Annotated in this window: 187 protein-coding genes, 1 tRNA gene and 3 pseudogenes (2 of these 191 only partly in view); 80 read left to right on the forward strand and 111 right to left on the reverse strand. The window is 50.5% G+C overall.

All coding sequences use genetic code 11. The annotated features are described in order from the left end of the window. A protein-coding gene (locus tag PQG83_RS12605) for a hypothetical protein (RefSeq protein ID WP_312741583.1) crosses the window boundary here: on the reverse strand, positions 1-4,137 show its 5' portion. Its footprint begins 744 nt before the window's first position; only the first 4,137 of its 4,881 coding nucleotides appear in the window; the start codon lies at positions 4,135-4,137; its stop codon lies off the left edge, out of view. A 670-nt stretch (positions 4,138-4,807) separates the two neighbouring features. Between PQG83_RS12605 and PQG83_RS12610 the strand changes: the two genes are divergently transcribed. Further along, positions 4,808-5,176: a hypothetical protein gene (locus PQG83_RS12610; protein WP_312741586.1), complete on the forward strand. Its 369-nt coding sequence runs from the start codon at positions 4,808-4,810 to the stop codon at positions 5,174-5,176. Between the two features lie 195 nt (positions 5,177-5,371). On the opposite strand, the gene PQG83_RS12615 is transcribed toward PQG83_RS12610, so the two are convergent. The 7 genes from PQG83_RS12615 to PQG83_RS12645 form a co-directional block, all read right to left on the reverse strand. Next, positions 5,372-6,661, reverse strand: coding sequence for a 4Fe-4S dicluster domain-containing protein (locus tag PQG83_RS12615; RefSeq protein ID WP_312644303.1), 1,290 nt, complete (start codon positions 6,659-6,661; stop codon positions 5,372-5,374). Positions 6,662-6,718: 57 nt separating this feature from the next. After that, on the reverse strand, positions 6,719-7,138 hold the full coding sequence (locus PQG83_RS12620) for a response regulator (protein ID WP_312741587.1): 420 nt from the start codon (positions 7,136-7,138) through the stop codon (positions 6,719-6,721). Positions 7,139-7,317: 179 nt separating this feature from the next. Next, positions 7,318-10,755, reverse strand: a complete 3,438-nt coding sequence (locus PQG83_RS12625; protein WP_312741588.1) for a molybdopterin-dependent oxidoreductase — start codon at positions 10,753-10,755, stop codon at positions 7,318-7,320. 52 nt (positions 10,756-10,807) lie between these two features. Continuing rightward, positions 10,808-10,996, reverse strand: a complete 189-nt coding sequence (locus PQG83_RS12630) for a hypothetical protein (protein WP_312741590.1) — start codon at positions 10,994-10,996, stop codon at positions 10,808-10,810. Between the two features lie 137 nt (positions 10,997-11,133). Beyond that, on the reverse strand, positions 11,134-13,098 hold the full coding sequence (locus PQG83_RS12635; protein WP_312741592.1) for a cytochrome ubiquinol oxidase subunit I: 1,965 nt from the start codon (positions 13,096-13,098) through the stop codon (positions 11,134-11,136). Between the two features lie 476 nt (positions 13,099-13,574). Beyond that, entirely contained in the window at positions 13,575-14,168 is a 594-nt protein-coding gene (locus tag PQG83_RS12640; RefSeq protein ID WP_312741593.1) for a transaldolase family protein, read from the reverse strand. A gap of 389 nt (positions 14,169-14,557) precedes the next feature. Then, positions 14,558-16,081 (reverse strand): sigma-54-dependent Fis family transcriptional regulator, encoded by a 1,524-nt coding sequence (locus PQG83_RS12645; RefSeq protein ID WP_312741596.1) that lies wholly within the window; start codon positions 16,079-16,081, stop codon positions 14,558-14,560. 333 nt (positions 16,082-16,414) lie between these two features. Here PQG83_RS12645 and PQG83_RS12650 point away from each other — a divergent pair, with 333 nt between their 5' ends. Then, the gene (locus tag PQG83_RS12650) at positions 16,415-16,807 is read left to right on the forward strand and encodes an FAD-dependent oxidoreductase (RefSeq protein WP_312741598.1); all 393 of its coding nucleotides are present in this window, start codon (positions 16,415-16,417) and stop codon (positions 16,805-16,807) included. A 408-nt stretch (positions 16,808-17,215) separates the two neighbouring features. Here PQG83_RS12650 and PQG83_RS12655 read toward each other — a convergent pair whose 3' ends face one another. From PQG83_RS12655 to PQG83_RS12665, 3 genes are all read right to left on the reverse strand, one after another. Continuing rightward, a complete protein-coding gene (locus PQG83_RS12655; protein WP_312741601.1) occupies positions 17,216-18,790 on the reverse strand; it encodes a sigma-54-dependent Fis family transcriptional regulator in 1,575 nt (524 codons plus the stop codon). Positions 18,791-19,504: 714 nt separating this feature from the next. Continuing rightward, positions 19,505-19,876, reverse strand: coding sequence for a hypothetical protein (locus PQG83_RS12660; RefSeq protein ID WP_312741604.1), 372 nt, complete (start codon positions 19,874-19,876; stop codon positions 19,505-19,507). Positions 19,877-20,500: 624 nt separating this feature from the next. After that, on the reverse strand, positions 20,501-20,872 hold the full coding sequence (locus tag PQG83_RS12665; RefSeq protein WP_312741607.1) for a hypothetical protein: 372 nt from the start codon (positions 20,870-20,872) through the stop codon (positions 20,501-20,503). Positions 20,873-21,225: 353 nt separating this feature from the next. On the opposite strand from PQG83_RS12665, the gene PQG83_RS12670 reads away from it, so the two are divergent. Beyond that, entirely contained in the window at positions 21,226-21,495 is a 270-nt protein-coding gene (locus tag PQG83_RS12670; RefSeq protein WP_312741609.1) for a hypothetical protein, read from the forward strand. Positions 21,496-21,664: 169 nt separating this feature from the next. Here the strand turns inward: PQG83_RS12670 and PQG83_RS12675 are convergent, their stop codons facing one another. Beyond that, complete coding sequence (locus PQG83_RS12675; protein WP_312741612.1) at positions 21,665-23,608, reverse strand: sigma-54 interaction domain-containing protein; 1,944 nt, start codon at positions 23,606-23,608, stop codon at positions 21,665-21,667. Between the two features lie 1,132 nt (positions 23,609-24,740). Here PQG83_RS12675 and PQG83_RS12680 point away from each other — a divergent pair. The 7 genes from PQG83_RS12680 to mdoH all read left to right on the forward strand — a co-directional run bounded on the left by PQG83_RS12680 (position 24,741) and on the right by mdoH (position 34,298). Further along, positions 24,741-25,490: an ATP-binding cassette domain-containing protein gene (locus PQG83_RS12680; protein ID WP_312741614.1), complete on the forward strand. Its 750-nt coding sequence runs from the start codon at positions 24,741-24,743 to the stop codon at positions 25,488-25,490. Positions 25,491-25,500: 10 nt separating this feature from the next. Further along, on the forward strand, positions 25,501-27,096 hold the full coding sequence (locus PQG83_RS12685; RefSeq protein ID WP_312741616.1) for a glycine betaine ABC transporter substrate-binding protein: 1,596 nt from the start codon (positions 25,501-25,503) through the stop codon (positions 27,094-27,096). 387 nt (positions 27,097-27,483) lie between these two features. After that, the gene (gene egtD / locus PQG83_RS12690) at positions 27,484-28,467 is read left to right on the forward strand and encodes an L-histidine N(alpha)-methyltransferase (RefSeq protein ID WP_312741618.1); all 984 of its coding nucleotides are present in this window, start codon (positions 27,484-27,486) and stop codon (positions 28,465-28,467) included. Positions 28,468-28,559: 92 nt separating this feature from the next. Beyond that, positions 28,560-29,612 carry an aminotransferase class V-fold PLP-dependent enzyme gene (locus PQG83_RS12695; RefSeq protein ID WP_312741621.1) on the forward strand — a complete coding sequence of 351 codons (1,053 nt, stop codon included), beginning with the start codon at positions 28,560-28,562 and terminating at the stop codon, positions 29,610-29,612. A gap of 776 nt (positions 29,613-30,388) precedes the next feature. Continuing rightward, positions 30,389-31,930, forward strand: a complete 1,542-nt coding sequence (locus PQG83_RS12700; protein ID WP_312741622.1) for a glucan biosynthesis protein G — start codon at positions 30,389-30,391, stop codon at positions 31,928-31,930. Further along, positions 31,927-32,178: a hypothetical protein gene (locus tag PQG83_RS12705; protein WP_312741623.1), complete on the forward strand. Its 252-nt coding sequence runs from the start codon at positions 31,927-31,929 to the stop codon at positions 32,176-32,178. The genes PQG83_RS12700 and PQG83_RS12705 overlap by 4 nt, the downstream gene beginning before the upstream one ends. Then, entirely contained in the window at positions 32,175-34,298 is a 2,124-nt protein-coding gene (mdoH, locus tag PQG83_RS12710; protein WP_312741625.1) for a glucans biosynthesis glucosyltransferase MdoH, read from the forward strand. The genes PQG83_RS12705 and mdoH overlap by 4 nt, the downstream gene beginning before the upstream one ends. A 424-nt stretch (positions 34,299-34,722) precedes the next feature. Here mdoH and PQG83_RS12715 read toward each other — a convergent pair whose 3' ends face one another. Continuing rightward, the gene (locus tag PQG83_RS12715; protein WP_312741627.1) at positions 34,723-35,499 is read right to left on the reverse strand and encodes a glycosyltransferase family 2 protein; all 777 of its coding nucleotides are present in this window, start codon (positions 35,497-35,499) and stop codon (positions 34,723-34,725) included. 441 nt (positions 35,500-35,940) lie between these two features. Between PQG83_RS12715 and PQG83_RS12720 the strand changes: the two genes are divergently transcribed. The 3 genes from PQG83_RS12720 (at position 35,941) to PQG83_RS12730 (ending at position 37,805) form a co-directional block, all read left to right on the forward strand. Continuing rightward, a complete protein-coding gene (locus tag PQG83_RS12720) occupies positions 35,941-36,348 on the forward strand; it encodes a response regulator (protein ID WP_312741629.1) in 408 nt (135 codons plus the stop codon). Between the two features lie 400 nt (positions 36,349-36,748). After that, positions 36,749-36,943 carry a hypothetical protein gene (locus tag PQG83_RS12725; protein ID WP_312741631.1) on the forward strand — a complete coding sequence of 65 codons (195 nt, stop codon included), beginning with the start codon at positions 36,749-36,751 and terminating at the stop codon, positions 36,941-36,943. Positions 36,944-37,586: 643 nt separating this feature from the next. Then, on the forward strand, positions 37,587-37,805 hold the full coding sequence (locus PQG83_RS12730; protein WP_312741633.1) for a hypothetical protein: 219 nt from the start codon (positions 37,587-37,589) through the stop codon (positions 37,803-37,805). Between the two features lie 280 nt (positions 37,806-38,085). Here PQG83_RS12730 and PQG83_RS12735 read toward each other — a convergent pair whose 3' ends face one another. Then, positions 38,086-39,186 (reverse strand): CARDB domain-containing protein, encoded by a 1,101-nt coding sequence (locus PQG83_RS12735; protein WP_312741636.1) that lies wholly within the window; start codon positions 39,184-39,186, stop codon positions 38,086-38,088. Beyond that, the gene (locus tag PQG83_RS12740) at positions 39,186-40,148 is read right to left on the reverse strand and encodes a hypothetical protein (RefSeq protein WP_312741638.1); all 963 of its coding nucleotides are present in this window, start codon (positions 40,146-40,148) and stop codon (positions 39,186-39,188) included. The genes PQG83_RS12735 and PQG83_RS12740 overlap by 1 nt, the downstream gene beginning before the upstream one ends. 198 nt (positions 40,149-40,346) lie before the next feature. On the opposite strand from PQG83_RS12740, the gene PQG83_RS12745 reads away from it, so the two are divergent. Beyond that, complete coding sequence (locus PQG83_RS12745; RefSeq protein WP_312741640.1) at positions 40,347-40,733, forward strand: hypothetical protein; 387 nt, start codon at positions 40,347-40,349, stop codon at positions 40,731-40,733. A 313-nt stretch (positions 40,734-41,046) separates the two neighbouring features. Here the strand turns inward: PQG83_RS12745 and PQG83_RS12750 are convergent, their stop codons facing one another. The 3 genes from PQG83_RS12750 to ftcD form a co-directional block, all read right to left on the reverse strand. Beyond that, positions 41,047-41,877: an ion transporter gene (locus tag PQG83_RS12750; RefSeq protein ID WP_312741643.1), complete on the reverse strand. Its 831-nt coding sequence runs from the start codon at positions 41,875-41,877 to the stop codon at positions 41,047-41,049. Between the two features lie 134 nt (positions 41,878-42,011). Next, entirely contained in the window at positions 42,012-42,440 is a 429-nt protein-coding gene (locus PQG83_RS12755) for a CBS domain-containing protein (protein WP_312741646.1), read from the reverse strand. Positions 42,441-42,573: 133 nt separating this feature from the next. Continuing rightward, positions 42,574-43,491, reverse strand: a complete 918-nt coding sequence (ftcD, locus tag PQG83_RS12760; protein ID WP_312741649.1) for a glutamate formimidoyltransferase — start codon at positions 43,489-43,491, stop codon at positions 42,574-42,576. A 262-nt stretch (positions 43,492-43,753) separates the two neighbouring features. Between ftcD and PQG83_RS12765 the strand changes: the two genes are divergently transcribed. Both PQG83_RS12765 and PQG83_RS12770 read left to right on the forward strand, forming a co-directional pair. Beyond that, positions 43,754-44,284, forward strand: coding sequence for a DsrE/DsrF/DrsH-like family protein (locus PQG83_RS12765; protein WP_312741651.1), 531 nt, complete (start codon positions 43,754-43,756; stop codon positions 44,282-44,284). A gap of 24 nt (positions 44,285-44,308) precedes the next feature. Further along, complete coding sequence (locus tag PQG83_RS12770; RefSeq protein ID WP_312644386.1) at positions 44,309-44,551, forward strand: sulfurtransferase TusA family protein; 243 nt, start codon at positions 44,309-44,311, stop codon at positions 44,549-44,551. 370 nt (positions 44,552-44,921) lie between these two features. Here the strand turns inward: PQG83_RS12770 and PQG83_RS21020 are convergent. Then, a pseudogene (locus tag PQG83_RS21020) lies at positions 44,922-45,029 on the reverse strand (alcohol dehydrogenase); the annotation flags it as partial. A gap of 276 nt (positions 45,030-45,305) precedes the next feature. On the opposite strand from PQG83_RS21020, the gene PQG83_RS12775 reads away from it, so the two are divergent. Beyond that, positions 45,306-45,665, forward strand: a complete 360-nt coding sequence (locus PQG83_RS12775; RefSeq protein WP_312741653.1) for a DsrE family protein — start codon at positions 45,306-45,308, stop codon at positions 45,663-45,665. A gap of 44 nt (positions 45,666-45,709) precedes the next feature. Here PQG83_RS12775 and fumC read toward each other — a convergent pair whose 3' ends face one another. The 3 genes and pseudogenes from fumC to PQG83_RS21025 all read right to left on the reverse strand — a co-directional run. Beyond that, positions 45,710-47,113 carry a class II fumarate hydratase gene (gene fumC, locus PQG83_RS12780; RefSeq protein ID WP_312741655.1) on the reverse strand — a complete coding sequence of 468 codons (1,404 nt, stop codon included), beginning with the start codon at positions 47,111-47,113 and terminating at the stop codon, positions 45,710-45,712. Between the two features lie 21 nt (positions 47,114-47,134). After that, entirely contained in the window at positions 47,135-47,689 is a 555-nt protein-coding gene (locus PQG83_RS12785; RefSeq protein ID WP_312741657.1) for a DUF421 domain-containing protein, read from the reverse strand. Between the two features lie 281 nt (positions 47,690-47,970). Then, a pseudogene (locus PQG83_RS21025) lies at positions 47,971-48,132 on the reverse strand (DUF5996 family protein); the annotation flags it as partial. 423 nt (positions 48,133-48,555) lie between these two features. On the opposite strand from PQG83_RS21025, the gene PQG83_RS12795 reads away from it, so the two are divergent. The 4 genes from PQG83_RS12795 (at position 48,556) to PQG83_RS12810 (ending at position 52,469) form a co-directional block, all read left to right on the forward strand. Continuing rightward, positions 48,556-49,824 carry an amidohydrolase family protein gene (locus tag PQG83_RS12795; protein ID WP_312741659.1) on the forward strand — a complete coding sequence of 423 codons (1,269 nt, stop codon included), beginning with the start codon at positions 48,556-48,558 and terminating at the stop codon, positions 49,822-49,824. 470 nt (positions 49,825-50,294) lie between these two features. Continuing rightward, a complete protein-coding gene (locus PQG83_RS12800; protein WP_312741661.1) occupies positions 50,295-50,768 on the forward strand; it encodes an NfeD family protein in 474 nt (157 codons plus the stop codon). Continuing rightward, positions 50,758-51,696: an SPFH domain-containing protein gene (locus PQG83_RS12805; RefSeq protein ID WP_312741663.1), complete on the forward strand. Its 939-nt coding sequence runs from the start codon at positions 50,758-50,760 to the stop codon at positions 51,694-51,696. The genes PQG83_RS12800 and PQG83_RS12805 overlap by 11 nt, the downstream gene beginning before the upstream one ends. A 230-nt stretch (positions 51,697-51,926) precedes the next feature. Continuing rightward, positions 51,927-52,469, forward strand: a complete 543-nt coding sequence (locus tag PQG83_RS12810) for a hypothetical protein (protein ID WP_312741666.1) — start codon at positions 51,927-51,929, stop codon at positions 52,467-52,469. Positions 52,470-52,506: 37 nt separating this feature from the next. Here PQG83_RS12810 and PQG83_RS12815 read toward each other — a convergent pair whose 3' ends face one another. The 4 genes from PQG83_RS12815 to PQG83_RS12830 all read right to left on the reverse strand — a co-directional run bounded on the left by PQG83_RS12815 (position 52,507) and on the right by PQG83_RS12830 (position 54,964). Then, complete coding sequence (locus tag PQG83_RS12815; RefSeq protein WP_312741669.1) at positions 52,507-53,262, reverse strand: DUF4026 domain-containing protein; 756 nt, start codon at positions 53,260-53,262, stop codon at positions 52,507-52,509. 100 nt (positions 53,263-53,362) lie between these two features. Next, a complete protein-coding gene (locus PQG83_RS12820) occupies positions 53,363-53,758 on the reverse strand; it encodes a hypothetical protein (protein ID WP_312741672.1) in 396 nt (131 codons plus the stop codon). A gap of 15 nt (positions 53,759-53,773) precedes the next feature. Further along, positions 53,774-54,535: a 6-phosphogluconolactonase gene (gene pgl / locus PQG83_RS12825; RefSeq protein WP_312741675.1), complete on the reverse strand. Its 762-nt coding sequence runs from the start codon at positions 54,533-54,535 to the stop codon at positions 53,774-53,776. A 117-nt stretch (positions 54,536-54,652) separates the two neighbouring features. Continuing rightward, the gene (locus PQG83_RS12830) at positions 54,653-54,964 is read right to left on the reverse strand and encodes a hypothetical protein (protein ID WP_312741678.1); all 312 of its coding nucleotides are present in this window, start codon (positions 54,962-54,964) and stop codon (positions 54,653-54,655) included. A gap of 338 nt (positions 54,965-55,302) precedes the next feature. On the opposite strand from PQG83_RS12830, the gene fsa reads away from it, so the two are divergent. Continuing rightward, entirely contained in the window at positions 55,303-55,956 is a 654-nt protein-coding gene (gene fsa / locus PQG83_RS12835) for a fructose-6-phosphate aldolase (RefSeq protein ID WP_312741681.1), read from the forward strand. A 33-nt stretch (positions 55,957-55,989) separates the two neighbouring features. On the opposite strand, the gene PQG83_RS12840 is transcribed toward fsa, so the two are convergent. Beyond that, on the reverse strand, positions 55,990-56,676 hold the full coding sequence (locus PQG83_RS12840) for a uracil-DNA glycosylase (protein WP_312741683.1): 687 nt from the start codon (positions 56,674-56,676) through the stop codon (positions 55,990-55,992). A gap of 316 nt (positions 56,677-56,992) precedes the next feature. Here PQG83_RS12840 and PQG83_RS12845 point away from each other — a divergent pair, with 316 nt between their 5' ends. The 6 genes from PQG83_RS12845 (at position 56,993) to PQG83_RS12870 (ending at position 63,784) form a co-directional block, all read left to right on the forward strand. After that, on the forward strand, positions 56,993-59,389 hold the full coding sequence (locus PQG83_RS12845; RefSeq protein ID WP_312741686.1) for an ATP-binding protein: 2,397 nt from the start codon (positions 56,993-56,995) through the stop codon (positions 59,387-59,389). 201 nt (positions 59,390-59,590) lie between these two features. Beyond that, the gene (locus PQG83_RS12850; RefSeq protein ID WP_312741688.1) at positions 59,591-60,958 is read left to right on the forward strand and encodes a glycerate kinase type-2 family protein; all 1,368 of its coding nucleotides are present in this window, start codon (positions 59,591-59,593) and stop codon (positions 60,956-60,958) included. A gap of 57 nt (positions 60,959-61,015) precedes the next feature. Beyond that, positions 61,016-61,405, forward strand: coding sequence for a pyrophosphohydrolase domain-containing protein (locus PQG83_RS12855; RefSeq protein WP_312741690.1), 390 nt, complete (start codon positions 61,016-61,018; stop codon positions 61,403-61,405). Between the two features lie 195 nt (positions 61,406-61,600). Then, positions 61,601-62,197, forward strand: coding sequence for a LemA family protein (locus PQG83_RS12860; RefSeq protein WP_312741693.1), 597 nt, complete (start codon positions 61,601-61,603; stop codon positions 62,195-62,197). Positions 62,198-62,227: 30 nt separating this feature from the next. Beyond that, positions 62,228-63,133, forward strand: coding sequence for a TPM domain-containing protein (locus tag PQG83_RS12865; protein WP_312741696.1), 906 nt, complete (start codon positions 62,228-62,230; stop codon positions 63,131-63,133). Continuing rightward, positions 63,134-63,784, forward strand: coding sequence for a TPM domain-containing protein (locus tag PQG83_RS12870; protein ID WP_312741699.1), 651 nt, complete (start codon positions 63,134-63,136; stop codon positions 63,782-63,784). Here the strand turns inward: PQG83_RS12870 and panC are convergent. The 5 genes from panC to PQG83_RS12895 form a co-directional block, all read right to left on the reverse strand. Further along, the gene (panC, locus tag PQG83_RS12875; RefSeq protein WP_312741702.1) at positions 63,781-64,641 is read right to left on the reverse strand and encodes a pantoate--beta-alanine ligase; all 861 of its coding nucleotides are present in this window, start codon (positions 64,639-64,641) and stop codon (positions 63,781-63,783) included. The two genes, PQG83_RS12870 and panC, sit on opposite strands and share 4 nt — an antisense overlap. A gap of 3 nt (positions 64,642-64,644) precedes the next feature. Next, complete coding sequence (gene folK / locus PQG83_RS12880) at positions 64,645-65,199, reverse strand: 2-amino-4-hydroxy-6-hydroxymethyldihydropteridine diphosphokinase (RefSeq protein ID WP_312741705.1); 555 nt, start codon at positions 65,197-65,199, stop codon at positions 64,645-64,647. A 33-nt stretch (positions 65,200-65,232) separates the two neighbouring features. Continuing rightward, positions 65,233-66,408, reverse strand: a complete 1,176-nt coding sequence (locus tag PQG83_RS12885; protein ID WP_312741708.1) for an LL-diaminopimelate aminotransferase — start codon at positions 66,406-66,408, stop codon at positions 65,233-65,235. 132 nt (positions 66,409-66,540) lie between these two features. Further along, positions 66,541-67,224: a type 1 glutamine amidotransferase gene (locus PQG83_RS12890; RefSeq protein ID WP_312741711.1), complete on the reverse strand. Its 684-nt coding sequence runs from the start codon at positions 67,222-67,224 to the stop codon at positions 66,541-66,543. Between the two features lie 139 nt (positions 67,225-67,363). After that, complete coding sequence (locus PQG83_RS12895; RefSeq protein WP_312741714.1) at positions 67,364-68,032, reverse strand: class I SAM-dependent methyltransferase; 669 nt, start codon at positions 68,030-68,032, stop codon at positions 67,364-67,366. A gap of 362 nt (positions 68,033-68,394) precedes the next feature. On the opposite strand from PQG83_RS12895, the gene PQG83_RS12900 reads away from it, so the two are divergent. After that, a complete protein-coding gene (locus PQG83_RS12900; RefSeq protein WP_312741717.1) occupies positions 68,395-69,060 on the forward strand; it encodes a hypothetical protein in 666 nt (221 codons plus the stop codon). Between the two features lie 113 nt (positions 69,061-69,173). On the opposite strand, the gene PQG83_RS12905 is transcribed toward PQG83_RS12900, so the two are convergent. The 3 genes from PQG83_RS12905 to PQG83_RS12915 all read right to left on the reverse strand — a co-directional run bounded on the left by PQG83_RS12905 (position 69,174) and on the right by PQG83_RS12915 (position 71,398). Beyond that, the gene (locus tag PQG83_RS12905) at positions 69,174-70,940 is read right to left on the reverse strand and encodes an ABC transporter ATP-binding protein (protein WP_312741720.1); all 1,767 of its coding nucleotides are present in this window, start codon (positions 70,938-70,940) and stop codon (positions 69,174-69,176) included. A gap of 107 nt (positions 70,941-71,047) precedes the next feature. Further along, positions 71,048-71,269 carry a DUF6812 domain-containing protein gene (locus PQG83_RS12910; protein ID WP_312644452.1) on the reverse strand — a complete coding sequence of 74 codons (222 nt, stop codon included), beginning with the start codon at positions 71,267-71,269 and terminating at the stop codon, positions 71,048-71,050. 33 nt (positions 71,270-71,302) lie between these two features. Next, complete coding sequence (locus PQG83_RS12915; protein ID WP_312644457.1) at positions 71,303-71,398, reverse strand: 30S ribosomal protein bS22; 96 nt, start codon at positions 71,396-71,398, stop codon at positions 71,303-71,305. A 223-nt stretch (positions 71,399-71,621) separates the two neighbouring features. Between PQG83_RS12915 and PQG83_RS12920 the strand changes: the two genes are divergently transcribed. After that, a complete protein-coding gene (locus PQG83_RS12920; RefSeq protein ID WP_312741725.1) occupies positions 71,622-72,116 on the forward strand; it encodes a hypothetical protein in 495 nt (164 codons plus the stop codon). A 70-nt stretch (positions 72,117-72,186) separates the two neighbouring features. After that, positions 72,187-73,797, forward strand: a complete 1,611-nt coding sequence (gene nadB, locus PQG83_RS12925; protein ID WP_312741728.1) for an L-aspartate oxidase — start codon at positions 72,187-72,189, stop codon at positions 73,795-73,797. A gap of 3 nt (positions 73,798-73,800) precedes the next feature. Here nadB and PQG83_RS12930 read toward each other — a convergent pair whose 3' ends face one another. The 3 genes from PQG83_RS12930 to PQG83_RS12940 are packed head-to-tail and all read right to left on the reverse strand — an operon-like array spanning position 73,801 to position 76,856. Next, positions 73,801-74,688, reverse strand: coding sequence for an aminotransferase class IV (locus PQG83_RS12930; RefSeq protein ID WP_312741731.1), 888 nt, complete (start codon positions 74,686-74,688; stop codon positions 73,801-73,803). 20 nt (positions 74,689-74,708) lie between these two features. Further along, the gene (locus tag PQG83_RS12935; protein ID WP_312741732.1) at positions 74,709-76,217 is read right to left on the reverse strand and encodes an anthranilate synthase component I family protein; all 1,509 of its coding nucleotides are present in this window, start codon (positions 76,215-76,217) and stop codon (positions 74,709-74,711) included. 3 nt (positions 76,218-76,220) lie between these two features. Next, a complete protein-coding gene (locus PQG83_RS12940; RefSeq protein ID WP_312741735.1) occupies positions 76,221-76,856 on the reverse strand; it encodes a hypothetical protein in 636 nt (211 codons plus the stop codon). Between the two features lie 47 nt (positions 76,857-76,903). On the opposite strand from PQG83_RS12940, the gene PQG83_RS12945 reads away from it, so the two are divergent. The 4 genes from PQG83_RS12945 to atpF all read left to right on the forward strand — a co-directional run bounded on the left by PQG83_RS12945 (position 76,904) and on the right by atpF (position 78,776). Continuing rightward, positions 76,904-77,206: an AtpZ/AtpI family protein gene (locus PQG83_RS12945; protein ID WP_312741738.1), complete on the forward strand. Its 303-nt coding sequence runs from the start codon at positions 76,904-76,906 to the stop codon at positions 77,204-77,206. 23 nt (positions 77,207-77,229) lie between these two features. After that, positions 77,230-77,955, forward strand: a complete 726-nt coding sequence (locus tag PQG83_RS12950; RefSeq protein WP_312741740.1) for a F0F1 ATP synthase subunit A — start codon at positions 77,230-77,232, stop codon at positions 77,953-77,955. Between the two features lie 72 nt (positions 77,956-78,027). Continuing rightward, positions 78,028-78,255, forward strand: coding sequence for an ATP synthase F0 subunit C (gene atpE, locus PQG83_RS12955; protein ID WP_312644477.1), 228 nt, complete (start codon positions 78,028-78,030; stop codon positions 78,253-78,255). Positions 78,256-78,269: 14 nt separating this feature from the next. After that, on the forward strand, positions 78,270-78,776 hold the full coding sequence (atpF, locus tag PQG83_RS12960) for a F0F1 ATP synthase subunit B (protein WP_312741742.1): 507 nt from the start codon (positions 78,270-78,272) through the stop codon (positions 78,774-78,776). A gap of 218 nt (positions 78,777-78,994) precedes the next feature. Here the strand turns inward: atpF and larE are convergent, their stop codons facing one another. Both larE and rlmN read right to left on the reverse strand, forming a co-directional pair. Continuing rightward, positions 78,995-79,822, reverse strand: a complete 828-nt coding sequence (gene larE / locus PQG83_RS12965; RefSeq protein WP_312741745.1) for an ATP-dependent sacrificial sulfur transferase LarE — start codon at positions 79,820-79,822, stop codon at positions 78,995-78,997. Continuing rightward, a complete protein-coding gene (gene rlmN, locus PQG83_RS12970; protein ID WP_312749136.1) occupies positions 79,809-80,912 on the reverse strand; it encodes a dual-specificity RNA methyltransferase RlmN in 1,104 nt (367 codons plus the stop codon). Before rlmN ends, larE begins: the two co-directional genes overlap by 14 nt. 569 nt (positions 80,913-81,481) lie before the next feature. Here rlmN and PQG83_RS12975 point away from each other — a divergent pair. Both PQG83_RS12975 and PQG83_RS12980 read left to right on the forward strand, forming a co-directional pair. Continuing rightward, on the forward strand, positions 81,482-82,006 hold the full coding sequence (locus PQG83_RS12975; protein WP_312644486.1) for a winged helix-turn-helix domain-containing protein: 525 nt from the start codon (positions 81,482-81,484) through the stop codon (positions 82,004-82,006). Between the two features lie 302 nt (positions 82,007-82,308). Continuing rightward, on the forward strand, positions 82,309-83,118 hold the full coding sequence (locus PQG83_RS12980; protein WP_312741748.1) for an inositol monophosphatase family protein: 810 nt from the start codon (positions 82,309-82,311) through the stop codon (positions 83,116-83,118). Between the two features lie 332 nt (positions 83,119-83,450). Here PQG83_RS12980 and PQG83_RS12985 read toward each other — a convergent pair whose 3' ends face one another. The 8 genes from PQG83_RS12985 to PQG83_RS13020 form a co-directional block, all read right to left on the reverse strand. Next, positions 83,451-83,975 (reverse strand): redoxin domain-containing protein, encoded by a 525-nt coding sequence (locus PQG83_RS12985; RefSeq protein ID WP_312741750.1) that lies wholly within the window; start codon positions 83,973-83,975, stop codon positions 83,451-83,453. Positions 83,976-84,734: 759 nt separating this feature from the next. Then, positions 84,735-86,336 carry a peptide chain release factor 3 gene (locus PQG83_RS12990; protein ID WP_312741753.1) on the reverse strand — a complete coding sequence of 534 codons (1,602 nt, stop codon included), beginning with the start codon at positions 86,334-86,336 and terminating at the stop codon, positions 84,735-84,737. A 30-nt stretch (positions 86,337-86,366) separates the two neighbouring features. Then, complete coding sequence (locus PQG83_RS12995) at positions 86,367-87,710, reverse strand: TolC family protein (protein ID WP_312741756.1); 1,344 nt, start codon at positions 87,708-87,710, stop codon at positions 86,367-86,369. A gap of 22 nt (positions 87,711-87,732) precedes the next feature. Then, positions 87,733-90,984 carry an efflux RND transporter permease subunit gene (locus tag PQG83_RS13000; RefSeq protein ID WP_312741759.1) on the reverse strand — a complete coding sequence of 1,084 codons (3,252 nt, stop codon included), beginning with the start codon at positions 90,982-90,984 and terminating at the stop codon, positions 87,733-87,735. Beyond that, a complete protein-coding gene (locus PQG83_RS13005) occupies positions 90,981-92,087 on the reverse strand; it encodes an efflux RND transporter periplasmic adaptor subunit (protein WP_312741763.1) in 1,107 nt (368 codons plus the stop codon). The genes PQG83_RS13000 and PQG83_RS13005 overlap by 4 nt, the downstream gene beginning before the upstream one ends. Positions 92,088-92,091: 4 nt before the next feature. Continuing rightward, entirely contained in the window at positions 92,092-92,742 is a 651-nt protein-coding gene (locus PQG83_RS13010) for a TetR/AcrR family transcriptional regulator (protein ID WP_312741765.1), read from the reverse strand. Between the two features lie 798 nt (positions 92,743-93,540). Next, complete coding sequence (locus PQG83_RS13015; protein WP_312741768.1) at positions 93,541-94,041, reverse strand: hypothetical protein; 501 nt, start codon at positions 94,039-94,041, stop codon at positions 93,541-93,543. Between the two features lie 812 nt (positions 94,042-94,853). Then, entirely contained in the window at positions 94,854-95,486 is a 633-nt protein-coding gene (locus tag PQG83_RS13020; protein WP_312741770.1) for a DUF502 domain-containing protein, read from the reverse strand. Between the two features lie 249 nt (positions 95,487-95,735). Here PQG83_RS13020 and PQG83_RS13025 point away from each other — a divergent pair, with 249 nt between their 5' ends. After that, the gene (locus PQG83_RS13025; RefSeq protein ID WP_312741772.1) at positions 95,736-95,990 is read left to right on the forward strand and encodes a hypothetical protein; all 255 of its coding nucleotides are present in this window, start codon (positions 95,736-95,738) and stop codon (positions 95,988-95,990) included. 388 nt (positions 95,991-96,378) lie between these two features. On the opposite strand, the gene PQG83_RS13030 is transcribed toward PQG83_RS13025, so the two are convergent. The 11 genes from PQG83_RS13030 to PQG83_RS13075 all read right to left on the reverse strand — a co-directional run bounded on the left by PQG83_RS13030 (position 96,379) and on the right by PQG83_RS13075 (position 113,710). Further along, positions 96,379-97,365, reverse strand: a complete 987-nt coding sequence (locus PQG83_RS13030; RefSeq protein WP_312741774.1) for an NAD-dependent epimerase/dehydratase family protein — start codon at positions 97,363-97,365, stop codon at positions 96,379-96,381. A gap of 143 nt (positions 97,366-97,508) precedes the next feature. Beyond that, entirely contained in the window at positions 97,509-98,822 is a 1,314-nt protein-coding gene (locus PQG83_RS13035) for a trypsin-like peptidase domain-containing protein (protein WP_312741775.1), read from the reverse strand. A gap of 390 nt (positions 98,823-99,212) precedes the next feature. Further along, positions 99,213-99,419, reverse strand: coding sequence for an SUMF1/EgtB/PvdO family nonheme iron enzyme (locus PQG83_RS21030; protein WP_376753527.1), 207 nt, complete (start codon positions 99,417-99,419; stop codon positions 99,213-99,215). A gap of 193 nt (positions 99,420-99,612) precedes the next feature. Continuing rightward, positions 99,613-101,124, reverse strand: coding sequence for a toll/interleukin-1 receptor domain-containing protein (locus PQG83_RS13040; protein ID WP_312741777.1), 1,512 nt, complete (start codon positions 101,122-101,124; stop codon positions 99,613-99,615). Between the two features lie 20 nt (positions 101,125-101,144). Further along, positions 101,145-101,921, reverse strand: a complete 777-nt coding sequence (locus tag PQG83_RS13045) for a hypothetical protein (protein ID WP_312741778.1) — start codon at positions 101,919-101,921, stop codon at positions 101,145-101,147. Between the two features lie 442 nt (positions 101,922-102,363). Continuing rightward, complete coding sequence (locus PQG83_RS13050; RefSeq protein ID WP_312741781.1) at positions 102,364-107,946, reverse strand: DUF7379 domain-containing protein; 5,583 nt, start codon at positions 107,944-107,946, stop codon at positions 102,364-102,366. A 705-nt stretch (positions 107,947-108,651) separates the two neighbouring features. After that, positions 108,652-110,127 (reverse strand): efflux transporter outer membrane subunit, encoded by a 1,476-nt coding sequence (locus tag PQG83_RS13055; protein ID WP_312741783.1) that lies wholly within the window; start codon positions 110,125-110,127, stop codon positions 108,652-108,654. Positions 110,128-110,137: 10 nt separating this feature from the next. After that, on the reverse strand, positions 110,138-111,160 hold the full coding sequence (locus PQG83_RS13060; RefSeq protein ID WP_312741785.1) for an efflux RND transporter periplasmic adaptor subunit: 1,023 nt from the start codon (positions 111,158-111,160) through the stop codon (positions 110,138-110,140). Further along, complete coding sequence (locus tag PQG83_RS13065; RefSeq protein WP_312741787.1) at positions 111,161-111,901, reverse strand: ABC transporter ATP-binding protein; 741 nt, start codon at positions 111,899-111,901, stop codon at positions 111,161-111,163. It abuts the gene before it with no gap. A gap of 4 nt (positions 111,902-111,905) precedes the next feature. Continuing rightward, the gene (locus tag PQG83_RS13070; RefSeq protein ID WP_312741789.1) at positions 111,906-113,039 is read right to left on the reverse strand and encodes an ABC transporter permease; all 1,134 of its coding nucleotides are present in this window, start codon (positions 113,037-113,039) and stop codon (positions 111,906-111,908) included. Continuing rightward, entirely contained in the window at positions 113,036-113,710 is a 675-nt protein-coding gene (locus PQG83_RS13075) for a TetR/AcrR family transcriptional regulator (protein WP_312741790.1), read from the reverse strand. Before PQG83_RS13075 ends, PQG83_RS13070 begins: the two co-directional genes overlap by 4 nt. 409 nt (positions 113,711-114,119) lie before the next feature. Here PQG83_RS13075 and lon point away from each other — a divergent pair, with 409 nt between their 5' ends. After that, a complete protein-coding gene (lon, locus tag PQG83_RS13080; RefSeq protein ID WP_312741791.1) occupies positions 114,120-116,561 on the forward strand; it encodes an endopeptidase La in 2,442 nt (813 codons plus the stop codon). 65 nt (positions 116,562-116,626) lie between these two features. On the opposite strand, the gene PQG83_RS13085 is transcribed toward lon, so the two are convergent. After that, positions 116,627-117,079: a hypothetical protein gene (locus tag PQG83_RS13085; protein WP_312741792.1), complete on the reverse strand. Its 453-nt coding sequence runs from the start codon at positions 117,077-117,079 to the stop codon at positions 116,627-116,629. A gap of 82 nt (positions 117,080-117,161) precedes the next feature. Here PQG83_RS13085 and PQG83_RS13090 point away from each other — a divergent pair, with 82 nt between their 5' ends. The 3 genes from PQG83_RS13090 (at position 117,162) to PQG83_RS13100 (ending at position 120,449) form a co-directional block, all read left to right on the forward strand. Continuing rightward, complete coding sequence (locus tag PQG83_RS13090) at positions 117,162-118,595, forward strand: YjgN family protein (protein ID WP_312741793.1); 1,434 nt, start codon at positions 117,162-117,164, stop codon at positions 118,593-118,595. 95 nt (positions 118,596-118,690) lie between these two features. Beyond that, positions 118,691-119,791 (forward strand): M48 family metallopeptidase, encoded by a 1,101-nt coding sequence (locus PQG83_RS13095; RefSeq protein ID WP_312741795.1) that lies wholly within the window; start codon positions 118,691-118,693, stop codon positions 119,789-119,791. Positions 119,792-120,032: 241 nt separating this feature from the next. Beyond that, the gene (locus tag PQG83_RS13100; RefSeq protein WP_312741797.1) at positions 120,033-120,449 is read left to right on the forward strand and encodes a hypothetical protein; all 417 of its coding nucleotides are present in this window, start codon (positions 120,033-120,035) and stop codon (positions 120,447-120,449) included. Positions 120,450-120,713: 264 nt separating this feature from the next. On the opposite strand, the gene PQG83_RS13105 is transcribed toward PQG83_RS13100, so the two are convergent. From PQG83_RS13105 to PQG83_RS13145, 9 genes are all read right to left on the reverse strand, one after another. After that, positions 120,714-121,004 carry a hypothetical protein gene (locus PQG83_RS13105; RefSeq protein ID WP_312741799.1) on the reverse strand — a complete coding sequence of 97 codons (291 nt, stop codon included), beginning with the start codon at positions 121,002-121,004 and terminating at the stop codon, positions 120,714-120,716. A gap of 71 nt (positions 121,005-121,075) precedes the next feature. Next, positions 121,076-121,594, reverse strand: a complete 519-nt coding sequence (locus PQG83_RS13110; protein WP_312741801.1) for a CPBP family glutamic-type intramembrane protease — start codon at positions 121,592-121,594, stop codon at positions 121,076-121,078. A 136-nt stretch (positions 121,595-121,730) separates the two neighbouring features. After that, positions 121,731-122,183, reverse strand: a complete 453-nt coding sequence (locus PQG83_RS13115) for a PAS domain-containing protein (protein ID WP_312741803.1) — start codon at positions 122,181-122,183, stop codon at positions 121,731-121,733. 321 nt (positions 122,184-122,504) lie between these two features. Continuing rightward, positions 122,505-123,278: a hypothetical protein gene (locus PQG83_RS13120; protein ID WP_312741806.1), complete on the reverse strand. Its 774-nt coding sequence runs from the start codon at positions 123,276-123,278 to the stop codon at positions 122,505-122,507. A gap of 655 nt (positions 123,279-123,933) precedes the next feature. Further along, positions 123,934-124,758 carry a hypothetical protein gene (locus PQG83_RS13125; protein WP_312741809.1) on the reverse strand — a complete coding sequence of 275 codons (825 nt, stop codon included), beginning with the start codon at positions 124,756-124,758 and terminating at the stop codon, positions 123,934-123,936. A gap of 514 nt (positions 124,759-125,272) precedes the next feature. After that, positions 125,273-126,853 carry a hydantoinase B/oxoprolinase family protein gene (locus PQG83_RS13130; protein WP_312741812.1) on the reverse strand — a complete coding sequence of 527 codons (1,581 nt, stop codon included), beginning with the start codon at positions 126,851-126,853 and terminating at the stop codon, positions 125,273-125,275. Next, positions 126,846-128,879 (reverse strand): hydantoinase/oxoprolinase family protein, encoded by a 2,034-nt coding sequence (locus PQG83_RS13135; RefSeq protein WP_312741815.1) that lies wholly within the window; start codon positions 128,877-128,879, stop codon positions 126,846-126,848. The genes PQG83_RS13130 and PQG83_RS13135 overlap by 8 nt, the downstream gene beginning before the upstream one ends. A gap of 395 nt (positions 128,880-129,274) precedes the next feature. Then, positions 129,275-130,786, reverse strand: coding sequence for an FG-GAP-like repeat-containing protein (locus tag PQG83_RS13140; protein WP_312741818.1), 1,512 nt, complete (start codon positions 130,784-130,786; stop codon positions 129,275-129,277). Between the two features lie 4 nt (positions 130,787-130,790). Next, positions 130,791-131,051 carry a hypothetical protein gene (locus tag PQG83_RS13145; RefSeq protein ID WP_312741821.1) on the reverse strand — a complete coding sequence of 87 codons (261 nt, stop codon included), beginning with the start codon at positions 131,049-131,051 and terminating at the stop codon, positions 130,791-130,793. A gap of 120 nt (positions 131,052-131,171) precedes the next feature. Here PQG83_RS13145 and PQG83_RS13150 point away from each other — a divergent pair, with 120 nt between their 5' ends. Then, the gene (locus PQG83_RS13150; protein WP_312741823.1) at positions 131,172-131,396 is read left to right on the forward strand and encodes an FmdB family zinc ribbon protein; all 225 of its coding nucleotides are present in this window, start codon (positions 131,172-131,174) and stop codon (positions 131,394-131,396) included. Between the two features lie 38 nt (positions 131,397-131,434). Here PQG83_RS13150 and PQG83_RS13155 read toward each other — a convergent pair whose 3' ends face one another. The 3 genes from PQG83_RS13155 to PQG83_RS13165 all read right to left on the reverse strand — a co-directional run bounded on the left by PQG83_RS13155 (position 131,435) and on the right by PQG83_RS13165 (position 132,744). Next, the gene (locus tag PQG83_RS13155; protein ID WP_312741825.1) at positions 131,435-131,902 is read right to left on the reverse strand and encodes a hypothetical protein; all 468 of its coding nucleotides are present in this window, start codon (positions 131,900-131,902) and stop codon (positions 131,435-131,437) included. Positions 131,903-132,291: 389 nt separating this feature from the next. Further along, positions 132,292-132,507: a hypothetical protein gene (locus PQG83_RS13160; RefSeq protein ID WP_312741827.1), complete on the reverse strand. Its 216-nt coding sequence runs from the start codon at positions 132,505-132,507 to the stop codon at positions 132,292-132,294. 42 nt (positions 132,508-132,549) lie between these two features. Then, positions 132,550-132,744 carry a hypothetical protein gene (locus PQG83_RS13165; RefSeq protein WP_312644570.1) on the reverse strand — a complete coding sequence of 65 codons (195 nt, stop codon included), beginning with the start codon at positions 132,742-132,744 and terminating at the stop codon, positions 132,550-132,552. Between the two features lie 144 nt (positions 132,745-132,888). Between PQG83_RS13165 and PQG83_RS13170 the strand changes: the two genes are divergently transcribed. Continuing rightward, the gene (locus PQG83_RS13170) at positions 132,889-134,031 is read left to right on the forward strand and encodes a PQQ-dependent sugar dehydrogenase (protein WP_312741830.1); all 1,143 of its coding nucleotides are present in this window, start codon (positions 132,889-132,891) and stop codon (positions 134,029-134,031) included. 7 nt (positions 134,032-134,038) lie between these two features. Here the strand turns inward: PQG83_RS13170 and PQG83_RS13175 are convergent, their stop codons facing one another. Beyond that, complete coding sequence (locus tag PQG83_RS13175) at positions 134,039-135,067, reverse strand: rod shape-determining protein (RefSeq protein WP_312644576.1); 1,029 nt, start codon at positions 135,065-135,067, stop codon at positions 134,039-134,041. A gap of 471 nt (positions 135,068-135,538) precedes the next feature. Between PQG83_RS13175 and PQG83_RS13180 the strand changes: the two genes are divergently transcribed. The 6 genes from PQG83_RS13180 (at position 135,539) to PQG83_RS13205 (ending at position 145,592) form a co-directional block, all read left to right on the forward strand. Beyond that, positions 135,539-136,972 (forward strand): M23 family metallopeptidase, encoded by a 1,434-nt coding sequence (locus PQG83_RS13180; protein WP_312741833.1) that lies wholly within the window; start codon positions 135,539-135,541, stop codon positions 136,970-136,972. An 82-nt stretch (positions 136,973-137,054) separates the two neighbouring features. After that, positions 137,055-139,469 (forward strand): DNA gyrase/topoisomerase IV subunit A, encoded by a 2,415-nt coding sequence (locus PQG83_RS13185; RefSeq protein WP_312741836.1) that lies wholly within the window; start codon positions 137,055-137,057, stop codon positions 139,467-139,469. A gap of 68 nt (positions 139,470-139,537) precedes the next feature. Continuing rightward, positions 139,538-141,481 (forward strand): DNA gyrase/topoisomerase IV subunit B, encoded by a 1,944-nt coding sequence (locus PQG83_RS13190; protein ID WP_312741838.1) that lies wholly within the window; start codon positions 139,538-139,540, stop codon positions 141,479-141,481. Positions 141,482-141,790: 309 nt separating this feature from the next. Then, positions 141,791-143,503 (forward strand): SagB/ThcOx family dehydrogenase, encoded by a 1,713-nt coding sequence (locus PQG83_RS13195; protein WP_312741840.1) that lies wholly within the window; start codon positions 141,791-141,793, stop codon positions 143,501-143,503. 266 nt (positions 143,504-143,769) lie between these two features. Then, positions 143,770-144,819 (forward strand): DNA-3-methyladenine glycosylase, encoded by a 1,050-nt coding sequence (locus PQG83_RS13200; RefSeq protein WP_312741843.1) that lies wholly within the window; start codon positions 143,770-143,772, stop codon positions 144,817-144,819. Between the two features lie 293 nt (positions 144,820-145,112). After that, positions 145,113-145,592 carry a urate hydroxylase PuuD gene (locus PQG83_RS13205; RefSeq protein ID WP_312741846.1) on the forward strand — a complete coding sequence of 160 codons (480 nt, stop codon included), beginning with the start codon at positions 145,113-145,115 and terminating at the stop codon, positions 145,590-145,592. Between the two features lie 276 nt (positions 145,593-145,868). Here the strand turns inward: PQG83_RS13205 and PQG83_RS13210 are convergent, their stop codons facing one another. After that, positions 145,869-146,105, reverse strand: a complete 237-nt coding sequence (locus PQG83_RS13210) for an Lrp/AsnC family transcriptional regulator (RefSeq protein ID WP_312644591.1) — start codon at positions 146,103-146,105, stop codon at positions 145,869-145,871. A gap of 459 nt (positions 146,106-146,564) precedes the next feature. On the opposite strand from PQG83_RS13210, the gene PQG83_RS13215 reads away from it, so the two are divergent. From PQG83_RS13215 to PQG83_RS13245, 7 genes and pseudogenes are all read left to right on the forward strand, one after another. Then, complete coding sequence (locus PQG83_RS13215; protein WP_312741848.1) at positions 146,565-147,320, forward strand: ABC transporter substrate-binding protein; 756 nt, start codon at positions 146,565-146,567, stop codon at positions 147,318-147,320. A 317-nt stretch (positions 147,321-147,637) separates the two neighbouring features. Further along, positions 147,638-148,141 carry a Fur family transcriptional regulator gene (locus tag PQG83_RS13220; protein ID WP_312741851.1) on the forward strand — a complete coding sequence of 168 codons (504 nt, stop codon included), beginning with the start codon at positions 147,638-147,640 and terminating at the stop codon, positions 148,139-148,141. Beyond that, positions 148,125-148,553, forward strand: a complete 429-nt coding sequence (locus tag PQG83_RS13225; protein WP_312741854.1) for a rubrerythrin family protein — start codon at positions 148,125-148,127, stop codon at positions 148,551-148,553. The genes PQG83_RS13220 and PQG83_RS13225 overlap by 17 nt, the downstream gene beginning before the upstream one ends. Positions 148,554-148,647: 94 nt before the next feature. After that, on the forward strand, positions 148,648-149,922 hold the full coding sequence (locus tag PQG83_RS13230) for a heterodisulfide reductase-related iron-sulfur binding cluster (protein WP_312741857.1): 1,275 nt from the start codon (positions 148,648-148,650) through the stop codon (positions 149,920-149,922). Further along, a complete protein-coding gene (locus tag PQG83_RS13235; RefSeq protein WP_312741859.1) occupies positions 149,919-150,500 on the forward strand; it encodes a DUF3501 family protein in 582 nt (193 codons plus the stop codon). The genes PQG83_RS13230 and PQG83_RS13235 overlap by 4 nt, the downstream gene beginning before the upstream one ends. 152 nt (positions 150,501-150,652) lie before the next feature. Beyond that, a pseudogene (gene erpA / locus PQG83_RS13240) lies at positions 150,653-150,988 on the forward strand (iron-sulfur cluster insertion protein ErpA); the annotation flags it as partial. Between the two features lie 95 nt (positions 150,989-151,083). Beyond that, positions 151,084-151,878: a 6-carboxytetrahydropterin synthase gene (locus PQG83_RS13245; protein ID WP_312741861.1), complete on the forward strand. Its 795-nt coding sequence runs from the start codon at positions 151,084-151,086 to the stop codon at positions 151,876-151,878. 122 nt (positions 151,879-152,000) lie between these two features. On the opposite strand, the gene PQG83_RS13250 is transcribed toward PQG83_RS13245, so the two are convergent. Together PQG83_RS13250 and PQG83_RS13255 are read right to left on the reverse strand one after the other, a co-directional pair. Further along, positions 152,001-152,339, reverse strand: coding sequence for a thioredoxin family protein (locus PQG83_RS13250; protein WP_312741863.1), 339 nt, complete (start codon positions 152,337-152,339; stop codon positions 152,001-152,003). Positions 152,340-152,417: 78 nt separating this feature from the next. After that, positions 152,418-152,891 carry a peroxiredoxin gene (locus PQG83_RS13255; RefSeq protein ID WP_312741864.1) on the reverse strand — a complete coding sequence of 158 codons (474 nt, stop codon included), beginning with the start codon at positions 152,889-152,891 and terminating at the stop codon, positions 152,418-152,420. A gap of 394 nt (positions 152,892-153,285) precedes the next feature. On the opposite strand from PQG83_RS13255, the gene PQG83_RS13260 reads away from it, so the two are divergent. Beyond that, positions 153,286-155,685 (forward strand): penicillin-binding protein 1A, encoded by a 2,400-nt coding sequence (locus tag PQG83_RS13260; RefSeq protein ID WP_312741865.1) that lies wholly within the window; start codon positions 153,286-153,288, stop codon positions 155,683-155,685. A 41-nt stretch (positions 155,686-155,726) separates the two neighbouring features. Here the strand turns inward: PQG83_RS13260 and iscX are convergent, their stop codons facing one another. The 7 genes from iscX to PQG83_RS13295 form a co-directional block, all read right to left on the reverse strand. Continuing rightward, positions 155,727-155,945: a Fe-S cluster assembly protein IscX gene (gene iscX / locus PQG83_RS13265; protein ID WP_376753528.1), complete on the reverse strand. Its 219-nt coding sequence runs from the start codon at positions 155,943-155,945 to the stop codon at positions 155,727-155,729. A 59-nt stretch (positions 155,946-156,004) separates the two neighbouring features. Continuing rightward, positions 156,005-157,822 carry a molecular chaperone DnaK gene (gene dnaK / locus PQG83_RS13270; RefSeq protein WP_312741868.1) on the reverse strand — a complete coding sequence of 606 codons (1,818 nt, stop codon included), beginning with the start codon at positions 157,820-157,822 and terminating at the stop codon, positions 156,005-156,007. A 26-nt stretch (positions 157,823-157,848) separates the two neighbouring features. After that, complete coding sequence (hscB, locus tag PQG83_RS13275) at positions 157,849-158,598, reverse strand: Fe-S protein assembly co-chaperone HscB (protein ID WP_312741871.1); 750 nt, start codon at positions 158,596-158,598, stop codon at positions 157,849-157,851. 71 nt (positions 158,599-158,669) lie between these two features. Then, on the reverse strand, positions 158,670-159,023 hold the full coding sequence (locus PQG83_RS13280; protein WP_312741874.1) for a HesB/IscA family protein: 354 nt from the start codon (positions 159,021-159,023) through the stop codon (positions 158,670-158,672). A gap of 41 nt (positions 159,024-159,064) precedes the next feature. Further along, positions 159,065-159,481: a Fe-S cluster assembly scaffold IscU gene (gene iscU / locus PQG83_RS13285; RefSeq protein WP_312741877.1), complete on the reverse strand. Its 417-nt coding sequence runs from the start codon at positions 159,479-159,481 to the stop codon at positions 159,065-159,067. Positions 159,482-159,561: 80 nt separating this feature from the next. Further along, positions 159,562-160,776 carry an IscS subfamily cysteine desulfurase gene (locus PQG83_RS13290; protein WP_312741879.1) on the reverse strand — a complete coding sequence of 405 codons (1,215 nt, stop codon included), beginning with the start codon at positions 160,774-160,776 and terminating at the stop codon, positions 159,562-159,564. Then, the gene (locus PQG83_RS13295) at positions 160,773-161,258 is read right to left on the reverse strand and encodes an RrF2 family transcriptional regulator (RefSeq protein ID WP_312741881.1); all 486 of its coding nucleotides are present in this window, start codon (positions 161,256-161,258) and stop codon (positions 160,773-160,775) included. The genes PQG83_RS13290 and PQG83_RS13295 overlap by 4 nt, the downstream gene beginning before the upstream one ends. A 204-nt stretch (positions 161,259-161,462) precedes the next feature. Between PQG83_RS13295 and PQG83_RS13300 the strand changes: the two genes are divergently transcribed. Together PQG83_RS13300 and PQG83_RS13305 are read left to right on the forward strand one after the other, a co-directional pair. Further along, positions 161,463-161,876: a 2Fe-2S iron-sulfur cluster-binding protein gene (locus PQG83_RS13300; protein ID WP_312741883.1), complete on the forward strand. Its 414-nt coding sequence runs from the start codon at positions 161,463-161,465 to the stop codon at positions 161,874-161,876. Positions 161,877-162,094: 218 nt separating this feature from the next. After that, the gene (locus tag PQG83_RS13305) at positions 162,095-163,903 is read left to right on the forward strand and encodes a ShlB/FhaC/HecB family hemolysin secretion/activation protein (RefSeq protein ID WP_312741884.1); all 1,809 of its coding nucleotides are present in this window, start codon (positions 162,095-162,097) and stop codon (positions 163,901-163,903) included. Positions 163,904-164,165: 262 nt separating this feature from the next. On the opposite strand, the gene PQG83_RS13310 is transcribed toward PQG83_RS13305, so the two are convergent. Next, positions 164,166-164,828: an OmpA family protein gene (locus PQG83_RS13310; protein WP_312741887.1), complete on the reverse strand. Its 663-nt coding sequence runs from the start codon at positions 164,826-164,828 to the stop codon at positions 164,166-164,168. A gap of 541 nt (positions 164,829-165,369) precedes the next feature. Then, entirely contained in the window at positions 165,370-166,212 is an 843-nt protein-coding gene (locus PQG83_RS13315) for a DUF928 domain-containing protein (RefSeq protein ID WP_312741890.1), read from the reverse strand. A gap of 474 nt (positions 166,213-166,686) precedes the next feature. Between PQG83_RS13315 and PQG83_RS13320 the strand changes: the two genes are divergently transcribed. Continuing rightward, positions 166,687-169,011, forward strand: a complete 2,325-nt coding sequence (locus PQG83_RS13320; RefSeq protein ID WP_312741893.1) for a CHAT domain-containing protein — start codon at positions 166,687-166,689, stop codon at positions 169,009-169,011. A gap of 1,937 nt (positions 169,012-170,948) precedes the next feature. On the opposite strand, the gene PQG83_RS13325 is transcribed toward PQG83_RS13320, so the two are convergent. The 16 genes from PQG83_RS13325 to PQG83_RS13400 all read right to left on the reverse strand — a co-directional run bounded on the left by PQG83_RS13325 (position 170,949) and on the right by PQG83_RS13400 (position 196,842). Then, on the reverse strand, positions 170,949-174,170 hold the full coding sequence (locus PQG83_RS13325; RefSeq protein ID WP_312741895.1) for a two-partner secretion domain-containing protein: 3,222 nt from the start codon (positions 174,168-174,170) through the stop codon (positions 170,949-170,951). Positions 174,171-174,179: 9 nt separating this feature from the next. Beyond that, positions 174,180-177,170: a two-partner secretion domain-containing protein gene (locus PQG83_RS13330; RefSeq protein ID WP_312741897.1), complete on the reverse strand. Its 2,991-nt coding sequence runs from the start codon at positions 177,168-177,170 to the stop codon at positions 174,180-174,182. Positions 177,171-177,179: 9 nt separating this feature from the next. Then, complete coding sequence (locus PQG83_RS13335; RefSeq protein WP_312741899.1) at positions 177,180-179,954, reverse strand: two-partner secretion domain-containing protein; 2,775 nt, start codon at positions 179,952-179,954, stop codon at positions 177,180-177,182. Positions 179,955-180,048: 94 nt separating this feature from the next. Further along, the gene (locus PQG83_RS13340; protein WP_312741901.1) at positions 180,049-180,432 is read right to left on the reverse strand and encodes a hypothetical protein; all 384 of its coding nucleotides are present in this window, start codon (positions 180,430-180,432) and stop codon (positions 180,049-180,051) included. Between the two features lie 119 nt (positions 180,433-180,551). Next, a complete protein-coding gene (locus PQG83_RS13345; RefSeq protein ID WP_312741903.1) occupies positions 180,552-181,589 on the reverse strand; it encodes a HEAT repeat domain-containing protein in 1,038 nt (345 codons plus the stop codon). An 85-nt stretch (positions 181,590-181,674) separates the two neighbouring features. Beyond that, positions 181,675-182,511 carry a hypothetical protein gene (locus PQG83_RS13350; RefSeq protein ID WP_312741906.1) on the reverse strand — a complete coding sequence of 279 codons (837 nt, stop codon included), beginning with the start codon at positions 182,509-182,511 and terminating at the stop codon, positions 181,675-181,677. A 173-nt stretch (positions 182,512-182,684) separates the two neighbouring features. Continuing rightward, positions 182,685-183,035 (reverse strand): hypothetical protein, encoded by a 351-nt coding sequence (locus tag PQG83_RS13355; RefSeq protein ID WP_312741909.1) that lies wholly within the window; start codon positions 183,033-183,035, stop codon positions 182,685-182,687. Positions 183,036-183,456: 421 nt separating this feature from the next. Beyond that, positions 183,457-185,022, reverse strand: a complete 1,566-nt coding sequence (locus tag PQG83_RS13360; RefSeq protein ID WP_312741911.1) for a sigma-54-dependent Fis family transcriptional regulator — start codon at positions 185,020-185,022, stop codon at positions 183,457-183,459. A 172-nt stretch (positions 185,023-185,194) separates the two neighbouring features. Further along, positions 185,195-187,165 (reverse strand): CHASE2 domain-containing protein, encoded by a 1,971-nt coding sequence (locus PQG83_RS13365; protein WP_312741914.1) that lies wholly within the window; start codon positions 187,163-187,165, stop codon positions 185,195-185,197. A gap of 157 nt (positions 187,166-187,322) precedes the next feature. Further along, positions 187,323-188,603, reverse strand: a complete 1,281-nt coding sequence (locus PQG83_RS13370) for a GAF domain-containing sensor histidine kinase (RefSeq protein WP_312741917.1) — start codon at positions 188,601-188,603, stop codon at positions 187,323-187,325. 376 nt (positions 188,604-188,979) lie between these two features. Beyond that, on the reverse strand, positions 188,980-191,340 hold the full coding sequence (locus tag PQG83_RS13375) for a CHASE2 domain-containing protein (RefSeq protein ID WP_312741920.1): 2,361 nt from the start codon (positions 191,338-191,340) through the stop codon (positions 188,980-188,982). Between the two features lie 183 nt (positions 191,341-191,523). Continuing rightward, positions 191,524-192,852: an ATP-binding protein gene (locus tag PQG83_RS13380; RefSeq protein WP_312741923.1), complete on the reverse strand. Its 1,329-nt coding sequence runs from the start codon at positions 192,850-192,852 to the stop codon at positions 191,524-191,526. Between the two features lie 437 nt (positions 192,853-193,289). Continuing rightward, on the reverse strand, positions 193,290-193,679 hold the full coding sequence (locus PQG83_RS13385) for a FecR family protein (RefSeq protein ID WP_312741926.1): 390 nt from the start codon (positions 193,677-193,679) through the stop codon (positions 193,290-193,292). Positions 193,680-193,905: 226 nt separating this feature from the next. Further along, positions 193,906-194,103 carry a hypothetical protein gene (locus PQG83_RS13390; RefSeq protein ID WP_312741929.1) on the reverse strand — a complete coding sequence of 66 codons (198 nt, stop codon included), beginning with the start codon at positions 194,101-194,103 and terminating at the stop codon, positions 193,906-193,908. A gap of 990 nt (positions 194,104-195,093) precedes the next feature. Beyond that, positions 195,094-195,885 carry an MBL fold metallo-hydrolase gene (locus tag PQG83_RS13395; RefSeq protein ID WP_312741931.1) on the reverse strand — a complete coding sequence of 264 codons (792 nt, stop codon included), beginning with the start codon at positions 195,883-195,885 and terminating at the stop codon, positions 195,094-195,096. 288 nt (positions 195,886-196,173) lie between these two features. Then, positions 196,174-196,842, reverse strand: a complete 669-nt coding sequence (locus PQG83_RS13400) for a Crp/Fnr family transcriptional regulator (protein ID WP_312741933.1) — start codon at positions 196,840-196,842, stop codon at positions 196,174-196,176. 830 nt (positions 196,843-197,672) lie between these two features. Between PQG83_RS13400 and PQG83_RS13405 the strand changes: the two genes are divergently transcribed. The 11 genes from PQG83_RS13405 to PQG83_RS13455 all read left to right on the forward strand — a co-directional run bounded on the left by PQG83_RS13405 (position 197,673) and on the right by PQG83_RS13455 (position 214,671). After that, on the forward strand, positions 197,673-198,290 hold the full coding sequence (locus PQG83_RS13405; protein ID WP_312741934.1) for a hypothetical protein: 618 nt from the start codon (positions 197,673-197,675) through the stop codon (positions 198,288-198,290). A 235-nt stretch (positions 198,291-198,525) separates the two neighbouring features. Beyond that, positions 198,526-202,014: an adenylate/guanylate cyclase domain-containing protein gene (locus PQG83_RS13410; protein WP_312741936.1), complete on the forward strand. Its 3,489-nt coding sequence runs from the start codon at positions 198,526-198,528 to the stop codon at positions 202,012-202,014. A gap of 175 nt (positions 202,015-202,189) precedes the next feature. Further along, on the forward strand, positions 202,190-205,648 hold the full coding sequence (locus PQG83_RS13415) for an adenylate/guanylate cyclase domain-containing protein (RefSeq protein WP_312741939.1): 3,459 nt from the start codon (positions 202,190-202,192) through the stop codon (positions 205,646-205,648). Positions 205,649-205,731: 83 nt separating this feature from the next. Then, positions 205,732-206,613 carry a DUF3237 domain-containing protein gene (locus tag PQG83_RS13420; protein WP_312741942.1) on the forward strand — a complete coding sequence of 294 codons (882 nt, stop codon included), beginning with the start codon at positions 205,732-205,734 and terminating at the stop codon, positions 206,611-206,613. Positions 206,614-206,749: 136 nt separating this feature from the next. After that, the gene (locus PQG83_RS13425) at positions 206,750-207,673 is read left to right on the forward strand and encodes an encapsulin (protein WP_312741945.1); all 924 of its coding nucleotides are present in this window, start codon (positions 206,750-206,752) and stop codon (positions 207,671-207,673) included. Positions 207,674-207,682: 9 nt separating this feature from the next. Beyond that, positions 207,683-208,153 carry a hypothetical protein gene (locus PQG83_RS13430; RefSeq protein WP_312741949.1) on the forward strand — a complete coding sequence of 157 codons (471 nt, stop codon included), beginning with the start codon at positions 207,683-207,685 and terminating at the stop codon, positions 208,151-208,153. A 258-nt stretch (positions 208,154-208,411) separates the two neighbouring features. Next, positions 208,412-210,481, forward strand: a complete 2,070-nt coding sequence (locus tag PQG83_RS13435; protein WP_312741952.1) for a hydroxysqualene dehydroxylase — start codon at positions 208,412-208,414, stop codon at positions 210,479-210,481. Positions 210,482-210,506: 25 nt separating this feature from the next. Then, the gene (locus PQG83_RS13440; protein WP_312741955.1) at positions 210,507-211,544 is read left to right on the forward strand and encodes a polyprenyl synthetase family protein; all 1,038 of its coding nucleotides are present in this window, start codon (positions 210,507-210,509) and stop codon (positions 211,542-211,544) included. A gap of 61 nt (positions 211,545-211,605) precedes the next feature. Beyond that, positions 211,606-212,970 (forward strand): OmpP1/FadL family transporter, encoded by a 1,365-nt coding sequence (locus tag PQG83_RS13445; protein WP_312741957.1) that lies wholly within the window; start codon positions 211,606-211,608, stop codon positions 212,968-212,970. A 184-nt stretch (positions 212,971-213,154) separates the two neighbouring features. Continuing rightward, positions 213,155-213,739 carry an isopentenyl-diphosphate Delta-isomerase gene (idi, locus tag PQG83_RS13450; protein ID WP_312741959.1) on the forward strand — a complete coding sequence of 195 codons (585 nt, stop codon included), beginning with the start codon at positions 213,155-213,157 and terminating at the stop codon, positions 213,737-213,739. Between the two features lie 623 nt (positions 213,740-214,362). Continuing rightward, entirely contained in the window at positions 214,363-214,671 is a 309-nt protein-coding gene (locus tag PQG83_RS13455; RefSeq protein ID WP_312741962.1) for an STAS domain-containing protein, read from the forward strand. A gap of 321 nt (positions 214,672-214,992) precedes the next feature. Here the strand turns inward: PQG83_RS13455 and PQG83_RS13460 are convergent. The 8 genes from PQG83_RS13460 to PQG83_RS13495 all read right to left on the reverse strand — a co-directional run bounded on the left by PQG83_RS13460 (position 214,993) and on the right by PQG83_RS13495 (position 220,393). Continuing rightward, positions 214,993-215,068 (reverse strand) — tRNA-Asn (locus tag PQG83_RS13460). 103 nt (positions 215,069-215,171) lie between these two features. Next, positions 215,172-215,435 (reverse strand): hypothetical protein, encoded by a 264-nt coding sequence (locus tag PQG83_RS13465; RefSeq protein ID WP_312741965.1) that lies wholly within the window; start codon positions 215,433-215,435, stop codon positions 215,172-215,174. A 116-nt stretch (positions 215,436-215,551) separates the two neighbouring features. Further along, positions 215,552-215,830: a pyruvate ferredoxin oxidoreductase gene (locus PQG83_RS13470; RefSeq protein ID WP_312741968.1), complete on the reverse strand. Its 279-nt coding sequence runs from the start codon at positions 215,828-215,830 to the stop codon at positions 215,552-215,554. Between the two features lie 34 nt (positions 215,831-215,864). Then, positions 215,865-216,569, reverse strand: a complete 705-nt coding sequence (locus PQG83_RS13475) for a 2-oxoacid:acceptor oxidoreductase family protein (RefSeq protein ID WP_312741970.1) — start codon at positions 216,567-216,569, stop codon at positions 215,865-215,867. A gap of 29 nt (positions 216,570-216,598) precedes the next feature. After that, positions 216,599-217,507: a thiamine pyrophosphate-dependent enzyme gene (locus PQG83_RS13480; RefSeq protein ID WP_312644699.1), complete on the reverse strand. Its 909-nt coding sequence runs from the start codon at positions 217,505-217,507 to the stop codon at positions 216,599-216,601. A gap of 67 nt (positions 217,508-217,574) precedes the next feature. After that, positions 217,575-218,786, reverse strand: a complete 1,212-nt coding sequence (locus PQG83_RS13485) for a transketolase C-terminal domain-containing protein (protein WP_312741972.1) — start codon at positions 218,784-218,786, stop codon at positions 217,575-217,577. 140 nt (positions 218,787-218,926) lie between these two features. Continuing rightward, positions 218,927-219,553, reverse strand: coding sequence for a carbon monoxide dehydrogenase beta subunit family protein (locus PQG83_RS13490; protein WP_312741975.1), 627 nt, complete (start codon positions 219,551-219,553; stop codon positions 218,927-218,929). Between the two features lie 360 nt (positions 219,554-219,913). Then, positions 219,914-220,393, reverse strand: coding sequence for a hypothetical protein (locus tag PQG83_RS13495; RefSeq protein ID WP_312741977.1), 480 nt, complete (start codon positions 220,391-220,393; stop codon positions 219,914-219,916). A 103-nt stretch (positions 220,394-220,496) separates the two neighbouring features. Between PQG83_RS13495 and PQG83_RS13500 the strand changes: the two genes are divergently transcribed. From PQG83_RS13500 to PQG83_RS13535, 8 genes are all read left to right on the forward strand, one after another. Beyond that, entirely contained in the window at positions 220,497-221,321 is an 825-nt protein-coding gene (locus PQG83_RS13500) for a 3'(2'),5'-bisphosphate nucleotidase CysQ family protein (protein ID WP_312741979.1), read from the forward strand. Positions 221,322-221,400: 79 nt separating this feature from the next. After that, the gene (trmFO, locus tag PQG83_RS13505; RefSeq protein ID WP_312741982.1) at positions 221,401-222,717 is read left to right on the forward strand and encodes a methylenetetrahydrofolate--tRNA-(uracil(54)-C(5))-methyltransferase (FADH(2)-oxidizing) TrmFO; all 1,317 of its coding nucleotides are present in this window, start codon (positions 221,401-221,403) and stop codon (positions 222,715-222,717) included. Continuing rightward, positions 222,717-223,664 (forward strand): tyrosine recombinase XerC, encoded by a 948-nt coding sequence (locus tag PQG83_RS13510; protein WP_312741984.1) that lies wholly within the window; start codon positions 222,717-222,719, stop codon positions 223,662-223,664. The genes trmFO and PQG83_RS13510 overlap by 1 nt, the downstream gene beginning before the upstream one ends. Continuing rightward, entirely contained in the window at positions 223,661-224,197 is a 537-nt protein-coding gene (gene hslV, locus PQG83_RS13515) for an ATP-dependent protease subunit HslV (protein ID WP_312741987.1), read from the forward strand. The genes PQG83_RS13510 and hslV overlap by 4 nt, the downstream gene beginning before the upstream one ends. Positions 224,198-224,200: 3 nt before the next feature. Next, the gene (gene hslU / locus PQG83_RS13520; RefSeq protein WP_312741990.1) at positions 224,201-225,604 is read left to right on the forward strand and encodes an ATP-dependent protease ATPase subunit HslU; all 1,404 of its coding nucleotides are present in this window, start codon (positions 224,201-224,203) and stop codon (positions 225,602-225,604) included. Between the two features lie 84 nt (positions 225,605-225,688). Further along, on the forward strand, positions 225,689-226,582 hold the full coding sequence (argB, locus tag PQG83_RS13525; protein WP_312741993.1) for an acetylglutamate kinase: 894 nt from the start codon (positions 225,689-225,691) through the stop codon (positions 226,580-226,582). 5 nt (positions 226,583-226,587) lie between these two features. Further along, positions 226,588-227,241 (forward strand): isochorismatase family protein, encoded by a 654-nt coding sequence (locus PQG83_RS13530; protein ID WP_312741995.1) that lies wholly within the window; start codon positions 226,588-226,590, stop codon positions 227,239-227,241. A 172-nt stretch (positions 227,242-227,413) separates the two neighbouring features. Next, complete coding sequence (locus PQG83_RS13535; RefSeq protein ID WP_312741998.1) at positions 227,414-227,881, forward strand: helix-turn-helix domain-containing protein; 468 nt, start codon at positions 227,414-227,416, stop codon at positions 227,879-227,881. Between the two features lie 352 nt (positions 227,882-228,233). Here the strand turns inward: PQG83_RS13535 and PQG83_RS13540 are convergent, their stop codons facing one another. Then, positions 228,234-229,061, reverse strand: coding sequence for a sensor histidine kinase (locus PQG83_RS13540; RefSeq protein ID WP_312742001.1), 828 nt, complete (start codon positions 229,059-229,061; stop codon positions 228,234-228,236). Between the two features lie 538 nt (positions 229,062-229,599). Continuing rightward, on the reverse strand, positions 229,600-230,686 hold the 3' portion of the coding sequence (locus PQG83_RS13545) for a V-type H(+)-translocating pyrophosphatase (RefSeq protein WP_312742004.1). The gene runs 1,055 nt beyond the window's last position; 1,087 of the gene's 2,142 nt are visible here — the last part of the coding sequence; its start codon lies off the right edge, out of view; it ends in the stop codon at positions 229,600-229,602.

Raw genomic sequence — 230,686 nt, forward strand, 5'->3', positions numbered from 1 at the left:
ATTGTGCATCACATTGCCCCAGTCCCAGACTAACGAGGCAATCTCACCTAAAAACGGATCGGCGTAATAGGTGTACGTCCGGCTCTCTCCAGGCGCAACCGTTTGATCACCTGCATTCTGCCCCACGTTGACTCCCAACGAATCCTTAGGATCGAAGGCGAGGGAAAGCGCGGAGAACGAGGCGCGGCTTTCCTTCATTTGATTCGTCAGGTGAATCTTAAGGCAGTCGCCGACATTGGCTCTCAGAGTCAGCGGCATCGGTTGAATGCCACTGGCCGTCTTTGCGACATCTTCTTCGAGCACATATATTTTTCCCTCCGGATTCTGGAGCAAAATATTCCGTTCGAAATCGACCTCTACGGCTTCGGGTGCCTTCGTGTTGAAATTCATGGAAGGAAAATCCATCGCCATAACCTTAAATGATTTAACCGGTGCGTCGGCAGGACAGACCGGCCCAGGCTCTGGAATTTCATTACGACCGGAATAACCGGCCGGCAGCTTTTGAAGATCAGGCACCTCCTTATCCAATACCCGCAGAATACCCCAGGCTCCTTCCGAGAACTTTGAAGAACGTCCGTTAAAATGGATGTAATCACCAGGCTGGAGCCGAGGCCCGCCTGCCTGCGGAACCACAAGATCGTATCGCTCTGCGATACCAATGTGGATGGAATTTTTACGGTTGGCATCACCGGCATACCGTTCAGTCAGAAAGGTATGCCCTGACAACGTCCACACCATTGATTCGTTTGTCATGGTCTCCAACAGCCGGAACACAACCGTATCGCCGAGATACGCCCTGACCATTGGCGTATAGGGATCCCCATGAACATGGCTATTGAAGAGGTTCGAGAAATCGGGGTTTGCCTTGAGTCTAGCCGCGATCGGTTCGGCCCTGAAGTTAAAACTGCCACCGGTGGTGTGGGTTCCCCCGTTGAGAAACGGCATCGGTGTCATGGGAATATGTTCAGGCATGGGAAATGAGATCGTCTTTCCCGCTTCCAGCGCGACCTCAATCGGTTGTCCCGGAGGATTACCTGCCGTGACGATGTTGACGGAATGCGGCACACTGTCGTTCAACTGCACCATCAGTTCACGAAAGCTCCCGTTCACTCCATACCCGACCGGCTCCGTCGTCCGGATATCGGCCACCGGTCCGCTTCGGATCGGTTCCCCGGTTGTGGGATCATGATAGGTCGAGCCCCAGGGCTCAACAATCATCGTCCCGAACCCTCCGTGTCCCCAAGTTACACGGCCGACCGCATGGTCATGCCAGAACACGGTGCCCACATCCGCATCCGCCCAGAACCGTTGCCGTACGAATTCCACGGTCACGATGTCATCCACCGGATGATCATGCTCTAACGGCCGATACAGCGTGATTTGATTCCCATCTATGGCCTTAATGCGCCCGATCTCGTTGTGCTTCACATTATCGGCACCGATCAGAATCTCGTTCTTCGGATGATATTGCGCGGCATTTTTCACCGTGATGGTCACGTCACCTTTCTTGCCCGGCTTGGTGAACACCGTATTCATTGGCAGTGGCAGGCCCTTGTCAGTCGTCTTCTCCATCATGGTAAAGGGTCGCACGGATTGTTCATACGAAAAACCGGTAATCACACCATCCGATGATTGATTGTCGAACTGCATGAAATGCCAATGGGTGTTGATCTTCGACGCATGCATGTTGAAATTGTCATCATCAACCCATTCGCTTGTCAGCATCCAGTCAATACAGTCGTACACGTTAGATCTCACGACCAACGGATGCCTCTTATCATTATTTTTTCGGACCTCTTCCTCCTCTTCATGCAGAACATAAATCGTCCCATCCGGATCGATGATTGCCGGTTCATCCCCTTGTTTATCTGCCACCATCATGGGGGTTTTAATGAAATGCACGTTAAACTTTTTGGAGCCGGCATTGGCTGGACACAGGCTCCACCGTCCGTTTTCTCCAGGCTTGGCCGGATAAGAACTCATCTGACCATCATCATCCAAATGGATCATTTCGAGCCATGGAGAAGGATTGTGATTTTGAGAGAATGGCACCCGTTTACCGAAATGCGGCCTTAAGTGTGGCCATGCGATCTTGCCGGTGGTGGGCTCGAACAAAATCGGCAAGCGTTCGCCGGGAGCCGGAGATTGATATCGTGGATTGGGGATCGTGTTTTCCCGCTCGGTCATCGCCCGGTTTCCGTTCCAAATCCAGTCCAACACCGTCGCATCATAGGAAAGGATCTGCTCTCTCTCATCATCTTTGTGACCGGGCTTGCCTTGAGGCGGCAACTGCATTTCCACCCAGTCCTTCACCGTGACGACAGCCGGATTGGCTTTCCAATCCGTTGTCCCCTTCTCGATAATTTTAAATTCTTTGCCGAACCAATCAACTTTCTTGTCGATCAGCTGGTCCGAAGTGACACCGGCCTTAATCCGTCCCTTGCGGTCCGGCAATTCGCGAAGGTCCGGCATCGTATCGTTGTGGACTTCTCCCTGCTGGATGGTATTGTAAACCCGCCAATAGCCCCACATCCCGGCGATGTAGTGATGTGCCACATGGCAATGAAACAAAAAATCACCAGCCAATTGCTGGCAGAGTCCCGATCCACATTCCGTTTCCAGGTCAAGGGCCTCGGAGGGCCCGATCACCTCCACGTCGACACGGTCCGTCTTTGTTCTGACGACGGGGTACTTCACCGGTCCATTTTTTGCGGTGTGCCACAGGGGCATCTCGTCGATCGCACGGGGACTCCTGGGCCAGCGAATTGATCCGCCATGGGGATGATGGGAATGGAAAACTTCCGATCCCCCATGCACCAGCCGGAACTTCGCCGGATCGCCCAAATAACTGCGCGGTACGGTGGTGGCCGGATCACCGAAGGTATAGGCGCTGTAGGCCATTGACTCGTCCTCAAAACCGAAATACTCATGCTGCGTTTGCATGTTGTCCACACCAAACGGTTCGCTTCGGTAGTTCAACGCCCGCGCGACGGGCCGGTACACATCGGTGATTGGATCCCGCTGCGGAATAAAGTCACCATGCTTATTAACCGGACGAAAGGCTTCATCGCCGACTTCATGATAAATGAGTACGAACTCGCGAAAATCCGGACCGGTTCCGTTTTTGATGATCGCCTGCCAACCACTGGTCATCGGTGTCGGTTCCCCTGCGCCAAGCGGATCCAGATACGTCGAACCCTTGGGTTCCACCACAAAAGTCCCCATCAGGCCCATCACCGTCAACTCACGATCATTGCTGTAACTATGAAACTGACGTCCGCCTTCCTGCATCGTCGGTGGAATGTACCACTCCATATCCACGCTTTGGCCTTCCATCGCGATCGCATCAGGGTTCGTGGTCGTCGCCGGTTGGCCGGTGGTGCTCACCATCATACTCGATCCCCCGATCTGCAAACTCACCCCTTCTCCGGTTATCAACTGATTGCGGAGAGTGAACCTCACGCAATCACCCTGATTGCCCCGGATTACCAATGGTTGAATCCAGTTATTCTGCAAACCGGTCTCAACCGCGCCTGGGTCATACCCCTCCTTCTCACGGGCCGCAGCATTCGCCGCTTCTTCCTCCCGCACCTTCTCGAGATTTTCAGTAAGGACATACATGTAGCCAACATAGTAGTCGAGCCATCTATTCAACGTGATTTCCACGTCGATGGCCGAAATATCGTAGTGTTTTTCGGGCACACCAGACGGGCACAGTCCAGGCTGACCCGAGACGGGTTCAATTTCATTGTCCGAAGCCAGAAGATAGTCTGCCGGGCCGGCTCCGTATTGATGGAGCATCGTGGCGGTGTCATAAACTCCACTACCCTCCATCAACTTCAAATCGGCCTGCATTTGATGTCCCATTTTCGACATTAACCGTTCATGCTGCCGATCCACGTTCGCCGCACGCTCAGGATTCCCCTCCATCGAATCCTCCACAATCGTCTGGCCTTTCAATCTCTCTACCCAATTATTCGTCTTTCCTGACGCTGCCGCCACGTGATGACCGGCATAGGAATCCGTTTCCTCCCGAATCTCCTCTCCCGCATGTCCCATGGCACTCATCATGAGCACCATCCCTATACACGCGACAATGCCTTTCACTGCGCCATACACCTTCTTCCCTGACAACATAAAACGTCCCCTCCTCATAGAAAATCGATCAAGGCCCTTTAAGTTATTCACGTCTCCGGGAATATGCACCCCTTCTATAGCGATAACATTCTCTTCTCTAATGTATTTCCTCGTTGATTCATGACAATACTTTTTCCCTTACTTTCCGATAAGCAAATAGCGAGCCGCCCAACGCTTCCTCCACTATCTACAAATTGGCTTTATTTTTCGTGGCCTCTTTGCGCACAAAAAAATTAATCCGCTGGAATGCCACGAAAGATCGCTGCCGTCCGCCACGATTCCACCACCACTTTTCGTGGGAAACAGTTTTACTGCAATGCTCAACGATTAACGAGCAGACTTGATTGAGGATTTCTTAAGAATTGAGAAAGGAACTTCAGAATGAGGACCAGGCTCATCCGGTTGGACAGGAAGAACGGAACAAAGGCCTTCAATATGCAAGCAGTGGAATGGGGGTACTTAAACCTTTATCAGCATATTACAAGAAAGATTGTGGACCGAAAGGAGAATGCTTTTGCCCTCCACCCTCACGTTGACTGCCTCCCGATACATAGGTTTTGAACCGACACGACTCCACCCCCTATGCCGGTTCGAGCCGATCGCGTTTCAAAACAAGATTCTCCATGATGATCTCTTGCGCCAAGAATTCTGCAACGGATGGGAAGAACGCATGATATCGGTCAAAGCGGCCCTCAAAAAAAAGAATGGTCTTACCGCACTTCTCATGCGAGCATTACAAAAAACACGTAAAGAAAATTTTCCTTTAGAGCCAAAAAACGAGGAAGAGCGCAAGAACGCGGAACATGTCCACGTCCTTGTGCTCTCAAACCACTGCCTCTCGATGTATTTTGAAAATTCTACGTTTTACACATTTTCCCCAACCACCTGTCTCGATGGTGAAAACGTTTTGAGGCGGGCTTTTCCTGCTTTAGGTCTGGTTTCACTTGAACGATTTTCTATAATCAAAGGATCGACAATTTCTCCACAATTAAAGCATTGCCAAGCCATGGACCATAACTGTCCTGAATCATTAAGATGATCTCCCATATTGAGCCAATGCATGAGACCAGCACAACGCCGACAATTCATAACATCCCCCCTTTCGGGCTTTTCCCCTGAACAGGGGAGAGACCGGGTGGCGATTTTTCCCTGACACTCATTTTACGTCGCCAGCCGGCCTCCAGCCTCACCGAAAATTGATGGTTCCGGTTGTCTCCCACTGCATAAATAGAATTTACAGCCAGTTCACCCGCTCCGCCGGGCGGATGTAAATCGGCTCTTCCACTTGCTGCCGTACCGCTTCCTTGCCCGATTTGTTGAACCCCAACACCGTGTCGTTGTACATCTCAAACTTCCGCCCATGGATTTGGGTTTCAAACACTTTCGGCCCCGGAATCACGTCATACCGGAAGATGATCTGTTGGCTCGCCCGCCACAACTGCAGCACCGCCAACAACTCCCGGCTCGGCACCAGATACTTCTCAATCGCATTATCCACCCCCGGCCCGAACATCTGCCGGATGTAGCCTCGCGGCGCCTGCCGCGGGGGGATATAAAACCCGTTGGGTTCCGTGCCCCATTGCGGATACAACGGCAACGCCACTTGTTCCACCCGGATGGTATAGTACAACGGATTCCAGCGATCTTCCGCCCAGAGCCCGTCATCGCCCACCTTCACCAACCCTTGCAGCCGGATTTTGCCCACGCACGCCGCCATACACCGCGTCTCCATCGGCTCACCCCCCGTTAAGGGGTCTTTGCCTTCCACCCGCGGATAGCACGCAATACACTTCTCACTCACCCGCGTCGTGCCCCGGTACATCGGCTTTTTAAACGGACATTGCTCCACACACTTCTTGTACCCCCGGCACCGGTTCTGGTCGATCAACACAATCCCGTCTTCCGGCCGCTTGTAGATGGCCTTCCGCGGACACGCCGCCAGGCACCCCGGATACGTACAGTGATTACAGATGCGTTGCAGGTAGAAGAAGTACGTCTCATGCTCCGGCAAGCTGCTGCCTTGCATTTTCCACGGCTCTTCTTTCGTAAACCCCGTCTTATCGACCCCTTCCACGATCGCCCGCATCGAGGTCGCCGTATCTTCATAAATATTCACAAACCGCCATTCCTGGTCGGTCGGGATGTAGCCAATGGCCGCCTGCCCGATCTTGGCGCCCGCGTCAAAGATCGTCATCCCTTCAAACACTCCGTACGGCGCATGATGTTTGCGGCCCACCCGCACGTTCCACACCTGCCCGCCCGGATTGACCTGCTCAATCAACTGCGTGATCTTGACATCGTAGAACTGCGGATAGCCCCCGTACGGCTTCGTCTCCACGTTGTTCCACCACATGTATTCCTGCCCTTTGCTGAACAGCCACGTCGACTTGTCCGCCATCGAGCAGGTTTGACACGCCAAACACCGGTTGATGTTAAAGACAAACGCAAACTGCCATTTCGGATGCCGCTCCTCATAGGGATACAGCATCTTTCGTCCTAACTGCCAGTTATACACTTCAGGCATTGTCGTCCTCCGTTTCGGTGAAAATTTCGGGGCTGACCAGGCACCGCCAGCCAACCCTTAGGTTGGCAACCCCCCGGTATCAACCCAACAATCAATTTTACGTAAATTCTTTAGGGCCATGACCCCGTTCACCATATGAATGAGATTGTGAAGATCTACGGTTTTGATCATGACCTCACAATTCCCAATTTCTTTTATTTCCTGCGGATCTATCCTACCTTCATATGCGGTAAAGATAATGGCTGGAACAGAAGAGAATTTTCGAATGGCATGCAGGGTTTCCACCCCATTCATCCCACCCATTTTATAATCCACCAAGATCACATCAGGCTCATCCCTATGATCTCTGAAAAATTCCATCAAGGCCTCTCCCGAATCAAAGGCACGTACCGTGCAATGTAACCGAGAAAGTTTTTTCGCAATATTTACACGAACCACCTCATCATCATCCACCACAAATACAGAGGGTATGTTCACCGACGGGTCCCATTACCTGTTTCATCTTACTTCCCCCAACAGTTTTCATGATAAAAGGCTTACAAGAAAATTGTTTAGATCCATCGTTCACTATAAAAAAAAGGAGGCTGGGGGGAGGTATTCATCATATTTCTTTCTAGACGTCAATATAGAAAAAATATCCCCAGCCTCCAACTCACCTACACTTTGATCTTAATATGATCACCCTTCAGCCATTTGATCATGAACTCATTCTCCTGGCCTGGCGTGAACCCGGTCCGGACCGGTTCCCACGGCCCACGTCCGCCAATGCCACCATCCTCCGCTTTCGTGATTCGGATGAGACATTCCTTCGGAACCGTGTTGACCGCATGATGGTCGATTTCAAAACCCCATTTGAATTTCCATTTATTCGCCATTTTGCCTGGCAACGAGTCCAATTGATGCATCGGCATCAGCCAACTGCGTGTAAACGACTGCTGCGCCCCATACCGGAAGTTCGATTGATAGCCGGTATCCAGTGCAATCGCCCGTCCGTCCGGTCGGGTTTCATGCCCCTTTACCGACTTCGCCGTCGACACGAACGGCGCATGTTTGGCCATCGTGACATGGTACGGGAAGGCCGGATTGTACTTCGCCCGGATCATCAACCGCGCCACCTTGTAATAGGGGTCGCTGGGCTTCCACCCACGATACGGCCGGTCCACCGGGTTCCCATCGACGTAGACATAGTCCCCGTCATTGATGCCACGATCTTTGGCCGCTGATGGGTTGATATGGATTTGATGTTCACCCACCCCTGGCGTCCGCTTATCCATTCGATAGGCATCGCCAAAGTTGGATTCATACATCTGCACCCAGTCATTCACCGACCATTGGCTATGCACCCGATGCCGGGTCTTCGGCGTCACGCAATAGAACTGATACCCCTTCTCCCAGAGTGGATTGGCGTATCGTTTAATTTCCGCCCATGGCAACTTGATGTTGCGGACGGTTTTGTCGTCATGATGTTGTGCCGTGATCGGAATCCCGTAGTCATCCGGCCGGATATACGGATTGGATGACATGATCGCATTCGGCAAATAGGGAGTGGCCTCCGTCCCTTCCCGATGCGAGATGAAGTTTTCCCCATATTCAATGGCTTCCGGCTCCACCCGGTAGGTCTCCAGGCGACCGCTACGGGTCCACATCGGCTTTGACTCGTTGACCTCTTCCCACAATGGGATACGAGGATAGGTCCGGGTCATCACCATCCAACCCTTTTCCGATTTCAACATCGTGTCAGCCGAATACCCGTAGGAGGTGCTACCGGCATCCAACAACCGTTGAACATACACGTCCACGCGGTTGTCATAGACAAATTTAAAGTAATCGCGGAACCGGCCATCACCCGTTATTTCGGTGAGTTTGGCCGCCACGCCCGCCACCGTATCCAAATCGTTCCGCGTGTCATACAACGGCCGGATGCCGCCTTTCCATACCTGCATCCAGGGGTTGGAGACGGTGGCGGTCATTTCAGGATAGGTAAACTCCATCCACCCGTTCACTGCAAATGACACATCGGCGTGATTCACATCTGATGTCATTTCAATGTCCTGAGTCACAATCGCTTCAATGTGGGGATCCACATTTTTGACCATGTCATAATGGTGTTTGGAATTATTGAGAATATTGACATTCGCCACCCATCGAAGCTTACTCGGCGTCGGCATATGCGTCTTTCCCGTAAATACCCGACGGCCATACTTGGGCGTATTCACAATCAACGCCGTATCGCCGTGGTTCCAGTACGTCGTTTCTTCACCATAATAGTATGGGCGGTAATTAATCTCTTTCCCATGGGCATTCGGATCTGTCGTGATCTTGAAAGGATTTTCCCCGGTGTGGATCCCAATGCCTTCCCCCGACCATGGCGTGGCCGCCCAAACACCAACCTTATAGTTTCCTGACCATGTATGACATCCCGTACCGAATTTCCCCATGTTTCCGGTCAGGGTCATCACCATGGCGGCCGCACGCCCCATCGACGTCATATGAAAATAATGGCAGACGCCTTCTCCATTATGAATGGCGGCCGGTTTGATGGTCCCGTTATCTCGAGCCCATCGCACAATAAGGTCTTTCGGGCATCGATTAATTTGGTGGACCGTATCCAGATCGTAATCCTGAAGATGGACCTGATACATCTGGAAAAGGGGCATGACATCTGCCTCCCTCCCACTCAGTAGTTTCACCCTGAACGATCCCGTCAACGCCGGATCGAGACCGCTGTTCTTAAAGTGCCAACCTACCAGTTCTCGGTGAAGCGGGACCGCCTTGTCCTGATTGAGATCCCACACCATAAACCCTCCAAGGCGAGCGATCTGAGAAGGCGAAAGCCCTTGCACTTTGCCCGAATACGTTTTGGAGAAATCCGGGAAGGCATAATCTTGAATGACATCACGCGGATCCAAATATTGCAGAGTATCCGTGCGAATCAACAAGGGGAAATCCGTGCTGGATCGAATAAAATCGCTGTCCTGAAGACCATCGTCTAAAATAATTTTGCAGGCCCCGAGGAATAACGCTCCATCTGTCTCGGGACGGACCGGCATCCAATAGTCGGCCCGTTGTGCCGTGGGATTGTATTCCGGGGTAATGACCACCACGCGACCACCCCGTTCAATCGACTCCAGTTTCCAATGGGCTTCGGGCATCTTGTTTTCAACGAAGTTTTTGCCCCAACTTGTATTCATCTTGCTGAATCGCATATCAGAAAGATCACAATCGATGGCTTGGGCTCCGGACCAGAATGGTTGCGAAGGATCCTGATCACCATGCCAGGTCAAATTATTAAAATACCGCCCACCCTGGGCATTTTCCGGTCCAACCTTTCTCACCCAACTATCCAACAGCGCTCCACATCCACCGTTCATCCGGGTAATGCCCATTTTGCCTATGACACCTAACACGGGCATACCGGCACGGAATTTCATGCTCCGGACTCCTGAGCCCTTCATCATCTCGATCATTTCCGGAGGATACCCTTGTTCCCGTAATCGCCTCGCACCGGCCTCGCCGCTATACCGGTTGGCGATCACGATCATGGCCTTGGCCAAATAGGTAAACGCGGTATCCCAGGAGACCCGCAACATATCATCCAAATAGCGTGCATTGAATTTATATTTCGTCATCACCGTTGGGTCTAATTCAGGACTTCCGTCATCCATCCAGGTTTTCCAGCCACGCCGCATCAGGGGCCCCTTTAAGCGGTATGGACCATACACCCGGCGATGGTAGGTATACCCCTTCAAACACATCCGGGGATTATGGGCAAAGGTTCCCCGATTCCCGTACATATCCTCATAAGTTTGATGATCGTAGTTTTGCTCTACGCGCATCACGACCCCGTTCCGGACAAACGCACGAATACGACAGGCATGGGTATCGTTGGGGGAACAAACCCAGGTAAAGGAACTGTCATACCGGTATTGATCGTGATAGACCCTCTCCCACGAGCGATCCGGGTAGTCACCCAATGGATTGCCTACCTCCACAACCGGTAGCAATGCCGTCAACGCCAGCGCATTATCCGCCAACGCCACTGCAGCCACAGTGCCTGCTGTCATTTTTAAAAATTGTCTTTTGGTTACCAACATCAAACGCTCCTCCATACAAAGGTTGACTGTTCCGGCTCACGACACAAACCCTTTATTCCTCCTTTCGTTGAGACTGCCTCAACCGATGTCTTTCCCAGACATTCAATTCGGCAGGTATGGCCACCGCGGTTTTTGGGGGATCGACCATAAGATTTGCCCATCCCAACAGTAAGACTCCCACGAAGCTGACTATCCCGAAGATCATTTCAATCAGAGGATTGGCAACCCAAAATTCCATCATCTCGCTCTCCTTCACGGTTCAACCACTCCATCATGCGCTTCACCTTGAATGCGTGAATGCGCCTTTCAATCAAAATCTGGCGCTGGTTTTATGAATTCATCCTTCATTCATCCTCCATAGATGCCCTATAAAACCTCTCAGGAGCGACTGGCCGGTTGAGGTGTGAACTGAGGCACTGCGGGTGATTCCGGCACCTTCGGCATCTCCGGTACCGGCGATTTTTTACCGGCAAATGCCGCCAGCCAGAACACGAATAGAATGGTCGACCAGAACAGCAGAACGTTAAAGGAGATCATATTTGCGGCAAACCCTATGGTATGGGTATAGGCCCAGGGCGAGTTATCCCGCATCACCTCGTTGACATGCCAGAAGAGACGGACTGATGAACGGATGTATCCCATCAATGCCATCATCCAGGTAAATTCGGTCGCCAGGGCGATCAGAGCATATTGCGACCGCGCCGGCATTTTTCCCCATTGAATGGGGCCCGCCATCCTGGCATTTTTCAGCATGGCCAAATTCATCGGCATCATTAACAGAAGGCACGACATGGTAGTGGCCACCTGGGGAACCGACAGACCAATCCGCACGTTCGCCGGAATGAAATACCCATAGATGGCTAACCAAATAATATTGAGGCTTCCGACCACGATAAAAGTGGTCATAAAAATATTCCCGAATTTTTTCCATTTCACTGCCGGAATCAAATTGCCTCGCTGATACCAAATGAAACTCACAATCGTCACAATGATAAGCATATTGATCCCGCCATTTTTGGCGGACATGACCCCATAGTTTCCTAAGACGGGATGCTGTTGACCTCCCATGGCTTTTAACTCAGCCGGGGTCATGACGATGGTATGGGGCGTGATAAACACCAGTAGGCCCACCACCGCAATGAACACCAGATATTTAATATATTTCTGGAATCGTTCAGCACCAGGCATCCTGCCAAAGCATTGCCACAAGTAATAACTCGTCGTCATGAAGAGGGCCCCGATCATGGTGGCCTGAATAATAAACAACCAGGCGAGAAGTCCCCCCATCAAGGTGATCCCCATTTGCTGACGATAGGCATACACCTCCCGCATGAGCCAATAGCCCGCAAACGGCAATGGAATGAGGAAAATGACCGCGATAAACATCGCGACATATCCCATCCAGTCGTAATGGGCACGTTCTTCATCGGTTTTAGCCGATAAAAACCGGTAGGCCGCGTAGGCCGCCACGACGCTGCCTCCGAATGCCATATTTCCTAAAATTCGATGAACATTCAGCGGATTCCACAACGCGCTATGAATCGCATGCCAGATATTCCCGAGATACCGTCCTTGTTCATCCACCCCTGCCGGGGACATCATAAAGGCGATCCACGAATTCGCTAAAAACATCAGCACGGTTCCAATAACATTCAGGACCACGGCGATACTGAGATGCACCCATTTCAGGACGCCTTCCCTCATCCTGTCCCATCCGTAGTAGTAGATATACAGCGTTCCGCTTTCGGCGACGAACAACAGAGCGTAGATGTGCATGACAGGACGGAAAATCCCTGAGAGGTAGCTAAAAAATGTGGGATAGAGCGTGAGAAAGGTGAAAAGGAGAATGCCCCCAAGGATTGCCGTCAACGAATAGGCCGTCAGACTGATTCGGATAAAATCATAGGCCAGCTGGTCGTATTTCTTCGCCATGGCCTTATCCTTGGTCACCATGCCGATGAACTCAATCACCATGCAGAAGATAGGAACCGCCAAGACAAAACTGCCGTAATACAAATGCTGCTGGTTCGCAACCCAAATCAGCACTCGACTTTCAAAATTGCCATAGCGGGGATAATCATGCGTATTGTCCGCGGTGACTGGAGCAGTTTCACTCGACACCACGCCCTCGGTCTTGTAATAAATATCCCGTCCCATTTCGACCGGCGCTGCGCCTTCCTCACCCTCGACAACCTCCTGAGCAGGCTGGGGACTTTGCCCTCCTCCCGAAGCGATGGCTTCGCCATTTCCAAATAGGATCGGCATTGCTACCCCGATCGGCAGCAGCAACATTCCCGCAATCATGCTGATCAGTAAAACTGCGGCATTCTTTTTAAGTTTCATTCCTCCACGCTTTCCACTCATTTCTCTCCCCCCAAAATCATTGGATTCATCCGACATCCATAAAAAATTTCTTCTGATAAATTTATCTCACAAGTTTTTCTGACATTGCTGAATTCTGGGTGCCACTGCTTTCATTCCGGTTGTTCATATATGTTGTTGAACGCTTTGCAGGGGCCATGCCCGATCAAAATAATTCAGTGTCCCAAAACAATCCCTTGTAATCTTAAAGTTTCCATTGTTTTTCTCTGAGAAACATCCGCAGACGGATCATTCACCCACGAAAGAACGTGGTGGGAGGTGGTGGCCAACCACCGCTTTACGTGGCTGGACTCAAGAAAATACGGGAAGGACAAAAGGGGGAAAAACAAGGAGCATGACGAAGAAAGATACGATACCCGCAAACTCGATCACGCTTCGAAAGGTCGGGGCTTCTGAAGAGCACAATCCGGATCGGAGGATGTGGTCAGAAAGGACAATTACACAGCAGGATCGAAAAGTTGCAGAAACATGGGGAATCGCATCGTACAAATATGCCCTCCCGCTAATGCTGCCTCAAGGACATCATGCGGAGAACGGATACCGGCAAGGAGCACCTGAGTGGAGAGACCATAGCTTCGAAAGACGGTGACAATGTTTCGAATAGTATCGTCACCCTTGGTTTGTTTGTCCCCGGTGCGATCAAGGCAAATGGACACACACCAGGCACCGGCTTTGGCGGCAATCAAGGCCTGCGTGAGGGAAAAACACAAAGACACATTCACCCGGATGCCTTCAGCTGTCAACCGCTTAGTCGCCTTGAGACCGGCAGGGGTCAAAGGACATTTCACCATGACATTTTTGTGGATTTTGGATAATTCTTTGCCTTCCTTGACGATGGCCTCTTCTTCAATACTCAACACGCCGACACTGATCGGACTATCCACATAACGACAGATTCCTCGAATTCCTTGATAGAAATTCAGCCCCTGCTCGGTAATCAACGTGGCGTTCATGGCTATGCCATCCAGAACCCCCAGTCTGCCAATCTCCTGAATCTCTGTGAGACTCACCGTGTCGAGATAGAATTTCATGAGCACTCATTACTCATGAACAGGGATTGACCTCCAAGCAGGAGAACTTCTACCAAAATCATGACCTACTGCTCCCGCCTCAGGACCGTGTATATAATCTGAACTCATGACCCACATTTCTTTAACGAATTGACAAAAAGTAACGGGCTCCATTTGTCGGTATGCATACACCGAGCCACAGCTGGATTGAGATGGAGTGAGACGAGAGACCATTGAAAATGCTGTAGATGGCATTGACAAGTACGCAGGTTAAAGAATTGGTCATAAAACCCCATGAGAGATCGTGGTGGTCTGGTGGCTCATACCACCACCCACCGTGGTTTCAGCATCTGGGATTTCAGAGAAAAGAGTGAGACCAGGTAGAAGGAAAGAGTGTGAAGTTGAAGAATTTAGGGTCGAGTCGGGCGTTGAAGACCTAATTTTTTAATCCGGCTCCTGAGCGTGCTCGGTGCCAATCCGAGTTGTTCCGCCGCGCCACCCTCTCCTTCAATTTGCCAATTGCTGGAGGCCAGGGTCTGAAGAATATGTTGCCGTTCAAAATCAACTAACCCGGCCGGAGCCTTGGGTTCATTCGTCGCACTCTGAAGTATCAAAAGCCGTTCATCGATGCGCAGAATCTTTTGATGTGAGAGAATCACCGCCCGTTCAATAACATTTTCAAGTTCTCGAATATTGCCAGGCCAGGAATACCGGATAAGCCGCTGCAGAGAATCCGGTTCAATGGTTTCGCAGGGCCGTTTGAGTTTAATAGCATAGTGCTCCAGAAAATGCTGTGCGAGTTCTGGAATATCTTCCGGTCGGGCTCGGAGGGGAGGGATGGTAATCGGAAACACATGAAGTCGATAAAAGAGGTCAGCACGAAAACGACCTTGTTCAATGGCTGATGGCAGATCGGCATTCGTTGAGGCCATCAACCGAATATCCACCGGGATAGACTGTTTCCCACCCACACGATCAACCATCCCGTCCTGGATTACTCGTAATAATTTCGCTTGGGTCTCCATAGGAATTTCCCCGATTTCGTCTAACAACAAGGTCCCGCCATGGGCGAACTCAAAACGCCCCTCACGCCTGGAATCGGCTCCAGTAAACGCTCCCTTTTCGTGACCAAATAATTCGCTTTCGACTAATCCTGCCGGAAGAGCCGCACAATTGACCCTAATGAACGGTTTGTTCGCACGCATGCTCCAATCATGAATGGCTTGTGCAAGGAGTTCCTTCCCGGTGCCCGTTTCCCCCGTGATCAGGACCGTCGCCGTCGTAGGAGCGACCTCGCGGGCAAGCTCCAATACATGCTGAAAAACCTGACTTCGTCCTATCATGGCCCCAAAGTGTTTTGTCAGCTTGAGTTCCTCGACCAGATAGATGTTTTCTCGTGCCAACTGCTGGCGCAGCAGATTAATTTCCTCATAAGCCTGTACATGATCTATGGCATAGGCAATTTGCATGGCCACTTGGGATAAAAACTCAATCGCATCTGGATCCGGGTTACCCGCATCAACGCTCCCAAGGTTCAACACCCCCACACACTTTCCTCTGACCAGCAGCGGAAGGTTAATCATGCGTCCTAGCCCTTCCTCCACATACCAATGATCTTCCAGAAAGACCTGCTCCTGTTTGAGATCAGGACGGACATGTAACGTCTTGTGATCGTACACCCACCCCATTGCACTCCCAACACGCGGTATCACGGTATCCCCTTGGACCACGACCCTCGCCAAATGAGTCGTCACAACATAAAATTGAAACCCATCTGACTTACGGTCATATAAAGTCACACTGACCCGGGCCCAGGGCATGACCTGTTCAATCTGCTCGATAATGGCCTGCCAGAGACTATTGGTATCCCGTTGTGAATTAAGCACAATCGCGACGTTCAGTAGCGCCCGGTAGTTTCTCTCAATTCGTTCCACAGTCCTTCAATCCTTTCTTGCGACAGATTCAAGCATAGAACCGAATGACCTGTCTAATAAGAGAAATGACCTTAAACTGACTCAAAATCTAAGAAGGCAATACGATTATTTTATGTTTAAGTCGTGAGGAAAAATGGATTTGTTTTAATCGGATAATGAAAACCATGAGCCAACAATTGACTCAACCCCGCATCAAAACGCTAGGATAATATGATTTCGAAATCATCTCATAACGTGTATGAGCATCACTAAGCGATCTCAATGGGAAAACTCCCTACGCTTTCCAGTTATCACGTGGCATTGAGAAAGCGTTAGGAAATCGCCAAAGGTACAATGGCGTTCTATCTTGATCGACCGGCTGGGTTCACCTTTACAGCTGGACAGTTTATCGATCTGTCATTACCGAATCTTTCCACATCCGATCCAGAAGGCCAAACACGGTCCCTGACCCTTGCCAGCGCTCCTTCCGAACAAAAGCTCATGGTCGCCACCCGCCTTCGGAACACACCCTTTAAACGTATGTTGGCAGAAATGCCTCTTGGGACGACAATTGATCTTGAAGGTCCATTCGGACAATTCACGCTACCGTCTGACGATTCCCGAACCATCGCTCTTCTCGCAGGAGGAATCGGTATTACACCGTTTTTTCGCATGCTGGGGCCTCTCACCAGGAGTGGCGCAAAGGAACGAACCTGCTTACATGGATTTTCGTTCTGGGAGTGTTGAATAAAACCAATTTCCAATGGCATATTGCCTCACAGGCACGTTGCATATTAGAGGCCTCGGGGCGGTTAAAAAAGTTCGTCCAGTCCTGCCCTGAGTCATGCCGAAGGGAAGGTCGCAGGCATATTTGCGGGCAGAGCGTACTTCCAGTACGTGAGCACGGAAAAATGCCGAGAACACCGTTGGCGCCTTTTTTCAACAGCCCCTTTCTGAATAATCGTCCTGTCGGGATGACCTGTTAATGGCATGATGGCAAAGAAATATCTTAGCGAAGCAGTGGGACAGGCCAAAATTTCCTGTTCTAAGCCGTTCGTATGCTCACATGTCAGTCAAGGTAGGTTTAGGATGGGAGAGCGGAAACGAGAGCATGGCCTAACTTAAATAGTTACCTCCGGACGAACCGGCTCTCAATCAGACAGACACTCCACGATTGGGTGTGTTATTCAGAGTGCGCTTGATCCCGAATTTTTTCAATCGGCTTCTCAGGGTGCTGGGATGTAACCCCAGATGCTTGGCTGCCCCTAATGGTCCATCAATTCTCCATTCACACGCCGCTAAGGCTTGGAGTATTCGAGTGCGTTCCACGTCTTTTAATTGAATGGGCGGCATGGCATCCATGTCGTTAGCCGGGGACTGCAACAGTGAGTCCTCCACATGCATGACGGACGATTGGCAAAGAATCATGGCTCGTTCAATCACATTTTTCAGTTCCCGTACATTACCCGGCCATGGATACTGAACCAACATTTCCATTGAACGATCATCGATCTCCTGACAGTTTCGTCTGAACTGCAACCGATTTTTTTCCATGAAATGTCGCACCAGCAGGGGAATATCATGCAAACGTTCCCGGAGAGGTGGCACCACAATCGGAAAGACATGCAGTCGGTAATATAAGTCGGAACGAAAACGCCCTTCGGCAATCGCCTTGCTTAAATCGCTATTGGTGGCGGCAATGATTCGCACATCGACGGCTTTCCCCTCGATACTGCCTACTCGTTCCACAATCCCATCTTGTAAAACCCTGAGGAGTTTTGCCTGCGCTTCAATCGGCATCTCCCCGATTTCATCAAGAAACAAGGTGCCACCATTGGCCAATTCAAATTTGCCGGGTCTTCCAGTCTCTGCACCGGTAAACGCGCCTTTCTCATGACCGAAGAGCTCACTTTCCACCAGACCTGAAGGTAACGCCGCACAATTGACTCGAACAAAAGGCTTTAAATTACGGGGGCTCAATTCATGAAGTAATCGCGCCAATAGTTCTTTTCCCGTTCCCGTTTCCCCCATGATGAGCACCGAGGTCGTGGTCGGGGCAACGGCCTGGGCCAGGTCCAGCACGTTCTTAAACTTTTGACTATTTCCAACCATCGCTCCAAAATCGTACGTAACTTTGATTTCTTCTAGAAGATAGGCATTTTCACGGGTGAGCTGTTCCTTCAGGTGATTGATCTGTTCATAGGCCCGCACATGATCAATGGCAAAGGCAATTTGGGTCGCCACTTGGCGTAGAAACAAGAGATTTTCCGGATCCGGATCCCCGGATTCAACACTGCCGATATTCAAAGATCCGATGCAATTTTCCCCAACAATCATGGGAATATTGATCATTCTTCCCAGACCCTCTTCGTGATAAAACGCATCTTCTAAAAATATGGGATTTTGTTGTAAATGGGGGCGTATATGAAGACGCCGATGATTATATACCCATCCCATTGCACTGCCTTCTCGAGGAATGACGGCATCACATTTCAACTTCACCACCGGCATACTCGTTTCCACCGCGTAAAACCGAAAAGCATCTATGTCAGAATGATACAGCGTAATACCCGCGCGTTCCCAAGAGATCACCTTTTTAATGTGTCCCGTAATGGCTTTCCACAGATCTTCCGTATTCCGTTGGGAATTTAAGATGTTTGTGACTTCCAACAGGGTTTGATAGAAATAACGGGCAAGGTGATCGGTTGAGTGAGTCATATCGACTATCATGATGCCCCTCACACTGAAAAATGAATACGAAGGATGGTGACCTTAACTAGAACTTTTGAACCAGAAAGAGTTTTCATGGGCAAAAATATTACGTTTGATTTTCTATAATTTTCTATAAATAAATGGACGCAATTACTGAGCCATTAACCGCTTTTTTGTGGTGTACAAAAATCCATTTTCCTTGTTAAAATTGTCTGGTCGCCTGAGCTAAATATGTTTTATATTTCAATAGCTTAATAGGTCAAGCCACCATCCATTTCATGGTGTCATTCAGGTTATACAAACAATCGTTTATTTAAGTAAACATTATTAAAAAAACTTCATTTTAATTTGTCACGATAGAGCAAAAACGCACGGAGACGACCGTGCTAAGTCGCACATGAATTCGACAGAGGCATCACCAAACTTTGGTTTTATCTTACCTTTTATAGACTATAGGCATTGTTTCGAATAAAGATCTCCAGAAGAAGGGCTCTTCTTCATGTGTGGAGGAAGTGATTTGGCTCACTCCTTTAATCAGGGAGAGGAATCTGTCGTCGATCCACATGGAGATCAAAAAAGGGTCTAAAAAAAAAAGCCTGACGCATAACGTCAGGCGCAAGAAAAACTCCTGGGATATTTTATTTTTCCATGGAAGGGTGGCTTAACCTTCCCCTTCCATGGAACCACTAACAGGCATTTATTAACATTGCTAACTAATCATACAGGGATCCACTACTCCGTAAGCTTAGCTTGATCAGCTTGCCTTATATGCCACGCAATCTTCTCATTCAGAAGATTCGTATCCCCTTTCAAGGTAGAAGAGATATGCTTCAAGGCATTTCTATGAAACCCCTTCGGGTCGAAGTGTGGCTTGCTCTCAAAATGGGCGATGCGCTTATCTATATCCTGAACACGACTTTCCAGGGACTGGACTTCCCCTTCTGATGCTTTTGCCGCAATCATATGATCTTGAATCGACCAACCCTGGGTCTCCACTTTCCAGGCCGAATTCTGGCCTTGCCCCTTATCACTCGCCAAAACAAATTGGGGAAGCCCTAGAAGTATCCCCACAAGAAAAGCTGAAATAAAAAATTTGTTATTCATAACTTCCTCCTTCCAGCGTTTATCAGTTTTAAAACCATCGTCGAACTTGGACTGCTAATGTAACGTTGTTTCCCGCACAACCTATTTCAATATCCAATTTATATGCCAACAAAAATTAAATTTTATTTACCTTTACATTCAATAACTTATCATTTTATGTACTTAAAAATTAGGTCATTAATGTAACATGCAAAGGTAACATAAGTGATTCATTAGGTTACATTAGGTTACATAATGTTACACTTTTTTGTATCATTAGGGACCTTCCTTCCGTTTTGTTGACCAGGGTGTTGACTGAGAAATGTGAAGATGGAAACGGCTATAGAAGGTGCCGCATGATTGAAAATGGCGACGTTCCTGTTTCTGCAAAGAAAAATCTAGTGGGGCACACACATGCAAGGATTAGGAAAACAACCAGCCGTAAAAGGCAGACTCTGCCCTCTACACTCCGTCCAAGCAAAAAAGGGTAAGGCCAAAATCATGTTTGAGTTCGATTTCAATTTCCCACATTGGCCCGGTGAACATTTTGTCGACAACCTGCACCGCCGGAAGGGTTTTTCACAAATACTTAATACCGGTAGCCAGGCAAGCCCACTCCCTCTTTTCCTTGAAGCTCCATTACTCCTACTCTGTCAGCTTGGCCTGGTCGGCCTGCCGAATATGCCAGGCAATCTTTTCATTCAGAAGTTTCTCTTGCTCTTCCAATGTACTGGAAAGAAGCCTTAAGGAACTTCTGGTAAACCCCTTCGGATCAAAGTATGGCTTTTCCTCCAATTTGCTTATGCGTTTATCCAATTGCTGAATGCGGTCCACTAAAGACTGAACTTCCTCTTCTTCAGAATACGCAGCAGCTATATGGTCTTGAATGGACCAACCCTGGGTTTCCAGTTTCCATTCAGAAACCTGTTCTTTCGTAATTTCACCAGCCAAAACAAATTGGGGAATGCCGAGGAGTATTCCCACGAGGAAAAATAACATCATTATTTTGTGATTCATGGCTTCCTCCCTTCTTGCTGACGGCTTCAAAAGAGCATCTATTGGTTCACTGCCCACTCTTTCTTCTCCTGTTTATGTCTATCCAATTTATAGACCAATACTTTTAAGGCAGTACTTACTTTTAAATTCAATAGTTTAAAATTTTGAAATAAAATGAACGCGGTGAACTGTTACATCTAAATGCATCAAAAGTGTAAATCCGTTGATACATTATGTAACATCAAGTCTGTCATGCCTTCAGATGCGTTTCTTATTTATCTGGATGCTAAATAAACAACGCCTTACTCTGTGGAAGATTAGGAAGATGCGGGATATTTGTAACTGTTCTAAAGGGATAGAGAACAAGGAAAGAAGTGCGGAGAAATCGCGTAAGCACGCAGACAGGAAACTTCTCGGCTACACTCGGCTATCAACCTGGGCATTCCGGCCATCCAGGTGATTGCGGCCTGGTCCATGGAAAGCCATGCCCTTATCCTGCCGGGGTTGAGGGGTTAGAAGCCGGACCTTCCGGGTCTGTTGAAAAAAGCCGCCAGCGGCGTTCTCGCCATTTTTCCGTGCTCACGTACTACGCGTACGCTCCGCGCGTAAAAACGGCTGCGGCCTTGCTGGACGGACTTTTTTGACCCGACCCGGAGCCTTGTTGAGTAATTTAATCCCAGGCAAATTTGCCTTTAAAAATATTTATTATTCAACACCCCTTCCTGAAATCTCCTTCACTCCGATTCGCTCAGGCTTGATAGTGGCAAATTGCGAGATTGAGAATCCATTATGCAACTGTCTCCCTAAAAAACTTCAAATAGAAGACGTTTTACGGCGAGCAGGAATTCCGAGGCGTGACATGCGACGATACAACGTGAGGCGTGCGATCCCAAGGAGCTTTGCGGCAGCTGAACGGTTCCCTCCCGTCTGCTTCAATGCAGCGAGAATCTTCTCCTTATCATCATCCTGGCTTGAAGGTATGTCTTCAGATTGTGCCACGAGAAGCCTTTCATCCTGATTAAGCACCTCTGGCGGTAAATCTTGAGGCCGAATAATCGTCTGAGGACATCGAATGACTGCAAATTCAATGGCATGCTTGAGTTCGCGAACATTTCCAGGCCAGCCATAGGCCATCAACAGCCGGAGCGCTTCATCACTCACGGCCTCAACAGGCCTTCCTGTTGTCGCCCGATATTGGTTCAGAAAATGGCTGATTAACAAAGGGATATCTTCCCGTCGTTCCCGCAGCGGAGGCAGTAACACTCTTCCAACCCGAATCCGATACAACAGGTCAGCCCGGAAGGTTCCCGCACTGACATCATTGGCAAGATTATGATGGGTGGCCGCAAGCACACGAACATTCACTTTCCGGAGCCGAGATTCTCCAAGACGGGTAATTTCCCATTCTTGCAGAACCCGAAGCAGACTGGTTTGGACGGTGAGCGGAATATCCCCGATTTCATCCAAAAACAACGTTCCTCCTTCTGCGGCTTCGATCAATCCCTGCTGATCTGATACGGCGCCTGTGAAGGCCCCACGCTTATGTCCAAATAATTGGCTGGCGACCAGTGATTCCGTCAACCCCGCACAATTCACCGCGATAAAAGGAAACTCATTGCGGTGGCTGGCTTGGTGAATGGCACGAGCAACCAGTTCCTTGCCTGTTCCGGTCTCTCCCTCAATAAGTATGGTGGAATCCACACGGGAAAAATCCTGAATCTGCTGGAAAACCAATTGCATTGAATGGCTGGTGCCAATGAGATCCTGATATTTGCCCGTCTCTCCCAATAGTTGACGAAGGGTCTGCACCTCCGAGGCATCGTACAGGAAAAACATTTTCCGTTCCGGGTCTCGTGGATCATCTCTGACATCCACATTGACCCACCGGGTGCACTCTCCACCAACCGTAGACATACGCACTAAGACCTCCTGCCGTTCACCAGGAGAACGATTCACCATGTCCTCTATTTGAGCATGATAGGCAGGATCGCTAAACAACCCTTGCCAGGACCCACCTGATTGAGGAAAATTTCCTTTTCCGCATAATTGTTGGGCCGCCTGACTCAGAAAGGTCACCTTTCCATCCCTGTCGGTCAGGGCAGTCCCGATATGCAATTGATTTAAAATAGCAATGAGGTCATCGTGATTCCGCTGGATCTCCGCAATCAAGTCCTCTAATTTCTCCTCGGCTTCTTTCCGTTGTGCCACTTCCCGCGACAGTAATTGATTGGCCGTCGTCAGGTCGGAAGTTCTATCCAGCACCCGCTGCTCCAGCACATCATGCGCCTCACGAAGGTCGGCTTGCGTCCGCTTCCGATCCAACTGCAGCCGGATCATCTCTCCAAGTGAGTGCAATAAATTTCGCTCTTCTTGCAGGAAGGGGCCTTCAACTTCCGTCGGGCGTTCCTCCAAATACACGACTTCAATTTCACCTGTCGTTCCATCTCGGCAAATAAACTCTTCCCGCTGGGTCCACGGGGATCCCACAAAATTAGGTGTCGTTATTTCCAGAGGACCAAACCGAATCCGGGCGGCTGTGACTTCCGGGTATTGCCAGGAAGGCGGAATGAGATCGGCAATGCGTTGAAGTAATTCCTGATTCGATAAATCTTCGTTGTGAAACAATTGCGTGGTGGAATGGAGTGCGGTCAGTTCCTTCACACGCTCCTGGAGATCGTGCAAGGTCCGCTTCAATTCTTGATCTGAATCCTTCGATACTTGACTATCGGTAGATGACAAGAACCCTTTGTCTTCCATGATGACTTCCTAGGGCAAAAAAAAGACATGTTCCCAAACGACCTGGCTTAGCGCTCTCGCATCTTCGGGACACTTCTCCGCATAGAACCAACGAAAAGGCCCATCAATCTCACACATATGGAAGGTCCAATTAATTACATGCGGGAGACTGCTCGCCCCGTCCTCATTATCCCGTCACAAACATGTGGCCTATGACCTGGCCATTCAATCTCCTCATTCACAGGAATCTACTCACTTCACAGAGTGCCTCCTCACCCGTCCTTTGATGAATTTTCTCCAAATACTCCACACCGTGAAACCTATCGTTAAACTTATAAATTCATTCTACCTGAATCGAGAGGGTGGAGTGACCAGGCTTTTCCATATTTTTTGTCCTTTTGCCATTGCTCTGTATTATGCCTAAATTGGATTTAGCTCGATAAGGCAACAGATGGAGGTTTCAAAACATCCATCCTTCATAAAGAATTTTGCCATCAAATTTAATTTCATCAGCCAAACAGGACATACATTGGGAATTGGATGACCGTCATCCTTCGAGTTGTGGTGTTTCCCTCGTCGGGCATACCTCACTCTTATGCCTGTTTGGCAAGGATGCATTCACACTCCAATTTCAAACGAGAATTAGGAAAAGAGAAAGGATGTTAAGAAAAGGACAAAACAGGGACAGGTTTCACAACCTAGACGGCAAAATTTTATTTTTAAGAAAATTATTCGACCAGAATGGTCATCATACGCTTCTCCCTACTCCCCACAATTTCCAATTCAATGGATCAAGAACCCACCACCCCATTTTCCAGGATGAAATGGATACACCTTCAATGATGTGCCTCTTGTTTGCGATGTGCGACTTCCCGAACCATTTTTAGAATCTTCCTAAGAGCAAATGGCTTTGAGAGGACGTTCAATGCCCCAGCATGGGTCGCTCTCATTCGCACAGAATTTATAAGGCTTCCCGTAACTATAGAGGGCTTTCCTTAGCCAGCATGGCATCTGGCGTCGAAACCGAGGCTAGTCTCTCCAGTTGAACCCTGTTATCCTGACCATGGGTCATTCTCCAAACGTTCATCACGACGATGACGCATCACCACACCATTTGGATCCTGTTATCCCCGTCCCAAAGGACCTCACCCACATGAATCCGTGGGCACTGGAAATCCAACATGTCAGCAAGCAATTCCCGGATGGCACCTATGCCCTTCAGAACATTGAATGGGGTGTGAAAGAAGGGGAAACCATGGCGCTGATTGGGGAAAGCGGATCAGGAAAAACCACCTTTTTGCGTCTTCTGAATCGGCTGATAGAACCAACGACCGGTACCGTCGTCATTCAAGGCGAGCCCGCCTCTGCACAGGATCCCATTCAACTTCGTCGACGCCTGGGATATGTCCCACAAGATGGCGGGCTTTTCCCTCACTGGACCATCAAGCAAAATGTCTGCCTCGTCCCTCATTTATTGGGATGGACATCGGAACAGCAACTCGAACGAGTCGACAGGCTCTTATCTCTCGTAAATCTGAATCCCTCGCAAATTGCCGAACGCTACCCCATTGAACTCTCGGGGGGACAGCGGCAACGCGTGGCTGTGGCACGTGCCCTGGCAGCCGATCCGCCCATCGTCCTGCTCGACGAACCATTTGGCGCATTAGATCCGCTTACCCGCCATGACCTGCAGGACCAATTTCTCTCCCTTCAAGCCCGATTGCAGAAAACCATGGTCCTGGTGACTCATGACATGTCAGAAGCCTTTAGGCTAGGCGACCGGATTACCATCCTCAAAGAAGGATGCATTCAGCAAGTCGGGACTCCACAACAAATTCTTCATTCACCGGCCACGCCCTATGTTCATTTGCTCGTTCAGCATTATCACGCTCATCGAGGCTAACAGGAAGGAGATGAACACCGATCGTATCAGACAACGCACACGGAGGGCCTCCAGAGGAATCGTGATCGGACTTCTTGGGCTGCTCTATTCTCTTTCTCTGCCAGTTTGGGCCTCTGACACCATTGTGGTGGGATCCAAGAATTTTATGGAAAGCCGGCTCCTGGCGGAAATGTTCGCTCAACTCATTGAGGCCCGTACGGAATTAACCGTCACGCGTCGCCTCGGACTCGCCGGCACTCAAGTCTGTTTTGAGGCTTTAAAAACGGGAGGGATTGATCTTTATCCCGAATACACAGGAACAGGGCTCGTCACCATTCTGGGTGAACCGCCGATGAACGATCGAGTGTCGGTTTTAAACCGCGTTCGCACGGAGTTTCTTCACCGATGGGATATTTGGTGGCTGGCACCACTCGGATTTGAAAATTCTTATGCGCTAGCCCTTCGCCGTGATCGAGCACAAACCCTAGGACTCCGATCGATTTCGGATCTCGTGCGTGTCGCCCCTCACATGAAAGCCGGCTTTGGGTATGAATTTATCCAGCGAGAAGATGGATTGGCGGGGTTGAAAAAATCCTACGGCTTACAGTTTCAGGAAGTGATCGGCATGCAACAAACGTTGAAATATCAAGCCACAGATAAGGGAGAGGTTGACCTCTTAGATGTCTACACCACAGACGGACGCTTAGCCGTGTATGACTTTGTTGTCCTGAAAGATGATCGTCAGTTCTTCCCACCGTATGAGGCCGCAGCACTCGTTCGAGGAGAAATTCTCAAACGCCATCCGGAATTGGGACGGGTAATCAGTTTGCTCACCAATGCCATAAACCCAACACGCATGCGTGAATTAAATCTCAGAATTCAGGAACAGGGAGAACCGGTTCCCCAAGTAGCACAGAACGCCTTACGGGCACTCGATCTTGTGGCCGACAATCACGGCCAACCAGCCGCCAGCACGGATTCTTCCGATTCCATTTTCTCCTACATGTGGACCAAACGTTCTAATCTTCTAATGCGCACAGGAGAACATCTTTGGCTTTCCGGACTAGGGTTGTTCCTGGGAATACTGGTCGCCATTCCATTGGGACTGGCTCTCGAACGGTGGCGAAGAGGAGCGGAAGCGATCATCCGAATAATCGGCATGTTGCAAACGATTCCATCCATCGCACTTCTGGCCTTTATGATTCCAATATTCGGCGTAGGAGCGCTTCCCGCCATCATGGCTTTATGGATGTATTCGTTATTCCCCATTCTCCGAAATACCTATTCGGGGTTACGAGACGCAGCTCCAAATGTAGTGGAGACCGGGCGAGCCCTTGGCATGACGGAATGGCAAATTCTCCGCACGATTCGCCTTCCACTCGCCGCGCCGACCATCATGGCGGGCATTCGCACCTCTGCCATCTGGACCGTCGGGACTGCCACGCTGGCCGCCTTTATCGGGGCCGGAGGCTTGGGTGTCCCCATCGTGGCAGGGCTCCAGCTTGCGGACGTCAATTTGATATTATCCGGCGCCCTCCCCGCAACAGTGTTGGCCCTGTCGGTTGATGCTCTCTTGGGTCGTGTAGAACAATGGGCCCGGCCACGCGGCCTGGAACCGGCTCGATAACCTTGCCGGATTGCCGTTTAATATATGCTAAAAGCACGCCAACCCAAGTGACTTTTTGACGGACAAAAGATCCATTTTTCATCTGATTTCGTCAATGCTTTTGTCTTGCCCGCAACCCTTTCTGCCGCTATAGTGGGGATATTGATGCCATTTCAAGGCATTCGCCATCATCCACAGCCCCTTTGTTTTTGCCTATAGAAGGCAGATCAGGAAACTTATCGGACGAATACTTTCTCTCATTCAGCAATACACGAGAAAAACGTAGGCGGAAGGATGTTCATTTTCTGAACGTTTTCTTTCCGTCTTATGCCAACGATGACGTCATCTGCCCTGACGTCTGAGGGAGAGGTTAAAATATTGTTCACGATAGACCCCCGAGGAGGGCTCATGCCATCGCAAACAGATCCATCAATCACCATTGATCTTCCATTAACCAGAGAAGATCAGGACTTAATCAAAACCCAAATCACCCGCGGTCTGCAAGCAAGCCCCAAAACTCTGCCTTCAAAACTCTTTTATGACGAACAGGGATCAACCCTGTTCGAACAAATATGCGAATTGCCGGAATATTATCAAACACGGACCGAGCATCAGCTGCTCACCAATTGCGCCGCCGAAATTGTGGCTCTCAGCGGAGCAGAAGAACTTGTGGAATTAGGATCCGGCGCAGCCACAAAAACACGGGTACTCCTCGATGCCATGGCCAAAGTTGACCAACTGCGCTATTTCGTCCCCTTTGATGTCGATGAAGCCATTGTCCGACGAGTCTCCGAAGAACTGGTACGCGAGTACCCCGGTCTCCACATACATGGTGTGGTAGGAGACTTTCTTGTCCATTTGGAGCATATTCCGGAAGGCGGCAAACGCCTGGTAGTCATCCTTGGAGGAACCATTGGCAACCTTCCTGCTCCTGCCGCTCAAGAGTTCCTTTCCTCAGTGAACTTCGAAATGGCATCCGGAGATTATTTCTTATTGGGAGTCCAGCTCATCACGGAACGAAGTCGCCTCGAAGCCGCATATAATGACAAACAGGGCATTACAGCAAAATTTAACAAAAATATTATTCGTGTTCTTGGTCATCATTTCGGATCTCAGGCTGATCTGGATTCGTTCGACCATATCGCCAGATACAACAATGATGAACATCGCATTGAAATGTGGCTCCGGTCACGAGAAGATCAAATTCTGGACATTCAGGACTTAGGATTACAAGTCCATCTCAAACAAGGGGAGGAAATCCGCACCGAAATCAGCACGAAATATGATCGCCCTTTGGCGGAAGCACTTCTCGCGGCTTCGGGTTTTGCCTTGGTCAAATGGTACTCGGACCCTGACAGCCTGATTGGCCTCGCACTCGCCAAAAAACCCTAAGCCGGATGGTTCGAGAGAGGCACGACTTTTTTCATCAGGATTCAGACCCGACGTAACCTCACAACCCCAGGGTACTCCGCCAACCTACTCCCATGATTTATCTCAATCCGGCTGGACTCGCTCCATTCCATCCTGACGTACAGCAGGTAATTTCCCGGACACTCGACACGTTCAGTCACTTGTTATATGCGGAAGCCGGCATTCAGTATTACCGGGACACGCTTCAGGAATGCCGACGGACCATTGCGGATTGGTTGAGGTTGAACGATGAACAACGGCTCGCCTTCATGCCCAATACCACAACTGCGTGCAGCCTGGTCCTTTCTCGGATCAATTGGAAACCTGGAAATGTCCTTCTGACCACCACTCATGAAAATGCCACGATTCTCAATGAAATTGACAAACTCAGTGACCGTGGAGTCCGCGTTATTAGACTCGATCCGGATGTCCCCTCCGGCTTCCTTCCCTCGCTTGAACGCATTCTAAATGAACAACACATTCAGGCCATCGTCATCAGTCACGTCTCTCATTTTGATGGGCGCATCTTTCCCCTCACCGCAATCCAGGAGCTGGCGGAGTCACACCATACGCGACTCATCGTAGACGGGGCGCAAGCCGTCGGACATATTCCGGTTTCTTTTCAGGAAATTTATCCCTATGCGTATTTTTTCCCTGGCCATAAATGGTGCACAGGCCCGATGGGAACCGGTGCGCTGATTGTCGGGAATGACGGTCACCAGGAGACGCAACCCTATTGGGCCGGATACGAATTGGGCACACAGAATATTGGCTTGATCGCCGGATTTGCCAAAGCCTGCCATCTCAAGGCTCAACAAGATCCACACAACCACATCCTTGAACAGGTGCGAGAAGAATGGAAAGTCTGCCTCGGACACTATCCTGGGATTCGGATTATCGAATGGGAGGGGGCGCATGCTCCCGGTATCTTATCGTTTGCCTGCCTTGACGAACACACGGAACAGGCTATGCACACCCTTTCCTCCTCTCATTCCATTGCCTGGAAAACCCTCACCCACCCCTCCTATCCCTCAAACCTTTCGATCCGTATTTCCTGGACTACCGACACATCAAATATCGACATCCGTTCGACTCTTGCATTGTTTTCCTCACGCTCAAAGGAATGAGTGCCCCTGCACATCCTAGAACACCTTGGGGTATTCCAGGATAAACAACTTCGGAGAATTTCTTAAAGACGCGATGACTTGGGACAAAGGAGCAATTGCCTATCCATTGGGCTTCGCAATGAACACCATAACTTGGTTAGAGCCCTCCTCGGAACCGGGAGCCAACCCGGTCAAATCGTGGCAGCGACACGTTTTACCGGAGAGAACGAACTGATTCAGCTGGGTTAAATTTAACGGGAAGAGTCCTGTGGAATGGTAAACGGCTTTTTCTTTCAATGGGGATGTCAATCGATAACATTCCAGAATTTTGTGGATCAATGGCCAAAAACTGTTGAAAATCAATGGAGAGTAGGATAGATACCAAATCAAAATGTGCTATAATCGGGCCCAAAATGTCCTTGAGCAAAAACATATTCTCACTTAGTCACCTAAGCTGTGAATTGCCTCAAGATACTGCTCAAACTTTCTATGACCATATTTTTACGTGCAACCATCTCCAATGGCTTCCCTGTCTACCAAGTCCAATGATAGAAAGCGATCAAGGGCTCTCGCTTTTTGGTTTTCCTACGATAAATTCCTCCTCTACCTTCAGTTTTTCATACCCTTATATAGTACAATTCACGATGGAACCCGGATCAGACAGGGGGACCATTTCCCTCTTAGCCAACGCAGAATAACCTTCCCCATTGAGCATTCCTTCTTAGGTTTTTTCTTCAGTGGGATTTTTTATATGGGTAGTTTTAGTTTCATTATCTTACTAAACGGGAGCGTCAGTGATGAGAATCTTGTTAGCTGGAATGGTCGCGATGTTCTTGATGTTCCCCCTGCATGTAGCAGCGGGCTTCACATTCGATCAGGTGGTTCAGAAAGCGAAAAATTTAGCGGATAAACCCTATGAGGCCCCTCCACTTGTCCCAAAAATTATGCGGGAAATTTCCTATGAGGCATATAAAGGGATCAGGTTTAACCCTGACCACAGTCTGTGGAAAGAGAGCCAATCAAATTTTCAAGTCATGTTTCTTACTCCGGGATTGCATTATACCCACCCGGTGACCATCAACGTCGTCGACGCCGAAGGTCCACGCCCGCTGGTTTTCAAGAAAAGCGACTTTGTGTTTGCCGACCCCGAAATCGAAAAACGGGTGCCGGCCGATGTAGGATTTGCCGGATTCAAGCTGACCTTTCCCTTGAAAAACAAAAATGAGCAAAATCAGTTTTTGGTTTTCGCGGGGGCGAGTTATTTTCGGGGGGTCGGAAAGGAAAACGTGTTCGGGTTAGCAGGACGAGGCCTGGCCATTGATACGGGACTCCCCAGCGGGGAAGTCTTTCCTTCATTCACGGAATTCTGGTTGGTACGCCCGTCTCCAGATGCCAAAGAAATGGTGGTCTATGGGTTACTGGACAGCATCAGTCTCACCGGAGCGTATCAAATTACCATTGTCCCCGGCAGCCAGACGAAGATGAAGGTACGCACCAAACTCTTCCCCAGAAAACCTATTCAGTTATTGGGTGTTGCCCCGCTGACCAGCATGTTTTTCTATGGAGAGAATACCCCACGACCAGCTGGAGAATGGCGCCGGGAAGTCCATGATTCTGACGGATTGCAGATTCATGACGGCCTCACCCGTGAGTGGTTGTGGCGTCCCTTGATGAATCCTGCCAACCTTGAAATGGATTTTTTCAGCACGGACAACGTACAAGGATTCGGTTTACTGCAACGTGAGGAAAAATTTTCTGGCTACGAAGATTTAGGGGCGCATTATGAACAACGTCCAAGCGCCTGGGTCGAACCACAGGGTGACTGGGGGCAAGGAAAAGTGGTGCTCGTCCAACTGCCAACCCCCAATGAAACGCATGACAACATCGTCGCATTTTGGACACCTGTAGCGCCCGTGACCCGCGAGACCCCTTTAGAAATGGCGTATGATGTGAGTTTTGGGAAGGCCACTCTCTCACAAAATCCGTTGGGAGCCGTGGTCAATACCTTTATCGGGGACGGTAATCGGATCGGGGGAGGAAATGTTCCGCAGGCGTATCGTATCATTATCGATTTTGCGGGTGGCCCACTGAGTAAAATGCCGCCCGATGCTCCCATCAGCGGCCAGGTCACGGTATTGGACAATAGCGACATCCTGGAGCATTTTGTGGAATATCATGAACAGATACAAGGATGGCGACTGTCCATCCTGGCCAAACCTCAAGATAAAAAGCCGCTTCATTTGCGGGCATTTCTCAAAACTGATTCGGCAACCTTAACGGAAACCTGGACGTACCGCCTACCAATGAATAACAACATTCTGGCACCAGAAAAAGAATGATGGCCCGATCGATTGCCGAACATACTCTCTCACGAGCCTGTGATTACCTGTCGGCCATGGGAGTGGAATTAACCCGCGAGGTCACGCTGCGGGCTCTCACTCTGGTTGAGGCCGGACTGGCTTCAAAGGAGGAAGATCCACTGCAATTTGTGATGACAAGAATCCATGACCACTTTGCCCTGCAGAATCCTCCTCTCCCAACCACCGCTCCACCGATTACCCGCGGCAGCATGAGTTTTAAACCATGAAAAGTCGTGAAGCCACAATTGCCGATGCCCGGCATTCGCTGGCTCCCCCCAGACGAATAAGCTGGAGAATTGCCGCAGGACTCCGGCGTGCCCTGCTGACCATATTAGTCCTCATTCAATCTTTCGTGGCCGCTTCGTATATGACGGCCATCCTTCCCTATCATGGGGGGAATTTTCTGGAGATGGCGATTATTGCCCTGTTTTTTGTGCTATTCGTCTGGATTTCCGTTGGATTTTGGATTGGCATGTTCGGCTTTGTCCTCCGGTGTTTCGGTGGGGATCGATTTTCCCCACTGGGACGCCATACCGCTGCAGAGTTAAGCACTCAACCCCTAGCACGGACAGCCGTGGTCATGCCGATCTACCACGAACCCATTCAGCGGACGTTCGGCGGCATCCGAGCAATGTATCGCTCCTTAGAACAGACCGGGCAGATTGACCATTTTGATTTTTTCATTCTTTCCGACAGCCGTAATCCGGATGTGTGGTTGGCTGAACAAGCCGCCTGGCATCGGTTATGTACCGAATTGGGAGCGGGAGGACATCTGTTTTATCGGCGCCGGTCCTTAAACCAGCATTATAAAAGTGGCAATATTGCCGACTTTCTTCGCCGGTGGGGTTCCGGCTATGAGTACATGATCGTCCTTGATGCAGATAGTCTCATGGGTGGATCCACCCTGGTCACGATGGTGCAACTCATGCAGGCTGAACCTCAAACAGGCATTCTGCAAACCAGCCCCACCTTGATCAATGCCCGTTCAATGTTTGCACGGGTCCAGCAATTTGCCAATCATATCTATGGCCCACTGTTTACAACAGGCCTTGCCTCCCTACAGCTTGGGGAAGCAGTCTACTGGGGCCATAACGCCATTCTTCGTACACAAGCGTTTATGGAACATGCCGGCCTGAAGCGGCTTCCCGGACCAGGACTTTTTCATGGCCCTATTCTCAGCCACGATTTTGTGGAAGCCTCATTTATGGGACGGGGCGGGTATGAAGTCTGGCTGGAACCGGAACTTTCTCATAGTTATGAAGAATCCCCTCCCACCCTTGTGGATGACCTGCAACGCGATAAACGATGGGCCAAGGGAAATTTACAGCACATCTGGCTCATGCTGTTTGAACCTGGGCTGCGGCCTGCGCATCGCATGGCCTTTTTGAACGGGATTATGTCCTACCTGGCCTCCCCGTTGTGGTTAATCTTTTTGGTATTAACAACGATCGAAGCCGCGCGTCTGGTCCTGTATCCCATCAATTACTTTCCAGAACCTCATAGTCTGTTTCCCCATTGGCCGGAATGGAATCCGGAATGGGCCATTATTCTGGCCAGCAGCACCTTGTTTCTGCTGTTTTTACCGAAATTTCTATCCGTAATCGATGTCATCCGATGTCGACGGGGCAGACAGCATGGTGGCATCATTCGACTGTTGATCAGTGTCTTCCTGGAAATAGTGGTTTCTACTCTTCTGGCGCCCATTCGCATGTTGGCCCATAGCCGTTTTGTGTTAGAAGCGCTGCTCAACACCACGTTACGGTGGGCCGGTCAGAATCGGACAGATGAAACCGGCTGGTCAGCCGCCATTTTAAATCAAGCCCCAGGGACGCTGATTGCCGGAGCCTGGGCCGCATTCGCTTTCTGGCTTGATCAGATGTTTTTTTTCTGGTCCCTTCCGGTCGCAGGACCACTCGTATTTGCCGCGCCCACCTCCGTCTTTCTCAGTCGGGTGGGACCAGGTGACCGACTGAAGCGCTGGGGATTTTTGCAAGTTCCTGAGGAAAGTCATGGCTCACCATTGCTGGATGATGTCTATGCCAGGACCTATCCTCAACTAGAAACCTACACTGAACGATCTTCTCCCGCCATTCAGGCTATTTTGGATCCGGTGCTAAACCAGGTTCATCAAGCCATGGCTCATGCGCATCGAGGTGGCAAAAAACAGGAAATGATCCTCGCACTCCGCAAACGGTGCTTTCAACATGGTCCACACTCTCTCACGCAAAAAGAGCTCTGTCACCTGGTACGCGACCGGGCCAGTTTACAATGGCTGCATGAGCAGGCCTGGCAGGCTCCACCTGATTCCTATTGGGGCAAAGCCCTTCAGCATCATTTTCAACACTGAACAGATTTGACTCAGACCTAATCATCTCTGGACTATCCATCACCGTGGCTTTTGCCTGATTCCTTATCATTTCCACTGGAATTAGGTGGACTGCAACGAACGAATGAGTAGTGCTCAATCTTTAAGCCTGGATTATTAACATTTTATCGTCTCACCGAATTACACAGATCACACACTGAAGTTGGGCTTCCACTCCCTCCCATGCCGTCCTATCTATTCTTGCCGGAATAGATTTGATCCGGACGATCAAGAAAGGCGCAGTGCAGCAATTGAGAGTTTGCCTTCAGGGCAGACATAAAGTTCTAGGCCCTGGCTTCCGTATCACTCGGCCAATGGTGGCTGATTCCTCCAATGCTGGTTCAAGCCATATTTGCGACTGATGCAGGCGGAATCTGTGGGTAAGAAAACAATCAATCCGACGGGGTTATGAAGGGTGGGAATACCGATACAGCGTTTTGATGGACTGAATTCCATCTCTCCAGCGGATTTTTTTTCCGTCCGCTTTACTTCTGGGTAAATAAGAAATCGGCACCTCTGCCACGCGCCAATTCTTCTGAGCCACTTTCAGTGTGAGCTCCAACTCCAATTCAAACCCTGATTCTTCGAGCGAGATATCGCTCAAGACTTCCTGTTTAAACACTTTGTAACCGGTCCATACATCCGTCAATGATAACCCAGTCGCAGCATTGGTTAAGGTGGTGAAAATCTTGTTCCCCATATAGGAGACCGGTGGCCAACTCCCTTTCCAGCCCCCCAAAAACCGGGATCCGTAGACAACATCGGCCCGGCCTGTTAACACCGGCTCCAACAGTCGATAATAATCCTCTGGACTATATTCCAAATCGGCATCCTGTACGATCACAATGCTCCCTCGAACCTGCCCAAATCCCGTTTTCAGGGCTGCGCCTTTTCCTTGATTGTGCTGATGAGCCAACACCAGGACTTGAGAACAATCGGCCCGTGACTCACAGATTAATTTCTGGCTTTGTTTATCCTCTGCATCCCCCTGACTAAACTGCTCGTAGAGCCATTCCCGAGTTCCATCCGTGGACCCGTCATCAACAATGATGAGTTCTTTTGGAATTTCCACCTTTTGCACCCGGCCGACAATCGTCTCAATCGTTTTCCGTTCGTTATAGACCGGAATAACAATACTCACCAATTGATTTTTTTTATTTATGGGATCTTGTAGCTTTTCCATATCTCTTTCGACCGCAGCGGGGCATAGCCGCCTGGAACCAATTGCTGAAGAGTTTTCGGGTAGCCTACCATGAACGGTCAGAAAACCCCTCTCATTATTTTGGGGGGGAAATTTACTCCCAAGGAAGTCTCTGGTTTCTGACGCGGAGATCTCACAATTATCTGCTGAAGTGACCAATCCGAACTAACGGATAGCGTCCATTTTTGAAAAAGTATCTCCTTCCAATTGCGGTTTTGGGATTGTCTCAAACTCCTTTCCTGTCCCATCTCTTTATCTCATGACACACCTCAGGACATCCGATCCCTTGAGACAAGTTGACTAAAAATAGCTCCATTTCAATGCGTTACAATGCCCAACCAATCCGGCACTCTCCTTGCGTAATTCACCGGTAATAACAATGAATGAAGCAACAGGACAAGGAATGGAGGGAGGCAGATGAACATGACGGTATCATCACAGACTTTTGAAAGGGTTTCCGGTATCGATTCCGTCACCATATTGCTCATTGATGATTCCCCGGATAATTTGATGATCCTGGGAGATGTCTTAGAACAAATGGGCTATCAGGTGATCGGTGCAGAAGATGGAGAGCAGGGACTTGATCTCGCTCAACGGATTCAACCCGACTTGATATTTATGGATGTGAAAATGCCCGGGCTTGAGGGGTTCCAGGTCTGTGTACGACTTCGAGCACGGGAGAACTTTCGGCGTACCCCCATTATTCTCATGAGCGCGCAATCAGAAATCACTCATCGAGAGCGAGCTTTCGCAGCTGGAGGCTCTGAATTTTGGCCTAAACCCATAACCCCCATGAAAATCCGGACCGAACTACATCGATTTTTGAAATAATACGGTTCAAGTAGAATCGGGTTTTACCTTAACTGCAAGCAGCATTCATTTGGGATGAGCCTCTAAGAGACAACCCTTCTTTAATTGATTATAGAAATTTTCCCATTCCAGGCCCTTGTTTATCTATATGGATACATGCATCCACCCCAAGTAAACCAAGCCCCACTCACATGAAAACCCCCTAACGCCCTCTGCCTATTGCTCAAATCATTGCTGATAGCCCTGATATAAAGACCGGATTTTGACATGGCATCTAAATTGCTATTTAATGCTAATTATGAGGATTCCTTCAAAATATCCCACTTAGGATACTTTTTTTGAAGGGAAAACCACACAGGAAGAGTCATTTACCAGACGCCTGTTTGGCCTATTTACCCTTTACAACATGGAGAAAGTACCCATGGTTACCGGTCTAAGAAAAAATTCCACTATTAACCTGTCCACTTGGGGCCAACGGGGAACAGCAGGGTTGGTCGAAGAATGGGAACCCCGAATACCCATTCCTGAAGAAAAGCAACAAACCCGTCGACGTTCATCCATCTCCAGTCCAGGACCAATCGAGTCGGACACCGAGGAAGAAACACTAAAAAAATAGGACTCTCCCCCCCTAAAGAGAACTCCCTCAATCTTCTTCGTAAGTGAAGTATGTGGCCATCTCCCATGGCCCTGACTTGGATTAACACAAGCCTCGAGCTTTTCACCAAAAGTTTACCCTCGAATAGTCATTCCTCACCTAGGATTTATCCTATTTAGTATTATCCCCTTTAAAATAGCTCACCATTCGTATCTGTTCCCTATGTTTACGGCATGTACCCCTTTCGCTACTTTCCCCATATGCCACCAACCGAAGATTCCCAGGACCAATGCTTTAACCTCTCTTTCCTTTTTTCTTTAAAATTAGTTGCTTAGCTTGCATTCCTGGTTGGCCAAAAGAAACAACCCGAACAGCGGCATCAAGGTTGCTTTTATTCGGAATCAGGAAAAGGTGACGGCCGACTGACCAACATAGAGAGGCAACACCATGGAAGGGATTTTACTCATCATCATCAGTTGCGTAAGTCTTGTGGGATTGGTTTCCTTGTATTGGTTATGGCGACCATAGTCATGAACTTGCATTTCATTGAATGTGAACATTTTATTCGGCTGATATTTTTTGGAACAAAGAAGTCTGTAGTTCCCATTGCGTCAATTGTTAGGAAATTTTGTGGCCTACGGATTTTCTAAAGGGGAGGCAAGCAATGAGCGACGCCATGACCATTAGTCGATCATGTGAAGAGGGAATGTTTCTACTTCGGGAAGGAGATTATGTGTGGAGAGTGAACGAAGACGGCAAGGTGGACTGTGCCGTCCTAGGTCATACCACTGTGTTCGAACTTCTCACCTTCATTCAGAATTGGGAAACCCAATCTCGTCGGATATTTCAAGAATACCCCTCCCAGGATTTTCTCACTGACTGACAGGACTTTTATGCCAGACCTTCAATTCTCATCACCCTGCGTTTGACTGCCTGATTCTCCAGGCACATGCCTAACACCGATCCCTTCGGACAAGCCAACGTGAACAATCTTAAACAGCCGAGGCCGTGCAAGATTCTTCGAATCCTGACGGCCCCGGCTACCAAGTCGATCTCCAAATTGAACATGCCCGGGGATCCGGTCGAGGCCCATTGCCTTATAGTGAATGAGAAACCACAAACCGTGTTGTCCCGGGATTCCTACATTTGCACATCCATTCTTTTCACTGAACCCGGATGGGTATATACGCCCGATTGTTCGAACCATTCACCTCATTGATATCGTTGTCCTCATCAACGATGATTCCCAGCCAGTAATTTTGCCCCGCATTCAGAAAATTGGGTATGATCACCGGAATCGTGGTAGTTAACACATCGGCAGGATGAATCGAGCCAAAGGATCCCCCACCAATACGGGTATCGCTGTAGCTAATAAAGTCATTCGTTGAGACATAGATTCCGAAGGTGACGTTGGCATGAGTCTGTTTCCCATTATTTTCGATCGTAAATTCAGGCCGCACCACATTTCCTCGATTCACCCGAAACCCGGGTTCCCCGGCAATCGTAATACCCGTCAACGTCCCGGTGTTGGCACTATTGCGAACTCGTACCCGGTCATGACTTGAATACTCACCGCTGGCTCCGGTTCTTCGCCAGTGCGAAGCGGACACATCGTTAAAGGAAGAGCTTTGCGAGCCATACAGCACCCGCGCCCCATGCGAAGCATCTTCTCCGAAATACGTGATAGCTGATCCCCCATTGGTGTGATGGTGGCGCCAGGAATCACCCATGACATTGTATTCCCAATTGACATGCATCAGGCCAAGGTAGTGTCCGGCCTCATGCACAATGACCGCATCGATGGGACGGCTTGAGCCGGTATAAGTAAAATTCGCGCTTTTGTTTTGGGAGGTCGTCCAGGACCGCCCTGTCGAATCCAACACAATATCCACTTCATCCAGCCCATAATGCCACCCGAATAACCAGTAGCAGTGATAGCGCATGCGGGCCTCTCCCGGTGGAGAAATACTTGCGGCCCATATTTCATTTTGTCCATTTCCACTTCCCACACCACCGGTTTCGGTCGTATGGTTAATTGAAAACGGCGAGGGATTCGTGTTCGTAATATTCACACCTCGTTGGGCCGCCTGCAGGACGCTCCCGGCTGGAAAACTTCCGGTATTGATCCGCGCTGTCGTGGAGTTTCCTCCCCAACGCAATTTCTTGCCACTGTCTCCATTACATTCCAGCCAGGATGCTGAAAATGCGGGAGAACTACATAACACCACGAACATCATGGATACGAAAATTTTTGTCATATTCATTATCGAAGTCCCTCCTTAGCATGAATGTCATAACGCTCTTCATCGCTTATTTTAAGTCCTGCCTCATCCTTGGCCTCGAGAGCCAAGACCTCTTGGTCAGACACTTCAAACCGTTCTTTCGCATTAGCCATCACGATTGGCGATCGAGGATCACCCACCTGTTTACTCCACTCGCGTATGGCGTCAAAAAATACGTCGGGGGTCAGCGGTTCTCCGTAGGTTTCCATTGGAATAGCCTCTGATTCTTCGGTGACATCTCTTTGAATTGGCAGAATCTGATTACCCAGATTGACCGTCGTGACCTTGGGAGCTTCACGCTCATAACGTGCCTGCAAATCTTTCAAGCTCTGTCGGCTCTCCCGGCTTATGCGATCGATATAGGCCTTCATCTCCGGTCGTTCCAACAAGGCTTTAAACGAAGGGCGGGGTATTTCCATGACATTGAGATCGAACCGTGGTTTTCCACCAAGGCGTAACGTTTTGTGGGCTTCCACAACCGGCACGCCCCAACCATTCAACACCTGATTTTCATGTATACGGAATCTTCCCTCGACACATTCCACCAGCTGACAATCATCGATTTCTCCTCCTTTGACGAACAACACATCGGTTTGTCCACGGGCAAACACGGGGGCTGTCGACACCATGTAGACACCACCCTGCCCATCAGCCCCACCGGGAATTCGAAGCGTGACTTTTTTGTCCGGGACATCACCTCTCAAAACTTCCAGAACCTGATACGTCACAAACGTATGAGGAAGACCCTGGGGTTGCTCTTTCGTGGGCTCTGAGTTTCGATATCGGATATCAACAACCTGGCCATACATAATCAAACCCGCTTCTCGAACTTTAGATTGTAGACCGTCTTCGCCGGCATCATTAGGACTATGTCCCCATGCTGATGAATTAATGGCCACCATGCCAAGCATTACGGCTACGTTGAACAATACATTGAGTTTCATAGAATGCCCTTTCTGTTTCCTTTGCGTGAATACAAAATTGCCGGAACCGTGACGAAGCAGTTTTCATTTACGGATCACCAAAAACATTGTGTGTCCATTTTCTGCGTGGCATCTGAACTTTGTGCGACTGCTTTCTGAGCATGCACCCTCCTTGGTTAATGAGAAAAAATATTTCTGCAGCCTGCTAAAGCAACCTCAATGCCAAAATCTACTATGAAAAAAAATCACCGTATTCATTGGCAATTTGAAGATATTTCAATTAAAATAGTTTTCGATCAACTCCTCTTTGCCGGGAAAAGCCAACAACAGAGATACGAAAGGTATCGATTCAGATACGCACACCATTTTCCAAACACGATCCCTCGCCCTATCGCAATCGTTCTCTTTTTCATTTCCATGCACCTATCAAAACAGGACGGCCAGGGTGGCAACCGGGCAGATGCCCAGAAACGATGCGGCGAAAAGGGCATGATCCGGCTCTGGATCACTGAGAACACTGTACTGACGGTTATAAAAGATTTGAATCAATACCAACGCGAGAGGGGAGCAGCATCGAAACAGTTGTACAACTTTGGCTTTCCATGAGGGAATGATGCCGGGAGTAGTTCGCTGAAGAAGAGATTGGGAAATATCACCGTGGATTTCACAGTATTTCGAACCGATGATATTCAGGAGCAACTGAAGGAATAAGACATCCAACCCTTATATGGAGGGGACCGGGTCAAAACCGGATCGGGAGGTCAGATGTTAACGGAAGTCACCAATGGCATCCAGGTGGCACTCAGCGTACATTTTGATTTTCTGATTCTCTCTCGCTGGGAAGACGGTAGAAGATTTACAAGGATATTACGTCTGGCGAACGGAGAGGTTTGGGTCAGTTCTGGGTATATTAACCTTTCTACACTTTCGATAGGGGTAGGACATTTTCTCCGGACATTCTTTCCAAGCGCTCCTCCAGGCGCTTGAGGGCTATTTGTGTTTCTCTCAAATCATTGAGTATCTCTTTTTGTGTGACCGGCCCCTGAAGTTCAGCCAGGCGTTCGGCTTTGGCCTCATCCAGGTTATTAATCACCACGGCAATAAACAGATTAATCACGACAAACGTCCCTAAAACCACAAAACTCACAAAACACATCCAAGACAGATAATGAAAATCCATGGCGGTATACATCACATCAGTCCAATCTTCCAGGGTCACGACGCGGAATAGGGTCAATAGCGAGATCCCCAATGATCGCCAATGCGTCGGATCGTGCTCATGAAACAACTGATAGCCCATGATGGCATAGACATAAAAGATCACGCCCATGAGAGTCATGACGTGAATCATGCTGGGAATAGATCTGACGAGGGTTGAAACGATAAGGCGGAGCTCAGGAATGGTCGAGATGAGACGAACCACCCGCAACAAGCGGGCTAACCGGGCAATCATGGCAAATTCGCCGGTAGCCGGAATCAAAGAAAACACGATGACGGAAAAATCAAAGAGGTTCCAGCCATCACGAAAATACCGATCAATCTGAGGTGCCACAGCGATCATTTTGATGAGAGCTTCCAAAATAAAAATCCCAAGGATGACGTGATTGCCCCAATGCATGAGGACACCATAATGTTCCACCAATGCCGGTGAGGTTTCCAGGCCCAGAATGACCCCGTTAATGAGAATAAAGGCAATGATCCCGTACTCAAACCATGGGGCGCGGACAATCTGATTCGCTTGATCTTTCATCGTTGTCAACTCACAGGCTCATGGCGCATTCTCACCCTGGAATCAGGGAGAGAACGTGCGCCGATTCATTAGTGTTGGAAAATGGGAGGGATAAACCCAGTGAAGGAAAGCCGTAGCACAACTCTCGGGGAGCTTCAACTCCCCGATGTTTGCAAATAGCCCCGCAGTAAATCTCTTCGCGCGACGATCCCGATTAATTTCCCCTTCGAATCCACAACAGGCACCCGAATCAGATGATTATTTTGCAGGACATCCATCAGAGTCAGCACATTGGTATCTTGCGTGACCGATACCGGATTAGCGGTCATAATATCACCTGCCGTCACCTCTTCCAGGTTTTTTCCTTTGCGCAAGGCCTTCAGTAAATCAAATTCGGAAACGATTCCCACCAATTTCGAGGATTCGTCAATGATGGGAACAGAACCAAATCCTTCCATCATATAAGAGGCCAGTAACTTGGCTTCCGAATCCTTCATGCCCGATTGCACTTCTTTCTCCATGAGACTGCCCACCGTTAAATGACCAAATTTACTGGCCCGCAAAGCTGCCACATCATCGCTCATATGGTTTTTTCCTTTTTTGAGTAAAAGTTCATGCCCACTTTGTTGCTCTTTCGAATAATTCCAGTCCGCCTGCTCACAATTCACTAGGACGGGGTATTCATCTTCACATTTCCCGGTTATTGTACCTGATGAGTTACAACGGGAAAAGATGGTATTTCCCACACGCCACTTCCAACACGCCTTCTGGATTCCAGTTCTTTAACTGAAGATCAGCAGCCAAATCCGCATCCCATGCCTCCTGCGGAATCAGGCCCACAATTTCACTTTCCTGAATTTTCACACCCAACCGATGTGACTCCCGTTCCACAGCCTGAAATGCCGCTCGAAGGGATGTTTCCCGAAAATTCATTAGATTCATGGACACCTGCACAAGCCCTTTTGATGCCAGGGGCACACCCATGGCCTTAAGCGCAGGCAAACCTCCACCTGAAGACCGGATCGTGTCGGCAATACGACGAGCCACTTGAATATCCTGACTTTTGAGGACCACATTAAAGGCAATCAGGAAGAACCGGGCTCCGATTGCGACCCCTCCAGCCGTAGGATGCAATACGTTTGGGCCAAAATCAGGCTTCCAATCCGCCTCTTGATCCATCCGTTTCTGTAACCCAGAAAGCCCTCCCCGCCGGATAATATCCAGCCGGGCCCGCAAAGGCACTAAGGCCGCCTGTTCATAGAGAAAGACGGGAATGCCCAGTTCTTGCCCGACTCGCCTGCCCAAATCTTTGGCATTTTCCGCACACTCCTCCATCGTCACGCCTCGTAAGGGAATCCAGGGCACCACATCAACCGCCCCGATGCGTGGATGCTGGCCCTGATGTCTGCGGAGATCGATGCGATGCTGTGCTTCTTGAATAAACTGAAAAAGCGCCGTGGCCATTGCCTCAGGCTCCCCTGCAAGAGTAAAAACCGACCGATGATGATCGGGATCCATATGGAGATCGAGTAAGTCTACATTGGGTACCGACTGAATGCGCTCAGTCAATAAAGCGAGTACGGCCTTGTCCAGGCCCTCACTTACATTCGGCACACATTCTACCAACCGATCCATGATCCCTTCCTTTCATCTGCCCACCGCTAAGAAGCCTGCCGTCCATTCCTCATGCAGGCACAATCCAGAACAGGCTTTTGTTGACACCGAAAAAAATACCATATTATAGTCGAATGAGCAGTAAGCCTCATTCTTGGATAATGCCTCCAAGCAAAATCAACTCGATCAAAGGCCAAGAACTGCTATACTCCGTAACAATCCGCCTATATCGAGGACTCTTTAAAAGGCGACCCATCATATTTCTGAGAAAGAAGGTGACATCATGAACGCCACCCACGTTGAACCAGCAACTGCCTTAGCCGAGCTCAAAGAAGCCAAACCCGATAAAGTGACACTTGTCGTCCTGAGTGGAGACATGGATCGCGTCATGGCGGCCCTGATTATCGCCACGGGCGCTGCAGCCATGGGCATGCAGGTGACGATGTTTTTTACCTTTTGGGGGTTGAATGCCATCCGGAAGGAAAATGTGAGTAGTTCCCCTAAGGATTGGCTTCGTCGAGCCTTTGGATGGCTGAACAAAGGGGGAGCCAGCCGCCTGCCCCTCTCACGATTTCATTTTGGAGGTCTCGGAACCACCATGATGAAAAAGGTGATGAAAGATAACCGCATGCCCGGCATACCCGAACTCATGGAAACCGCCAAAGACCTGGATGTGAAGATGATTGCCTGCACAACGACCCTGGGACTCATGGGCATTTCAAAGGATACGCTCATTGATGGTATCGACCAACTCGCCGGAGTCAGCACCTATTTGGCGGAAGCCCGGCACGGGTCCGTAAACTTATTTATCTAACGACCACTACAATAAGGATGAACCATGATACCAGCCGACGTTAAACTCGATACATTGGGGTATTTTTGCCCGATGCCCATCATTCTGACCTCAAAAAAAATCAAAGAACTCGCCTCAGGGCAAGTCCTTGAAGTAATTTCGGATGACGAAGGGATTAAAAAAGATATGCCGGCGTGGTGCGAGACAACCGGACACGCCATGGTGGGCATGGAAGAAGAAGGTGCTGCGGACAAAAAAGTGTACAAAGCCTATGTCAAAAAGGCCTGAGATTCTGCCCCTGTAGAATATTTCTTTGCCGGGTCTTAAACTTCATCAACTACCGAGTAGTTAGACGCTGGGGGAAAATCCATCCACTGAAATTTCCACAACGAATACCCTATTCAGATCCTCGTTTTTTATGGGATGACTCCCGCCTTCTCTTGCCCGCTCATTTCCTGAGGCGAGAAAATATACCTGGCTCCACGGCGACACGCCTCATTTGGGTAACGCCATGGTCAGAATAGAAAGTCGAACCGTTGACAAGAACTTGTTCTTTACACACTGATTAACTTGGCTCTTTTCATGCCCCACAGGTTCTTTATTATGGACATTCACGTTTTAGGCAAAGCATTGGAGGAGTGACCAGTGAGTGGGCTCTTCAACTAACCTTTAATACTACTCTGAACCTAGCTTCACCACTCATCATGCGATCATAGGCCTCAGCCGCGCGGTCAAGAGGATACTCCTCTATCATTGGCTGTATACCTGTCATCACATTGAGCTTTTGTTATTCACCTTCAACCCTTGCTGACGACACACCCATAGGACTTCCGGCATACCTTCCTGTAAACCAAAACGATGGTGAGCCAACATTGTTCGCACGTGCCGGTTAAAACAAGGGTTATATAGAGGTTAGTCTCACATTCATTACTGATACCATTAAGTTAGGTGTTTTCGTCTTTATCTTTCTCCGGCTTTCCTGTGCAATAATTTGGGGTGTTGGAGAAGCATAAAAGAAAAAGGGTGATAAAAGGAGAAAACTATGGCACGCTTTGTCATTGCCGGAAGTAAGGGAACGGATGATCCAACAATGGCCACTCTTCCGTTTATCGCCTCACAGGAGGCTCACAAACAAGGGCACGAGGTCGTGTTGTGGCTTCAGGCCGAGGCCGTCGTCTTAGCAAAAAAGGGTATGGTAGATGGTGTACAGGGAGTCGGGCTACCGGCATTGAAGGTGTTAGCCAACACCATTCTGTCCCAGGGTATTCCTCTGTGGGTCTGTTCAGCCTGTGCGATCGCCCGACAAATTAACCAATCTGATCTCGAGGTGGGTGCGGTCATGAAGGGCATGGAGGATTATGTCAAAGCTGTGGCCGAAAGAGATCGCAATCTTTCGTTTTAAATTCCTTCCCGGAAGGACCCAGAATGCTGTCGGTGACGTGGGGATTACTCTGGCCGAACCATCTGTTCCGGACGGATCAAGGTATTGAATTCTTCTTCAGTCACAAAACCGCTGGCGATAGCTTCTTCTCGCAGAGTCCGTCCATTTTTTAAGGCCCCTTGAGCAATTTTGGCAGCCTTATCGTAACCAATGTGAGGAACCAATGCCGTGACCAGCATCAGGGATTGTTCCATCAGCTCGGAAATTCGGCCGGTATTGGGCTCAATGCCCACAATGCATTTATCGGTCAGGCTCATGACGGCATCCCCGATGAGACGGATGGATTGAAGCACGTTGTACGCCATAACGGGTTTGAACACATTGAGTTCAAGATGCCCCTGTGCGCCGGAAATCGTGATTGTCGTGTGATTCCCGATAACCTGCGCACAGACCATGGTCATGGCTTCGCATTGAGTGGGATTCACCTTTCCCGGCATGATGGAAGAGCCCGGCTCATTTTCCGGCAGGGAGAGTTCTCCAAGACCGGACCGCGGACCGGAACTTAACAGGCGAATATCATTGGCAATTTTATTCAGACTGACAGCGAGAACATTGAGCGCACCGGAGATTTCCACTATGGCATCATGCGCGGCCAACGCTTCGAACTTATTGGAAGCCGAAAGAAAGGGCAGCTGCGTATACCTTGCAACTTCTTCAGCAAACTTCACACCAAACCCGGGCTTTGCATTCAATCCCGTACCTACAGCCGTACCGCCTTGCGCCAGGGGATACAGTCGTTTAAAACTATCCTGAATCCGATCAATCCCCAATTGCACCTGGGCGGCATATCCTGAAAATTCCTGACCCAACGTGAGAGGAGTGGCGTCCTGCAAATGGGTTCGTCCGATTTTGATAATGCCTTCCCAGGCTTGCGACTTATCCAACAAGACTTGGTGGAGATGGGCCAAGGATGGAATCAGGACATGGTGCAGTTGCTCAACCGTCGCAATATGCATCGCCGTTGGAAAGACATCATTGGAAGACTGGCTGCGATTGCAGTGATCATTCGGATGAACGGGCGTCTTTGATCCCAACGTCCCGCCCAGACGTTCGATAGCCAGATTGGCAATCACCTCATTAGCGTTCATATTGGACTGCGTGCCGGAACCGGTTTGCCAGATCACGAGGGGAAAGTGATCGTCCAACTTGCCGTCGATAACCTCCTGTGCCGCATCAGCAATAGCCTTGCCGGTTGTTTCATCAATGGTATTCAGGGTGACATTCGATAGGGCCGCGCAACGCTTGACGATACCCAACGCCCGGATCAGAGGGCGAGGCAAACGCTCCTGGCCAATTTGAAAATTCTCCAAGGAACGTTGGGTCTGTGCACCCCAATATTTGTCAGCGGGCACAGGAATCGAACCAAAGGAGTCGGTTTCAATGCGAACGTCATTTGCGTTATTTGTCATGGCTCCCCTAATCAGTATCGTTTAGCCAAGGTTGATTGTGGGTGGAATGCCCGAAGGTCGACTGACGCCTTTGAGGCTGGACTCTCCGGAACCCGTGCCGCTCCGGACGACGCTGAAGGAGCCGTCAGTCTCTAACACCACAGCGTGCACCTCATTCAACATCGCCACTCCTGCGCTCCGAACCGCAGCCCGCACCTCATCTTCAGTCACCCGTGTTTTGACCAATGCCTGAGACAGCAGGGTACCCTGGTATAACAATAATGTAGGCTCCCCTGTAGCCAGCTTGCGTATCCATCGAATGCGGACACTGGACCAGGTCACCAGAAATTGCATTCCGATCAGGAGAACCAATGCCAGAACCCCTTGAGACAACGTCACATTCTTGTTGAGCAAAATGGTTGCCAGTGTCGAGCCGAGAGCAACAGTTACGACCAAATCGAAGGCATTCATTTTTGACAAGGTTCGTTTGCCGAACAATCGGAGAAGAGCAAGAAGGCATAGGTAAGCCAACAGGCTCATGAGCCCTGTTCGGCCTAAGGCCTGCCAATTGTCAAAAAAGATATGTTCGACATTCATGTCCGGTGCACCGCACTCCCTCTCCGTGTCAGCAGCATTCAATAGACATCATGCACTTCACAGCGTATCTTCTTATCATGCATCTACCGATAGTTTATTTTCGGATGATCAAAACGGCTACCAGCATCCCGCTTATTACGATGATTTCCATGAGCCGGAATACCGCCTGACGCCCGCAACAAGCAACCCATAGGCATTACATTCCACGTCATAAAAGTAGTGTTGGATTGAGTGAAGTCAGGGCTCAACCCTCCTGAACATTTGTCGGCATAGGATGGTCCGGGAATGGGAGATGTGGTCAGCCCTCTCGTGGTCACATAGAGCGTGACATGCCAGGAATGATTGATCCAGGGACTCTGGGACAGGCGAACCATTCCGACAATCTGCGTCCACATATGCAAGATTGCATAGGTATCCTTCCACTCCTCGAAAGATAGGGACGGTCATGTTTCCGATTTCTGGGGAGTAGACATCAATCCTCCTTCCACATTACACCCCTTATACCTGATCAATGAAATTGATACATAAGCAGAAAGTTGAGAAGATTCTTGGTTAATTCTGACAATTAGTCAAGGTATATAATTTGAAAACCAGGCCTTCAGAAATACCAAAAAAAGCGGGGAAGAATATTTCGCCCAAACATTTTTTACGATAGGGTTGGAACGGAATGCACATTTACCATTCTGCCTTCCGAAAGATTCACAAGGCAAATCCATCCCTCCCCTATTCTCTAAAAGGGAGCCAACGTAAAATGGGCATTCTTTGTTTGAAGTAATTACGTGTGTAATTCCTAAAACGTTTCATTACATACAAATATCGTCTGTCAGTGAGATCGAACCCGTCACCACGAACCAGATGCACTCAACATGATTCCACACAAGCATATGAGCACGACACCGACATATCTTCTCCGGGCAATGCTGATTGCTGTGAGCGCCTTCTGTGCATCTTGCGATCTTTTGGGGGGCGCCTTCGATCATAAACCCAAGGATTTGGAAAAAGAGATTAGCGCCGGGGCACGCTCGCTGGTCGAACAGGCGTTCGAGGGCATACAGAGTGACGCACTTCGCGACTATCACGTTCATATGTTGGGCATGAACACGGCATTGAATGGCACATGGGTGAACGAAGAATGGCAATCGCCTTGGAGCGGATTAATCCATTATTTTCAATTTGAAATCTATAAGAGTGCCGCGGTGGTTACCGACGAACAAGAGGCCGACGCCCAATACCTTGCGCGCTTAAAAAACCTTATTCAGTTCATGCCCGAACGGGGAAAGTTCGGCATTATGGCATTTGATTTTTTTCATGACGAACAGGGACAACCTAATCGAGAACTCTCAACGTTTCATGTGCCCAATGAATATGTGATGACCCTTGCCAGGAAGAATCCCGATATCTTTTTCCCTATCATCTCCATTCATCCCTACCGGGAGGATGCCACGACCGCGCTTCGTCACTATGCACAACAAGGCGTTCGGTTTGTGAAATGGCTGCCCAATGCCATGGGTATGCACCCGGCGTCAGAGACCATGCAGGACCAACTCGTGCCGTATTACCGCATCATGAAAGAGTACGACATGGTACTGATTTCCCATACGGGTGTGGAGGTTGCCACGGAAGCGGAAGAACATCAACGGCTTGGAAACCCCTTGTTATTAATAAAACCCTTGGACATGGGAGTGAAAGTCGTGATGGCTCATGTCGCCAGTTTGGGGGAATGTGAAGAAGAGGAGTCTGACATCTGTGCACCCGGGACACCGTATGTTGATTTGGCCATACAAATGCTTGAAAATCCCGCTTATGCAGGTTTGGTGTTTGCTGATATTTCGGCCCTGACGCAATACAATCGGCATCACAACCTCGATAAGATCTTATCCAAGCCCTCCATTCACTCCAGATTGATTAATGGAAGCGATTATCCCCTGCCCGCAATCAATATCGTGATTCAGACGCGGTCCCTCGTGTCTTCCGGCCATATCACCTCTGAAGAACGAGACGCGCTCAATGAGATCTATGACTATAACCCCTTGTTGTATGATTTCGTCCTGAAACGCACTCTTCGCCAATCTAAAACCGGCCAAAAATTCCCACACTCTATTTTTATCGAACACCCTGACCTGCCCACCGGATAGAAACAGGACCGACGACATTGTACGATTAATCAACACAACCTGGTGTGTAACCGATAATGAGATTTGTTGGTTGTCTTCACCTGACAACTTCCGTTTTCTCAAGCGGGAAAAGAGCTGTGGAATTCACGGCCCCCAGGCATCGTGCCCGGTTTTGATTGAAATTATCGCATCCAATCCGGACATTTCTCAATCCAAAAGACAGAGTTTGCAGGGCAAAGCTGAACCTTCATGGATACACCGGCAATCTTCCATTCGAAATGCAGCTTTGCCTTCCTGAGAGGAAGACCTTTCCGGAAAATTGTGCTAATCTTCCCCTAAAGACGGTACCGCAGTGCTCCCTTCTCAACAAAAAAATATTTGGTCTTAGTTTTCGCCATACGACGCCCGATATAATAGAAAAACGGCAAACGCTCGGATCCCCCCTGTCCCCCTCTGCCGTTATCGTAGCAACAGAGAGGAGTCCTTTCGCGATGCTTTGGTGGCATTGGTCGATAATGGGTTTGATCTTAATAGGGTTGGAAATTCTCACCCTTGGAGGCCTGGGCAATTTTTATTTTCTGTTTTTCGGAGTAGCGGCGTTGATGGTGAGCGCCCTCACCTGGTTAAGCTTGACCGAAGCCGCCTGGCTGCAATGGTTGAGTTTCGTGGTCTTCGGCATCATCTCGCTCTTTGCCATGAAGAAACCCCTTCAAGGAACAGGCTTCATAAGGGAAAAGGATGAGGTTCCGGTGGATTCCATGGTTGGAGAATTTGCCACTGTTCTGGAAAATCTTGACGCCCAACGAATAGGAAAGGTGGAACTCCATGGAACAAGTTGGACTGCCCGCAATGCCGGAACATCAACCCTAGGCAAAGGATCGCAGGCCAAAGTTATCCGAGTTGAAGGGTTGACGCTCTGGATTCAGGCGGATCCGATGACACAGGAGGAATCTCATGTCGGGTGAATTGCTGGTCACATTGGTTTTAGCCTTGCTCGCATTTATCATTCTAGCAAAAACCGCTGTCGTGGTTCCTCAACAGAGCGCCTATGTCGTTGAAAGATTAGGACGCTATTCGACAACATTGAACGCCGGACTTCACATCCTCATCCCGTTTTTAGATGTGATTCGATACAAACATACCCTAAAAGAAATGGCCGTTGACGTCCCAGAACAAATTTGTATTACCAGGGATAATGTGCAGGTCGGAGTGGACGGGGTCTTGTATATCAAAGTCCTGGATGCCGAACGGGCTTCCTATGGCATTACCGATTACCGGTTCGCCATTTCTCAGCTCGCCCAAACTACGCTTCGTAGTGAGATCGGAAAAATTGACCTGGATAAGACCTTCGAAGAACGGACCACGATCAATATTTCCGTCGTGAACGAGTTAGACAAAGCTTCCTCTCCCTGGGGTGCCAAAGTCCTTCGATACGAAATTCGGAATATCAACCCGCCCAAAGATGTGCTCAGCGCGATGGAAAAGCAAATGCGGGCTGAACGGGAAAAACGTGCGGTGGTACTGGCGTCCGAAGGTCAACGGGATGCGGCCATTAACGAAGCCGAGGGAGACAAGCAGCAGGTCATCAAAGCCTCTGAAGCGAAACGACAGCAACAAATCAACGAAGCCGAAGGAGAAGCCTCAGCCATCCTCGCGATTGCGACAGCCACGTCCGAAGGGATTCGGAAGGTTGCCGAAGCGATTCAACTTCCAGGGGGATTTGAAGCGGTTCAGCTTCGTGTGGCAGAACAATATATCGGAGAATTTGGGGAATTGGCGAAAGCCAGTAACACCCTCGTGCTCCCCGCCTCAGTGTCCGATGTGGGTTCAATGATTGCGCTGGCCATGAATGTCATACATCAAAAACCAGCGGGTGCACCAAAGCTTTCATAACTTACCACAGACAACAGTGGTCTGAATTCCCTCATGGGACAATCCGTTATCGGTAAGGCCAAATGGCGTTCCTGACCGGTCCATGAAATTCCATTCCGTCCCATGACTCTAGCCGCCGAATATCTGTGCCCCCGCCTGGTTGACTGCACAGCATGCTTACGTCATGATTCTCCTCTTGTATGCTGAACATGCCAGTTTTTTCAATCCCAAACGCTGCAAGGAGTCAAGGCATGAAGAGGTCTTATTTGCTGAGTCTCGTCTCTCTGTTCGTCTTCCCGGCACTCGCCCATGCAGGCCCCTATGCTCCCCTGGCCGATTTTTCCGCTGTGAGCAAGAACCCTCAATGCCGCCTGACCGCCATGCAGGAATCATTTCTCAATAGCTGGACGCCTCCGGCACAATTTTTCTTGGTCCCTCCATATCCGAATGCCGTCCTGGCCAGTGCCATGCCTAGCGGGAATGCCCAAATTCATGGACACGCCTACCAGACCATTCCTTCAGCCGTGCTCCTCACCCCCGATCCACCTGAACAAATTTTGGAATTTTACCAGAGAAGTTTAGGCGCAACCTGGTTTCAAGCAGAAGATATCGACACGATCTATCTCTATCGCCTGCCACGTCCGGTGGCATCGGGCGAAGCACTCACCCGGCAACTGATGAGCAAGCCGGGCTCCATTCCCAATATTGCCATTGATACACAACTCAGCCCATGCGATCAAGCGATTGGACGAGGCGCACGGACTCGCATTACCGTGGTTTCTCCACCACGGTAACCACATTCGGTTGCCGCTTCCTGGGGCTTGGGTCCCGTTACTCCAAGATAAACTCTCGGAATGCCAGAGGTGTCCCATACACGGGATCGGTCCGATGACGAACCACTATCACCTGGGGACCATGTCCATCAAGAACGATTCGTTCCCCTACCTTTGAGTTCTTTCCCTGCTCGATCAAATGGTCGGCCACCCTGAGGATAGTGTCTTTCACCTCTCGACTCGATAGGCCCATGGATTGAAAGGTCTCGATTTCATCCAGGCCAAATTTCGTGAGGCCCCTGGTATGGAACCACATGCGCGCCCGCTGAACGTCTTCACGATGTTCCACCTGAATGTGGTCGGTGATTCGAAAGACCTCCAAACCCCGATCACGCCAATCCGAAGGATTGAGATACGTGCCGGTCGCCACATCATACGTCGTTCCGTCGGTGAGCAGGGTCACTCCCCTCGCCATTCTCGCCACATGCAACAGGGCATCCCGACGATCGGTCACGGAATTGGTTGGAGGAAACAGGATCGCCAATTGAGTCTGTTCCCATTGTAAGCGACCCTGCCACTGTTCCACGATTGCCGTTGAAGGCTCCATATTGACTTCGGCAGTCCAATTGGTGTGCGCCGCCTCAAAATGATGGTGTCCGTTCGAGGTGAGGAAACGTATGCGCAGTGGCCCGCCATACGCTTCATCGAACCAGGCAGCGATATAGCCCGGGGGAGGTGCATTTCCATGAGTCCACCCAACAAGAAAAGCCGGCACGACTTGAGAAGCCGACTTCTTTTTTTTAATTTTTTTCATGAGTTCGACAACAGATGAGTCTGACAGGAATAACAGGGCATGGGGAATAACGCAAGTGGACACTGAAGGGGAATTGCACGCACCGGCACACGTATAAGAACTATCGCTTTGCTTCCTCAGGTGGCCAATCCAACTCCTCCTGCCGCCCACAGAAAAAACACGTGATGCGATAGCGAGCCCGACGACGGGGATTCGGCAGCGAATGAAAATCCACGGGGGCCTGATCATATGGGCAAACCGGTTCTAAATGCAGAAGATGCTCCTCGGTAATTTCCATCAGGGACCCCTCGTCCCACGGGGGATCGACTTGCTCATCACCCGTTATCGTGTCGTGCCAATCACATTGCTCACAGTGCAATCTAAACGATTTCACCCGATCGGTGGACCGGGAACGCTCTTCCACAGCCACCGAACCGGAACAATCCGGCGTGGGACATGTCATGGGTTTTTTATGGATGGCGCGAATAAATGCCTCCGGCGCTTTAACCATTTTCATGGGACCTCTCCTTCTTCACACAGGTGACGTCATCGATTTTCTCTTCAAGAGACCGGCCGCATCCTGATTGACCAACCATACCAGGCGACCTGTGGGAGGATTCACGACTTGGGCGGGATAGCGAGCAGGATCTGCCGGCCCTTCCAACACGACCTGTAACGCCGTCGCTTTATCCACTCCACTGACCAAAAAGACCACGTGCTTCGCCGCATTAAGGACCGGTGGGGTCAACGTCACCCGGTGTGTCTGTAATTTCTCGACCCACAACGCCGACACCAGTTTTTCGGACTCTGTCACAGCCGAGGTTCCCGGAAACAATGACGCCGTATGCCCATCCGGACCCATGCCCAATAGGATCAGATCGAACTGTGGTATCTCACCTGATGCCAGATTGAATTGTTCCTGCAGAACGGTTTCATAGCGTGCCGCGGCTTCATCGGCGGGTACTTCTCCTTGAATCCGAAATACCTGACTGGCGGGGATGGGTACATGAGATAATAACGCCTCTTTGGCCATGCGGAAATTACTGTCCTGGTGATCCGGAGGGACTGTGCGCTCATCTCCCCAAAAAACGCGAAGATGGTCCCAAGAAATCTGAGTTCGGTAGGGGGCACCCGTCAAGAGCCGGTACAATCCTCGAGGTGTGGACCCACCCGCCAAAGCCACACGACAGTCGCGACCGGCTTTCCGACAGTCCAGCACCACCTGTACCACTTCCTTGGCTGCAGCGATAAACAACTCGTCGATTGTTGGTGTTATGATAATGGTCCGAGACAATCCAGACTCCTACATCCAAAGGACGGGCAGACAGCCTAAAGAAAGAAAACCCATTTGAAATGGCAAAGTCACCGGGATAATCTCCTCAACCCGGCAGGTGGAAGGGCACGAGAATCCTTAGCAATCCGTATAATCATAATCTTCCAGCTTGCCTTCTTTGTCGAAATCTAAATTAATGTGGCATTGATTCGGGGAAAAATTAAAGTAGGGAAATCTGGACTCACCCCCGGAAATACGTGAATACATCCAGGTTTCTCCTCCAAAAAATCGAGCGGATTTCCCGCTCGGCTTTCCCCAGTTTTCTTCGAACCAGGTTTTGTCTTTTCCTTCAAATTTGGCGGGATCAAGGGAGGCATCTAAATAGGGATTCCCTCCACAACCGGCACAGAGCCATCCCATTAGTCCTATCAGCAAATATTTGTAGAACACTCCCGTCTCCTTCCCCAACAATGGCTGAAACGCGGACACACTCTCTATGTCTGTGAAAATTCTAGCCTTCGATCCTCTACCAGTCAAACAACATGATCCATCGAAGTAAAAGAAAGCCCCGTCTTCTTCACCCCCGAATGAGAGGACCGCATGAGGGACCCGTCCTCCAGGAGTACTGGCACGCGCTCCCAGGGGACGACACGACAGGCAGGCTTTTCATATAAATTTTCCTTCCCGACCATGGATAAGAAAATTTGTACAAGACAGGGGTGTGGATTACAATGGGATACGAGACCACTCAGGGAACACCAGCTCAAAACCTAAAAAGGGGATTCGATATGAAGCTCTATCTCGATACCGGAAGTGTCAAAGAGATCCGTGAAGCGGCCAGTTATGGCCTGGTAGACGGCATCACCACCAACCCTTCGCTTGTCTCAAAAGAAGGGCGTGATTTCAAAGATCTCCTCCTGGAAATTTGCGGAATTGTGGATGGGCCCATCAGCGCCGAAGTTGTCAGCATTGAAGCAGCGGCCATGGTGAAGGAAGGAAAGGAATTAGCGAAGATCCACAAAAATATCGTGGTGAAATGTCCACTTATTCCGGAAGGGCTCAAGGCCACGAAGCAATTGTCCAGCGAAGGAATCCGGGTCAACGTGACATTATGTTTCTCTCCAACTCAAGCCTTATTGGCCGCGAAAGCAGGGGCATGGTGCGTTTCGCCATTCATCGGCCGATTGGACGACATCAGCTCCAATGGCATGGAGCTCATTCGACAAATCCTGACGATCTTCGAAAACTATAATTTCACCACACAGGTTCTCGTCGCCAGCGTTCGCCACCCCCAACATGTCGTCGAAGCGGCTCTCACCGGCGGACATATTTGCACGATGCCCTATAGCGTATTTCAACAGCTCGTCAAGCATCCGTTGACGGATAATGGTTTACAAAAATTTCTCTCGGATTGGGAAGCCAGACCCTCCACCAATGCCTAATCGGATCATCATGGTCAAAGGAGCCCGCAAAGGTCAGGATTGTGCGAGCAGCTTGCGGACGGTGCTAAATATCCCGTGAAACATCGGACGGGTGAGGGTACCCGTAAAAGTATTTTGCTGACTGGGATGGTAAGACCCGACCAAGGTCACACCCCAGTCTAAGGCATATTGAGCCCCATGGCTAAATTTCGGTCTGGGTGAAGGCACCTGCCAACCCAGGCTCTGGCAGGTCCGCAAGTATTCATCAAAGGCGATCTTCCCAAGCGCCACAACAACTTTGACCCGCCGCAATAATCGTAATTCTTCCTGTAAATAGGGACGGCAGGCGGCGAATTCGGCCTTTGTGGGTTTATTGGCCGGAGGGGCACACCGTACCACCGCCGCGATATAACAATCCTTCAGCGTGAGCCCATCCTCCCGATGGGTCGACTCCGGCTGGTTGGCAAACCCGAAAGCGTGCAGCGCTTCATACAACCAGTCTCCGCTCCGATCACCGGTAAATACCCGTCCCGTGCGGTTTCCTCCATGGGCCGCAGGGGCCAAACCCACCACGAAGACCTGAGCCCTGGGATCGCCGAATCCGGAAATGGGCCTTCCCCAGTATTCCCAATCACGAAAACGTTTGACCTTTTCCTTAGCAATGGCCTGACGATATGTCGTCAATCGTTGACAGGTCGTACAGTCCGTTATGGTCTTCTGAAGAAGCGTGAACGGGGTCATCGTATAGTGATCCTATCATAGACAGACATGATTCAGCCCGAATCCGGGAAATCCCGATTAAGGCTCTTGGCACCAATTGGGACTTCCTTCCTATCCGCTTTTCCCATGTTCCTTTCTTTATCCCGACCCCTCAATAGTCTTGACATAGTCCTTGATGAAAGGCAGGCTATAGGGTAGGAGGAGGGGTGGTTCCGTCCCGAGTATCCCTTCTTCATCAGGGTGACGGTATGAACGGTCCACGCCGGGGTGCTGTCTATGCCTGGACTCCTGACATATTGGAATAGCATTGATGCTCACTCGGCCGGATCCGACCCCCATGAGATCCTTAGGAACCCCTTCCTCTTCTCATTCGTTCATCGAACTTCGTCGTCAACAAGTTCATCAACTGTTTTCCCTAGTCCCGATGGCCATTCTGGCCTCCATCATTAATTGTGGGCTGGTTGCATTTATTCTCCTGGATGTCATTCCGACCAAGATCGTGTCGGGATGGATCATCGGCATTGTGGGGATTAATGTTCTCTGGTCAGGTTTGGTCCTGGCCTATCGCCGCGCATCGAAACCTCTGGCACATCCCCGTACATGGTTGGCCTGGTTTGTTGCCGGCAATGGTGCCTCCGGACTGATCTGGGGCATGGCCGGCATTGCACTCTACCCCCCTTCTTCACCAAGTCACCAAATGTTTTTAGCCCTGGTGCTGGGAGGAATGGCGGCGGGCTCAACCGCCGTCCATGCAGCCTATTTCCCTGCTTTTTTGGCCTATAGTCTTCCCACGACCTTGCCTCTCACATACCAATTTTTCGCGCAGGGTGACCCTCCCCATCAAGCCGTGGGAATCATGGGTTTCACCTTTCTCGCGGTAATTACGGTCACCGCCTACCGAAATTTTTTCCTGGTAAAAAATACTCTCACATTGGAAAAAGAGAATTTTCAATTAATCCACCAATTGGAACAGGCCCACTCTCAGGCCGAAACGCTCAATCGTTCATTAAGTCAGGAAATCCAAACTCGCAAGGAAATCGAAAAGGAACTCCTTCATCACAAAGACCATCTTGAATCGCTTGTGGGAATTCGGACTGCCGATTTACAAAAGTCCGAAGCCAGGTATCGAATGGTGGTCGAAAAAATATCGGATGTCATTTGGGTCATGGACTTGGAGGCATCGAGGTTTTCCTACATCAGCCCCTCTCTGGAACGGTTGTTGGGATATTCAGGATATGCCCTGAACACGCTTTCGCCAGAGACCATTCTGACCCCGGCTTCCATGGTCACTCTGAGGGAGGCCATTCAACACGAACGCGCTCATCACCAATCCCCCACTCATGAGCCAAATCAGTCGTTCTTGCTCATCTTGGAACATCAACATCACAATGGATCTTCAGTCTGGGCGGAAGTGCGGGGAAGCCTCCTGCTCGACAAAAACAATCTCCCTATAGGCATTACGGGAGTCACCAGAGATGTGACAGAACGCAAACAAATTGAAGAGGAAAAACAGCGCCTGGAAGCCCAATTACTTCGTTCCCAAAAATTGGAATCGGTGGGGAATCTCGCCGGGGGCATCGCCCATGATTTCAACAATTTCCTGACGACGATCCTGGGGAATATTACTCTGACCAAACAAATCCTGCCTTTTTCCAAGGAACGCCAGTCCTACTTAGAACGAGCTGAACGTGCGGCTCTCCACGCCAAACACCTCACGCACCAATTGCTCACCTTCTCGAAGGGCGGCGATCCCATTAAGAAACCGGTGGCCTTATCCGAATTGATGAAGGAATCTTCCGAACTGGCTCTTTCCGGGTCATCGCTTATTTGCCAAACTTGGGCTGATCCAAACCTTTGGATCGTTGAAGCCGACCCAGGGCAAATCAATCAGGTGATGCAAAATCTCCTCATGAATGCCATCCATGCGATGCCTCACGGAGGATCCATCACCATTCGCGCCGAAAACATCCAATTGTCCGATCCGGACGTCAGAAGTCCTCTGCCTCTTTCTGCCGGTCCGTATGTGAAAGTCTCCATCACCGACGAGGGGATCGGGATCGCCGAAGATCATTTGCCAAAAATCTTTGAGCCATACTTTACGACAAAGTCGGCGGGACAGGGATTGGGCTTGGCTTCCACCTATGCCATTATAAAAAAACATGCCGGTCATGTGACCGTGGAATCCCAGGTCGGCGGAGGCACCACCTTCACACTCTACTTTCCTGCATCTCCCCAGGCCACCTCATCGCCCAAATCCTTGAACCTGGGCATTCGTCGGGGACAAGGAAAAATTTTAGTCATGGATGATGAAGAATCTATTCGAGTCATGGCACGGGAAATGTTATCGCATTGTGGATATGAAGTGATGATCGCAAAGGATGGAGAGGAAGCGGTGGCCCTTTATCAAGAAGCCATGGAGACTCAAACGCCTTTTCTCCTGGTGATCTTAGACTTAACGGTGCCGGGAAAACTTGGCGGTATGGGAACCTTGGCACGGTTGCAAAAACTTGACTCACAGGTCAAGGCACTCGTCTCCAGCGGATATTCCAATGATCCAATCATGGCCAATTATGCCTCCCATGGATTCGTCGGGGTCATAACCAAGCCCTATTCGCTGATCGAACTGAGCAACATGGTGCACCAAAGACTCTGGCGTCAGTCTCCCCTCGCAACCGGACAAACCCCTTCCGGCCCCCCAGGGCGGATGTCCTCTATCTCCCCTTCCTCTCATTAATTTGTGTTCCGGGAAATTCCTTCATACACCCGGTGAAGGACCCCTCACCTCTTTGGAAAGACTCCTTGTTTTGACTAAGGGTGGAGAAGTTCATCCTGCATTTCTCAAACTCATTTCTATTGAAAATATGCTACATTGCAGACAATGTTTTCAGAAAAGCCCATCACGCTCTTCCCAATAAATTCTTGATCAACTACCTCCATGTCATTATCACACCTTAAAAAAACACGCGTCATCGTCCAACAGGCCAATCCGGCTGCGAAACGAATATTGAAATCTCTTATTGATGCGGCCATGGAGGCGTGCGATCCTGCTCTCGCCATCGCAAATACCCTCCATCTCACCAAGAATCGGCTTCAGGCTCATGATCTCCACTACGATCTGACTCACTATGGTCGCATCGTCTGCGTCGGAGCGGGAAAAGCCTCTGCACGGATGGCGATAGCCCTGGAACACATGCTCGGAGATCGGCTTGAAGGCGGAATGGTCATTGTCCCGGACGGACACGATACCCCATGCGACAAAATTCGCATGTGTAATGCCGCACATCCGACGCCGGACGGACGAGGAGTCAAAGCCACAAAACAACTCCAGGCCTTGACTCAATCGCTTTCGCAACATGACTTGTTGATTGTTCTACTTTCAGGTGGAGCTTCAAGCCTGCTCTGCGCGCCATCCATGGGCCTCTCCTTAGCTGCCAAACGACGGACCACCGAATTACTCCTGCAATCCGGAGCCACCATTCATGAGATAAATGTTGTCCGAAAACATTTGTCCGCCATCAAAGGTGGACAATTAGCCCAATCCACACCGGCGACGATCCTGACCTTGATCATGTCTGATGTTTTAGGAGATGACCTCTCCACCATTGGATCCGGGCCGACAGTCACAGATCCCTCCACGTTCCAGGATGCCATAGACATTCTTCAACACTATTCGATTTGGCGTAAAGTACCTGAAGCCATACAACGCCACTTACAACAAGGTCTTAACAAGTCCCTTCGGGCACCCAAAAAACCAACAAGGAGGCAGTCGTTACGAAATCGGCATATTGTTCTTGCCAACAACCGCCAGGCCCTCGAAGGCGTGGCCAAAACTGCCAAGCGGTTAGGAATCAAACCCTTCATTCTCCCCTATCCCCTGCAAGGGGAAGCAAAGGAGATCGGCAGCATCCTGGGAGGTTTAGCCAGGGATCTGCTCGAATTCGGCAATCCGGTTCATCCACCAGCCTGTCTTATCGCCGGAGGAGAACCGACGGTCACTGTGAAGGGAAAAGGCCGAGGTGGGCGGGCACAAGAATGCGTTCTGGCCGCAGCTCAGGAACTGGCTGGACTCACGAATGTATTTGTGGCAGGGTTTGGCACTGACGGGACCGATGGACCAACCGATGCGGCCGGTGCGGTCGTCGACGGGAAGACGGTTCAGCGGGCCAAGAAGAAAGGGCTCTCAATTGAGCACGCGTTACATGAACATGACAGCTATACCTTCTTCCAACAGATCAGCGGCCACATCATGACCGGCCCAACGGGAACGAACGTAAACGACATTTATCTGATCATCGCCATGTAGAAGATTATTTTTCATTTCTGCGCCTTTATAGGTAAGAGCCAGAGGAGGTCAAGAACATTGAACGACGCGCAACGCATGGTCCAAGAATTCCACAAACAATTCGAGATCCACGTGTCTCCTACTCCCTCTATCCCGGATGAACCGACCCAAATTCTTCGGAAACGTCTCATCCAGGAGGAATTCGATGAACTGCAGGAAGCCATGCGGGAAAAAGACTTATCGTCTATTGCGAAGGAACTTGCTGATTTATTGTATGTCGTCTATGGCACGGCCGTATCCCTTGGCATTGACATGGAACCGGTCTTCCGGGAAGTCCATCGATCGAACATGAGTAAAGTCGGCGGACACAAACGGGAAGACGGCAAATGGGTCAAACCCCCAACATACTCCCCAGCCCAACTTGATGATCTGTTAGCCGCACAAACGGGTTCCGGTGAATCCCTTTAACCTTGCGGTCATTACCAACATGATATATTGCAATCTGGCCGGTTACGGCTGGACTCCTCACAGAAATCCAATCCCAGCGAGAACCTTCCTGTTAACTGGATTTTCGTTTCCTTGTTTCCAAGAATTTGATGTCTATCTCTTTGGTGGGGATATATTTTGCTGAACCCCAGCTTGCCGGTAAAGGAGAAAATGACGATGAAAAGAATTCTCAAGAGCCTTGTGCTTGGATTACTCGTCTTAACCTTGTTCCTGAGCGGATGCGGCTATAATGACCTCCAAGGGCTGGACGAAGAAACGAATGCCGCCTGGAGCGAAGTCTTAAACCAATACCAGCGCCGGGCCGATTTAATTCCTAATCTTGTGGCGACGGTTAAAGCGTATGCGGCTCACGAAAAAGACACGTTAGAGGGAGTAACCCAAGCCCGCTCTCAAGTCGCCGGGATGACACTGACCCCGGAAGCCTTAAAAGACCCGGGTGTATTTCAGAAATTTCAGGAAGCCCAGCAAGGACTCTCATCCGCCCTTTCCCGCCTGATGGTCGTCGTGGAAAAATATCCTGATCTGAAAGCCAACGAAAATTTTCGTGATCTCCAAAGCCAACTGGAAGGCACGGAAAATCGCATCACGGTGGCCCGTAAGCGCTATATCGACAAGGTCGCGGAATTCAATAAGGGCGTTCGATTTTTTCCGACAAATCTGACCGCCAAATATCTCCTGGGACTTGAGGTAAAACCAAGCTTCACCGTCGCTGATGAAAAGGCCGTGGCGACCCCTCCCGAGGTGAAGTTCTAACCCGGCATCGGTGCACCGGACGACATGAACATGATGAGGCCAAGACCAGGGCTGGACCCTCACCGGTTAGCCTGGTTGGGACTCCTGAGTATCTTCTTCCTGGCATCGTCCGGGTGGAGCCTGGATGTTCCTCCCCTCACCGGTCGGGTGGTAGACCAGGCCCATCTTCTTTCACCTTCTGCCATTTCCGATCTGAACGCGGCCCTGGCCGCCCATGAATCCAAAACCTCGAACCAGGTGGCCGTTCTCACAATTGCGTCGCTGGAAGGTCATCCCCTGGAAGAGTTTTCTCATCAAGTGGCAACAGCCTGGGCACTTGGCCAAAAGGGTACAGACAACGGCATCCTGTTCCTGATTGCCCTGCAAGAAAAAAAGGTTCGCATTGAGGTCGGGTATGGGTTGGAAGGCACATTGACCGATGCCAAAAGTTCCCGAATCATACGACATGAGGTGGTTCCACGTTTTCGGGCTGGGGATTTCTCCGGAGGCATCATTGCCGGCACTCACGCCATCCTCGGAACGATTGATGGGACGTACACGAACACGACATCCTCCGCTGACAATAATGCTGGACACGTTGGACTTTGGGAAATTTTTGGCTTGGCGGTCGCAGTGGGGACTGTGGTCGGGTTATTTTTAGGTTCACGACGACGTGTGAATGGGAGTGTCATCGGCATGCTCCTTTCGTTTTTAGTTGCCTTTCCTGCGGCTCTCTGGCTGGGTATGCTCGCCAGTGTTGCAACCTCTCTTCTTGTTGGTTTGTTCAATAGCGTCGGTGGTCCATCGACTCGACACCCATTGGGATATGGCTCAAATTTCGGGTGGCCTCGACAGTCTTGGCCAATGGGAGGATCGGGAGGGTTTGGCGGCGGAAGCGGTGGATTTGGGGGAGGAGGAGGCGGCTTCGGTGGTGGTGGTGCCTCGGGAAGCTGGTAAATGACGATGGCTTTTTCAGACCAGGATCAGGAACGTATTCGACAAAGCATCCGGGAGACTGAACGCCATACCCGTGGAGAAATTGTTCCCATGATTATTGAACGCTCAGCCCGATACCGTGAGACGCAATATCGGGCCGGAGCAGGCTGTGCCTTATTCACCCTTAGTGCCCTGTTAACGATTCAATGGGAATGGATGTCCTGGGGGTGGCATGCCACCAATGCCGGTTGGCTCCTACTGGCAGTCATGGCGGCCTATGGACTCGGATTCTGGTTGGGAACATTCGACCCGGTGATTCGGATCCTCACCTCAAACGAACGAATGGCCTATAAAGCGAGCCTCCGCGCCCATCAGGCATTTCTGGAACATGGTCTGCATCGAACGGAACTTGGAACAGGCGTGCTGATTCTCATATCGTTACTCGAACACCGGATTGAGATTCTGACAGACCGCGCTATCCTGGATCGGGTTCCCCCGGAGACCTGGAAGAATATGCTGGCATTGATTCAGGATGGCTTTCACAAAGGGAACCCCGTGGAGTCGTTGTGTCAGGCCATTACTTTATGCGGGGAGGTCTTAGGTGAATATTTCCCGGCAGGTCCCACCGGTCCCAATCCCAATGAGCTCCCGAACGACCTGATTTCAGGTTAACTGTGTGATGGGGGACAGCGGACCAGCAGATTATCAATCAACCGAATGTTCCCCAGTCTGACGGCTCCTAAGATGACAACCGTTCCACGCACCTGAGTCAGTGGTTCCAGATTCCTGGAATTGCAAATTGCCAGATACTCCGGATGCACATCGGGGTCGCTGCGTAAAATCTTTTCCATCCGGGATTGTACCGTTCGAACATTCCGGACTCCGGCCTTAATGGCATCGCCCCCTTCGCGTAACGCCTTCGATAAGAGCCCGGCTTGCACTCGTTGATTGGCTGAAAGGTGCCGGTTACGGGAACTGACGGCTAGCCCATCGGATTCCCGCACCGTTGGACAGAGGACCATTCGCATATCCCAGTTGAGATCATGTATGAGCTGGTTCACCACTAGGGATTGCTGATAATCCTTTTGTCCGAAATAGACGCGATGGGGACGAACCAGACAAAATAATTTCGTCACGACCGTCGTCACGCCCTGAAAATGGGTCGGTCGGGCTTCACCCTCCCAGCGTCGCGTGAGACGATTCACCGTGACAGTTGTTTGAAAATTTTCCGGGTAGAATGCTTCTGGAGGAGGAGCAAAGAGGAGATCGACACCCGCCTCCCGGCACAAACGCCGGTCGGCGTGAAAACTCCGGGGATAGCGGCTTAAATCTTCAGCTTCCCCGAACTGGAGCGGATTCACAAACACACTGACCACGACGGTCCCACAGTGTTTTCGGGCGCGCTGCATTAACGAGAGATGTCCCTCATGCAAGGCACCCATCGTGGGGACAAACCCGATTGGGCCGTCTAGCGACTCCTGTTTTCTTCTCCAGCTATGCAGATTTCGAACAGAATGAATGACGCGCATGAATCAAGTGGAAGGCCCGGAGCAGGCCTGTCGGGAGCCATACTTCGCCCCGGGAATGACATCCAACTTGTTAACCTGACTGGTATCTGTCAGAGACTCTAACAACTCTTTCGCCGAACGATGAAGGACCGGATGAGTCCAATCCGGATCTACTTCCACAAGCGGTTCCAGCACAAATCGTCTTTGGTGGAGCCGCGGATGGGGAACGGTGAGTCCTGGTTGCTCAATCACCTGTTGCCCAAAAAATATAATGTCAAAATCCATCGTGCGTGGACCGCGACGATTGTCTTCATCACGGCCCAACGCGCGTTCGGTTTCTTGAAGAATATCCAGAAGTCGTTGAGCCCTGATTGTGGTTTCCAGCCTCACCACACCATTGTAAAACCAGGTGGGTCCCAATATTCCCTGTGGATCGATCGGTTCGGACTCGTAATACGAGGAGACTCCGGTGACACGAGAAAGAGGGAGCAGATTCATCAGGGCCACCGCCCGGTCGCACAATTCCTGGCGATTTCCTGCGTTAGAGCCAAAAGCGATAAACACGATTTCTTGAGCCATTTCGTTTGTTCGCGGATCCGCCAAAATGCCTAGTTACCAGCCGATCTTTTTCATTCGCTCTACCGCTTCTGCTAATTTGTCTTTTGTGGTCGTGACCGTCATCCGGATATAGCCTTCTCCCGGATCCCCAAATCCATTGCCCGGCGTGGTCACAATTCCGGCTTTCTCAATAAGATGCGCCGTGAAAGACGCCGAGGTAAAGCCTTTCGGCACACCGATCCAGACGTAAAACGCCGCCGGAGGCGAATCCAGTACCAATCCCATGCTTTTCAAGCCTGGCACCAGAACATCCCGCCGTTCCTGATAAATCGTTCGCAAGCCTTCCGTCACCGAATCATCCAGTTGCAATGCGGTCATGCCTGCTTCCTGAATCGCTTGAAACACGCCGGAATCAATATTGGTTTTGACCTTCCCCAAACCCGCGATGACTTCCTTTCGCCCCACAGCGAACCCGATGCGCCAACCGGTCATATTGTACGTTTTGGACAGCGAGTGAAATTCCACCCCCACGTCTTTTGCGCCCGCCGCTTCCAGAAAGCTCGCCGGCCGTTTGCCGTCATAATAAATTTCGGAATAGGCCGCGTCATGGCAGACAATAATCTGGTGCTCTTGCGCAAAATCCGTCACTTTTTTAAAAAATTCCTTGCTCGCCACCACCGACGTAGGATTATTCGGGGAGTTGAGAAACATCATTTTGGCTTTTTGGGCAATATCCTTGGGAATGGCAGACAGGTCAGGCAAAAACCCATTCTCTTTGGTCAACGGCATGGTGTAGGAAATTCCCCCGGCAAAACTGGTTGCGACGGGGTACACCGGATATCCGGGGCTCGGAACCAACACGATATCCCCCGGGTCGATAAAGGCCAACGGAACATGACCGATGCCTTCTTTTGACCCGATCAGCGTCACAACTTCTGTTTTGGGGTCCAGGGTTACGCCAAACCGACGTTGATACCAATCGGCGACCGCAGTCCGAAATGACAACATGCCATCATACGAAGGGTACTGATGATGCTTGGGATTCCCCGCCGCACGTCGTAATGATTCAATGATCGGTTCAGGTGTCGGCAAATCAGGATCACCTATCCCTAAATTGATGATATCCATGCCACGCTCGATGGCCTTGCGCTTCATGTCATCGATGGCGGCGAATAAGTAGGGGGGGAGCGTGCGGATTCTCTCTGCATACTGAATAGGAAACCCTGCCATGAATTCGTACTCCTTTTCGGAAACTGGTGAATATGAGCCTGATACGGTACCAAATATGGAACCCGTTACGGTACCGTTCCGGAAAAAATCATTTCGAAATGGGAAAAGGGAACATGAATTCAGAGGCAGGTATCACCCTGTCCGAACCAAATGTTCCATGAAACGATCAGCCAATTGATGAAGCCTGGGTAGATGAGGTCGCGACCGGACTTGAATAGACTCTGCTGTCATCCCCCCTCGTTGAACATCCTGCGGACATTCACGGCACAAGGCCACAATTCCCGGTTCCTCCAGTTCCAGGTGAAACAGGAGGCCATACGATCGATCCGACATCCGGAATGCTTGAACGGGAAAATCAGCAGAAGTCATCAGATGCGTGCTTCCCGGAGGAAGGGTGATCCCTTCCCCGTGCCATTGAAACACGAGAAAGTCCTGAGGCATGGCACGCAAGATGGGATCGATCTGTCCCATGTCGGTCAGGGACACGGAACCCATGCCAATTTCAAACTTCGGACCCGGTTCCACCGAACCACCCAACGCTTTGGCCAGCAACTGCGCGCCGAAACAAATGCCCAGGACCGGAATATCACGTGCGAGAGCCATCTGTACAAATTGGCGTTCGGCCTCAATCCACGGATCACGATCATTAACGGACATCGGCCCTCCCATGATGAGCAGAAAATCCCCTGGATCTGCAGGCAACCCCTCTGAAGGGACGACCACATTTCTGACGGCATACCCGCGAGTTCCTAGAGCCTGACGAAAGACGCCAGGACCTTCAAACAAGACATGCTGGAGGCAGATGGCAACCTTCATGAGGTAAGTGTTGGGGTTGAGGCAGAACAAGGAGCCAATCAACGAAAGACAAGACACACCCTTTCGTCGTATAGCTTAGATAGAGAAATAGGTCAGGAGGTAGGGAGGGATGCGACACGGCGAAATTGGGTGGAGAGATCTAAGAATGTCCATTCAATGCAAAACCATTTGCGAATAAAGCCTGTTGACCATTCTTCTTATTCACACATTCCACCAAATGCCAGAACCGCAACGGATTCACTTTCTTTTTATTGACCACCATCAGACACGTGCCTTCCAGGACCGTATGTAAGGCGAGATCGGTTCTGAATCCAATATGCTTACAGAGAGGAGAAATCCATTTTTCTACCGCCGCAATCACTTTATTCCCATTGCTAAAGTGATTCAGCATAATGATCCGGCCACCGGGCTTACACACCCGAATCATTTCGTCCACCACACTTCGATAATCGGGAACTGCCGTGACGACGTAGGCCGCCATCACAATATCATAGTGATTATCCGGAAGATCCATTTTCCCGGCATCCATTCTCTTAAGGGTCACATGATTCAAGCGATGTTCCTGAACCCGACGCCGGGCATGTTCCAACATGCCATCTGAGAGGTCAATGCCAAGAACTTCGCAACAGGAGGGATAGAGAGGGAGCGCTTCTCCGGTTCCTACGCCAACCTCAAGAACCCGATGACCGGGCTCAATAGGAAGCCCTCGGACCGCCGATTCGCGCGATTGCTGAAATACTTTACCAAAGGTGTGGTCATAAACAGATGCGTACGCACTGTATACACGCTCAACTTTCTCAAGATTCATTGTTTCTCCATGATGGTGTCCTTCGCAATCCACACCCCTTCAAGGGAAATTGACATTCGACATTTGTTCCGTGTGATAAGGGATTGCTTACCTGAGGCGAGAACCCCAAATAACTGGTACCGTAGGGGGACGGCCACCTATGTATGTAATAAATCAAACAGTTTGCTAATCTACCGGAGCGGCATGAGGTAGTCAACTAGAAATCACTTTTCCAGTCCCAGGCCCACTCCAACCGGTGCAGGTAACCGGATAAGCCCCTGCTCCAATCTGGCACCATCCAGGGATTGCAATGGCTTAAGGTGTCCTCTACAATTCCGGCATTCATCTTGAGTCATGCCTCGAAAGTACCAAGGAGAATGCGCATGGTTTCATTGCTGTCTTTGTACATTCGTCTCCCTCTCACTCTTTGTGCCCTCACCCTGATCGGTGTGGGGACTCACCCATCGCTCTCCTCCGCAATCGAGCTGTCCATTACATTAGATCAAGCCAATAAGGCCATGGCAGCTGGTCGCAAAACTATGGAACAAGCCGATTCGGTAGAGGATGTGGCAGCAGTGATGAAAGCCTCGGAACGTGCGGTTCGGGTCGGCGCGGACCCGGAAGTGGAACCCTGTGGGGCACATGCCATTTTAAGAACGCGCCTCTATTGGTTGGAATACTTTGGGCGCCGCGAAGCGGCAGAATCCAAACGACAGAAACAAGAAATTCGTATGCCAGAAGCCAAAATCCAGGAGATTCTGGAAATGCCCTACCTTGAAGTTGAGGTTCGCCTTTGCGGAGAGGATGAGTTCTTTGCGGAAGGAGCAGAAATTGCCCTCCAGCAGGGCTCAAACACCATTCGCCCTGTGGATATTGGGCCGGCTGAGCGCGGACGAAAAAATCCAGGGGATACTGTCAGCTTTCGATCGAGGTTTACAGCACGCTTCGCCTATGCCGACTTCGATCCAATGGCCCCTGGAACCCTCGCAGTATTTTTTCCTGATGGAAAACTGATTAACATACCAGCCGACTTCTCAAAAATTCATTAACCCCATTTTTCACAGAAACGGGATTAACGGATTCGCAAACACGACCTATTCCCGTTTCAATGGCGGGCAGAAGCCAGCTTTTCTTTATTTTTCCGCTTGGCTCATACGACTCTTTATTGAGACAACGGTTGGGCTGAGTCTTCCAAGGTCTCCGTTATTCCCTCGACCTCTCTAAGTGTATAGAGGTGATGATAAAGTCCACGATTGGCAAGCAGTTCTTCGTGCTGTCCTTCTTCCACAATTGTGCCTTTATGCAGGACCAGAATACGATGCGCCCGCTGAATAGAAGAAAACCGATGCGCGATCATGAGGGTGGTGCGTCCCTTCATCAATTCCGTTAACGCCGACTGGACCAGCGATTCGGACTGGCTATCCAATGCGGAGGTCGCTTCATCCAGGATCAAAATTCTCGGGTCTTTCAGCAACGCCCTGGCAATGGCGATGCGCTGCCGCTGCCCTCCAGACAAATTGATCCCTTTTTCACCGAGAATAGTCTCATAGCCATCAGGGAGCAACTGAATAAATTCATGGGCATTGGCTCGGCGACTGGCCTCAATCATGTCAGATTCAGGGGCATCGGCTCGACCATACCGTATATTGTCTGCAATCGTTCCGCCAAAAAGCAGTGTTTCCTGCGGCACAAGCGCCAACTGTCGATACAAACTCTCCACTTGAATCGATTTGAGATCATGCCCGTCGATAAGGACCCGACCGGCAGTTGGATCATAAAATCGATGCAGTAAATTCACAATAGTTGTTTTCCCGGCTCCGGTTGGTCCTACTAACGCCACACATTCCCCGGCCTGAATCGAAAATGATACCGCATCCAACACGGGGGATCGGCCCTCATAGCCAAATTGCACGCGATCGAACTCCACCTTCCCATGAATGGGCCATAAGGCCTTCGCCATCGGACTATCATGGATTTCCAGTGGCATATCCAAGAGTTCAAACACCCTGGTCATCGCTCCTTGCACTTCCTTGACCTGAGAGAACATTCGGGCCGCTGACCCAAACGGGCCAATTAAAATCCCCGCAAAAAGAACAAATGCAAATAATTCCCCGGGCGAAAGCTGGCCTTCAATGACTTGTTTGCCCCCATACCATAAGACACCAATCGCCATGACAAAGGTACAGAAGGTGATGACAGGAACAAATACGGCCAACACTGCTGTCCGTTTCATGGTGGTCGTTAATAAAGTCTCTACGGCTGAACGAAACCGCGCGTCCTCTCGTTTACCCTGAACAAACGATTTGACCACACGAATGCCTGACACCACTTCTTCAATCAGCGTAGTAACGTGGGCCGTTTGATCCTGAATTTGCATGGATAAAAATTTCAAACGCCTTCCAAACATCCTGGCGACGATGGCCAGCAATGGCAAAACGATGAGAATCAGGACACACAACCGCCAATTCATCACCAACAAAAATCCCACCCCCCCGATGATGGTCACGAGATGCTTCAGGGCATCCATCGGGGTCTCAGTTAATAAATTTTGAATCACCCCGACATCGTTCATCAATCTGGAAATCAACTCTCCTGTTCGCCGTTTGGCAAAGAAATTCAGTGACAACCGATGGAGGTGAGAAAAAACGTGGGTACGAAAATCCGCCATCACATGCTGGGAAGCCAGCGCGGTCAAATAACTATGCGCCATGGATAAGAGGCCCTGTCCGATCACCAACCCGACAAAGACCCACACCATGCTTGTCAATTTCGGCAAATCGCGTTGGACCGTAATAAGATCCCACAGCGTGCCACCCAACCGGATGAGTAACAGGTTGCACGCCGCCACACCCATCACCAGGACCCCCGCACCGACCATGGGTATCAAATACGGACGGAGGAAGGGAATAAACCGAGACAGATAGTTCATAGGGTCCTTACACGAACAAGTGATATTTTCCGTTGAGAGAAAGTATGGAGTGCCCTAAAACTAAAATGGGAAGGTGCAACAAGGCGAGAGAAAAGACGAATGAGCGGTTAATCGAGTTGAATAACCGATTCGATCTGATTTTTATTTAAAGCCACAAACGCCGAATGTTCAGTGTCATTGATCAGCACATCTGTTAAGTTAATAAACAAGACAGACTCATCATTTAACACATCCGAAATTCGATTTCGCATAGGCGGGATCAAGATATCTCCCACATAAGATGACAGAGAGGAACGGACCCGAATACGAGTTTTTTTCCCCTGGGTCATATGCAAGCCCTTGACCATCCCGGCCTATGGAAATTAATTACGACGTTTGGCAAATTTCATTCGGCGAAGGAGCTTTTTATGTTTATGCTTACGCATTTTCTTCCTACGCTTTTTGACAACACTCGACATAAAGTTACATTCCTGGGTGAAATCGTTTCTACTACCGTAGTTCGAACAGTTCTCTCCGCCTATTTGGCAAACTCGCCCCTACTGCCGGCTGACTACCTATCATGGGGCAAAGAAAGGTGTCAAGGTAAGCAACGTCAGTATACCTGGTCCTTCACTTAATAATCATCAACTTTCTATGAATTCTCTTGACCCCCTCCGGCATTCTTCTTCATTATAGAATTTCATGATTCTACTTAAATTTTTGCATAAACATGTTTTTGTGCTTTTAATAATCATTCCGGTCATTTTTTCACTTGCCGGAACAGGATGTTCGAAAAAGGCCCCCAAATATCCTGAGGACCACGCCCGATTCCAACGAGTGGTGCAAGCCATCAAAGCACTGGAACAGGCCTATGTCAATCAAGATGCTTCGGGCTTTCAGGAATTACTCCTTCCACTGGAAAATCTTGACCTTCTTGAGGCCAATGTTCGTGAGGATTTCGCCACGTTTTCAAGTATTCGGTTAGACCTGACTATCGACCGCATGGTGATTGATGGAGACCGAATTTCGGCCTTTGTGTCCTGGCAAGGCAACTGGGAACGCACGGCCGAGGGACCTTCTGCTCAAGCGAGCGGTCATGGAATCCTGTTATGGAGTGGCAATCAAGTTATTCTCCTCCGCAGGATCGAAGGAGACCTGCCGTTTGGGATGACACACCGTCTCGATTTTCCCTCTTAATCATCAATCCTGTTTCCCTGTTTCAGTCATTACCATGCCTTCCATCGTCACATCTCACCATTCCTCTCACATGATTTCCACGGATTTTCTGATTTTAGGCGCAGGGGTCGCGGGCCTTCGAGCCGCAATTGAATTGAGTCGACATGGACGAGTCACCATGGTCGCCAAAGGTGGCCCCCAAGACAATAATTCCTTTTACGCCCAAGGAGGCGTGGCGGTCGCGCTGAGTGAAGAAGATGACGTGGTGCTCCATTTGGCCGATACCCTGAAAGCCGGCCATCAACTCTGTTCGCGGCCAGCTACCAAAATACTCGTTGAAGAAGGCCCCACGCGCATTCATGAATTGATCGAATGGGGAGCAAAATTCGACACAGTGGATGGCAAACTGGCGTTCACCCGAGAGGGAGCCCATAGTCGCCACCGAGTGTTACGAGCCGGAGGGGATGCCACTGGAAGCGAAATGGTTCGTGCGCTCAGCGTTAAAGCCCAAACGCTGAAAAATCTGACCTGGATGGGCAATCATGTTGCGGTTGAGCTGTGTATCCAAGACGGACGATGCTGGGGAGCATTAATCCTGGATGAACTGAGTGGGCATCTTAAGGTCGTCTGTGCCCCAGCCACGATTTTGGTCACAGGAGGAGCCGGACAGGTCTATGCTCGAACCACCAATCCACCCAATGCGACCGGAGATGGCATCGCCATGGCTTATCGAGCCGGCGCCATGCTGGAGGATATGGAGTTCGTCCAATTTCATCCGACCGCCCTGTATCTCCCGTCGAGTCCTCCCTTTTTGCTATCCGAAACGTTGCGAGGAGAAGGAGGGATTTTGCGCAATAATCGCTGCGAACGCTTCATGAAAAACTATCATCGGAGCCAGGAACTCGCGCCACGAGACATTGTATCCCGGGCGATCTGGACGGAAATGCAACGAACCAAGGCTCGCCATGTCTATTTAGATGTGACGCATTTGGGAGCAACATTTTTGAAAGAACGGTTTCCTACCATTTACTCAACCTGCTTACGGTACGATATCGACATCACGGAGGAATGGATCCCTGTCTCCCCCAGCGCCCATTATTTTATGGGAGGAGTTAAAACCGATCTGCATGGGGCCTCTACCCTTCCAGGCCTGTTTGCGGCTGGAGAAGTGGCCTGCTCCGGCGTACACGGTGCGAATCGATTGGCGAGCAATTCTTTGCTGGAAGGTCTGGTCTTTGGCTACCGCGCAGCTCAAACCGCTTCAACATGTTGGACGACGGGCTCTTCCCCAAACTTTTCGGATTCCCCCCTTCTCCGAAAATCCGCCGGCCGGAAAATGTCCACTCAAGATGTGGAAAAAATTAGAAACTCCCTCCGGCGTTTGATGTGGTCTAAAGTCGGATTGGTGCGGACAGGAAACTCATTAAAAAAAGCGGTCGATCAGATTCAGCAATGGTCGCACAAGCTGTCGGCTGCTCCGTGGAACCGGCCGGGACTAGAAACACGGAATATGGTTCTGGTTGGGCAATGCATTGCCGAATCTGCACTTTGGAGAGCCAATAGTGTGGGCGCGCATTTTCGTGAAGACTTCCCGTTCTATAAAGGTTTAGCATGGAAAACCCATAGCCACTGTCAACAGGAAATTCCTTCCAAGGCCACTGAGGCTACCCGGAAGAACCCAAGAAAAACCACACGGGGTTGAATATCATAATTCTTGCGGGCTCGTGACAACCGGTCCCAACCATCGTTCTAAATTCTCTTGGAAAGCCCGCCATAAGGCCATCGTGATTTCCCCACTCCTGTCTTGACCAATAGGATTTGTTCCAATTCGAGAGACCGCCATAATTTCAAGACCCGTATTTGTCATAAAGCACTCATCCGATTGAAGCACATCCTCGGCTGCATACGCCCCTTCTTCCACTTCAATACCCAACTCTCTGGCTAAGACCATCACCACTTCCCGAGTGATCCCCTCAAGGATCCCGCAAGCAACCGAAGGAGTATGCAACCGGTGGTTGGACACAAAAAAGATATTGCTCGTCGTACATTCCGTCACATGACCATCCATATTCAACATCAGAGCATCGAACGCTCCGGCCTGCACGGCTTCCTGCTTGGCCAGAATATTGTTAAGAAAACTCAGCGACTTAATTTGCGGCGATTGGGCAGACTCTGGATTCCGTCGAACGGAGACAAGCTGCAACCGGACTCCCTGCGATCGCATGTGAGCAGGATAGGACACCACCGGCTTCGCCATCACGACGATTGTTGGGCTGGAACAGAGACCGGGGTCAATCCCGAGTTCCCCTTCTCCTCGAGAAATCGTCACGCGCAGACCGGCATCCTGAAGCCCATTCCGAATCAGCATTTCGGTCATGATGCTCGCCCACGCATTATCCTGGATTGGAAGGACCAGGCCGATCAGTTCACAGGATCGTCGAAGTCGCGCCAGATGGCGTTCTAGTAAAAAAATTCGTCGCTGGTAGACGCGAAGAGTTTCATAGACTCCATCCCCATACAGAAACCCATGGTCAAAGACCGAAATCCGAGCCTGTTCTTTTGTCACAAACTCCCCGTTGAGAAATATCCACATCTCCTATCCCCGTTTTGTCGTCAGCAGTTCCCTTTCAGAACTTGAAAAAAGGCTTCGGCTTTTTGGAGCGTTTCCTGATACTCCCGGTCCGGTTCGGAATCAGCCACGATCCCTGCTCCCACATGAAGCAATCCGTGTCCTTCCGTGAGCAACAACGTGCGAATGGCAATATTCAAGTCAAGATTCCCGTTCCATCCAATAAACCCTATCGACCCGGTGTATATTCCCCGACGAACTGGCTCAAGCTGCTCGATCAGTTCCATGCAGTGGACCTTCGGCACCCCGGTAATCGTCCCTCCGGGAAACGTGGCTCGAATGAGGTCGAAACCATGGTAAGGGTCCCGCAGGCGGCCGGAAATATGGGAAACCATATGCATGACATGGGAATAGCGCTCTACAGTCATGAATTCATTGACACGAACGGAACCATAATCGCACACCCGCCCCAGGTCATTTCGAGCCAAATCAACCAACATGAGATGCTCCGCCCGTTCCTTGGGACACGACAACAGATCTTCCGCCAGGAGTCGATCATCGTGAGATTCTCTGCCACGAGGCCTAGTGCCCGCGATCGGACGCATATCTGCATGGCCTTCTGCAAGGCGGACTAAGCGTTCCGGGGAATTACACACAATGACGTCGGACTCCAACACGAGAAAGGCCGAATGGGGAGAGGGATTAACCTTGCGCAATTGCCGATATAAGTCGGCTCCAGCTTCCGCTTGGCTTGCAAACCCGTAAGTCACGTCCTCTATCCGAAATCGATGAGAGAGATTCGCCTGATAAATATCTCCCGCAGCAATATACTGCTGGCAGGTACGCACGCGATCCATATACTCCAGAGACGATTGCTCCCCCTCTATGCGAAGTGAAGACCTGGTGGAGTGCATCTTCGTTGGGAGATTCTCAGGGATCATCACCTTGGCTTGCAGATCAGACAGGCGCGCCTGCCCTTCTCGATACAAGTGATCCCAGCTTTCGGTCGCCAGGCGGTCTGGCGAAGGGGAAAATATCAGCCAGGCCCCTGGCGCGTGATGATCCACTACGACAAACATCTCGACAAACAGAAAATACAGATCAGGAAAATGCAGATCATCCCGTAGACGTTCCGGTAACACCTCAAACCTACGAACAAGGTCGTAGCTGAAACAGCCGACCGCTCCTCCCTGGAAAGGCGGGAGGTGGGGCGACGAACTGACGGCCTGACCTACAAAAGTATGCTGCAACAACGAGAATGGATCCCCAATGTGGGTTTCCCTCTTATCTATCGAAACAGTTTCATACGTATGTCCCTTCCCTCGCACGACGCGATAGGGATCGCACCCCAAATAGGAATAACGATGCACCACTCCTTCCTGAACGGCATCATGCTCCATGAAAAATGAATGCGGAGCATAACCGGTCACCCGGCCAAAGAGGTCAAAGGGATCATCAAAAGCAGGGAAACAATGCTGAATAAGCGGAAAATACGGATTCGGATGAACCGAGGAAGGAACTCCTCGTTCGGCATGCTTGGAAATGGAGGACAAGGGTTAAGGACTACCTGATGAAGGAGATTCCAACGCCTGCATGGCGTCTTCGGGAGACAACAACCCCTTTTGCACCAGGGTTTCGAGAAGATCTTTGACGGCTTTTTCAGAAGAACGCCGAATCCCGCGAACCCGGACACCAGGGGGATAAAATCGAAGAAAATCAGGATTCGTCACCCGTATGGTGACCGACTCACTCTCTCCATAGGGGGACAGGTCCGGCCCGGAACTGGGAATCCTGAAAAAAGGTTTCCCCTCCTGAGTCGTTCCATCGGAACCTTCGATTCTGACACGGTTGATGATTTCTTTTCCGGAAATCTCCAGGACGGAATCCACCACCAGGATCAGAGTATCGGCAATTAGCGGATGGCCCGTCTGGTTTTTGACCTTTACCGTATATTCAACTTCACTCACTGACGTTAATATGTCGTTTCCAGAAAAGGGGTCAAGTTGCTTATATTGAACGACTGGCACCACGCCACCCGTTAAATCCGGCAAATCATCAACCCCGGATGAAGTGGCCCACACGGAATTCCCACTCGTGGCAGCCGCCAGGATCAGGAATAATACGAAATGTTTCATCATCATGAATATTGGCCAAAAAATAAACGCCGAACTGAACCCCCGAGGAGTCTTCATGATCCTCCTTCTTCCTTGCCTGTACCTTACCATAACAATATTGAAAAATGGGACCTTTGTTGCTTGACATGATTCGGGATTTTTTGCTTGAATGTGACCCCTTCCAACGACTCGCCTTGCCGATTGAAAAAATGGCACCTTCTCAGGATCCAATGTTTGCGGGGCTGGGACAGGCAATGCGAGTGGGGACGGACCTTCTTGCCGCCCTTATCGTCGGTGGATTCCTTGGTTGGTTAACTGATTCGTATGTGTTGGATACCACGCCCTGGGGTGTGGCGATAGGACTGGTACTGGGATTAATCGCTGGAGTTCGCAACGCCTACCGTGCAGCTCAGCGTTGGAAACAATGAGTCGCTAGACACAAGGTTTAGTTTTGGAAGATCCGTTACATCCCTTCGAGCTTCATAACTTTCTCCCGCTTTCCATTTTCGGCCTTGACGTTTCCGTCAATAAGGCTGTCTTGATGATGTGGGTCGTGGTGGGACTTGTGACTTTCATATTATTGAAAGCTGGTGGCGCCAGGGCACTCGTGCCTTCCAAGCTTCAAAGTCTTGCGGAGTTGCTGGTCGATTTCATTCGCGGGATTATCCACGACACGATGGGGGCCTCAGGGATGCGATATTTCCCGCTCATCAGCGCCCTCTTTTTGTTTATCTTATTTTCAAACCTGATCGGTCTTATACCTGGATCTTATACCATTACCAGCCAGATCATTGTGACGGGGGTATTTGCTGTCGGTGTCTATCTACTGAGTCTTATCGTCGGATTTCAACTGCATGGGGCAAAATTTCTGGGGATACTAGTTCCCCCTGGCACGCCAGGGTGGCTCCTTCCCTTAATGATCCCCATTGAATTAATTAGTCAAATAGCCAGACCAATCTCACTGGCCGTCCGATTATTCGCCAATATGACTGCAGGCCACGTGATTCTTGGGGTATTGTTCGGCCTCACCATTGCCGGCGGCCTCCTGATAGGATGGCTGCCTTTTTCCTTTACCATCGCACTCTATGGCTTAGAAGTCGGGATTGCCTTTATCCAGGCCTATATTTTTACCGTTTTAACCTGCGTCTATATCGGCGACGCGATGCATTTACACTAACTGGCATTCGAACGAACGATCAGAGGACGTTTTTACAATTAGTCCCTTTTAAACTGGGAGGACAACACTACAATGGATTCTGCAGCAGCAGCACTTTTGGGAATGGGCCTGGCAGCGGCGGGCTTTGCGGGTGCCGGTATCGGCATCGGGTATATTTTTGGAAAAATGATTGAGGCGGTTGCCCGTCAACCCGAGGCGGAAGCTCGAGTCGGCAAGTACATGTGGATCGGGTTTGCTCTGGTAGAAGCCATCGCACTCTACGGACTGGTCATCGCCTTTATCATCATGGGCAAAGGTTAAAGGGCTCCTGACCTATGCCACAATTTGACACACATTTCTTTTCGTCGCTGATATTTTGGGAACTCCTGTCATTTGGGATCCTCCTATGGGTGCTCTATAAGTACGCCCTCCCCCCGATCCTGGAAACACTGGAAACCCGGGAACGCAAGATCAGGGAAAGCCTCGACCAGGCCGAACAAAACCGGCTTGCAGCAGAACGAAAGCTCAAGGAATACGACGCCAAGCTGCAGGTGGCTGCCAAAGAAGTGGACACGATCCTGGCAGAGGCCAAGCAACAGGCTCAACGACTGCTTGATGAAAATGAGCAACGGCTTCGTGCCGAATCCCAGAGAATTAAAGAGGAAACGTCACAAGACATTGAGCGGGAGCGCCGAAAGGCCATTCAAGATATCAAAACCCAATCCGCTGAGCTGGCCCTCATGATTGCGGAAAAGGTAATCGGTCGAAGCTTATCGGACGATGATCATCGGCGATATGCCGAGGAAGCTCTCGCAGCCGTCGCTGCCCAATCAAAAAACTAAGGCTTTCCCCATTCTCTCCGAATATCAAGCTCAGAGCTATTTCTTCCAGAATCGTTTAGATCAAAACGACATGCACAATAAAAAAGAGGGAAGAATTACTCCCCTCTTTTTTTATGGTGTTCACAAGTTTTTTTATGGTGTTCACAAGAACGCCTGCAAATAATGTTTTTTGGGTGAGACACTCCGGTGACCCGCTCCCAAAAATCACGGTCGATGCTTCAATGGTTCGTTGAGGAAATATTCCCACCTCCAGCCCGATACCCTTCCAAGTCCAGCGTGACCGTTTGAAATCCCAGCTTTTTAAATTCCTCCACTAACCGGGATCTGCCCGGTTCTTGTGTCAAAATCGACATTTGGGTTGGGGCAATCTCGATTCTCGCCAAATCGCCGTGAAGACGAACCCGCACTTGCGTCACTCCTTGAGCCACCAAAAAGGCCTCGGCACGCTCTACCCGTGAAAGATAGGCCTTGGTAATTGGGAGTCCACGGGTAATTCGTGAAGACAAGCAGGCTGCGGCAGGCTTATTCCAATTTGCCAACCCCAAACCTTTTGCCAATTCCCGAATATCCGCCTTACCGAATCCCGCTTCAACCAGAGGACTCCGTACGCCGAGTTGTCGGGCCGCATTAATACCGGGACGATCTTCTCCCAAGTCATCCACATTAGTCCCGTCTACGATTGTCTGAAATCCCACGGCATCCCGAAGGGTGGATAGCAACCGGTATAAGTCTGTCTTGCAATGAAAGCACCGGGTTGCATCATTTTTGACAAAGGCATCAATTTGCAACTGATCCGTTTCCACCAATTGCAAGGGCGTCCCGATCGCGGCGCTTAATCGCTTGACCTCTTCCACCTCCAGTGATGGAAATGTTGGCGAGATTGCCGTGACCGCTTTGGTCTGCGCACCAAGTGTGTCAAAGCCCACTTTTAACACGAGGGTGCTGTCGACCCCTCCAGAAAACGCGATGACGACCGATCCCATTTGGTGAAAGAGTTCTTGCAAGGCCTCATACTTCCCCTGCAAAGTTGGTTCAAGACTGAGCATAGAGAGGGAGACTCCTTTTCTTGTTCGTCGTCGTCTGAGTTAAGACTTCGGAAGCTGATCGACCCAATTGGCCACAAGCTCCCAACACATCATCTCCCCGGCTTTTTCGGAGAAACACATCCAGACCCTTGCTTCTGACAATACCTTGAAAGGCATCAATAACTTCTGATGACGGACGCCGAAACGGATTACCCGGGAATTCATTAAAGGGAATCAAGTTCACCTTACACCGGATTCCCTGTAAAAGGCGCACCAAACGCCTGGCATCATCCGGTGAGTCATTGACCCCCGCTAATAACACATACTCAAACGTCAGGGGGCGCTCGCTGAATTGATTATACTCGCGGCAGGCATCGAGTAATTCGGATAAATCATAGCGCCCATTCACTGCAGGCATCAGATGTGACCGCTGCTCATTGGTGGTGCCATTTAAGGATATGGCCAGATTCACGCCTAATCGCCGCACATCTGGAAATCGCGGAATCCATCCGGCTGTTGACACCGTAATACGTCGTGGAGAAAAACCCAAACCCCACTCAATATTGGTGAGACGCTGAATCGCTTCGGCGACCGGCTCAAAATTCACCAATGGCTCTCCCATTCCCATGAACACCAGGGAAGACAGATGCTCCCCTTCCGGCAGATAGGCTTGGACATTCAACACCTGCCCGACAATTTCCTGGGCGCGCAAACTTCGTTTCAGGCCCATTTCAGCCGTTAAACAAAAGCCACAATCCAGCGTACAGCCGACTTGAGATGACAGACACAAAGTCCGTCGACGACCATCGGGGATCAATATCGTTTCCACAGCCAGGCCATCCTCTAAATTCCATACAAACTTTGCGGTGCCATCGCTGGCAATCGTTGGAGGTGAACCCCCCATGCGGTGAATGGTCGCCACCTCCTGCAACCTGGCCCGGTCGGCTTTTGACAAGTTGGTCATCGACTCAATATCCACTGCACGATGTTGGTAGAGCCATCGGAGGATTTGGTTGGCCCGATATCGTGGCCAACCGAGTTGCTGAATGAAGGCATTCAGTTCATTCGCGGTGAGCGCAAGCAGGTTAAGATGATCGGTATTTTTGGTCATCACGGCTAAATCCAACAATCAAATATTTCAACAATCATAGCATCCCTACATTCCCAAGCCACACCAAGAAAGGTGGAGAATTTCTCAAAATAATAAATTAATACTAGGTATTTATACACCACAACCTATTGTTCATTTCCTCCCCGGCATGCTTCAAACGATGAGTTGTTCCATACCATACTTTCAAACTATAAATCCTCTTCTTATCGATTTGGCCAAATTATTGCCGAAATTATCCGCCATGTCCTCGCCACCAGACAATAAAAAAACAAATCCCCATGCCACGATACATTACCTAGCTAATAAGACACATTCATGAATCGTAAGGAGCATGAACATACCAAATATTGATTTTATAAATTCATAAGGCACTAAATTTAGGCTTTCATTTTCACCATGCAATTTTATAATGACATCTTCACAAACATCCCATTGATTTATAAATAACCAATCGTAATTTGCATATTTGTTTGAAGGCATCCTTTAAAAATAAAAATTTAAAGCTTGCTTGTTGACTTTGCTTTAAAACACAAATAGAATGAGGCTCAACATATGGTGGAGCTTGCGAAATGGAGGACCAAAATGACCAGCTTAAAGACATCAGCGATGGGCTGGAGCAGCGCATCAGTGTTTATGAGCGCAAACTCAAGGATCTCCAAAAAAAACGGGAGCAGGTAGGTGAGGAAATTGCGACGGTTGAGAAATATCTGGAGTTGGCAAAAACCCTCTATCGCGTCGAAGCTGACAAAGCGAAGCTGGCGAGTCTCTCCAGCCAGATCTTCTCGGAAAAAGAGGGACATCTGTCCTCAGCCGACACGGATGTCGCGTCTAAGTCGAGGGAAATTCTTCTAGGCCGAAGCAAATATGTGGGGATGAGCGTCCCTGATGCAGTGTATATGGTTCTCCAGGAAGTAGGTCGTCCATTGCACGCCAAAGAACTTTTTCAACGTCTCAAGGAAGGCGGGATGCCAATCAGGGGAAAAACCCCTGTCACGTCGGTCGCTACATCCTTAAAAAGGGACCCTCGATTTCGTAAAGTGGGGCCCAATACATTCGAAGTCAATCACGAAAAATCTCTAACCAAAGCCGTCTGATCCGCATTGACGGACGCTTGTATGATCTGAAAGGGGGTGAGTGAATTGGCAGCAACGAAAAAGAAAGCCGCTCCAAAGAAAAAAGCCGCGGCCGCGAAACCCAAAGCTAAAGCAAAAACCAAGAAGAAGTAGCTGTAGATCCCACCTGCAGTGCCACCGGGAGTGGGGCCACCCACTCCCGGTGTGTTTTTCTCCTCACTTCCCTTAAACATTCACACAACAAATTTCCATGATCGCATCGTGGCGCTTGGGATTTCCGCAGACTTCAGGTATGCTCAGAAACGGTCTGCTCCCCATCATCTATGGCACTATCCCCTACCGACTATCACTCGTTAACCCGCATCGCCATTCAAGCCGCCAGGCAGGGCGGAGCGATCCTGCTCGACTATGCCAAAAAAGGATTTCAGATACATCAAAAGGATCAAGCCATCAACCTGGTCACCGAAGCTGACCTACGCTCAGAAGAAGCGGTCATTCAGACCATCCGACATGCGTTTCCCGAACACCAGATCCTTAGCGAGGAACAGGGCCTGCAAGACATCCCCACCCATCCCGTCAAATGGATCGTCGATCCTTTGGATGGAACCACCAATTTCACCCATGGCTTTCCCATGTACAATGTCTCTATCGGGGTGGAATATGAAGGCACGTGCGTCCTAGGAGTGGTTTATGATCCCACGCGGGACGAACTGTTTCTGGGGCAACAAGGGAAGGGGGCCACACTCAACGGCACCCCCATTCATGTCTCAGCGACACCTCAATTAAATGAAGCGTTACTCGTCACCGGGTTTGCCTATGACGTGCACACCGCCAAAGATAACAATCTTAAGGAATTTTGCGCATTCACCCTCCGTGCGCGTGGGATGCGCCGCACCGGCACCGCCGCGATTGATCTCTGCTACATCGCCTGCGGCCGATTCGATGGCTTTTGGGAACTACAACTCAATCCGTGGGACACTGCGGCAGGAAAAGTCATCCTGGAGGAAGCCGGGGGAATGTTAACAAATTATGCAGGCGAACCCTACTCCATCTATGGCAGCACCCTTATCGCCACCAACGGCCATATCCATCAGGAGATGGCTGAGGTACTCAAGAAATGTCGTCAAGAATAAGGCTGTCATCTCCCCCTTGATCGTCACCGGATCACGATTTCATCAAAGGCTCTTTCCTCCAACCTTCTCGCTACCCATTGATCTTTATGGGTCTCTTGAAAAAAGCCGCCAGCGGCGTTCTCGCCATTTTTCCGTGCTCACGTACTACGCGTACGCTCCGCGCGTAAAAACGGCTGCGGCCTTGCTGGACGGACCCTTCGGAAAGACTCAGGGCATGCTTTTTTGAACCGACCCGGAGCCTTTGAGGAGTAATCTAATCCTGGGCCGATTTGTCCTGGAAAATCTTCATTATTCAACACTCCCTTTATATACCTCTTCACAAACTTGGCTGTTTATGTCGGTTCGGCAAGTAGCTGCTGAATAGTTTTTTCGGTTTCCTCATAGCTACCTTCACCGATCTTGGTGTATTGAATATTTCCCTTCTTATCGATCAAATATAGTGTCGGCCAATAGCGATTGCGGTACTGCCGCCAGTTCAGGAATTCATTATCGATGGGCACGGCATAGGGAATATGGTGTTCCTGAATGTACCTTTTGACCTTTTCTACATCGTATTCATATTTGAATTCCGGCGAATGTACCGCAATCACAACCAGCCCTTGTTTGGCGTACTTGTCGTGCCATTCCTTGACGTATGGTTCGATATTCCGGCAGTTCCAGCATCCAAATGTCCAAAACTCCACCATCACCACCTTGCCGCGCAATTTTTCCATGTGTAAGGGCTCAGAATTCAACCAGGTCGGGCTGATAATTTCAGGAGCAGGAACATTGGTCGCAAAACTTAGGGTGACAAAATAGAAAAGGATATTGATCGTTCCAAAAAAAACCAAACTGCCTATAGTTTTCTTTCCCATCATCAAATCTCCTTATTGATTCTCCCAACTCCATTTTCTGAGTCACCGACCACTTGATTGCTCTCATACACCACAAATTGGTCTTTCTTTTCATCAACCTGTTACACAACCCATTTCGCAATACGTGAGGAATGTACCGCCTGTCACCTATACCCTCCAAAAACTGTTCGTCTTCTTTTGATAGAAATCGTTTATGTATTGCTCAATAGATGCCGGGTTTCGGCCCGGCAGCCGAGGTCCTTGTGTTTCGGCAAAAGGACCGAACCAATGACGCCACGCCCGGACTCATCAATTGGACCGAGGCCAATCACAGGAAGACGGACTAACTCACTACGTTCAGACAAGGCCCGCCGTTTAATAAAATGGGCCGACTACCGGGACGGGCGGCAGGCGTCAGATAAGGAGAGGGATAGGGACCTCAGAGAACTACTTGTGGCATGGGTCAAAAACAGGAACGCTCGGAGAAGCATTTGGAATAACTATGAGAGGAAACAATCCGTTGTATTAGAGAAAGATGAAGAAGAAAGATTCGTTGTGAGTGAGGAAAAGGGAGGAGATTCGAATTATTGGCCAGAAGGGGGATTCTGCTTTTGAAGATCACAATGCGTCCCTTGAGTTCCATCTGCATATTCATAAGTCTCACAAGGATGTCCATTTTCATCCGTGGAACTCCCCACATAGTGACCATGCTCTCCCCAACACCCTCCCGAGAGACCAGATAACATTACAGGCCCTAAAATACACCTAACTGAACTCATGCATCTACCCCATATCCCGGAAACTGTGATCGGGATTGCGTTCGCCGGCGAAATTCTTTGACCATGAGCTACGAAACAGGACGACCGCTCGATCCCGGCTGTCTTTGACGACAAGGGCATCAGAGGGCGGCTTAAACGTCGCAACGTCGCCTACCAGCCAGGCACTGGATTCATAGGGCAACACATCCACCACCACTTTGACGCGGTATTCGCTTTGCAAGCGGAATTCCAGCACATCAAACTGAAGTTTGCCCACAGCGGCCACAAAAAATTCCAGCCCGTCCAGACTTCGAAGGATTTGAATGGTCCCCTCCCTGGCGAGTTGCTCGATCCCTTTGTCGAATGATTTCCGCATTCCCGTATCGGTCGGCCGCACACGGGCAAAGACTTCGGGTTGAAATTGTGGAAGCGGTTTATAATTAAAGCCGTCCGCCACCGAAATCGTGTCGCCGATTTGAAAAATCCCGGGATTGATAATCCCAATGACATCGCCGGGATAGGCCACATCGACCGTATTGCGTTCCTTCGCCACCATACTGTGGGGCCGTGAGAGCCGAACCTCCGTGTTGGTCCGATGATGTTTGACCACCACATCCCGCTCGAATCTCCCTGAACAGACTCGTAAAAAAGCCGTGCTGTCGCGATGGCGTGGATTCATATTGGCCTGGAGTTTAAATACATAGGCGCTAAATGGTGTATCAACCGGGTCGATCATCAGCTCATGGCCATCCGGGGCATCCGCTAATCGACCGTGAGCGGGAGGCGCCAGATCCACAAATGCATCGAAGAATGCTTCCACACCGAAATTGGTCATGGCAGATCCGAAGAAGACGGGCGTGACTTTTCCATTTTGAAAATCATCTTTCGAGAAGGGATTCCCGGCGATATCCAGCAATTCCAAATCATGCATTAATTCATCCCAGATATACTCCGCCATACGGTCTTTCACGGAGGGATCGTCCAAGGAGAGTTCCATGAGATCCGGTTTTGCCGCCCCTCCCGCCGCCGTTTTGGTATAGAGCAACACTTTTCGGGTTTGCCGGTTCACCACACCAAGAAAATCCTGTCCGGACCCGATGGGCCAGTTGATGGGACTAGCATGAATGCCCAATACATCCTCCACTTCTGACATGAGATCCAGTGGAGCGCGTCCCGGCAAATCCATCTTATTGATGAACGTCAACACGGGAATCCGGCGAAGACGACAGACCTCAAACAGTTTGCGTGTTTGCGTTTCAACACCCTTCGCCGCGTCAATGACCATGATCGCGCTATCGGCCGCCGTGAGTGTCCGGTACGTGTCCTCGCAAAAATCCTGATGGCCAGGCGTATCCAATACATTAATCACAGCCTGTTTATAAGGAAATTGCATCGCCGAGGCGGTAATGGAGATGCCGCGCTCCTGCTCCATTTCCATCCAATCCGACGTGGCCATTTTCCGGTTTTTTCGCCCTCCGACCATCCCGGCAGTACGAACCAGCCCCGAGTAGAGCAGGAGCTTTTCGGTCAACGTGGTTTTACCGGCGTCCGGATGGCTGATGATGGCAAACGTTCGACGCTTGTTTGCTTCTGATCGGATTTCTTGTTTGAGTTGGAGTGTCGTCATATTACCTTCTGGGCGAACAGGCCCGACCTATTACAATTTTTCCAACTGACCCTGCGCCCGGGCCAGACTCAGACGGGAGGCATTAAAAGTAAAGAGGCCTTCAATCAAATTATCCCTGGCTTGCGCCACACGGGTTTGCGCATCAGTGACTTCGATATTCGTGGCGACACCGACCGCGAACCGTTCACGTGAGAGTTCCAATTCGGTCAGTGAAAGCTTTAACCCTTCTTCCGCAACCGCGACTTGCTGTTTGGCCGAACTCATCGTGATCAGTGCATCACGAACTTCCAATCCCACTTGATATTGCACATCCTGCGTTCTGATGGCTTCCTGTCTGAGCAGACTGCGACTCTCTGAAATTCTGGCTTCCCGCATTCCGCCATCGAAAATCGGCACCCTCATTAATACCTGAACATTATCGGTGGTCAACGCATTGGGGATTTGATTGCCGATCATGCCAACATCGCCCAAAGCCTGAATAGTGGGAACCCGTTCGTTCGTCACGGAACTTAACGACAAGGAGGCCAGACGCTCACGATTCTGCTGCGCCTTCAGTTCGGTCCGGTGTTCTTTGGCCACCTGCAAGGCCTCTCCTATGGATTGGTCGGAGACATTCACCATTTTCATTTCATCCGTAAGCACCAGCTTCACCTCGAACGAGAGCCCCATGGCACGAATCAAATTGAGTTTGGCACGATCCCGCTCATTTTCAGCGACTAATAATCGCTGTTTGGCGTTTTCCAATTGAACTTTCGCACGCGTCACATCCAGACTGGTCGCCATCCCGGCGGATTTTCGTTCCGCCGCCAAACGCAATAATTCCTTATTCAATGCCACATCCGCAGTCCGGGCATTCACCGCCGCCTTAGCCCGAAGCGTTTCCAAATAAATCAGACCTGCGGTGGCCATGGTATCCCGTTTGGTGACTTCCGCGTCCAACCCTGCCACGTCCACTCCCGCTTTGGCAGCCCGCCATTTTTGAATGAGACTTAAGCTGAACACATTCTGGGTGAGGAAAGCCCTCATTTCGTAAAAATCCCTGGGGCCTACAACGGTGGCGCTCGAACCAAACGACCCCGTAAAGAATCGACGCCGGGATGCACCTGCCGTCCCTGACAGATTGGGCAATAATTCACCGAGTTGTGTATTCGCGACATCCTGTGCCTGTGTAATACGTTCATTAAACAAACGGACCGTCGGATTCTGATCGACAGCCGCATCCATCGCCTCCCGCAAACTCAGCCGCAACTCGGGAAGGTCACGAACCGTTGCAGGCTCCGGGGAAGCCGCCCAGGTCACGGCACCGATTCCGCCAATTACCATAAGACACACCACGCATAGCCCAACCGCCTTCCAACACTGACCTCCCATCATATCTTGTCCCTTCGCCTCCAGGTTATAAAGCGCCGCCCGAGGGCTGTTCAGCTAATTGAGGATTTCTGGCCTCTGCCCACTTGCGTTGCGTATCAACGACCAAGGTAAACAATGCCGGAATAACAATAAGGGTGAACACGGTGGAGACCAAGAGGCCACCCAGCACCACACTTCCGATCCCCCGATACAGCTCTGAGCCCGCACCGGATGAGACCACAAGCGGAAAGAGACCAAAGAGCGTGGTGAGTGTCGTCATCATAATCGGCCGGACACGGATTTTGACGGATTCACGAATGGCCTCCCGAAGAGGTAAACCTTGCCCCGATCCTCCTCCCAACGAATCCCCCTCTTCCGGTCCCCTCATGAAATTTAAGGCCTGGTGCACCACCAGAATGGCATTATTGACCACCACCCCGATGAGAATGACAAAGCCTAACATGGTCAGCACATCTAATGGTTGATAGGCGATAAAATTATTGACCAGAGAAAGCCCCAGGAATCCACCGGCTGCGGCAAATGGCACCGTAAAAATAATGACCAGAGGATAGAGAAAACTTTCGAACAGCGCGGCCATCAAAAGGTAGGTAATGGTAAAGGCCAACAAGAAATTCCATTTTAACGCATCATAGGTTTCGGTAAGATCATCGGCCGTCCCCGACAGGCGGACATTATACAAACGTCCTAACGTCCCACTTTCTTTCAATGGCCCAAGGATTTGCGTTCGAATCACATCCATCGCCTCCTCCAACGCCATCTCAACCGGTGGGATCACCTGAATCACAATGGATCGTTCCCGTTCAATATGATTGATTTGTTCCGGGCCCGCGACTAATGTGACATCGGCAATATTGCCGACCGTCGTCAGTTGACCGCCCTTGGTATAAATTGGGATCGAGGTCAGCGACTGCGTTTGATTGGCATATTTATCGATACCACGAATCGTCAGGTCAACCTCATCTCCTTCAAATTGGTAATCACTGGCCTTTGCCCCGTCGACCAGGGCATCAATGGTAAATCCGAGCTCCTGATTCGTCATTTGCACATCCGCCGCACGATCCCGTTTGACGGTGACACGAACTTCCGGGCTTCCCAAATCCAAACTGGGAATGGGCCTGACCTGCGCTTCGGGCAGCACCCCTTTCACCTGACCGAACACCTGAACACCTAATTGCACAAGCGTGTCCAACTCCGGCCCGGTGATCTCAATATCGATATTTCGCCCTTCACCTAGGCCACGCTCGAACAGGCCGCGTTGGGTGATGATCCCAATCACGCCCGGAAGGTCCGCCGTAGCTCGACGAAACAGGGGGATCAATTCCTTCACGCGGCTCGGATCATTCACTCGACCGCCCATAAAGACCGAACGCCCCCGTGCCACATAGAAAAAATTGGCAATACTGGGGCCATCCAACGCGGCTTCCTCCGGGGAACCAGGCTTTGCGTCCCAATAGGGGCTGAGGGTCGATTCAATCGGCTTTCCCATTTTGACAAATTCGTGAGTGTTATACCCCGGAGGAGGAAGCAGAATGCCGATGACAAGATTCCGGTTTCCCTGAGGAAGATACTCCGCCTTCGGTAACAAAGCCCAGCTTCCCAGTATCGCAAGAGAGGTAAATCCCAGAATCGTCACACTTCGCCAGAAGACGCTACCACTCAAACCATACACCAAAGAACCGAGGGCCTCTCTGATACGATCCAACCAGGAATGCCGTCCCGTCGTCGAACCACCCTCCACAAATCCTGCGCTAGTCCACGTACCGGGTGCTTGCTTTCCTTTGGACTTAGTCACCGTGGTTAACACTCGTGCAGACAATGATGGAATCACCGTCATCGAGACCACAAGGCTCAACCCCACTCCCGCACTGATCGCAATAGCGATATCCCGAAACAATTGACCGGATTGTTCTTCCATGAACACAATGGGAACAAAGACGGCAATAGTCGTGAGGGTACTGGCCAGCACTGCACCCCACACCTCCACCGTGCCATCGTATGCCGCTTGGAATAACGATTTGCCCAATTCCCGATGACGATAAATGTTTTCCAGCACCACAATGGAGTTATCCACCAACATCCCGGCAGCAAAGGTCATTCCCGCTAAGCTGATGACATTGAAATTCCGGCCCAACGCCCACAACATAATAAACGTCCCCATCATGCTGATCGGAATGGCCAAACCGACCACAAGGGTGCTACTGCCCGTGCGGAGGAATAAAAACAAAATGGAAATCGCCAATATACTCCCGACGATCAGATTTTGCTGGACAAGAGTCAGGGACCGGTTAATGTATGTGGTTTCATCATAGACCTGAAATAACTGAAACCCCCGCGCATTCAAAATTTCTTCATTGAGCTCACTGGCGGCCTCCCGGAGACCATCCATGGCTTCCAACACATTGGCCCCGGTCTGCCGTATCGCGTTGATGGCGATGGCTGAATGGCCTTTTTGTCGCACCACCACGGTCGGATCCTTGTAATCAATATGGGCAGTCGCCACATCCCGCACATACACCGACGCGCCCTCACGCCTGGCAATGATGACATTTTCCACATCCTGGGGATTGAGATATTCCCCCACCGTACGTACGACATACGACCGTTTACCCTCATCAAAATCTCCGGCACTGTAATCCCTATTCTCCTGATCTAACGCTCGCGCCAAGTCCATAATGGTTAACGCTCTGGACGCTAATTTAGCCGGATCGACCGTCACCCGAAGCTCCCGCTCCCGCCCACCATAGACATTCGAAGCCGCGACACCCTGGACCCGTTCGAAACGGGCTTTGATGATATCCTCTGCAAAATCCCGCATGGTTTCAATGTTGACGGGATTCCCTTCTAGAGTGTCTAAAATAAACCAGGCCATGGCGGCTCCACGGGTATCCGCGCTGCTAATGACGGGCTCATCCGCCTCAAGCGGATATTCCTTAACCTGATTCAACCGGTTGGAAACTTGGAGTAAGGCGGTATCCGTATTCGTTCCGGTGGGAAATCGGAGAATGACTTTTCCCTGACCGTAGGAACTTTCGCTGAACATTTTCTCCAGGCCTTCGACGCCTTTGAGTTGCTCTTCCTGCTCGTCGATGATTTCACGCTCGACTTCATGGGGGCTTCCCCCCGGCCAAACGGTATCCACGGTGACCTCATGCTTTTCCACATCAGGTGCCAATTGAACCGGGAGCTTCACCAACGCCACAATGCCGAACAACACCACTAAGAGCACACCCACTGCCGTGCTGACCGGATAACGGATGGCAGAATGAACCAGATTCATGTTTTTACCGGCTCCTCTAAAATTCTGACCGATTGCCCGGGCAGGAGGCGTTCATTCCCTTCCACGACGATCTGCATGCCTTCTTCAATAGCTCCCTGTACTTCTACCACGTCCTCGAAATGGGCTACGGGGATCACCGCTACCTGCGTGACAGTGTTATTAGCCACAATAAAAGCGAATTCCTTGCCCCCTTTGAGCACCAGAGCATCCTTGGGGATCACGACCGCCTGGTAAGGAGCGCCCACGGCTAACTTCACCCGTGCGACCATCCCGCTTTTAATGCGTAAATCCGGATTGGCCAACACAACTTTGACCGGAAATGTCCGTGCCGACCGATCAGCTTGCGCGACGACAGAATAGACTGTTCCCTCAACCTCTCTTCCAGGCAACGCATCGAACTCCGCTATCACTGAATCCCCGACCCTGACATCCCGCACGTATTCTTCCGGGAGCGGCACTTGCACCTCGACCTTTGCCAGATCTACCAATTCCACCACTGGTCCACCCTCCTCGACCCATTGGCCGATCTCCGTATATTCTTTCGTGATCCAGCCGGGAAAGGGTGCCATGATCCTTGATTTGTTTATTTGATCACGTACCAGGCGAATTTCCGCTTCTAATTGAATCAGCCGCTTTTCCAGAGCGCTTTCTTCAACAACCGCATCATCCATTTCCTTTTGAGTCACCAGTTCTTTGGCGAACAACATTTTAATTCGCTCCAAATCCTTCTGCGCCTGGTCATAGCGGGCTTTGGCTTCACGATGTGAAGCCACTGCCGAGTCAAGACGGATGTCCAGCGTGTCTGTTCGAAGACTGGCAAGCATTTGGCCTTGTTTGGCAAACTGTCCTTCCTTACCGGGAAAGGCTTTGACCAGCCCCGCCACTTCGCTAGCCACGAGGCTTCGCTTGCGTGGTTCCGCTGTTCCCACCAATGAGACGGATCGCTGAACCTGCTTGCTCGAAACGGTCACAACCTTGACCGGTGAGGGTGGACGTCCCGTTGGCGGCTGGGCCGCCTCCTGTTCACTGCACCCCTGCAATCCCTGCACAGCCAGGATCATGGCAAACACCAGGCAGATAGAGCTTTTAGACAGATATGTCATACGTTTACGTTGACCTTTTTAGGGGTGAAGTTCCGAGGCCGTCAAGCAACAACGACGCTAACCACTTGCCTTTGTCCACAAGCGATTCTTTGGGGCCTGACTGGAGAATCCAAAGATAGATGGTAGAGTTTAACATGCCATGAAACGCCAAGGAGGTATCTTTGGGATTCACTTTGCGAAATTCTCCGGTCTTGATACCCTCCTTAATGAGATTCGCCACAAGATCAATCTGCGCCAAATACCGTTTCCACACCCGCTCGCCAAATGCGCTTTTCACGGTCCATTCAAACCCGCTCCACTCAGAGACATAAATACGGAAAAACGCACGGTTTTGATCAGCGAAAGCTAACTTCACCTGAATCACCGCACGTAACTTTTCCTGGGCCGGGAGACGGCTGTGCGTCGCTTCTTCCAAAAGACGGAGTAATTCCTCAACCTTGGCTTCCACCAGAGAGATATAGATGTCTTCTTTGCTTTTAAAAAACCGGTATACCGTCCCCATGGCAAATTGAGCGGCCTCGGCGATTTCGGCCATGCTGGTTTTAAAAAACCCGTTCTGGGAGAACTTTCGCTCCGCGGCCAGCAAAATTTCTTCACGCCGGGCTTCATATTCCCGCTGTTTTCTTTCCGCCCGAGGATTGGGAGTCGCTTTCATACATTGCCTTTTACTGAAATAGATCTAATCGGCTTTGAATAATAATTCTAAAAGATGAATGATCATTCCACAACATGAATCTCTGATTCAATTCATTATGGGGCTGTTGAAAAAAGCCGCCAGCGGCGTTCTCGCCATTTTTCCGTGCTCACGTAATAGAAGTACGCTCTGCGCGCAAAAATGACTGCGGCCTTGCTGGACCACTTTTTTGAACAGCCCCGAGGCCTTTAATATGCAACGTGCCTGTGGGGGTCAATATGCCCTTGTAAACTATTGTTATTATTCAACACTCTCATTATCGGTCCCCTTCTTCCTTTAGTGGTAGGCAAAATTTACCGGGAACCCTCTTTCATGACCTAGGGCCCCACCCTTTAATTGCTTAGGTAAAATTCTCAGCTGCCTTAGCCGTACAATTAGCAGAGGGAAAAGGCATTTAAAAGGTTACCCAAACCTCCCATCCTCCCTCGCTTTCCATGATTTCATGTTTAAAAAGAGAAAAAAAGGCGAATATTATTTGGACACGGCAACGGGGACTACACGATCTCTTCACACCTGTGGAGGAAATTTGCTTCGAGCGGCACGAAGGAAGAAAAGATGCTGAATGGAGACCGGCTTCTTCAAATTCTCGGGAAACCCCTATATAGGATACCCATTTGAAGGAGCGGAAGGGAAACTACCGTCAATATATATTGTCCTGGGAGAGAAAATGATTGGTCTTTCTCAAGCTAGATGGCTTTTCCTTGCATCCCTCCAATTCGGTTGGTTTGGTGTGGAGCTAAATATTTCCCGCAACACGGCCTACAACGAGGTCTCTTCGCGGAAGGATCCTAAAAACAGATTTCCGCAAAGAAGAGCACCACCTATTAATAAGCCGCCCACACCCGTATACACGAATATTTCCGTGAGAAAATGTTCATGAGCCGGACCACGCCCGATGGAGGGAGCCAGAAGAAACATGGTCAGCCAAGAAAGTGGATACAAACTGCTGAGGCCGAGAAACATTGCAGAGACTTTTTTGTATCGTGACTTCATTCCGGACAACATGGTGAGTATGATCAGCCCCAGAGAAAAGGCGGCAATGCCCGTTGCATGAAAGTGAGCACGTTGGGCATATCGCCAAATCTTATCCGCACTTTTGGCATCATGAACTGCCGGATTCGCTTCAATTCCCTGTTTAATATAGCCTTTATATAGATCTTCATTCATACCGAAGAGAATTCCCATTCCCACACCAAACATCAATCCCAACAGCACCAGTCCCAGGCCAACTCTCACAACTTGAATCTCTCGGGTCATCATGTTCACGATCAATCTCCCATCATCCTGTCAAAAATATTGACTGCCAGTCACGAATCTCACAAAATTCCTCTCCGATCCTTCACATACATGCAGCTATGAGTATTAAGAAGTCTGCCCGATCCCCATTTGTCAGTTTCCCGAAAGTGTTGAACCCTTTGGCTTGCTCAGCCAGTTGAGCATGGGGCTCGTTGATCACAACAGCTCATCTGCTGCGGGCCATTCCAGATTAGCGCCCACCTCCCCTAAGGGGGATCGCTCCATGCGCAAAAAACTACCATACAACACGGCTATATCACGAATGATGCCGAGCCCGGCAGAACCTATGCATGGTATACGCCCGGACAAATATTTATCTGGCTTCAACAACAGCATTATCAAGTTTTAGCATTAAGTATGAGGACCATTGGTATGTGGTTAAAGCCCGTGATTCGGAAGGCACATGGGAAGAATTGAAGGTCACACCCAAAACCAGAACCATCTTTACATGGAAATTTCTGGAAGAATCCTGCTGATATCGTTCGCAGGACGAATTAGCGGCTTAAAGTTGCTGAAAGACGCCGTATGCAGATGAGACGACAAGAGGGCTCCCTTTCCCTCGTTCTTAATTGCCTGCTGTTTAGGTTTTGCAGCTTCCGTTCAGGAAATTGGGTGTCATGAATAATTTCATGGACCAACTTGAGATAGAAGGTGATTTCGAAAATTCTTACGTACTAGGGGTAGGGAATTGATCGTAATGATTGAAGCGAACGACACATTCATTCAGAAACATTCTCCGGTTATCATACATCCCGATAATACATTTACCATGGACCTCATCCACCTTTCGAGATCATCTCCTGTAGGCCTACACCCCCTTCCCCATTTTGCCCACCGGAGACGCCCCCTGACACAATAAATGCCATGACATCCGCACTTTCTGCCTCCAATGGGTGAACCTGTTCTTTGGGGAAGATCAGAATATTTCCCGCAAAATTATAGGATTGCGGGAAATAGACGGCCACATGGTCGAGCAGGCCGAGAAATTTCAAATCCGTTCGAGTCACAAAGCCTACCGCTTCTGCGTGACCACCGGGAACCAGAGACACCAAGACCGGCTGATCGAACCGCCGTTTTTCTCCCATAAACGCCGCAATCAGATCCTTGAGCGAGGTATAAAGGATTTTGACGAAAGGCGCTTTCACCAACACCCGTTCCAGCACATCCAACATTTTTTGTACGAACACGGTGGACGCATATCGGCCAGTCAAGGTGATTAACCCGACCGTGACCAGAAATCCCACACCAGGGATGGGAATATTCAGCCAGCCATCAATAGTTTGAAGCACCAACCACGCCACATATAACGTCGTCACGACCGGCACCAGGATTAAGAGACCTTCAAAAAAATTCCTGGCCAGATCGTTCATATTGATATTGTCCCAAAACTTGGGTCGTTGTATTTCCATATCAGACTACCCCCATAAAAAAGTGAATACCCGCAAGCTCAGGTCACCAGACACAGATATTTCGAAACTTCGCATTTTTCCTGCAATAATCAGGAATGGGCAGACCGTCTCCCAATGAAAGAATGTACCCTACCGCCAAAAGTCACACAAACGCGGATCAATGGTCAACATGAGGGATGGTGGGTGGTTACAGGGGACAGGGCAATGCAGTACAATCGGCTCAACACATTTTTAACAGGGAGAGCAGGCATGGCACAAAGCGGTTCGGGAACGACACCAGCAGCAACCGATTCCCAGGAAACAGAAATTCTCTATGTCGTGATTCAACGGGATGGCAAGCAGGTCAGTGCGAAATGGGGACTCCATCCGAATCTCAAAGAGGAATTGAAACCCGAAGAGTGGAAGGAGTTGACCGAAGTGATGGGAAAAGTCACCACACTCGTCGGAGGTCGTTTTTCACAAGTCTTAAACAAAGCCGAAGAAGAATCGGGTGGTACAGCTTGACCGAGACTGCCCATTGCTTTAACTCCAGATACTGAAGATCACATTCCCCGCGGCCAGCGGCATTTTCAATTCCTCTTCCCGTTCGACTCCTCAAGACTCCTCCGGCAAGATCTCCTCTCAGGTGACGCATCGGTACATCCCACAGACTCACTACAGGTAAAACAACCTGCACTACATTTACCAAACGATGCATCATGAATGCTGGGCAAACAACGAATAGAACAAGCCTTGATGGAGTTGTCATCCTGAGGGAACCGAAGGATCTCGCCAAGCCGTGGCACTTCAACCCGGGCACAAATCCTTTGTCATTGGACCAGGATGATATGCTGGTTGAAGCCAACTGCATTCACAATTTGCAATTCAAGGTCTAGTGGGTGAAATCAAGAATCTAGAAGTACCCATTTTGCCGAAACCAGGTAACCGCATCCTCAATCGCCCCTTGGGGAGCACTCCGCGGATAATCCAACTCTCGCTGAGCTTTTGAGCAATCGTAATGCTGCATATGCGCCATCACTTCGACAAAAAAGGCAGGCACAAAGGGGGGCCGGCGTAGGAGAGAACGTGAAACCCACTCCCCGGCTTTTGCTCCCCAACGCGCGAGAGCTAACGGAACCGGAAAGAAAGGAGGCGGCACTCCAACCTCCTGCGAAATAAGTTCATTCAAGTCCTTTTGTGTCGTATTCCAGTTACCCACGAGATAACGTTCCCCGACACGACCCCGCTCTGCCGCACGGATCATGGCCACGGCCACATCCCGCACATCAATGACATTCACCCGCCCTGGGACATATACCGGCATCCGCCCCTTCGCGAGCATCAGAATATGGGTGCCGCTTGTCGGTTGCTGATCGTAGGGGCCGAAAAATTCCGTCGGGATCACCACCACTGCAGGAATACCCTGGTGAACCGATTGCAGAATCTTCTCTTCCATGGCGACCTTGGCCATGAGATACGGATTGTTCGTATATCGGGTTGAAAATTGGCAGGTTTCATTGGCTGGATGGCCGACCGTTTTGGGAAATCCCACAGTCGTGAGCGTACTGGCGAAAACGAACCGGTCCACCCTGGCCGCACGGACAGCCTCTAACACCAGTGCCGTTTCTTTCAGAGCCTGCCCTTTTGCCACCTCAACTGGAATCGTCACAGACGGATAATACCCGGCGGTGTGATAGACCACATCCCTGCCTTCACAGCCCAGACGCAAGGACTCTCCATCATTGAGATCACCCACCACACGCTCAACATTCAGCCCATCAATCGTGAAGGTGTTGCTGGTGGATCGATGCAACACACGAACCTGGTCCCCACGCTCAAGTAGCACCCGAATTAAATTCGCTCCAAGTTGTCCGGTTCCACCGATGACCAACGATTTCATCTGAAACCCCTGTCGAGTAATCGTGGAGAAAGTCCTCAATCAGGTAGAACGGAACACCCGCTATTCGTCTGGACAGTTGGAACCCGAACACATACGCATGTTTGCACGATTGGTGAAAAGATAGGCACGAAAACAAATAGTGCTTACTGCCCAAAACCCTGAATGGCGTTCCACGCATCACTGCCTGGTAAACCAAAAGAGGCGGGAGAATCTGCCGATCGAACCAACGAGAGCGTCATCGGAATCATATTGGAAAAATCCTGGAAGGTTCCGGTGAGATGCTGATTGTCATCCGATAAGGTGGTGGTCGATTGCCCCATCGTTCCCAACACAGTCCGATAGAAAATGGATAATTGGTTGCCTTGCAATTGCCCTTCTCCCTCTGCGGTCACCATGGTCCCCAACACACTGGCGGTGACTTCTCTCATCACCACCCGATCTCCAGTTTGTTGCAGAACATAGGACAGGGTCGGTTCATCAGGATTTTTCCAGATACCGGTCACATCAAACGCCACTCCTTTCTGGAGAGACGCGTTCAACTCCCGGAGTTCGCCGGGAAGTAATTCAACACTGTTCATCCATGGTCGATAGCCTTTCTTTTTGACCGCCACCTCGTAACTATCCGGGGTTAATTGACTCACCACGACCGGTCCTTTTGTGGTGTTTCCGACCAGTTCATCGTCGACAAACACATCCGCATTCTGTGGAACGGTGGTGACAACCAAGGTGGCCAAGCCCTTCCCTGCCGATTTCCCCGCATCGGCTTCTAACGGCGGTAAAATATTTTCCGGTTCAATCCTGACCTGACGAGTAAACCCCGGCCAATTTTCAACCGTAAATTGCGCAATTTGAGAAGGCTTGGCATTGACAAATTTCCGGAGGATTTCCACAATCACACCGATAACTTTCCCCTGGTACAGCAGTGGTCCGCCAGAATTCCCTTCTTCAACCGCCCCGGAAAACTTGAGAATAGGCCCGTCAAACCCGGACAGGATTCCCCTGGTCACCGCCCATGGATTGCCTCCAAACTGAGGAAATCCGATCACATGCAGTTCTTCTCCTCCATGGAATCGAGTTTGCGTATCCCACTCCAGAATTTCCACATCGTCGGGAAAATCTCCCCCCACCTTCAACAGAGCCAAGCCTTTGGGATCCCCGCCTTCTTTATTGATGACCTCAGCAACCAAGGGTTCTTCTTGATGCGTAAAAAACGTAACAGTGAGGGATCGAGGGATTTCGGACTCACCTTCTACCACATGTGAGGCGGTTACAATGAACAGATGGTTCTTTCCCTTCCCGACAATAAACCCGGTTCCGACTTTTTCAGACTTGGAATATTGCGCCGAGACCTTCACTACGCCTTTTTTTAAGGTGCCCATATCCACGTCGGACAATACGGGTGCAGTCGGAAGCATCAGAAGAACAACCAAGAAAGTCAGGAAACGAATGAGAGCCATGAATTTGTCCTATGTCGTCATCTTGAACGGTAGCGCAATCTTGGCACATCTCTCACGAGAATCCAAGACCACCCAGTTAATCCTGGTCCAGGAAAAATGAGAAAGTTCGGCAGAAGAAATGGTCTGCACACCTCCGAAACGTATGAAGAGAGATTTTGACTGACAGGCTGTTGGAATGACGGCATGCAATTTCAAGGTTTTGAAACTTATTTGGAACAGCGATAGAAGAGTTTCCGGCCGGAGACTCGCCGGAATGACAGGTAGGGTGACCATTGGCCACCATTTTTCTTTTGGCGGGCAGTGCTTGCCTTCTACCTCCCCTAACCCCTCCTTACAAAGGAGGGGAAATGGGGAAAATAGGAAAAGGGTAATAGGATACAGAGCAAAGGGTTAGGGGATGTCCTGGGCAAGACGAAAACCAAGGTAGTTGAGCCGGGAGACAGTGGTGTCCCTGTGCCGGTTTGATGAACGAAGGAACACCGGAAGGTCGTCGGTCCAGGCACCGCCCCGAATCACACGCTGGCCACAATTGCCACACCACCCGTCCCTTTCTTCGTCGCGGCGTGCCGGTGGAACGTCTTCTTTGCCCCATGTCATTCACCAATCCAAGATAGACGTCCCACCGGAACGTTTCTACCCCAGAAACCAACCCAATGGATTTCGCCCCTGTAGCGGCGTTCCGATGGAACGTCGCCTTTGTCCCACGCCATCCATCAATCCAAGAGAGATGCCCCGCCGGGGCGTCTCTACAAGATCACAGGCAAATGAGGTCCGAACCTTATTCCTTGTTCTAAAACCCCAATAATTTGCTGACTGGTTCGAATAGGGGGCTGTACCGGATGTGATCGAAGAGGGTCGGACGAAGATCCTGTGGGTTGCCGGCAGTCCCTGTTTTGACATAACCGGCCTTGCCCTTCAGATCCACCACCAATTTATGGCTAAATGGATCTATGCTGATTGAAGTGATTTCAAAATGGTCCAGGTCGTCCAAGGTCAGAAAGGCATTCGTTCCGATAGTCACCGATGGCATACTCTGCGGATCGAGATAATTCACCGTCCCCGAAAACCCCTCCGGCGGCTTGCGTTCACCGGTCCCGGGATCCTGCCAGGAAAAGTCTATGGATTGTATCGGCAATACTGAACTGGAAATCGGCTTCTTGCCTGTGAGGTCCATTTCTTTCATCACCAGAACCAAAGCCTCATCCTGCCCAAACAGTTCCATCGTTCCCGGTTTTTCCTCAAAAATGATGTGATAGGTCAGCTCCTGATCCTGGGGAAAAGGAATGGAAAGTTCGGGCGGCGCTTGTAATCCGATTTGAATGAATTGGACGGCATGTATGCGGGACACCACCACTCGTTGTGGCCCCTCTTTCTTTCTGAATGCCAAAGTGACCGCATTATTATTGGAAACCTGCATCGTGACGAACGTCTCGTCGGTCAGCACGATCCCATCGAGTTGCCCCGCTACGGCCTCCTGATGATCTGTGGGTTCAATGGCGATTTCCGAGGCCATACCAGAGCTGCCCACACCAAATTGCACGGTTCGCCCATTGACGGGGATATCGAACCAGGCTTTCGGTGGATAACTATCCGACTCCATATCATAGTCAGCCGGATCCGCAACCAACAGCCGGTCTGGACTGATAGCGAGTTTCCCGATATTTTCAACGGTCAGGGTCTCAAAGGTCAGATCGTCGGTCAGCCGTTTATCACCAAAAGTAGAGACCACGCTCAACTCCATCCGGGTGGTTTCCACATGCACCGAAATATCCGGATCGACTCGCACAAATGAACTGCCGATCAGCAGAATGGCAAGAACCCCTCCCACCCCGGCCTTGACCCCCACAAGAGCGACCAATTTTCCGAGCAGAGAGGGTTTGGTAGAAGAGGCCTCAGGGAGCTCCATAGGCTTCCCCTCTAATTTGGCACGGACGACAGAAAGGAGAATGTCAAATTCCTTGGATCCGGCCGTGCCTTCCCATCCAAGAAAGCACAAGGCCTGAATACCGGTAAATGCCAATGGGATGGCATTGGCCTCCAACATGACCGGTACGACCTTTTCAGTTTTCAAAGCTTCCCGAGCCTCTGCCCGCACCCACCGGGAATCTTTAGCGTGAGCGGTCCATAACACGACCACGCATTTCGCCGAGGCCAACGCGTCTTCAATCGTTTTATCCCACTCGCTTCCCACTTGAATCCGGCGGTCCCACCACACCGATACCCCGGATTGCTCCAAGGATGCAGCCAATTGTTGGGCCACACGTCGATCCTCGCTGGCGTAACTGATGAACACGTCCTTCATGGCTGAAGGGGAACCTCCCTTTACGGGTTCACGATGGGCTGATGGTAGAAATGAATCTCTTTGAAAATGGGTTGATTGGAGGAAAGAGAAAACCCGCTAATGTCGAGTTTGTAGGAACCTGGCTCTGCATCTTTGGCGTCCCAATGAATCGTAAAGGGAAGACCGGCACGTTTTCTCCGGAAGAGTTGCCTCTCAACTTCCTTGCCGGAAGCCTTGTGGGTAATGGAGGCCAGGAGTCTTGCATCTTCTCCCGTTTTCAACGTAAAGAAATATCCGTCAATTTTAGAAGGCATTTCCTTGTGATACAGCACACCGGGAGCCACCCGTTCCACGCTGGACGTCGAGTCCGCATCCAGACGAATCAAGGCCCCCAATTCATAGAGGCCGAGTTTGGGAGTCAGTTGTTGCAAGACGGGATCGGTCGGCCAGGCAAAGACATTCTGAAACCCTTTTTCCCATGTCCGGGCGGGTTCCACCTTATCCAACCAATAGTAGGTGCGATAATCCAGTTCGCGAACGGTCAGATACACCGCATGCTCATCATCTAAAAAAAATTGAAGCTTCACCGCATTCGGAAAGTTGTCAGAGGAAACCAGTTCCCGGTAATCGGCCAACACTGAAATCAATTCGATATTCAACCCCGAGACCGGCTTCGGTTTGACCCCTTCCCTCCACCTGCCGAATTGTTCCTGACTGCGGGATTGATATTGAATATCCAATTGAGCCCAAAGCGGTAAGGGAACCGCTGTCAGAAAAGAGAGAATCAGGAACAGACTCCCATACATTCGTTTCAACACGACGTTCCGCCCTCCATTCTAATTGGGTGCAAGCTCATGATCTGAAGGGGTTCGATTAAAAAAAACTGAATCAAGATGGGAGCAGTCTACCGCGGACGAAAAATTGAATCCAGGGGGACACCTGAATCAGAGGAAGGAAAGCAATGAGATCAGAAAAACCTATAGTATTATGCCTACACTACATCGGCTGGATTAGATGCTTCGCTTTAGGTCAGCATGACAATTCAGACCGGATCTGTTTCACCGATCAATGACAGAATACTTACTCTTTCGAAGCTACAGGAAACAAAAAAAGGATAGAAGGTTTCCCGCTCCGGGTGCATAAAGCTCCCACAATACCGGGAATGCATCCCTGATTGATGACGAGAAGAGACGTAGATGGACCTACAAGATCAAGTTTCGTTTAAGACGACATTGATATGTTAGCGGAGTCCGTTGCCTTCTACTTCGATTCCAGGCCTTCCCGCAATTTCTGCAGACTTTGGGCAAGTGACGAGGGAGCTTTGGAAAGATTGCTTAGGCTCAGCATGGCTTCAAAAAATCTGATATTCTCGACTACAGAATCCATGTGTTTGGCCGAACCTTCCCGACGCTTGGCCTCCTGATAACCTTTGAGAATGGCATTATGGTCATTGACGGTGAGCCGCTTGGCATATAAAGCCTTCAGCAACAGGCATTCCGGTTTCAGGCCCCACTCCCAAAATGATCGCCCTGTGTGCCGCAATTCTTCCGCCTCTTTTTCTAATTCCGACAACGTTTCGTTTACCCAATTAGTCTGTTTGGTCTTGCCTTTTGGAACAGTCCGGGATTTCTGAGTTCCCCAGGACAGCACTATCTTGGCGGCCAATTGATTGACCAAGGGATAAAACACATCATGTCGTTCAGCCTTTCTCCCGAGTTCATACCCTTTTCCATAATACGCTTCCATTTGTTGTAGAGCTTTCTTTCTCTGAACTCTTCCTTTGTGAAGGACAGCTCTCCCCTTGAAGACTTTTCCTTTCAGCGCATATCGCTCCTGAGTCGGTTGAATCTTGATGAGACAATTCAGAATATTCTCCGCGTCATCAATGAGATCTTTGATGGGAATTTCCTGCTTACTCGCCTTGTCATCCGTCTTTGTCTTTGCGCGTGGCAACATTTCGAGAGATTTCTTAAGGGCCCATCGCACCTTCAGGTTGGCCAATTGTTCCAGGGAATCCACTGTCGCATCGGCGGGTTCCAAAGTTCTCCCCCGATCATAGAACCGGACAGCCTGATCAAAGAGACCCAATTCTCCATACGCCTTCCCGAAGGCGGCACACATAGCCGAAGAATTCATCCATCCCTGTCCTGCTCTAATCTGTAAATCGTCCAATTGTTGTCGAATCCTGCTTTCATCTTTCGGTTCCGCCGTCTGGACTGTTTGCACCAGATTGTACAATTCCACACGCAATTCAGCCGGAGCCACCATGTGGCCGTCACCGGCTCCAGGCCTGGAACCATCCTTCAATGAAAAATCCGGATCTCCATAACATTGATAGGCGCCCCAGGTATTTGATCCACCATATTGAAGGTAGATTTCCTGTCGAGCCAATCGCACCGCATCGCCAAAGAAACGGTTCTGGAACATTTCTTCATAAAATTTTCTGGCGAAGACTTTCGCAGCCGTATCGTCCACGGCCCAACCCGCCGCAATCACCGCCCGCACACCCATCTGGATCAATTGGGTGCCCAGGTTGGAAGCCAACCGATGAAAGGGAATTTCGGGTGATGGACCGCTGCCATTGGTGCGCCCCAGATGACAACAATTCAAAAAGACCAATTCGGGCACATAGCGCATTTGTTGAATTTCCGCCGGGGTTAAAAACAACCCATCCCCTAACACCATGCCTGTAACCGTTTTGGGTTTTACACAAGGATCATTTTTTGAGGTTGGCTGGAGATTCGGAGCAACAAGCCGATCGTCCTCCTCTTCCAATGGGAACTGATAGACCCCATGTGCGGCACAATGCAGGATCCGATAGGGTTGTCTGTACAGGGCAGTCAAAACGTGCTCCGGGTCGGCGTCACTCTCCACGAGTTCCACCACATCCCGATACCCGTAGTGGCGAATGAGCTTGGCCACCTCCCGCGCCTCCGCCGCCGCTCCGGGCAATGGGGCAAACTTTCCGGAGGGTTCTCCACTGGTGGGATCGCCAATCACCAGGGCATTGCGTTCTGTCCCATGGAGGACATTCTCACGGAAATCCCGGACAGCCAGTTGCCGGATCATCCCCGCTTCCACCGAAAGGGGACGGGCTTGCGGATCATAGCGATTGTTTAACAGCTCCCACGGGTATTCCGCCGACTCCTCGTCCAGCACCAATACGATATCCCGCCGGTCCGGGGCATATTCCTTTAACCGGTTAGGAATAAGAAGTTCAAATAACGTGTTGGATAATTCCAAATCGGTTTGCGTAGAAGAACTCGCCCGTTTCAAAAACCGTTCTATGAGTTTCCGTTGGGCCGGTTGCAGATACGTTTCCATCCGCGCCCGGTTGGTCAGAGATTCAAATTTCAATGAGCCGTCGGGTTGCGTGACAATTCGCAGCCGTTGCCACCATGCTGCATCCTCCACAAAAAAGGCTCTCTGCCGCGATGCCGCTCCCTCGACCAACAGTTCCTCGATATGCAGATGTTTTTGAAAATTCCCTGACCGCGCTAGTTCCCGCAAGTCTTTCGTGGCTTGGATTGCCCGGTCTTGAAACAACTCAAACACCTCTACGGAATCGATCGTGACGGTTTGGGCCGCGTCTTCGGCCATGTGCTCTTCGAATAAGTCATTCGCCGGGGATTCGCCGTCCTCAGATTTCCTGCTTTCTTTCAATTGGCGTAAGCGCCGATTAGCCTGCAGTACCCCATTGAGAAGCGCTTGCAAGGAATCATTCAGGGAAAATCCGCCTGCGCCCGTCCCTATTAACAGGGTCGTCAAAGGGATTTTCAGCTCAAAGTCATCCGAAATCACTTCGGAGAGTCTCAAGCAGCGTTTACGGTGAGCCTCTAAACACTCCAGGGCATAATTGACTATGGCATTTGTCATCGAGGTCGTTAATCCGCCAGGGGTCAGTTCTCCCACCATCCCCAACCCCACAACAATGGCGCCTGGATGGATTGGCCCCTGTGCATCTTCTTGATCATTGAGCACCACTGCGGAGGTATTGAGTGTATTGGGATAGAGTCCCAAGCGTTGCCGTTCGCGCAACCGGCCATTGAGTTGCCGGTCAAGATACGCCTCGGCACTGACAATGGTATCTCCTGCATAATGTCCCACCGCCACAGGCGAAGACGCCCGGGACAAATTGTCATTAATTATCTTGACCCTGACTTTCCGGGGAGGCAGCTTCGTTTTTTGAACGCGACTCGATCCCAAGGCCGAGGCGATAAGATCCTCTTCATTGGGAAACATCTCCACCATTCCTTCCGCAATGGCGGGAGGGGCCACTATCACCTCGCGACGGGCAGGAGGCGTTTGGGATATTTTGGTGGTTACTCCGCTATTCAGCAGATCAACCAACCCTTCAAACGCGTCCGGGAAATTTGCGAGATCCCCATGTTCACAATCCACATAGTACGCCCGGTTTCTCAGTGTGTTGGGAATGCCGGTTTCCCAGGGGACACGCCCATCCCCTGCCGAGGTAGCCAGCACCTGAATACGACGATCGGGCTTTGCCAAGAGATCAATCGAGACATCACAAGGTGTGGCCGCCGCGCATCCTGCCACATAGATCATGCGTTGAGGATCGATAGGACTGTCCCGGATAAGTGTGGTCATCTTGAATGCGTTCGTCAGTTGGGCCGTGTCGGGCAACGGCCAAACAATCCCCGCCGATTCGGAGGTGGCAATTTTGGCCTTCCCCATTCCTCGATCCTCCGGCCGATCATGCTCCTGAAGGGTTTCCCATACTTCGGCCCTGAACACATCCAGTGTGCCGCTGTGCGGCAGGAGCTGCAACACGCCATCGAAGCAGGAAATGATTCCAAGTAACGTCGTTTGGGAATTGGTGAGATCCAACAGATCCAATTTTCGCACCAATGGATCACGCCCCATCAGCATGGCGGTAATGGCATGTGATCCCCCATTGGGGGTGCCCAGCATAATGAACCGGGCACCGGGATGCTCACACATCCGGTCCCACACGTTTTTCCCTTCCGGCGTGGCAAGCATCACGCGTACCACGAGTCCACCCATGGAATGAGCGACAATTCTGACCGGTTGCTTTCCCTCCAGTTTCTCCAACGTTTCTTCCAGAGATTTGCGAAGAAGTTTCGCCGTCTCCAGGAGAGACTTCCGCCAATCGTAGGCAAAGGGTTTCACCTCATGGGAATGGGCCAAAAACCGGATCAGGTCCTTGTACCCCGACGCGATCGGCTTACCAACCACCACATTCTCCGCCGTAAGCTTCAACTTCTTCAGGCCTCCCATAGCCAGATCCCACATATCCACCCAGACCCGGTCCTTCCCGACATTGAGTTCACTGCCCATGATGCCCGGCAAGACGTACACGACCGGCTGCGACAGACCGGGCGCACGTTTCCGATAGTCCTCCTCGGTGATTTGGGAAGGCCGCCCCTCCAGGCGATGGTACAAGGAATGCGGCTCTGCCTGGATGAGGGCCTGAAGGAGTCGACTGGCAGTATCGGGGTTTCGAAAATAATGGAAATGATCGACGTTCTTCCCCGTGTCGATCCAATAATGAATTTCCCGTGTGCGCTCCGTCCCCCCCAACATGGCCGGCGTATTGACGACCAAATCATGATCTTCCCGATAGAATAAGTCCGTGACGAATGTTTTGAGTCGGCCGATAATCCCCTCGCCTTCCAGATCCCCCCCCAACACGTGCAGATCAGCCCTCGTCCGCACTCCAGGCCGATTGAGAATGCGAACCAACGGTGACCCGGGCATCTGCGCTTCCAACCCGGGCAACTCTTCCGGTTTGGTCCGGTTTTTCACCACGGCGAGGAGAAACGCGGAAAGCCCCTCAACCACCGGATTGGCCTTGAGGCCGGGAATCGCTTGCACCACATTCAAGAGAATCGACAGGTACCGATCCAACCGGCCACTCGCCAAGGTGGTGCCTCGGGCCGGACAGCCCACCCGCACAAATCGTTCGATCACCAATTCCTTTTGTTGCAACAGGTTGCCGAGTTGCTCCAATTCCTTACGGTCGTCGTCACGATCGGCTTGCACAAATATCCCAAGATCCTCCTGATCAAACGGAAATCGACCCTCCATCATGCTGCGGCAGAGTAATTCGCCGATAAGCCCGCCACGGGAATGGGAGACCAAATGCAATCGAGCTCCCTTGGGAAACTGGCGAACCAGTTCCACCGCATTTTGAATAGGACTTTGCGAAAGCGTGCGATGTTGGAAGGCGAGCACGCGATCGGGATACTGCGCGAGCAGTTGCAACATGCGTGCATTGGCACCGTCTTCCCATAACCCCCCAAAACTTCCCTCTGAGGAGGAAGCGGTCCCATGGAGAAAGACCAGCCAGGGTTTATCCGACTTTCCCGTTTCCAGTGGTTTAATTCGTGAATAGTCAGAAGGCGCTTTCCCCTTCCAACGATAGAGGCCCGGGCCGGGCTGTAACACACCCTCCACTTTGTCCTTAATAAAATCCGTGGTCGCACCCACGGGATCCAGACCAAACACTTTAAGCCCTTTAATTATCCAATCGCCCACCACCCCACGGCTCGCGGACCCCAATGGCAGAACCAGGGGAAGTTCGATTTCCTCCCCCGCAGCCCCGCGAGTGGGCGTGAATCCAAAATCCTGCTGCAGGTCATCGGCCCGCACCCACAATTTCACGCCCTGGTTCAATTCCAACTGAACCAGATCGTCGGGATTCAGATCGTCAAGTGCCAACGGCGTGCGCCCCGCACGGGCACGTTCGACCTTCGCACTATGCTTGAGGGTAATCAGGCTCTTCAGATTGGAAGGGAAATCGGGAGGAGTCGATTTCGAATCAAGTGGCTGACGTTGTCCATGAATCATGAGACGTTTCATTGTCTATTCTCCACATGATGTTGGCACAACCACCAATACCTACCGGGACGAGCAGTGAGTGACCTGTGCGAGTGATGACTGACGTTCCATTCTTTTACTCTATCGAGAGAGGATTGCGAGGGTATTACAGCAAATCCGCTGAATAATTCCTACCCTTCCCCCCGCCACCAAAGTAAAACGCGGACAGACCATTGCGGAATTATGGACATGCCAGATCTTGAAAAAAGCATTGAGGTGGCAGAGGCTGGAAAGGAAGTGCTTGATTTCGGCGAATGTCCGACGAGGCCCTTACACGAGCAAACCATTATGCAAACCTTATTTTGGGAAAAAGCAGGTTTATGATCCGATACTACAAAGGGAAACATAGAACAGGAATTCCGACTTCCCGCTGGTCAAAATAGCCAGCAGCATTTTAGAAAACCCTTGGCGGGCGATGCCGGCATTTCCTTTCTCTGATCTCCTTCGCCCCTTCTCAGCAAAGAACACCCTATCCCCTGCAGCCAAAGTGGGATACTAAGGGAAACGAAGGATCTGTGCCCAAACCACTTATCCCCCGCTAAGCGAGATACTTCGCCGCCAGTTCAGCATGACATTGGGGAAAAAGAAATAAGGACAAAAGAATCAAGGCAAAGGGGATCGCAAATATGGATGACGGGTTAAACTAACCTTTTTAGGAATACTTGGCGGAGATGCATCCTGTATCCATTACTGTGGTTTCACTTGTGACAATTGTTCATCCTGCCAACCGCCGCCCACAGCTTTGAACAGATTTACCATAGCCGTGAGACGTGCCCGTTCGGTTTGGACCACGCCCAATTCCGCATCCAGCACGATGCGCTGAGCATCGATGACGTCGATATAGCTGACCAATCCCTTCCGGTACCGGATGTCCGCGAGCTCCAGCGATTCCCGGGCGGCTGCCACGTGTTGGTGTTGACTGACCAGTTGCTCTTTGCGCGTTTGGAGGGCAACCAGCACATCAGCCACTTCCCTAAACGCATTCAGAATGGTTTGATGGTAGTCTTCCAACATTTGCTGATACCGGTTTTCCGCCACCTCCAATCTGGCCAAATTGGTATAGCCTTCAAAGATGGGAAGGGTAACCGAAGGACCGATCGCCATGTTGCGGCTGCCCCATTTGAACCATTGATCGAATTCGCTGGTGAGAAACCCTCCGTTTCCCGTGATGGCCACGCTGGGGAAAAAGTAGGCGCGGGCTTCTCCAATTCGAGCATTGGCGGCTTTTAAGATTTCTTCCTTTTCCAAAATATCCGGGCGCCGTTGCAACAGATCTGAAGGCAGACCAACCGGGATCGTGGGTTGCGCCATCACGGACCGAAGGGGTTTGGAGGACAACACCAGCGTACCGGGATTGGCTCCCGTCAACACTTCGAGTTGATGCAGTTGCACAGCCCGTTGTCGCCGAAACTCGGGAATTTGCGAAGCCGTTTGAGCCACAAGGGTTTCCTCTCGTTTCACATCCAGGTCGGATACTAGACCGGCCTGCGCACGGCTCCGGATGATCGACAGTGAGTCTTGTTGAAGGGCCAAGTTCCGTTCCGCAATCTCCACTTGTTCGTCGAGTTCGCGAAGCCGGAAATAGGAATCTCCCACCTCACCCACCAGGCTCAACAACAGACCGCGGCGATTCATTTCGCTCCCCAACGCTTCTGCGGTAAAGGCCTCCTTTCCGCGTCGAATGCGACCCCATAAATCCAGTTCCCATCGAAGATCGATGTCCGCACGCCAAATATCAAAATTAGCTCCCGGTGGCGCAAACCCTTCAGGCGCCCCTCCTGTGGGACCGACTAAAATGCTTTCCGATCGACGAATTCGGCTATACGATCCATCCAAGGATACATTGGGATAAAGCCCCGCTCCCGACCCATAGGCAATCGCGTGCGCCTCCAGCACCCGAAACGCAGCTTGTCGGAGATCATGGTTACGGTCCAAGGCCTGTTCAATCAATCCATTCAATTCATCGTTGCCAAACATTCGCCACCACCCGGCTTCCGGCACCTGCCCTACCGTAATGGGAAGCTGAGAGGATGAGCCTTCCAGTGTCATCCTGTTCCAGTCTTCAGGGACATTGAGGTCCGGCTGGTGATAGTCCGGCCCCATCAGACATCCCGGCAGACAAAGGATCATAAACAGCATGGGTAGATGTTTCGTTGCGATCATGCGTTTCTCCTTACGGAGTCTCCCCTGTCTCCGACAACGGACGGGAGGTATCAGATGGCCGGGTTCCGTTCTTAGATCGGTTAGGGTCCTGACTCGAAACCCGTTCAACAGGGCGCTCGATATAGACATCGACTTGTTGGCCGACATAGACCGGGAAGGGAGGCCGTTCAAATCGATAAATCACCTGGAGCACTCTGGTGTCGACCCGCTCTCGATTGTCTCCAGTGAGGGAACGTTTGGGCACAATGTAGGGTTCAATGCGATCGAAGGTAAGAGGAATAGCCTGATCCGTATATCCTTTAAGGTAGGCCACCGCCGGACTTCCCGGCACCACCAGCGGCGCATTGACCTCATCGATATCGGCCCGTACCTGTAAGGTTTCCGTATCCCCTAATATGATGAGCGGCTCGATGGCATTCACCGTGGCATATTCCCCGGCTCGAACATTGACCTGAAGAATCGTCGCCACACGCGGTGCTCGAACCGTGAGACGGTTTAATAATGCTTGCACTTCATCCCGTTCTGTTCTGGCCAAATGGAAATCAGCCCTTGCCCGAATCAACGCCCGCTTGGCACCTTCCGCCTCATGCCATTTCCTCTTCACATCATCTTCACTGACCGCCCGGCGGTCTGTGACCGACTGAAGCCGCTTTAATTGGTCCTGGACATCCCGGAGCCGGATCTGCTGCTCGGCGATCCGCGCCGCTGCAGACGGGAGCGAATCGGTCTTGGTTTGCAGTTGTGCCCGCAACTCCCGATCATCCAACTGAAACAACGGATCTCCCTGTTCAACATGATCCGCCACCGTGACATACACCTTCGTCACCAGACCGGAGACCGGAGGCGCGATTCTGACATTTTCGTTCACAGCCTCAATAATGCCTGCTGCGGCCACCGTGACCGGATACGGATTCTGAGGAGGAGCTTCCATCGGTGGAGGCGGAGCCACTTTCTTATTAGCGCCCCACAAGGTCGCAATCGTCAAAATGATGCCCCCCAACGCGATCCAAAAACTCAAACGCCGCAGTACCATTTAAAGGGGTGTCTCCTGTCCTTCTTGGATCTGATCCACTCGTCCATCTTCCATATGGACAATGCGATCGCCAAATTCAAAAATCCGGGTATCGTGCGTCACAATAATCACCCCCCGATCACGCTGTTTTCCGATATCATGCAATTGCTGCACAATGCGGTGTCCCGTTTCTCCATCCAGGTTCGCCGTCGGTTCGTCACACAGCAGTAACTGGGGATCACTCACCAAAGCCCGGGCAATCGCCACCCGCTGTTGCTCGCCTCCCGATAGTCTGGTTGGCAATGCAGCCAAGCGTTCTCCCATGCCCATGCTCCCGAGAATCTTCTCCGCTTGAGCCAGGGCCTCGTGTTTGGCTACCCCGCGAATCAATAATGGCACTGCGGCATTTTCAACCGCGGTGAGAGTGGGCAAGAGATGATATTGTTGGAAAATAAATCCCAGATGATCTCGGCGAAACTTCGTTTTTTCCGACGCGGACAATTCCAGAATGGATTCGCCCAAAATTCTCACCTCTCCCTCATCGCTTTCTAAAATGCCGGCAATCACCGACAAGAGAGTCGTTTTTCCGCTACCCGAAGGACCCACCAGTAACAAGACTTCCCCGTGGGCGACATGTAAATCAACTCCCTTCAGGACAGGAATCCGCGTCTCTCCTTCCCCAAACGATTTCACCACCCCCCTGGCCTGGACCAGCCAGTGAGCCGAATCATGGTTGAGAGTCGGAGACAGATTTCCACTCACGGCGCTACCCCCGAAACACAATTGCCGGTTCAAGTTTGGCCAACTTTCGAATGCTAATCACACTCGAGACACTACAGATCAACAGGAGCGCCACGGCCACTCCGACGAGAAGAGGCCATGTTTCTTTAAAGGGCAGCCGGTCTCCACCTGCAACGGTCAATCCAAACAGGGTGGCCAATCCCACACCGACGCCATATCCAATGGATCCGACGGTAAAACTTTGCAGGAGGATCATACGCGCCAGCATCCCCGTGCTGGCTCCAATCGCTTTCAGCGCGCCAAACTGCGGAAGGTTCTCAACCGTAAACAGGTAAAAGGTTTGTCCGGAAATCGCCATCCCCACAATAAACCCTAATAACACGGTGGTACCAAAATTCACGCCAATACCGGTGTTTTGGAGAATCCATCGAATCGTTTTCCATCCGAACTGGTCTTCGGTAAATGCTCCCAATCCGGTTTGCTCATGAATTCGCCCGGCCAATTCTTCCGGGCTGATCCCACTCACCGGACTGGCAAGGACATACGACAATTTCCGCCGTTCTTCTGGTGTCACACTCAAGGCTCGTTCGTAGGTGGTGTAGACGAAGGGAAAATTTTGAAAACTTTTTTGTGTCTGCACGATCGCCACGACCCTGACACGGTGATCATTAATTTCAAATGTGGTGCCGAGATGAATGTTTTTGGGCCCACCTAACCGTTCCACCCCTAATTGATCGATCGCGACCGCGTCAGGAGACCGCAGCTCTTCAATGTGGCCTTCCAACACCCTGGCGGGTCGACCGATTAACGTACTGGATTCAATCCCGACTAACGCAATTTGCTCATAGTTCCCATCCCGCAACCTCGCCCGCTGGACGCCCTTATAGAGAGGAACCGCCCACTCGACACCGGAAACACTTCGAACCATGTTCACCGTGGTATCGGCCAGCGGTTTAATCTCTTCGACTTGATTGATATTGGAATCGGTGACCCACACAGGGGCATTCACATTGGTGATGCCCGATTGCGACCAGGTCATTAACCCCCAGAAAATGGACCCCTGCTGAACGATGAGCATCGTGGAAAACGTGAGCCCCGCCAGCAACATGAGGTATTTGGGGCGATCGCCAAACAACATTTTCAGTGCAACGTAATTCATACCTTCCGTGCCGTGCGCGTCCGAGGTTTGTTTGTCCGACCTGACCTGCGTACCGCTCCCTTGGGTGAAGGGAGTTTGAGTCCGTTCATCATGATGTTCACAAAGGTCCGCGAAATGTCTTCGGCAGTCTGAGGAAGTTGGGCCTGAAATAAGACCGTCAACAACCGGTGATAAATCAGCATGCCCATAAAGGCGCGTGCAGCGATGAGGGGCTGAACCGGCTGAAAGGCCTTATCATCTATACGCTGTTGTATGTAGCCGGCCAAAAAATCGTAAAACACCCGGATGTGGTTGTGGAAAAACATATCCGACATCTCATGGTTTTCCAGTGCGCTGAACAAAATCAACCTCATCAAATCGGAATCCGGAGCCCCTCCGACCACCGTCCGGGCAATTACGGAAAACACCTCAACATCCTTTTGTTGCTCAGCGAGACTTCTTACTTTGGAGAGTAATCCCGGCACGGGCGATTCCTCCGCAAGAATGGCCGCATATAAATCTTCTTTACTGGGAAAATGTTTAAAAATAAGGGCTTCGCTGACTCCGGCCTTCTGGGCAATCTCCCGGGTCTTGGTCCCGCTAAACCCTTTTTTGGCAAATAGGGAGGCCGCCGACTGAATGATTTTGGCCTTCCGCACCGGACCGCTTATTCGTTTCGGTGACAATGGCATCTTCTACCTTCCAGTATAGTGAGTATTTACTAACCATGGTAAGATCTCGCAATAAACCTGTCAAGGAATCTGGATCATTTGCAATTTTTTCGGGAACGGGCGAAAATTCGTAAAACTCATCCACCCAATCCAGTTTCATCACCATCATCATGACTTCGGATGCTCTGAGATGTTCAGATGGACACCAGGGAGTTTCCACCTCACATTGTGGGCACGAGAGTTCATCACCAACACAGGTGCAGGTTCAGGTGCACCTTCCGATTTCGCTCATGAATGGCCTTTTGACACTACCCTCATGGCACAACCGGTAGATCGTGCTCATCAATTTGACTCAACGGAAAAGATGCATATCTTGTTGGGGAGAACAGTTATGATGTTGGTATACACCTGAAGGACGGTGAAGATAAAAATGGATACTCCCCCAGCTACCGAAAATACACTTATTGTTTCCCTACCGCTCGTCCCTGTGAAACGAACGGTCTTGTTTCCAGATACCCTCGTTCCCTTCACGATCGGTCGACCCCGCTCGATTGCAGCGGTGGAGGCAGCGATGAATTCGGAGGACAAAGCCTTGGTGTTCGCCACCCAGCGTGACTCAGAAAAGGAGGAACCCGAGTTCGATGACCTGTATGGCATCGGCACGAAAGCCGTCATCAAACAAATGGGCAAAACTCCGGACGGTCATCTTCAGGTTCTCGCCCAAGGAATCGAACGCGTCGTCTTACTGAAAAAGGAACAGGACGAACCCCATATGATCGTTCGCTCCCGGCAACTTGCTCTTGCGCTTGAATCCGACCTTGAACTGGAAGCCTTGCATCGTGAACTTGTTGAACTTATTGGCCAATTACCGGAATTATTGACCACCCAGGGGGTGGTGGAATTGGTAGCCGTGCTTCGAGCCGAGAAAAATCCCCTTTCAGTAGCGTATCGGCTCGTATCCCTCCTCAACCTCAATGTGGAACGATTGCAAGGACTTCTGGAGCAATCCGATGCCAAGGAAGTCCTTCGCCAGGTGTATGGCGCGTTGGCCCATGAACTTCATATCCTCAAAATTCGCCATGAAATCGCGAGCCAGGCCCAGGCCGAAATTGGAAAATCCCAAAGAGAATATTTCCTGCGCCAACAGTTAAAAGAAATTCAACAAGAACTGGGAGAACTGGAGACCCAACCTGAAGATGGCGAGGTAGGGGAATTAAAGGCCCGTATCGAGAAGGCCGACCTTCCCGACATCGTGAGAACTGAAGCCACCAGAGAACTGAAGCGTCTGGTCAAACTGCCTCCTGCCTCCCCGGATCATCAAGTCATTCGGAGCTATCTGGAGTTGGTTCTGGAATTACCGTGGAACACCCTCACAGAAGATCACCTGGATCTGACTCATGTTCGAACGATATTAGATGAAGATCATTACGGCATTCAGGATGTCAAAGAACGCATCCTTGAGCACCTGGCCGTGTTGAAGTTGAATCCTTCTGCGAAGGCTCCCATTCTATGCCTGGTGGGACCTCCGGGGGTGGGGAAAACCAGCTTGGGGCAATCCATTGCCCGCGCCCTGGAAAGAAAGTTTGAACGCCTGAGCTTAGGGGGTCTTCATGACGAAGCCGAATTGCGAGGGCATCGCCGCACATATGTTGGCGCGATGCCAGGCCGTCTGATTCAGGCTCTTCGACGGGCTGGGGCCAAAAATCCGATCCTGATGCTGGACGAGGTCGATAAGGTTGGACAGGATTTCCGGGGAGATCCCGCGTCAGCCTTGTTAGAAATTCTTGACCCGGAACAAAATCATACCTTCCGCGACAATTACTTAGATCTGCCCTTTGACCTCTCTAAAGTGATGTTCATTACCACGGCCAATTCCCTGGACACCATCTCCCGTCCTCTCTTGGATCGGATGGAGACTATCCGTCTGGGAGGCTACAGTCATCAGGAAAAACTTGAAATTGCCAATCGCTATTTGTGGCCTCGTCGCTTAAAGGAAGCCGGCTTGGAGTCCAAACCTTTGACGCTCGAGGAACAGGTGATTCCTCATATCATCAAACGATATACCCGGGAAGCCGGCGTTCGCCAATTGGAACAGATGTTGGGACGGTTAACCCGGAAAGTGGCGCTGAAGCTGGCAGAACATCCGCCGGACCAGCCGGAGGAATCTCTCACGATTACCCAAGTGGACCTTCCGGAATGGTTGGGCATCGAACGATTTATGCCTGAGGAAGCCAGAAAAACATTGCCCCTGGGGGTAGCGACGGGAATGGCCTGGACAGAAACCGGCGGGGATGTCCTCTATGTTGAGAGTGCCCTTCTTCCGGGAGGGAGCGACCTCACCATTACCGGCCACATTGGCGATGTCATGCAGGAATCAGCTCAAGCGGCTCGAAGCTATCTCTGGTCGCGTGCCGAATCGCTGGGCTTGGATATCGCGGTGTTTAAGCAGAGTGGAATGCATATTCATGTGCCGGAGGGCGCCATTCCCAAAGATGGGCCATCCGCCGGTGTGACCATGGCCAGTGCTCTGGCTTCCCTCTTACTGAAAATCCCGGTGAGGAAGGATACGGCGATGACCGGAGAAATTGGGTTAACCGGATTGGTCCTGCCTGTGGGCGGGATTAAAGAAAAGATTCTGGCAGCGCATAGGGTCGGATTGCGCCGCATTGTCCTTCCCAAAGCCAACGAAAAAGATCTGAAAGATGTGCCTGACACGGTACGATCAGAATTGTCCGTTGTTTTCGTGGAAACGATTGAGGAGGCCTTACATGCTGTCCTGCTCAAGACGCCGGACACTCGTGAGAAAGAAAAGAATCCTCTTCACACCCAGCCTGCCGGAAGTGAGCAGCAATCCGTCATTGGCAGTCTCTAGGCTTTGAGGGATGGTCCTTTCTCCGGCCTTGATTCGTCTCTCTGTATGGAAATACCGCGAGGAGGCTACTTCCCACCTGTCAAAAAAGGGGATATCCGTTGCATGGTAAAGGTACTTCCAGGGTCAAGAGGGTTGTGATCCTGGCCAATGCGGGTGTACCACCAACGTCCCTGGGCTATCGACGAATCATCTAACCACTTCAGCTCAAACCTTCCTTCCCGATCATTCCCGGCTTGCATCCATTGGCCCTTCCATACTCCATCCTTTAGTTCTTGGGTTTCAAACCAGCCACCCTCCCACTCATATGGTCCATTTCCCTCTTCATCTAAGGTAATGGTATTGGACCCGGTTTTATCTGCATACTCCCAGATCCCGGCAAGATCTTGAACTTGTTGAGGCGGATGGGAGGGGTCAAGGCCATTCCCTTCCCCTTGAAGAATCTGACGGGAGACATCGGCACAACCCACCGCAGCACAAACATTTATGATGATCAGGAACATTTTGACTATACTCTGCATAAATTTTCCCTCGCCCCCCCGTGACAATTGAGTTGGGGAAGACCTTAGGATTGTATCAGATAGAACCGATAGACCCAGATAGGTGAAACCATGTATCACGGAAGACACCACTGATGAGCACGATCAAGACGGAGGCGTCTGCTCGATGGAATTGAGGCCCGCGTTGATTTGCACAACCTGCGGGTCGGCCAAAAATGGTAGAGAGACCTGTTTGCAATGTGGAGCCGCGCTTCATTCTCCACAAGAGAAATCCGTAAACCACTCCAATGAACCACTACTCTGCACAGATCATGCCTTCATTTCATCAGAGTCTCATAAGCCGTTGACCATTCATAGAACAGACTCATCGGCTGAACGCAGTTCTGATTTGGCCACTTGGGGCCAGGATCAGAGAGACCAAACCCGGGCCCTTCACGAAATACCCCTTTCCGGCCCGGACAAGTCAAACGATTCCGATTTGTTTCCCATCCACCATCCCATTTTTTGGGGCCGTGGCCGAACGCTCTTTGGCATTTTCATTGTCAATACCTTTTTCACATTACTGACACTTGGCCTGTATTCTTTTTGGGGGAGAGTACGTATTCGCCAATTTTTGAGCAGTCAGACCAGCTTTGCCCGCACTCGCTTTTCCTATCATGGAACTCCTCAGGAATTATTGAAGGGATGGTCAAAAGCGTTTTTGGTATTCGGTCTTCCCTATGCTTTCCTCAGTCTCACCCCCCTCATTTGGGATCAGATTCCGATCTGGATTCCCAATGCGCTTGCAGGGATCATGGCCTTGTGCTTCATTCCAGTCGCCGTGGTCGGATCGCATCGTTATCGGTTGAGTCGAACCTCGTTGGGAACGATTCGTTTCTCCTTCCGTGGGCACGTGAAAGATTATACGAAAATATGGGTCCTGGGAAGCGTACTGACCGTGTTGACCCTCGGCATCTATTACCCGTTTTTCGAAAATGCCAGACGAAAATTTCTCGTCGCTCACACCTACTTTGGTAATCGCCCATTCACCTATTCCGGAACGGGAAGCGGGCTCTTGAGGATCTATGTCACATCCCTCGCCTTCAGCATGATCATTATCATTACACTCATCGGGATTAACGCGGGACCTGACGGTCTCACCATCCTCGCCCAATGGCCATCCGAAGGTTGGCGAGACATTTTTTTTAATTCCCTATTCATCACCGGATTGCTCACGCTGCTGCTTCCATGGTTTTACCTGCAAGTAGCCAAGCAACGGTACCAATGGAATCATTCAGATTTTGGAGACGCGCATTTTCATTTTTCTGCCTCCACATGGAATCTCATGGAGTTACGGATGACGAACTTCCTCATGCTTATTCTCACGTTTGGATTAGCCTGGCCGTGGGTCCAGGTCCGAAACCTCCAATTTCTCTATTATCATCTGAACCTGCAAGGACCTTTAGATTTTCAACGCATCGAACAGGAAGCTTTGGATGCGTCCCCCACCGGAGAAGAGCTTGCGGGGTACTTTGACGCTGGTTTTGATTTAGGCTAATTTGGCCATTGTGCAGGTTCGGCCCCGATCCTCCCGGTATTCACCTTTCCATCCATCGACGATCGATGCGTTCCTTAGGCTAAACCAATTCGATCATGGCATACCCCACCAAATGGAAAGGGTCCTATTATGACGGACAATCGGTAGTTCCACAGTATGTGACCATTACCATTTCAGGTGTCGGCCTGATCCTTCACTTTGCTGACCACACAACCACGACATGGAACTATCATGATCTTCGACAAACCCAGGGGCGCTATTCCGGCGAAGAAGTACGATTTGAGCGAGGGACAGGCATTGGCGAAACCCTGGTCATCCCCAGCCCCAAAATTCTGCTGGCGATTCATGAGCATGGCGGATCACACGCCAGTCATTTTCATCATCCCCGCACACGACACACTCGTGTGTATTGGACGGTTCTGGCCGCACTCGCCAGCATCCCCATCGTGTATGGCATTTTTACCTGGGGTATTCCCTCATTGGCTCAGCCAATCACCGCCGCCATTCCGCTTTCCTGGGAAATTCAGTTGGGCCAATATGTCCAACAGGAAGTCACAGACGGGAAACCGGTTTGCGACAACCCGAAACTGATCCACGCGGTCGACTCCATAATGACGTCTCTGACCAGATCCACTGACCACCTTCCCTATCAATTTCAGGTGACCGTGGTGGATAGCCCCCTCGTCAACGCCATGGCTGCCCCGGGCGGATATGTCATGGTCTTCCGCGGTCTCTTACAAGACACCGCTTCGCCCGAAGAACTCGCAGGAGTGTTAGCTCATGAAATTCAACACGTTCTGCTTCGACACACCATGCACCTTATCGTGCGGCATGTGTCGATGGCTTTCGTCATCGCCGCCCTTAGCGGGGATGCCAGCGGCATGGTGGCCTATGCACTCCAAGCCGCCCAAACTCTTCAGACCCTGTCCTACAGCCGTGAGGCGGAAGACCAAGCCGATGAACAGGGATTCCGGTTATTACAACGGTCGGGAATTAATCCCGAGGGGATGGTCACCTTTTTCGCTAAACTTGGGAAAGAACAACCTGCAAACGACGTCCTTCGTTATCTTTCGACCCATCCAGCGACCCAAGACCGCCTGGCACACCTGAAGTCCTTGCTGCCACCAGCCTCCGTGACCTATCGAGCCTTCCCGTTTCACGCTGAGTGGTCCGAGATCAATACATACTGCAATTGACTCCATAGGGCCCCTTTTTAACGCCCTTCGACTCATGGGAACGCTGTTGGGGGGGATGTTCAACTCCCCTTTTTGGAATTCTGACCCATTGCTCTCTAGCCCTGGAGGCTTCATAATATACCCATTCGAGACATACCGGAATGTATGGTGTCTTTGCCTGGACCACAACTCCAAATACACTCACACCCCGTCTGTCTAGTCCGAGGCTCTTATCATCAATACACAACAAGGGGTGGGTCACATGGGAACCGAAATTACACGCTATGCCATTGGAGATTTTGGAAAGTTGCATAAATTTACCGGAAAGACTGTCCCGGCAGGCACCGAGGCCCTGGTGGAAGAAGACGGCACAAGCTTAACGGCGAAGGGGAAAACCTATACCGCTCGGTTTTCGGATATTCTTCCGAACGTGGAAATCATTCGCGTGCAATTCGATCAATACAGCTCGAACCACATCGGATTCGCCATGGAGGCCCACGACAGAACCCTGACCAAAATCCCGGAAATGCTGGAAAGCACAAAAATCATTTCTGAAAAACTCAGACATGATTGGATGGCGCAAGACAAAGCTTATCAGGATACCGAAAAAGCCAAAAAGGTAGTGCCTGCTGCAGCAAAAGTCGCAGCGCCTGCGAAAGAAGCGATTGCGGCAACCTAATCAACCTCTCCTAATTACAGAACATTCCAGGGCTAAAAAAGGGCCCCGTTCACTTCAGGGTCATCACCATAGTTCCCCCTCTGCCAAAAAAGCAGAGGGGGAAACGCTTCAATATTTTTCAATCCTCGAACTAAAGAGATCCCGATGAGGGCCGGGCAAAGCCGGTGGCACCCTGCAGGACCTTGATAACAAGGCTGGAGAAGAGCTGGCAATAGTCATGGCGGGAACCATCAGACTTTGATGCAGTCTGCTCGAATGTAGAAACTATTTCTTTCGAAACGAAATATGGTCTTTATACTCCTGAATCGCCGCGCCCAACGCCTTCGATCCTAAGGGAATATTGGCCTCCAGCGCATTTTCAACCGCTTCATCATCAATGATCACTTCATAACATTCGTGTTGATTGGTGAGCACCATGCCCTTCTCCGTTTGCCGGGGCATATAGATTTCCGTCCACACTTCCTTTTCCACCAAACACACATCCCGAAACCGTTCATACAACAGCTGCAACCGTTCTTGATCAGAAATTACGAGCGGATTATTTTCCATAGCCATTCCTCTCCCTTCACATAAACAACAATGGTCCTTTTTCTACTCCGCTCTCATCAAACTCGTCAAGTGGGTGGCTATCTTCCAAAAACGGATACCCAAGGATCGCGGCCAAGAACCCAGAGATAAAAAAACGTGCCCAGCCAGCCATGATAGAGTCCCAGCGGCCAAAGATTTCGATCACGGGTATAGAACAGGATAAAAAAGCAGGCCATAAGGCCGGTGGCTAACGTCAGCCACCAGTCGGGGACATGGACCAGGGCAAACAGAATCACCCCAACGGGGATGGCCAGCCACAGGCCATGCTGAGGAAATATTTTTATAAGATTATCGACACCCAGCGCCTGCACAAGAAACTGTTGGAGAATTCCCCATACAGGATATAGGAACAACAGCAACAGCATGTGGCTTTGCCAGAGATCTCGACCGGCCACTATGCCATACCAGGCCATGGCTAATCCCGACCCGGCAAATAATACCGATGGCCACATAAAGGCTTGTCGAAGATTGTCGGTGCGAAATCCCCACTTTTTCCACCTCGTCGGATCTTGCCGAACCTGCCAGACGACATAGCTCATCCAACTGATGCCCGCCAAGGCTATAAATAGTCCCTTTGCATCAAAACTCTTGAATACAAGATGCAGCAGCCCTGTCAGGACAACCGCAGAGAATTCCCACCCATTGCCGGCCCGATCATCGGGAGAAATTTTCAGAAGATTTTTCCCACACGAATTACATGGTATAAGTCGAGGAGTTTTTCAGAAAGGACAAGGAGGAATCCTGCGGGGAAACCGAGATGACGGGACAACCATCCAGGTAATGATCTGTTACGAAACCCAATGCCTCAGCCTCATAAGGAAATAACCGGACCACCGCGACAACAGTCTTTCCCAGGGTGGGGAAAACCAATTGAACATCTTGCGGCCGTTGGGTTTTCAACGTTTTGATCAGAGCCTTTTTCAAAATTCTTGCTGAGTCTTTAGGTAAGACCTCATTGATGGTCCGTCCAAGAAGATGCTCTCCACCTAAAAGGTGTTGGCAGGGAACAGGGAAAAAACAATCCTGATAGATCCCATTTTTATCCCAGCGAAAGATTTTATGGGGAATAAACGAGATATGATCCCCTGAAAAAATCCTGCTCAGAAATTCTTCCCACATAGCCTTCGACCACCGTTCCCTGGACATCGAACCCTCCCTGGTTTCTATCCATTTCCCCTATCATAGCGATGATTCTCCCACCAATGTATTTCAGTGCTCTTTAGCTCTTTCTAAAGAGTAAATAAGAGTTTCTATCCCATGCACAACTAGTGAAATCCCTAGTTTTCCGGGAAAAAATTCCTAGGATTCTTATAATGTATTAAAAATGGAACAATTAATACAATTACCCTTTCTCTTTGAATGAAACGTAGGCAGTCCTCTTCGTATACCGAGAAGGAGGTGGTCCAGGCCTTTCAGGGCTCCTGACCAGGAATGCAGGGCTGCTTGCATGGGAAACCTCCTTGGAAATTACTGAGGAGGGAGTCCAGGATCCTCCGGTTCTCCGGAGCCGCTCATGACCGTTCCGATCAGTGGCTGGTCATGACAGGATTCTGCAACCTCCATTTGGCAATACATGGCCTGAGGATCAGCTTCATTCCATGTCCCACCGTTGTTAAAACAATCCAATTTTTCAATACAGGTGTTTACCTGGTCTTCCTGGCCGGAAACCGCACAGGACGAATTGCAGAATGCAAAGATGGGTTCAATAGAGGTACCCGTGCAGTCGCTCCCACCTCCACTCATCAAGCAATTCAGCGCTGCGGCGGTCAATTGGCGACCGAGCTGAAGTTTCGAAGCCCCCCCTGGGGAAACGCATAACGCTTCGAGAACGGGAGGAATTTGGTCAGGGCCATTGGGGTCGACGGAAATTATTTGGCCACAAATATCAATTCCCTCATATCCGATAGGGAAATTATTCAACAAAGTAATGTCATTCTTCTTCGCATCTCGACAGGCTTTCGGACTTCCCGCCTGACCTGGCGGTTCGAAATTACAAATTACTGTGCCATCCAGTTCATAGGTACACTTGTCCGTCGCCGTTTGATCATAGGAATTGACGGTAGACAGCCAGGCTCGGATCACTTCTTCAGAAATGTTCGTACTACCGGATTTCTCCTCGCCTGCATGAGTGCCCCAAAATCCGGCCGTTCGGCAAATCTCTTGTGCATTCACCTGGCTGACAACACTCCCCATTCCCATACTAAAAACAAGACAACCCGCACACAATATCGTGGCTCTCATTGTTAAACCCTCCTGAGAAAAATGTGAGTGTTTCCTAGGTGAGAATTGTGAAGTTCCCCAACCTGATGAGATTCCCATGAAATCCTCCAACCAAAGTCCCTCAAAAATGGCATGGAGTGAAAAACCTCATTCCATGCGTTCTTGGGAATGTTGAATGCTGTGAAGATCGTTGACTACAAGATTTTGGGGGACCCTGAGAACAATGCCATTTGCATTATCGGCCCATGGGAGGACAACTTTACCCAGGCAGGAGCACTAGCGGGAAATTGAGGGAAAGTGTTCTAGCAATATTCCATAGGTTGCATAGCCATGAGCTCTCTTGCCTGCAACTTTTATCAAACTAAAAAATTGAATGGATATTGGTAAAACAAGAAGGGACAATGAGCGTTTGAACCCTAATAGACCATGAAGTAGTAGAACCAAATAGGAGTCAATATAGGGATAAAGAATCGTGAGGGCACCTGCCAATATTGGAAGGGAAATAACGTAGTTGTACGAACCCACTTCATGACATTCACCTATATCGTCAGCGCAACCCCCTCATATTGTCCTTCAACCGATCCTTATCAAAGGGATCTTTTCTCATAATTTATTGACAAACATTCGACATTCGCCAAGCAGATCAGAGTCAAAATTCCACATATGCGAGGCAAAATTACGGCACGATGCATGGCACAACTCCTTTTATATTCGTCCCATTCAAGTGAACATTTCGCAATCGCGCTTTTGCCAGGCATTTCCACTTATCGTTTGAATCCTTTCGACCTTCGAGCCGAATACGATAGTGATGGTCTTCCTTCAAATCAGGAATGACATAAAAATTGTTTTCAAATTTTCGAATTTTTTGGTTCACGTCACACGCGTTGGTAAAGGTGTCGCCCCAATCCTTCCAGCATATTTTCCATTTATCATATTTATCCGGCTGCACACTCCAGGTCACTTTGATGTTGCAAGTGCCTTTGTCAAAATCACAGGAATGTCCACCCTCAAATCCGTCAGGACCTGTCGTCAGCCAAACTGACCCCCCAATGCTTTTTTCATCATGCGGAGGTTCGTAGGGCTCGCTTTCCCCCTCCTGCTGGGGAAGGCCGGCGGGACAATCCGGGTCGGCAGAGCAAGCGTTCAAGTTACAATAGCCATCCGCCCCACAAGGCGGTGGCCCATCAACAGAATCAAGCGCCACAAGCCGTATCGAGACATCACTCCCATGATCTACTCGTGAATAGTTGAATGGAGTGGAAGACAGACGCCACTGAACCTTAGCGTTATTTTCAGACGAAAAAAACTCGGCGTCCTGATTCTTAGCCCCTCCAATCAATACTCCTGTTTGCCCGGCCTCTTGAATGGGTATCCCCTGATTACTATCAGACTGGCCATACACACCAAGTGGGACGCAGAGCACTGCAGCCCATACAACGATGGTATGAGTTCGACGTCTTGCATGTTTCATCATCATGGACCTCCCGGTGAAATTTTTCATGACTGCCTCCTTTCTGCATTGCAGAACATCCTTATGGGGGGTGAATGAGGATGTTGCTCTGAGTTTCCAAACGGTGTCTGGATGATAGGGGGTTCCCGGGTCACCCCACGCACCGTTTTCTGTCGGTAACTGTGAGATTTGGTCATCGTCCAGGATATTGTCATACGCCACTGCGGTAATCCCGGGAGTTGTAAGGCTAAGCTTCATTTTTTTCTGTGCCATTGTACAGCAACAGCAAAAGCCATTCCGCACGCTGACGACTAATCGGCAAAGACCCTAACTCCACAAAACTTATTGTACTGTTAAGACAACGGAACGGTGAAAAGAGTATTGAAAGGCAAGGATGGGAGGATTTTGATAGGTCCTGAGATACGATTTGTATCTATTCGGATACGAGATTGTTGATTTTTTCCGTAAGGGCTTTTGTCCGGGAGTTTGACGAAGAAAGACGCAGTCTCATGCCTGAGGTCTCTATCCTGAAGTCTTCCATAATTGTAGGATCATTTTTCCCCAACTAACCGAGATTCTGGTTGGTTCCATATCCACCGCCGCCGGGGGTTTCAATGGTGAGTTGATCGCCCGCTTCAACGGGGAATGAACATTTTCCCCCGACATCTTTTTCGATTCCGTTTTGCCTCAAGCTGTTGCGCCCGGATTCACCTGGTGCGCCCCCTTCCAATCCATACGAATTGGTGATCCGGCGGTCGGACAACAGCGTGACCTCGGCAGACTGAAGAAATTCGTAGGTCCGGACAATTCCGTCTCCGCCCTGATGCTGACCGCTTCCTCCGGACTTCTCCCGCAACGCATAGCGAGCAATTCGAAACGGATAGGCATATTCAACAGCTTCCACCGGCGTGTTCAGGGTATTAGTCATGTGTGAGTGGCGGCCGCTCGCCCCATCACATTCAGGACCCGCACCCATACCACCGCCGATGGTTTCGTAATAGGCAAAGGGCCGGTTGTGTCGTTGATCCCATCCACCGATGGTGAGATTATTCATCGTGCCCTGACTGGCCGCCGGAATGCGATCGGGACAGGCTTGCGCCAACGCGCCAAGCAGGACATCCACGATTCGCTGGGAGGTTTCCACATTTCCAGCCGCAACCGCCGCCGGACGCCGGGCATTCACCAACGTGCCTTCCGGTGCAATAACGTGAACCGGCCGCAAACATCCGCTATTGGCAGGGATATCCAAACCCAACACACATCGGAAGACATAGGCCACTGCGGACAACGTGACCGGATAGACTGCATTGATACTACCAGGCCGTTGTGTATCAGTTCCCGAAAAATCAACAGTGACCTGTTCATCCTGGATCGTAATGGCGACACGAATGACAGCAGGTTCTTCAGTGAATCCATCGTTATCCAGAGCATCTTCAAAACGGTAGCAGCCATTAGGCAACATGCTGATTAGCTGGCGCGTCATGCGTTCGCTGTAACGAAGCAGGGCATCCATTTCCAGGAGCAGCGGTTGCACGCCAAACCGTTCAGCCATCGCTCGCATCCGTTCCCCTCCAATCTGATTCGCGGCCAGTTGAGCCTGGAGGTCACCCATGCGTTCCTCCGGAGTACGGACATTCGCCAATAACATCCGCCAGATGTCCTCATTTTTTTTATCCCCCACCATGAGTTTCACCGGTGGGATAATGAGTCCTTCTTGAAAAATTTCCTGTGACAACGGCATCGACCCTGCCGACATTCCCCCAATGTCGGCATGGTGCGCACGATTGGCGACCAACCCCAAGAGAGTGGGAGGAGAGGTGTCTTTCACAAAAATGGGGGACACCACGGTGAGATCGGGAAGATGTGTGCCCCCGCGATAGGGATCATTGACCATGGCCACATCGCCGGGCGCCAGCGTCAAGGATTCAAGGCAGGCTTGCACCGATAAGGGCATAGCTCCAAGATGAACCGGGATATGGGCCGCTTGCGCCACCAGATTTCCCGATGCATCAAACACCGCACAGGAAAAATCACAGCGTTCTTTGATGTTTGGCGAGAAGGCGGCCCTCTGCAGGCGAGCGCCCATTTCCTCGGCCACGGACACCAATCGGTGCTTCATCATTTCAGTGCGAATGGGATCATCCATCGGTGGCTCCAACCTTTATGAGAATATTCGAATACGTATCAATCGCGGCGTGATCCGTAGGGCCAAGATAGACTGTGGTATCATCCAGAACCAGAATGGCCGGTCCATGGATTTCATGTCCCGGACACAGGCGGGCTCCCCAATAATGCGGGACCGGTTGCATCCCTTGGGGCAAGACCACCGGACGATCTTCCCATTGCGCGGCAGTCGGATCCGCTGACCCTGACGGCCTGGTGGGAATGGTGGGCGGCCTCACATGGCCGACTGCCCGGACGCGGACATTCACGATTTCGATTGGAGTCTCTGTCTGACTATAGCCATAGCGCGCACAATGAATCCGATGGAATTCCTCGCGGAACATTGAGGTCAGCGGCACCGCTAAGTCGAAGGATTGACCGACATAACGGACATCGACCGTTCGAGAGAGAACCCATTGGTCGGGATCCACCCCCTCCCGATGTAAGTCCTTTTGTCCCTGATCAATCAACGGTTGCGTACACTGCTCAAGCATCTCACTCGGCGTGTCTCCCGGCAGCATCACCGTCTGGACATAATCCAATTGCACCTCCGCTGCCAACATGCCCAGAGCAGAGAGCGCGGCGGCCATTGGCGACACCAACACGTGTGGAATACCCAGTGCTCTGGCCAGATCGCAGGCATGTAATCCGCCGGCCCCACCGAATGCCACCAGGACAGTTTCCCTGGGATCTTCTCCCCGCTCCACCGAAATAACACGCAGGGCGCGCTCCATATGAACATTGGCAATTTGGATCATACCCAAGGCCAAGGTCTGCCGGACATCCAAACCGGAACGAGGGGCCAACACCATCTCCCGGCTCAGTTCATCAAACGCCTGTTGCGCCGACTCGACATTCAATCTCATCCGGCCACCTAAAAACCCATCGGTCGGCAATCGCCCTAACATCACATGAGCATCCGTGACCGTTGGGATGGTCCCGCCCCGCCCATAACACACCGGACCCGGTTGCGCTCCGGCACTTTGAGGTCCCACACGAAGATTGCCGCCCGCATCGACGGTGGCCAGTGAGCCACCTCCGGCACCGACCGTATGTATATCGATGACTGGCACACGGATGGGATTCCCCCCGACTTTTGCTTCGGACGTGACATGAATCGTCTCATGAACCAACGCCACGTCCGTGGACGTCCCGCCCATATCATACGTCAGAATCCGGGTGAAGCCCGCCAACCCTGCCAGGTATCGCGCGCCCACCACACCTCCGGCCGGACCAGACAGAATGGAACGGACGCCATGCCCTCGCGCTTGAGCGACCGAAATTCGGCCCCCGTTCGATTGCACAATATGAAACTCGGTCGGTTTGATCTCCCGTTCTAACCGGCTCAAATAGGCATCGAGAACCGGAGACACATAGGCGTTTACCACCGTCGTACTGGTTCGTTCATATTCCCGAAATTCCGGTAGGATTTCGGAGGAACCCGTCACAAAGAATCCTTCCTCACGCAATCGCTTTGTCACCCATTGCTCATGAGCAGGATTCACAAAAGAAAACAGAAACGATACGGCCACCGACTGAATCGCCTCATGCCGTAACATTTTAAGAATTGGGACGAGGTCTTGGTCCTGAAGAGGCGTCAGAATGTTCCCTTCACAATCCACCCGCTCCGAGATTTCAAATGACCATTCGCGCGGGACTAAGGGCGGAGAAATGACAGGAAACAGGTCGTACAATTCAGGACGGTTTTGCCGTCCAATCAGCAGGACATCGCGAAAGCCTTTTGTCGTAATGAGAGCCGTCCGCGCCCCTTTGCGCTCCAGAATGGCATTGGTGGCGACGGTGGAACCATGCACAATATGGCGACCGGGATGGTGAGGAAGTTGGGCTAACCCTTGCAGGACCGCTTCCGCAGGGTCGGCCGGGGTCGAAAGAATTTTAAATCGCTGGAGAGAGTGATCCGAGGAGGAATAAATGACAAAGTCGGTAAAGGTCCCTCCGATATCTATCCCCACCCATACATTTTGACTGGATTGACCGGGAATCGACATCAAACACACTCTTCTTCAGGGAAGTATTGAAAACAAATGGGTCACCTTTCAGGACGGGACGGCCATGCGTTCTCGCCGCCTGACCGTGCTCACGTACTCCTCCCTACGCTCCGCCCGTCCAAAACGGCCGCGGTCTTTATTTCGAGAAGCCTCAGGACGGGACTGGACGGGCCTTTTTGAATACTCAATTATTTCTTCTGATGAGTCTTGGGTATTCATATGCTGATAAAACAGCAAGGGGTTGAAATATGTAACAGACCATTCAAGGAATGGAAAGAGAGCATACCGGATTATGGGAAAGGTTTGAAGCGCAAACATCACATGGCGTGATGGGAAGGGAGGGTAAAAGGGGCTGGTTCAGCTATACCTTTATTTATTCCAACGAACGCGGCTGCTTAACTTTTCACCAGGCCTTTTAACACCACACGTCGTGGACTACCGCTGGCATTATCGTGAATCGTGAGCATGGCATGGTGGGTTCCCGGTTCGTGTGGAGCGAATCCGACCTGGAGCGTGCACGAATCGCCCGTATACAAGGTCACATCCGCGCAGGTGTTATCCACAACTGAAAAGGCATCCGCTTCATTGCCGGTAATCTTCACCTCCACAATTTTGAGCAGTCCCAATCCGATGTTGGAGACCCGTATCATGTGATGAGAGGATGAAGGATTCGCCTCCCGGCCCGACTCCAATTCAAAGACCATGGCATCCGTGCTCAGGCTTGGGAGGGGGATAGCCCCATCTCCGCTAAGCAGGACCGACACGCCATCGACATTCGTGCTGGCCGTGGCCAGATCGGGGAATCGATCTTGATCAAAATCCTCCACGACCACTGCTGAAGGCGTGGCTCCGACACCAAAATGGCCCGCCGAGGTAAACAGTCCGGCTCCATTTCCCAATAAAATCGACAAACTATTGGAATCACGATTGACCACAACCATGTCCATCTCTTGATCTCCGTCGAAATCACGAAACACCACTCCCACCGGCGCAAAACCCACCTTTATGGGATCCAATTCGGTAAACGATCCCCCCTCGCGCTGGAGCAGAATGCGTACGGTATCCGAAAAGAGACTGGTCACAGCGAGGTCCACCAATCCATTATGGTTGATGTCGGCCCCCTGAATCGCGCTTAAGGTGAAGCCCGGCTTGAGTTCCTTCTCAAGGACAAACTTCCCATTACCGGTATTCTTTAGCATGGAAACCAGCCCGTTCGGGGACCGCCAACTCGGCTGACTCCATGTCACCGCAAGGTCGGGCTTTCCATCACCGGTCAGATCCTCGACCAGCACCCCGGTCGGAAACATACCGTCCCGTCCGTCCTGTTCATAGGTCACAGGGGTCAACAGTCCGCCCTTCCCATCGTTCAAGAGCACCGAGAGATCAAAAGGGGGGTAATACCCAAATCGTCCGCTATTGATCGCCACCACATCACTCCACCCATCCCCGTTTACATCCCGAACCGCTAGAAAGGTTGTCCCTTTGCCTGCCCCCTGGCTGGCTAACTTCTTAAACAGGCCGGTGCCCTCACCTTTCAGCACAACCACCTGATCAGCTCCGCTCAAGGCCAGAACCAGATCAAGGAGGCCGTCACCATCCATATCGGCGGCAACGACCGCCAGGGGAATTTTCCCGACTCCAAAGGACACAGCCGATCGAAAGGTGCCATTGCCGTTGCCTAATAGCACTGAGATATCGTCGGATGTGCCGTTAACCGTCGCGATATCCGATAATCCGTCCCCATTGAAATCTCCTGCGGTAATGGCTTGCGGAGCGCGCCCAACCGGATTACTCGGCGTGGGGGAATAGGTGAGATTCTGCGCATATGCGGAGAGAGGCCATCCGGTTATACACGCCCAGGCGATACCGCAAATCACAGATCGTTTGGCGAAGAACCAGAACATCATGGCGTTAATTCAATGAAGAATCGGTATAGGTTTTTTCTAAGACAATTTCAATTTCGTCCGTAGCGGACTTTCCTCGATTACGAAAACGGGCCACCCAGTCGGGATACTGTTCCAATGTGCGAAATATACTTTTCACAATAGCAGGCTTCACCGTTTCTTCCCAATGTGCGAGCCATGCCCTCTCATCCTCCTCGCCCTCATATTCATCCGGGAAGTTGGCCTCCAGGGAAAACCTTAGGTTAAACGACTCCTCCTCTTGATACATCTTTTTCTCCTTCTCCATCATGACCGGAGGCCACTCCCTTTCGCGAACCTCCATTGTCCTCATCTCACATGATTGCCTATACTAGATGTACCATTTCATTCAAAAGGAGGTCCAGAACCCATGCCGATTTTCGCTTATAGATGTCAGGAATGTTCGCATCAATTTGAGATGCTTGTCCATGGCTCAACCATCCCGCAATGTCCGGAATGTCAGGCCGATAGACTTGAAAAACAGTTGACGGGATTTGCGGTAGGGGGAACAGGCAGTGGAATGAACATTGTTGATCCGGGCAGTTGCGGATCCTGCGGAGATCCCCGTGGACCAGGCGCCTGCTCGATGAATTAGGAGGTCCGGAAGCCTATCTTAGGTAGCAGATGACAGTCTCATTTCACCGAATCAGGCTCTCTGCCATTGATATGTTCATTACCATTTAGGCCATCTTCTTCAGGATCAATCCAAATCTTTTCGGGAAAACCTAACGAGTCTTCACCCACACCATAGAAAAGTGCCTGGGCCGAAAGGATGTAGGTTACCCATCCAATCGTGCCATCCCCTTCAACAATTCGATAGTGCATATCCGAGGCTTCAGGAAGGGATTCCTGTAGTCCAGGAATCACCATCAACACTCGATGCACACTGACATGCGGAGAGCTCTCCTGCTCCGTTTCAGGATACCGAATGGCCATCATTCCATTGGGAAGGAGGGTATTCTGGGTGAAAGTCGTAACCTGAAAGGCTGAAGGATTGAGAAAAGAATCACACGACAATGTTGCAGAGGGGGAAGAAATCAGGAAGATGGGTGAGAACCCAAAGACTGCAAAGATCAGTGGACCAGCTCTGAAGCCTCCCATTGGACACCTCCTGCTCGGGAATCTTCACGACAGCTTTTAACCCTCATCTTCTTATCGGTCACATCTGCACAGGAATGAAGGAAACGAACAAAGAAAGTACGTTCACGACCTGGAAAGTGCTGAAAAAGCGAATGGTTTGAACTATTGGATGGGATGGGCCGTCATTGTGGCGGCACAAAAAGTTCAGTGGATTTTGCGGTCTTTGTCTCAAACTGCCTGCGCACGTGATCTCATGAGAACATCATCATGATGCCTCAAGGCAAATGCGGCCTTTCCGATTGGATTAGGAGGGAAAAACGAACCCGCGAAAATCGGGAGGCTGGATAGAAGTCCCGGTCGTATGGGGAGAAAGAACCGGTTCAGCAGGCCCGGTCAAGAGGTGCCCCGGGCTATTCCGAACTGCCCAGCATATCGTCGATGAGGGGACGATTTAAATCCTCACAGCCTGGACAAATAATATCAAAGAATGTTTCATGATCTGCCACATAGTTTTTTTCATCCACTAATTTTTCTTCATGAATACTGTCATAACAAGCAGAACACAACATCATGTGGCCGCGCATGACCGAAACTGTTTTTCTCCCATAGCTACGTGGTAACTCCATTGGTTCCTCCATGCATATGGTGGGCATAACTGCCACCGAACATTATGACCATCCTCGTTGTTGAGCCAGCAAAAAGTCTTCCTGTTCCAGATCAATGCCACACGCAGGGCATTCATAGGGCTGATCCTCAGGTGGAATGCCGACCGGCGTGTCCTGGACCTTTCCCTGACAAACATGATAGAAATTTCCTCGGGCATTTTCATCATCTAAGATATCGGACTCATACTTTAAAATCATCTTACACTCCTTCACGTTACCGTTATGGCTTCTCAAGTTATAACAAGGCATCGATTTCCCGGGCAATCCCTATTCCGCTCAATCCATTCCCGAATTCAGCCATCCCACCTTCACGCAGCCCTTCTTAGACACCTGGGCCCCGTAATGATGGGAATCGTCATAGGGATAGCGGTAGGGCTTTGGTCAACCTCCGGCTGGGGTCTTTCTGGAAAACCTGCCTCTGTTAAAGGTCCCATTGGATTGCAACCCCTGGTGGAGCACGACTTTTCTAAGCCGGTCTTTCTCACCGCCAGTCCGGATCAAACCAATCGCTTGTTCGTGGTAGAACAGAATGGCCGCATTGTCACCCTGACTCCAGGCCAACGGAATCCTGCTCTTTTCCTGGATATCGCTGAAAAGCTGTCCACAGGAGGGGAACGGGGACTCCTGGGTCTGGCATTCCATCCTCAGTACTCGAAAAATGGCCGGTTTTTTGTCAATTACACCAGGGCACAGGACGGGGCCACAGTGATTGCCGAATACCAAGTCTCATCCGACCCCGCCCAAGCAGAACCACAAGAAACCATCCGACTCGTTATTCCGCAACCCTACGGCAACCATAACGGAGGCATGATCGCTTTTGGCCCCGATGCATTCTTGTATATTGGGACGGGAGATGGCGGAGCAGGCGGTGATCCGGAGAACCGAGCTCAAGATCGAAAGTCTTTGTTGGGTAAATTCCTTCGGATCGATGTAGATGGACCGCCTCCCTACCGCATCCCTGCCGACAATCCCTTTGTCGGACAACCAGGCCAACCTGAAATCTTTGCACTTGGCGTTCGAAACCCCTGGCGCTTTTCCTTTGACCGCCAGACCGGGGACTTATGGGCCGGGGATGTCGGACAAAACCTTTGGGAAGAAATCGATGTGATTGCCAAAGGGAAAAACTATGGATGGCGACTCTTAGAGGGGACCCACTGTTTTAAACCCGCCAAGAATTGCCAATCGGCCCAGCATGTGGTCACGCCACCGGTCACAGAATACCGGCACGAACAAGGACGATGCTCGGTGACCGGAGGCTATGTCTATCGTGGAAAACGCGTGCCTTCATTAGAAGGGCTCTATGTGTTCGGAGATTATTGTACCGGAGAAATCTGGGGTTATCGCGACGGGCAGACCACACAACTGCTGGATACGGAACTACAAATCTCGTCTTTTGGGGAAGATCGTGAGGGAGAACTCTATGTGATCGGTCATCAAGGCAAGATTTTTCAGATCGCACCGAACACGTCGGTTGTCTTGCCTTAGTCAACCATTAAAATTTTTGAATCTTTTGAAATAAATCGACTTCATCAAGAGCTTTTCCCACGCCATACACCACGGAGGTCAAGGGATCTTCCACCGTAATGATGGGCAGATTGGTTTCCTCCTGAAACCGCGTGGCAATGCCAGGCAACAGCGAACCCCCGCCTGTAATCACCACTCCCTTATCGATAATATCTCCGGCCAATTCCGGCGGGGTATTCTCCAACGCGTTTCGTAAGGCATTCACGATGGCATGTATGGGATCTTCCAAGGCTTCTCGAATCTCGGAATCATTCACGACAACCGTCCGGGGAATACCCGAAATCATGTCACGCCCTTTGACCATCATCGTTTTGGCTTGTTCTAACGGGTAGGCAGATCCGACTTCGATTTTCACCTTTTCCGCCATGTGATCACCGATCAGGAGGTTATATCGTCGCTTAATATAACTCATAATGGCATCATCCATGGAATCACCCGCCACTTTAACCGACTCGCTACAGACAATGCCCCCAAGGGAAATGACCGCAATATCGGTGGTACCTCCTCCAATGTCGACCACCATGTTCCCCGAAGGTTCCGTAATCGGTAACCCCGCTCCTATTGCTGCCGCAACCGGCTCTTCGATGAGATAGACTTCCCGGGCGCCGGCTTGGCTGGCCGATTCACGGACGGCCCGTTGCTCAACTTCGGTGATACGGGATGGCACGCCAATAATACAGCGCGGCCTGACGAACGCCCGTCGGTTATGCGCTTTGGTAATAAAATAATGCAACATGCGCTCGGTCATGGCGAAATCGGCAATGACCCCTTCTTTGATCGGGCGGATCGCCACAATATTACCCGGCGTCCTTCCCACCATGCGTTTGGCTTCGACACCCACGGCCAATACCGTGTTCGATTGCTTTTCGATGGCCACCACCGAGGGTTCACTCAGGACAATGCCTTTACCACGAACATAGACCAGTGTCGTCGCCGTACCTAAATCGATGGCTAAATCACTCGAAAACCACCCTAGAATATCACTCAACCCTGGCATGAGCCCCCCATGTGGAAAGACGGTTGATTCAGAAAATGCCGATCAGGCTGTCGCCTGTTCGGCACTACCGACATATATCGGAACACCATTTATCAAAATAAAGGAATATTGAGAAAATGTCCGGGAATGTGTTTGTCACCAAGAAGCCACCGGCTTCGTCCATGAAACCAAGCTCCTGATCAACCATTCAGGGAGCGGGAATTCCCACATCATCCATCTGGACGAAACACCTGGCCCGAGAGGAGGGATATGAGACATGAGGCCTGGCTGTGGCCCGGCACAGGCTAGGCGATCATCCTGTCCATGTCAAGAGTATAGAGAACCGATTTCTACGGTTGTGAATCAGGCGCGCGCGCTTCACCGTCTCTTCAGACAGATCGTCCACTTGCTCTGAAGGCTGGGTATGGTATAAGAAGAGGAACATTTTTTGTCCGGCTCGCACCATCCTCTGGAGGAAGAGTTACCTCGATCGTGTCTAAAAAAGGCTTGCTGTTTATTATCGTCCTGGCTCTTATCGCCATTTACCTGGGATTAATTGGGAACGCACGATGGGGAGATTCCACTGCCCCTGAAATCTCGCTCGAACAACCGTTCGAGCTGGTCGGCCCAACCACGCCACTGGTGCTTCGTATTCATGATAATGAGACCGGTCTTCGGGATATCTCAGTCCGCATTATTCACAACTTGGAAACATTCAGCCTGGCCGACCAATCCTTTTCTTCTGAGGGGTGGTTGTCGGCAGCCGGAGGACGTGACCATGAATTCACGCTGAACGTGATTCCCTATGCCAACTCGGACCTGCCTCGCCGGCAAGGTCAGGCTCAACTCATTGTGACCGCCAGGGATTATTCCTGGCGTAACTGGTTTGAAGGTAACGGACAACGATTGGAGAAGGAATTTACTCCACAATTTACACCACCCAGATTGGAACTCCTGTCACCCCCCACGACCATCGTGCAAGGTGGGACAGGTATCGTCAGGTATCGAGTGATTCCGGAAGTGTCTTTTCACGGGATAAAGATTGGAAAGGCCTTCTTCCCGGGATATCCTGCACCTGACAAAGCCGGCATGTTTGCCTTCATTGCCTTTCCTTATAATTTGCCCTCCTCGACCCCGATCCAAGTCATTGCAGACGACGGGCATGGCAACTCCGCTCTCATGGATGTCAGTTTCAAGGTCAAACCTCAAGCCTGGCGTACCCGCTCCATCACGATTTCCGACTCATTTATTCGTAAAACGGTTCCGACCATTCTGGCACAGACCCCTGAATTACAGAGCATGGGCGATCCACTGAAGGATTTCCTTCTGGTCAATGACACGTTACGCAAAATGAATAACGAGACCATTTCCAAACTGGCCAAAAACAGCCGCCATGAATTTCTCTGGAAAGGGGCGTTTCGTCAATTGTCAGGCTCACAGGTTGAAGCCTCCTTCGCCGATCACCGCAAATATACGTATAAGGGACAGGTCGTCGATACCCAAGATCATTTAGGGTTTGATCTCGCCGTCACCCAGCATTATCCCGTCGAAGCCGCTAATAATGGAATCGTCATATTTGCCGGATATCTGGGAATTTATGGGAACACGATTATCCTTGATCATGGATATGGATTGCTTTCCTTGTATGCACATCTCTCCTCGATTGAAGGCAAACCCGGTGACGCTGTCATCCTGGGACAACCCATTGGCAAATCAGGCACCACCGGTCTCGCAGCCGGCGATCACCTGCATTTTAGTTTGATTTTGCATGGCGAACAGGTGAATCCCACGGAATGGTGGGATCCGTTTTGGGTGAAAACCCGCATCAAAGACCAGTTAGGATTGCCCTCTCTGGTTAAACCAACGGATGAAGAACCGGAACCGGCCACAACACACTTAGGCCCCTCGCCCGCGCCAGTCCAGTAATGTCATAAGGCGGCTTCACCCTCCGAGATCCGAATCCTACATGAATTTCAAGACCCTCTGAGTCATCAAAGGATACGAACGTATGGCCAAACGAACCCGGTCTGGCACCGATAATTCCACCACCAACCCTTCAGCAACCATCCCGGTTCTATTGGATGAGACAACACGTCAACGCTACCTCAATTATGCGCTCTCGGTTATTACCTCACGGGCCCTTCCGGATATCCGGGATGGATTGAAACCGGTGCAGCGGCGCATTTTGTTTTCCATGTTTCACAATCATCGACTTGTGCCTGACCGGCCTCCCATCAAGAGCGCCAAGGTCGTGGGGTCGGTTATCGGTGAATGGCATCCACATGGGGACGCGGCGGTTTATGACGCGATGGCTCGAATGGCCCAGCCCTGGTCATTGCGTAACACCCTGGTGGATGGCCATGGAAATTTCGGCAGCCAGGACGGTGATCGTCCCGCCGCTTATCGCTATACCGAAGCCCGTCTGACACCCCTCGCACTCGAACTGCTGAATGAACTGAATAAAAACACGGTCGACTTCCAACCCAATTACGATGGCAAAGCGGAAGAACCGCTGGTACTCCCCGCGCGCTTTCCCAATCTGCTGGTGAATGGCTCAACAGGCATTGCCGTGGGCATGGCCACCAATATCCCTCCCCATAATTTAGGAGAGGTGATCGAGGCCGCGATCGCCTTGATTGCGAAACGGGATGCCTCAATTTCCGATCTCATGAAATACCTGAAAGGCCCGGACTTCCCGACGGGCGGCGAAATTTTAAACAACAAAACTGAGATCCGGGAAATGTATGAGACCGGACAGGGGTCGATCCGGCTTCGCGGAGAATATGAAGTCAAACCATTGGATCACGGGAAATCAGCCATTCTCATTACATCCATTCCCTTTGCCGTCGATAAGTCCACGATTGTGGAACGGATCGGCGAATTAATCATCACCAAAAAGGTTCCGCAATTGGTGGATGTCCGGGATGAGTCCACGACCGAAGTTCAAATCGCGCTCGAGACACAAAAAGATGCCGATCCCCATCTGGCCATGGCCTATCTCTTTAAACATACGCCGCTGCAGAATAACTTTTCCGTTAATTTGACGTGCCTGGTTCCGGTACCAGGATCGACCGTGGCGCGTCCTGATTGCCTGAATCTCAAGCAGATGCTGGAACAGTTCATCGACTTTCGCTTTGTCACCGTTAAGCGGAGATTCAGCTACGATTTGCAAGTCCTGGAAAAGCGAATCCATATTCTGAATGGGTTCAAACTTATTTTCGACGCTCTGGATCAGGTGCTCAAAATCATCCGGCAAAGTGAGGGTAAAGCCGATTCTGCCAATAAACTCCAACAACGATTCGGACTCGAACCCATTCAAACCGACGCGATTTTGGAAACGCCCATCTATAAATTATCCCGAACTGAAATCAAAAAAATGCTGGATGAGCTGGCCGACAAGCTGCTCCAGGCCAAAAATCTCAAAACCCTTCTGGCTTCCAATACCAAATTATGGGATGTGGTCAAAAAAGAACTGGAAGAGGTTGCTACAGCGTTTGGAGACAAACGTCGGACCAAAATCGGCCGGCGGCAAACCGAGGAAGTCGAGTTTGATCCGGACGCGTTCCGGGTTAAAGAAGATGCGGTAATCACCGTTTCCGCAGATGGATGGATCCGGCGAGTCGGCCTTATTAAAGATCTTTCCAAAGCACGGGTTCGGGAAGGCGATCGGGTCATGACGATTTTAGGCGGGAGTACCCTTGAATCGGTGGTGTTCTTTTCTAATTATGGCAGCGCGTACTCTATTCGCATCGGCGATATTCCACCGGCCCGAAGTGGCTTTGGAGATCCGGCGCAAAAGCTTTTTAAATTCAAAGATGGCGAACGGATTATTGAGGGACTGAGCTTCGATCCGCGTGTGCTGGCAACGGGAGTGTCCGCCCTTGCACCGTCAAAAAGTCGCAACCTGCCCCTCTTCGACAGCACCCCAACCGGTCTATCCGGAGAAGCCGTCGCCATGACGTCAAGCGGGATGGGAATCCGGTTTGAGCTTGACCCCTTCCAGGAGCCCTCGACCCGACTGGGCCGAAAATTTTGTAAACTCAAGGAAGGGGAAGAAGTCATCGGGGTCAGCCAGGTCACTGCTCCTCTGCAAAAAACCGTCGTAGCGGTCGTTTCCGCGCGAGGACGAGCCCTGCTTTGTCAGGCCGAAGAGGTGGCGCAATTGGCCGGACCCGGCCGTGGAGTCATCGTCTTAAAATTAGATCAGAACGATACCGTGGTTGGATTTAGATTATTGTCTTCAAAAGAGGAAGAACTCATGCTTGCCAAAGAAGACGGTGGCACTCTTTCCGTCTCCCTTCGCAAGTACCAGGTGGTCGGACGTGGAGGGAAAGGACATCCATTGCTGAAGCGGGGTCGTCTGACCGGCATGATGCCAACTGAATTGACCGTGCCGGTTTTCCAAGCAGAAGTTACCCCTTAGCTTCCTGATGCATTACACAAAGAACCTGTTGCCCTTTTTCATTCTCATTCACTCACAAGGATTCGTTTATGGGTAAAACATATGATGCCAGTGATATCGTGGTGCTGGAGGGTATTGAGCCCGTCCGACGCCGCCCTGCGATGTATATCGGAGGCACCGATAAGACGGGCCTGCACCACTTAGTCTGGGAAATTCTGGATAACGCGATCGATGAGGTCATTAATGGCTATGCCACTCACATCATCGTGGAACTGGATAAATCGCGTGAAGGTCTCCGCATCACAGACAACGGTCGTGGCATTCCGGTGGATAAACATCCCAAACACAAAAAGTCGGCATTGGAAATTATCATGACAACCCTACATGCCGGAGGAAAGTTTGATACGGGAAGCTACATCCATTCCGGCGGATTGCATGGAGTCGGCGCCTCGGTGGTGAATGCCCTGTCCCGTCACCTGGAAGTTCAGGTGAAACGCGACGGCAAGGAATGGGAACAGACCTATCAGGCCGGAATACCTCAAGGTCCCGTCAAGGCCTTGGGCAATGCACGAGGAACCGGAACTTCGGTCTATTTTCGTCCCGACCCCAAAATATTCGGTAAAACCATTCAATTCGATCCCGCTGTGTTACTGGATACCCTGGATGCCAAGGCCTATCTGCATAAGGGGCTCAAGCTGACTTTCAAAGATGGTACCACCGGAGAAACCCACTCGTTTCATCACGAACAGGGCATCCAGGAATACTTACGCAAATTAGTGGCGGATCGCGGTCGAAAAACGACCGTCGATTTCGTCTTTTACCTGGAACGCCAATTTAAAAATGGCGCATCAGGCCCTGAAGGAGGGGCACAAGCGCTGAAGATGGAAGTCGCCTTGCAATGGACCGATGAACCCGCCGAATTTGTCAAAAGTTATGTCAATGGGGTGGCCACTCCCAATGGGGGCACGCATGAAATGGGATTACGTGGCGGCATCGTGAAAGCTGCGCGCAATTACATCGACACCCACAATCTCACGCCCAAAGGCCTCTCCCTTCAAGCCGAAGATATTCGCGAGGGCATGGCGGCCGTACTGAGCGTCCTCGTCCTCCACCCGCAGTTTCAGGGGCAAACGAAGGAACGGCTCAATAATCCGGAAGTGCAGGCACAAGTGGATAATCTGGTCCGGCCGGCTCTTGAAACCTATCTCAACGAAAACCAAACCATTGCGGAAACCCTCGTGGGTCGCATGATCCTGGCCGCACGAGCCCGCGAAGCCTCTCGTGAAGCCTCCAAAGCCGTAATGCGGAAGTCGGCCGTCAGCCATCGCCTCAACCTGCCGGGAAAACTGGCCGACTGCCAGAGCACGGATCCAACCATCAGCGAACTGTTTATCGTCGAGGGCGACTCCGCAGGCGGAACAGCCAAACAAGGCCGTGACTTAAAAAATCAGGCCATTCTTCCCATACGGGGCAAAGTGCTGAACACGGAAGAACTCACCCTGGCCAAAGTGGTTGAGAACAAAGAGCTGGCGGATGTCGTTAAAGTCTTGGGCTGCGGGGTCGGGAAAGACTTTGATCTCAAGAAACTCCGGTATCATAAAATTATCCTGTTGATGGATGCGGATATTGACGGCTATCACATCAGCACACTGTTGCTGACGTTTTTTTTCCGGCACATGCCCGATCTGATCCGGCAAGGCCACGTCTACATTGCCCAACCCCCACTCTACCGAATTGAAATTGGGAAGGAAGTCCACTGGGCCGGCACCGACGAGGAAAAAGAACGGATTGTGTCAGGGGCTCGCAGCAACGCCAATCCCACCATCAGCCGCTTCAAAGGCTTGGGCGAAATGTTTCCTCAACAGCTCAAAGTCACCACCCTCCACCCCGCCACTCGTCGCTTACTCAAAGTCGAATTGTTAGACGAACTGCAAACCGACCGGACCTTTCAGGATTTGATGGGCAAACGCACCGAGGCCCGTTATGAATTTTTGATGGCCAACGCCGGGTTGGCTGACAACCTCGACGTGTAACAACCCCTCAGCTGTAAACAAAAACAGTGGGAACACCAACCCATCGCGATAAGGCAGGCCGTATGGGTCGGTTGAAAAAAGCCGCCAGCGGCGTTCTCGCCATTTTCCCGTGCTCACGTACTAAGCGTACGCTCCGCGCTTAAAAACGGCTGCGGCCTTGCTGGACGGACTTTTTTGAACCGACCCGGAGCCTTTGATGAGTAATCTAATCCTGGGCAAATTTGCCCTTGAAGATTTTTATTATTCAACACTCCCCGTATTGTTTCACTCACCTCTCACGGTGTTACACTTGTCCTCATGAACATCCACATGCCCAAGCAAGAATCGAAAACAACCCTTGACCACGTCAAACAATATCACGAGCAGACCAAGCATGAGTTCAACCGGTACGCCCGGTCGCTAGGATACTTGGATTGGGCGAATCAACCGGATCCCTTCCGTCGATTCCATGGCGCCCCACTCATTCCGCTTCCTCATCTCGCATTCGACGAAGATCCGCTTTCTCCATCGTATGAGTCCCTCTTTCCTCCGCACTCGATCCCCTCACAACCCATGACGCTCAACACTGTCTCTCGCTTTTTCGAATATGGGTTATCCCTCACGGCGTGGAAACAGTACGGCGGGACCCGGTGGGCACTGCGGAGTAACCCTTCCAGCGGGAACCTCCACCCCACGGAGGGCTATCTCTTCACGGGTTCTCTGCCTCAACTGACGCTGAAACCAGGACTCTATCACTATGCCCCCAAGGAACATGCTCTAGAACACCGGTGGGTTCTTCCACCTACAGTTGCCCAATCGATACTTCAAGGCATACCTTCTGAAGGATTTCTGATAGGCCTCACGTCCGTTCATTGGCGTGAAGCATGGAAATATGGAGAGCGGGCCTTTCGATACTGCCAACATGATACGGGCCATGCGATCGGCACGTTACGAATTGCCGCGGCGACCTTAGGCTGGAATCTGTTGGTGTTAAGTGGCACCTCAGACGAGACGATCGCACGGCTTTTGGGTCTGACCAGACCGCAGGATTTCTCACAGGCAGAACGGGAATACCCGGAATTGCTGGCGGCAGTCTGGCGCAGAAACATTCAACCCCCTCCCACGCTGAATCTGGCATTCAACGATCTTGATGATACGGTACTAACATCAGGAGAATGGAAAGGCACGGCAAACCGTTTGAGCAAAGATGAACCGGTCCTGTGGGACATTATCGATTCAGTCACAGAGGCATCCTGGAAATCGACTCAAGAACCCGAACCCATTGCCTTTCATGCTTCAGGTGTTCCCATGAACGAAGGGAAAGTGATTGAATCTGAACCCTTGGCTGGCCACATCATCCATCAACGACGGAGCGCCGTCGCATTTGACGGACGAACCGGCCTCCCCGCCGATCGTTTTTTCACCATGCTGCAACGGATCATGCCAAGAGAGGACTTGCCTTTACCGGATCGACCCATGCCCTGGGATGCCATTCCCTGGGAGCCCACGATTCACCTCATCTTGTTCGTACATCGAATAGACGGCCTACCGCCTGGACTGTATTGGGTCAATCGAAATCCAGAACACCGGGACCTCATGTTTTTCAAAAGCGTGATGCACGAGCAGTTTGTCTGGTCGACTCCTGAAGCATGCCCCTCCAATCTTCCTCTCTATCTCTTGGAAGAAGGTAATGCGCAAAATCTGGCTAAACAACTCAGTTGCGGGCAGGACATTGCCGGAGACAGTGCCTTTGCGCTTGGAATGGTCGCCGAATTCGACAGGAGCTTAGAAACGTATGGGCCGTGGTTTTACAAACGGTTGTTTTGGGAAACCGGGGTGATCGGACAAGTGCTCTACCTAGAGGCCGAAGCGGCTGGCATCCGGTCAACGGGGATCGGCTGTTTTTTTGATGATCCGGTCCATCGGGTGCTCGGCATTCATCCTCAAACCACATGGCAATCGCTTTATCATTTCACTGTTGGCGGCCCGCTGGATGATGGTCGTCTTACGACGTTACCACCCTACGGCCCTCACGTCACATGATGAATATACCTCCCCTTCGTAAGGGGTTTAAGTCCGAAGAGCCATTAAAGAGTTGGGATAACATCCTATCCTTGAATCCCATTATGTGTAGTGATTTCTTTTCCTCCCCTTTTGTAAGGGGAGGTGTAAGTGGGGTAGAGTTCATCCAACCGATCAGAGATCACACAAATTTTTGAAATCTCAACGAGAAGGCGAAAGTCTCTACCTCCCCCCCTCTCCCCTCCTTACAAAAGAGGGGAAAACAAGCCACATATGATCAGAGACGCATGACCACCAAAAAAGGGAAACCAGACCTTCTTCCGATTAAACGTCGGCTTCGATCAAACCAAACTCCGGCTGAGCAATTGCTTTGGTCAAAACTTCGTGGTTTTCAAATTCACGGCTTCAAATTTCGTCGCCAACATGGAATCGGATCATACATTGTAGATTTCTTTTGCCCGGAGAGATCCTTGGCGATTGAAGTTGATGGCGATGTGCACGCGAACGAAAGTAAAATCAAGAGCGACCGACAACGAGAGAATAATTTACATTCATTGGGGATCAAGCTCATTCGATACAACAATGACGACATTCTGCACAATCTCGATGGGGTTTTAGAAGATATTGCGTTACATGTGTCCAAGAGTTCTACCGCCCCTAACCCCTCCTTACAAAGGAGGGGAAGGCAAAAAAAGGAAGCAAATCCGGAATCCTATTTTCCAGTCACACTTCAAGGGCTTGGTAACCCTCCGGATCCTTTACCGCGAATATTTTTTGAACGACCAACGTTAAAAGTTGCGTCAGAACTGGTGGGAAAGGTGCTGATCAAACAGACGCCAAACGGGATCATCCAGGCCAAAATTGTGGATACGGAAGCCTACGTGGGACCGGATGATCGAGCCTGCCATGCCTCTAAAGGCCGCACGAAACGGACAGAAATTATGTTCGGCCCTGCTGGCTTCACCTATGTATACCTGATTTATGGAATGTACCACTGTCTCAATATCGTGACGGAACAAGAGCAATATCCTGCCGCAGTCTTAATTCGAGGACTGGAAATCTTGGGAGGGGATCATTCGCCGGATTTGCCAAAACGCATCGACGGTCCCGGCAGGGTCTGCCGATTTTTAGACGTGAATCGCACGCATAACGGACTGGATGCCACACTCGGCACCACTCTTTGGATCGAAGACCACGGACTGGCCGTTTTGCCCAAACAGATTCAAACTCTGCCTCGAATCGGCGTGGACTATGCGGGAGAATGGGCAAAGAAATTGTGGCGGTTCTGTCTGCCGGCTTCGACTCCCCCAAAAACACGTCGAGTCACCCCGAAGTAAATACTTTCGAATCCTTTTGCCCGATATCTTGAACAAGATAGCCGGTCTACGTTAGGCTAGTTCACCAGATACGTGTTGGCTACGTTCCGTAGCCCACATGACACAACCCGCTTCTCAACACTACGAACAATAAAGGAGGAAGACAATGGGCAATCCGCTCGATACGATCTCTGGCACCATCACTGCTGGCTTTGTATTGACCGTGGTCCTGTACGGCCTGGTCAAAATGCTGGTGTGAACCTGATCACCTCCAAAGACATAATTAATCAACCTAACGAATACGAGGACATTTTATGGAAAGTTTATTGGCGTGGGGACATTACCTCGCGGGCATTACCTGGATTGGAATCCTGTATTACTTTAATTTCATCCAAGTGCCATTTCTCAAAGCCGTCACACCCGAAACCAAAGCTGAATCCTTTAAACACCTGGTGCCCAATGCGCTCTGGTGGTTTCGCTGGGGAGCCCTATTCACCTGGATATTTGGTGCCGCCTTACTGATGAATCAGCATCGTATGGGAAGTGCATTTATGCTGCAGGGACCGGATGCCGTGATCGGCATGGGTGCCTGGCTTGGGACCATTATGTTGCTGAATGTGTGGGGAATCATTTGGCCCAATCAGAAAAAAGTCCTTGGGCTCAAGGAAGCGACACCTGAAGAAAAAGCCAAGGCCGGACGGATGGCGCTCCTGGCGTCTCGCACAAATACCATGCTTTCCATCCCAATGTTATTTTTCATGGCCAATTCCGGCCATGCTTCCGGTTTGTTCTGATCTCAATCATCCTTTCCTAATCTCAGATCAAAAATCTGGATGACGACAAAAGCCGGGGTCAAAAGACCCCGGCTTTTTCTATACAGCATCCTTGTTTTCTCGTGGCTCACTAAAAGTGCCTGGAGGGATTGTATGAACCAGGAAGCCACAGCTCACAATCCGGAGCAAAATTGCTAGACTTCATCTATCCCAAATCCTCAAATCCTCCTTGGCATCGACTCCAACCCCTTGAGTTCGCTCCCGCTTCTAAGGCAAGGATAAGGATAATGAAAGCTACTAATCCTGGACGACGATATGCGTGTCGGTTTCCTCTACTCCCGGGATGGTGTGAATCTTGGCCATGATGAGATTGGACAGAGCCCGGTCATCAGGCGCATTGACCAGACCAAAGATATCAGGCTGACCGAAACAGGCATGAGCTTGTTCCACCCCGGAAAGGGCTTTGAGGGTCTCTAATACATCCTGGACTTTTCCTGCTTTGACTTTCATGAGAATATACGCTTTGGCTGCCATACATACCTCCTTAATGAATGCGATTCAGATTCCGGTCATTAATAGTGAAATTGGTGTTGGTACACAAAAGATATAATCGTTAACGCTTTGCCGAGTCATGCTGAAGGTACCTTTGTACCATAGATGGAAAGTAGCTTTCATTCTCTTCCCGCTCTCTCCCAAACAGCCCAGGTAACCAAAAAGAAGTTGCGGACGCCCTGCCTTCCTCAGGTAGGATGAACGATTATTTTTCCCCTATTGGGGCTGTTGAAAAAAGCCGCCAGCGGCGTTCTCGCCATTTTTCCGTGCTCACGTACTGGAAGTACGCTCTGCGCGCAAAAATGACTGCGGCCTTGCTGGACGGACTTTTTTGAACCGCCCCGGGACCTCTAATATGCAACGTGCCTGTGGGGCAATATGCCCTTGGAAATTGGTTTTATTCAACACTCTCCATTCTAATTCACCTTCAAGGAAATATTTGTGTCCTCTCGTATTGTGTCGTTGATTCCTAGTGGGACAGAAATGGTCTGCGCATTAGGTTGCCGTGCCCAGCTTGTCGGCCGGTCACACGAATGCGATTTTCCTTCCGACGTTACCTCGCTTCCTGTTTGCACTCAAGCGACGGTGGATCGTGAGGGAACAAGCCAAGCTATTCATGCCCAGGTTTCCAAACGTCTTCAGTCAGCCCTTTCCTTGTATGAGGTCTTGGTCGACCAAATGCAGGATTTACGACCGGATGTCATCGTCACCCAGACCCAGTGTGAGGTGTGTGCCGTGAGCGCTGATGAGGTGCAGCGGGCTCTTCACGACTTACTAGGAATGTCACCGACGTTGATTTCTTTGGGTGCACAGGACTTATCAGGGGTTTGGGAGGATCTGACCAGAGTGGCGGACGGCTTAGGACAGCACGCTGCAGGACAGGCATTTCTGAAACAGGCCCACCAACGCATGGACAATATTGCAGACTCCTCCCAACAACAACCTACTCCCCCCACTGTAGCCTGCATCGAATGGATGGAACCGCTGATGGCTGCCGGCAACTGGGTACCCGAACTGGTTCATTTGGCCGGAGGGCAATCGGTGTTTGGACAGCGGGGAGCCCATGCCCCATGGATAAGCTGGGAAGCCTTAGCCGCTTCGGATCCAAATATCCTGATTTTGATGCCTTGTGGATTTTCCATGGCTCGCATTCAAGAAGAATTGCCGGTCATGACATTGCATCCTCTTTGGCCATAGTTACGAGCAGTGCAAAATCAGAAGGTGTATTTGACGGATGGGAACCAGTTTTTCAACCGCCCGGGTCCGCGTCTCGTGGAATCCCTCGAAATTTTGGCTGAGATCCTCCATCCCACTCAATTTCAGTTTGGACACGAAGGCCAGGGATGGCGGCAATGGGTTCCTGCAAAACGTTAAATAGAAACCGCGACTCACCAAAGCACGGGGCTTTCCAATTTGGTTTTTTTTCTTGGCTTTCCCCTGTACAGCCGACGTACTCCGGTTGACCATCTCTTTAGGGTTTTGCTAAATAGGAATTATTCCTAAACAGGAATGATATGGAAATTCCATTCAAGGACATCAAACAGAAGTTTCAGGCATGCGGATTAAAAACGACCCCGCAGCGAACGGCTATTTATGACGCACTCCTTCGCAGCACTACCCATCCGACCGCGGAAGAGCTCTTTGCTGAAGTCGCTCCGCAATTTCCGATGATGTCTCTGAACACCGTCTACTACACCCTTGGGGCCTTGCGTACCTCCAGGTTGATTCATGAAGTCAATATTGGCCATACCCGGGCTCGCTTTGATGCCAACCTGTCTCCCCATCACCATTTAATTTGCTTGGGGTGCCAGTCCATTGTCGATGTCATCGATCCCCGACTCAATCGCCTGACCTCCCCAGCAGGCATTCCCAAAGATTTTGAAATTACGAGTTATCAGGTCGCTTTTCGTGGACTTTGCGGCTCCTGTCTCCGCCACACGGGGCGCTCCATCAACCATTCATCACCGGGGTTACACCCCACAACCGTCAAAGGAGGACTCCATGGGAAAAGCTCTTAAAGGCACAAAAAGCCACGAAAACTTAAAAGCGGCATTTGCCGGTGAATCGCAAGCGAATCGACGCTATTTATATTTCGCCCGGCGGGCGGATATTGAAGGCTATACCGATATCGGCGGTCTGTTTCGTGATACTTCGGAAGCTGAAACCGGACATGCGTTTGGTCACCTGGACTTTTTGAAGGAAGTCGGTGATCCTGCCACGGGCGTGCCGATTGGCAACACCGAAGCCAACTTAAAAGCGTCGATTGAAGGTGAGACCTATGAGTACACGCAGATGTATCCCGGCATGGCGAAAACCGCTCGTGATGAAGGCCTTGAGGAACTCGCAGAATGGTTTGAGACGCTGGCCAAAGCCGAACGATCCCATGCGAACCGGTTCACGAAAGGGCTGGAAACTCTAAAACAGGGCTGATAGCCACGGCATCATGACGCACGGCGGCGGTCGATAAAGAAGGCTGCCGCCCTGTAACCACTCTTTCACCGATTCTCAAACGAAGCCATAACCTGTGCCAAAATTTGACCTTATCACTCCAGGCTGGACCCGGTCTCAACTCGAAACCGAGACACGACGCATTTTCGATGTCTGTGACGGATGTCGACGATGTTTTAACTTATGTCCGTCCTTCAATACCCTTATTGACCGGATTGATGAGTATGAGAGCGATTCAACGCAATTCACTGCACAGGATTTCACAAGGATTGAACAGGAATGTTACTACTGCAAACTCTGTTTCAACCATTGTCCCTATTCTCCCCCCCATCAATACGATCTGGATTTTCCCCGGCTCATGGCTGCCTGGAAAAAGCAACGGACGGCTGAGGGTGGGGCCACATGGCGCGACAAACTCCTGATCCAAACCGATTTGATCGGAAAAATGGGAAGTCTGACCGCCCCACTGACCAATTGGGCCCTCCGCACACCGTGGCTCCGGAGTCTGGTTGAGCGTATGGTCGGAGTGCACAAAAACCGCCAGGTCCTTTCGTTTCAATCCCAGACCTTTACCCAATGGTGGGATCAGCGGAAGCCGGTTTCCGGACGTGCCCACAGCCAGGGAAAAGTAGCCTTCTTCCCAAGTTGCCTGGTGACGTATCAGGTGACTGATATTGGAAAAGCTGCCGTACAAATTTTGGAGAAAAACGACATTGAGGTCGTGGTGCCTTCAAATCAGCAGTGCTGTGGGATGCCACGGTTTGACTTAGGTGATACCGATGGAATGGCCAAGATTGCCGAGTCTCAATATCGACTCTTTGCGCCGTATCTCGATCAGGGATATGAAATCGTTATTCCAGCACCCAGTTGTAGCCTGATGTTCAAACGGGAATATCCTTACCTCAAACCCACACCCGCAATGAAGCAATTGAGCGAGCGCACGTTTGATCTTTGTGAATATTTAATGCGGCTCAAACGGGAAGGCAGGCTTTCCCTTGATTTTCAAGCTAATCCTGGACGCGTGGCGTATCAAATTCCCTGTCATTTACGTGATCAGAACATTGGCTTTAAATCAAAAGAATTGATGGAGTTGACCGGAGCCACGGTTCATCTGATCGAGAAATGTTCCGGACACGATGGAGCCTGGAGTGCCAAGACTGAATTCTTTGATCTCTCGATGAAAATCGCCAAGAAAGCCGTGCGAGAAATTCAAGAGGAGCCGTTCGACGTCGTCGCCTCCGATTGCCCTCTGTCGGCACTACAACTGGATCAAGCGCTTCAAACCACACCAAATCAATCGACCCTTCATCCTATTCAAGTTGTTCGTAACGCCTATGGATTAACATTATGAAACTGCTCACACCGCAAGATCTCCTCCCGGCTGCTCAATATGAGGAAAACCGCGCCGGCATTCGGCAAAACATCATTGCCCTTAAAAAACGGCGCCGAATTTCTGTAGGGGAATTCGTGACGCTCGTGTTTGAGAATCGGGAAACCCTGCTATTTCAAATACAAGAAATGATTCGAATAGAGCGCATTTTTGATCCGGGAAAAATTCAGGAGGAATGTGACGTGTATAATGCCCTCCTACCCGATCGAAATGAATTGAGCGCAACACTGTTTATCGAAATCACCGATTCCGAAAAAATTCAACCGCTGCTGGATTCCTTTAAGAATATTGACCAGGCCAATACCGTGGGCATCAAGGTTGGCGATACCTCAGTTTTTGCAAATTTTGAGGCCGGGCATAGCAAAGAAGATAAAATCAGTGCCGTGCATTTTGTCCGATTTTCCACTACCCCAACCTTTCGTGACCTCCTGGCCCAGGAGGAAGTCCCTGCCTTTCTGACTATCCTCCACCCTCAATATCGTACAGAAGCCCCAGTATCCCAGGAATTGAGGCAGGAATGGCTAAGAGATCTCAAGTAATTCATTTTTTTCCGTGCATGATTCCCCAACTGCGTAGGTCCTCTATAAATTGACAAGATTAAAAGTCGTGCTTTAAGATGTAAGCTCAATGTTGGATTCCTTTCAACCGATTGAAAGGAAAGATGAATCTACAAAAATAATGTGAATATAAGGAGGATACAACGACTATGGTAACAATTACCCCGATCGCAGAACAGAAGATTAAGGAACTGATTAAGGAAGAAGAAAATTCTGTCGGTTTGCGTATTTACGTCAAAGGCGGCGGATGTAGCGGCTATCAATATGGAATGTCGTTTGAAGATAAAACCAGCGATGATGACACCATCATCGAAAAAGGCGACGTGAAGGTCATTGTGGATTCCCAAAGCGCCCCAATGCTTAGCGGCGCAGAAGTCGATTACGTAGATAGCCTGCAAGGGTCGGGATTTGCCATCAAAAATCCTCAAGCGAAGTCCACCTGTGGATGTGGAAGCTCATTCTCGACCTAGAAAATAATCACTCAGAACCCTAACCCAATTAGGGCTGGACTTGGACTTCCATAGGCGACCAAGATCCAGCCCTTTTTCTTTTCTATAGAGGCTTTATGCCTAAAGCGACCCTCACCAAACGTTTAGAGTTTTGCTCCTCTCACCGCTACCACAATCCTGAATGGGATGACGCAAAAAATCGTGCGGTTTTTGGACTTTGTAATAATGTGAATACCCATGGCCATAATTATTTATTGGAAGTCACCTTGCGGGGAGACATCGACCCTGTCACAGGGATGATCATCAATTTATATGACTTAAAACTCATTTTAAATCAGGTCCTGGAACAATTTGATCATAAAAACTTAAATCTCGATACCCCATATTTTTCCAAGAGAATTCCCACGACCGAAAATCTCGCAGTCACTCTCTGGCACATTTTGGAAAAACATCCAGACCTCCCTAATCCGGATGCACTTCGTCTTTATGAGGACGAAACCCTCTATGCCGAGGTGAATGCAAGTTTTATGGGTGATGCCCTCCAACCTGCTAACGGGGAATCGGCCATCATCGCTCGACACTATGCATTTTCAGCCCTGCATCAATCCGGGACAGGGCATACGCAAGGGCATGATTATGCTCTGTGGATTGCCACTAAGGGCCAAATTTCCAGCGACACCGGGCAGGTTATGAATTTACAGACTGTGGATCAAATCGTCAGAAACCAGATCCTTGCACGATTTGACCAGCGAAATCTAAGCCAGGATCAGGCCTTTGCCAACATTCCCGTCACAGACTCCGCGCTTGCCAAGGTCATCTGGGAAACACTGGAGCCCCACTTCCACACACCTCCGCTATGCCGAGTCTCCGTGAGCCAACAACCAGGTGCCGTGGCTGTGTATTCTGTATAGCCTGAATCTGGAAGCACCATCTTGAGGACGCGCACCGACTCAATCAGGATACTCTGCCAGCTGAGAAACCCTCTGCAGGCCGGATGGAACCCGGACCTGGTGAAGTTTCCCCAAAACAAAATTTAGGTTTTGATAGAGAACGATTGCCGAATTAAGTCGGCCAGTTCGGCGGGTTCTAATTTTCCCTCTTTGGTAAGCACAAGCGTTCCATTGGAAAAGAAATGGGTGGTGGGATACGTTTCAAATTGATGCCGCTTTTTAATGGCCCGACACCGCCCCGGAACGTGCATTTTAGCCTTTCCAAATCGCACATTCGAATACTGTTGGGCAATGTCCGCAAGAACAGGATCATAGGCTTTACACGGTTCGCAGGTCGCAATGCCATAGGCCACAACCGCAGCTGAAGCTTCCGTAAACCCTTCATAATTGTCATCGTTCACATCTTCAACCATACCGGACATCACAGCCTCGCTGTCCAAAATTACAGGCCGAAGGGGTAGGATTAAATACCAACCCCTTCGGTCAGAGCATCTTCTTGATTATTTCAACTTCTGCAACGCTTCCAAAATTTCTTTGTCGTCACGAGCGGTTTTGATATCTTGAACTTTCGCATAGGCCACTTTTCCATTTTTATCCACAATGACGGTAGCCCGCTTGGAGCAATTCAATGGCTCAAAATACAATCCATAGGCCTTAGACACCGTCCGATGCATATCGGCGAGTAATTGATGCTTAAGATCTAAGGAATCCGCCCAAGCTTTGTGGGAAAAAAAGCTATCACAGCTAATGCCAAAAACTTCGGCATTGACTGATCCAAAATTGGGAAAATCATCGGTTAAACATTTATTTTCTCCGGTACAAACCGGGCTCCAATCCAGAGGATAAAATGCCAGAACCACGTTCTTCTTTCCGCGATAGTCGCTGAGCTTAATATCCTTTTGGTCCTGGTCTTTTAATGTAAAATCTGGGGCTTCGTCTCCGACTTTAATTTCTGCGGCAACATCTGTAGACATAATGACTCTCCTTCGTTGTTATGGAAATGCCGAAAATTCACTTGGCCTTTTGTGGTAACATGGGGTGAAAAAGTTTGTCAATCTGGCAGAAGCCCTACAGAATTGTCCATTTAGCCCTAACGAAATTTCACTCCGGACGTAGTTTGCTGAGTTCGGGAGCCGTAGGGGTTCAAATCTGCTATCTTCCCTCATACCATTTTTCACAACCTCTAATCCCAACATTGTTGACATATGCCATGGCGGCATACTTGCCGTCCACTCGGAAACCGATATCGATCTTGTGTTTTGGTCTATCTCGGGGTATCGTAAATAAAAGGCCAGTGAAATCTTCTTCCTCCTTGATACCATCCAAAATCTTCCCAATTTCTAGGTCATTGTTGGTTACGTATTCTTTATGAGCAAATTTCAGACGTTTTTTTCCACGCTCCGCGGGTGGTCCTGGCTTCGAATAACGATGATCACCACGTTCCTTGGCTTATGTGTCGGAGTAGGAGGTCTTGCGGGAATTCTCTGGATTGCGACCCGTGACCTTCCCACATTCGACTCCTTTCAAGACTACCATCCGAGTTTAGTATCTAGAGTCTATGCAGATAACGGTGAACTCATTGGACAATTTTTCATCGAACGTCGTCTGTATACGCCTATCGACAAAATTCCCAAAGCCTTCACGCAAGCGGTCATTGCAACTGAAGATACCCGTTTTTTTGATCACCCTGGGCTGGACATTGTCGGCATCGGCCGGGCCGCCTGGACCAATCTCAAAAAAGGTGGCCGGTTTCAAGGCGCGAGCACCATAACCCAACAGTTAGCCAGAGCTCTTTTTCTTTCTCCCGAACGAACGTATCAGCGAAAAATTAAAGAGCTCATTCTCGCAGTGAAAATGGAATGGGTGTTGACTAAAGAGCAAATTTTAGAAATGTACTTAAATCAAATTTATTTCGGCCACGGTGCCTATGGAGTGGCCGCCGCCGCCTTAACCTATTTTGATAAAAACGTCTCGGATTTGAGTCTTCCTGAATCGGCATTTTTGGCTGGTCTTCCTAAAGCTCCAAACACCTATTCGCCCTATCGGAATCCGGATCTGGCTAAATCACGGAAAGAATTGGTCCTAGGGCGCATGGTAGAGGCCGGGTATATCACCAACGAAGAGGCGCAAGCCGCCATGGCCACAACCCTATCCTACCGTCACCAATCCATAGAACCGATCGCGGCCTATTTCCTGGAAGAGGTGCGTCAACACTTGGTGGATCGGTACGGAGAAACCCTTGTGTATAAGGGTGGACTGCGAATTTACACCACCTTAAACATTGCTATGCAGAAAATCGCGGAAGAAGCGGTTCGTACAGGACTCCGCCAATTAGATAAACGTCAAGGCTGGCGAGGACCGATTGAACATATTGCCTTTTCCAAAGATTTCACGCCCCCCGACACCTTTCCGGAGCTACAGAATCCAAAGGCAGCTCTTGTCCATGGCCTCTACCGAGCGCTCGTGACCGACGTGACCAAACAATCTGCTCAAATCTTGATTGGAAATACCTATAAGGGCACTATCCTTTTCGAGGATATGCGGTGGGCCCAGCGGCGATTGGAGAAAAGCGGGGATGTGGGAACAGCGGTCGTTCGGGATAAAGCCACTCCCCTCCAACTCCTCAAGGTCGGAGACATTATTGAAGTCGCCCCGAAAAAAGGCACCGTCGAGTCAGGCGAATTTGTTTTAGAGCAAACTCCAATTGTGGAAGGCTCCCTCATCGCCATGGATCCGAGGACAGGCGCGGTGCAATCAATGGTGGGAGGGTATGACTTCACTCGAAGTCAGTTTAATCGTGCAGTGATTGCCCGTCGACAACCCGGCTCCGCCTTCAAGCCACTCATTTATGCTTCGGCGCTTCAACAAGGCCTGACACCGGCAACGCTTATTCTTGATGCCCCCGTCGTCTATGAAGACGAGGATTTAGACCGGGTATGGAAGCCGGAAAATTATGAAAAACGCTTTTTTGGAACCATTACCCTTCGTGAAGCACTGCGCCATTCCCGCAACGCCGCAACCGTCAGGTTGCTTGAACAAATCGGAGTACCCCAGGTCGTCAATATTGCCAGCAATCTGGGCATTCGAAGTCCGCTCAGCCAGGACCTTTCTTTAGCCCTGGGATCGTCCAGCGTGACCCTCCAAGAAATCACCTCCGCGTATGGTGTCTTCGCGAATCAGGGTTTGTGGCTTGAGCCCTACCTGATTACACATGCCGAGAACCTCAACGGGGAGATTTTAGAACAACACCAGTTTGAACCTCGACAAGCCATGACCAAGGAAAACGCCTACCTGATCACCAATATGCTCATGGATGTCATTCAAAGCGGAACCGGTAGACTTGCTAAATCTATTGGCCGGCCATTGGCAGGGAAGACTGGAACGACAAATAGTTATAACGATGCGTGGTTTGTCGGGTATGCCCCGAATTTGGCGACAGGAGTATGGGTGGGATTTGATGGGGTCCGGACACTCGGCAGATTGGAATCCGGAGCGCATGCGGCCCTGCCGATTTGGACCAAGTTTGTTGATCAAGCCCTGCTACACACACCGGTTATGACCTTTCCTATTCCTAATGACATTCAATTCGCGCAGATCGACACCACGACGGGTGACCTGCCCTCCAAGACCAGTCGAAACATCAGTACGGAAGTTTTTCGTAAAGGAACGGAACCAGGAAAAGCGGCTCCTCAGAAGGCCAACCCTATGGATTTTTTTGAGTTCGACCGGTTGAACTCGGATTCATCCAGCCAGCTTTCCCCGTTTTGATAGAACTCTTCAGCAGGCAGAATAAACCGTAACACGCATGCTCAGGACTGGGCATCCTGAAACTCTTCATACCAGGCCATTTGAATGGCCTCCAGCTTTTTTTCATTGGAGGTTTTTGGATCGTCCTTAAATTCAGGAAGGGCAACCACCCACGCATGTAAATCCGTAAACCTGACCGTTAACGGATCAAGGTCGGGATGCTCTTCCTGCAGGCGAATAGCAATATCTTCAGTATCACCCCACATGAATTCCTGAGCCATGATTTCTTCCCCTTGAATTAATGGGTTTTGCCCATGCCGAAAGTCTCCCTCTTGAGGGATTATTTAATGACGTCGGATAATTTCTTACTTTCGAGAGCTTCTTTCAACGTGGCATCCATCAACACTTCGGCCAAATGGTGCGTCGTTTTTTCAACCTCAACAATTTTCGCACGTATGACACGATGATCATCCCTGTCTTTAACTTCACCAAGCTGCCGTAAAATCTGACGAATGCTTTCCTTTTCCTTTTCCTGAATTAAATTCGCTGCACGCCCCAGAGCTTTTTCGGTCGCCACGATGATCGCATTGGCTTCGTTCCGTGCTTCTATAATCTGACGGGCTTTGATGTCTTCTGTGGCAAATTGGAAAGAATCACGAACCATCCCTTCCACCTCATCGTCGGTCAGTCCATGAGAAGGCTTCACCTGAACCGATTGCGCCTCACCGGTCCGGATATCTCTGGCCGTCACCTGGAGGATCCCATTGGCATCAATGAGAAAGTTGACTTCCACGCGAGGGACCCCTGCCGGCAATGGTGGAAGCTTTAATTGGAAGCGGGCCAGACTTCGATTATCTTTAACCAATTCTCGTTCTCCTTGGAGGATATGAATATCCACCGAGGTCTGCCCATCGACATAGGTCGTAAACATTTCCTTTGCACTGGTTGGAATGGTGGTATTTCGACGGATCAGCGCACTCATGACCCCGCCCATCGTTTCAATTCCCAATGACAAGGGAGTCACGTCCAGTAACAACAGGTCTTTGGTATGCCCGCCTAAAATATCAGCTTGTACAGCCGCCCCCAACGCGACAACTTCGTCAGGGTTCAATTCAGAGTGCGGCTTTTGGCCAAAAAGTTCTTCCACTTTTCGCCAAACCAGTGGCATGCGAGTATTCCCGCCGACCAGGACCACTTCATCAATCTGGCTGGCGGTTAAGTCTGCATCTTTGAGGGCAAGCCGACAGGGACCGAGGGTTCTTTCCACCAAATCCATTGTTAAGCTTTCCATGCTCTCCCGCGTCCATACCTTTTCATACGTCGAATTGGGAAGCTCTATCACCGCCTGAGTTTGGGTTTCATCCGACAACCGGATTTTGACACGTTCCGCCTCCAACCGAACGGTTTGCATTAAATCGGGATTCTCCCCGACCCTAAGGCCTTGAGTTTGAAAAATATCATCAACCATCACATCGACGAGCAGTTGATCGAAATCATCTCCCCCTAAATGGGTATCCCCATTCGTTGCCAGAACTTCAAAGATTCCATCTTTTAATTTGAGAATAGAGATATCAAACGTCCCTCCGCCCAAATCATAGATCGCGATAAGACCTTGTGTCTTTTTTTGCAGGCCATAGGCTAAGGAAGCGGCTGTCGGCTCATTAATGATACGCAGGATCTCTAACCCGGCAATCATACCCGCATCTTTGGTGGCCTGCCGCTGACTATCATTGAAATACGCCGGAACGGTGACCACAGCCTTGGAGATGTCTTCCTTTAAATAATCCTCAGCTCGCCGTTTTAATTCTTTCAGAATCATGGCGGACACTTGAGGGGGAGAGAAGGTTTTGTCTCCGATTTCAATTCGAATGACCCCGTTTTTTTCATGAAGCTGATAAGGAAAATACTTCAGGTCGTCCTTCACGTCATCCAGCCCCTTGCCCATGAACCGCTTCACGGAATAAATGGTACGGGAAGGATCTCGAATTAAATGGGCTTTTGCCGGCTCTCCCACGATCATCCCATTATCAGTTAACCCGACGATGGAAGGCACTTTAGTCTGCCCATCCGGGCCGGGGATGACATGTGGCCCTTCCTTATCCATAAAGGCGATCAGCGAATTCGTCGTTCCTAAATCAATACCAACAATGCGACTCACAATATATTCCCTTTTAGCTGAAAAGATTAGCCCGTGGTTTCGAGCAAATCGTTGACCATATTCCGCACGTATGTTCGATTAGAAAGAATTTCCTGCATAGCACGCAAAATAGAATTTTTTTCCTCACGCGCCTCTCCTGGAAGGGGAGTGCGGGCTTGAACCTGATCCCATTGTTTGAACTGATCCTTCAGGGACTCTTCCATTTTAGCCTGGCGGTTTTCCAAACGCTCTCGTTCGCCTTGCAACTTTTCCCGAAGGGCCTCAAGCTCAGGTGACGCGCCATTGGGGGCCAGCTGTCGGAATGTTTCCAAATCTTCTTGCAGCTCAAGAACTTCTTCAAACAAATCCGCCGGGGGATTCGATCGAATATCTTTCACCGCTCCAGCCTCCAACCTGATCAAATATTCCGCCCGCAGAATGGGATCCTTGAGTGTGCGATAGCCGGCATTCAGAAAAGCGGAATTTCCTAAACTAATGGCTTTCTCCGATTCATCTTTTGTGGAATAAAAATCCGGATGAAAAGTCCGACTTAATTCATAAAATGTCTGCTCCAATTGTTGTTCGTCAATGTTCAACAGACGAGGGAGTTGAAAGCAGGCAAAATAGTCCAAGTCCTTTGAAAGCGGCTGAACTTTGACGCATTGCCCACAGAGATATTCTCCCGTGACTTCAGATTGGCAATGCCAGCACATACTGCGGGCCATGGGAAGTTCCCTGGCCTTTATCGTGGTTGGATGTCGGTGTTCCATGGTTTCTGGCTCTGACAACTCGGGCATGGTGAACTACCCCATGCCCGAGTTGTTACGTCACTATGTGCTATGTGATATGTGACTGAAGAAAATTGGTCTTATGCTGAAAACGACTCTCCGCATCCACATGTCTTTGTGGCATTAGGATTGATAAATTTAAAGGCACCACTCACCATGTCCTTTTGATAATCCAAAGTCATCCCCTGGAGATAAATGGCGCTTTTGGCATCGACGATCACTTTTACGCCATCCACTTCAGTGACGGTATCAAACTCCCCGATCTTGTCATCGAAGTTGACGGTGTAGCTCAACCCCGAACAGCCGCCACCTTTCACTCCCAATCGAAGACCACCCTCAGTAATTCCCTGAAGGTCCAATAACCGCTTGACCTCTTTCAACGCCTCATCGGTCATAGCAACCGTTGAATTGTTTTCCGTGGTTTTTGTATCCATCGCCATTTCTCCCTACAACAAATCGTGAACAGTTCTCTGAGCTAGGATGAGGTAGCGGCTGCTTCCGGCTTAGGCTTTTTCTCTCCCGTTTTCTTCTGGTAATCCCCCAACGCCGCTTTAATGGCATCTTCCGCCAACACGGAACAATGGATTTTGACGGGTGGGAGATTCAATTCATGGACAATATCCGTATTCTTTATTTTTTGAGCATCTTCTAAGGTTTTTCCCTTGAGCCACTCAGTCGCCAAACTGGAACTGGCAATGGCCGACCCACACCCAAATGTCTTGAACTTGGCATCCACAATAGTGTCGTTCTCGACTTTAATTTGGAGTTTCATCACATCTCCGCATTCCGGGGCTCCGACAACGCCTGTTCCGACATCGTCAGCATCTTTTTGAAAACTTCCCACATTACGGGGATTGTTGTAATGATCAATGACTTTTTCACTATAGGCCATGGACTATCCCTCCCTTTGTTGTTTGGTATGACAGTGTATTTTTAAACCCATTTTGAACATCTTTTCTTCAAGTATATCAATTAATGAGCAGCCCATTGAACGCTTTTTAAATCCACCCCTTCCTTGGCCATTTCATAGAGCGGGGACATCTCTCGAAGATGCGTGACAGCCTTGATCATTCGATCAATAGTGTAATCCACCTCCTCATCGGTATTAAATCGACCGAGCCCAAAGCGGATCGAGGAATGGGCCAAATCCGATCCAACTCCCAGGGCACGCAACACATAAGACGGCTCAAGCGTGGCCGACGTACAAGCCGAACCGGAGGACAACGCAATTTCTTTGACCCCCATGAGCAACGCCTCTCCTTCGACGTACGCAAAACTAATATTGAGATTGTTCGGCAACCGCTCAGTCGGATGCCCGTTTAAATAGACCTCATCCATACCCTTCATAATGCCTTCTTGAAGGCGATCGCGCATCTTGGCCATACGAACAGACTCCGTAGACATCTCCTGCTCACCTAGTTCGCAGGCTTTCCCAAATCCGACAATGAGCGGCACAGGCAAGGTTCCCGAACGCATACCCCGCTCATGGCCCCCACCATACATCATCGCCTCCAACCTCACTCTTGGCGCCTTACGTCGGACATATAGGGCCCCTACGCCTTTGGGACCATAAATCTTATGGGCGGTAAAGGACATCAGGTCAATTCCCATTTCCTGAACATTCACAGGGATTTTTCCCACCCCTTGTGTCGCGTCACAGTGGAAAAGGACACCTTTTTCTTTAGCAACTTTTCCGATGGCCGCCACAGGATTGATCGTCCCGATCTCATTGTTGGCCATCATAATCGAAATTAAAATCGTCTGGTCGGTAATGGCATTGCGTACGTCATCAGGGCTCACCATGCCGGCTTTATCAACGGGGAGGAAAGTGACCTTAATCCCCTTCTTTTCCAAATATTTCGCCGTATCAATCACCGCCCGGTGTTCCGTCGAACTTGTAATGATATGATTGCCTTTTTCCCGGTACATCTCCACCACGCCCTGCAAGGCCAGGTTATCCGATTCCGTTGCCCCACTGGTAAAAATAAGTTCTTTGGCATCGGCGTGGATTAGATGTGCAATCTGCTTTCTGGCCAATTCCACGGCCTCTTCAGCTTCCCAACCGAAACTATGATTCCGGCTGGCCGCATTCCCGAATTTCTCAGTGAAGAAGGGGAGCATCATTTCAAGCACCCGAGGATCGCAGGGGGTCGTTGAATGATTATCCAAATATATAGGCAACTTCATAATTGAACTCCTTTTGTTTTACGAGATTCCACAATGATTAAGGGTGGCTCGGCCATCATATCTTCAATAGACATGCTACTAAGTAAATGAAAAATGCTTTCTTGGACGCGCAACAGAGGCGTCCGGATATTACAATGTTCAATTTGCTCACAAGAGGCGTGTTCATCTTTTTCATGGTAGCAATCCGCAATACCCAGTGGGCCTTCAATAGCTTCCAGCACCTGCGCGATGGAAATCTCCCGTGGCTCACGGGCCAAGAGATAGCCTCCCTTTGGTCCGTTTTGGCTTTCCACCATGTCATATTTAGCCAGGGTTTGAAGCACTTTAGCTAATAACTCCAGAGGAATATGATGTTCCTCAGCAATTTCTTTGGTATTGACGACCCTGTTCGGATTAAAAGGACTGGTTTCTCCAGATCGGACCATGGCCATATACTGGAGAGCCATCAGGGCGTAGTCTGCTTTTTTCGAAAGCTTCATCATAATTAAGTAATACTATTTATTGTGTTTTTCTTGACATAATGCCGACTTATATGATCGTATTTAACATATCATTGACCTCTTGAATCAGTCAAGACTAAAATGGTCGGAGATCTATTTAGTCGGAATTAGCAAGTACAAAAATAATCAACCATGAACTATTTTTGAAAATTTATTTTCAACACATTGATTTGTAAGGAGATTTAAATGGGAGGCAGCAATCCATATATTGAGAAAAGCGAAACTGCAGTCGCTAAAAAACCATTCAAACTCACCTTTATCACACCTGAAAAGCCCATTGAAATTGAGGTTGACCCGGAAAAGTTCCCCTATGGGGAGACTGGATTGCCTGGGAGCGTCCTCGATATCGCGTTGGGAAATGGGATAGATGTGGAACATGCGTGCGGCGGAGTCTGTGCCTGCTCAACCTGTCATATCATTGTGAAGCAGGGGCTGGACACCTGCAACGAGGCCACGGATGACGAAAATGACCAATTAGATGAAGCTCCCGGGCTTACCCTGCAATCAAGACTGGGGTGCCAGTGCGTCCCGAATGGGGAAAAGGACCTCATCATTGAAATCCCGGCATGGAATAAAAATCTTGTCAAAGAAAGCCACTAAGGAAACACGGTTGTTTATACGAGACACGGGATGAGAAGGATGTCCTCTTGCACTCTCCCCACATTTTCCCGTCCGAACTTCTTGGAACAATGAGGTCCACACTTAAATAGGGCCCATTACCAGACTCATCGTGGATCAAATAAGTCCCTAGCAATTATTGACTTCTTCCTGTATAAAAAACCCATACAGCGGACAACCTCTTCTAATGAATGCCACTCATGGCAGCGAGGAATACGTTGTTTGGTTCAAAGCCCCTCTTCAATGCATCCGTCAACCGGATCATCCGGGTGGCTGATATTGGAAAAGGACTTCCTGTTTTCCTCATCCTATCCCTACAATTTTTGCCGGGAGTAGGACAATATAATCAACTCTTCGCGCAGGTCCAGCCAGGCTTTGATCCCACCGGACGGTTCGGCCAACCCCCGCCTCTAGAGGAGAAAACCGAGCCTCTGCTCCCAAAGCCTGCCCCTGATATCACACTGCCTCCAGTGGAAACCATTCCTGAAATGAAAGGGGCCCCTCCTCAGATTCGGGTTATGGTCCGGAAAATTCAAGTTGAGGGGAGCACCGTCTTTTCAGCGGAGGAACTAGCTAAAGTCACAGCCCCTTACGAAAACAGTGAGTTGTCCACCAATGATCTTGAGGAACTGCGCCGGGCCTTAACTTTGCTCTATGTCAATAAAGGATATGTAAACTCCGGAGCGGTGATCCCCGACCAGACACTACAGGATGGAGTCGTCACCATTCAGATTATTGAGGGAAAACTGACGGACATCCAAATCGAAGGCACCAAATATTTTCTACCCTTTTATTTTGAAGACCGGATTGCCCTGAGCAGCGGACCACCGCTCAACATCAATCCGTTGAAAGAAAAACTCCAACTCCTCCTCCAAGACCCTCGTACGGAACGATTGAACACGGAGCTGAAACCAGGTCTGAAACCAGGCGAAGGGGTCCTCCATGTGCAAGTCGAGGAAGCTTCCCCCTTCAATGCGTGGGTAGAATTCAACAACTTTCAATCACCAACAGTTGGCGAGTCTCGGGGTCTCGGAAATATCGCTGTGCAGAACCCGTTCGGATTGGGGGATGCCTTTCGCTTTACCTATGGCCAATCCAAGGGGTTGCGGCCTCTCATCGAAGCCAACTACATCATCCCGCTCACGGCACGGGATACCACCCTGGAACTGAATTTCCGGTTCAATGACTTTAACGTCGTCACAAAACCATTCGATGATCTGGACATCAGGACCAAGTCCCAAATATACAAAATCGCTTTGCGTCAACCCGTCTATCGTACACTCAATGACGAAATTGCCCTTTCCCTCATCGGAGAACACCTGGAAAATCAAAGTTTCCTTGGCGGAACGGGATTTTCCTTCCAGCCTGGGGCTACCAACAACGGCAAAGCTATCGTGTCAGCCCTCCGGTTCGGGCAGGAATGGATTCACCGGGAATCCAATCAGGTCCTCGCGGTTCGATCTCGATTCAGTGTGGGATTAGACGTACTGAATGCCACAAACAATAAACAAAACTCTGATGATCCGGATGGGGAATTTTTTGTCTGGTTAGGCCAGGCCCAATATGTCCGACGCCTAGATCCTCTCGGCATCGAATTTCTCGGTGGACTGACCTTGCAGATTGCCAACGACAGCTTATTCGCACTGGAACAATTTGCCGTCGGCGGCCGGTACAGCGTCCGGGGATACTGGGAAAATTTTCTGGTGCGGGATAATGCGTTTCTGTTTAACGTAGAGTCACGAATCCCGATGTTTCCCAGCTTTTTTGGTCCAAAGGTGGCGGTGGCACTGGCTCCCTTCATAGATGTGGGACGGTCATGGGAAGCCAAACGCAATACACCCGATCCGCAGACCCTGGCCAGTATTGGCGCAGGAATCCGGTTTTCCTTCTTCAATCGGGCACATGCCAGTCTATATTGGGGGCAACAGTTGAATCACGTGGAGGATCCTCCTGGTGGAGGCGTTCAGGATCAGGGAGTGCATTGGGAATTTGTCCTGGATATATTGTAGCCCTTCTGAATAGAAAGGTGTTCACTAGGAGTCTGTCGGACTTAGGGGATCGAAAGCGAAAAAGCGGCTGAGCGAGGCCAGATTTTGACGGTTTTGCAGGCCCATAGTGGGACTATGGGCCAAGAAAGCGGTGAAATATGGACCGCTGAGACACTTTTGCAGCCGATTCTTCCTAATTCCGACAGGCTCCTAGGCAGCCGTTTGTTCTCGGAAAAACACAGGCTTTTTCGTTCATGGAAAGAACGCGATAGATAAAACGCCTTCAGCGGAAAGAAGTGATGACAGGGGACGCAAGTTGAATGCGTTGCAAATAAGGCGGCCGCTTCAAATATTCAGTTGCTCGATCCGAATCCTTTCCGGCGACAAGACGTAATCGCGCCAGACACCCTCGTTGAAAACGGTTCACAGACAGGATAGAAAAAATCCGTTCCGCGCGAAGGTTATCTTCCTGACATCGTTCACTCCCGCTCTGACAGGAAAAAGGAGTCTGTCCAAAATTCACCGGATGAATTCGCCCGGAGGGAATCCCCAACTGCACCAGGAACCCGGCAAGGGATCTCAGATGATAGTCGGCCCGGGCGAGGTTATAGGCAGACGGGCCTCGCGAATCACAATGTCCTTCAATTCGTAATCCCCACCGGTCTTCCTGTTTCAGGAGCGCGACTGTTTGGTGGAGAAAATCTTCGACACCGCCATGAATGGAAGACCGGACATCATCAAAATACACGTCGGCAAATACAGGGTCCTGGTACATGTCTTCAACCGAGAGCCTCACCCCCCGGCCTTTCCCCAAAAACGGCGCCGGCAAAGAGACCCTCAATGCATCATGAATTTCTTCGTCTACGTCTACCTGAAAACTCAATAAGGGAGGAGCAATGTCCAAGGTATTCGCGAGAGATTCCTGAACAGACCATATCGTTCCCAACAGGAGGGACCATGCGAGTAAAAACCTTTGGAATTTATTCAGATGGAGGAGAAACATGGCAGCATGAACGAACGAGGACCGGTTTGATAACTCATCGAGAAAACGCCTCAGGGTTGGTCTAGTTTTGGCCACACCCCTTTTGAGTCAGTATCGGCCCGACAGGATGAAACTTAATTCGGATGAGAGAGACGAACGATCGCCATTCGTGCCTGCTTCAACATGGAAAATCCGCAGCTAAAATGAGGCGTGAGGTCTAGCCTGAGGAGTGCGTGAACTGTTGTCGGATAACAGTCCAGCGGGAGATAACGGACAGACATAAAAAAACCTGCCCCCGCCACAACGGCGGGGACAGGTTCCATAACTGCGGGTACGATGAAAGGGGGAAAGAGAACCTGCCCCCCTAGGACAGAAAGCGCAGGCTCAAAAACACACGGGCATCACGGACTGGGGGAAATTTCTGGTCCTGTCAACACCCGCCCAGACAAGACCCTCGTGGACTTGCCCATTAACACCTCCAATTCCCATTTTCAAACAGCCGCAGTCATAATCCATGTTGGCGATCCACTTGCGCCGGCGTATCCAAATCAACCTCTTCAAGCAAGGACGCCCGTACATGATGCATCTCGGCATCTGAAGGATCAGACTGAATGTTGGTGGAAATCACGCCTATCGCGTCATACCAAAATCCGGCTTGCCCCCATAATCTCGTCGCTTCAACCGGATTGGCGTTCCTTAATTCCTCGGTCAGCGAGGCCGGAACATCACCCACTTCAATCATTCCTCCGCCGATAATATCTGCCGATCGATGCTCGGGATCAGAGACCAGAGACACAAACCATTGATAGGTTTTCCCCTTCTCCAGTTTCAGATCGTAATCAGCCAACTGAATAATGTGAATCCCGGATTCAGCGGGAGAGGAAAGCCGCTTCTCAATAATCGGTGTCACCCCTGATTCATCAATAAGGGTAAATTCTAAAGGGTAGGTTGTCGGCTTTGATAAATACCACACCAATCGTGGCTGCACCTCACTCGTCAATCCTATGTGATCTGGAGCCAAGGCCAACAGTAACGGAAGATCTGTCATAGGACCCCTGGTACCTCCACCAACCCGTCCTCCCGGAGCCCCTCGTTGTGGAGGTTGGTACAACGCTTCCTTCCGGGATGAAGCCGTCTGCTTGTCATCGGATGCTTGAACAACCTGCCGATCCACAGAAGGGAGTGTCTCCTCCAGAAACCCTGGTTCAATGGCTATAGACGCGACATCCTTCATATGGGTGCGGTTAACCTGGTCGGTGAATTCCGCTCCTCCCATGGCCTGAACACTCAGACCAAGGGTCACGCCTATGACAGCCACCCACCTGCATCGTGTCATCATCTGGCTCATGATGGTCCTCCTCTCTTCGTCCGGACCGATCTGCCGGTACGTTTTCACGTAAGACGATCTCAGATCTGCTGCCACTTATGAATACAGCTACATAAGGCAAGCTTCGTTCCACAAGGCGAATTTTCTTCACTCGGAGACAATCGTTTGGAACCCCGTGCTATTCCAAAAGATTTCATGAATACCCTCTCTCACATGGTCTTTGCGTCTAAGTTGTTTGGATATCCCACCTGTCTACCTGGTGTATTGTGTGTCTACTTTGAGAACAATTTCAAGAGAAGGGTTCATCCTCAGAAGCTGAAGAGGCTGACGATAGATCTTCATAGTCAAAATCCCTTTCCTCCTCCAAATTCACAACCAGATCCACGAGAACCCTCAAAGCCGCCCCGAATCGGAAACCCTTGCTTTGACCTTATTGACGGCAATTCCTAAAATGGGATTGTGAAGGAATAGATGACTTCAAAGAAGAGGTCGGCAATGTCCCGAACTTGCGGGTTTCCCAACTTTTCGCGTTGTGGTCTTGGAGTTTGGTTCTTTCTCCTGGGAGTCGGCGGGATAGGGATGACGAGTACCGTTGCGGCTGAACTGTCCTCTCAAGATTTGATGGCGGAGGGAAGCCGGCAGTATCAGCAGGGCCAGTTGGAACAGGCGGCCCGGTCCTGGACTCAAGCCGCCCAGATCTATGAAAAATCCGGAGATCATTCCAATCACATTCAATCGCTCATTTATCTCTCGAGAGCCCTGCTCGATATGGGCCAATACCAACGGGCGCAACAACTCCTTCGCACAGCCGTTCAATCAGCCCAGGAGACCACCCAGCCCCGCCTGATGGCCCAGGCACTCAGCCAATTGGGAACCTTGCATCTCAGTGTGGGAGAGGTGGATTCGGCACTCGAGATCCTGCAACAGGGGCTGAAGGTCTCCAGGGAAATCGAAGATCGACCTCTCATGGCTGCCATCCTCAATGATCTGGGCAATGCCCATGCGGTTCGCCGGAACGACACAGAAGCTCTTGCGGCGTATACAGAATCCAGCATTCTTGCTGATTCACTGGATTTGCGACCTCTCTCCATTCGAGCCATGATCAATGCTGCCCTGGTGGAAATCAGGCAGCAGTCCGCACAAAATGGGAAAACCCACCTGCAACAGGCATTGGAAAAAACACGAACACTTCCGGACTCACATGACAAAATTCAAAACCTGCTCACCATCGGAATGGGATTGAGGGACCTTAGCCACCAAATCACAGAGGAGCATGCCACGGTATTCACGCAAGCCGCTGAGTCGTTTCGCGAAGCCATAGGCAGCGCGAATAAAATTGGGGACTGGAAAAATGAATCCTATGGGTGGGGATTTTTAGGAGAATTGTATGAAGAAGGGGCACGCCATGAAGAAGCTCTCCAACTCACTCAATTGGCGATTCGGACGAGTCAACAAGGCCAGGCCCCGGAAGCTCTCTATCGCTGGGAATGGAACATGGGCCGTCACCTCAAAAATCTGGGTCGGACGGACGAGGCCATTTCAGCCTACCAGCGAGCCATCGATACGCTCCAACCCATTCGTCAGCAACTGTCTGTCGGGCTCCCCCAGAACCCGGCATCGTTTCGAGAATCGCTGGGAGCGTTATTTTTTGAAACCGCGTCCCTGCTGCTCCAGCAAGCTGACGAAGCGACAGACGCCTCAAGAAAAGAAGGACTCCTGTTCCACACCCGGGATACCATTGAAGCATTCAAGGCCGCAGAGCTCCAGGATTACTTCAAAGATGATTGCGTGGAAGCGAACAGGGGAAGAATTCAAGCCATCGATAAAGTATCCGACACCACAGCGATTATTTATCCCATACTCTTCCCTGACCGGATGGCCCTGCTGATAAGCCTTGGAGGAACGATGAAAAAAATCACCGTTCCGGTCCAAGAACGTGACCTGACAGAAAAAATTCACCTGTTCCGGACCTTATTGGAAAAACGGACCACCCATCAATATCTACCTCATGCGCAGGCCCTGTATGACCTCCTTATCCGGCCGCTTGAACCGTATCTGAGTGAATTCGGGATCCAAACGCTCGTCTTCGTCCCGGATGGACCATTGCGAACCATTCCCATGGGGCCTCTCCATGACGGAGAAAAATTCCTCATTCAAAAATATGCCATCGCGACGACTCCGGGACTGACGCTTACCGATGCCCATCCCCTGGATCGGGAGCAGGTCAATCTGTTGTCGATTGGACTGTCCGAAGGCGTGCAAGGATTTTCACCCCTCCCTAATACCCAACAGGAGGTGAGGGAACTTCAAGACCTCTTTGGCGGGAAAACTCTCTTAAACGAAGAATTCCGCATTCCCAATCTTGAACAGGACATGAAAGAGGAAAACTTTACGATTATTCATATAGCCTCACATGGAAAATTTGCAAAGGAGCCGAAAAATTCTTTCATCCTAACGTATGACAAAAAACTGAGCATGGATCATCTCAGAGAACTCATCGGGTTATTTCAATTCCGCAAGGTCCCCCTGGATCTCTTAACATTGAGCGCCTGTGAAACGGCAGCCGGAGACGATCAGTCCGCTCTAGGCCTGGCCGGAGTGGCCGTGAAAGCGGGGGCGCGAAGCGCCTTGGCCACCTTATGGTTTATCAATGACCAGGCATCCTCAATCCTGATCAATGAATTTTACGTCCGGCTCAAAGAATCATCGCTCTCCAAAGCCCAGGCCCTTCGTGAAGCTCAAGTATCTCTACTCGACCATCCCATCTATCGGCACCCCAGTTATTGGGCACCGTTCCTCCTGATCAACAACTGGCTTTAATCGTTTATCTCCCAGACTGATCCCGAGTTGGGCAAGGCGTTTTTTGGCCTTGCGTCGAAAGCCGCCTTTCTCAAAAATCAGGCCGTCACGTCCAGCCCGCATTTGCCTGATCCTGCTTCTACCCGTCCGATAAAACGATCTATCTTCCGCTCCTGTTCGTTTTAAGGCCTTGATCCCCTTCCCGGTCACCTCGGCCGGTTCTCACTTACCGCTCAGGCTTAATTACTGATTTATGCCGCTTCAAGAAGGTCAGTCGTTGACACGGTGACAACGACGTGACCACTTAGACAAACACAAATAAAAAAACAAACCCACCATTTTGGTGGATTTTTAACTCGCAAGTTATTAATTTTAAAGATGAAATTCTCACCACAATGAAATTATCTCCAAACGGCACCATGGTTGCTTTGATTAAGAAGTAACAACATAAATTAAACGGAAACACTGAGGAGACTTTCATCTCAGTTGGAAGAGGTTTCTATCATGCAACTTTACGAGCTTTACCAAAACATCGTCATCGGAACATCGATAACATGTGTAATCGGTCTGGCGGTTGCATGGGTGTTTTTCCTATCAAATCGAGGCAAATAACAAGAAAAAACCTCGATTTCACCATTCCGCCATTCAGCGTCCAAGCCATAATCCGTTAAGCCGTCATTAAATTGGCATGCTGAGTACAACGAAGAATGAGAATGTTGAATAAAACCAATTTCCAAGGGCATATTGCCTCACAGGCAGGTTGCATACAAGGGCATATTGCCCCACAGGCTCGTTGCATAAAAGAGGCCTCGAGGCGGTTCAAAAAAGCATGCCCTGAGTCTTCCCGAAGGGTTCGTCCAGTCCTGCCTTGAGTCATGCCGAAGGGAAGGCCGCAAATTGCCTGCCGTGTCCCGAAGAGCACAACTTTTGTTTTGCCCGCAGAGCGTACTTCTAGTACGTGAGCACGGAAAAATGGCGAGAACACCGCTGGCGGCTTTTTTCAACAGACCCCATCAGGATTCATCTGTTCAGAATAATAAGCGCTGTAGGGTGTAGAACCCTAAATTCTTATGATCCCTATCATCTCCGTTCTCCTCGTCATCCCCGTCGGCCTGTGGGTGGAGCCAACCGTACGTTGAAGTGCTCCTGACACAAACGTTTCGCACCTTTCGCGACACACTCTTTCCCTTCGCTCAATCAGAGAGAAACGAAAATTGACAGGATGACAACCTTGTGTTCAGGGAGACAAACAGGATTGAACGCCGAATTCGCGGTTGGCATGGCTATTTCGTTCATAAACATATGGATTCATTCATGATAATCCTACAGCATAGCTCTCTCGCCAAAACGGCATCACGGTTGCTTTAAAGAGAAGTAACCAGAACGATCACCAGATATTCAATAAGGCACTTCCCTCTATCGGTCATAAGGTTTCTATCATGCAAATCTATGAACTTTATCAAATTATCACCCTCGGAACCTCGATAAGCTGCGTAATCGGACTGGCAGTAGCATGGGTGTTTTTTCTGTCGAATCGGAACGAATGACAGTGTTCTGCATGATACCTTTCTCCTCTTTCCCCCTTCCCTCTTCGTCATCTCTGCGGGTCCTTAGCAAAATCCATCTGACCCGAAACCAAGAGATTCCGGCAATAACTAGGAGTCTGTCGGACTTTGGGAATCGATAGCGAAAATGTGGCTGAGCGAGGGCAGATTTTGACGATTTTGCCGGCCCATAGTGGGACTATGGGCCAAGGAAGCGGCGAAATATGGACCGCTTAGGCACTTTTGCAGCCGATTCATCCGAAGTCCGACAGGCTCCTACCGGACATGACAAGTTTTAGAAATCTGACTGTGAAATACATCCCCAGGCAGGACGATGTCGGGAAATTCTTTAGAAAATAATTCAGACGAGAGAAGTTAAACAGGAGGGTATATTCTAAAGTCCCACAATAGAATTCAAGGACAGGCAGAAGCCATCCCATCACCTTGCCCGAACAGCACAGGAGGAGAATAAGCCGCCAACTGGATAGGAGGAGTCTGGTCGATATCGGAAACACCGGAGGGCGTGTCGGCCTGACCCAATACACTCCCAGAGAATAACCTCACTTGGGGGAGAAATGGACTGGCCAAAAAGGTCCCAGGCGTGGGTGCCACACTGTCGGATTTGGAATCCACAAAGGTACTAAAGTGGCCGCCTTCCCCCGCCACACAGCGGGCAGCATAAAGTGTCGCCACGTTCACCGGCTGATCGGGCAGAGGCACGATCGTCCCACTCAGCACCTGAATGGGTGACTCAATATTCACCGTGCCACTGACTCCCCTTTCAGAGGTGACCTCCAGGGTACTCTGCGCATCCACTAACACACCCTTGCTCGCAATTAACGTAATATTGCCACCCTGACCGTCCACCGCCTTAGCCAGAATATGGCTGTTCTGAAGAATGATGAAATCCGGATCTAACTCGATATTACCCGCCACGGTTGTGGCATTCCCCTTAACCGTGCTTTCAATGGTGCTGTCGACCAGGTGAATCGTGTCGTTGGCGATCAGTTTGATATTGCCGCCGGAGGCTTGAGCCGCATCGGCGGAAACATGCGTTTTTCGCACCTGCACGATCCGGCCTGCCTCGATCAAAACTTTTCCGGCATTGGCAGAGCCGGTGCTTTGCACCGAGACTTCGGTATTGGTCAAACGGGTGCTTTGATTTGCCCGGATGATGATATCACCGCCTCTTCGCGTACCAGTGGTTTCTGCGATAAGCCGTCCGCCGGTCTTGGTGATGCTTTGACCAAGCAACGTCAGATTGGCAAGCCCTTGGTCAGTTGGGTGACCCTGGGGCACGTCATTCGCTGAAGCGGAAATCGTGGTATTGGTCAGAATGAGGGGATTCGCTCCAGTGGTGCCAATCAAAATTTCCCCACCAGCTCCCGTCCCGGAGGCGGATGTGCTCACAAAACTACTTTCCATTGTGACTTCGGAGGGAAGAGTTCCCGCACCACCCATGCCCCGTGTGATAATGCTGCCTGCACGACCCGCCCCGGTGCTTGAAGTACTAATACTGGTACCACCATCAGCTAGCAGTTTTCCTACCGCGAGGAGGACATTCCCGGCATTTCCGTCAGCAGTGTTTTCGGCATTGATGATGGTTTGATCTCTCAACAAAAGGTCAGGGGTGTGAATGTGAATATTCCCGCCGGACCCGGTACCTTCTGACCCACTGAGAATTTCTGGAGGGTACAGCTCAACCGTAATGGTCGCGCCATCGGTAATGGTCGTGCCATCCGGGAATTTGACTAAGTCAGGAAATGGATTTCCTTCCGACCAAACCCGTTTTTCACCCTCAGCATATAAGGGGGGTGGACCTGTGGACACAAACAGCTTCCCAATACCGGATACGTTCACACGATCACTCCCGATCACAACAACATCCCCGGCTTTCCCAGGCCCAAAAGACCGGGTACGAATGAGAGACCCCTCGATGATGTTGACTACAGGTCCTTCCAAATGAACCTGCCCTCCATCTCCGGCATTCACATCGGTTCCTCGTGTTTCAGCGAGAATCTGTCCAATTCGAGAAACGGTGATGGACTCTGAGGCCCTGAGCGTAATTGACCCGCCTTGTCCGGGTCCGATAGTACTGGTGTTGACCTGTCCGCCTTGGATGATGTTAATTGTCGGGGCCTCGATGAGGATATTTCCACCATCGGCGGCGTCTGTCTGCGTTCCTAACGCATCCGCAAGAATAAGAGCAGCGTTCTCCACCAAAACGGAATTGGTGGCCGAGATTGTCAGATCACCGGCGGTTCCAGGTCCAAAGGTTTGCGTATCAACCCGGCCAATGGAAAACAGATCAATTTCTGGACGACTCGTGACGATGACGTCCTCACCCTTGATCGTAAGCCTGCCAGCCTGTCCTGTCCCGATGGCTCGGTTAAAGATTCCCCCACCTTGGACATTCACCAGTGGGGCTTCCACCAGGACATCCCCATTCTGCCCGGACCCGGAGCCTCCCTCTGTCCCCGCGCCTAACTGCGTATAGCTACCCTCCACCGTGACAGATTCCGAGGCCATTACCGTCACATCGCCGCCATTACCAGACCCAAAGGTGGACGACCCCAAGATCATTGGTCCCGACTCATTTCCCTTCATGAATACGTTCCTCGCCTTGATCAGGACAGCACCCGCATTCCCGGATCCCTCGGATCTGGTGCCGACAAATGACTCGCCGAAAGACCCGCCCAAAAAGACCGCGTCCTCGGAGACTTGCACATCCAATCCAATCGGTGCCGCAGGCGCATTCAATGCGTTTGCGTCCACCCTTCCCCCTGCCACCATCAGATTGCCTCCACGAATATAGATCGTGCCGGCAGGATCCCCACCGGCCTCAACCTGAGACCCCGGTTCCACCACGATACCCCCGAGCGTGGGAAACAGCGACTGCCCCACACCATCAAAAAGTTCCACGCTGCCGGAGCCGGTTATCGGTGCCTCGCCTGAAGAAGCCACACTCGCGATGGCAATTTTTCCTCCCGGGGCCTTGAGGCTACCCCTGATCGTCATGTCTCCCCCCACAAGCGAAAGCGTTTGTCCCTCTGCCACAGACAGGGTACCTCTATCAACTAAAATCGAGGCAGGGTTCGATTCTAAAAATCCAAATGCGGCAATAGGGGCAATCGTCAGTAGCACATCCTGCGCACTTGGCATGGCGGTGAATTGCACGCCGTCGGCAAGCCGCAAATAATCGGCCGTGGTGAAGTGAGTACCCCCGCCCACATTCAAGGAGGCATTGGGACCAAACACAATCCCAGCCGGATTCATGAGGAAGAGGTTTGCGTTTCCAAAGCCTTCGGTTTGAATGGTCCCAAAAATGTTCGAGGGGTTGCCACCGGTCACGCGGCTCAGGATGTTCGTGGTCGGAAGCGCCGAATCGTTCAGAAAGTTGGCAGTGTTATTTGTTGGGACCCCGAACTCCCCGAAGCTGTGGAAGAGATTAGCCCCGCCACCTGGTCTCGTCCCGCCGATGATATTGTGCTGCACCGCCCCGTCAGGAAGATTCATCGGCGCACTCACCTGCGTATTAAGCCCTGAGGATGTAATAGGTGGGGGAGTTTGAGCATAGGCCACTCCCCCGGGAAGTGCGAGACAAAGCCCGAGTGGAATCGAGCGCCAAATCTTCATGTCCTGCCTTTATGGACAGGGAACAGGTTGGCCTGAAGCCTGCGCGAACAACACCGGCGGCGTATACGCCGCTAAATGAATCGCCGCCTCGTGACCGGATAGATTCATTTCAGAAGTAACTGCCTGCTTGTTAGGCCCCATCGCGTGCTGTGACGGATCCGTAATCGGCAGTACCGGGCTGGCTAAGAATGTGCCGGGGGTGGGTGCCACACTATCGGACTTGGAATCCACAAAGGTACTAAAGTGGCCGCCCTCCCCCGCCACGCAGCTGGACGCATAGAGCGTGGCCACGTTCACCGGCTGATCGGGCAGCGGCACGATCGTCCCACTCAGCACCTGAATGGGTGACTCAATATTGACCGTGCCACTGACTCCCCTTTCAGAGGTGACCTCCAGTGTACTCTGCGCATCCACTAACACACCCTTGATCGCAATTAACGTAATATTGCCACCCTGCCCGTCCACCGCCTTAGCCAGAATATGGCTGTTCTGAAGAATGATGAAATCCGGATCTAACCCGATATTACCCGCCACGGTCTTGGCATCCCCTTTGACCGTGCTTTCAATGGTACTGTCAACCAATTGAATCCTGTCATTGGCGGTGAGCTTGATCTCGCCGCCTGAAGCTTGGGTCGCCTCTGTGGTCACGATGGCCTTGTCGATCAGAATCGTGTCATGGCCGGTCATTGTGATATTTCCAGCAATGCCCGGACCGTCGCTACTCGCCGAGACCGTCGCCCCGTCACTGAGAATGAAGTTCTGCCCAGCGGTCAAGGCGATCGCCCCGCCGGCCCCGGAGCCGGGCTCCGTCCCCGTGGTCCGGCTGAACACGCCGCCCGAGGTGCCATCATCCAAGGTGCCGGCAATGGAAATGTTGTTGGTCGCATTCACGGTAATGATTCCACCCACCCCATTGTTTGTTGTCCCAGTATTAATGGCTGCCCCATCATTCACGTTCAGCGAGCCGGTCGTCATCGAGATATTCCCGGCATTACCACAAGGTCCGGTGCAGAATTCGCTACCAACCGTGCGGGCAAAGACTCCACTGGAAAGGCTAGTGCCTAAACCAAACAATTGGTCTGAAAGCACCGGAATTGTCCTTTGCCCTGTAAGAAAGATGGAATCGGTTACGGCAATAGTGACATCACCACCTCTTCCACTGCTTTGAGTCGTGCTATCGATTCGTGCCCCACCTGATATTTCAAGCTTTGCAGTCTCAATGGTAATAGTTCCTGACAGACCTTGATCGCCTAATCCGGCATTTCCCTGGGAATTGGTGAAAAGGCCGGATGGACGATTTTCCGTTCCCAATGCCAAAGAATCATCTGAAAACAGCACATGATCACTTGCCGTTATATGAATATCCCCCGCATTTCCATCCCCAACCGTTTGACTTCGAACGGCACTCCCATTCTGCAACTCCACAATATTTGCGTTGATTGTGACACCCGGCCACGAAATACCAGCCCCTCGGCCACCCACAGTCTCTAGTTCAATTTGAGAATTATCCGCGATCAGCCTGTCGGCGGTGATCGTCAGAACCCCGCCACCTCCAAACTCTTGAAGAGAGAGCTGACTAAAATTCTCTAATTGAATATTACGGGCGGAAATAGTGAGATCCCCCGCTTTCCCTTCAAAAAACCCATCTGAGGCGATAAGGGAACGCGTCATTTGAAGCGTATCGGCAATAATCGTCACATCACCGCCAGACCCAAGAGCAAAATCAAGTTGACGAGCAATGAAGTCGCCGGAATTAATGGAAGTGTTCTCTAACTGAATATTCCCTGCAGCAATCGATATGGCACCGCCATGACCACCACCATCCCCTCTGGTCCCGGTATCAATAAAGAACATTTGTCCAGTCGGGTTCCCGGTAACATTCAGCTCTCCTGGGGTCGTGATGCTAACCTGACCGCCTGTTCCGCTACCGGACGTATGGGTATCAATAAGAGAAAAAAATAAATCTAATGAACTTGACGTGGCGTCAAGATTATTGGACGAAATCTTCACTTCGCCCGCATCGCCAGCACCGGTGGCTTGAGCAGTCAGGGCAGGAAGACCCAAAGTATCGGCGATGGACATATCGCCTGTGACCTGGATGTCAATGGCCGTGGTAGCCCCATTTTGATTTTCGGTGTCGGCTGAGATCCTGGCATCGGTCATTACCAGCCGACCACCACGAATAATGACCGTGCCAGCGGCATCGCCAAACACATTCAGCGTCGCGCCTTCCGATAAGGTAACACTCCCCATCATGGTGAACGACTGGCCATTGATGTTTGGGAAGCTTGCATAAGTGCCGGCCAATACCTCGCCCGGTGAGGCCACACTAGCTAGGGCAATCTGCCCTCCCGGTGCATTGAGCCCGCTGCCGATCGTGAGGTCACCCCCGACGAGCGAAAGCATTTGTCCGTCTAATACCGATAACGTACTCCCTTCAACCGAAATAGGAGCAGGATTCGATTCAAGAAATCCAAACGCGGCGACTGGAGCTACACTCAACAGCGCATCCTGTGCACCGGGAAGAGCGGTGAATTGGACCCCGTCGCTCAGTTTCAAATAATCGGCTGTAGTGAAATGGGTGGCGCCACCAACATTCAGGGAGGCATTCGACCCAAACACAATCCCAGCCGGGTTCATGAGGAAGAGGTTTGTGTTCCCAAAACCCTCGGTTTGAATGGTTCCAAAAATATTCGAGGGATGACCACCGGTCACGCGGCTCAAGATGTTCGTGGTCGGAAGCGCCGCATCGTTCAGAAAGTTGGCAATATTGTCCGTCGGAACGCCAAACTCCCCGAAGCTATGGAACAGGTTGTCTCCGCCCCCTGGCCTCGTTCCGCCGGTGATATTGTGCTGAACCGCTCCTCCTGGAAGGCTCACCGGCGCACTGACCTGGGTATTAAGTCCCGATGAGGTGATGGGTGGGGGAGCCTGAGCATAGGCCACTCCCCCGGGAAGTGCGAGACAAAGCCCGAGTGGAATCGAGCGCCAAATCTTCATGTCCTGCCTTTATGGACAGGGAACAGGTTGGCTTGTAGCCTGCGCGAACAACACGGGCGGCGTATACGCCGTTAAATGAATCGGCGCCTCGTGACCGGATAGACTCACTTCCGAAGTAGGTGTTCGGTTGTCATGCCCCATCGCGTGCTGTGACGCATCCGTGACCGGCAGGACCGGGCTGGCTAAGAATGTCCCGGGCGTGGGCGCCACACTATCGGATTTGGAATCCACAAAGGTACTAAAGTGGCCCCCTTCTCCCGCCACACAGCGGGACGCATACAGCGTGGCCACGTTCACCGGCTGATCGGGCAGAGGCGCGATCGTCCCACTCAGCACCTGAATGGGTGACTCAATCGTGACCGAGCCGCTGATGCCCGTTTGCGAAGAGGCATCCAGAGTACTCTGCGCATCCAATAAGACCGCCTTGCTCGCAACCAGGTTGATATTGCCCCCCTTCCCCGCCACGGCCTTGGCCAGGATTTGGCTGTTTTGGAGAATGATGAAATCCGGATCTAACGTGACATCGCCTCCGGCCGTATTCTCATCCCCTTGTACCGAGCTGGAAATGGTGCTGTCGACCAGTTGAATCATCTCGTTAGCAGTGAACTTGATATTGCCGCCTGAAGCTTGAGCCGCTTCCGCGGTGACGGTGGACTTATCCATCAGGATCGTGTCAGCAGCAGTGAGTTGAATGGTTCCTGCATTCCCAGTAGAAGTACTTTCTGTCCTAATTGAGGATTCTCCTGAAAGATTGATGTTTTTTGCCAATACGGTGATATCTCCAGCATTTCCAGATCCTTCTGCCGTGGCAAGAAGTTGGCCCTTGGTATTCAACTCTAAATTCCCATTTAAACTAAGGGTAATGTTTCCCGCCCTTTCAGAACCAATCGATGCGCTCCTAATTACACCGTTATCCGATATAAAAAGATTGTTCCCAGAGATATCCACATTCCCTCCTAATTCCGCAACAGATCGAGTTCGTATGCCCGTAAACTCAGGAGAACTCAGAGGGTCGACAGCGTTTCGGAAACCCTGAATTGTGATGTCGTGGGCTTCCACTTTCAGATCACCAGCCGCACCGCAAGGTCCTGGACAATTGACATCAACCAGAGACCCAATAAAAGAACCACTACTGATATCCAAGTTTTCCGATAATATAACAGTGGTTTTGCCTGAATTGCCCGCTCCAAAAGTTCCTGTTTGAATGGTGGATCCATTGGTCAATTTCAGGTTTTTGGCTTCAACTGTGATATTTCCGCCGTTTTCACTCCCCACGATTGGTGCCGATATCGCAGCCCCATTATCAAGGGAGATATTCCCGGCTACAACAATATCCAAGTTCCCCCCCTGGCCAGCTCCCACTGGAGTTGCTGAGATAAAAGAAGGAAAGGGATCTCTTCCTATAATTTCCAATCCATTGGTGTGCAGACGAATGTTCCCCGTATTTGCATCTGAGAAGGCCACACTCCACATTCCTACTATTTCACCGTCAATCAAGGTCTTATTCGCATTCACTTCAATATCCCCTGCATTTCCCACTCCTCCAAATGCAAAAGACCTAATTCCCGAAAAAGTGTCAAAGGGGCCGAGTTGAGGGTCAAACCTGCCACCCAAAATTTCCAGGCTGCCCCCGACATTGAGAATGATATCACCCCCATTGGTTGATCCACCAAACACATCAGCCTGTATTAACGATATATTTTTTACGATCATGTCTTCCGTCACTTGGATATTAATTCCTCCTTTGGACGTAGAGGGAGCATTCGAAATTTGACCATCGGGTAACCCTAACGTATTGGCCGAGATACCTGCATTATCTAGGGTTAATTGTCCACCCCGGATAATCACTTGCCCACCCACTGCACCGTCCACCTTGACCGAGGCATTGTCAGATAGGCCTATGGGACCAAGTTGTGTCGCATTTACTTGGATGTCGGCCCCATCACCCAGTGTAACTGTGCCAGGAGAGGCTATACTGACAAGATTAATTTGTCCGTCCGGGCTGTTGAGGTTTCCTCCAGAAATTTCGATATTTCCTCCTACCAGCGATAAGGTTTCTCCTGCTTCCACCGACAACGTGCTGCGGTCAACCATTAAAGAAGCCGGGTTGGATTCAAGAAATCCGAATGCTGCAACCGGCGCAATACTCAGCAGCGCATCCTGTGCACCGGGAAGAGCGGTGAATTGCACCCCGTCGCTGAGTTGTAAATAATCGGCGGTGGTGAAATGGGTGGCCCCGCCCACATTCAAAGTAGAATCCTTCCCGAATACGATTCCTGCGGGATTCATGAGGAATAAGTTGGCATTCCCAAAACCTTGAGTCTGAATCGTCCCGAGAATGTTCGAAGGATTGCCACCCGTCACACGGCTCAGGATATTGGAGGTCGGTAGCGCCGAATCATTCAGAAAATTTGCAACTCCGGTTGTCCCAACATCAAACTGACCAAAAGAATGGAACAGATTGGAACCATTATCAGGACGGGTCCCACCAGTAATGTTGCACACATTGCACCCAGCAGGTACATTGGTTCCCATCGACCCATCAGGTGTGATATTGGTGACTACCTGCCCAAAAGTTGAACTATAGAAAAGCTCCAAAAGGAAGACACTACTCAAGACTAACACAAAAACCGGTCTGGAATGGCCTAAGGGAAAAAACGAGTTTACTTGTGGAAGAGAATATAAAGGTTGGGGGGGTGTTTTATCTTGAGGATAAGGAAATACTCGGCCCAACCAGCCGGCGTTCAGAAATACATCTCTAAAGGACCACGCTCGCATTTCCATTTTGCTTACCCCACAATACTATCCCTTATATTCAGAAAATATTCTGGAATCGTCTAAACATAATTTTTCCCTTTGTGGCATATACCACAAAAGGTTAGCTAGCTTTTTTCATAGTCGTTGTTCCATCGTTTGATATCTGAATTTCCACAGCGTCACCCACCTCTATTGTTCCCTCAACAACCACTGGAGGTACTGTAACATTATTAAATTCCTCCCCACTTTGTAACCGATAAAAAGTGAATGGAGGAACCTCTTTCTTGTCAACCACTTTCCCCCCAGAAAATTTTCCAGGGCACACAGTATATGGCCACCCACAGCCAGCTTCCGGGCCATCGACTTTGGGTTTTTGGTAGGGATAAACAACTTCCCCGCCTGTTCGCACCTCAATGGAAATAAATGGGTGCCCACAACTAACCAAAAATAGCGAGAAAAATATGAACACCACACCTAGCTTCAGCATTTCTGATAACTTCAGCATTCCTGACCTCCTTGGCAATTGAGTTATGCCTTATAAAGTCATTGGTGAGTAAAAAAGTTATATTAGTGAACCATTTTCGATATAGTTCCTTACATTCATTACTACTCATGGACCAGGCTTCACTGTAATTTCTCGCTCTTGTTCCCTACCCATTTAGCTTTACACTCATCACTTGTATCCTGATCCTTTTTTTGTTCAAAGTAACACTCTATTCCCACTCTTGCGATAATATTGTGAGCACTCAATATTTCCAACATGAAAGCTCGAAATGATGTTCCGACCTTGGCTTCGGCTAGAAGGCTTTCCAAATAGGACTTCACATCTGGACCTTTCCTCCCATTCTCTAAATGAAGCACTCCCTTGCTTCCCGAGAATGCCAAACCTTGAATGGCGGCACGTCTTAAACGCCTAAGCCATATCGTTTGGTCATCCCTCGGCAAGTCCTTCAAAAGCTTTGTAGAAAAGGCAACACTTTTGGGGGTGACTGATTCCGCCACACCATCTCCGTCGGTAAGTGATTGTCTTGGTGTTTGACTATCAGAACCATCAGACTTTTCAAGTCCCTCACTTGCCTGGTTGACCAATTCTCCTAAGACACTTTTTATTAATTCGCCAGATTCCTTGTCATTTGCTCCCCCTGTATCTTGACCGTTCAAATTCAACATTTGGTCTCGAATATTAGCCCAGACCCCCAGGGCTCGAACTGCATCGGTCTTGACCCGCAAATCAGATTCTTGGCTTCCTTGTTCCAGGAATTCCCTTAACCCAGACAAAGCTTCAGGAGTGGCCAGAACACCCAGAACAGTGACAATGTTTGAGCACAGACGCTCGTCGATATTTTTTCCTTTACAACCATCCCTTAATAATTTTCTAAGTTCAGGAATCGCAGTCTGATCCTGTGCATAGGTTTGTATATTCTTAAAATATTCAACCGTGAGAGGGGAAGGAAAAGGTTGCCGTACAAAGTCTTGTATAGGAATAGGAGAGGGTCCCACACCGAACTTCTTGTCCATAAAAAATTGGGAACTACTTTCAAGCGCTATAAGTTGACTCTCACCATTTTTACCTTGAATCTCGCCTGCCATTCCTAAGTCTGAAAATTGAACAACTACAAAAAAAACCACACAAATTATCCATCTCATTCCCAAGCCCATCATGCATTCCTCCATTTCACAGGAGTCCAACAAAAATATTGCGCCATTAGATAAGAAAATAAAATTGGCTGTATTTCAGAGGTAGAACTCATTTTCTTCTCAAGTTCTGACATTCACATTCATTGAGGCTTGTATTTTCTGAATGAATTGATGGGTACATCACCCCTTTTTCCAAGTCATCGAAACCGCGGTGTCCAAGATTTTTATTATGTCCAAATTCGTGGAGCCACAAGACCCCTTCCAACTCTGGACAGTCCTTGCAGTACTTTGCAACGGCCACTGAATGGCCCTTAAGGTTGGAACAGCCTAGGATAAGGGCTGTACCAGTTTTCTCGCACCAAGTGATTTCCTCTACGACTTTGACCCCTTGAGGATCTAGTGCATTCAAAATTTGAAAATCAAACTCGCTGCAGATCTCCCCAAAGACAAAACAATCGTTCGAATTCGATTGCGATAATGCTATTGGATCCATTTTAAAATCAGCAATTTTATCTTCTATGGTTCCCCCTATAGTTTCTTGCACCGAGGCTTCCCGCTTTAATGTAATCCGACAAGGAAAGTCACTTCCCTGACCCTCACGAGCGGCTTTCGTTGCTTCCTCAAGAATTTCATCTGATTCTTTTGGAGTTAAATCTACATCGGAATGTTTTGTAACTTTGAGGAAATGAATTACTTCGGATTGTTGCGCAAACGACGGAACTTGGCAGGATTCTACAGGTGGAATTTTCTTTGGAGGTAATCCCGAAATACCTGGTCCTTGCCCAGAAGTCTCAACCTTTACTCTGACACAACCAATTACCATTAAAACTATCGCGCCCATAAGGAGTAAATTGGACCCATATACCTTTATGAATTTCATAGACTCTCCCTTTAACCTCTCAGGTCTTGTGAATTCATAATTTTTCTGCTGTTTTTTATTTTTCATAAACCATGCCCCTAAATTCGCAACCCTACATACCATTTCCCTCGGAACATGGATAACCCAAAAAACTGACCTGCAATTAATACATGGAATGAAGATAAGGAAAAGGGATAATGTTTTGATAAAGCCAAGGCCGGGACTAGCAATACCGTTATAACAAAATAAAAAAGATCAGTTCATAGTATTGCAGTTGTCAGAGAACCAATGCTTTCCCTCTTCCAACCATTCCATTTTGAGATTGTGCCTTTCTTTTTTTCTCCTACATGCTGTGCGGAAATGTTATGTAACCAAATAATTATTGCAATAAAGGCAATTGCAATGCCGTATTCAGCGACAGCTTCCAGCACTCTCACCTCACCTCGACTAAGTTCCATATTTTCATAAGCGTTTTCTCGAAGGTCGAAAGGATAAGAGATCGGGTCCTGTTCTTGTTCAGCGGAGGATGCGTATCCAATCAGATACGAGTTGTATCTGATTGGATACATAATGGGGCGGTTGAAAAAAGCCGCCAGCGGCGTTCTCGCCATTTTTCCGTGCTCACGTACTGGAAGTACGCTCTGCGCGCAAAAATGACTGCGGCCTTGCTGGACGAACTTTTTTGAACCGCCCCGAGGCCTCTAATAGGCACCGTGCCTGTAGGTGAATATGCCTTTAGAAATTATTATTATTCAACACTCCCATAATGCGTTTGATTCAGTGAGAGAGAATGTTTTTGAGTGTTCCAATTGCGCAAAATCCGACAAGGAACATCCCTCCCGGATTTTCTCTTGGCCTCATTTCCAAGGAAACGGAACTAAAACTTAAGCCCCTTACCCCTTGAATGGGGACTAACCTTTTAGACAAAGAAATGGGCTATCGTTTTTTATGTGCTTTTAGTGAAAGAGAGAGGAGTTCCCTTTGTGGGGCTGGGTGGGATCTTAGAGACCCCGTCGAAGTGCAATTCGATGATCAGGGGGATTCGTAGACTTCATCACGCAAGTGGTTGACCTGAATGTTATGACGTTTGATTTTTTTGATGAGTCCCTGCCGGCTTAAGCCTAACCGTTTGGCCGTTTGGACCTGATTGAACCGGCAGGCCAACAAGGTCTCTTTGATCATGCGTTGCTCCAATTCATCGACGGCTTGATGGAGACTCCGGCCTTTCATATCTATGGTGCCTCCGGTCGTTTGGACAGGGCATCGGATACCTTCTTCGAGCGCGTCCTCCTGTATCGTCGTGCCACGAACCATGACCATTAATCGTTTGATTTCATTTTCTAACTGCCGGATATTTCCCGGCCAGGAATATTCCATGAATCGCTCCATAGCCTTGGCAGACAGTTTTTTCCTGGGTCGATCCATCTGCGAGCTATAGAGGTCCAGAAAATAATTGACGAGCAGGGGGATATCCGCCGGGATCTCCCGTAAAGCCGGCGTATGCACATGGACAACTTTGAGACGGTAGTAGAGATCGTCTCGAAACGTGCCGGCTTTAATAGCGGCTTCTAAATTTTTATTGGTGGCCGCAATGATTCTGATATCGAGGGGAACGGACTCTCGCTTCCCCACCGGCTCAACGGCTCGCTCCTGCAGCACCCGTAAGACTTTGGCCTGGGCGCTTACGCCCAGATCTCCAATTTCATCCAAAAACAGCGTGCCCTTATTCGCCTGTTCAAATTTGCCGATTCTGGCCTCTACGTCCGTCGCCGTGCCTTTGCTGATGCCGAACAATTCACTTTCGATTAACGTCTCGGGGAGGGCGGCACAATTGATCGCGACAAACGGTTGACGGGCTCGCGGGCTATTGTAATGAATGGCTTTGGCCACCAATTCCTTTCCGGTTCCGTTTTCTCCGGTAATAAGCACATCCACTGAACTATCCCGGACCTGATCGATGATTCTGATCAGTCGCTGCATGGGCAGACTGTTTCCCATAAGCTTTTTCGTGGAGTACTGTCCTTCGACCTCTTTCCACAAATGCGCGTTTTCCTGTTGCAACCGTTCGCGTTCCCGCCGCAATTGTTCCATCACATGGAATTTCTGAAGAGGGATAGCGATGCTATCAACCAACGTCTGAGCCGCCATTTCATCCTGGGCGGTAAAGTCCTTGCCCTTTTTATTCACGGCTTCAAAGACGCCGATGATGTCTCCGGTTCTGTCCCGAACCGGCAGCGCCAACAGGGTCTGCGTTTGCCGCTTCATTTGGGCGTCGATGCCGGAAAAAAATCTTGAGTCCGATTGCACATCTTTGACATTGATCAACTCTCCCGTCGCCACACAGGCGCCCGCAATTCCTAAGCGCGCATCCAGGCGCAATACCCGCCCGCCCACAGGGAGGGGAAACCACAGCTCACATTCCTTCCGATCCAGAAGAAACACACTGATCCCCTCCGCCTGCAGGACCTGGCGTGATTCTTTTTCAATGAGTTGTAATAAGGTTTGTAATTCCTGCTCCTGGTTGATCTGAAGCAGAAATGTTTCAGGAAGGTCTATTCTCTTGTGAGGGATTGCTTCTTTTCCGGATCGACTCGCCATGGCGGTGTTCCTGAAAATTCCGTTGACCCCACACCGCTGGACAGCAGGGAGCGTCAACTGTACACATTATGACCAGGTGTGAATGGAGAAGGCAACTACCCGCTCCGCGCGCCCTTTCTGTGTTCACCTGAGGAGGCTATCCTCTGGCCATCCAAAATCCCGGGCCCATGCCCTAGCCTCTGGCTTGTTCGATGGAGGTCACCGAACATGGTTCCGGACTTCCCGTCTTCGTGAACAGCCGGTAAATGGAAATGCGGTTGGCTTTCCCCCTTAGCGTGATCACGCCGACCTCTTTGAGTCTCCATGGATGGTCCCCGAGGTATTGCTTGGTCGTCTCTCCAATCAGGATCCGGCAGACTTCATCTTTAGGCCAGGTCTCCAACGAGTCTTTTTGGAAACTTTCCAACCGAGAGGCAACATTCACGGAATCTCCAATGGTCGTAAATTTCAACCGTTGTTCACTGCCCAGACTTCCGACGACCACCGGCCCCGTTTGAATGCCTATCCGCATCCGCACCTCCGGCAACCCCTGCTGCTGCCATTGAGTATTGAGGTGTCGCATTTCCTGTTCCAGAGCCACGGCACAACTGACTGCATTGTTGACATCCTCCCGCTTGTCGGCTTCCGTTTGTCCCAGCCGGAATACCCCGAAATCCGCTTTAATCATGTCTCCATGATAATCATCAACCATCCCACCATGGTTGGTGATGATTTTCACCATGCGCTCCATGTAGGTATTGAGCCAGTCAAGTACCGTGTCGGGTTCCATGTTTTCTGCCACCGTCGTGAACCCTTCCAGATCCGTAAACAACGTCGTCACCACCAGTTTTTGTGGGCGTAACCGGCCCTTTTCCAAAAATTGTTCCCGCTTCTCCCAAACAGCCTGGGCCACTTCTGAAGAGACATGCCGGGAAAAAAGCGACATCAGGAGCGCCCGGTCCTGCTTTTCCCGGTTCGAAAGCCAGGCTGTCACCACCATGGCATTGACCACCAATCCAATGACCGGCGGGATAAACGGGATCCACGTCCCATACATCATCCCGTTCACCACCACTCCGCTTAGCAGCAGCATCCCCATGAGCACAGCCAGAGAGAAACGCCAGGCACCTCGAACCCACACGCCGATGAATCCGCCCCCCAGCACCCATAGCCCGATCCAGGCTGTTTCCAGATTATCCGGAAATGTCGCAATGGGGGCCTGGCCCTCTCCCTTCGCTAAGCGGAGCAGTTGGTGCACCATATATCCATGCAATTCAAGTCCGGGAATTGGGGGACACACGGCGAGTGTTCCGCATTGTGAGGTATAAAAATAATCTTTGACGCCTTGGGCAATAACCCCCACAAGCACAATGTGGTCCTGAAGCAGTTCCGGATTGAACGTTCCTTCCAGTATGGCTCCAAAGGAAATGGTCGGAAAGACGTTCTTCCCCCGTTCAAGATCCAACAGATATTGATACCCCTGGGCATCGGCTTCCACATACCCCCCATCGTGCGCTTCGAAAGGGCGAATAACCGTTTTTCCAAGTTGCAACCAATTAGAATTCTCAACGGCCGGCTTGGGTACGATCTTCTCCTGCTGTAAATATTGGAGGGCCAGCAGCAAAGAAAATGACCGATAGAAATTGGTCCCATCATCCAGGAATAAGAGACCACGGCGAACGATCCCGTCGGAATCGACGACCACATCGTTAAACCCCACACGATCCGTGCCTTGCAACATGGCCGGACCGGGAATACCCCCCTTCTCAATTTTTCCGAATTTCATGACCATCAGGATTTCCGGATGCGCCCCAAGTACCCGGTCCAATTCCTGTCGACCGGGCGGCACGTCCAAGTCCCGATAGATATCCACTCCGATCGCTCGAGGGTGATGTGCCGTCATGACGTCCAAGGCTCGCGCAAGGACTTCATCCGTTACCGGCCAACGCCCTAATGTTCGAATATCCTGGTCCGCCATCGACACCAGCGTAATCGGGGGGATCGGCCGTGTGTCGGTCGGACGAAGACGCATTGACCAATCGTAGGCATCCAGTTCCGCGCTTTCCAGAAAGCCTTCCCACCGAAGACCCATCACACCCAGAAAAACCAGGAGGGTCATGATCCAGATTTGAAAGGCGGGAGAACGAAGAGGGGAATGGCCCACAGAGATCTCCTTCACAGCTCAGGCACGATATGAATGAACCGGAAAACGGGGAGATATCTGCTATATTTTGTTGGTCACCACGAGCCAGTCCATGCTGAAGATGGTGCCATGAACAGGAAGAACATGGTTCACGCCTCGTACCCGTTTTCCAAAAGGTTTAAGAAGACACCTGATCCGAAGAAAACGTGGTCGGCACTTCCATGGGCAAATGAATGTGAAAAACGGTGCCTCTATCCACTTCACTCTCAACCGCAATGACTCCGGAATGCGCCTCGATGACATCCTTGACAATTTTTGTTCCCAACCCCGTCCCACCCTGCTTCCGGCTTATCGCCCTGGCCGTGAATAACGTATCTCGAATTTCGGCGGGCATGCCACGCCCGGTATCAATCACGGACACGTGAACCGTCTTTCCCATAGCCTCCATTTGTCCCGTTATCGTGATAGACCCGCCCTTGGGAACTTCGGAGATGGCGTTATTAACAAGGTTATAGAAGGCATTAAACAGCCGGGATTCATCGGCTTGCATCACCGGCAAGTCCAAAATTCCTTCATGAGCCAGAGAAATCCCTTTTTCTTGAGCGGTCAGCTTCAAGGTATCAAACACCGAAGCCACCACATGGTGAAGCTTACACGGGGCAAAGCGTGGAGGGCTCGTCAAACCCTTTACGCAATCGGCAATTTCTTTCACGCGCTCTTGAATCCGCTTAGCGTTATTGCCCACCATCCCAATGACTTCCAGGCATAATTCATAGCTCGCCCGGCCTTTGTCAGGATCAAACGCCGGAAGATCGGCGAAGACGTCATTTATCTCATCCCTTAGGAGTGACGTCCCACACATGACCGGCATCAGCATATTTTTTACGTCATGCCCAATGTCTCCCAGGATTCGGGCCACTTCCGCTAATTTGGCTTCCTGAAATAATCGCGCCTGCTCGATGGCCAGTGCCGTGAAAGCCCCGATGATCATTAAGATGGCCACGTCGTCCTGATTTAACCTGTCCTCCCGCTTGTTCATCACCTCCAGGACTCCAATCGGATGGCCTTCCCATCGGTTCAGAGGAATGGCAATCAGGTCCCTGGTGTGGAATCCGCTCAGGTGATCGATTTTCTCGAAGTGACGCTGATCCTCCTTCACATCCTTAATCACCACAGGGTCTCCCGTGGCAAAAACCGAACCCGCAATGCCTTGCGTCCAGGGAAATGCCGTTCCGGGCTTGAGTGGCTGGTCACCAATTGAATGGTAGAACACCAATTCCTCCGTTTCCGGATTGGCCAACAACACGGAACCGGCTCGGCAGTTCACAACCTCCAAAGCTATCTTTAATCCCTGTTCCACCACATCTTCCACGCTGAGATGCTGAAAAAGCGCCTGGCTTATTCTCCGGGCGGCTTCAAGTTCCCGCTCTTTGCGATCCAATTGGTTCGAGGGATTCATGTCTGGCTCCGAAATGATGTCAAGGTTGACCCAATTTTCACCATTAACCGAATCACATTTTGAGGGTTATTCGAAAAGGGTAACAAAATTTGAATAAAAAAGCTTATTGGGCCTTAAAGGAATCACATAAGAGGACGCGGTGTGTACCTGGCTTCAGTCGAACCTTCCCGGACTGGGTCCTGCACTCGCGGAGTCCGAATGAATACGAGTAAGGAATGCAGGCTCTTATCGTTGCCCCTTGAAACAGATTGGTGCTGGATCAGTTTGCGTCTGGATAGGATCCCGGATGACGTCAATTTTACCGATTTTGCGAAAAGCCTAAATAGGAGAGTTTTGAAATACTTCTTACAATTCAGCATACCCAAAAATAAAGACATCAGATGCCCTGATTTTCAAGGGGATTTCCGGCCCCAGGGAAACGATTCGATCTGGAAAGGTCATCATCGTTGACACGAAGCGCATCCCAGGATAGGCCAGGGCTATAGTTCTCTAGTGTCACCACTTTATCCCATGGTTCAGAAGGTGGATTTTTGCGGTACTGTTTACAGAGTTGAAGATAAAACTCCGAAGGTCCATCTCCCTCGACATGGTCAAGATACTGAGAAAACCATTCTCGTGCGACATTCCAATCCTGCATTCTAAATGCCCCGAGACCTTTGGCGAAGATCCGACTCGTGATCATTTGGTTTGGGTCAGCCTCCTCCAGGCGACTGATGAGTTCGTGGAGGACAAACGGCGGCTCATGGCCTTTTAGCTTAAATTGTCCAAGCTCTCTCAAGAGAAAGGGTGCTTCGAGTCCATGGACGACATCGCCCGTCGCGATGATGGTCGTTCCCATATACTTATTCAACCCTTCCACCCGGAAAGCCATATTCACAACCTCTCCGGCCGGACGGTACTCAGCATGATCGACCGCCCTCTCCGTACCGATGGTGACTTGCCCGCAATGCAACCCGATCCTTGTGTGAAGACTGTATGGCCCTACCTCTCGGTTATACCGATCAACCGATTTTGCAATATCCAAGGCTGCGAAACACGCTTGCTTTCTCAGCCCCGGCTGATCCAGGGTCGCTTTCCAGATCGCAAGAAACGAATGTCCTCTCAGATCGACGATGAGCCCACCGTGGTGGCGGACAGGCGTAAAGAGCGCGTTAAAGTATTTCCCGAGCAACACACGCAGTTCTTGAGGGTTCAGTTTTTCCGATAGGGTCGTGTAATCCGCGGCATCGGTAAACAGACAGGTTCCATAGACGACATGAGGGCCACCCTTGAGATTGCCGAGATTCCGGGACAGCGCATCCACCACATCATTGGGCAGGTAGTCCCCAAAAACCTTGCGCATGTTCTTCCGCTCCTTTTCGGTCTTATAATAATTCCACAAGACCGCACTCCCGAGGGCCAATGGACCCTGCACGAACAACGGAATCACGAGGGGAGACCACATAAAGGCGTTCTGAAATGCATAGGCGGCCCCCCCGAGATACATGAGACTTAAGACCAGGACTGTGCCGGCTGCCATGACCGTTGAAACCATCCGGCAAACTACCCCCACAAGCAGGCCCCAAGACAGGAGAATCAACACTTTGGCACGCAGGTTCATGGGTGTGACGGAAGAGTCCTCCAGCATGTTGGCAAGAGCGGTGGCGGCTATTTCCACCCCGCCAATAAAGACCCCATTCCCCTGGAACAACCCCGTGTAAAAACTTTCCTTTTTTCCCTCCGGCAAAATGTCGGAATGCCCCACAAAGACGACTTTGTCTTTGAGATTCCCTCGGGCACCCCTCGTAGCGTCGGGCCGGGAATCCATAACCTGATAATACGGAATGGTGAAAATGGTCTGTGAAGGTCCATAAAAATTGAGATAACGGCTGTGCTCGCCTCCGTAAACCTTGATCAGCGCCTTGAGCAGCTTGGAGTTCTTCGCAATGGTTGGTCCGGATCCCGCATATCTGAGAGCCTTGAGCATATCTTCCGTCAAACGCGGATCGCTCTGAAAGAGTTCTCTGATATTCCGCACCAACTCCACCAGCCCTTTGCGTGTTCGTGCCGACTCAAAATCCTTGGGAAGGTGGCCGGTTAAGTTAGGGCGGACCTGCTCAAGGAGTTCAATAAACTGTTGGTAGAGGGGTGAAAAAAACAATTGGAGTGCCAGAATGGGAAAGATTGGCGTTTCGCCAGCTCCTTGGTGAACCGTCCAATCCTGGTATACCTTAGCCGGGATTCTTGAAAGCACAAACGGTCCGGTTCCGGCGGCCGCTTCTTTAAAGGCTGCAAATGGCTTGGAGATTTTCACGATGCTATCGGCGTCAGGCCGGGCCTCGCCCATCATACTCATGGGAACGTCCCCGGCAATCACGGTATCCGCCAACACGACATTCCCTGCTCGTTGAATAGCTTGTACAAAATATCCATCCTCCTCCGGCGATCGGGCTTCCAGAAAATTCACGTCAAAGATTATGACTCTGGCTCCGGCTTGCACCAGCCGCTCCGTTAACCGTGCATAAAGAGTGCGAGGCCATTCATCGGGATTGTCCGGGACGTTGAAGTGCGCTGAAGAGTCATGATCAAGACGAATGACCGCGACGTCAGTCGGTGGCGGCCTGATGCCTCGCAATTGAAACAAGAGGCCCAATCCCACATCTTCTTCAAGACTGCGAGAAAGCGGGACAACACTGAGGACAACTCCAACGATACCAATGAGCAGACCAAACAAACCGGCCTTTATGAGTTTGGCCACGAATGCCTCTCATCTGATTCCGGGAATTTCATTCCTGAAGAAACCACCAGAACCGTCAGTACCCACTGCTCCATGTGGGGATTTCCGAACGACCTATCTCATCAGCTTCATCCTCGTCGTCCCCTGAGAAGCCCACACCGAGCAACCCTCCTCAAAATAGAAGACCAGCCGTCGGGACAATTTTCACAATCTCGGTGGAGGAGGGTGAACAGGAAGATGCAGATAAAACGTGGTGCCCACACCCAGCTCACTTTCTACACCAATACGTCCTCCATGGGCATCCACCACATCTTTGACAATTTTGGTCCCCAGCCCCGTCCCTTCCTGCTTGGTGGTGATAGCCTCGGAGTGAAAAAGGCGATCCCGCACTTCGGGGCACATGCCACGGCCATTGTCCGAAACAGTGACGAGAATCCCCTCTCCCGGATTAACCTCCTCTCCAGAAACCGAGATCAGGCCTCCTCCGGGAATCTCCGGAATGGCATTGCTGATGAGATTGTAAAAAGCGGTAAAGAGACGGTGTTCATCAGCTTCAATGACAGGGAGTGTGTCCAGATTGTCGGTTTCAAGAAGGACCGCGTGCTCCGCCGCATAGGTTTTTAGGGTTGCGAACACGGCCCTCACTACAGTGGAAATCTGGCAGGGGGCAAAATGGGGTGGACTCGTGACACCTTTGACTGCATCGGCAATTTCCCGCACGCGCCGTTGTATCCGCCTGGCATTGTTCACAATCATCCTGGTGAGTTCCTGACAGTTGGCATAACTCGTCTCAGCCCCTTTCATCTTGACGTCGATCCAATGAGAAAAACGTTCGTCCAATTCTTCCTCCAGTAATTGGGCCCCCGATAACACCGGCATCAACATATTCTTAATGTCATGACTGACATCACCCAACATTCGCACGATGCCGGCGAGCTTCGCTTCCCGATACAGACGGGATTGCTCAATCGAGTTCGCGGCAAGGGCGGATACAATTGTCAGGATAGCCAGGTCTTCTTCATCAAGAAGCGATTCGCGTTTATTCAGGACTTCCAACACACCGATAGGCTTTCCTTCCCATCGCTTTAAGGGCAGAGCGATCATATCCCGTGTGACGTGTTCGGTTAACACATCGATGGCTTCATAATGACGTTGATCCCGTTTGACATCCGGAATCACGATCGGCTGTCCCGAATGAAACACGGCCCCGGCAATCCCCTTGTCCCAAGGAATCGCGGTTCCTGCTTCCACCGGGCTGGCTCCAATGGAATGCCGGAACACGAGTTCCTCAGAATCCTGGCTGGCGAGAAGAATGGATCCGCTCTCCGCTCCAACAACCTCCAGAGCAGTGGTGAGTGTTTGTTCAACCAGCTCATCGGTGTGAAGATTCTGGAAAAGTACTTCCGTCATGCGGCTGGCCGCTTCCAACTCCCGATTGCGCTGTATCAATCGTCGGTCTTCTATCCGGCGAGGTTTTTTACGCCGGTCCGGAACCGACATCTGAAACGAGGAGGATTTGCATTCTAATTCCACAGATGTTTCTCCCATGAGGTTGCGTGAGCCATCCCATCCCATACAGACTACCTACATGATTCATAATCTTTCATACAGCCGGTCAATGCTGGTTTGTTTTCAAGTTGAAAACCATTGCCTCTCACCCCTTTGGCCTTCTTTTTCCTTTAACGACGGATGAATGGAAAAGCACTTTGATCACCGCAACGAAATTTTCAAGATTACGCATCTCCAAAGCATACAGCCATGAACAAAGAACATTGGGGTACCGGCTATTCCTCTTGGCTCCCTTCTTCAGCATCACTCACCGGATTGGACGACATATGGTTACACCAGCGCTTTTCCTTTTGCTGAAACGACCGTTTCCCGTCCGGTTAGAGAAAACGTTCTCTTATCCTTGGCGACCACACCCTTCCCATCAAGGATGGTGATTGCCATTTGAGTGTTTTCGATTAGAGTCAAGCCTTCCCTAACGCGCGAATTCCACGGGTAAAAACATCGGTGGCACTTTCGATGAGGAAGACCGGAACTGTCTTTCCTTTTTGAAGTCCTCCCAGAGTGATGGTGGTGTTTTGATCCAACCGTAGTACCGCTCGATTGGCGAGGGCGATATCCGCCCGGCTCCTATCACCTACCCGAATGCGATCCCCGGCACAGAAGAAATCGTCGAGGCTCACCGGCTGCCACTGCTCAACATTCACGCGGCGCACCTCCACTTTGCCCTGAACGGACACGACAGTCGCCACAATCGGATTGCATTCCGGACCCCATGTGACCGGCGTGGTGAGCCCGACAGCCACGAAGCTGATGCACAGTAGCCAGGGGGCATAGACAGGGACCGCGTTCATGGTCATATTTCACCCATGTTTAGTGTATGGAGAAAGTGCGTTCTGTGTGCTCGTCTTTCGATGTTTTGGCGAGCGGGAACCGGGAAATTTTGAGAATATCCATACAGTATTTCACTCCTCTTCTGCAGATTTTCTAGCAATGATCCCGGGGCTTGAATTCGGAGGCTTTGACAACACGAGGCGTCGAATGACGCGAGGGGAGAAAGCGTACGAAGGTTAGAGTACGTTACGGGTTCATGGTCCTGCCATTTGGATCTCCTTCTTTTTTTCTGACATTTCGTGCCGCCAAATCTTTGGTCTCAACACCGCGCCCTTTGTGGTTTTTGACATATTCTACTTCATCCACCCATTGTTCCCATGCTTTAAGAATACCTTTAAAGAGACGGATGATCTGTCGGTTAAAGATGACGGTTTCTTGTTGCATGGGCCAGGTTCCTTCACTCACATTTCTGCACGACGGGTGATCGAATCGTTCCTATGGCTCAACGACTTGATGAACCCTGTTTCTGAGGCTAGTGAGGAAGAGGGAATATTCGTGTTCCACACCTTCTACCACCTCAGAATCCGACTCCTTTCGTCACGATTTTCTTGACGAAAGTAAGGAGCCAAACCCAGAGGCGGGTTCATTAGAAAGAGACGATTGCGTGTTTAGAAACACGAGCCGCAGCTGCTCGAGTCCACGTATGTCCCGACCCCCTAGAATCCCTTCTCATGGTTTGAGAGACCGTGACAGGGAAATAATTGGGGTTCATATTTTTGTGATTTTGATCACGTTAATTGTCATTATTGAGGCAACTTCAATACCATCCTTATGGTGGGTGCCCTTACGGATTTTCTTGAAGATAACCAATTGGCTGTAAACGAATATTTCCGTTTCCAAACATTTCAACTATTGTTACGCCAGATCAGGCACCACGGAAGGGTATCCATTTGGATACATAATTTATCTATTTAGATACATGTCTTGGTTGAAGGCTGTTGGCCCAAGGTCAATCATTTCTGTCTAGGTATTGTCTTTTGGTCCGAATTTTCCATAGCCCCTCTCAAAATATTCAGATCAGGACCGTTGGGTTACGATTCTTTTTCTGAGAGAGAAAACGAACAATCCCAATGATCCAACACAGGCATTGGGATTGTTGGAGGCGTGGTCGGTTTGACTTAGGAAGGACCAACCAACGTCAATCGATTGTCTGAGAGGCGGGAAAGGAACGGGAAGAAGAGAAGAGCTAAAAGCAAAAGGGTATTGCCAGGAGTCTGTCGGACTTTGGGAGCCGATAGGGAAAATGTGGCAAAGCGAGGCAGATGTTGACGATTTTGCCGGCTCATAGTGGGGTGAGACTAAGGGCCAGGGAGGCGGCGATATATGGGCCGTCTAGGCACTTTTGCAGCGGATTCATCTAACTCCGACAGGCTCCTAGAAATTCACTTCCTGGCCTTCTGTCAATATCGTGACGTGAGGGATATCCAGATGGCGTATTTCATCAATGATTTGATCTCGTACGGTAGGCTTCATATGGTAGACGTATAAGGGCAGATCAGGTTTCCCGATTTTTCGGTATTCGTGGGCTAAAAGAGTTGGCGTGAGATGTTTACTTCGAGAAGCCATATCTTTCATTGAATCGGGAAAGGATACTTCAATAAAGACTCCTTTTAAATTTGGTATTCGGGCCGCCTCTTGCCAGAGGGTTTCCGTCACATAGGTATCTCCACTATAAATCCAGGCCACCTCGTCATCCTGAATAATAAACCCTGCGGTTTCGACGGTATGGTTAACGGGAATGGGGGTTACTCTCACCCTTCCAGGCAAGCGCCATTCGCGTTTGGGCTCCAATTCCTCGCCACGTAGCATGGCATATTGAGATTTTGGAAGATGGAAGAAATTCGGAAATACCAAATCGTTAAAGACATGCTTCTGAAGTCCAACTAAAACCGAGGGTAAACTTGCTACCACGATTTGATGATCCACCCGCCCCGACATATTATCGACAAGTGGGGGAATGCCCTTTACGTGATCTAAATGCAAGTGGGAAAGGAGGATATGTGTGATCCGTTTTTGCTCATCTAACGTGAGTCCTGATGCTAATGTTCCAGCATCAACCATCAATTCTTCATTAACCAAAAACCCCACGCTCCGACAAATATGCGGACTGGTCGGTCCATTCACGAGCAGATCAGATCCATGGGCCCCCAATACCCGGATGTTCACAAAAAATCCCTTGCATGAGAGCAATGATCCATTCGCGTGCCTTCCTAGTGCGCCATATTCAAAAAAAAAGGCAGGGATGAGCGACCAATTTCAAGTCGTGGAATCCTAGGGGGTACCCACCTCTTCGATGGAAAGACAATCCGAGGATGTTTTCTATTTTTTAATTTATCCCATTCCAGGCCTCCTGTCTGTGACATTCATCACATTCTTGGTGTGATTCTCCTCACACTTCTTCAACGCCCTATTTTTTTTAAATCATCAATAGCACCCAACCAAATTTGTTGGGCTTTATTCCCATAATCTATTGATATAGATCGTGTTTCGGGTAACCGTCAGACTTCCGTTTTCCTTGAGAGCCTTAAGGGTCCGACTCAAGGTTTCCCTGGAGCATCCTACCATGTTGGCTAATTCCTGGAAGGATGGGCGATTGGATATCACGAGTTGCCCATGAGTCTGAATTCCATCCTGAAACTCTGCTAAATCAAGAAGACAGCGACCCACACGCCCATACATATCAAACATCACGAGACTGCGAACTTGTTCGCTGACTTTTCGCAATCGTTGAGAAAGATTCCTGAGAATTTTCATGGAAATGTCTGGATGGTTTGTTAACAGTTTCTTCAATTCCTTTTGTCCCAATAAAAAAAATTCACTCGGCTCCGCTGTTATCACCGATGCAGATCGTGGAGCCGATTCAAGAATGGCCATCTCACCGAAAAAGTTCCCTGGACCTAAGTGCGAGAGGATAAATTCCTGCCCGTTTTTCCCGGTTAACAGCACCTTAACTTTGCCTGACAAAATAATGAACAACATTTCGCCTGAATCGCCTTCTTGAAATATCATATTTTTGTCAGGGAACTTTCGGCGACTCCCAGAATCGGCCAGCAGATTGAGTTCCTGATCCGCTAATTCGGAAAAGAGTGGGACATTTTTAATCGCTTGTTTGTACATCACCATGACAGGAAATTTCCTGGGGAGTCAGTCTTCCCTTGGACTGAGCAGGCATTAGCTCTTCTTGGAAAAAGCACAATAATTCCGACATCAGCCCATTTTAAGTTTTCAAACGGAGCCATCATGCAAAAAAATTTTAATAAAGACAACACCCTTGTGCCTGGCAACCACTACCCACTTAGCCTCTCCATGGATACATGCTTGCTCGATCAAACTGGTGACCATCACCGGGACCATCGTCAGGATGGCCCAATCTTCCTCATGATTTCAACGCATTCCTTCTCATGGCTCCTGAGTCTAAAGATGAGACACCATCAACAAACACCTCCTCGAAGAGTCAAATAATCCCGAAACGTGTCCCAGCATGTCATGCATGGGCCTCCTGGTTCATCAGCGCCGCCAAGAACCCGTATCCTTGAACCTATTGGATTAGGTTTCGAACAATTCCAGGTTTCCCCTTCCAGATTCATCGCTATTGATATATTTGCGTCCTTTAGCTAGCCTAAAAAACCCGGATGAGTTGTTTGTTCATTCAATCATCTTGAAAACGATAATTTCCGTATTTTGGAATGTATGACCTCACTGAAGAATTGATAGAGGAAAACGACTATTCTCACTGCAATAGTTTTTGTATTCGATGTAACCAGAGCCATGCCCATGAGTAGATTGGATGTTTCAGCACATAACAGTATTGATTAGCTTTATTCATAACGTCTTCATTAATCGTTATGGTACATCCCCAGGACAGACCATCAACGACTTCAGGCTCTAGGCATACAAGGGTAGATAGTGCCATCATTCCAGCAGGGTCAGTTTCCAATCAACCCCGCGAGCCCGTGACTGCACGGGGCAATTCCGCAAAACCTCAATCGGATTTAATTCGAAAAGCCCACTCCGTCCTCCAAGACGAACTCGAATCCCGTACAAGTCTGGGAACGGAAGTCCTACCAATAGATTCCCTCCCTGTCTTGCAGAATCTCGAAACCACGGTGGAGCCATTACGCCAACAGCCAGAGACGTTGGTCGACGCTTTGCTCGATGTGCCAAAACATCGGCCAGAGTCCTTGGCCCACATGGCATCCCGATTCTCCAAGCTTGAGGGGCTCCAGCCTGAAGATAATTTCCAACCAATAGTTCTGCTCAAGATTTCCTTACCACTCAGTCCAGGGCAAACCGGTCACATAGATTTCACCCTGATCAATGACGACCCCACAGAAACAGCCGAGCATACCCTGTATACGACGAATCTTGTTGGCATGTCCGGGCACAGAATTCCTGAGACATACATAGCCGTACTTCCGAATCCGGTACGAATCCCTCCTGGAGAATCCGTAGACGGGCGCATTCAGATTCAAGTCCCCACCGGCACTCCCCCAGGGAGCTATGGCGGATTGCTACAGACGGAAGACATCACCCGGCTCCAAGCCGTGATCCGCCTTTCTGTTTGTTCCTAGGGAAGATTCAGGCTCTGGACAGGATTGCGGTGAACCAGGATTCTCAACCCACGTGCATGAACCAGTGCGTGGCGAAAAGGAAAAATGGAACTTGACGGTAGCGACAGCGGTATTTCAAATCGCTAGAGCCGGGTGAAACGAAGGCTCCGGAAAGTATGTGTCAGTGCATAAGGAAAGCCAGCGGCCAAGAATGCCGCGGGCGATCTTCTTCAGAATCTGTTCAGAGGGCCTAGAAATGACGTTCGAAGAGATCCTGGATGCGACAATGCGTTTGCTTGAGAGTCGAAAGCGCATAACGTATGGGGCCCTCAAAAGACAATTCAGTCTCGATGATGAGTTTCTCGAGGACTTGAAGGCCGAACTCATCAAAGCTCGACGCGTCGCCGTTGATGAAGGCGGGGAAGTGCTGGTGTGGACCGGGAGGGATGACACAACGCCCAGCCCAATCACAGAACGGGGAAACATACCTAATCCTTCGCGAGAAGGTCAGGTCACCCACCAGGTTCGACCCTCTGCTCAGGCTGAAAGGCGCCAACTCACAGTGATGTTCTGTGATCTGGTGGGTTCAACGGCTCTGTCTGAACGGCTTGACCCCGAAGACCTGCGCGAAGTCATAGAAGCCTACCAGGAAACCTGTGACCACGTCATTCAAGGCTTTGAAGGAACAATCATGCAATTCCAGGGCGATGGGATTCTGGTGTACTTCGGGCATCCCATAGCGCACGAGGATGATGCACAACGGGGAATCCTCGCCGCTCTCGGAATCTTGAATGAGCTCCCGAATTTAAACAACCGCCTCTGGCAGGTTTGCGATGTTGAGCTGAGCTTGCGGGTTGGAATCCACACCGGCCTCGTTGTGGTGGGAGAAATGGGAAAAGCCGGGTGGCTGCAGACGATGGCCCTTGGGGAAACGCCCAACGTGGCGTCCCGCATCCAAAACCTGGCGGCCCCCAACACCATTGTGATTAGCGAGGCGACGCTGAAATTGGTCAAGGGCTTCTTCACCATCCACGCCCTTGGTGACTATCCCATCAAAGGGATTTCCCAACCCATAAACCTCTGGCGCGTGCTGGGGAAAAGTGGCGTGAAAAGTCGTTTCGAGGCCGCGGGTAGCGGACTGACCCCTCTGGTGGGGCGGGAGAACGAGATTGAAGGGCTTCTCAAAGGGTGGGAGCGAGTTAAGGATGCCATTGGCCAGGTCGTCCTGGTGAAGGGAGAGGCCGGAATCGGCAAAACACGATTGGTGGAGGAGTTGAAAGACCGACTCAGGCACGAGAATCCCATGCGTCAGGAGTACCGGTGCTCCCCCTTCTACCAAAACACCGCCCTCTATCCAGTCACCAATCTATTGGGACAGTGGCTCCACCTCGAACAGGAAGATGCCGCGGATGCCAAACTTCGCAAACTGGAGAGAGCCCTCAATGGCCCTAAAAACGACCATCCCAAAGCGGAAGCCGTGGCGCTTCTGGCCAATCTTCTCTCGGTGCCACTGGACAAGAGATATCTCCCCCTAAATTTGACCCCCGAAACTCAGAGGCAGAGGACTCTCGAGGTCCTGCGGGATTTGCTCTTGGAGACCTCGCCTGGCCGACCAGGGCTCTTCCTCGTAGAAGACTTGCACTGGGTCGACCCCACGACGCTCGATTGGCTGACCATGGTGATCAACCACGCCGCCACAGCAGGCGTGCTGGTCATCCTCACCTTTCGCCCTGATTTTGAGCCGCCGTGGGCCGACCAACCCAACGTGGAGAAAATCTCGCTGAATCGGTTGAACGGCATACAGGTCGGGGCCGTGGTCCAGGGAGTGACAGGCGGCAAGCCGTTGCCTCGGGAGATTACGGAGCAGGTCGTCAGCCGGACCGACGGCGTGCCGCTGTTCGTGGAGGAACTCACCAAATCATTACTGGAATCAGGACTACTCCGCCAGGGGGAACATGAATATGAGCTCGTAGGATCACTGCCTTCAATGACGATCCCGGCCACCCTTCAAGACTCGTTAATGGCCCGGTTAGACAGACTCGCGACCGCGAAACCGGTGGCCCAGCTGGGCGCGACCCTGGGCCGAGAGTTCAGCTATGAGCTCCTTCACGCAGTGTCCCCGCTCGGGGAGACCACGTTGCAGCATGAGCTGACACGACTGGAAGAAGCCGAACTCGTGTATCGGCAGGGTCTGCTCCCTCAGGCCACATACATGTTCAAGCACGCCTTGATCCAGGAAGTCGCGTACGAGTCGTTATTGAAAAGCGCGAGACGAGAAGTCCACCATCACATCGCCGAGGTCCTGGAAAATCGGTTTCCATCCACGGCCGAGTCCGAACCCGAGCTTTTAGCCCATCACTATACCAAGGCGGCGCGCCCTGACCGGGCGATTCCGTACTGGCAGCAGGCGGGGCAACGGGCCCTGAAACGTTCCGCCAACCCGGAAGCCATTTCGCATCTGACACAGGGCCTGACGCTCCTCCAAACACTACCCGAAGGCCCCGAGCGCGACCAGAAGGAGTTAGCGATGCAACTCGGCCTCAGCCCGGCCTACATGATCACGAAAGGATGGGGAGCGGTGGAAGTCGAACAATGCTCCAAACGGGCCCAAGTTCTAAGCCAAAAGTTAGGAGACGGCCAGAGTCTCTATGCGTCGACATGGGGTTTGTGCTTTAACTATTTCTTGCGTGGACAGTTAAATGATTCCTTGAAAACGGCGGAAGAGGTTTTCCGGATGGCGTATGCAACCGATAACCCCGTTTTGCACGTAGGGGCGCATCATGCGGTCGGCTACTCCTACCAATATCGGGGAGATTTCACAAAATCGCGGGAGCATGCGGAGAAGGGTATAGCCCTGTTTAACCTTGATCAGGAGCGAGCCATTGTCGATTTGTTTCAGTTGTCTTCTACGGTGCCATTGCACTCATTCTTAGGCGGCGGCAAATGGATGCTGGGCTATCCGGAACAGGGCTTGGCGCATATCGGACAGGCAGTAGCCCTCGCTCAGACGCTCCAACATCCCCCTAGTATCGCCTTCGCCTATGGCACTGGATGCTTTGCCTACCATTCCGCCCGTGACTTTGAGTGGGTGGAGCATGCATCAGCCAAAGTGCTGGAGCTGGCCGAAAAGGAGGTGTTTCAACTGTGGGATACGATCGCCCTGACATACCACGGCTGGGCGATAGGAATGAAGGGCCGTATCAAGGATGGGATTGAGGAGATCGAAAAGGGCTTGGAAAAGTTTCGACTCACCGGCACTCGGGTTATGCTGCCTGACGTCATGACAATGCTTGGAGAGCTTCTGTGGCAGGCGGGCCGAATTGAAGAGGCGCTCGCGGCGCTGGACGAAGGAATCCGCGAGGCCACCCACTCAGACCGAAACGAGCATTTCATGGAACCTGAGCTCTATCGCCTCAAGGCAGAGATTTTCAAACAATGTGCCGAAGTTGAGGATCACCCGGAGAATGCCGCTCAATTGTTTAAAGATGCCGAAGACTCTTTCCAAGATGCGTTGGATCTCACACGTAAGCAGAGAGCTCGCATGCTGGAGATTCGCGCGGCAGTGGGGTTAGGTCGACTATGGCAACGACAGGGGAAACCGCAGGAGGCCCTCCAGATCCTCGAGCAGCTCTACAACTCATTCACCGAGGGATTTGACACGGAGGATCTCCGGGAAGCGCACATATTAATCGAGGAGTTGAGAGAATCGCCATGTCACTCGAGGATTAAAGTTCAGGCCGATTAAACTAAGATGGACTGCGAGAGCCTGTCGAGTCAACGGACCTTCGGGGAGAAGAGGAGAGGGTGATGCGTCCCAACCACGAGGGGCTCACACTAAGGTATGACACAGAAGACACCCTCGCGCCTGAGGGTGCACGGGGTATTTCCGCGAAACCTTATTTTGTTCAGAAGGCCTAGATATGACGTTCGAAGAGATCCTGGACGCGACAATGCGATTGCTTGAGAGCCGCAAGCGCATAACGTATGGGGCCCTCAAGAGACAATTCAGTCTCGATGATGAGTTTCTCGAGGACTTGAAGGCCGAACTCATCAAAGCTCAACGCGTCGCCGTCGATGAGGGCGGGGAAGTGCTGGTGTGGACCGGGAGGGATGACGCAACGCCTAGCCCAATCACAGAACAGGGAAGCGTGCCGAGTACTTCGCGAGAAGGTCAGGTCGCCCGCCAGGTTCGGCCTTCTACTCAGGCTGAACGGCGCCAACTCACCGTGATGTTCTGTGATCTGGTGGGCTCAACGGCTCTGTCTGAACGGCTTGACCCAGAAGACCTGCGCGATGTCATTGGGGCATACCAGGAGACCTGTGACCAGGCCATCCACCAATTCGATGGAACAATCATGCAATTCCAGGGTGATGGGATTCTGGTGTACTTCGGGCATCCTGTAGCCCACGAGGATGATGCGCAAAGGGGAGTCCTCGCCGCTCTCGAGATCTTGGCTGAGCTCCCGAAATTGAACAACCGCCTACAGCAGCTTTGCGATGTTGAGCTGAGCATGCGGATTGGGATCCACACCGGCCTCGTCGTGGTGGGAGAGATGGGAAGATCCGGGTGGCTGCAGACGGTGGCCCTGGGGGAAACTCTCAACGTGGCTTCCCGAATCCAAAGCCTGACTGACCCCAACACCATTGTGATTAGCGAGGCCACGCTGAAATTGGTCAAGGGTTTCTTCAACGTCCAAGCCCTTGGTGAACATACCATGAAAGGGATTTCCCAACCCATAAACCTCTGGCGCGTGCTGGGGAAAAGTGGCGTGCAAAGTCGTTTCGAGGCTGCCGGTAGACGACTGGCCCCTCTGGTGGGACGTGAGAACGAGGTTGAATGTCTTCGCAAAAAATGGGGGAGCGTCAGGGAGGGCATTGGCCAGGTTGTCATATTGGAGGGAGAGCCGGGAATCGGCAAAACGCGATTGGTGGAGGAGGTGAAAGAGCATCTCAAGCATGACAATCCCACCATTCAGGAGTACCGCTGCTCCCCCTTCTACCAACACACTGCCCTCTATCCGGTTATCAATCTATTGGGACAGTGGCTCCCTCTCGGACAGGAAGATTCGGCAGAGGACAAACTCCGCAAACTGGAGGGTGTCCTCAATGCTCTCAACCATTACCCTTCCAAAGCGGAAGGCGTAGCTCTTCTGGCCAGTCTGTTGGCGGTGCCGCTGGACAATAAATATGTACCACTCACGTTCACACCTGAAACTCAAAGACAGAAGACTCTCGAGCTTCTGCGGGATTTATTATTGGAGACATCACCCGGCCGCCCGGTGCTATTCATCGTCGAAGACTTGCACTGGGTCGACCCCACGACGCTCGATTGGCTGACCATGGTGGTGGACCAAGCACCCAAAACAAGCGTTCTGGTCATGCTCACCTCTCGCCCTGGTTTTGAGCCGCCATGGTCAGACCAAGCAAACGTAGGGAAAATTTCCCTGAAGCGATTGGGCGGAATAGATATTGGGACAGTGGTCAAGGGAGTGACAGGCGGCAAAATGTTGCCTCCGGAAATTACCGAGCTGGTCGTCAGCCGGACCGACGGCGTGCCGCTATTCGTGGAAGAACTCACCAAATCCTTATTGGAATCAGGGCTGCTCCGCCAACGGAACAATGAATATGAGCTCGTAGGATCACTGCCTTTAATGGCGATCCCTGCCACACTTCAAGACTCGCTAATGGCTCGTTTGGACAAACTCTCGACCGCAAAACCGGTCGCGCAGTTGGGAGCGACCCTGGGTCGGGAATTCAGTTATGAGCTCCTTCACGCGGTGTCCCCGCTCGAGGAGACCACATTGCAGAATGCGCTGACACAACTGGAGGAAGCCGAACTTTTGTATCGGCAGGGTCTGCTCACCCAGGCAAAATTCACGTTCAAGCACGCATTGATTCAGGAAGCCGCGTACGAGTCGTTATTGAAGAGTACGCGGCGAGAGTTTCATCATCACATCGCTGAAGTACTGGAAAATCAGTTTCCTTCCACAGCCGAGTCCGAACCGGAGCTCATAGGCTATCACTACACCCAAACGGCACACCCGGAACGGGCTATTCCGTACTGGCAGAAAGCGGGGCAACGGGCGCTCAAACGGTCTGCAAACCCGGAAGCCATTTCGCACCTGACAAAGGGGCTAACACTACTCCAAACACTGCCCGAAGACCCCGAGCGCGACAAGAAGGAGTTAATGATGCAGGTTGGCCTCAGCCCGGCCTACATGATTACAAAAGGATGGGGCGCGGTGGAGGTCGAACAATGCTCCAAACGTGCCCAAGCGCTAAGCCAAAAATTAGGAGACGGCCAGAGTCTCTATGCGGCGACATGGGGCTTGTGCTTCAACTACTTCATGCGTGGGCAATTAAATGTTTCCTTGAAAACCGGGGAAGAGGTGTGCCAGATGGCATATGCAACTGCCCTCCCCATCCTGAAAGTAGGGGCGCATCATGCGATCGGATACTCTCACCACTATCGCGGAGAATTTACTGAGTCACGGAAACATGCGGAGATGGGAATAGCCCTATTCAACTTTGAGCAGGAGAGATCGATCATCAGCCTGTTTCAGTTGTCTTCTACAGTGGCCTTGCACGAGTTCTGTGGCAGCAGCAAGTGGATGCTTGGTCTGCCGGAATCAGGTCTGAAACATGTCCAAGAAGCTATAGATCTCGCGGAGAAACTCGAACATCCGCCCAGCATTGCCTTTGCTTACGGTATCGGCTGCTTTGCCTACCATCCGGCCCGGGACTTCGATTGGGTAGAGAATGCTTCAGACAAAGTACTGGAGCTTGCCAAAAAGGAGGTATTTCAACTGTGGGATATCATCGCCCTGATGTACCACGGTTGGGCGATAGCCATGAAGGGCCGCCTTGAGGAAGGGCTTAACGAGATCGAAAGGGGGCTTGAAAAATTTCGACTCACCGGCAATCGGATTATCCTGCCTGACGTTATGACGATGCTTGGAGAGGTTCTGTGGCACGCGGGCCGAATCGAAGAGGCCCTCGCGGCGCTGGATGAAGGAATCCACGAGGCTACCCATCCCGACCGAAATCAGCATTTCATGGAATCTGAGCTCTACCGTCTCAAGGCAGAGATTTTTAAACAATGTGCCGAAATTGAGGAGAACCCAAAGAACGCAGCTAAATTGTTTAACGATGCCCAAGATTCTTTCCAAGATGCATTGGATCTTACACGTAAGCAAAAAGCCCGCATGCTGGAGATCCGAGCGGCAGTTGGTTTAGGCCGGCTGTGGCAAAAGCAGGGAAAACAGCAAAAGGCTCTCCAGATTCTCGAGAATCTCTATAACTCGTTTACCGAGGGATTGGACACGGAGGATCTCCGTGAAGCGCACATATTGATTGAGGAGTTGAGAGAATCGTCATAACACCTGGCAATTACAGTGTAGGCCGATTACGCAAGAGGGACTGTGAGCCTTTCGAGTCAACAGACCCTTAGCCGAGAAGGGGAATGATGATGCGTTACAACCACGAAGGGCTCACACTGTGGTATGGCACAGAGGACACGCCGGCACCCGAAGGGGTTGTGGAATCAGGCGACAACCTCAGTGTCATTGCAGCTGTCTCTCCGGCAAACCCAAGCAATACGGTCAGTGTCTTGTATCGTGTCGAGGAAAGTTTCGAGCGCACCGTCCGTGCGTCCTTGTTACGAAATGAACATGGTGCAGGACGACAGTACTTCAAAGCAGCTTTTCCAAGACTCCCTCCTGGGTCGAAGGTCGAATATACCGTTATCGGCGAAAATAGTGGACGGCGGGTTCCGAACCCGTGCGCGATGACCGGTCTGACCCGTCAATTTGAAGTCCGAAGTGCCTTCGCTTCAACCTCTACCCCCGACGAAGCATCCCAACCAAATCTGGCTGAACGTCGTTTACCGTTTAGCATCGAATATCTTTCCCATTTTACGATTCATCTTGGCGGTAGCCCTCCTGAGATTATCGGAGAAACTCCGGAAGGGATTAAGGTCAATTGGTACATAAGCAGCGGTGAATTTACCGGACCAAAACTTAATGGAAAGATTAATCAGGAAGGCGGTGACTGGATGACTATTCGTCAGGACGGCGTCGGGCTCATGGATGTCCGTGCCACGCTGGAGACCAGCGATGGAGCATTGATCTTCATACACTACCCAGGCTACTTCGAATTGGGTGAGAAGGGATACGAAAATTTTTTGAAGAAGAAGTGGCCACCCACACCACCCACAAGGACAACCCCTTGGATGATTACCTCTCACCCTAAGTACCTGTGGGTCAACCGATTACAATGCATTGGAATCGGTCGGGTCATCATGAAAGAACCAATTTATGAATATGACCTGTACGGATTGATTTAGAACTTGAAGGGCAAGTTTCGAAACCAGACCATGGATACGAGTTCAGATTTCCGGAATAACTTTAATAGGCCAACTAGAACCATCGTCTTAATTTTATTTGTGCCCTTATTCATTATTCATGAGAGGTGAAGAAGCTATGGAACAGGAAAATTTCCCTGGTCAATGGACGGAAGACCAATGGAGCCTCGTACAGCAGACAGTTCGGGATGAAGCAACCAGGGTACGCGTGGCCGCATCATTTTTGCCACGCAATGGCCCTTTGGGTTCAGATACTGATTCCGTGCCAACACAGGACTTTTTTGATAACCAGGCTAATCCCCTGCCCCTACCAAATGGCCCCCTTAACCGCCTGGCAGTTGACGACCGAACAACACGACCGCTCACAACCATCTCCGTAAATGTTCAGATCAGAAACTCGCAAATGGCCCAACCGGACCTTTCCAGCGCTCTCAGTATGTTTCGGCGCGCCGCGAATATTATCGGACGGATCGAGGACGGTCTGATTTTTCAAGGTCAAAACTCAGTGAACCCTTTTGATAATGGGCAATTCCCAAACCTACCCAATGTTTTCCAAGTTTCGGGCGGAGCGATATGGAGGGGACTCATTGACGCTGCAACCCGTCAAGGGTCAGGACAGCAGCCGATTGATAGTTTACGTGATCGGAATGGCACACTTGCGTATTCTCCAGATGCATTCGTGAGGGACATTACGCGGGGGATATCAACACTAGAAGGAGGAGGATACCTAGCACCATTCGCCCTCGTTTTAGGCAACGAACTCTTTGAATTGGCCCATACGCCAACTGATTCGCTTGTGATGCCTGCCGATCGAATCAAGCCAATTCTCAACGGTCCGTTGTTGCGTTCCAGCACGATACGACCTCTATACGGAGTTTTAATGTCCACGGCTGGTGATCCTGTTGATCTGGTATTGGCCAGCGATATCTCGGTTAAACCTGTCCAGGTTACGATGGAACCACGGTACGTGTACCGCGTGTCCCAGCGTTTTACCCTTCGCATTAAGCAACCAAGAGCCCTTTTGGCTTTTGGGCCAGAATAGAATTGCCGTTTGACTCTAAAAAGGGGATGGGGAAATGGCAGAAAAAAGCACCTGCCAAACAAAAAGAAATCATCAGCCCAAAGAAACCCCTCAAGCAAGGGAGGAAGCAAAATGCCTGACCCAACTCAATCGACACAGAAACCCATTTTGAAACCTGTGCCTGACACAAAGAATGAGGGCCCTTTCCGCTACTGCCAGCGTAATAAGGGTAAGCTGGTCGTTAAAATAAGAAACCATGGAGGAGATATGCCTGGGGATCATAAAATCAAAGTAAAGATAGACTATAGACAATATGGGCAGGAAGTAGGAGAGGATTTGGAGGGACTGAAAAGCGGAGCTGAAACTAAACAACTAGAATTCAATCTCCCCAAGGAGGCCTTCGATCCAGACTGTGAGTTCGATATCAATATTTATATTGGAGAAACTTTGCACCGTACAACCGGTGGAATATGCGCTGGGGAAATTCACTGCTCCCAATAATTGTAGCGGCCTTAAAATAATGGCCAATATCAAAGTCACAGAAAGCTGAAAGCAGGCCTTTTCCAGGGCGGACTGAGGGCCTCCTTGGTTTGGAAAAGCCGTTTGTACGGTACATCTTGTTAGTGAATACCCACAGCTGATGAAGTTCGAATGGTAAGGGAAAAGTGGAATCATGAGTCAAACATATCTAAGGCCTATAAAAAAACTAAACGTCAGGACTGGTTGGAAAAGTTTTCAGGTATTTAAATGAGTAGGGAAATGGGCAAAAAAGTCATAATTCTCGGTGGGGGTATCGGCGGCATGAGTGCGGCCCATGAGCTGGCTGAACGAGGATTTGAAGTCGAAGTCTATGAACGACAGGAGATCCCCGGGGGAAAGGCTCGCAGCATTCCCGTACTTGAATCCATTGATGACCGTGGGAGCCAGGGCACTCACGGGCCTGCCATTGCGAAATGGCGGCGGATGAGAGGGCATGAGTTGGGACCCAACGAAAAAACTCCCTGGCTTCCGGGCGAGCACGGCTTTCGGTTTTTCCCAGGTTTTTACAAACACATCGTGGATACCATGGACCGGATTCCTTACGGAGAGGGAAAAGTTTCTGACAATCTGGTCAAAACCACTCAATTGTTGCTGGCCAGGGAAGGGGCAGACGAAATGGTTCTTCCCTCCCGATTTCCACAGACGCCCCAGGATATAAAATCCTCCATTAATGCTGTCCTCAAGGTGTTATCTGATGAAATTGGCGTTTCGCTGCAAGAGATGCAGCTTTTTGGAGGGCGGGTCTGGCAGATCGCGACCTCCTCCCACGAACGCCGGCTGGACGAATATGAAAAAATCGGATGGTGGGATTTTATTCAAGCCTCGCAAGGTTCCGAAGACTATAAAAAATTCTTCGGGCACGGAATCACTCGCTCTCTCGTCGCCTCTCAAGCTAACCTTGCCAATACACGCACAATCGGGAACATCTTTCTTCAACTGGTCTTTGACATTATTGACCCGACCATCCCAACCAGCGATCGTTTACTTAACGGACCGACGAACGCGGTATGGATTCGTCCATGGTTGAACTATTTAGAACGACGCGGTGTGAAATACCACCTGGATTGTACGGTACAGTCCATCGATTATTCCCACGGACACGTGCAGAGTATTACGGTGGAAAAGGGGGGGACAAAAACAACCGTGGCGGGCGATTATTTTGTAGCGGCACTCCCTGTTGAACGGATAGCGCCCTTAATCAACCTGAGGCTTCAAGAAGCCGACCCGCGCCTGAGCCATCTATCTGAGTTGGCAAAAAATGTTGCCTGGATGAACGGCATCCAGTTTTACATCACGCACCCGTTGCCCATTGCCCACGGCCATGTCATCTTTGTTGACACACCCTGGGCTCTCACTTCAATTTCCCAAGGCCAGTTCTGGCCTGACTTTGACTTGGCCAAATTCAGCGACGGTGATACACGGGATATTCTCTCGGTCGATATCTCCGACTGGGAAACCGAAGGGGTGCTCTATGGGAAAAAGGCCAGCGACTGCACCCGTGACGAAATCGCCATGGAGACCTGGGAGCAACTCAAGCGCAGCCTTAACGATATGCATGGAAGGATGGTCCTACGGGATGAAGATTTGGACCATTGGTTTTTGGATCCGGATATCCGTCGCGATCCCGAGGAAAGGAAGTTACAGGAAAACGTCGAACCCCTTCTCGTGAATCTTAAAGATACGTGGCGTCTGAGGCCGGATGCCGTGACTGCCATTCCCAATTTATTCCTTGCGGCAGACTATGTGCGAACTCATACCGACCTGGCCACGATGGAGGCGGCCAATGAGGCTGCCCGGAGATCGGTCAATGGCATTCTGAATCACAGTGGGTCCGGGGCCACCCGCTGTCGCGTATGGGCGCTTCATGAGCCTGAGATTCTCCTACCCTGGCGTGAATATGACCGGGCCCGGTGGGAACAGCACCTGCCCTGGGAAGACCCATTAGCCCTCATCAGTATCGCGAAACCAATTCTCGAGGTATTTGAAAAGACCGGTGCCCTATCCAGCATTGACACTCGTTCGTTCCAGCGTTTATCTGAAAAATTTGAAGTCGTCAACAGCTTGCCAGGGCTTACAAACGACAACCAAACGTCCCCAATAGAAAATCTGCTGGAGGTGACAAAGCCCGTTCACTCGATCGTCGAGGAGGTCAGGGAAATGATCCCCTCTGATGGGGGACTGACAGAATTAGGTCCAAGCTCTGGAGCACAGGACAAAGGAATGAAGGGGTGGGAAGGTGAAAGGAAGCCACGGCAACCTGGCCGACTGCGAATCATACAAAAACAGTAGGAAATCCCGATAGGATTATCGAGCAATGGATTCTCAAGATTACAACACATTTCTTGAACGGTTGGGTGACTACCGCCGCCGGACACTGGAAGCTCTGCAACGATCTCTCCCCGACAAAGAGCCACGTCGTTATCTCTACGCCCCGGTGCGGGAGTATCTGGAACGTTCTGGAAAAGGGCTCCGCCCTGCTCTCTGTCTTGCCACCTGTCGAGCCTTTGGTGGCCGCATCGAGGATGCCCTTGACTCGGCAGCCGCGATTGAAATGCTCCATAACGCCTTTCTCGTTCACGACGACATCGAAGACGGGAGTGATTTTCGACGCACGCATCGGACCCTGCATACGCAATATGGAGTTCCCATCGCCGTCAATACCGGCGACGCGATGCAAGCGCTCGGCATGGGTATCCTGAGAAAAAACTACTCTACGCTGGGCCCCAAGCTGTCATGGCAGATTTTTGAAGAGTTCTACGCCATGCTGATGGAGTCGTTTGAAGGACAAGCGATTGAGCTGGGGTGGATACGAGACAATCGATGCGATATTTCCGATGAAGACTATCTCCGCATGACCTTGAAGAAAACCTGCTGGTACAGTTTTATCCATCCCTGCCGAATTGGCGCACTCATTGCCCGTCCTGAAGACAAGAATCTTGACCGGTTCAACGCGTTTGGTCATTACCTTGGCTCGGCATTCCAGATTCAGGACGATGTGTTGAATCTGATAGGGAGTCGTCAGAAATACGGTAAAGAAATCGCCGGAGATCTGTACGAAGGAAAGCGGACGCTCATGCTTTCTCACTTGTTTGAGAAAGGCTCTCCTGAGGAGACCGCGAAACTGAAATCCTTTCTAGCCAGGTCGCGCAATGGCAAATATGCCGATCAAATTGACTGGGTAAGGGAGTTGATGAACACACATGGGAGCATTGAATACGCACGATCCAGTGCACGCGAACTCCGTGATGCAGCCGAACAAGCCTTTTTTGACGCGTATCACGATGCGCCGGAAAGCGAGGACAAAGCCTTCATTCAGCAAAGTCTCCATTACATGATTGAGCGATCCTCCTAATCTCCCTTTTCCCTGGAGAAACGGCTCTTGAGGCCGAGGAACCGCAAAGAAAGGAGCCCAGGTGAAAGACCTTTCATTAAACCCTAAAAGAATGGTCTCCCACGCCGGCTTTTTGATAAGCGCCCTCTTTTTGGCGACGCAAGGTGTCGCGTATGGTGAGGGATATCGACTGCCATACCAGGGCGCCGCAGCGGCTGGTCAAGGGGAGGCCTTTATCGCCCAGGCTGACGATGCGTCTGCCTTATATTACAATCCCGCAGGTCTTACTCAATTAAGAGGCGTTCAGGTCCAATTCGGCGCAAATTTCATTACCGGGAAATTCGAATATACCAGTCCAACGGGCCAAAAAGTCGATGGTGATCTCCGGCAATCTGTGGTCATGCCGCCCCCAAGCCAATTTTATTTGACCGCAAACCTTAAAGACCTGGGCTTCACGGCCCTCGGGCCTCTCATAGTGGGAATCGGTTTGAACTCCCCATTTGGGCTCGGCTCAAAATGGCCCGATGACGCCCCGTTTTCCAACATCGTAACGGAAGCCACTGTCCCCCTTCTGGATATCAAACCTACTCTGGCTTATAAGATTCATGACATGGTTTCTCTAGGAGCCGGGATGGATATTTATACATTTGCGAAGTTCATTGGTGAAGGTCAGGCTGAACTGAAAACCCAATCGACCGAAATCAATGGAACCGACACGGCCGTCGGATTCAATGTAAGTGCACTTTTAACCCCCTTGCGAAATAGCGCAGGGGACCCTCTCGTGAATTTCGGATTGGTTTACAGACACCAGGCAACGCTTCATCTGAAGGGAGACTTTCTCGTGAACGGTAAAAAGGTGGACGATGCCGAGACGACGCTCCCACTCCCATGGGTTTTGAGTGCCGGGCTCGCCGTATGGCCGATTCGGGACGCGGCTCGAGCCTGGAAAGTAGAAGTCGACGTGGATTATGTCGGATGGAGCCAATTTAAAAGTTTAGATATCCGTCTTTCCAACGCGCCAAACATTTCGCAACCCACGGATTGGGAGAACACGTTCACATTTAGCGCCGGCACCGAATACAAATGGCTCAAGCTCGCCTCACTCCCCCATTGGGAGATTGCCCTCCGGGGAGGTTATCAACGGTCTAATTCAGCAAACCCAGCTCGCACGTTCACCCCTGCCATTCCTGATTCCAATTGGAACATCTTTGCGACCGGGCTCGGATTGAAATGCAAACGGGGATCGCACTTCCTGGGGTTCATCAGTTGCGGGGATCCTAATCCTGACTCAGGCTACCTGGAAGCCATTGTTTTGGATCTAGCGTTTCAATGGGCTCTCTGGGAGACCCGCACCATCAATGGGAACGAAATTAGCCCTACCATCAATGGTAAGTACAAAACGAAAGACTGGTATATCGGATCGTTCAGTATTGGTCTGATTTTTTAATGACTTATACACATTCTGCACACCACCAGTATATGGAATTGGTTCGCGTTGACTAAGGCTACATTCTTCCAAAAAGTACTCGGTGTAAATTTATCTGTATCGTTGTGGAATGCCTTGCAATTGTCTAAGCTCAGGAGGAGATTCGACATCAAACTCATTTGAAAATGGAAATGACGGATACCACATGAACGTCAAGGAAGTTGAACCGAAGCACATGACATTTTCCCAACCAGACATGTTGATACTTGTCGATAAAAACGATGAAGTCATCGGCTTTCAGGAGAAAGAGGCCTGTCATGATGGCGACGGCCAATTGCACCGTGCCTTCTCCGTGTTCCTCTTTGACCAAACTGGAAGGCTTCTTCTGCAAAAGCGCAGCACCCACAAGCGTCTTTGGGGGGATTTCTGGTCAAACAGCTGCTGTAGCCATCCGCGCCCGCATGAGAACACCCGCGACGCGGCCGAAAAACGTGTTCGTGAAGAGTTGGGCGTCGATTCGTGCCTGCACTTTCTCTTCAAGTTCGAATATCGTGCTCGCTACGATGGAGGTGGTTCAGAGCACGAACTTTGCTATGTGTACGCCGGTCTCTTAGCCGGAGAGCCGAAGGTAAATGAGTTCGAGATAGGGGCTTGGCGGATGATCTGCGCACAGTCGCTCGACCGAGAGCTCGATGAAAAGCCGGGTGACTTTACTCCATGGCTCAAGTCGGAATGGCCGCGCCTGCGAGAGAGTCACTGGGACGCTGTAAAAGGTCTCTTGTCCCTATAAAATGGCTAACAATAGCAACGATCAAGGAAGCTTTTAAGATACCCATTAACTTTGGGCTTGTTTCATTTCTCAGTTTTGGCCAGTTTTTGATGAAATTTGATGGCGGCGTTTGGCTTGGGTCCAACAGTTTTCGATGACATTAACCTTATAGTGTGGATCTGCAAAAATTTTGGGTTAATACGACAGTGCTTGAATTTTGAGTCATTCAACACATTGTCGCTACGCAAGTCGTTGGAAAAGACAATGCTAACCAGTACGAGTATTTCCGATATATTCTGCAAATTCGGCTTTTGGCATCGAGAATTCTTATGATGTAGATCCGTCTCCCCTTTGAGAATAAAAATGACTTGCCATTCGACTGTGGAAGATCGCCTTTATTCTGCACTACGGATCCACTGAAACAGAAGGCGAAGCTGAGGTTTTCACCACACAAAGAGCGCAACGGGAGGACTTATAAGCGCAGATATTAGAATGATGTAGGGAAATGGCCCTGCAGAGAAAATCTCAATCTTTTGTGCCATTCCCTCTGTTCATCCAAAATTAGTACCGGATCCGATTCTTTACCGATCTTTCTAAACGCCACTAAATGCAAACCCCATATGTCTTGTTAGAGAAGGATGGTTATGCAAGGCGAAATGCAATTCCCAAAGGACTTTTGGCGCCTCACTCTTCCACGGAAGTTTGATAGGGTAGCTCAAAAAGAATTCGAGGCTAGAATCCAACAGATCCTATCGGGTGGCTATACTAAGTTAGCGCTGGATCTCAATTTTGTGGCGTTGATTAGTAATTCTGGATTAGGCCAAATTGCTATGACCTGTTTAGATCTCAAAGCAAAGGGTATTCAGGTGAGCTTCATTGGGATTTCACCAAAAATCAAAGGTATGCTGGACCGACATGGACTCTCAGATCTTCTTGCCGCTGCACAAATCTAGGAGAGTATTTCCTTCTTCGGAGGTAGCAATATTGCCATTCTGTTTGATCCCTTTCGGTCAAATCTGGAAACCGCCTCATGTAGACCAATGGAATTTTCACTGATTCACAGACTCATGCAATGGATTAATAGCCAAGCTTGTATAGGCGGCAAATGCCCTGGTGGGGATGACGTGCTGCCCCCGGCACAACTGATCGGATTCCGGGTTAGTTAGGACTGGTCAGCAATGAAAGGTTTTTATCCTGAAGGGAGTGCAAAGCAAATCGTCTACATGGTCAGACGCGATAACAACGGGCGGTCAAAACATGGAGCCCATAAAATTTGGCTCCTCGGGCAGGACTCGAACCTGCGACCATTCGGTTAACAGCCGAACGCTCTACCAACTGAGCTACCGAGGAACGAATATTTGTTAAGTGCGAATGTTCTCTTCTAAAAGGTGATCATAACGGGAGTGGCGAATTTCTTCAAGAAGCGATGAAATTTTTTCAATATTTTTATGGCCTAAAACTGAAAATCGGCAGAATCCTCTTCACCCTCATCGGCCTCTGACGCACCCCCATCAGATAACTTCACGTAGTGGCGGGCCCAGGATAAATAGATATTGGCACTATCCTTCATCGCATCGCTACCCTTGATAAGTTTACCGACAATTTCCTGATCTCCCCCACTGATTTCAATCTCTCGTGCTTTGGTTTCCAATGCATGATGAAAATTTTCCATCTGTTCGGTTAACGTCTGCACATGTTGATTTAAATCGGTACTCATTTTATCTTACCCCTACATCCTGTGCATCCATTAATGGATGACGGTTCGTCAAACAAATAAAAAAGCCCTACGACCAATCACAAGAAGGAGATCGTAGGGCTTTTCGTCTTTTAGAGTTACCCCTGATAGGCTTGACCCAACTCCGCGGCTTCTCCAGCCTTTTCCATTAAGGTCCCATCTGAATTCACGGCGACCATTTCAATGGCTTCATGTTTAGCGGCGTCACATACAACTTTACACAGCTCACAACCCTTGCACCGCTCGATATGCACCTCGGCTATCATTTTGTCTGAATTGAGATCCAAACAATTAGCTTCCGGGCAATACATGATGCAGAGCCGACAGCCTTTTTTCGCCACACACTTTTCTTCCGTCACTAGGGCAACATTATACATCTATCTCTTTCCTTCGATGATGAGGTTCTGGGTATTACGCAGCAGCGGCTTCTCCAACCATCAACTCCACGTTGTTTTTCTCTGCCCATTCTGCAGCAATTTCATAAGATCTAGCCACCGTATCCAGATTCTTTTTTAACAACATTTCTTTCTTCGCAAACTTCTTTTTAATGGCTTCGTCCAGTGTTGCCGTACCACCGGAAGCCACAAACTTCTTACCAAACCGTTCTTGTAAGGCCAAGTCCAAGCCATTCATGGATACGCACTTCGTGATTCCGGCTACCGAACCAATCATGGTCATGTTTGTGGCCAATTCAGTCCCTGCAACTTCCAAAGCAATATTCGTCCCTGGGATGTTAAAAACCGACACATTGAGATCTTTGAGTCGCTTCACATCTTCGTCTGACAAAAGGGGCATGTCGGTATTAATGATTACGAGCCCACCCTCTTTAATCCCTGAATAAAATGGCATCGTGTAACTCTTACCCATCGTAATGACTTGAGGGTGAAATACTTGAATCACATCAGGGAACACAAGTTCCCCCCGATCGTAAATTTTCCTCAGTCCTATTCGACAGTAACTCTCGGCTGGCGCCATGCGTTTTTCCGCTCCAAAGAATGGGTTTGAAATAGCAAACTTACCATCTTTGGATGCCGCCATGGCCATAACATGGGCCGCAGTCACGGCACCCTGCCCTCCCAGACCTGACATTCGGATATTGATTCGACGTATAATCATGGAATAGCTCCTCTCACATGTCTCTCCGTTTATGCCGTTTGGCCGGCGAGTTGCTTTTTGGCTTCAGCTTTTCGTTCTTTTTCCTTCGCAGCCAATTCGGCCAATAATTCCTTAGCCGGTTCGCTTACATACTCTTTATAAGCAAACCGTTCGGTTGGCTTTTCAGAATCACGCATTTCCTGTAAGCCTTCCATGCTGTTTTTCCCGATTTCCAGGATACATGGCGTATACAATTGGAGATAGGTCGGTCCAATTTCCCGCGCAATATGCACAGCGTTTTTAATCACTTTTTCAATGAGATTTGGTTTGCTGACCGTGCAATTCACTACATAGTGGCAGCCGGACTCTCTGGCAATTTCTGGAAGTCGAACTTTTTCAAAGGTTTTGCCTACCGGGGCCATCTTGGCAACAAAACCCTTTTGCATAAGCCCACTCTCTTGACCACCTGTATTGGCATACAACTCGTTATCGAAACAAATGGTGGTAAATTTTTCTTGGCGGAACCAGGCCTGCAAGGTCATGTCTAAGCCAATATCTACCGTAGCCCCGTCTCCTGCTAACACCACGACGTCTTTATGACGATCAGGAAAACGAACCGTTAACGCCCGCTTTAACCCTGATGCAATAGCATTCTGATTGCCGAACAATGAATGAATATTGTGGACCGCCACATGTGGAAATACCAAACTGGTACATCCCGTTGAGCCTACCATGACAGTATCCTCTGGATTAGGCAAAGACGCGAGGATATAGCGAAATGCCATGGACTCCGGACATCCGGCGCAAAGAGAGTGCTCTTCAATGAGTTCCTTTGCGTTACCGATATCTTTCCACCCTCGTTGTTCATTCCCGTACGTCGCCCGTTTGACCAAATCCTGGTACTCGGCGGGCATGATGTCAAACAACTCCTCTGCGATTTTTATGCGTTCTTTACTCATGAGTTTCTCCTTATAGTCGTGATCTGCTTGAATGCCATACTTTCACAAGATGCTTACCGTTGTTGCATCAACCCCCACGCCCAGCCAACGAAGGTGCCTTGACTCCTAATACAGTTTTAATTTCCGCGGCGATGATTTCAGGCGGCATGGTCATTCCCCCACACACGTGGGGACCCGCATGAATCCGTTCATTATTGGGAACCGTTGCGCTCACTTCACGGGCTAACCATCCAGTGACATTAAATTCAGGAACAATAATGTGCTTGGCATGCTTGGTGGCCTCCCTGATCTCCTCTCCAGGCCATGGCCGCAAGGTTTTAACCTTCACCAAACCGACCCTAATCCCTTCCTCTTCCAATATCGCGATGGCTTCGCGGCTTTGCGAAACCGCGGTCCCAGAGGCCACCACAATCACATCAGCATCGGTATTTTCGGTGTCAATTAATCCATCCATCCAACGGATGGTGTGCTTCCTCGACCGCTCAACAGCGGCCCATACCTCCTGCTGCCAGCTTGCATGGGTGGCATAACTAATATAGTTACTTTTCATGACAAAAGGATCTCGCATCATGCGAACAGGAGGACATTCCATATCCATACAGGGAACCGGTGACCGATAGGGATCGTACGGTGGCAAGCACATGTCGACGGGAGTTAGATCTACCATATCTTTCGTATGGGTCACAAAAAAGCCATCGCAGCACAAGGCCAGTGGCAAATGGACATCAGGTTCTTCCGATACCATGTAGCCCTTGAGGATCCAGTCATAAAAATCTTGGGCGGTTTCCGCATGCCACACCAGCATGCCCGTTTGCATTAAATATGAAATTTCTAAAGTATCAGGCTGAATGGAGAGGGGAGAGTTGATACCCCGACAGGTCACAATCATCTGAATAGGTAACCGTGCTCCAGCCCACATGGGGAAGTTTTCCATAGCACGCATGGTGCCTGGCCCGGCCGTGGTGGTAAATACTCTGGCGCCACCAAAAGCGGCTCCCGCGCATTGCGACATAACGGCAAATTCGCTTTCCCCTCGGAAGTAATCACCAATATAACCTTCGGCAAAGAGCTCCCCGCACAATGCAGCAGCTTCACTTTGAGGGGTAATGGGATATGCGACCATTATGTCACAGGAGGCTCGCCGTACGGCCTCTTTTATGACTTCACTTCCGGTAAAGAAAGACGGTGTTCTTGGCGCCTCATTCATCATGTGCCAAGGATCGGTATACACCTGTTCTTTTTTGTTTTTTTGTCCTATGAAAGAAGCTTGAGCGGCCATGATTTTGACCTCCTTTGTCTGCTTCAGGGTGGAAGACTTCCGATTGTCTTAAACGATAATATGAGAATTCATAGATGAAAGTTTCTCAGAACCGTCATTCATCTCTGATTTCTTTCATGTATGATGAAAACCCAGAACAATTACACCAAATCTTTCGCTGGAGGGGCGACTGATCCCTTTAATTTCTTCACCCAATCCGCCAATCTGATTATCTTATCGGCTGTTGCATCACGAACGGATACCATCGCATCTTCATGACCAGCCTGAGCACACATGGCAATCGTGTAGCAATTCGTCCCACCACGAATGATCTTGAGAGAAAGATTGGCCTGATGGCAATGAACGCCCACAAACATGCAGGCATCAATTTTATTATGCCAGATAGTCAAATTTGGGTGATTTGGATTTATTTCGATTTCAGGATTAATTTTAGGATATTTCGGTCTATAGTCCGGCATGGGAATCAGCATGGCATTTTGACAAGAGGAATCCACGCATTCTTTGATGGTTTCATACAAATGACGGATTGCTTTGGCCTTCTTGGCGGCCTTGTCATTCCATGCCCACAGGACCAATGGTCCAGGAAAGATCGTGGGCACTTTTGCCGAAAGAAACTGCCTGGCCGCCTCCTCCAACGCTTCCTCTTCGGAAACTATGCTACCATGAATATGTCCTTGCCCTGGATCGGGAAGCCTGATCCCCATTGAGGCCGCAGAAGGTGGCAAAAAATGTTCGGGGCCTGGCATTACCCTATAAGAAGTTGTCATCGTACCCTCATGTCTCCATTAAAAAAATTTGACAAATACTATCCGCTCCACCTTCTTACTGTAAGAAGGCAATAAAAAAATCTCAAGATCGAAAAAGACCCACCTGTCCAAAATATTGGACTTTTTGAGAATATATTTATGAGTCTTTTGCCCTATGAATCAAAATTTTCCTAAATAACCTAGGTTAGTATAAGAAGGCGCTATAAATATTGTCAATTTGAATATTGTTGATATCAGACGCAAAAATCGATTTCTTAAGGTGAGAGCCCTCATGGCTGTCCACCTTTTCATTGGTTTGAAAAAGAAAAGACCTAGTAGGAAAAACGAGGAGAGAGAACACCGACGGAAGGCAAATATAGTCTATCTGGCTCTGACTTTCAATATGGCATACCGCCATCTCGCTTCTCCAGTTATTTTTGGAATCGTGGGAAAAGGCATGGTCAGAGAGAAATCTCTCGCCTGGTTCGGAGGAATTTCCAAAGAGATCTCTGCGGCCTCTTGCCCAACAATCTCACATTCTGTCATATGGCAGTCCTCAATCGTAGCCTGGATAGTTACTGCTATTATGGTAAAGATTTGAGCTGAATTTTCAAGCCTCCCGGTCAGCACAAAGGACCGGGAGTTCAGTCCGGGTCGAACCTCCATGTGAGAAAGTTCGGCCTGGCTGGGAGAAATCCGCTGAAATTCCAACTCCCGTTCCTGAGTATCCTGCCAAATAATGAAGCCGATAGCTCCAAACAGGACAATCAGGATCATCCCCAGAACGCGACGCAATTTTGGCAAATACGTCGCCATGAAAATCATGATTAATATCAACAGAATAATGGCAATAGGCAGCATAAATTTTTCAGGCAGTGGGTGGGGGGAAAATTCTCCTTCCTCTCTACTCCTCTCCTCTTATACTATCGGTTTCCTGAATCCCCTTCTTTCACCGGAGAAAGCAATGCCAGATTTTTCTCATGAAATTGAAATCGCTTCTCACCTGGCCCGGAAGGCAGGGCAGGTAATCATGAACATCTATAAAAATGATTTTGCGGTCATGTACAAAGGCATTGACGAACCCGTCACCAAGGCCGATCAACAAGCCAATGCCCTTATCGTAGATGAATTACACACCCATTTCCCACAGGATTCCATCGTGGCGGAGGAAAGCCCCCTCCCCTCCAAATCTCTGACGACGGGCCGAGTCTGGTACATAGACCCCCTGGATGGAACGAAAGAGTTTATTGCACGCAACGGGGAGTTTTCTATCATGATCGGACTGACCATTGATGCTCGCAGCAAAATTGGCGTTGTTTACTGGCCCACGCGTGACCACCTCTATGCCGGCCTGACGGATCAGACGGCTTGGATGGAACACAATGGGGTCCGCCAAAAACTCACAGCTCTTGCATCCCGACGTCAAACCAGCCTCTCGCTAGTCACTTCTCGATCCCATCGATCCCCAATGCTCTCTATCATTCAACAATCATTGCCCATTCATAATGAACAACAGTTGGGAAGCGTGGGACTGAAAATTGGCCAGATTGCCCAAGGAAACGCTGACCTCTACATTGAACCGAGCCCGTATACCAAGGCATGGGATGCCTGTGCGCCTGAAGCCATTTTGCGAGGAGCCGGCGGGTGTTTTACCGATATCCACGGGAAACCTATCCAATATGGACTCAATAATTTTCGCAATCTTCATGGGTTGGTCGGAAGTACTCCAGATATTCATCAACATGTCATTCAAGTCTTGACGGGTCGATGTTCCTCGTGTGAAGGTTGACACCTTTTTCCGGCAATTCTTAGAATTCGTTCCTTAATACTTTCTCAGCGCCTTTGGCCACTATCACTCTCACACAATCATGAGAACAGACCTTGTTATTATCGGAGGCGGCCTGGCCGGATCGGAAGCGGCTTGGCAGGCGGCCAACTCTGGCGCCAGAGTAACCCTATATGAAATGCGGCCTAAGGAAGAAACAGCCGCACATAAGACCGAACACCTGGCCGAGATTGTCTGCTCAAACTCTTTGGGATCGAATGATCCTCTCAGCGCTCCTGGAATGTTGAAAGAGGAAATGCGGCAATTGCACTCCTTGATCATCCGAATTGCCGACGAGGTGCGGATCCCGGCAGGAACGGCATTAGCGGTGGATAGAGACCAATTTGCCTGCAAGGTGACCCGAGCATTGGCCGAACACCCGAATATCAAAATTCTTCGAGAAGAGATCCATGAAATTCCCGAGGATGCGCTGTGCATAATTGCCACCGGCCCCCTAACCTCACCCAAATTGTCTGAGGCAATCATCCAGTTCACCCAATCGAAAAACCTGTTTTTCTTCGACGCCATCTCACCGATCGTGGATGCGGATTCACTCAACACAGACCGGACGTTTATGGCATCACGGTATGAAAAAGGATCGGCGGATTACGTGAATTGTCCTATGGACGAAGAAACCTATAACGCCTTCTATAACGCATTGATCGAAGCTGAACGCGTCCAGCCAAAGTCTTTCGAGAAGGTGCCGTATTTTGAAGGATGTCTCCCGATTGAGGTCATGGCCGACCGTGGTCGCCAGACCTTATTGTTTGGCCCCCTCAAGCCTGTGGGATTAATTGATCCCAAAACCGGCCAACGGCCCTATGCTGTGTTACAATTACGTCCAGAAAACGCTCATGGCTCCTGTTATAATCTGGTAGGGTTTCAAACCAAACTCACCTATCCGGAACAACGCCGAATCTTCAGAATGATCCCTGGTTTAGAGCAGGCTGAATTTTTACGATGTGGAAGCATCCATCGAAATACCTATATCAATGCACCAATCCTTTTACAAAACACCTTGCAGGTGAAAAAACAGCCACGCATCTTTTTTGCCGGACAATTGGTTGGAGTAGAAGGTTATGTGGAGGCTGCCGCCAGTGGAGGGATAGCCGGAATTAATGCCGCTCGCATCCTATCAGGGCGTGATCCGATCACCCCACCGCCCTCTACGGCTCATGGAGCACTGCTTCATTACATTACGACTTGTGAGCCAAAGTACTTTCAACCGATTAACTCAAACTTTGGGCTATACCCGCCACTTGATACACCGGTGCGAGACAAACAGAAAAAACGACAACTCATCCAAGAACGGGCCACTACCCATTTCAAAGCATGGATGACGCAATCCGAGCTTTCGTAATGTACCTTCAATTGGAACGGGGAGTTTCGCCTGAAACACGCCGCAGTTACCAGTCCGACCTCAAACAATTCATGGCGCACATTCGAAACTCCCTTTCCGGGAACGATCTTTCAGAGCCTGGCGTTATCGACTCACTCCATATTCGATCCTATCTCAAGAGCCTCAGCGATCAAGGGTTAAAAAAAGCCTCACTGGCCAGAAAACTGGCATGTCTCAAAAGCTTTTTTCGTTTTTTAGTTGAAGACGGACGGATTTCGCGTAATCCGGCCTCCACGGTTCGTTCGCCTCGACAAGGGACGCGTCTTCCCACCGTCCTCACCAAAGACGAAGCCAACACCCTTTTAGACTCGTCAGCATCCCAGCAATGGATTGTGTTGAGAAACCACGCCATTCTAGAAACCTTGTATGCAAGCGGGGCTCGGGTATCAGAATTAGTCGGGTTAAATTGGGCGGATGTGGATCTAGAAACCCGATCGATCCGACTGCGGGGAAAAGGGAAAAAAGAGCGGATGGTGCCTATTGGCACAGTGGCTGCTGATGCCATCTTGGAATATCAACGTCATCCGCCCCACAAGAACAAGATTTTACAAACCGGAACAACGGCCCCACGGGTGCCCTACTCAGGATCGCAACCTCTTTTCCTCAATGCTCGAGGAGGACGGTTGACCGCTCGAAGCGTGGAACGCATGATGAAGCAAGAGACCGAACACCGCTTCACTAAGACGGTCACTCCCCATACTCTGCGCCATTCCTTTGCCACCCACCTCCTCGATGAAGGAGCGGACCTGCGGGCCATCCAGGAACTCTTGGGCCATGCCTCGCTCGCCACAACCCAAAAATACACCCATGTGGCCACTGATCAACTCATGGCCGTTTATGACCGGGCACACCCCCGATCCGGCTCTTCTCACTCCATACCCCCAGAAGGAGACCCTCTCAAACGATGAAGATTCGATCCACGACGATTCTGTGCGTACGCAAGGGGCCTACAGTGGCCATGGGCTGTGACGGCCAAGTCACCGTCGGCAGCACCATTATGAAGAGTAACGCCAAAAAACTCCGGAAGATGCATCAAGACAAGGTGCTGACTGGCTTTGCCGGGGCCACCGCAGATGCGTTTACCTTATTTGAAAAATTTGACGCCAAGCTGGAAGAGTATCGAGGGAATTTGACCCGAGCTGCCGTTGAACTGGCGAAGGATTGGCGAACCGATCGGGTCCTTCGACGATTAGAAGCACTGTTAGCGGTTGCCGACCGTGAGCATTCATTTCTTATTACCGGCACCGGTGATGTGGTCGAACCGGAAGACGGGATTTTGGCCATTGGATCAGGGGGACCTTACGCGTTATCTGCTGCACGCGCCCTCCTGGCTCACACCGAACTGCAACCGTCACAGGTTGTCGAACAAAGCATGCAAATCGCCGCTGGAATCGACATTTATACCAACCATCACATTGTTATTGAGGAGTTATCGTCATAACGTATGGAACAAGAGACTTCACCAACACCCAAAAACCTAGACTCCCTCACCCCACGTCAAATCGTAGAGGAGTTGGACCGCTACGTCATTGGACAACGAGATGCCAAACGTATGGTTGCCATTGCCCTACGAAACCGCTGGCGGCGCCAACAGCTCAGCCCGGAACTCCGGGATGAAATCGTCCCGAAAAATATCATTATGATTGGTCCGACGGGGGTCGGGAAAACAGAAATTTCCCGACGAGTCTCCAAATTAGCAAATGCGCCATTCATTAAAGTTGAGGCTTCCAAATTTACCGAGGTAGGGTACGTCGGCAGGGACGTCGAATCTCTGATTCGTGACCTCACCGATCTATCCATTAATATGGTCAAGACGGCTTATCTGGAAAAGGTTCAAAAAAAGGCTGAAGAGATGGCCGAAGAGCGGGTCTTAGATATGCTGCTTCCGCCATCGCCGTCGAACCCCTCATTGGAGACCAGTGAGGAGTCAGCAGCCGCTCCTACACAACAAAAACAGGATCAACAGGACTCCACCCGCTCAAAACTGCGCCTCCAACTGCGCGAGGGCAAACTGGATAATCGGATGGTGGAAATAGAAATTAAAGAACGAGGAGGGCTTCCGGTTGGAATCATTTCCAATATCGGAGGGATGGAAGATCTTGAGCACAACCTTCGGGATATGCTCGGCGGCATGATGCCGGGAAAAAAGAAAAATCGCCGAATGAAAGTCTCAGAAGCCCTGAAATTCATGGCCCAGGAAGAAGCGCAAAAACTTATTGACATGGAAGAAGTCACCAAGGAGGCCATTACCCGCACGGAACAATCAGGTATCGTCTTCCTGGACGAGATTGACAAAATTGCCGGACGGGAGAAACACACAGGCCCCGATATTTCACGGGAAGGGGTGCAACGGGACCTTCTCCCAATCGTGGAAGGGTCGACGGTCAACACCAAGCATGGGCCGGTCAAGACCGATCATATTTTATTTATTGCCGCGGGAGCATTTCACGTGGCCAAACCTTCGGACTTAATTCCGGAATTACAAGGCCGGTTCCCTATCCGTGTAGAACTGGAGCCCCTCACAAAGGATGACCTCATCCGCATTTTAACCGAACCCAAAAATGCCCTGGTCAAACAATATCACGCTTTACTGAGCACCGAAGAAATCGCGTTGGAATTTACCAAAGACGGGATCGAAGAAATTGCGGCAACCGCTGTGCAGGTGAATGATCGAACCGAAAACATCGGCGCACGACGGCTCTTCACCATCGTGGAACGGTTATTGGAAGATGTCTCCTTTGAAGCGCAAGATCTTCAGGAAAAAGAGGTCGTGATTAACGCGCAGTATGTGCGGGATCACCTTCAAAGTATTGTAAAAGACGAAGATCTCAGCCGGTACATTCTTTAAAAGCCACTCATCTGTTACTATGGTCATATTTCCCTTTCGCCTTTGCCATTCTCCCCGAAACCCTGGAACCCATGAGTAGGTTGCATGAACAAACTGATTAAAAAAGCGGACATCCTGATTGAAGCGCTTCCCTATATTCGGACCCTCGCCGGAAAAACCGTGGTCATCAAATACGGGGGGAGCGCAATGGTGCATGAAGAACTCAAGGAAGGCTTCGCCGAAGATGTCGTCTTATTAAAATATGTCGGGTTGCAACCGATTATCGTTCATGGCGGTGGGCCACAAATTAATGAAATACTGGATAAATTCGGCATTGAGGCAAAATTCCTGCATGGAGTTCGGGTCACGGATCACCCAACCATGGAAGTGGTCGAAATGGTCCTCGGTGGAAAAATCAACAAGGAAATTGTGTCGTTGCTGAACCAGCATGGCGCCAAAGCCGTCGGACTCACCGGCAAGGATGGTCGCCTCCTGACCACGAAACCATTTAATCCAAAGAGCCTGATTCACACCTACAGCGGATCAACCGACGTGCTGCACCCTGAGGACTATGGCCTCGTCGGCCAGGTCAGCCATGTCGACACCACGTTGCTGCATACGCTTCAAGAGGCGAATTTCATTCCGGTCATTGCGCCAATTGGGGTCGACGCCAAATGGGAAACGCACAACATCAATGCCGATCTGGTAGCAGGCAGCGTAGCTGCAGCGGTTCAAGCCGAAAAATTACTGGTCTTAAGCGATGTCAAAGGGATTCGTGATGCCAATAATCGGCACGTCTCCACCCTCTCCAGAAAAGATATGGAACGCATGGTCAAAAAGCAGGTCATCAGTGCAGGCATGCTCCCCAAAGTTCATGCCTGTTTAACCGCCCTTCAGGGTGGTGTCCGTAAGGCGCACATTATTGATGGACGGGTGCCACATGCGGTGTTACTCGAGATTTTCACCGACAAAGGCATCGGGACAGAAATTGTGGCATAACGAACATGAAACTCTCCAAGCATTCCTCCCCATCGGATTCTTCCTCTACCCGAATCTCAACCGTTCCTCAACCCGATCAGCATTCCGCGCTCCTCTTAGTCGACTTACAAAATGACTTCTTTCCGGGTGGGGCACTGGCCGTTCCCGAGGCAAACAGCCTCATTCCTCTCATCAACGCCTACATCAAACACTTCAGCCGTCAGGGTTGGCCCATACTGGCAACCAGAGATTGGCATCCGGCTAATCACAGCTCCTTCACCGAACAACTAGGTCCCTGGCCGGTTCATGGAGTTCAAGGATCACGCGGTGCTCAATTCCATTCCGACTTGGTCCTTCCTCCCGGGATGCTGGTCATTTCTAAAGGAACCGACCCGAAGAAAGATTCGAGATCGGGCTTTGATGGTACGAGTCTGGCCGACCGACTGGAAGATCTCAACGTCCTAACATTGTATGTCCTGGGACTACCGACCGAACATTGCGTCAAGCACACGGTTCTCGATGGCTGTCAACGCGGGCTTCGAGTCGTCTTGCTCACCGATGCCACAAAAGGGAGCGACCTCCAACAGGATGTCTCTCCGCCTGTCCTCCAAGAAATGACCGATGCAGGCGCCCATCTCGCGAATAGTCGCGACATCGGAATCCCCGCCTCTTTCCGCTGAACAGTTTCTGCCCTCCTCCAAGTACCATACGGAGGGTGATTTCCCTATGCTTCGACTGGGGAAAATTGCGCTATCATCACATCCACGTTTTTCCTGCCCTTCTTTTGATCTTTTAACCGATGGTGCACATTTATCCTCAAGAGTTGTATGGAGAAATCCGAGAAGTGGATTCATGAGACCAAAGGGGAGTGCAGCAAAACTAGAATCGAGACGCCGATTGGCTGCCAGCCTGTTGGCTAGAGGTCGAGGCATTCGCGAGGTCGCACGAACTATCGGGGCAGCGCCCTCGTCCGTCAAACGATGGAAAGATGCACTCGAACAAGGTGGGAAAAATGCCTTAAAGTCTAAACCACATACCGGTCGTCCATCCCGCCTTTCGCCCAAACAACGCCAACATCTCCTCCTTATGCTCCAACGAGGACCCCAAGCCGCAAAGATGCGTGGTGATCATTGGACCTGTCGCCTGATTGGCCGAATGATTCGCCAATGCTTCGGGGTAAAGTATCACCCCGACCATGTGAGTCGGATTTTGCGAGGATTGGGTTGGAAAAATAAAATGAAAATCAGCCCGATTAAAAAAAACAGTAGGACGACCCAACCACGCCTTCGGCGCTCAGGCCAATCCCGACGCCATCGATAAGAAATTTTTCGATGGAGGTCACTTCAATGCGCCATGACCCAGAGGTCAGTTCGGCCTCCTGGCCATAATCTCATTCTTGGTTCATTTCTCGATAACTTCTTAACTTTCCTTAGAGATCGTCCTTCACCTGCCATTCACCACCACGTTCAGCTCAGAGGACCGTTCTGTCTATTACCAGCTTTGGCCCCAAGGGAATGTTTCATGCAAACCCCCGCAAAATGTGCCGCTTTGCGGAGTACTGCAAGAAGATCCCTGACGCACACCACGATTAACAACAACTTTAAGCAGGCCAGGGCCTCTGCCAGTGTGGCTGACTGAGTGCTGGGAAAAGCACGTTTTCACCTTCTTCGATTCATTCTTTTTTCCCTTCTCCCTCCTCGACAATAATCGCCCGAGGAAAGTACACCCGAAAGGTGGAGCCTTGCCCAGGAATTGAATCGATTTCAATGTTTCCTTGATGCCGATCTATGATGCGACGCACAATGGCCAAACCCACCCCTTGACGACCCTCCGGCTCCACAGCAGGATGGGAGAGCCCTTCAAAAATTCCGGCATGATGGTCTTCCGCAATCCCGATACCGTTATCCCCAACAGAATAGACCGACCAACCATGCATCGTTTTACCGGAGATTATAATTTCTCCCGGACGTGCAGGATCAAGATATTTCTGGGCATTATCAATCAAAATCGAAAAAACTTGAGTCACTAACACCTCATCACCCATACAATCCGGAAGATCCTCAATCCGCACAAGAACTTCCCTGCTCTTGAGTTTCCTCTCCATGGAAGTCACGATTCCCATCACCAGTTGATTCACGTCCAGGCCTTCCCACCGAAGGCTAATCTGCCCAAGCCGGATAAACTGAAGAAGTCCCCACGTGATACCACGCACATGATCCACCTCCCCCTGAATATGCTGTACTGCCTGGGGAATATCTTCTGTGGGGAGAGGACCGAGTGGCTCCCGCGCATAATCGGCTAGCACCTCCTCCTCAAACAATGCATTCAGCCGACTGCATGCCATAGTGATTGTCTGACAGGCGTCCTGGATTGTTGTCAGTGAAGCAGGAAGATCCTGGGAGATCATCTGTACCAACAGATCCACATCTGTGGAGGAAACCGCCTCAGATTTTCCTTTCCTCTGAAAAGAAAAATCTCCTGGTTGTTTGGGTGGCTCCATACGGGGTAACTCCTTTTCCGCCCGCCATTTCAGTCAGTTAAGAAACCTGCCCGCCGGAACTAGGCAGGACATATGCCAATAGAGAGGGACCACCATGTCTTTCTGAAAGCGTTGTCCTTCACATTCTAAAAGTACCGGAACAACCGCGAATGAGAAAAACAGGAGTGCCTCAGGGCGCCTCCCATTTTCACCAAAACAGAGATCTCGCCCTTAAAAATTTTAAACCATCAATCTTTGTGGTAATGAGGCCGAAAAATGAGGGGGAAAACCGATGGAATGACCATCTTGGTCAGCCACCGCAAAGGAAAGAAAAAGGGAATGAAGAGAGAGATAAAAACTGTACAAGGAATGGAATAATGACAAACACAACATCAAGATAAAAATGAAGACAACAGACAAAGGCAAAGTCAGTTTCGCTCTATAACCTAAAATGGAAACACCATCATCTACATTAACCATTATAACAAGGATGACAGCATTCGTCCCAACAAAACAAAAGGGAACTGCGGTCCGGTTGGGCGATCCTGCTCTGTAGAAATTACTTTATCAAGAGCCCCCCGTACTGAACGAAAAATGGCACAAACACCAATGACAGGATAGCTGAAAGTTTGATCAGGATATTCAACGAGGGCCCTGAGGTGTCTTTCAGGGGATCACCCACGGTATCACCAACGACTGCGGCCTTGTGGGTGTCCGTACCCTTCCCCCCAAGATTTCCAGCCTCAATATATTTCTTTGCATTATCCCAAGCCCCACCACTATTCGATGAGGAGATGGCGATGACCCCACCGGCGACAAGGGACCCGGCAAGCACACCAGCCACCGCTTGAATGCCAAAAAGGAATCCAGTGATCAGCGGCGTTCCCATGATCAGAATGCCTGGTGCAATCATTTCTTTCAGGGCAGCTTGAGTTGAAATGGCGACACATTGCTCATAATCCGCCTCGGCCTTTCCTTCCATGAGGCCGGGAATGGTGCGGAACTGCCGTCGGACTTCTTCGATCATCTTATAGGCCGCCGACCCTACCGATTTCATCGTCATGGCGGAAAAATAGGCCGGCAACACAGCCCCGATAAACAACCCGGTAAACACGAGGGGATCCAATAAGTTAATACTGCCTAATAGATCATATTCTGGGCCATGTTGTTCCTTGAGCAGCAAGTCCGCCCGGGTGAGAAAGGCTGCGAACAGGGCCAATGAGGTCAGGATAGCCGCACCGATGGCAAACCCCTTCCCGATGGCGGCCGTCGTATTTCCGGCCGCATCCAACACATCCGTCCGCTTGCGGACGTGTTCCGGCATACCGGCCATTTCAGCGATACCCCCGGCATTATCAGAAACCGGCCCATAGGCATCGATGGTGAGTGCAATCACAAGCGTGCCCAACATACCTAAAGAAGCAATGGCCACCCCGTACATACCGGCTAACATCCACGGAATATAGATGGCAAGACCAATGGCGAGATAAGGACCCACGGCACTCTTATAGCCGAGCGCCAGTCCAAAAATGATATTCGTAGCTGCACCTGTTTCACATGACTTCGCCAATTCCCGCACAGGCCCATAGTCATGGGCGGTATAGTATTCAGTCATTAATCCCACGGCCAGCCCCGCAATTAAGCCT

Origin of the sequence: Candidatus Nitrospira neomarina, assembly GCF_032051675.1 — a bacterium.
Lineage (GTDB): Bacteria > Nitrospirota > Nitrospiria > Nitrospirales > UBA8639 > Nitrospira_E > Nitrospira_E neomarina.

Coding starts and splice junctions, on each gene's coding strand:
- PQG83_RS12610 (WP_312741586.1), top strand. CDS start 4,808: ATGATATCGGTCAAAGCGGCCCTCAAAAAAAAGAATGGTCTTACCGCA.
- PQG83_RS12615 (WP_312644303.1), bottom strand. CDS start 6,661: ATGCCTGAAGTGTATAACTGGCAGTTAGGACGAAAGATGCTGTATCCC.
- PQG83_RS12625 (WP_312741588.1), bottom strand. CDS start 10,755: ATGTTGGTAACCAAAAGACAATTTTTAAAAATGACAGCAGGCACTGTG.
- PQG83_RS12630 (WP_312741590.1), bottom strand. CDS start 10,996: ATGATGGAATTTTGGGTTGCCAATCCTCTGATTGAAATGATCTTCGGG.
- PQG83_RS12635 (WP_312741592.1), bottom strand. CDS start 13,098: ATGAAACTTAAAAAGAATGCCGCAGTTTTACTGATCAGCATGATTGCG.
- PQG83_RS12640 (WP_312741593.1), bottom strand. CDS start 14,168: ATGAAATTCTATCTCGACACGGTGAGTCTCACAGAGATTCAGGAGATT.
- PQG83_RS12650 (WP_312741598.1), top strand. CDS start 16,415: ATGGCGTTCTATCTTGATCGACCGGCTGGGTTCACCTTTACAGCTGGA.
- PQG83_RS12655 (WP_312741601.1), bottom strand. CDS start 18,790: ATGATAGTCGATATGACTCACTCAACCGATCACCTTGCCCGTTATTTC.
- PQG83_RS12660 (WP_312741604.1), bottom strand. CDS start 19,876: ATGAATAACAAATTTTTTATTTCAGCTTTTCTTGTGGGGATACTTCTA.
- PQG83_RS12665 (WP_312741607.1), bottom strand. CDS start 20,872: ATGAATCACAAAATAATGATGTTATTTTTCCTCGTGGGAATACTCCTC.
- PQG83_RS12675 (WP_312741612.1), bottom strand. CDS start 23,608: ATGGAAGACAAAGGGTTCTTGTCATCTACCGATAGTCAAGTATCGAAG.
- PQG83_RS12680 (WP_312741614.1), top strand. CDS start 24,741: ATGAATCCGTGGGCACTGGAAATCCAACATGTCAGCAAGCAATTCCCG.
- PQG83_RS12685 (WP_312741616.1), top strand. CDS start 25,501: ATGAACACCGATCGTATCAGACAACGCACACGGAGGGCCTCCAGAGGA.
- egtD (WP_312741618.1), top strand. CDS start 27,484: ATGCCATCGCAAACAGATCCATCAATCACCATTGATCTTCCATTAACC.
- PQG83_RS12695 (WP_312741621.1), top strand. CDS start 28,560: ATGATTTATCTCAATCCGGCTGGACTCGCTCCATTCCATCCTGACGTA.
- PQG83_RS12700 (WP_312741622.1), top strand. CDS start 30,389: ATGAGAATCTTGTTAGCTGGAATGGTCGCGATGTTCTTGATGTTCCCC.
- PQG83_RS12705 (WP_312741623.1), top strand. CDS start 31,927: ATGATGGCCCGATCGATTGCCGAACATACTCTCTCACGAGCCTGTGAT.
- mdoH (WP_312741625.1), top strand. CDS start 32,175: ATGAAAAGTCGTGAAGCCACAATTGCCGATGCCCGGCATTCGCTGGCT.
- PQG83_RS12715 (WP_312741627.1), bottom strand. CDS start 35,499: ATGGAAAAGCTACAAGATCCCATAAATAAAAAAAATCAATTGGTGAGT.
- PQG83_RS12720 (WP_312741629.1), top strand. CDS start 35,941: ATGACGGTATCATCACAGACTTTTGAAAGGGTTTCCGGTATCGATTCC.
- PQG83_RS12725 (WP_312741631.1), top strand. CDS start 36,749: ATGGTTACCGGTCTAAGAAAAAATTCCACTATTAACCTGTCCACTTGG.
- PQG83_RS12730 (WP_312741633.1), top strand. CDS start 37,587: ATGAGCGACGCCATGACCATTAGTCGATCATGTGAAGAGGGAATGTTT.
- PQG83_RS12735 (WP_312741636.1), bottom strand. CDS start 39,186: ATGAATATGACAAAAATTTTCGTATCCATGATGTTCGTGGTGTTATGT.
- PQG83_RS12740 (WP_312741638.1), bottom strand. CDS start 40,148: ATGAAACTCAATGTATTGTTCAACGTAGCCGTAATGCTTGGCATGGTG.
- PQG83_RS12745 (WP_312741640.1), top strand. CDS start 40,347: ATGCCAAAATCTACTATGAAAAAAAATCACCGTATTCATTGGCAATTT.
- PQG83_RS12750 (WP_312741643.1), bottom strand. CDS start 41,877: ATGAAAGATCAAGCGAATCAGATTGTCCGCGCCCCATGGTTTGAGTAC.
- PQG83_RS12755 (WP_312741646.1), bottom strand. CDS start 42,440: ATGAGCGATGATGTGGCAGCTTTGCGGGCCAGTAAATTTGGTCATTTA.
- ftcD (WP_312741649.1), bottom strand. CDS start 43,491: ATGGATCGGTTGGTAGAATGTGTGCCGAATGTAAGTGAGGGCCTGGAC.
- PQG83_RS12765 (WP_312741651.1), top strand. CDS start 43,754: ATGAACGCCACCCACGTTGAACCAGCAACTGCCTTAGCCGAGCTCAAA.
- PQG83_RS12770 (WP_312644386.1), top strand. CDS start 44,309: ATGATACCAGCCGACGTTAAACTCGATACATTGGGGTATTTTTGCCCG.
- PQG83_RS12775 (WP_312741653.1), top strand. CDS start 45,306: ATGGCACGCTTTGTCATTGCCGGAAGTAAGGGAACGGATGATCCAACA.
- fumC (WP_312741655.1), bottom strand. CDS start 47,113: ATGACAAATAACGCAAATGACGTTCGCATTGAAACCGACTCCTTTGGT.
- PQG83_RS12785 (WP_312741657.1), bottom strand. CDS start 47,689: ATGAATGTCGAACATATCTTTTTTGACAATTGGCAGGCCTTAGGCCGA.
- PQG83_RS12795 (WP_312741659.1), top strand. CDS start 48,556: ATGATTCCACACAAGCATATGAGCACGACACCGACATATCTTCTCCGG.
- PQG83_RS12800 (WP_312741661.1), top strand. CDS start 50,295: ATGCTTTGGTGGCATTGGTCGATAATGGGTTTGATCTTAATAGGGTTG.
- PQG83_RS12805 (WP_312741663.1), top strand. CDS start 50,758: ATGTCGGGTGAATTGCTGGTCACATTGGTTTTAGCCTTGCTCGCATTT.
- PQG83_RS12810 (WP_312741666.1), top strand. CDS start 51,927: ATGAAGAGGTCTTATTTGCTGAGTCTCGTCTCTCTGTTCGTCTTCCCG.
- PQG83_RS12815 (WP_312741669.1), bottom strand. CDS start 53,262: ATGAAAAAAATTAAAAAAAAGAAGTCGGCTTCTCAAGTCGTGCCGGCT.
- PQG83_RS12820 (WP_312741672.1), bottom strand. CDS start 53,758: ATGAAAATGGTTAAAGCGCCGGAGGCATTTATTCGCGCCATCCATAAA.
- fsa (WP_312741681.1), top strand. CDS start 55,303: ATGAAGCTCTATCTCGATACCGGAAGTGTCAAAGAGATCCGTGAAGCG.
- PQG83_RS12840 (WP_312741683.1), bottom strand. CDS start 56,676: ATGACCCCGTTCACGCTTCTTCAGAAGACCATAACGGACTGTACGACC.
- PQG83_RS12845 (WP_312741686.1), top strand. CDS start 56,993: ATGAGATCCTTAGGAACCCCTTCCTCTTCTCATTCGTTCATCGAACTT.
- PQG83_RS12850 (WP_312741688.1), top strand. CDS start 59,591: ATGTCATTATCACACCTTAAAAAAACACGCGTCATCGTCCAACAGGCC.
- PQG83_RS12860 (WP_312741693.1), top strand. CDS start 61,601: ATGAAAAGAATTCTCAAGAGCCTTGTGCTTGGATTACTCGTCTTAACC.
- PQG83_RS12865 (WP_312741696.1), top strand. CDS start 62,228: ATGATGAGGCCAAGACCAGGGCTGGACCCTCACCGGTTAGCCTGGTTG.
- PQG83_RS12870 (WP_312741699.1), top strand. CDS start 63,134: ATGACGATGGCTTTTTCAGACCAGGATCAGGAACGTATTCGACAAAGC.
- panC (WP_312741702.1), bottom strand. CDS start 64,641: ATGCGCGTCATTCATTCTGTTCGAAATCTGCATAGCTGGAGAAGAAAA.
- folK (WP_312741705.1), bottom strand. CDS start 65,199: ATGGCTCAAGAAATCGTGTTTATCGCTTTTGGCTCTAACGCAGGAAAT.
- PQG83_RS12885 (WP_312741708.1), bottom strand. CDS start 66,408: ATGGCAGGGTTTCCTATTCAGTATGCAGAGAGAATCCGCACGCTCCCC.
- PQG83_RS12890 (WP_312741711.1), bottom strand. CDS start 67,224: ATGAAGGTTGCCATCTGCCTCCAGCATGTCTTGTTTGAAGGTCCTGGC.
- PQG83_RS12895 (WP_312741714.1), bottom strand. CDS start 68,032: ATGAATCTTGAGAAAGTTGAGCGTGTATACAGTGCGTACGCATCTGTT.
- PQG83_RS12900 (WP_312741717.1), top strand. CDS start 68,395: ATGGTTTCATTGCTGTCTTTGTACATTCGTCTCCCTCTCACTCTTTGT.
- PQG83_RS12905 (WP_312741720.1), bottom strand. CDS start 70,940: ATGAACTATCTGTCTCGGTTTATTCCCTTCCTCCGTCCGTATTTGATA.
- PQG83_RS12910 (WP_312644452.1), bottom strand. CDS start 71,269: ATGACCCAGGGGAAAAAAACTCGTATTCGGGTCCGTTCCTCTCTGTCA.
- PQG83_RS12915 (WP_312644457.1), bottom strand. CDS start 71,398: ATGTCGAGTGTTGTCAAAAAGCGTAGGAAGAAAATGCGTAAGCATAAA.
- PQG83_RS12920 (WP_312741725.1), top strand. CDS start 71,622: ATGATTCTACTTAAATTTTTGCATAAACATGTTTTTGTGCTTTTAATA.
- nadB (WP_312741728.1), top strand. CDS start 72,187: ATGATTTCCACGGATTTTCTGATTTTAGGCGCAGGGGTCGCGGGCCTT.
- PQG83_RS12930 (WP_312741731.1), bottom strand. CDS start 74,688: ATGTGGATATTTCTCAACGGGGAGTTTGTGACAAAAGAACAGGCTCGG.
- PQG83_RS12940 (WP_312741735.1), bottom strand. CDS start 76,856: ATGAAGACTCCTCGGGGGTTCAGTTCGGCGTTTATTTTTTGGCCAATA.
- PQG83_RS12945 (WP_312741738.1), top strand. CDS start 76,904: ATGGGACCTTTGTTGCTTGACATGATTCGGGATTTTTTGCTTGAATGT.
- atpE (WP_312644477.1), top strand. CDS start 78,028: ATGGATTCTGCAGCAGCAGCACTTTTGGGAATGGGCCTGGCAGCGGCG.
- atpF (WP_312741742.1), top strand. CDS start 78,270: ATGCCACAATTTGACACACATTTCTTTTCGTCGCTGATATTTTGGGAA.
- larE (WP_312741745.1), bottom strand. CDS start 79,822: ATGCTCAGTCTTGAACCAACTTTGCAGGGGAAGTATGAGGCCTTGCAA.
- rlmN (WP_312749136.1), bottom strand. CDS start 80,912: ATGACCAAAAATACCGATCATCTTAACCTGCTTGCGCTCACCGCGAAT.
- PQG83_RS12975 (WP_312644486.1), top strand. CDS start 81,482: ATGGAGGACCAAAATGACCAGCTTAAAGACATCAGCGATGGGCTGGAG.
- PQG83_RS12980 (WP_312741748.1), top strand. CDS start 82,309: ATGGCACTATCCCCTACCGACTATCACTCGTTAACCCGCATCGCCATT.
- PQG83_RS12985 (WP_312741750.1), bottom strand. CDS start 83,975: ATGATGGGAAAGAAAACTATAGGCAGTTTGGTTTTTTTTGGAACGATC.
- PQG83_RS12990 (WP_312741753.1), bottom strand. CDS start 86,336: ATGACGACACTCCAACTCAAACAAGAAATCCGATCAGAAGCAAACAAG.
- PQG83_RS12995 (WP_312741756.1), bottom strand. CDS start 87,710: ATGATGGGAGGTCAGTGTTGGAAGGCGGTTGGGCTATGCGTGGTGTGT.
- PQG83_RS13000 (WP_312741759.1), bottom strand. CDS start 90,984: ATGAATCTGGTTCATTCTGCCATCCGTTATCCGGTCAGCACGGCAGTG.
- PQG83_RS13005 (WP_312741763.1), bottom strand. CDS start 92,087: ATGACATATCTGTCTAAAAGCTCTATCTGCCTGGTGTTTGCCATGATC.
- PQG83_RS13010 (WP_312741765.1), bottom strand. CDS start 92,742: ATGAAAGCGACTCCCAATCCTCGGGCGGAAAGAAAACAGCGGGAATAT.
- PQG83_RS13015 (WP_312741768.1), bottom strand. CDS start 94,041: ATGATGACCCGAGAGATTCAAGTTGTGAGAGTTGGCCTGGGACTGGTG.
- PQG83_RS13020 (WP_312741770.1), bottom strand. CDS start 95,486: ATGGAAATACAACGACCCAAGTTTTGGGACAATATCAATATGAACGAT.
- PQG83_RS13025 (WP_312741772.1), top strand. CDS start 95,736: ATGGCACAAAGCGGTTCGGGAACGACACCAGCAGCAACCGATTCCCAG.
- PQG83_RS13030 (WP_312741774.1), bottom strand. CDS start 97,365: ATGAAATCGTTGGTCATCGGTGGAACCGGACAACTTGGAGCGAATTTA.
- PQG83_RS13035 (WP_312741775.1), bottom strand. CDS start 98,822: ATGGCTCTCATTCGTTTCCTGACTTTCTTGGTTGTTCTTCTGATGCTT.
- PQG83_RS21030 (WP_376753527.1), bottom strand. CDS start 99,419: ATGACATGGGGCAAAGAAGACGTTCCACCGGCACGCCGCGACGAAGAA.
- PQG83_RS13040 (WP_312741777.1), bottom strand. CDS start 101,124: ATGAAGGACGTGTTCATCAGTTACGCCAGCGAGGATCGACGTGTGGCC.
- PQG83_RS13050 (WP_312741781.1), bottom strand. CDS start 107,946: ATGAAACGTCTCATGATTCATGGACAACGTCAGCCACTTGATTCGAAA.
- PQG83_RS13055 (WP_312741783.1), bottom strand. CDS start 110,127: ATGATCGCAACGAAACATCTACCCATGCTGTTTATGATCCTTTGTCTG.
- PQG83_RS13060 (WP_312741785.1), bottom strand. CDS start 111,160: ATGGTACTGCGGCGTTTGAGTTTTTGGATCGCGTTGGGGGGCATCATT.
- PQG83_RS13070 (WP_312741789.1), bottom strand. CDS start 113,039: ATGAATTACGTTGCACTGAAAATGTTGTTTGGCGATCGCCCCAAATAC.
- PQG83_RS13075 (WP_312741790.1), bottom strand. CDS start 113,710: ATGCCATTGTCACCGAAACGAATAAGCGGTCCGGTGCGGAAGGCCAAA.
- lon (WP_312741791.1), top strand. CDS start 114,120: ATGGATACTCCCCCAGCTACCGAAAATACACTTATTGTTTCCCTACCG.
- PQG83_RS13085 (WP_312741792.1), bottom strand. CDS start 117,079: ATGCAGAGTATAGTCAAAATGTTCCTGATCATCATAAATGTTTGTGCT.
- PQG83_RS13095 (WP_312741795.1), top strand. CDS start 118,691: ATGGCATACCCCACCAAATGGAAAGGGTCCTATTATGACGGACAATCG.
- PQG83_RS13100 (WP_312741797.1), top strand. CDS start 120,033: ATGGGAACCGAAATTACACGCTATGCCATTGGAGATTTTGGAAAGTTG.
- PQG83_RS13105 (WP_312741799.1), bottom strand. CDS start 121,004: ATGGCTATGGAAAATAATCCGCTCGTAATTTCTGATCAAGAACGGTTG.
- PQG83_RS13115 (WP_312741803.1), bottom strand. CDS start 122,183: ATGTCCAGGGAACGGTGGTCGAAGGCTATGTGGGAAGAATTTCTGAGC.
- PQG83_RS13120 (WP_312741806.1), bottom strand. CDS start 123,278: ATGAGAGCCACGATATTGTGTGCGGGTTGTCTTGTTTTTAGTATGGGA.
- PQG83_RS13125 (WP_312741809.1), bottom strand. CDS start 124,758: ATGAAAAATTTCACCGGGAGGTCCATGATGATGAAACATGCAAGACGT.
- PQG83_RS13130 (WP_312741812.1), bottom strand. CDS start 126,853: ATGGATGATCCCATTCGCACTGAAATGATGAAGCACCGATTGGTGTCC.
- PQG83_RS13135 (WP_312741815.1), bottom strand. CDS start 128,879: ATGTCGATTCCCGGTCAATCCAGTCAAAATGTATGGGTGGGGATAGAT.
- PQG83_RS13140 (WP_312741818.1), bottom strand. CDS start 130,786: ATGATGTTCTGGTTCTTCGCCAAACGATCTGTGATTTGCGGTATCGCC.
- PQG83_RS13145 (WP_312741821.1), bottom strand. CDS start 131,051: ATGTATCAAGAGGAGGAGTCGTTTAACCTAAGGTTTTCCCTGGAGGCC.
- PQG83_RS13150 (WP_312741823.1), top strand. CDS start 131,172: ATGCCGATTTTCGCTTATAGATGTCAGGAATGTTCGCATCAATTTGAG.
- PQG83_RS13155 (WP_312741825.1), bottom strand. CDS start 131,902: ATGGGAGGCTTCAGAGCTGGTCCACTGATCTTTGCAGTCTTTGGGTTC.
- PQG83_RS13160 (WP_312741827.1), bottom strand. CDS start 132,507: ATGGAGTTACCACGTAGCTATGGGAGAAAAACAGTTTCGGTCATGCGC.
- PQG83_RS13165 (WP_312644570.1), bottom strand. CDS start 132,744: ATGATTTTAAAGTATGAGTCCGATATCTTAGATGATGAAAATGCCCGA.
- PQG83_RS13170 (WP_312741830.1), top strand. CDS start 132,889: ATGATGGGAATCGTCATAGGGATAGCGGTAGGGCTTTGGTCAACCTCC.
- PQG83_RS13175 (WP_312644576.1), bottom strand. CDS start 135,067: ATGCCAGGGTTGAGTGATATTCTAGGGTGGTTTTCGAGTGATTTAGCC.
- PQG83_RS13185 (WP_312741836.1), top strand. CDS start 137,055: ATGGCCAAACGAACCCGGTCTGGCACCGATAATTCCACCACCAACCCT.
- PQG83_RS13190 (WP_312741838.1), top strand. CDS start 139,538: ATGGGTAAAACATATGATGCCAGTGATATCGTGGTGCTGGAGGGTATT.
- PQG83_RS13195 (WP_312741840.1), top strand. CDS start 141,791: ATGCCCAAGCAAGAATCGAAAACAACCCTTGACCACGTCAAACAATAT.
- PQG83_RS13200 (WP_312741843.1), top strand. CDS start 143,770: ATGACCACCAAAAAAGGGAAACCAGACCTTCTTCCGATTAAACGTCGG.
- PQG83_RS13205 (WP_312741846.1), top strand. CDS start 145,113: ATGGAAAGTTTATTGGCGTGGGGACATTACCTCGCGGGCATTACCTGG.
- PQG83_RS13210 (WP_312644591.1), bottom strand. CDS start 146,105: ATGGCAGCCAAAGCGTATATTCTCATGAAAGTCAAAGCAGGAAAAGTC.
- PQG83_RS13220 (WP_312741851.1), top strand. CDS start 147,638: ATGGAAATTCCATTCAAGGACATCAAACAGAAGTTTCAGGCATGCGGA.
- PQG83_RS13225 (WP_312741854.1), top strand. CDS start 148,125: ATGGGAAAAGCTCTTAAAGGCACAAAAAGCCACGAAAACTTAAAAGCG.
- PQG83_RS13235 (WP_312741859.1), top strand. CDS start 149,919: ATGAAACTGCTCACACCGCAAGATCTCCTCCCGGCTGCTCAATATGAG.
- PQG83_RS13245 (WP_312741861.1), top strand. CDS start 151,084: ATGCCTAAAGCGACCCTCACCAAACGTTTAGAGTTTTGCTCCTCTCAC.
- PQG83_RS13250 (WP_312741863.1), bottom strand. CDS start 152,339: ATGTCCGGTATGGTTGAAGATGTGAACGATGACAATTATGAAGGGTTT.
- PQG83_RS13255 (WP_312741864.1), bottom strand. CDS start 152,891: ATGTCTACAGATGTTGCCGCAGAAATTAAAGTCGGAGACGAAGCCCCA.
- PQG83_RS13260 (WP_312741865.1), top strand. CDS start 153,286: ATGAGCAAATTTCAGACGTTTTTTTCCACGCTCCGCGGGTGGTCCTGG.
- iscX (WP_376753528.1), bottom strand. CDS start 155,945: ATGGCTCAGGAATTCATGTGGGGTGATACTGAAGATATTGCTATTCGC.
- hscB (WP_312741871.1), bottom strand. CDS start 158,598: ATGCCCGAGTTGTCAGAGCCAGAAACCATGGAACACCGACATCCAACC.
- PQG83_RS13280 (WP_312741874.1), bottom strand. CDS start 159,023: ATGGATACAAAAACCACGGAAAACAATTCAACGGTTGCTATGACCGAT.
- iscU (WP_312741877.1), bottom strand. CDS start 159,481: ATGGCCTATAGTGAAAAAGTCATTGATCATTACAACAATCCCCGTAAT.
- PQG83_RS13290 (WP_312741879.1), bottom strand. CDS start 160,776: ATGAAGTTGCCTATATATTTGGATAATCATTCAACGACCCCCTGCGAT.
- PQG83_RS13295 (WP_312741881.1), bottom strand. CDS start 161,258: ATGATGAAGCTTTCGAAAAAAGCAGACTACGCCCTGATGGCTCTCCAG.
- PQG83_RS13300 (WP_312741883.1), top strand. CDS start 161,463: ATGGGAGGCAGCAATCCATATATTGAGAAAAGCGAAACTGCAGTCGCT.
- PQG83_RS13305 (WP_312741884.1), top strand. CDS start 162,095: ATGGCAGCGAGGAATACGTTGTTTGGTTCAAAGCCCCTCTTCAATGCA.
- PQG83_RS13315 (WP_312741890.1), bottom strand. CDS start 166,212: ATGAGCCAGATGATGACACGATGCAGGTGGGTGGCTGTCATAGGCGTG.
- PQG83_RS13320 (WP_312741893.1), top strand. CDS start 166,687: ATGTCCCGAACTTGCGGGTTTCCCAACTTTTCGCGTTGTGGTCTTGGA.
- PQG83_RS13325 (WP_312741895.1), bottom strand. CDS start 174,170: ATGAAGATTTGGCGCTCGATTCCACTCGGGCTTTGTCTCGCACTTCCC.
- PQG83_RS13330 (WP_312741897.1), bottom strand. CDS start 177,170: ATGAAGATTTGGCGCTCGATTCCACTCGGGCTTTGTCTCGCACTTCCC.
- PQG83_RS13335 (WP_312741899.1), bottom strand. CDS start 179,954: ATGGAAATGCGAGCGTGGTCCTTTAGAGATGTATTTCTGAACGCCGGC.
- PQG83_RS13340 (WP_312741901.1), bottom strand. CDS start 180,432: ATGCTGAAGTTATCAGAAATGCTGAAGCTAGGTGTGGTGTTCATATTT.
- PQG83_RS13345 (WP_312741903.1), bottom strand. CDS start 181,589: ATGATGGGCTTGGGAATGAGATGGATAATTTGTGTGGTTTTTTTTGTA.
- PQG83_RS13350 (WP_312741906.1), bottom strand. CDS start 182,511: ATGAAAAATAAAAAACAGCAGAAAAATTATGAATTCACAAGACCTGAG.
- PQG83_RS13355 (WP_312741909.1), bottom strand. CDS start 183,035: ATGGCGAGAACGCCGCTGGCGGCTTTTTTCAACCGCCCCATTATGTAT.
- PQG83_RS13360 (WP_312741911.1), bottom strand. CDS start 185,022: ATGGCGAGTCGATCCGGAAAAGAAGCAATCCCTCACAAGAGAATAGAC.
- PQG83_RS13370 (WP_312741917.1), bottom strand. CDS start 188,603: ATGAATCCCTCGAACCAATTGGATCGCAAAGAGCGGGAACTTGAAGCC.
- PQG83_RS13385 (WP_312741926.1), bottom strand. CDS start 193,679: ATGAACGCGGTCCCTGTCTATGCCCCCTGGCTACTGTGCATCAGCTTC.
- PQG83_RS13390 (WP_312741929.1), bottom strand. CDS start 194,103: ATGCAACAAGAAACCGTCATCTTTAACCGACAGATCATCCGTCTCTTT.
- PQG83_RS13400 (WP_312741933.1), bottom strand. CDS start 196,842: ATGGTGATGTACAAACAAGCGATTAAAAATGTCCCACTCTTTTCCGAA.
- PQG83_RS13410 (WP_312741936.1), top strand. CDS start 198,526: ATGACGTTCGAAGAGATCCTGGATGCGACAATGCGTTTGCTTGAGAGT.
- PQG83_RS13415 (WP_312741939.1), top strand. CDS start 202,190: ATGACGTTCGAAGAGATCCTGGACGCGACAATGCGATTGCTTGAGAGC.
- PQG83_RS13420 (WP_312741942.1), top strand. CDS start 205,732: ATGATGATGCGTTACAACCACGAAGGGCTCACACTGTGGTATGGCACA.
- PQG83_RS13425 (WP_312741945.1), top strand. CDS start 206,750: ATGGAACAGGAAAATTTCCCTGGTCAATGGACGGAAGACCAATGGAGC.
- PQG83_RS13435 (WP_312741952.1), top strand. CDS start 208,412: ATGGGCAAAAAAGTCATAATTCTCGGTGGGGGTATCGGCGGCATGAGT.
- PQG83_RS13440 (WP_312741955.1), top strand. CDS start 210,507: ATGGATTCTCAAGATTACAACACATTTCTTGAACGGTTGGGTGACTAC.
- idi (WP_312741959.1), top strand. CDS start 213,155: ATGAACGTCAAGGAAGTTGAACCGAAGCACATGACATTTTCCCAACCA.
- PQG83_RS13455 (WP_312741962.1), top strand. CDS start 214,363: ATGCAAGGCGAAATGCAATTCCCAAAGGACTTTTGGCGCCTCACTCTT.
- PQG83_RS13465 (WP_312741965.1), bottom strand. CDS start 215,435: ATGAGTACCGATTTAAATCAACATGTGCAGACGTTAACCGAACAGATG.
- PQG83_RS13470 (WP_312741968.1), bottom strand. CDS start 215,830: ATGTATAATGTTGCCCTAGTGACGGAAGAAAAGTGTGTGGCGAAAAAA.
- PQG83_RS13475 (WP_312741970.1), bottom strand. CDS start 216,569: ATGATTATACGTCGAATCAATATCCGAATGTCAGGTCTGGGAGGGCAG.
- PQG83_RS13480 (WP_312644699.1), bottom strand. CDS start 217,507: ATGAGTAAAGAACGCATAAAAATCGCAGAGGAGTTGTTTGACATCATG.
- PQG83_RS13485 (WP_312741972.1), bottom strand. CDS start 218,786: ATGGCCGCTCAAGCTTCTTTCATAGGACAAAAAAACAAAAAAGAACAG.
- PQG83_RS13490 (WP_312741975.1), bottom strand. CDS start 219,553: ATGACAACTTCTTATAGGGTAATGCCAGGCCCCGAACATTTTTTGCCA.
- PQG83_RS13495 (WP_312741977.1), bottom strand. CDS start 220,393: ATGCTGCCTATTGCCATTATTCTGTTGATATTAATCATGATTTTCATG.
- PQG83_RS13500 (WP_312741979.1), top strand. CDS start 220,497: ATGCCAGATTTTTCTCATGAAATTGAAATCGCTTCTCACCTGGCCCGG.
- trmFO (WP_312741982.1), top strand. CDS start 221,401: ATGAGAACAGACCTTGTTATTATCGGAGGCGGCCTGGCCGGATCGGAA.
- PQG83_RS13510 (WP_312741984.1), top strand. CDS start 222,717: ATGTACCTTCAATTGGAACGGGGAGTTTCGCCTGAAACACGCCGCAGT.
- hslV (WP_312741987.1), top strand. CDS start 223,661: ATGAAGATTCGATCCACGACGATTCTGTGCGTACGCAAGGGGCCTACA.
- hslU (WP_312741990.1), top strand. CDS start 224,201: ATGGAACAAGAGACTTCACCAACACCCAAAAACCTAGACTCCCTCACC.
- argB (WP_312741993.1), top strand. CDS start 225,689: ATGAACAAACTGATTAAAAAAGCGGACATCCTGATTGAAGCGCTTCCC.
- PQG83_RS13530 (WP_312741995.1), top strand. CDS start 226,588: ATGAAACTCTCCAAGCATTCCTCCCCATCGGATTCTTCCTCTACCCGA.
- PQG83_RS13535 (WP_312741998.1), top strand. CDS start 227,414: ATGAGACCAAAGGGGAGTGCAGCAAAACTAGAATCGAGACGCCGATTG.
- PQG83_RS13540 (WP_312742001.1), bottom strand. CDS start 229,061: ATGGAGCCACCCAAACAACCAGGAGATTTTTCTTTTCAGAGGAAAGGA.